The organism is Enterobacter sp. ECC-249, assembly GCF_043965265.1.
Taxonomy (GTDB): domain Bacteria; phylum Pseudomonadota; class Gammaproteobacteria; order Enterobacterales; family Enterobacteriaceae; genus Enterobacter; species Enterobacter quasiroggenkampii.
The window spans coordinates 1027087-1257772 of the sequence record NZ_CP143660.1 but is presented as its reverse complement, the minus strand read 5'-3'; the positions used below and the strand labels follow the sequence as shown (position 1 = coordinate 1257772).

Sequence of the window (230686 nt, the reverse complement as noted above, 5' to 3'; positions counted from 1 at the left end):
CTCTTACCGCAGTCAGGACGGTGCGGTCACCGCGCTGTTACTGCTGCTGCTGTGCTTTGCCTTATTTACCGTTATCGAGAAACTTCCGGGGCGTGATGTTAAAACTGACTGATGTAACCTGGCTTTATCAGCATCTGCCGATGCGCTTCACGCTCTCCGTGCGCCAGGGAGAGATGCTCGCCGTGCTTGGCCCAAGCGGTGCGGGAAAAAGCACGCTGCTTAATCTGGTTGCGGGTTTTCTGCAACCGGCAAGCGGATCGATCGTCATAGATAACCGGGATCATACCCACACGCCGCCCGCAAAACGTCCGGTTTCAATGCTGTTTCAGGAAAACAACCTGTTTACCCACCTGACGGTGCGGCAAAACATCGCGCTGGGAATGCACCCGGGACTCAGGCTGAACGATGACCAGCGCCATAAGCTGGAGGTCATTGCCGCGCAGATGGGGATCACCGGGTTTATCGACAGGCTGCCGGGCGAGCTTTCCGGCGGCCAGCGTCAGCGCGTGGCGCTGGCGCGTTGTCTGGTGCGCGAACAGCCGATACTGCTGCTGGATGAGCCGTTCTCGGCGCTCGATCCCGCGCTGCGTCAGGAGATGCTGGCCCTGGTGCAGGAGGTCTGTCAGCGCCAGCAGCTGACGATGCTGATGGTTTCGCACAGTATTGAGGATGCTGCACGGATTGCGCCGCGATCGGTAGTCGTTGCCGAAGGGCGAATTGCGTGGGATGGGAAGACGGAAGAGCTGCTCAGTGGTCAAGCGGGGGCGTCTTCTTTGTTGGGGATTCGTGCGGTCTGATGCCCTCACCCTGGCCCTCTCCCACAGGGAGAGGGTTTCCCACAAAATAATGCCTGCACGGACGACCCCCTCTCCCTTGAGGGAGAGGGCTGGGGTGAGGGGGAACATACGGCTGTGGAGGTCATTCCGTTCACTTTATGTTCCTTGCTACTCTGTGATTCCTGTACCGGTGAACGTGCCAGTGCGGCTCAATCGCCGCCGCCCTGGCGACCCTGGCTCCCGGCGGTAAATCGCCGCTTCGCGGATTGCTCGCCCCATCCCTGGGGCTCACCCTTTAAGGTCCAGCGCATGCGCTGTCCAAAATTGCTCCCGGCAATTTTGTCCTCAGCTTATTCCTTCAGGCTATCGGGTCGGGCATGAGCCTGCATCCCTGCAGGCCACGCCCTCTCGGCGCATCCCTGCGCCTCGCCCCGGCCTTACGGAAACGCTTCGGCGATTTACAGCCGGACCAGGGCATCGCTGTAAGCCATTCATTTTCCTGATACCACATTTATCGCTTCCGGTTAAAAAATTACTGGGGATTTCTCAGCCCACAGGGAGAGGGAAAACACCTTAACGACTTACCACCTTCAACAGGATCTCACCGTACACCGGCATCAGCGGGTGACGAATCAGCGCGACCAGAGCAACCACCGCCACGCCGAGCGTCAGCGGGGCCAGCCAGAGCAGGCGAGTGCGCGGGAGATAGCGCGTCAGGCGATCGACACTGGCTTTCGCGCTGCGCCATAGCCGCCAGCAGAGCCATGCCGCCAGCCACAGCAGCAGCGCCGTGCCCAGCAGCAGCCACTTAAACTCACCGCTTTGCATACCGTCAGGAATATCAATGGCAGCACCCGCGAGGATCCCCGGCAGGAAGTAGAACGGCGGCCAGAAGACGCAGCCGATAATGTTTGGCACCACGAATTTCGCAACGGGCAGATCCAGCATCCCGGCCACCATCGGCACCAGCGGACGCGTTGGCCCTACGAAGCGGCCGACGAGGATAGTAAACATGCTGTGCTGGTGCAGCGCATGCTCGGTCTTATCCAGCAAAGCTTTGTTCTTTTTCATGAACGACCAGCGGTGCAGCGGCTTCTTAAAGCGCCAGCCCAGCCAGAAGGAGATCCAGTCGCCGAGCAGGCAGCCGATAATTCCCGCCAGCCACGCCTGCCAGAAATTGACCTCACCGCTGCCAATCAGGGCCCCAAGCCCCGCCATCATCACGGTACCGGGCAGGATTAACCCGACGAGCGCCAGCGATTCCAGAAACGCCACCAGCGCCACGGCGATGAGCGAGTACATAACGGACTGGGTAATAAAGTGTTCCAGCAATGCCTGCATAACTATTCCGGTCAGAAAACGAATCAGCGATTCTGCTTAGCGCCCCGCACCGCGTCAAGGCAACAATTGTCTGAATAGTTTACAGGTTGCTTCCCGCATTCACCTGTTTGTTTATCTTTTTTTACCGTTTATTCACATCCCGCGCGGAATTCACTCGGGCTGGCACCGGTACATTTTTTAAATACGCGGGAGAAATAGAGCTGATCCTCAAAGCCCACGTTGCGCCCCACGGTGGCGATCGGCATCCTGGTGGTGCTGAGCAGCAGCTTCGCCTGGCTGATCCGCTGATCCTCGCGCCAGCTTAATACGCTGACGCCCAGCTGCTGGCGGAACAGATGCGACAGCCGCGACGGCGACAGGCAGACGTGCTGGGCAACGCTGGCGATATCAAACTGGCTATCGGCCAGGTGGTCGCTGATGTACTGGCAGGCGTCGCGCACGCGGTTATCCAGCGGCGGGTTAAGCGACTCGTTAATCGCCTCCATCCGTCGCAGCAGCAGCTGTTCAAGCAGGTTAATCGCCAGCAGTTCAGCGTAGCGACCTCCGGCCTGTCCCGCCTCAATAATCTGCGCAAAAAGCTCGCGAAACTGCGCCAGATGAACCTCATCCGGGCGATAAAAACCGGTGTGCGCAAAAATCGCCGGCCAGGAAAGCCACTCCTGCCAGTAGGCGCGTGGACGGAAATAGACCCACTGGTGATACCACTCTTTGGCATCCGGATGACGGCCATAGTGGTGGATCTCCCCAGGCGGGAAGAGCAGGATATCTCCCGGGCGGCAGACGAACTGCTGGTCGCCGTTCTTTATGATCCCTTCCCCTCGCACGGTCAGGTTGAGGATATATCCTTTCATCCCGAGCGGTCGGTCGACGTAAAAGTCGAGATATCCCTCAGCCTCGATAGGGGTCAGTCCCGCCACAAGGTGCGCGTTAAACGAGTATCCCGGCAGCAGGGGATCGTTTTGCGTTTCGGCCATAGATTCAGTTCTCCCAAGGGTCCTGAAGGAAACCAATTGTCCATATCACTATAAGCAGGTTAAAAATGGCCCGCGAAAAGATCCAAAAAGCATCACGCCGCTTTTACGTCCGCCATGTTTCAGCCTTTCCCCCTGATTTCTCCGCCAGAACAGGCAGATAAGCAGTAACAAAAGTGTCTATAAGTGCGGCAGAAATGTCCACATTGAATATTTGCACGGCGTCACACTTTCCGTTGTAACAGCAATTTAGTCCATAAGATTAGCGGATCCTGCCTGACGGCTTTTGTCCCCAGTCTCTAATGTTCTTCCATACCTGTTTTTTCGATGGAGCAACACCATGGCAATTGCGATTGGCCTCGATTTTGGCAGCGATTCGGTTCGCGCGCTGGCAGTGGACTGTACGTCCGGCCAGGAGATAGCAACCAGCGTTGAGTGGTATCCGCGCTGGCAAGAGGGGCGCTACTGTGATGCGCCGAACAACCAGTTTCGTCACCACCCGCGTGACTATATCGAGTCGATGGAAGCGGCGATCAAAACCGTCCTGGCCGAACTGACCGACGCCCAGCGGGCGGATATTGTTGGGATTGGCGTCGACAGCACTGGCTCCACGCCTGCCCCTGTGGATTTCGAAGGCCGCGTGCTGGCGCTGCGCCCGGAGTTCGCCGACAACCCGAACGCCATGTTCGTGCTGTGGAAAGACCACACCGCAGTGGAAGAGGCCGAAGCCATCACCCGCCTGTGCCATCAGCCCGGCAAGACAGACTACTCGCGCTACATCGGCGGGATTTATTCCAGCGAATGGTTCTGGGCCAAGATCCTCCACGTCACCCGTGCCGACGCCTCCGTCGCACAGGCAGCGGCGTCATGGGTTGAGCTGTGCGACTGGGTGCCTGCCCTGCTCTCCGGCACCACCCGCCCGCAGGATATCCGCCGCGGCCGCTGCAGCGCAGGGCATAAATCCCTGTGGCATGAAAGCTGGGGCGGCCTGCCTCCGGCCGCGTTCTTCGATGAGCTTGACCCGATTATCAACAAAAGCCTGACATACCCGCTGTTTACCGACACCTTCACCGCCGATGTTCCCGTCGGTACCCTCTGTGAAGAGTGGGCAACGCGCCTCGGTCTGCCGCAGAACGTGGCCATCTCCGGCGGCGCGTTTGACTGCCATATGGGCGCCGTAGGCGCGGGCGCACAGCCAAACACGCTGGTCAAAGTCATCGGGACCTCCACCTGCGACATCCTGACGGCGGATAAAGCCACCGTCGGCGACCGCGCGGTGAAAGGCATCTGCGGCCAGGTTGACGGCAGCGTGGTACCGGACTTCATCGGTCTGGAGGCAGGTCAGTCCGCGTTTGGCGATATCTACGCCTGGTTTGGTCGCGTGCTCGGCTGGCCGCTGGACCAGCTGGCGGCGGCGCATCCTGAACTGAAAACCCAGATAGCTGACAGCAAAAAGCAGCTTCTGCCGCAGCTCACCGAAGCCTGGGCCAAAAATCCGTCTCTCGATCACCTCCCGGTGGTGCTGGACTGGTTTAACGGTCGCCGCACGCCGTTTGCCAACCAGCGCCTGAAAGGGGTGATCGCGGATCTCAACCTGGCGACCGACGCTCCTGCGCTGTTCGGCGGCCTGATTGCCGCAACGGCCTTCGGTGCCCGCGCCATTATGGAGTGCTTCACCGACCAGGGCATCGACGTGAATAACGTGATGGCGCTGGGCGGCATCGCCCGTAAAAACCCGGTGATCATGCAGGCCTGCTGCGACGTGCTGAACCGTCCGCTGCAGATTGTGGCCTCCGATCAGTGCTGCGCGCTGGGCGCGGCGATTTTCGCCGCCGTCGCCGCGGGCGTTCACGCCGACATTCCGACCGCGCAGCAGCATATGGCGAGCGCCGTCGAAAACACGCTCCAGCCGCGCGTCCAGCAGGCACAACGCTTTGAACAGCTTTATCAGCGCTACCAGCAGTGGGCAAAAAGCGCCGAACTTCACTATCTCCCTGTCGCCGCCCCGGCCAAAAGTACCGCGGACACTACGGCAACCCTGACCCATTAAGGACACGATGATGACCATTTTTAATAACTATGAAGTGTGGTTTGTGATTGGCAGCCAGCATCTGTACGGACCGGAAGCGCTGCAGCAGGTAACGAAACACGCGGAGCACGTCGTTAACGCGCTGAACGCGGAAGCCAAACTGCCGTGCAAGCTGGTGCTGAAACCGCTGGGCACCACGCCGGACGAAATTACCCATATCTGCCGCGACGCGAACTACGACGATAAATGCGCCGGTCTGGTGGTGTGGCTGCACACCTTCTCACCGGCAAAAATGTGGATCAACGGCCTGTCTATCCTCAACAAACCGCTGCTGCAGTTCCATACCCAGTTCAACGCCTCCCTGCCGTGGGACAGCATCGACATGGACTTTATGAACCTGAACCAGACCGCACACGGCGGCCGCGAGTTCGGCTTCATCGGCGCGCGTATGCGTCAGCAGCACGCGGTGGTCACTGGCCACTGGCAGGATGGCAAGGCGCAACAGCGTATCGGCTCCTGGATGCGCCAGGCGGTTTCGAAGCAGGATACCCGCCAACTGAAAGTGGTGCGTTTCGGCGACAACATGCGTGAAGTGGCGGTCACCGACGGCGACAAAGTGGCCGCGCAGATCAAGTTCGGCTTCTCCGTGAATACCTGGGCCGTGGGCGACCTGGTGCAGGTGGTGAATGAAATCAGCGATGGCGACGTAAGCGCGCTGGTGGACGAGTACGAAAGCAGCTACCGCCTGACGCCTGCGGCACAGATCAACGGCGACAAGCGTCAGAACGTGCTGGATGCGGCGCGCATCGAACTGGGCATGAAGCGCTTCCTGCAACAGGGCGGTTTCCACGCCTTTACCACCACTTTTGAAGACCTCCACGGTCTGAAACAGCTGCCGGGCCTGGCGGTACAACGTCTGATGCAGCAGGGCTACGGCTTTGCCGGCGAAGGCGACTGGAAAACTGCCGCTCTGCTTCGCATCATGAAGGTGATGTCGACCGGTCTGCAGGGCGGCACCTCCTTTATGGAGGACTACACCTATCACTTCGAGAACGGCAATGACCTGGTGCTCGGCTCGCACATGCTGGAAGTGTGTCCTTCCATCGCGGTAGAGGAAAAACCGATCCTCGACGTGCAGTACCTCGGCATCGGCGGCAAAGCCGATCCGGCGCGTCTGATCTTCAACACCCGCACTGGCCCGGCCATCAACGCCAGCCTGATCGATCTGGGCGATCGTTTCCGCCTGCTGGTGAACTGCGTCGATGCGGTTGAAACGCCACATTCTCTGCCGAAACTGCCGGTCGCCAACGCCCTGTGGAAAGCACAGCCGGACCTGCCGACCGCGTCAGAAGCCTGGATCCTGGCCGGTGGCGCGCACCATACCGTCTTCAGCCACGCGCTGGATCTGAACGACATGCGTCAGTTCGCCGAGCTGCACGATATCGAACTGACCGTCATTGATAACGATACCCGCCTGCCCGCCTTCAAGGACGCGCTGCGCTGGAACGAAGTCTATTACGGTTCAAAACGCTAAAGCACGGAATGCCCGGTGGCGCCGCGTTTACCGGGCCTACGATCCTGTAGGCCGGGTAAGCGAAGCGCCATCCGGCACTGGAGACAACAATGTTAGATGAGCTCAAACGGCAGGTACTTGAAGCCAACCTGGCGCTGCCGAAACATAATCTGGTCACCCTGACCTGGGGCAACGTGAGCGCCGTTGACCGCGATAAAGGCGTGTTCGTGATCAAGCCTTCCGGCGTCGATTACGCGGTGATGACCGCGGACGATATGGTCGTTGTCAGCATCGAAACGGGTGAAGTGGTGGAAGGGAACAAAAAGCCGTCGTCCGATACGCCGACTCACCGCCTGCTCTACCGATCATTCCCGACCATCGGCGGCATTGTGCATACCCATTCGCGCCATGCGACCATCTGGGCGCAGGCGGGCCAGTCCATCCCGGCGACCGGCACCACCCACGCGGACTACTTTTACGGCACCATTCCCTGCACGCGTTTGATGACCGATGCGGAAATCAACGGCGAGTATGAGTGGGAAACCGGCAACGTGATTGTCGAAACCTTCGAAAAACAGGGGATCGACGCGGCGCAAATGCCCGGCGTGCTGGTGCACTCTCACGGCCCGTTTGCCTGGGGGAAAAACGCGGAGGACGCGGTGCATAACGCCATCGTGCTCGAAGAGATCGCCTATATGGGGATCTTTTGTCGCCAGCTGGCACCGCAGCTGCCGGATATGCAGCAAACCCTGCTGGATAAGCATTACCTGCGCAAGCACGGTGCGAAGGCCTACTATGGGCAGTAAACCCCCTCACCCTGACCCTCTCCCCCGAGGGGAGAGGGGACTGGCCGGTGCGGTAATCAACGTTAGCGCAGGACTGGGTTTTCTCCCTCTCCCCTCCGGGGAGAGGGCGGGGTGAGGGGCCACCGTTAAAATATTACTGTATAAAACCCCAGCAAACCCACCTCAACCAGGCTATAATCAGGCCTGGTTTTGTTTTCTGGGATAACGGCGTGGCGCAGGCGCAAGAAGGTTTTTTACTGACCCGACACTGGCGGGATACCCCTCAGGGCACCGAGGTCGCGTTCTGGCTGGCAACCGACAACGGTCCGCTGCACGTTACGCTGCCGCCGCAGGAATCCGTGGCCTTTATTCCTGAAGCCCACGTCGAAAAAGTGAAGCAGCTGCTGCGCGGCGAAAACGGCTGGCGCATAACCCCGCTTGAACTAAAAGATTTCCACCGTCAACCGGTTTACGGCCTCTACTGTCGCGCCCATCGACAGCTGATGCGCTATGAAAAACTGCTCCGCGAGGCGGGCGTGACGCTCTACGAAGCCGACATCCGCCCACCGGAGCGCTTTCTCATGGAACGGTTTATTACCGCGCCCGTCTGGGTCGACGGCACCGCGCATAGCGGCAGCCTCGTTAACGCTCGGCTAAAGCCGAACCCACATTACCGCCCTCCGCTGAAGTGGGTCTCTCTGGATATCGAAACCACCCGCCACGGCGAACTGTACTGCATTGGCCTGGAAGGCTGCGGCGATCGGGTTGTCTATATGCTCGGGCCGCCGAATGGCGATGCGTCCGCGCTGGATTTCCGGCTTGAGTACGTCAGCAGCCGCCCGCAGCTGCTTGAGAAGCTTAACCAGTGGTTTGCCGACTACGATCCCGACGTCCTGATCGGCTGGAACGTGGTGCAGTTCGACCTGCGCGTGCTGCAAAAACACGCCGAGCGCTACCGCATTCCGCTGATGCTGGGGCGCGGCAACAGCGAGCTGGAATGGCGCGAGCACGGTTTTAAGAACGGCGTTTTCTTCGCACAGGCGAACGGTCGCCTGATTATCGACGGCATCGAGGCGCTCAAGTCCGCCTTCTGGAACTTCTCATCATTCGCCCTCGAAGCGGTGGCGCAGGAGCTGCTTGGCGAAGGCAAATCCATCGACAACCCCTGGGACAGAATGGACGAGATCGACCGGCGCTTTAACGAAGACAAACCGGCGCTCGCCACCTATAACCTGAAAGACTGCGAGCTGGTCACGCAGATATTCCACAAAACCGAGATCATGCCGTTCCTGCTGGAGCGCGCGACGGTGAACGGCCTTGCGGTCGACAGGCATGGTGGATCGGTTGCCGCCTTTAGCCACCTCTATTTTCCGCGGATGCACCGGGCAGGATACGTCGCCCCTAACCTCGGGGACGTACCGCCGCAGGCCAGCCCCGGCGGCTACGTCATGGACTCCCGGCCAGGATTGTATGACTCCGTTCTGGTGCTGGACTACAAAAGCCTCTACCCGTCGATTATCCGCACCTTCCTGATCGATCCCGTCGGGCTGGTTGAGGGCATGGCCCAGCCGGATAATGAACACAGCACCGAAGGCTTCCTCGGCGCACGTTTCTCGCGGGAAAAACACTGCCTGCCTGAAATCGTGGGAAGTATCTGGCACGGCCGCGATGAGGCCAAGCGCCACGGCAACAAGCCGCTATCACAGGCGCTGAAAATTATCATGAACGCCTTCTACGGCGTGCTGGGTACCAGCGCCTGTCGCTTCTTCGACCCGCGGCTGGCGTCGTCGATCACCATGCGCGGGCACGAGATCATGCGCCAGACCAAAGCGCTGATTGAGTCCCGGGGCTATGACGTCATCTACGGCGACACCGATTCCACCTTTGTGTGGCTCAAGGGTACGCATTCAGAAGACGACGCCGCCCGCATCGGCAAAGATCTGGTCGCCTTCGTGAACGACTGGTGGCAGGAATATTTGCGGAAAGAGCGGTTAACCAGCGCGCTGGAGCTGGAATTTGAAACCCATTTCGCCCGCTTTTTAATGCCCACCATTCGCGGTACCGATCAGGGCAGCAAGAAGCGCTACGCCGGGCTGATTCAGGACGGCGACGCGCAGCGGATGGTTTTTAAAGGGCTCGAGACGGTACGTACCGACTGGACGCCGCTGGCGCAGCAGTTCCAGCAAACGCTCTATCTGCGGGTGTTTCGCAATGAGCCGTATCAGGACTACGTGCGCGAGACGATAGCCAGCCTGATGGCGGGCGAACTTGACGCGCAGCTGGTGTATCGCAAACGCCTGCGCCGCCCGCTCGCGGAGTACCAGCGCAACGTTCCTCCGCACGTGCGCGCCGCGCGCCTCGCGGACGAAGAAAACGTCCGCCGTGGCCGCGCGCCGCAGTATCAGAACCGGGGCACCATCAAATACGTCTGGACGATAAACGGTCCGGAACCGGTGGATTATCAGCACTCGCCTCTGGATTACGAACACTATCTGACGCGCCAGCTTCAGCCGGTTGCTGACGGAATTTTGCCCTTCATCGACGACGACTTTGCTACACTGGTTACAGGGCAACTTGGCCTATTTTGACGCGTGACGAAATGGCTGCCATCCAGTACCATAGCGCCCTTTCCATTCCCGGACCCATTTTTCGATGACCGTCTTTTTTGACGGTGGTCGAACTATTGCCTGCAATTAAAGATTAGAGCCGAACAACTATGCCTTTTACACTTGGTCAACGCTGGATCAGCGATACAGAAAGCGAACTTGGATTAGGAACCGTCGTTGCCGTTGATGCACGCATGGTTACCCTCCTCTTCCCTGCCACCGGTGAAAACCGCCTGTACGCTCGCAATGACTCCCCTGTAACCCGCGTGATGTTTAATCCGGGTGACACCGTGACCAGCCATGACGGCTGGCAGCTCAAGATTGAAGACGTAAAAGAAGAGAATGGACTGCTCGCCTATATCGGGACTCGCCTGGACACCGACGAGACCAATGTCATCCTGCGCGAAGTGCTGCTCGACAGCAAGCTGGTGTTCAGCAAGCCGCAGGACCGCCTGTTTGCCGGGCAAATCGACCGTATGGATCGCTTTTCGCTGCGCTATCGCGCGCGTAAGTTCCAGAGTGAACAGTACCGCATGCCGTGGAGCGGCCTGCGCGGCCAGCGCACCAGCCTGATCCCCCACCAGCTGAACATCGCCCATGACGTGGGCCGTCGCCACGCGCCGCGCGTGCTGCTGGCAGATGAAGTAGGCCTGGGTAAAACCATTGAAGCGGGTATGATCCTGCATCAACAGCTGCTTTCCGGCGCAGCCGAGCGCGTGCTGATTGTGGTCCCGGAAACCCTGCAGCACCAGTGGCTGGTTGAGATGCTGCGCCGCTTCAACCTGCGTTTCTCTCTGTTCGACGACGAACGCTACGCCGAAGCGCAGCACGATGCGGACAACCCGTTTGAAACCGAACAGCTAGTGATTTGCTCTCTGGACTTCGTGCGCCGCAGCAAGCAGCGCCTTGAGCATCTGTGCGATGCCGAATGGGACCTGATGGTGGTCGACGAAGCGCACCACCTGGTCTGGAGCGAAGATGCGCCGAGCCGCGAATATATGGCTATCGAGCAGCTTGCCGAGCGCGTGCCTGGCGTCCTGCTGCTGACCGCAACGCCGGAACAGCTGGGTCTCGAAAGCCACTTCGCCCGTCTGCGCCTGCTCGACCCAAACCGTTTCCACGATTTTGAGCAGTTTGTGGAAGAACAGAATAACTACCGTCCGGTGGCGGATGCCGTCGCTCTGCTGCTGGCGGGCAAGCGTCTTTCTAATGACGAACTCAACACCCTGAGCGATCTGATTGGCGAGCAGGATATCGAGCCGCTTTTGCAGGCTGCGAACAGCGAGAACGACAACGCGGAATCCGCGCGTAAAGAGCTGATCGACATGCTGATGGATCGCCACGGCACCAGCCGCGTGCTGTTCCGTAACACCCGTAACGGCGTTAAAGGCTTCCCGAAACGCGAGCTGCACACCATTAAACTGCCGCTGCCGACGCAGTATCAGACGGCGATTAAAGTCTCCGGCATTATGGGTGCGCGCAAAACGCAGGAAGAGCGCGCCCGCGACATGCTTTATCCGGAACAAATCTACCAGGAGTTCGAAGGCGATACCGGCACCTGGTGGAACTTCGATCCGCGCGTGGAGTGGCTGATGGGCTACCTGACCGCGCACCGCTCCCAGAAAGTGCTGGTGATCTGCGCCAAGGCGGCTACCGCGCTGCAGCTGGAGCAGGTCCTGCGCGAGCGTGAAGGTATTCGCGCCGCCGTGTTCCACGAAGGCATGTCCATCGTTGAACGCGACCGCGCCGCGGCGTGGTTCGGGGAAGAGGACAGCGGCGCGCAGGTTCTGCTGTGTTCCGAAATCGGTTCTGAAGGCCGTAATTTCCAGTTTGCCAGCAACCTGGTGATGTTCGATCTGCCGTTCAACCCGGATCTGCTGGAACAGCGTATCGGTCGTCTGGATCGTATCGGTCAGGCGCATGATATTCAGATCCACGTGCCGTATCTGGAAAAAACCGCGCAGTCCGTGCTGGTACGCTGGTTCCACGAAGGTCTGGACGCGTTTGAACATACCTGCCCGACGGGCCGCACGATTTACGATCAGGTGCATGCCGATCTGATCGGCTACCTGGCCGCGCCGGAAAACACGGAAGGGTTTGATGAGCTGATCAAGTCCTGCCGCGAGAAGCACGACGCGCTGAAAGCGCAGCTGGAACAGGGCCGCGACCGCCTGCTGGAGATCCACTCCAACGGCGGTGAAAAAGCGCAGGCGCTGGCGGAGAGCATTGAAGAGCAGGATGACGACACCAGCCTTATTAGCTTCTCGATGAACCTGTTCGACATCGTCGGCATCAACCAGGATGACCGTGGCGAGAACCTGATTGTCCTGACGCCGTCCGATCACATGCTGGTTCCGGATTTCCCGGGCCTGCCGGAAGATGGCTGTACCATCACCTTTGAGCGTGATGTGGCACTGTCCCGCGAAGACGCCCAGTTTATCACCTGGGAACACCCGCTGATCCGCAACGGGCTGGACCTGATCCTCTCCGGCGATACCGGCAGCAGCACCATCTCCCTGTTGAAAAACAAGGCGCTGCCGGTGGGGACTCTGCTGGTGGAGCTGATCTACGTTGTGGAAGCGCAGGCGCCGAAACAGCTGCAGCTCACCCGCTTCCTGCCGCCAACGCCGGTCCGCCTGCTGCTGGACAAAAACGGCACGAACCTGGCGGGACAGGTTGAATTCGAGAGTTTCAACCGACAGCTGAGCGCGGTAAACCGCCATACGGGCAGCAAGCTGGTGAACGCGGTCCAGCAGGACGTGCACGCTATTCTGCAGCTGGGCGAAACCCAGATTGAAAAAGCGGCCAGAACGCTGATTGACGCCGCGCGCAGCGAAGCCGATGAGAAACTCTCCGCGGAGCTGTCCCGTCTGGAAGCGTTAAAAGCAGTCAACCCGAACATCCGTGACGACGAGCTGGCGGCAATTGAAAGCAACCGTCAGCAGGTGCTGGAAAGCCTGAATCAGGCGAGCTGGCGTCTGGATGCCCTGCGTCTTATCGTTGTGACGCATCAGTAAACGGAGCCCAAGATGGTGATGGAGCCTTACAATCCGCCGCAGGATCCCTGGCTGGTCATTCTGTATCAGGATGAACACATTATGGTGGTCAACAAGCCCAGCGGGCTGTTGTCCGTGCCGGGGCGTCTGGACGAGCACAAAGACAGCGTGATGACGCGCATTCAGCGCGATTATCCGCAGGCGGAGTCCGTCCATCGCCTTGATATGGCCACCAGCGGCGTGATTGTGGTGGCGCTGAATAAGGCGGCGGAACGCGAGCTGAAGCGCCAGTTCCGCGAGCGCGAGCCGAAAAAGCAGTATGTCGCCCGCGTCTGGGGCCACCCCGCGCAGGCGGAAGGGCTGGTGGATTTACCGCTGATCTGCGACTGGCCGAACCGGCCTAAGCAGAAAGTGTGCTATGAAACCGGAAAGGCCGCGCAGACCGAGTATGAAGTGCTGGAGTACGCGCCGGATAATACCGCGCGCGTCCTGCTTAAGCCGATTACCGGACGATCGCACCAGCTGCGCGTGCATATGCTTGCCCTGGGTCATCCAATTCTGGGTGACCGCTTCTACGCGCCGCCTGAAGCGCTGGCCTTAGCGCCACGTCTGCAGCTGCACGCGCAGACGCTCACCATCACCCATCCGGCCTTTGGTAACGCGATGACCTTTAAAGCCCCGGTGGACTTCTAAAAAAAAGCCCGACACCGTCGGGCTTTTTCTTATTTGAAACCTTTCTTCTCTTTAATGAGCTCGTACGCTTTCTGGATTTCCTGCGCCTTTTGCTTCGCCATCTCCATCATTTCCGGCGGTAAGCCTTTCGCGACCAGCTTGTCCGGATGGTGCTCGCTCATAAGCTTACGATAGGCGCGTTTGATCGTGGTCTGATCGTCAGAAGGCTTTACGCCAAGAACGTTACAGGCATCTTCCAGCGTCGGGCCACGCTGCGCCTGCTGCCAGGCACCGCCGGACGACTGCTGGTGATAGCCGCCGCCAAACTGCGCCCCGCCCTGCATCATGCGCAGGAACTGGTCGAACTGCATACGGGAAATGCCCAGCTCTTCCGCAATAACGTATAGAACATCACGTTCATTAGGGTGTAGTGAACCGTCCGCGAAGGCCGCCTGGATTTGAATTTCCAGAAACATCCGAATTAAATCAAAACGTCCGAAGCAGATGCTGCGGAACTGACGCATTTTTTCACGAAGCGGATAGTTATCGGATTTCCCGATGCGAAACGCATTTTGCGCTTCCAGACGGGAGTCGCCGTGCAGGTTCATGCGATCCATAAAGACGCTGGCAATCTGAATATCGGCTTCTGTGACGCGCCCTTTGGATTTGGTTAAGTGCCCCATCACCTCAAAAGTGGTGGAGAAAAAGAGTGACTGACGCTCGCGCTGATTGGCAAACCAGGCCATTTTGCGGCTGCGCGCCTTATCAAACATATGGCCGATAATAAGCCCAAGCACAATCCCCCAGAACCCGGCACCCATGATGATGGCGAACGCAACGCCGATTATTTTACCCCAATACTGCATATACTCCCCGGATAGTCATATTCCTGGCCGACGCAACGTCATCATCACTGTGTTCAAGTCACGGTCAATTGAAGGACATCGCCTATAATTTGCTTTATCATACTCGTCATTCGATAGCGAGCCTAACACTCTGGCACGCAAACGGGCAGGATTAACGCTGGTACTGCGCAGATGAGTAAGATAGTCTCTGAGCGTTTGTAAGCCGTAGCCACTGATGACGGAACAATAAAATACAACGTATGAAAAAACGTATCCCCACCCTCCTGGCCACAATGATTGGCTCCGCCCTGTATAGTCAACAGGGGCTGGCGGCCGATCTCGCCTCGCAGTGTATGCTTGGCGTCCCAAGTTATAATCGCCCACTGGTGAGTGGCGATACAAATAGCTTGCCGGTAACCATTACTGCCGACAGTTCGAAAGGGACTTACCCTGACAATGCCACGTTTACGGGCAATGTAGATATTAACCAGGGCAACAGCCGCCTGCAGGCCGATGAAGTGCAGCTGCACCAGAAGCAACCGGAAGGTGCGGCCGAGCCGGTGCGAACGGTGGATGCACTGGGTAATGTGCACTATGACGACAATCAGGTCATCCTGAAAGGTCCGAAAGCCTGGTCAAACCTGAATACTAAAGATACTAACGTCTGGAAAGGTGATTACCAGATGGTGGGTCGCCAGGGGCGCGGTGACGCGGACCTGATGAAACAGCGCGGTGAAAACCGCTATACGATCCTGGAAAACGGTACGTTCACGTCATGTCTGCCGGGTTCAAATACCTGGAGCGTGGTCGGGAGCGAGGTTATCCATGACCGCGAAGAACAGGTCGCAGAGATCTGGAACGCCCGCTTCAAGCTGGGTCCGGTGCCGATATTCTACAGCCCTTATTTGCAGCTTCCCGTGGGTGACAAACGTCGCTCCGGTTTCCTGATCCCGAATGCCAAATACAGCACGTCGAACTACTTTGAGTTCTATCTGCCGTATTACTGGAACATCGCGCCAAACATGGATGCGACGATCACGCCGCACTATATCCACAAGCGCGGCAACATCATGTGGGAGAACGAGTTCCGCTATCTGACCCACGCCGGTGCGGGGCTGATGGAGCTGGATTATCTGCCGTCGGATAAAGTCTTCCAGGACGAGCATCCGACCGAAGGTAATAAGCACCGCTGGATGTATTTCTGGCAGCATTCCGGGGTAATGGACCAGGTGTGGCGTTTCAACGTCAACTATACCAAGGTCAGTGATCCTAACTACTTCAACGATTTCTCGTCAAAATACGGTTCAAGTACCGACGGTTACGCCACACAGATCTTCAGCGTTGGCTATGCGGTGCAGAACTTCGATGCGACGGTAACCAACAAGCAGTTCCAGGTGTTCTCCAGCCAGACGGCGAGTACCTATGGCGCCGAGCCGCAGCTGGACGTTAACTGGTACCAGAATGACGTGGGTCCGTTCGACACCCGTATTTATGGTCAGGCAGTGCATTTTGTAAACACCAATTCCAATATGCCGGAAGCCACCCGAGTTCACCTGGAGCCCGTCATCAACTTGCCATGGTCAAATGACTGGGCAAGCCTGAACACGGAAGCCAAGCTGATGGCGACACACTATCAGCAAAAAAATATTGATGATTACAATACCAGCAACAACGCCCATCTCGAGGAAAGCGTAAACCGCACGCTTCCGCAGTTCAAAATGGACGGTAAGCTGATCTTTGAACGCAATATGGGACTTCTGGCGGATGGCTATACCCAGACGCTGGAGCCACGTATGCAGTACCTGTACGTGCCTTATCGCGACCAGAGCAACATCAATAACTATGACTCCTCTTTACTGCAATCTGACTACAGCGGCCTGTTCCGTGACCGTACCTACGGTGGCCTTGACCGTATCGCCTCAGCGAACCAGTTAACGACCGGGGTCACAACACGCGTTTATGATGATGCTGCCGTTGAACGTTTTAACGTTTCTGTTGGTCAAATCTACTATTTCACCGAGTCTCGCACGGGCGATGACAATATAAAGTGGGAGAAAGATAACAAGACAGGTTCGCTGATTTGGGCCGGTGACACCTACTGGCGTATGACCGATCGTTGGGGTCTGCGCGGTGGTGTGCAATATGACACCCGTCTCGACAATATCGCCAACAGTACGGCGGCCATTGAGTATCGCCGGGATGAAGATCGTATGGTGCAGTTGACCTATCGTTATGCCAGCCCGGAATATATTCAGGCGACGTTACCAAACTATGGTACTGCTGAGCAGTATAAAGACGGTATTTCGCAGGTGGGTGGCGCAGCGAGTTGGCCAATCGCCGACCGCTGGTCAATCGTAGGCGCTTACTACTTTGACACTAACGCCAATAAACCTGCTGACCAGATGGTGGGTCTGCAATATAACTCCTGCTGTTACGCGCTGCGTGTCGGCTACGAACGTAAGCTTAACGGCTGGAACAGTGAAAACAATCAGAGCAAATACGATAACGTGATTGGCTTTAACTTCGAGTTACGCGGCCTGAGTTCCAACTACGGTCTGGGTACGCAGAAAATGCTGCGCTCGAATATTCTGCCGTACAGTAGCGCCTTGTAATGTGCTTGATTTGCAACGTAATCCGCTTTGCGGTTAATTGAAATGGAAAAAGTATGAAGAACTGGAAAACGCTGCTGCTCGGTGTCGCTATGGTTGCGAATACCAGCTTCGCGGCCCCCCAGGTTGTTGATAAAGTCGCTGCTGTGGTTAACAACGGCGTCGTGCTTGAAAGTGACGTTGACGGTCTGATGAAATCGGTGAAGCTCAATTCGGGTGAAGCCGGTCAACAGCTTCCGGATGACGCCACGCTGCGCCACCAGATCCTGGAGCGTCTGATCATGGATCAGATCGTTCTGCAGATGGGGCAGAAAATGGGTGTGAAGGTCACTGACGAGCAGCTCGATCAGGCGATCGCTAACATCGCGAAGCAAAACAATATGTCTTTAGATCAGATGCGCAGCCGTCTGGCCTATGACGGCATCAGCTACGCCACCTACCGTAATCAGATCCGTAAAGAGATGCTGATTTCGGAAGTGCGTAACAACGAAGTGCGTCGCCGCGTCACAATCCTTCCTCAGGAAGTGGACGCGCTGGCAAAACAGGTGGGTAACCAGAACGATGCGAGCACAGAGCTGAACCTGAGCCACATTCTGATCCCGCTGCCAGAGAACCCAACGTCCGATCAGGCTGCGGAAGCAGAAAGCCAGGCGCGTTCTATTGTTGAACAGGCGCGTAACGGCGGCGACTTTGGCAAGCTGGCAATCACCTACTCCGCAGACCAACAGGCGCTGAAAGGCGGCCAGATGGGCTGGGGACGTATTCAGGAGCTGCCATCCATCTTTGCCCAGGCGCTGAGTACGGCGAAGAAAGGGGATATCGTTGGTCCTATCCGTTCAGGCGTGGGCTTCCACATTCTGAAGGTGAACGATCTGCGCGGCCAGAGCCAAAATATCTCCGTTACCGAAGTTCACGCTCGCCATATTCTTCTGAAACCGTCACCGATCATGACTGACGATCAGGCGCGTGCGAAGCTGGAACAGATCGCAGCGGACATTAAGAGCGGTAAAACCTCATTTGCGAAGGCAGCAAAAGAGTTCTCTCAGGATCCAGGCTCTGCTAACCAGGGTGGCGATCTGGGCTGGGCAGCTGCGGATATTTACGATCCTGCCTTCCGCGATGCGTTGATGAAGCTGAACAAAGGCCAGATCAGCACGCCGGTACACTCTTCATTTGGCTGGCATCTGATCGAGCTGATGGACACCCGTAACGTTGATAAAACGGATGCGGCACAGAAAGACAGAGCCTACCGTATGCTGTTTAACCGTAAGTTCTCTGAAGAAGCAGCAACCTGGATGCAGGAACAACGCGCCAGCGCTTATGTGAAAGTTCTGAGCAACTGATGAAACAGCATCGTGTTGTTATCACGCCCGGCGAACCCGCCGGGATTGGGCCTGACCTCGTTGTCCAGCTCGCCCAGCGCAGCTGGCCGGTAGAACTGGTTGTCTGCGCCGATGCAACACTGTTACAAGACCGGGCAACGCTGCTCGGTCTGCCTTTAACGCTCATCCCTTACGTTGAAGGCCAGCAGCCTGCACCGCAGCAAGCCGGTACGCTCACCCTTCTTTCTGTTCCCCTTCGTACGCCGGTCATCCCGGGACAGCTCAGCACGGAAAACGGCCACTATGTTGTTGAAACCCTTGCGCGCGCCTGCGACGGTTGCCTGAAGGGCGAATTTGCCGCCCTGATCACCGGCCCTGTCCACAAAGGCGTCATCAACGAAGCGGGTATACCGTTTACCGGGCATACGGAGTTCTTCGAAGAGCGCTCGCACAGCCCGAAAGTGGTGATGATGCTGGCGACGGAGGAAATGCGCGTTGCGCTGGTGACCACCCATCTGCCGATCAAAGCTATTCCGGATGCGATCACCCCCGATCTCCTGCGCGAGATCATCGGGATTTTGCATCACGATCTGCAGACAAAATTTGGGATCCCGCAGCCGCACGTGCTGGTTTGCGGTCTCAATCCGCACGCCGGTGAAGGCGGACACATGGGCACCGAAGAGATAGACACCATCATTCCGGTGCTCAACGAAATGCGGGCGAAGGGGATGAACCTCAGCGGGCCGCTGCCTGCAGATACCCTTTTCCAGCCCAAATACCTGGATAATGCCGACGCCGTGCTCGCGATGTACCACGATCAGGGCCTGCCCGTGCTAAAATACCAGGGCTTTGGCCGCGGGGTGAATATCACCCTCGGTTTACCCTTTATTCGAACGTCCGTTGACCACGGTACTGCGCTGGATCTGGCAGGCCAGGGAAAAGCGGATGTCGGCAGTTTTATTACGGCGCTTAATCTCGCCATCAAAATGATTGTTAATACTCAATGACTAATCGAGTCCATCAGGGCCATTTAGCCCGTAAACGTTTCGGGCAAAACTTCCTTAACGATCAGTTCGTGATCGAAAGCATTGTCTCGGCTATTAATCCGCAAAAAGGTCAGGCGATGGTCGAAATCGGCCCGGGCCTTGCCGCGCTGACCGAGCCGGTAGGCGAACGCCTAGACGAGCTGACCGTCATCGAACTGGACCGCGATCTGGCCGCACGCCTGCAAACGCACCCGTTCCTCGGGCCGAAGCTGACCATCTATCAGCAGGACGCCATGACCATGAACTTTGGCGAACTTTCGGAAAAAATGGGCCAGCCGCTGCGCGTTTTCGGCAACCTGCCGTACAACATCTCCACGCCGCTCATGTTCCACCTCTTTAGCTATACTGATGCCATTGCCGACATGCACTTCATGTTGCAAAAAGAGGTTGTTAACCGTCTGGTTGCAGGCCCGAACAGTAAAGCGTATGGTCGTTTAAGCGTGATGGCGCAATATTACTGCAACGTGATCCCGGTACTCGAAGTACCGCCGTCAGCGTTCACACCACCACCGAAAGTGGATTCAGCGGTTGTGCGCCTTGTGCCGCACAAAACGAAACCGTATCCGGTTAAAGATCTGCGAGTTCTGAGCCGCATTACCACTGAAGCCTTTAACCAGCGCCGTAAAACGATCCGTAACAGCCTGAGCAATTCGTTTACCGTTGAGGTGTTAGCCGAGCTGGGGATCGACCCGGCAATGCGTGCGGAGAACATTTCCGTAGAGCAGTACTGCAAGCTGGCTAATTACATCAGCGATAATGCGCCGCCGAAGGAGAGTTAAGCCATGATTGATTCGCCCCGCGTATGTGTCCATGTACAAAGCGTCTATGTTGAATCTCAGTCCTCACCGGACGAAGAACGTTTTGTTTTCGCTTACACCGTGACCATTCGCAACCTGGGGCGGACGCCCGTGCAGCTGCGCGGACGCTACTGGCTTATCACTAACGGCAATGGCCGCGAAATCGAAGTTCAGGGTGAAGGTGTGGTCGGTGAACAGCCCCACATCGCCCCTGGCGAAGAGTACCAGTATACCAGCGGCGCGGTGATTGAAACGCCGATGGGTACCATGCAAGGCCATTATGAAATGGTCGACGTCGATGGCAATGGCTTCCGCGTTGCCATTCCCGTGTTCCGTCTCGCCGTAACCACACTTATTCATTAATCTAATGTCTACATATCTGATTGGCGACGTTCACGGTTGCTACGATGAACTGATCGCATTATTAAAACAGGTCGACTTTACGCCAGAACAGGACACGCTCTGGCTGACGGGCGATTTAGTCGCGCGTGGCCCCGGCTCGCTTGAGGTGTTACGTTTCGTCAAATCACTGGGCGACAGCGTGCGCATGGTGCTGGGCAATCACGATCTGCATCTGCTGGCGGTTTTCGCTGGGATCAGCCGTAACAAACCTAAAGATCGCCTGAGCCCACTGCTGGATGCGCCGGACGCGGACGATCTGATTAACTGGCTGCGCCGTCAGCCCCTGCTGCAGGTCGACGAAGAGAAAAAGCTGGTTATGGCGCATGCCGGGATCACCCCGCAATGGGATCTTGAGACGGCGAAAACCTGCGCGCGTGACGTTGAGGCGGTGCTGGCGAGCGACTCGTATCCTTTCTTCCTCGATGCCATGTACGGCGATATGCCGAACCACTGGAGCGAGGATCTCAGCGGTCTGGCCCGTCTGCGCTTTATCACCAACGCCTTCACACGCATGCGTTTCTGCTTCCCGAACGGACAGCTGGATATGTATTCCAAAGAGACGCCGGAAAGCGCGCCCGCTCCGCTGAAACCGTGGTTTGCCATACCGGGACCGGTGACAAGCGAATACAGCGTGGTATTTGGTCACTGGGCTGCACTGGAAGGAAAAGGGACGCCGGAAGGGATTTACGGTCTGGATACCGGATGCTGCTGGGGCGGAGAGTTAACCTGTTTACGCTGGGAAGATAAAGCTTACTTTGTGCAGCCGTCCAACCGACAGCTGGACTTAGGAGAAGGCGAGGCCGTCGCCTCCTGACTAGTGCCCCCCTCCCCAAAAGACCGCACCGAACAGTCCCCTCTCCCCTTTGGGGAGAGGGTTAGGGTGAGGGGTAGGAAAATCACTTAACGACGTTCCAGAATCTCGAAGCAGTAGCTGTGGGAGTTCTGTGCATCCGCGTCGTGGAATTCGCTGAATACCGATTCCCACTCGTCCGGATCGTAGTCCGGGAAATGGGTATCCCCTTCCACTTCTGCATCAATGTGGGTCAGATACAGCTTCTGCGCTTTAGGCAGGAACTGCTCGTAAACGCGCCCGCCGCCAATCACCATGATCTCTTCGGCATTGCCGCATGCAGCAATCGCCTCGTCGACTGATTTTACCCATTCGACGCGATCGTCAGTACCCGGCTGGCTACTGATAACGATATTTTTACGGCCCGGCAATGGACGACCAATCGACTCCCAGGTCAGGCGGCCCATCACTACCGGCTTGTTTAACGTAGTACGTTTAAACCATGCGAGATCGGCAGGCAGGTTCCACGGCATGGCATTTTCCATACCGATAACGCGGTCCACCGCCAGCGCTGCAATCAGACTGATCATTGAAAATTTCCCGGATGCAAAAAATTGCCGCCACTATACGGAAAGCTTAATCTTTCGTCGACTGGCGGCAGAGTAAAGATAAAGAAATTTTTTAATATTGCTGGCAACTCCACTTCACGCGGAAGGTTTACTCTCCGGTTCGTCAGACGGATCGCCGGTATGCTTGCCCTCTTCCGTGCCCTGCCAGCCGTGACGCTGGATCAGCGACAGGTGATTGCGGTCCTCATTAATGATTTCCGTCAGCATGGCGCTGGTGCGTTTAAACACCGCCGCACGCTCCGTGGCCGTACTCCCGGCCATCGCCGCCATCTCTTCGACCATCTCGGTGTTAAAGCGGCGGAACAGGTCCGCACGCTCGCGCGCTTCATACGCGCCGAGCCCCAGATTTTCCAGCGCCATACGGCCAGATTTCAGCGCGCCTTCGAAGGTTTCACGTTCGGGGGCTTCAACGCCTGCCTGCCTGAGTCGGATATAATGATCCACATCGCGCGCGCGGGAAATAATGGTCAGAGCCGGGAAATGTTCTTTCGCCATTTCCACCATCTGCAGGCTGGTCTCCGGATCGTCAATCGCGTTGATCAATACTTCGGCTTTTGCCGCCCCGGCGGATTCCAGCAGATCGACGCGCGTTGCATCTCCGTAAAATACCTTCATATCAAATTTTCGCAGGGTGTCGACATGGTCGGGATCGTGATCGAGGATAACCATCTTCACCCCGCTGGACAGCAGCAGACGGCCTACGATCTGCCCGTAGCGGCCAAATCCGGCAATGATGACGCGCGGCTGCTCTTCGTCAATTTCATCGGCTTCACGCTCCTGCTCGCTACCCGATTTTTCCAGACGCGTCAGTACCACCAGCAGAACGGGCGTCGCGGCCATCGACAGTGCGACCGCCAGCGTCAGCGCCTTCGCCCACTCGGGATCGAGGACGTTTGCCATCTGCGCCGCGCCAAAGACCACGAACGCAAATTCGCTTCCCTGCCCCAGCAGAACCGCAAACCAGCTGCGCTGCTTGTTCGGCACCTTCAGCGGACGCGCAATCAGCCACAGCATCGCCATTTTAATAACCAGGAAGCCGACCAGCAGGATGACGATCCGCAGCGGGTGCGTTACCAGCGTGCCGAAGTCGACGGACATCCCGACGCCGATGAAAAACAGCCCCAGCAGCAGCCCTTTGAACGGCTCGATATCGCTTTCCAGCGCGTGACGGTATTCAGAGCTCGCCAGCAGGACGCCTGCGAGAAACGCCCCCATCGCCATCGACAGCCCGGCCTCTTCCAGCAGCAGACCAAAGCCAAACACCAGGAACAGCGCCACGGCGCTGAACACTTCGCGCAGGCCCGAGCGGGCAACGAACCGCAACAGCGGGCGGGTGACGTAGCGACCAAGCAGCACCACCAGCGCCAGCGCGCCCGCCACCTTCAGCGCCGACAGCGCGAAAGCGCCCAGCGTGGTAGAGGAACCGCTGGCCGCCAGCAGCGGGATCATCGCCACCAGCGGGATAGCGGCAATATCCTGGAACAGCAGCACCGAGAACGCGCTGCGTCCCATCTGGGATACCGTCAGATTTCGTTCGTTCATCGCCTGCATGGCAATGGCCGTTGAGGAGAGCGCCAGCGTCATGCCGATAAGCTCTGCCACTTTCCAGTCCATGCCCAGCAGGATGCAGAACCCACCCAGCAGCAGTCCGCAGGCCACCATCTGCAGCGCCCCGCCGCCAAATACCGAGGCACGAAGCTTCCACAACCGCTGCGGGTCGAGCTCCAGGCCAATCACAAACAGCATCAGCACTACGCCGATTTCAGCAAAATGGAGAATCGCCTCGGCATCCGTGACCAGTCGAAAGCCCCACGGTCCAATGACGCAGCCCGCAATCAGGTAGCCGAGCACGGAGCCCAGCCCCAGGCGTACCGCCACGGGCACAATCAGCGCCGCCGCGCCGAGGTAAATCAGCGCCTGTATCAGCGTATGGCTATCCATGGTGCGCCTCCTGCCACTCAAGTAAGCGTTGTTTATAATGGCGAGCCTGCGCCTGCAGCGTTTCATCATCACAGACAAAGGTGCAGTGCATCGCAAAAGGCGGGAGCCAGTTCAGACCGCAGTAGAGCGCGGTCGCCTGCAGCGGCTGTGCCAGAACCTCAAAACCGGGGAAGGAACCAATATCAAAGTGGCTTTCCCCTCCGCCCGTGGTGACCGCCCACATCAGGCTTTTCCCTTTTAGCGCATTGCCGTTGTGGCCGTATGCCCAGCCATGGGAGAAGACTTTATCAATCCACAATTTCAGGAGCGGGGGCGTGCTGTACCACTGCATGGGATGCTGCCAGATAATCAGATCGGCACGGGAAAGCGCCTCCTGTTCGGCGGCGATATCGATATTAAAGTCGGGATAGAGTTGATAGAGGGAACGTATCTCTACGTTATCAAGCGTCCTTACCTGCTCAAGCATCCGCTTATTCGCATGCGAGTGCTGCGGATAAGGATGGGCATAAATTATCAGAATCATTGATTAGCCTGTTGTTACTGCTTTCTTTTAACAAAAGAGTGTAGTCAGTAATTCAACAGGCTAATAGTGAATATTATTGACGGGCTTACGTCAGAATTCTGAATTAGTTATCCAGCTCGCCCATGGATTTCACCTGGTCACGGTTGATCTGTTCGGTTTGACCGGTTTCGGCGTTTTTGTACGACACCAGGCCGGTATCGTCATCCACCTGCGGTTTGCCGTCGGTGACGATGGTTTTGCCATCGGTGGTTTTTACGGCCTGATTAGACGAACAGCCCGCAACGGTAAACATTGTCGTGGCAGCCAGAACGGAAGCGATCAGTAATTTATTTTGCATGGTGTTTTCCCCTGCTCTCAGTTGAATTTCGTTATCGACCTAACCATTTTAGGCTAACTGACTGAAAGCGGATGAAAAACCAGAAGGTTCTGAAGATGGGGATAATGCCCGGCAACCGAACGGCACCGGGCATTTTTACTTACTTGCTAATCTGCGCGTGCATTTCCTGGACTGAAATCACCTTCTCGGTGGCATCCGCGTTCAGCGCCATGGCCGTCGCGAAGCCGCCGTTCAGAGTGGTGTCGTAGTGCACTTTGTACTGCAGCGCGCTGCGGCGAATCAGCTTGGAGTCTTCAATCGCCTGACGGCCCGCGGTGGTGTTGATGATGTAGGTGTATTCGCCATTCTTGATACGATCCTGAATGTGTGGACGACCTTCATGCACCTTGTTCACCAGACGCGGGTTGATGCCGGCTTCACCCAGCACAATCGCCGTACCGTGGGTCGCATCCAGCTCGAAGCCCTGTTTCAGCAGCTTGGCGGCCAGGTCAACCACGCGCTCTTTGTCGCCTTCACGAACGGAGAGCAGCGCACGGCCTGATTTTTTCATGGTGGAGCTACTGCCCAGCTGCGCCTTCGCGAACGCTTCTGCGAAGGTGCGGCCTACGCCCATCACTTCCCCGGTAGAGCGCATTTCTGGCCCTAACAGCGGGTCAACGCCCGGGAATTTGTTGAACGGCAGCACCACTTCTTTCACCGAGTAGTACGGTGGGATGATCTCTTTGGTCACGCCCTGCTGCGCCAGGGTCTGGCCCGCCATCACGCGCGCCGCCACTTTCGCCAGCGGAACACCGGTGGCTTTGGAGACGAACGGTACGGTACGTGCCGCACGCGGGTTGACTTCAATCAGGTAGACTTCGTTGTCTTTCACTGCGAACTGGACGTTCATCAGACCGCGAACCTGCAGCTCGAAGGCCAGCTTCTGCACCTGCTGGCGCATCACGTCCTGAATTTCCTGGCTCAGCGTGTAGGCTGGCAGAGAACAGGCGGAGTCGCCGGAGTGAACGCCTGCCTGCTCGATGTGCTCCATGATGCCGCCAATCAGCACCATTTCGCCGTCGCAGATGGCGTCAACGTCCACTTCCACCGCATCGTCGAGGAAGCGGTCGAGCAGCACTGGCGCATCGTTGGAGACGCTCACCGCGGTCTGGAAGTAGCGGCGCAGGTCGGCTTCGTCGTAAACGATTTCCATCGCGCGGCCGCCCAGCACGTAGGAAGGACGCACCACCAGCGGATAGCCAATCTCTTTCGCCTTCTCAACGGCCTGTTCAATGGCGGTCACGGTGGCGTTCGCCGGCTGTTTCAGCTTCAGACGGTCAACCGCCTGCTGGAAACGCTCGCGGTCTTCCGCACGGTCAATCGCGTCCGGGCTGGTGCCGATAACCGGCACGCCTGCTGCTTCCAGCGCGCGCGCCAGCTTCAGCGGGGTCTGGCCGCCGTACTGCACGATAACGCCTTTTGGCTTCTCGATGCGCACGATTTCCAGCACGTCTTCCAGGGTAACCGGCTCGAAGTAGAGGCGGTCAGAGGTGTCGTAGTCGGTAGAAACCGTTTCAGGGTTACAGTTAACCATGATGGTTTCGTAACCGTCTTCGCGCAGCGCCAGCGAGGCGTGTACGCAGCAGTAGTCGAACTCAATGCCCTGGCCGATACGGTTTGGACCGCCGCCCAGCACCATAATCTTGTCGCGGTCGACGGACGGGTTCGCTTCGCACTCGTCTTCATAGGTGGAGTACATGTAGGCGGTGTCGGTGGCGAATTCAGCCGCACAGGTGTCCACGCGCTTGTAGACCGGATGCAGGTCGTACTGGTCGCGCAGCTTGCGGATTTCCGCTTCACGTACGCCAGCCAGCTTAGCCAGACGCGCATCGGCGAAGCCTTTACGCTTCAGCACGCGCAGGAAGTCAGCGTCCAGGCCGGTAATGCCCAGCTCAGCAACCTGCTCTTCCAGACGCACCAGCTCTTCAATCTGCACCAGGAACCAGCGGTCGATGTTGGTCAGGTTGAACACGCCGTCGACGGACAGGCCCGCACGGAAGGCATCGGCGATGTACCAGATACGCTCTGCGCCCGCGTCTTTCAGCTCGCGACGGATTTTGGTCAGCGCTTCCGGGTCGTCCAGGCTTACTTTCGGGTCGAAGCCGGTCGCGCCCACTTCGAGGCCGCGCAGCGCTTTCTGCAGGGATTCCTGCTGCGTGCGGCCAATAGCCATCACTTCACCGACAGATTTCATCTGGGTGGTCAGACGGTCGTTCGCGCCCGCGAACTTCTCGAAGTTAAAGCGTGGAATTTTGGTGACAACGTAGTCGATGGACGGCTCGAAGGACGCAGGGGTGCGGCCGCCGGTGATGTCGTTCATCAGCTCGTCGAGGGTGTAGCCCACCGCCAGCTTCGCCGCCACTTTCGCAATCGGGAAGCCGGTCGCCTTAGAGGCCAGCGCGGAGGAACGGGACACGCGCGGGTTCATTTCAATAACAATCAGACGGCCAGTTTTCGGGTTCACCGAGAACTGCACGTTTGAACCGCCGGTTTCCACGCCGATTTCACGCAGTACCGCCATCGAGGCGTTACGCATGATTTGATACTCTTTATCGGTCAGCGTCTGGGCTGGCGCAACGGTGATGGAGTCGCCGGTGTGGATACCCATCGCATCGAAGTTTTCAATGGAGCAGACGATGATGCAGTTGTCGTTTTTATCACGCACCACTTCCATCTCGTACTCTTTCCAGCCAATGAGAGACTCGTCAATCAGCAGCTCTTTGGTTGGGGAGAGATCCAGACCGCGTTCGCAAATCTCTTCGAACTCTTCGCGGTTGTACGCGATACCGCCGCCGGTACCGCCCATGGTAAAGGACGGACGGATGATGCACGGATAGCCCACGTCAGCCGCGACGGCCAGCGCTTCTTCCATATTGTGTGCGATACCCGAGCGCGCGGTGTCGAGGCCGATTTTCTTCATCGCCACGTCAAAGCGGCGACGGTCTTCTGCTTTATCAATCGCGTCGGCGGTCGCACCGATCATAGTTACGCCGAACTCTTCCAGCACGCCCTGACGCTCAAGTTCCAGCGCACAGTTCAGCGCCGTCTGGCCGCCCATGGTTGGCAGCACCGCGTCCGGACGCTCTTTCTCGATGATTTTACGCACCACTTCCCAGTGAATCGGCTCGATGTAGGTTGCATCGGCCATTTCAGGGTCGGTCATGATGGTTGCCGGGTTGGAGTTCACCAGGATAACGCGGTAACCCTCTTCGCGCAGGGCTTTACACGCCTGCGCGCCGGAGTAGTCGAATTCGCAGGCCTGGCCGATCACGATCGGGCCAGCGCCAAGGATCAGGATGCTTTTTATGTCTGTACGTTTTGGCATTGTCTTCTCGGCTCCTGATTATTTAGCGGTCTTACGGTATTGCTCGATAAGTTCGATGAAGTGATCGAACAGCGGCGCGGCGTCGTGTGGGCCCGGGCTTGCTTCCGGGTGGCCCTGGAAGCTGAACGCTGGCTTATCGGTACGGTGGATACCCTGCAGGGTGCCATCGAATAGCGACTTATGGGTCACGCGCAGGTTAGCCGGCATTGAGGCTTCATCGACGGCAAAGCCGTGGTTCTGCGCGGTGATCATCACCGTGTTGTTATCAATGTCTTTGACCGGGTGGTTACCACCGTGGTGGCCGAACTTCATCTTGACGGTGTTCGCACCGCTCGCCAGGGCCAGCAGCTGATGGCCGAGACAGATGCCGAATACCGGGATGTCGGTTTCCAGGAAGGACTTGATGGCAGCGATGGCATAATCGCACGGCGCCGGGTCACCAGGGCCGTTGGACAGGAAAATACCGTCCGGATTCATCTTCAGCACGTCTTCGGCAGACGTCTGTGCCGGAACCACCGTCAGGCGGCAGCCGCGGTCAACCAGCATGCGCAGGATGTTGCGCTTGGCGCCGAAATCGTAGGCCACCACGTGGAACGGCAGCTCGCTCTCTTTTTTCGCTTCCGGCAGGTCGCCTTCCAGCGTCCAGCTACCCTGAGTCCAGCTGTAGGCTTCAGCAGTAGTCACTTCTTTCGCCAGGTCCATGCCGTTCAGACCCGGGAAGGCTTTCGCTTTTTCCAGCGCCAGCGTCGCATCGAGGTTATCACCCGCGATGATGCAGCCGTTCTGTGCACCCTTCTCGCGCAGCAGACGCGTTAACTTACGGGTATCGATATCGGCAATCGCCACGATGTTATGGCGCTTCAGGTAAGAAGAGAGGTCTTCGGTATTGCGGAAGTTGCTGGCAATCAGCGGCAGGTCGCGGATGACCAGGCCTTGCGCATGTACCTGAGAGGATTCTTCGTCAGCAGCATTGGTGCCGACATTGCCGATATGAGGATAAGTAAGAGTAACGATTTGGCGAGAATAGGAAGGATCAGTGAGGATTTCTTGATAACCGGTCATTGAAGTATTGAAAACGACTTCCCCAACCGCCGAACCCGTTGCCCCTATGGCCCGACCGATAAACTGGGTTCCGTCTTCCAGAACCAATAGCGCTGACTTAATCAAAACACCCTCCAGAGAATATTCACTCACTTTATTTGCATATTAATTCATAACCGTGTCATGGATCAATGCAAATGTGTTGCCAGCGGATTTTTGGCAAACGGCGGCATTCTGGAGATTTGGTGGGTAAAAGTCAACTTAAAACGGATATTTTGTTTAGTCTTTTGCGTATCTGGCGAGGCGAGTGAAGCTTAAGCGACAAAAAGATCAGGTAAATCACTTCAGAAAACGCTTGCGCGCCGGGTTTAATAAAAAATAACGCGACAGAGGACAATAAAGTGGACCAAATGGTCAAAATTTACATTTCAGTAACGACAAAACTCAACATTAGATAGGTTTTTAGAGGTTTATATAATCATTAACATTGAAACAGTTAAAATAAAAGGGCAATAAAATATTGCCCTATGCAATCAAACAATTACGACTGCAATAACCACATCACGATGGGTAATAATGCTTACAAATTGTTGAGATCGAGCACATCTCTCATATCAAAAAGGCCATCTTTCTTGCTTTTAAGCCACAAAGCGGAACGTACGGCGCCGTTGGCGAACGTCATTCGGCTTGAGGCTTTATGCGTAATTTCTACACGTTCGCCAATATCGGCGAACATCGCCGTGTGTTCGCCGACGATGTCGCCCGCTCGCACGGTTGCGAAACCGATGGTGCCAGGCACGCGTTCGCCGGTGTAACCTTCGCGCGTATAGACCGCGCAGTCTTTTAAATCTTTATCGAGTGCATGAGCAATCGCTTCGCCCATCGCCAGCGCCGTACCTGATGGTGCATCAACTTTGTAACGGTGGTGAGCTTCTACGATCTCGATATCGGTATAGTTGCCCATCACCTTCGCGGCTTTCTCCAGCAGCTTCAGCATGACGTTAACGCCCACGCTGAAATTTGCGGCGAAGACAATCGCAATCTCTTTTGATGCATCCTGGATAGCCTGCTTACCTGCATCGTCAAAACCGGTGGTGCCGATCACCATCCCTTTGCCGTACTGACGACAAAACGCCAGATGCGAGAGCGTTCCTTCCGGGCGGGTAAAATCGATGAATACATCGAAGTCCTCTTTTACCGCCTCCAGGCTGCTTTGCACGGTAACGCCCGTGTGGCCTGCGCCCGCCAGCTCACCGGCGTCTGTCCCCAGAAGTGAAGAACCTTCACGCTCCAGGGCCGCGCCAAGCGCGACGCCATCCATCTGAAGTGCCGCCTGAATAAGCTGACGGCCCATACGTCCACCCGCGCCCGCAATGGCGACACGGATCTGTGCATCATGCATAGTTATTCTCTTACGTTAAAATGATGTAAACCGTTTTCAGATTAACCAGCCTTGAGAAGCACTGCCAACTGAAAACACCGATAATAAGAATTTAACGTGAAACCGACTTAAATATCAGTAAAAGACATGATTTTGTCGTCACGATAAAGTAACGGGTAAAAAAAAGGCCAGCACAGGAGGTGCTGGCCTTTCATCAGAAAAGGGACTATTCGACTTCGCGGGCGTCGATTCTCAGTTCTTTCGGGACTTCGAAAACGATGTTCTCTTCACGTCCTTCCAGCGGCACCGCTTCGCCACCGCCCAGCTCCTGCAGACGGGAAATGACGTTCTGTACCAGAATATCTGGCGCAGACGCCCCGGCCGTCACGCCGACACAGGCCGCGTCTTTAACCCATGCTTCCTGAATATCCGACGCGTCATCAATCAGGAAAGCCATTTTCCCCATGCGTTGCGCCAGTTCGGCCAGACGGTTGGAGTTAGATGAGTTTTTGGAGCCGACCACCAGCACCACATCCGCCTGTTCAGCCAGTGCGCGCACCGCTTCCTGACGGTTAGTGGTCGCGTAGCAGATATCATCCTTACGCGGACCGACGATTTTCGGGAAGCGCTGACGCAGGGCGTCAATCACGTCTGAAGTATCGTCTACGGAGAGCGTCGTCTGGGTCATAAACGACAGACGAGCTTCATTTTTCACGTTCAGCGTAAAGACATCTTCCGGCGACTCAACCAGGTACATTCCCCCTTCAGGGTTGCTGTACTGGCCCATGGTGCCTTCGACTTCCGGATGGCCGGCATGGCCAATCAGGATCGACTCTTCACCACGGCGGCTGGCGCGCGCCACTTCCATATGCACTTTTGTCACCAGCGGACAAGTGGCATCGAATACGGTCAAATCGCGGCTTTTCGCTTCGTTACGTACCGCCTGCGAGACGCCGTGCGCGGAGAAGATCAGGATCGCACCGTCCGGCACTTCGCTGATCTGCTCGATAAAGATTGCGCCGCGCTCGCGCAGGCTGTCGACCACGTAGCGGTTATGCACCACTTCGTGACGCACATAAATCGGCGCGCCGTAAATCTCCAGCGCGTTTTCAACAATGCTGATAGCGCGGTCTACACCGGCGCAAAAGCCGCGCGGGTTAGCCAACAGGATCTGCATTTCAGGCCTCCAGTGCAGGATCGATTTCCAGCACTTCAACATCAAAATGAACGGTACGCCCGGCAAGCGGATGGTTGAAGTCAACGGTAATCGAGTCGCCGTTGATTTCGCGGATCACGCCAGGCATTTCGCTGCCGTCCATAGCGGTAAAGAGCATAATCGCCCCGATTTCCGGTTCACCCGCGTCCATAAACTCGCGGCGCGAGAAATACTGGATAAGGTCCGGACTTGGCACGCCAAACGCGGCATCCGGCTCCAGCGAAAAGGCTTTTTTCTCACCCTCTTTCAGACCGAGAAGCTGCTGCTCAAGACCTTCAGACAGGGAGGTATCGCCAAGTCGAAACAGGGCTGGTTTGCCGTTGTTGCGGGTGGATTCGGCCGTGGAGCCGTCATCCAGCTTCAGCGTGAAGTGAACGAGAACCGCGCTGTTGCTCTGTACGGATTTAGACATGCAAATTGCTCGCTTGTTTTGGGTCACCTGTTGCCCGGTGGCGCTACGCTTACCGGGCCTACGGGAAGCCACAAATTCTGTAGGCCGGGTAAGCGTAGCGCCACCCGGCATTGATGCTTACGCCTGCTCTTTCGCAGCCGGTTTAGGCAAGAAGCCTTCCAGCACGATTAACGCCGCACCGATACAAATTGCCGTATCGGCCAGGTTAAAGGTCGCGAAGTGCCAGTCGCCGACGTAGAAGTCGATCATATCGACCACAAAGCCGTGCCACAGGCGGTCAAACAGGTTGCCCAGCGCGCCGCCAATAATCAGCGCGTAGGCGATGTTATTCAGCTTTTGCGTGGCTTTCGAGCGGTACATCAGCACCGCCAGGATCACGCAGATACCGAGAGCGATACCCGCAAAGAACCAGCGCTGCCAGCCACCGCTGTCGGCAAGGAAACTAAACGCTGCGCCGTAGTTACGTGCATAGTGCAGGTTGAGCGACGGGAACAGCGGGACCGTCTCCCCCAGAGCGAAATTCTGGAGGATCAGGAACTTGCTGCCCAGATCGATAATCAGCACCACCACAACCAGCCACAGCCAGCGCAGTCCTGTTGAACAGAGAGTTTTACTCATCAGGCAAACTTACGTTTTTCGCCGTCACCGGCGACGTTGCTTACACAGCGTCCGCAGATGTCTGCGTGTTCCGCCACCTGGCCAACATCGGTGGTGTAATGCCAGCAACGCGGGCATTTCTCACCGTCGGCTTTGCTCAGCGCGACTTTCAGTCCTTTGAGCAGTTCGCTCTGCTGAGCATCAGCAGAAGCATCGGCATAATCCGCAACTTTCGCACCGGAGGTCAACAGGACAAATCGTAATTCATCGCCCAGCGCGATCAGCTTCGCCGCCAGCTCCGGTTCCGCGTACAGCGTGACTGCCGCTTCCAGAGAGCCGCCGACTTTCTTGTCTGCACGCGCCTGCTCGATTACCTTGTTCACTTCGCCACGCACTTTCAGCAGTTCGTCCCAGAAGGCATCGTTCATCGCTTCGGTGCTGGAGAGATCGAACAGACCTTCGTACCACTCGCCAGTGAAGACATACTTCTCACGATCGCCCGGCAGGTAGCCCCAGATTTCATCCGCGGTGAAGGACATGATCGGCGCCATCCAGCGTACCAGCGCTTCTGCGATATGGAACAGCGCGGTCTGGCAGCTACGACGCGCCACGCTGTCTGCTTTCGCGGTGTACTGGCGGTCTTTGATGATGTCGAGATAGAACGAGCCCATCTCAATGGAGCAGAAGCGCATCAGGCGCTGCACCACTTCGTGGAAGTCGTAAGACTCATAGGCTTTCAGGATATCGTCCTGCGCCGCTTTCGCGCAGCCTACCGCCCAGCGGTCCAGCACGACCATCTCTTCCGGTTTCACCATGTCTTTTGCCGGATCGAACCCGTTCAGGTTCGCCAGCAGGAAGCGCGCGGTGTTACGGATACGACGATAGCTGTCGGCAGCACGTTTCAGGATCTCGTCAGACACCGCCATTTCGCCGGTGTAATCGGTAGAGGCCACCCACAGACGCAGAATGTCCGCGCCCAGCTTGTTCATCACATCCTGCGGAGAAACGGTGTTACCGATGGACTTGGACATCTTACGGCCCTGACCATCCACGGTGAAGCCGTGAGTCAGAACCTGACGGTAAGGTGCTTTACCCTTCATGGCGGTAGAGATCATCAGAGATGACATGAACCAGCCGCGGTGTTGGTCAGACCCTTCCAGATACATATCGGCAGCGTGACCGGCAAACTCCGGACGCACGTCAACCACGGAGGAGTGGGTAGACCCGGAATCGAACCACACGTCCAGGGTATCCGGCACTTTCTCGTAGTTATCCGCATCAGCGCCCAGGATGTCGCGGGCGTCGAGATCCCACCACGCCTGAATGCCGTCAACTTCGACGCGCTTCGCCACTTCTTCCATAAGTTCCAGCGTGTTCGGGTGCAGCTCCTGCGTCTCTTTATGCACGAACAGAGACATCGGCACGCCCCAGGTACGCTGACGGGAAATACACCAGTCAGGACGGTTAGCCACCATCGATTCGATACGCGCCTGGCCCCAGTCAGGGATCCACTGCACGCCTTTGATCTCTTTCAGAGACTGCTCGCGCAGGCCTTTCTGATCCATGCTGATGAACCATTGCGGGGTCGCACGGAAGATGATCGGGGTCTTGTGACGCCAGCAGCACGGATAGCTGTGCTGCATTTTTTCAACGTGCAGCAGCGCGCCGCTGGTGCGCAGCATGTCGACGATGATGTCGTTCGCTTTGAAGACGTTGATACCGTCCAGCGCCGGGTAGGTGCCAGGCAGGTAAGAGCCGTCAGGGCCGACCGGGTTAGCGATTTCCAGACCGTACTTCAGGCTGATGTTGTAGTCGTCAGGACCGTGGCCACCTGCGGTATGCACCGCACCGGTACCCGCTTCCAGCGTCACGTGGTCGCCGAGAATCGCCGGAACGTCGAAGTCCAGGAACGGGTGTTTGAAGCGCATCAGCTCCAGCGCATCACCTTTCACGGTGCCCAGCACGGTGTAGTCAGTGATATGCGCGCGCTTCAGGACGCTCTCAACCAGATCTTTCGCCAGGATAACCGCCTGACCGTCAATCTGCACCAGCGCGTATTCGAACTCACCGGACAGGGAGATCGCACGGTTGGCAGGCAGAGTCCACGGGGTGGTGGTCCAGATAACCAGCGAGATCGGGCCGTTTACCGAGGTGACGCCAAATTTGGCCTTCACCGCATCCTGATCCACCGCGTGGAACGCCACGTCGATAGATGGGGAAGTTTTGTCGTAATACTCCACTTCCGCTTCTGCCAGCGCAGAACGGCAGTCCACGCACCAGTGCACCGGCTTAGCGCCTTTGTGCAGGTGGCCGTTACCGATGATTTTACCCAGCGCACGGATGATGTTGGCTTCAGTTTTGAAGTCCATGGTCAGGTACGGGTGCGACCAGTCGCCCAGCACGCCCAGACGGATGAAGTCAGCGCGCTGACCGTCAACCTGCGTAGCGGCGTATTCGCGGCACTTCGCACGGAACTCGGCAGCGGTGAACTTCTCACCCGGCTTGCCAAACTCTTGCTCTACTTTCAGCTCGATTGGCAGACCGTGGCAGTCCCAGCCCGGAACGTAAGGCGAGTCATATCCCGTGAGGCCTTTGGACTTCACGATAATGTCTTTCAGAATCTTGTTAACCGAGTGACCAATATGAATGCTGCCATTCGCATATGGAGGGCCATCATGCAGAATGAAGGATTTTTTGCCTTTTTTGGCTGCACGAATGATGCCGTACAGATCATCATCGGTCCAACGCGCCAGCATTCCCGGTTCGCGCTTGGCGAGATCGCCGCGCATCGGGAACCCTGTTTCCGGCAAATTCAGGGTTGATTTATAGTCACTCATCAGATTCTCGGTTCCGTATTTATCACGTAGGCAGTTAAGCCGGGTTCAAAGCCCAAAAAACTCGCGGGCCGTCAATTCATCTCGCGCAATTTGCGCTTTTAGTTCATCCAGCGAACCAAATCGCTGCTCGTTGCGTATTTTTTTACGCAGTATCACATCTATATGGCGACCATACAGGTCCATTACAACGTCCAGCAGGTGCACTTCCAGCTGTTGGCGCACACCGGCGACGGTTGGACGTGTGCCAATGTTGGCGACGCCGTAAAACGGCTTATCGCCCAGTCCTGCCACTTCCACCGCATACACCCCTTTAACCGGGGAAACCAGACGACGCAGCGGTATATTCGCCGTCGGGAAGCCTATCGTGCGGCCCAGCGCATCGCCATGGACCACGCGGCCAGAGATAGTGAACGGATGCCCCAGCAGGGTTTCCGCCGTATCCAGCTCGTCATCGGCCAGTGCCCGGCGAACCGCCGTGCTGCTGACGCGCACGCCGCCTTCGCAGAAGGTCATCGCGCTGGTGACGTCAAACCCGTACTCCAGACCAGCCTTCTGTAATAGCAAGAAATCGCCCTGACGACCAGCGCCAAAGCGGAAATCATCGCCCACGGCAAGAAACTGTACGCCAAGACGCTTAACCAGCAGGTCACTAACGAAATTTTGTGCTGTCAGCGCGGCGAAGCGGCGATCGAAACGTACACACAATACATAGTCCACGCCGGACTCCGCCAGATAGCGCAACTTCTCGCGCAGGCGAGTGAGTCGGGCGGGAGATTTATCGCCCGCGAACAGCTCGAGCGGCTGCGGCTCGAAAATCATCACCACAACGGGCAGGCCACGGGCCTCCCCTTCTTTACGCAATCCCTGCAACAGCGCCTGATGACCACGATGCACGCCGTCGAAATTACCAATAGTCAGCACGCAACCGTGCGGTGCGCTGCTGAGATTATGTATGCCGCGTATCAGCTTCATGTCTGGCTCAAAACAGTGAAAATCGCCAAAGTATACCTTGTACAGCGGTTAAGGTTAACCGGCGATTGTTCGTGCAAAACAGAAAGCCGTAATGATTTCATCAGGCTGACCTTTCGCAGCGAAAAAATCTGCTCGTGAACTGCGATTTTTATGCCGAAAGGCTGTATTCAGGGAAGACAAGCTGGTAGAATCCTGCGCCATCACTACGTAACGTAGCGTCGCTTATTAACGGCGCTTATTTGCACAAATCCATTGACAAAAGAAGGCAAAGAGGGCATATTCCTCGGCCTTTGAATTGTCCACATAGATCATATTTGGGAGTTGGACTTGGCTAATATCAAATCAGCTAAGAAACGTGCCGTTCAGTCTGAAAAGGCTCGTAAGCACAACGCAAGCCGTCGCTCTATGATGCGTACTTTCATCAAGAAAGTATACGCAGCAATCGAAGCAGGCGACAAAGCTGCAGCGCAGAACGCATTTAACGAAATGCAACCAATCGTGGATCGTCAGGCTGCTAAAGGTCTGATCCACAAAAACAAAGCAGCGCGTCATAAAGCAAACCTGACCGCGCAGATCAACAAACTGGCTTAATCGCTGCTTGTTGTTGCTTGTTTAAAGAACCCGCTTAACGCGGGTTTTTTTATGCCTTCAGATTGCCGGTGGCGTAAACAGCGCCGAGTAGTCACGGTTACAGATTCGCTGTACCGCCGGGTGCTGAATCATCCTTTCGGCAAATATGGCGTGATACTCCTCCATCACGTTATCCACTCTGCCTATCTCCGTAATCTTGTCATCCGAATAGAGATCGTGCGCGTACAGCGTCGGCGCAACGAAGATCGCGTTATGCGCTTCGCCAAAGGCTTTCATCAGCGCCGCATCGTCGAACTCACCGAGGATTTCTACCTTTAGCCCCTGCGAGTTAAACCAGTTCAGCAGCTTGCGTCCGAGCATGGAACGTCTTCCCGGCACCAGCAGGCGACGCTCCTCAAGGCACGCAGGGAACGGTTTTTCCGGCGGCGGATTACTACACCAGAAGCTCACGCCGCATTCACCAATCTTCACCGAGAACAGCCCTTCCTGCTGGGTGGAGTCAATCGGGCAGTCCGAGATAATCATGTCCAGCTTGTGCTGGCTGAGCTGTTCCAGCAGCATCTCATGGGTGGATTCAAAGCAGCGCAGATGGATTTGCTCATCTTCCACCACCGCCGCATCCAGCACGCCGCTCACCAGCCGTTTGGACAGCGCATCCGCCACGCCCACATCAAAGAGCAGGTTCGACTCTTTGCGGTAGTTGACGATATCCAGCATCTCCTGGCTCAGGGTAAACATTTTGTCCGCATAGCGGAATACCAGCTCGCCCAGTTCGCTGGGTTCAATCCCACGCCCCTTACGCTTGAACAGCTTGCCCTGCAGACGCTCTTCCAGCGCCTTGATTTGCCCGGTGATGGTTTGCGGCGTGAGGTAGAGCGCCTCTGCCGCCCCTACCACCGAGCCCTGTTTATAGACGTGCCAGAAGTAGTACAGATGGTTGTAATTTAAATGAGACATCGCGTCTTCTCTCCCTGAGTGTGTATCGGGAGAAGGATCGCCTCCTCCCGGTGTTCCGTTATGCCTGGACGGCTTGTCCGGACAATTTCACCTTCAACAAGGTATAACCGATTACCGCGGCCAGTAATGACCCGATGAGGATGCCGAGTTTAGCCCAGACGATAAGCTCAGGCGCATGCGCACCAAACGCCAGCGTCGAGATAAAGATCGACATCGTAAACCCGATGCCACACAGCACGCCGACGGCCATAATCTGCTTAAAGGTGGTGCCGTGCGGCAATGACGCCAGCTTCAGCTTCGTCGCCAGCCAGCAGAAGAGGCTAATACCCAGCGGCTTGCCGATAAACAGCCCGGCAATAATCCCCAGCGGCAGCACGGACGTCAGCCCGTCCAGCGTCACGCCGCTGAGGGAAACGCCTGCGTTGGCAAACGCAAACAGCGGCAGGATCATAAAGGCGACCCACGGGTGCAGCACATGCTCCAGCTGTTTGGCAGGCGACTTGCCGTCCTGCGGCTTAAGCGGCACGAGGAAGCCGACGATCACACCTGCCAGCGTCGCGTGCACGCCCGATTTCAGCACCGCCGTCCACAGCACCATCCCCACCAGGATATAGATACCAATACGGCGAACATTGAAGATGTTCAGCAGCGCCAGCACTGCAATCGCCCCAGCGGCCACGCTCAGGGACAGGATCGACAGATCGCTGGTGTAGAACAGCGCGATAATCACAATGGCGCCCAGGTCATCGATGATCGCCAGCGCCATCAGGAAGATTTTCAGGGCCACCGGCACGCGGCTTCCCAGCAATGCCAGCACCCCGAGGGCAAAGGCGATATCCGTCGCAGCCGGGATCGCCCAGCCGTGACGTGCAATCGGATCCTGCCAGGTGAACGCCAGGAAGAGCAGCGCCGGCACCACCATTCCACCGAGTGCGGCAATCACCGGAAACGCCGCGCGCTGGCGGCTGGCAAGCGAGCCGAGTACCAGCTCACGCTTAACCTCAAGCCCGACGAGCAGGAAGAACACCGCCATCAGCGCATCGTTGATCCACAGCAGCATGTTCTTGTTAATTTCCAGCGCCCCGACCTTCAGCTCAACGGGCGTTTCCAGAAATGCATGGTAGAGTTCCTGCGTGATGCCAAGGTTAGCCAGCACCATCGCGGCCGCAGCGGCAATAATCAGGATCACGCCGCCGGACGCCTCACTGCTAAAAAAACGGTGTAGTAATTTCACTTTAATTCTCTCTGTTACAACAATACCTCGATAAAACCATAATACCAAGCCAGATAGCTCGGCAAAAACAGATTAATATTGAGTATAGATTCAGTTTTACCGAACAATCCCCACAAATAGAAAAAGCCCGGAATCGCTTCCGGGCCTTTGCGGATGAAACCTGCGAACAGATTATCGGGTCAAATCATCGAAGAATTTTTTGACGCCGTCGAAGAAGCTTTTGGAACGCGGGCTGTTTTTCTCACCCGTCGGGCCACCAAAGCTCTCCTGCAACTCTTTCAGCAGCTGTTTCTGCTTGTCGTTCAGGCCAACCGGCGTTTCCACGACCACGCGGCACAGCAGGTCGCCCTGCGCACCACCGCGAACGGATTTAACGCCTTTTCCGCGCATGCGGAACAGCTTGCCGGTCTGGGTTTCCCCAGGCACTTTCAGGTTCACACGACCGTCCAGCGTAGGCACTTCGATTTCGCCACCGAGTGCCGCCATCGCGAAGTTGATAGGCACTTCGCAGTACAGGTTATTACCTTCACGCTCAAAGATAGCGTGCTGCTTGACCTGAACCTGAACGTACAGATCGCCTGCCGGTGCGCCGTGCTCGCCAGCTTCGCCCTCGCCCGCCAGACGGATGCGGTCGCCCGTATCGACGCCAGCCGGGATCTTAACGGACAGGGTCTTGGTTTTCTCAACGCGACCATGCCCGTGGCATTTGGTGCACGGATCTTTAATCAGCGTGCCGCGACCGTGACAGTGCGGACAAGCCTGCTGTACCGCGAAGAAGCCCTGACGCATTTGCACCTGGCCGGAGCCGTGGCAAGTTGGACAGGTCTGAGGCTGCGTACCCGCTTTCGCGCCGCTGCCGTGGCAAACGTCACACTCTTCCAGCGTCGGAATGCGGATCTCTTTGGTTACGCCGCGAACGGCCTCTTCCAGCGTCAGCTCCATGTTGTAACGCAGGTCCGCGCCGCGCGCCGCGCGCTGACGACCACGACCGCCGCCGAAGATGTCGCCAAATACATCGCCAAAGATATCGCTGAAGTCAGCGCCGCCGCCAAAGCCGCCGCCACCGAATCCACCGCCGCCCATGCCGCCCTGTTCAAAGGCTGCGTGACCGTACTGGTCATAGGCCGCACGTTTTTGTGCATCGGTCAGGACTTCGTAGGCTTCTTTGATCTCTTTAAATTTGGCTTCAGCCTCTTTGTCACCCTGGTTACGGTCCGGGTGGAATTTCATGGCCAGGCGCTTGTACGCCTTTTTGATTTCACGCTCTTCCGCAGTTTTCGGAACGCCTAAAATCTCGTAATAGTCTTGCTTTGCCATTGGTTTTTTTAAGCCCCTTAACATGCGAGCACGGGCGTGGAGAATTCTCCTACGCCCGTGCCAATTACCCTGCATCAGGGCGATTATTTTTTATCTTTAACTTCTTCGAACTCAGCGTCGACAACGTCGTCGTCTTTCGCGTTGTTCGCTGAAGCGTCAGCGCCCGCCTGCTGTTGAGCGTGCTGCTGCTGAGCGATTTCCATCAGCTTCTGGGAAGCCTGCGCCAGCTCCTGCATCTTCGCTTCGATGTCCGCTTTGTCTTCACCTTTCAGTGAGGATTCCAGCGCAGTCAGTGCAGCTTCGATAGCAGTCTTGTCTTCTGCTGGCAGTTTATCGCCTGCTTCTTCAACCTGCTTACGGGTGCTGTGCAGCAGATGGTCACCCTGGTTACGGGTCTGAACCAGCTCTTCGAACTTACGGTCGGATTCCGCGTTAGCTTCGGCATCGCGAACCATTTTTTCGATTTCCGCTTCGTTCAGGCCAGAAGATGCCTTGATGGTGATCTTCTGCTCTTTACCGCTGTTTTTGTCTTTCGCAGACACGTGCAGGATACCGTCAGCATCGATGTCGAAGGTGACTTCGATCTGCGGCATGCCGCGCGGTGCCGGGTTAATACCGTCCAGGTTGAACTGACCCAGAGATTTGTTATCCGCCGCACGCTTACGCTCACCCTGAATCACATGGATGGTTACCGCAGACTGGTTGTCTTCAGCGGTAGAGAACACCTGGCTGTGTTTCGTTGGGATAGTGGTGTTTTTGTTGATGAGCGCAGTCATCACACCGCCCATGGTTTCGATACCCAGCGACAGCGGGGTAACGTCCAGCAGCAGTACGTCTTTTACTTCACCGGTCAGTACGCCACCCTGAACCGCAGCACCGATTGCTACCGCTTCGTCCGGGTTAACGTCTTTACGTGGCTCTTTACCGAAGAACTCAGCCACTTTCTTCTGAACCATTGGCATACGCGTCTGACCACCAACCAGGATAACGTCCTGGATGTCAGAGACGGACAGACCAGCGTCCTGCAGGGCAACTTTCAGCGGCTCGATAGAACGGTTCACCAGGTCTTCTACCAGGCTTTCCAGTTTCGCACGGGTCACTTTGATATTCATGTGTTTAGGACCGGTCGCGTCTGCAGTGATGTACGGCAGGTTCACGTCGGTCTGCTGAGCGGAAGACAGTTCGATCTTCGCTTTCTCAGCGGCTTCTTTCAGGCGCTGCATAGCCAGCGGGTCGTTACGCAGGTCAATGCCCTGATCTTTCTTAAACTCGTCAACGAGGTAGTTGATCAGACGGGTATCGAAGTCTTCACCACCCAGGTGGGTATCACCGTTGGTCGCCAGAACTTCGAAGGTTTTTTCGCCGTCAACTTCGTCGATTTCGATAATAGAGATATCGAAGGTACCACCACCCAGGTCGTAAACCGCGATAGTACGGTTGCCAACTTCTTTATCCAGACCGTAAGCCAGTGCAGCAGCGGTTGGTTCGTTGATGATACGTTTTACTTCCAGACCTGCGATACGGCCAGCATCTTTGGTTGCCTGACGCTGAGCATCGTTGAAGTACGCAGGAACGGTGATAACAGCTTCAGTTACCGGCTCACCCAGGTAATCTTCAGCGGTTTTCTTCATTTTTTTCAGCACTTCAGCAGAAATCTGCGGTGGTGCAGTTTTGGTGCCTTTCACATCAAGCCATGCATCGCCGTTATCTGCCGCGATGATTTTGTAAGGCATGATGGAAACGTCACGCTGAACTTCTTCGTCCTGGAAGCGGCGGCCGATCAGGCGTTTAATCGCAAACAGGGTGTTTTGCGGGTTTGTCACTGCCTGACGTTTAGCCGGCTGACCAACCAGAGTTTCACCATCCTGGGTATAAGCAATGATAGAAGGCGTGGTGCGATCGCCCTCGGCGTTCTCCAGCACGCGTGCAGTAGTGCCATCCATAATCGCTACACAAGAGTTGGTAGTACCCAGGTCGATACCAATAATTTTACCCATCTAAACGTCTCCACTAAAAATTCAGTCAACATGTGGTTGTGTACCTGTAATAAGGGCAGAACGTGCTTTTTCAACTGCCCAGATTTGATTTTTTTCAGGTCCACACACTGCGGTTGACTACAAGATGGGGTCGCGACGTCATCCATCAAGGGGCAGGCATAAAAAAAATTTTAATTTCACCCTGATGAGATCATAGACGGCATCGATTGCGCCCATTATGATGCCGCGCCCAGTCAGGGAGAACTGACGCGGGTTTAACCATTTCACCATATCAATGATGATTTTTTTGAGGACTTATGGGCAACACTAAGTTGGCTAATCCGGCTCCGCTGGGCCTGATGGGTTTTGGCATGACCACTATTCTGCTGAACCTGCACAATATCGGGATGTTCCCGATGGATGGCATCATCCTGGCGATGGGCATTTTTTACGGCGGTATCGCGCAAATCTTCGCGGGCCTGCTGGAATATAAGAAAGGCAATACCTTTGGCTTAACCGCCTTCACCTCTTACGGTTCTTTCTGGCTGACCCTGGTTGCCATTCTGCTGCTGCCTAAAATGGGCATGGCAGACGCGGCAAACGCTCACTTCCTGGGCGTTTACCTGGGCCTGTGGGGCGTCTTCACCCTGTTCATGTTCTTCGGTACCCTGAAAGGCAACCGCATGCTGCAGTTCGTCTTCCTGAGCCTGACCGTCCTGTTCGCCCTGCTGGCGATTGGTCACCTGGTGGATAACGAAGGCATCGTTCATGTTGCAGGCTGGATCGGTCTGGTTTGCGGTGCAAGCGCTATCTACCTGGCAATGGGTGAAGTGCTGAACGAGCAGTTTGACCGCACCGTTCTACCGATTGGTGAAAAACACTGATCCCTCTGTCGTGTCCGCCTCGCGGGCACGACATCCCTTCTTCTGCCCCAGCCAAATCCCTAATCCCAGCCCCATCACCGACAGCGCCAGCACGTACCAGGCCGGAGCCATGGGAGATACGCCCATCAGCACGGTGACCGCGATCGGCGTCAGCCCGCCGAAAATGGCATACGACACGTTGTAAGAAAACGAGATCCCGGTAAAGCGAACCTCTGGCGGGAACGCGCGCACCATCACGTACGGTACCGCCCCGACAACGCCCACGCACAGGCCTACCACACCGTACAGCAGGAACAGCTGTTCAGGATGGCTGCCCGCCAGATGGTAAAACGCCCAGCTTGATGCGGCCAGTAACAGGCTGCCGAGAATAAAGGTAACGCTGGCACCGAAACGATCCGCCGCGAGCCCGGCGGCAAGACAGCCAAAGCAGAGCATGATTGTCGCGATGCTGTTCGCCTGTAGCGTCACGGCAGGGGCGAAGCCGTACTGCTTTTGCAGCCACACCGGGGACATCAATATCACCACCACAATCCCCGCCGAGAGCAGCCAGGTGAGCAGCATCGACACCACCACCGCTTTTTTATGGCGTACCACGACCGCCTTCACCGGCAGCTCCTGCGCCAGCGCCTTGCGCTGCTGCATCTCCAGAAAAATCGGCGTCTCCTGCAGCCAGCGGCGCAGGTACATCGCGACCAGACCAAACGCCCCGCCCAGCAGGAACGGAATACGCCAGCCCCAGTCGTGTACGGCCTGCTGCGTCATGCTGGTATTCACAATGGTTGCGACCACCGATCCGAGCAGGATCCCGACCGTCAGCCCCGCCGTTAAGGTTCCGCAGGCGATACCAATCCGGCGCGCCGGAACATGCTCCGCGACAAACACCCACGCGCCCGGCACTTCACCGCCAATCGCCGCGCCCTGAAGAACGCGCATCAGCAACAGCAGCAACGGTGCGAGAATGCCCATTGAGGCATAGGTGGGCAGCAGGCCAATGGCCAGCGTCGGCACGGCCATCAGCAGGATGCTAAGGGTAAACATCTTCTTACGGCCGACCAGATCGCCAAAGTGGGCCATGATAATGCCGCCCAGCGGACGCGCCAGATACCCGGCGGCAAAAATGCCGAAGGTTTGCACCTGACGCAGCCACTCCGGGATATCCGCCGGGAAGAAGAGCTCTCCCACCACGGCGGCGAAGAAGACGAAGATGATAAAATCGTAAAACTCCAGCGCGCCGCCTAAGGCCGCGAGCGTGAGGGTTTTGTAATCCTGTCGATTCAGAGGTCGGGTGTTGTGTGACATAGCGAACCATTATGCGTGTATTGTGGATTTATTTTTACAGCTATCGTAAAGAAAAAATTACTATACCGTAAAACCTTAACCACGCTATCGCCGCTTCAGCTTATGTCACATATTGATTAATTTCAGGAGATTGTTTCGCGACGCGCGTTTTTAGGACGAAAAGCTGCTACCACTTTCTCATCGGTTTCGACATACGGGCCGTCAAGCAGCTGTATACAATACGGTACACTTGCAAAGATGCCGTGAACGATGACGCTGCCGTCTTCCGCTTTAAGCCCTTCCAGGGTCTCTTTAATCGACTTCGGCTGGCCCGGCAGGTTCAGAATCAACGCCTGCTTGCGGATCACCCCCACCTGGCGGGAAAGAATGGCCGTCGGAACAAAGTGTAGACCGATCTGGCGCATCTGTTCGCCGAAGCCCGGCATTTCACGATCGGCAATCGCCAGCGTTGCGTCCGGCGTCACGTCGCGGCGCGCGGGGCCGGTTCCGCCCGTCGTCAGAACAAGGTGGCAGCTCATCTCATCCACCAGCTCGCAGAGCGTCTGCTCAATGATCGGCTGTTCGTCAGGGATCAGGCGGGTCTGAATGTCAAAGGGGGTGGTCAGCGCGCTGCCCAACCACTCTTCCAGAGCGGGGATGCCTTTATCCTGGTAAACACCGCTGGAGGCGCGGTCAGAAATCGACACCAGGCCGATGCGTAAGGTATTCATATTCATTCCATTCAAAGAGTACTGATTAAAGGGAATGATACACGCAGAGAGGAGATTCAGACAGGGGACGAAAGAAGTCGCGTGACCGGGAGCCCGGTCACGCAGAATGATTACAGCAGGTCGCCGATCATTTTTTCCAGTTTGCCCTGGTCAACAGCAAACTTACGGATACCGTCCGCCAGTTTGTCTACCGCCATTGGATCCTGGTTGTGCTGCCACAGGAACTCGGATTCAGTGATGCGCTCTGGGCGTGCTTTCACTTCACCGGTGTAGGACAGTTTACGCTCCAGGGTACCTTCGCTTTCTGCCAGCTCTTTCAGCAGCGCAGGCGCGATTGTCAGGCGGTCACAGCCAGCCAGCTCGATGATTTCACCGACGTTACGGAAGCTTGCGCCCATAACCACAGTCTCGTAGCCGTGCTGTTTGTAGTATTCGTAGATTTCAGTCACAGAAATCACGCCTGGATCTTCAGCCGGTGCGTACTCTTTCTTGTCGGTGTTGGCTTTGTACCAGTCCAGAATACGGCCCACGAACGGAGAAATCAGGTATACGCCCGCTTCTGCACATGCACGCGCCTGCGCGAAGGAGAACAGCAGGGTCAGGTTACAGTTGATACCGTCTTTTTCCAGCTGCTCTGCCGCGCGGATACCCTGCCAGGTAGAAGCCAGTTTGATCAGGATACGGTCGTTGCTGATGCCCGCGTCGTTGTACATTTTGATCAGACGTTTCGCTTTTGCGATAGACGCTTCGGTGTCGTAGGAGAGACGCGCATCCACTTCGGTAGAGATACGGCCAGGAACCAGTTTCAGGATTTCCAGACCGATGTTCACTGCCAGTTTGTCGGTGGCATCCACAACCTGCTGCGCGCGGTCGTTGCTCTGCGCTTTCGCCCAGGTCACTGCGTCGTCAATCAGTTTGCGATACTCAGGGATCTGTGCGGCGTTAAGGATCAGAGAAGGGTTGGTTGTGGCATCCTGCGGCTGGTACAGCTTCATTGCCGCGATATCTCCGGTGTCAGCTACGACAGTGGTGAACTGACGAAGGGAGGTCAATTTATCCGTCATGATAGTGTTTCTCTTTTAACGTGCCCTGGATAATTCACGCTACCGACAGCATGCCTGCAGCGGAAAAATGACAGGTTTACTTGTTAGGGGGATGTAACCGGTCTGCCCTGATGATAACACGACGGAGGGGTAGCGCAACCGCAGACAGTGCGCTTAGGCAGAGTATGATAAACTCGGAATATTAACAGGCTGCTAAGCAACAGCATGCACAATCAGTGGTAGCGCTTACATATTCACTTTGGCATCAACAAGAGGGACGTTAATGCCTGATTTCTTTTTCTTTATTAACGAAGTCCTGTGGGGTTCGATAATGATATACCTGCTTCTGGGAGCAGGTATTTGGTTTACGCTACGCAGTGGGTTCATCCAGTTTCGTTATATACGCAAGTTTGGCAGAAGTCTGAAAAACAGCGTCACGCCTCAGCCGGGCGGATTAACGTCGTTTCAGGCACTCTGTACCAGCCTGGCGGCACGCCTCGGCAGCGGCAATCTGGCAGGCGTTGCGCTGGCCATCAGCGCCGGTGGGCCAGGTGCGGTCTTCTGGATGTGGGTGACGGCGCTACTCGGGATGGCCACCTCCTTTGCTGAAAGTTCGCTCGCCCAGCTTTATAAAGAGAAAGATAAAAACGGCCAGTTTCGCGGTGGACCAGCGTGGTATATGGCGCGTGGCCTTGGGATGCGCTGGATGGGTGTCCTGTTCTCGCTTTTTTTACTGCTCGCGTACGGTCTTATTTTTAATACCGTCCAGGCAAACTCGGTCGCCAACGCCCTGCGCTACGCCTTCTCCTGCCCCGAGTGGCTCGCGGGTCTCGCTTTAGCCGTCGTCGTTCTGCTTACCATCTCGGTCGGTCTCAAGGGCATCGCCCGTCTGATGCAGTGGCTGGTGCCCATTATGGCGCTACTCTGGGTTGCCGCGAGCCTGTTCGTTGCCGCACTGCACCTCGACCAGGTGCCGGGCGTGATTGCCACCATCGTCAAAAGCGCCTTTGGCTGGCGCGAGGTGGCCTCAGGAGCGCTGGGCTACACCTTCAGCCAGGCGCTGATGGCGGGTTTTCAGCGGGGAATGTTCTCCAATGAAGCCGGTATGGGGTCAACCCCCAACGCGGCAGCCGCCGCCTCTTCCTGGCCGCCGCACCCGGCCGCGCAAGGCATTGTGCAGATGATTGGCGTCTTTACCGATACCATTATTATCTGTTCCGCCAGCGCCATGATTTTGCTGCTGGCAGGCCCCGTACCGCACGCGTCGGGCACCGTCGGGATAGAGCTTCTCCAGCAGGCGCTGGTCAAGCTGACCGGCGGCTGGGGAGCCGGATTTGTCTCGCTCATCCTGATCTTGTTTGCCTTCAGCTCGATAGTGGTGAATTACCTTTACGCCGAGAATAACCTTATTTTCCTGAAGCTCGACTCCCGCGCCGCAATCGGAACCCTGCGACTGGGTGTCATCCTGATGGTGATAGCAGGCTCCCTGCTCAGTATGCCGCTGGTCTGGCAGCTGGCCGATATCATTATGGCGCTGATGGCGATCACTAACCTCACGGCGATCCTGCTGCTCTCGCCGGTTGTGACCCTGATTGCCAGAGACTATTTGCGTCAGCGCAAACTCGGCGTTCCGCCGGTATTTGATCCCGCCCGCTATCCCGATATTAAGGCGCAGCTTGCCCCCGGCACGTGGGATGATTTGCCGCGGCAATAACAGCTATCGATCAATTCAGGGCGATTTTTTGCTAAAGTCGCTCTAAATTTCCTGCAAGGACTGGATATGCTGATTCTGATTTCACCTGCAAAAACGCTCGACTACCAGAGCCCACTCGCCACCGAGCGCTATACCCAGCCTGAACTGCTGGACTACTCGCAACAGCTGATCCGCGAAGCGCGTAAGCTCTCTGCGCCGCAAATCGCCTCGCTGATGAGCATTAGCGACAAGCTGGCCGATCTTAACGCGACCCGCTTTCACGAGTGGCACCCGGATTTCACCCCGGCTAACGCTCGCCAGGCGATTCTCGCATTCAAAGGTGATGTCTACACCGGCCTGCAGGCGGAAGATTTTAGCGAAGCCGATTTCGATTTTGCCCAGCAGCATCTGCGCATGCTGTCGGGTCTGTACGGCGTGCTGCGCCCGCTGGATCTGATGCAGCCGTATCGTCTGGAGATGGGTATTCGCCTGGAAAATGCCAAAGGCAAAGACCTGTACCATTTCTGGGGCGATATCATCACAGATAAGCTGAATGCGGCGCTGCACGCCCAGGGCGATAAGGTAGTGATTAACCTGGCGTCCGATGAATACTACAAGTCGGTGAAGCCGAAAAAGCTGGATGCCGACATCATCAAGCCGGTCTTTCTCGACGAGAAGAACGGTAAGTTCAAAGTAATCAGCTTCTATGCCAAGAAAGCGCGCGGCCTGATGAGCCGCTACATTATCCAGAACCGCCTGACGAAGCCGGAGCAACTAACCGCCTTCAACAGCGAAGGCTATTTCTTTGACGAAGCGTCGTCAGGGAAAGGCGAGCTGGTGTTTAAGCGCCACGAGCAGTAAAAACAAACCCCGCCAGCTGGCGGGGTTTTGCATTAATGGTGTTTCCAGTCCGGGCCGCGTTCGTCGCGGCGGTCATCGTGGTGATGGTCGTCATGGCGATCGTCATGTTTACGATGCTCATCATGTGGACGCCAGTGGTTATCACGCCAGTCATAGTGCGCCTTCCACCAGTCATGGTCGCGCCAGCGGCCGCCGTCCCAGTAATGCCCGTTGTTATCCTGGTCGCCGATCTGCAGTTTTACTGCAGGTACGAGGGTAATTTCAGATGCCTGAACCGCCATGGGGGCGACCAGCACCAGTGAAAGCGCGATGAGTGCAGGTTTCAGTGTAGACATCGGTGACTCCTTATTCTTCTTGCCCAACGTGGGCCGATGTAAGGAGATTACGCGAGGGGAACGGGGGATGTTATTCTCTGCAATCCTAAACGCTAAGTGACCGCATTTATTGGGAATTTCTGCTTTTTCCCTGCTATTTCTCTCCTTAATTTCTCCATAAAAAAAGCCGGGTTGCGCTTCGCTTACCCGGCCTACGTTCTGAGCCGTTGTCGTCGTTGTAGGTCGGGTAAGGCGTAGCCGCCACCCGACAAAAAATCACGCGCGGGTCATCATCAGCTTACGCAGCGCGGCAAAGTCCGCCGGCAGCTCATGGGACAGCAGCGGCAGGTCGGCGCGCTCGGCCAGCTCTTTCGGCAGCGGCAGTGTTTCGCCCAGGATCGCTTCAACGCTCTCTTTAAACTTCGCCGGATGTGCGGTTCCCAGGAACAGGCCATATTCGCCCGGGTTAAGCTGGTCGCGCAGCGCGCGGTAGGCAATCGCCGCGTGCGGTTCAGAGGTATACCCCACCGCCTTCAGCTCGCGCATGGTCGCTTTGGTGGTTTCATCCGTCACCGCGGCGTAGCCCAGGTCACCCAGACGCCAGATCTTACGGCGGAACAGCTCTTCCACGCGCGGCCAGTTGTTCGGCTGGGATACATCCATTGCGTTAGAAAGCGTCGCCTGCGTGGCGTTCGGCGCCCACTTCCCGTCTTTCAGGAAGCGCGGCACGGTGTCGTTGGCGTTGGTCGCCGCGATAAAGCGTTTCACCGGCAGACCCAGAGATTTTGCCAACAGGCCCGCCGTCAGGTCACCGAAGTTACCGCTCGGCACGGAGATCACCAGCTGGTTGCGCGCTTCCTGCGGCAGCTGCGCTACCGCTTCGAAGTAGTAGCAGATCTGCGCCAGCAGACGGCTGATGTTGATGGAGTTGGCGGAGTTCAGACCCAGCGCCACCTTCAGCTCTTCGTCGTCGAAGGCCTGCTTCACCAGCGCCTGGCAGGCATCGAAATCGCCGTCAATTGCCACGGTTTCAATGTTGCCGCCGAGGGTGCAGAACAGTTTCTCCTGCAACGGGCTGATTTTGCCTTTCGGATAGAGGATCACCACGCGGACATTTTTCAGGCCGTAGAACGCGTGGGCTACCGCCGCGCCTGTATCGCCGGAGGTTGCGGTCAGGATGGTCACCGGCTTGTCGCCGCTGATGTGGGTCAGCATCTGCGCCATAAAGCGGCCGCCGAAGTCTTTGAACGCCAGGGTCGGGCCGTGGAACAGCTCCAGACAGCCGACGTCAGGCTCAACCTGCTGAACCGGCGCCGGGAAGGCGAATGCCGCGCGTACGCGCTCTTCCAGCAGCTCCTGCGGAATTTCATCGCCGATAAACGCGGACAGAATTTTGGTGCTGCGGGTGACAAAATCCTGCTTCAGCAGGTCATCAATCTCGGTCAGCTGGAATTCCGGCAGGTCATGAGGGAAAAACAGCCCCTGATTTTTGCCCAGTCCCTGAGTCACCGCCTGCGCGAAGCTGACCTGCTCGTTATGATCTTTAAGGTTGTAGAGTTTCATTAATTATCCCAGTACTCGTGCGCCAGCCGTGTCCAGACGGCAAATATGAACAAAGCCTTCCTGATTTTGCAGGTAGAGTTTAGAGAGCCAGTCCGCCACGCGCTGCGCGGTGTCAGGCTTGTCGCACAGGGCGAACAGCGTCGGGCCGGAGCCGGAAATGCCGCACGCCTGCGCGCCGATATCCATCGATGCCTGTCGCGCCTCGTTAAAGCCGGGCAGCAGCTTCGTGCGGTACGGCTCGGCAATGACGTCCTTCATCAGTTTGGCCGCCAGCTGCGGCTGACGGGTGTAGCAGGCGTGGATAAAGCCCGCCAGATGACGCCCGTGGGCAATACAGTCCTGACGACGATACTGCGCGGGCAGGATCGCACGCGCTTCCGCGGTTGAAACCTTGATACCCGGATAGGCCAGCACCCACAGCCACTCATCAAACCCTGGCACCTGCTGGCTGATGATGCCATTTTCTTCGATCATCAGCTGCATGCCGCCGAGGAAGCACGGTGCCACGTTGTCATAGTGAATACTGCCGGAGATGCGCCCTTCCAGCTCGCCCATTAACCCCAGCAGGCGGTTATTGTTCAGTGGCTTGCCGCAGTGCTCGTTCATCGCTACCAGCGCGGCGACCACCGAGCAGGCGCTGGAACCCAGACCCGAGCCGATCGGCATACTTTTTTCCAGCGTCATGGCAACCGGCACGTTTTTGCCGATCTCCTGACAGAAGCGTTCCCAGCACTGATAGACGATGTTCTCGCGCGGCTCGGACGGCAGCTTGCTGGCGAAGCGGCCCACGTTATTCAGGCTGAAGCTGTCTGCCGCTTCCACCGTAACCGTATCGCCCAGCAGCGAACCATCCACCGGCGTCACCGCCGCACCCAGCACGTCAAATCCGACGCTCATATTGGCGCTGGAAGCCGGGGCATAGACTTTGACCATGTTAAACTCCTAACTTCCATGACAGGGTACGCAGCAGATCGGCAAACACACCCGCCGCCGTAACATCGTTCCCTGCGCCATAGCCGCGAAGCACCAGCGGCAGTGGCTGATAATAGTGGCTGTAAAACGCGAGGGCGTTTTCGCCGTTTTTGACTTTGTACAGCGGGTCGTTGCCGTCCACTTCGGCAATCTTCACCCGGCACACGCCATCTTCTTCAATGTTGCCAACATAGCGCAATACCTTACCTTCATCACGGGCTTTCGCAACGCGCGCGGCAAAAGCGTCGTCAAGCTGCGGCAAACGGGCCATAAAGGCAGCGACATCACCGCTGCTGTCAAATTCTGCCGGCAGGACCGGTTCAATCACGATATCGGAAAGCTCAAGCTCACGGCCCGTTTCGCGCGCGAGGATCAGCAGCTTGCGCGCCACGTCCATACCGGAAAGGTCGTCACGTGGATCCGGCTCGGTATAGCCCAGCTCGCGCGCGGCGCGGGTGGCTTCAGAGAGGCTCATCCCCTCATCCAGCTTGCCGAAGATGAACGACAGCGAGCCGGAGAGAATGCCGGAGAAACGCTGCAGTTCGTCACCCGCGTTAAGCAGGTTCTGCAGGTTTTCGATAACCGGCAGACCCGCCCCCACGTTGGTGTCGTACAGGAACTTGCGGCGCGACTTGCTCGCCGCCAGACGCAGCTGGTGATAGTAATCCATCGACGAGGTGTTGGCCTTTTTGTTCGGCGTCACCACGTGGAAGCCTTCGCGCAGGAAATCGGCGTACTGGTCGGCCACCGCCTGATTCGAGGTACAGTCGACGATGACCGGGTTAAGCAGATGATACTCTTTCACCAGACGGATCAGGCGGCCCAGATTGAACGGCTCTTTTGCCTCTTTCAACTCAGCCTCCCAGTTTTCCAGGTTCAGGCCGTGGACGTTGGTCAGCAGCGCTTTGGAATTCGCGATCCCGCAGACGCGCAGGTCGATGTGTTTCTTCTTCAGCCATGCCTGCTGGCGCTTCACCTGCTCCAGAAGCGCACCGCCCACGCCGCCCACGCCGATCAGGAACAGCTCGATGACCTGATCGGTGTTGAACAGCATCTGGTGAACCACGCGAACGCCAGTGGTGGCATCGTCGTTATCCACCACCACGGAGATAGAGCGCTCTGACGAGCCCTGGGCAATCGCCACGATATTGATATTGGCGCGCGCCAGCGCGGCAAAGAATTTGGCGGATATACCGCGCAGGGTGCGCATACCGTCACCCACCACGGAGATGATCGCCAGACGCTCCTGAATCGCGAGCGGCTCCAGCAGCTCTTCTTTCAGCTCCAGATAGAACTCTTCCTCCAGCGCGCGGCGAGCGCGCAGGCAGTCAGCCTGCGGTACGCAGAAGCTGATGCTGTATTCGGAGGAAGACTGGGTAATCAGCACCACCGAGATACCGTTGCGGGACATAGCAGCAAAGACGCGCGCCGCCATGCCAACCATCCCTTTCATCCCCGGACCAGAGACGCTGAACATCGCCATGTTGTTGAGGTTGGAGATGCCTTTCACCGGCAGACCGTCCTCATCGGTACTCGAGCCAATCAGCGTACCCGGCACCTGCGGGTTACCGGTATTTTTAATCAGGCAAGGGATCTGGAACTGGGCAATCGGGGAGATGGTACGCGGGTGAAGTACTTTGGCGCCGAAGTAGGAAAGCTCCATTGCTTCCTGGTACGACATCGACTTCAGCAGCCTGGCGTCCGGTACCTGGCGCGGGTCGCAGGTATAGACGCCATCGACGTCAGTCCAGATCTCACAACAGTCCGCGCGTAAGCAGGCAGCCAGCACGGCGGCGGAGTAGTCGGAACCGTTACGGCCCAGCACCACCAGCTCGCCCTTCTCGTTACCGGCGGTGAAGCCTGCCATCAGGATCATGTGGTCAGACGGAATTTTGCTGGCGGCGATACGGCGGGTTGATTCGGCAATATCAACGGTGGATTCGAGGTAGTGGCCCACCGCCAGCAGTTTTTCAACAGGATCGATCACGGTCACGCTATGGCCGCGCGCTTCCAGCACACCTGCCATGATGGCGATAGAAAGTTTTTCACCGCGACAAATCAGCGCCGCGTTGATGCTGTCAGGGCACTGGCCGAGGAGGCTGATGCCGTGCAGGACGTGTTTAATTTGTGCGAATTCCTGCTCAACAAAGGACTTCAGCTGGGCATGCGGGAAGCCAGGCAGTGCCTCTGCCAGCCCTTGCAGTAAGTCAGCAAAGATGCGCTCTGCGTCGCTGATGTTCGGGAGTGCATCCTGGCCACCGATGGTTTTTTCAATCATCGCCACCAGATGGTTCGTGATTTTTGCCGGGGCAGAGAGCACGGTCGCAACCTGCCCCTGCCTGGCGTTGCTTTCCAGGATATCGGCAACACGCAGAAAACGTTCTGCATTTGCCACTGATGTACCGCCGAACTTCAACACTCGCATGGTTCTACCTCGTTTCCTTTAGCCGAAAAAAAAGCCCGCACTGTCTAGGTGCGGGCTTTTTTTTGTTTTTCCTGTACGCGTCAGCCCGCATCGTTACCTGTGGTAATGATGATGGTTGTAGTAATGGTGGTGATGCTGATGCGTTTCATGGATGTTGTGTACTCTGTCATTATTATCTGTCTGTGCTGTATTCTTTTAGGGTTAAAGGATCGGGCACCTTAAGTCAACGAATTTTTAATTTGATCACAATTCGGAAGACTCTCACGTCCCGCTGCGTGCAGATTTATTTTCATCCGATTCGCCCAGATGCAACCCTTCCGCACAGACTTATTCGCCATAGTAAAAACTTATGGCAGTGTTTTACTCGGCCAATTTTTTTTCAATATCGTGCAGCAAACGATGCAGCATGGCGGTGTCCCGCTGCTCAAGACGCCCTAAACGCTGCTGCAGCCAGTCAGCCATTTTTTGATCGTCCGCCACCCCCAGATGCACGAGCAGGTTTTCTACGCGCGCGCGAAGTGCGGCAAGCTGATTTTCATCGGTTCCTGTATTTTGCGACGGGGGAATTTGTATTAAGGATGCTAATTGATAGCAATAAACCATGACCGCCTGGCCTAAATTGAGGGACGGATAATCCGCGACCATCGGTGCCCCCGTCAGCACGTCCGCCAGTTCCAGCTCTTCATTGGTTAATCCGGAATCCTCGCGACCAAACACCAGCGCCGCTTTCTCCAGCCACTGGCTTTTCTCACTCAGCATCGGCACCAGCTCCGCTGGCGTGGCATAGTAATGGAACTTCGCCCGGCTGCGCGCGGTGGTTGCAACGGTAAACGAAATGTCATGCAGCGCATCAGCAAGCGTAGCGTAAGTGGTTATATTATCGAGGATATCGCCCGATCCGTGCGCCACCCAACGGGCAGCAGGCTCAAGGTGCGCAGTGCTGTCCACGATACGCAAATCGGTAAAACCCATGGTCTTCATGGCGCGCGCCGCTGCGCCTATATTTTCTGCTCTGGCTGGGGCAACCAGTACAATCGACAGATGCATTTATGCTCTCTTTATAATCAGTTAGCCGGTAAAAATGTGATGCACTTCAACATATTACGCAGCGCGAATTTACAAAATTGCAACACAAATCACCGAAATAGCGTTTCATAATAAATTAAAAACGCTAAACTATTCCTTGTCTGAACAATCAGTTAGAATGTTAACAGAACACTATTATCCCTATGTTTTATAATGATAATGGCGATATGAATACCCTATTCTGATTGGATTCGCTTCGTTTATAAATCAATGTCCGCAACTAGTTGGTTTATTGAAAAATTGTGACAAAGGCTAGCATTCCGCTACGATGATTTCATCAAACTGTTAACGTGCTACAATTGAACTTGATATATGTCAACGAAGCGTAGTTTTATTGGGTGTCTGGTGTCACTTAGCCTGTTATGTTGCTGTTAAAATGGTTAGGATGACAGCCGTTTTTGACACTGTCGGGTCCAAAGGGAAAGTACCCAAGACCAAGCTAATGATGTTGTTGACGTTGATGGAAAGTGCATCAAGAACGCAATTACGTACTTTAGTCACGTTAAGCCGATCATGTTAATTTGCGACATGCATCAGGCAGGTCAGGGACTTTTGTACTTCCTGTTTCGATTTAGTTGGCAATTTAGGTAGCAAACATGCAGACCCCGCACATTCTTATCGTTGAAGACGAGTTGGTAACACGCAACACGTTAAAGAGCATTTTCGAAGCAGAAGGCTACGATGTCTTTGAAGCGACCGATGGCGCAGAGATGCATCAGATCCTTTCTGAAAATGATATCAACCTGGTGATCATGGATATTAACCTGCCGGGCAAAAACGGTCTTCTTCTGGCGCGCGAACTGCGCGAGCAGGCGAACGTCGCGTTAATGTTCCTGACGGGCCGCGATAACGAAGTTGATAAAATTCTTGGCCTGGAAATCGGTGCGGATGATTACATCACTAAGCCGTTCAATCCTCGCGAGTTAACCATTCGTGCACGCAACCTGCTGTCCCGTACCATGAATCTGGGCACGGTCAGCGAAGAGCGTCGTAGCGTAGACAGCTACAAATTCAACGGCTGGGAACTTGATATCAATAGCCGTTCGCTGATTAGCCCGAACGGTGAGCAGTATAAACTGCCGCGCAGTGAATTCCGCGCGATGCTGCACTTCTGCGAAAATCCGGGCAAGATCCAGTCCCGTGCAGAGCTGCTGAAAAAAATGACCGGCCGTGAGCTGAAGCCGCACGACCGTACCGTAGACGTCACCATCCGTCGTATTCGTAAGCACTTCGAATCTACGCCAGATACGCCGGAAATCATCGCCACGATCCACGGCGAAGGGTACCGTTTCTGCGGTGACCTGCAGGAGTAATCCCGCAGTTAACGCATTAAAAAACGGCGCATTTGCGCCGTTTTTTTATTCCCGCCACGGCATAATCGGCACCGCGCTGATCGCGTTTTTCGGCGAGCCTTCCACCACTTTGTCAGAGTAGGCAAGGTACGCCAGGGTGTTGCGTTTGGCATCATAGAAACGCACCACCTGCAGTTTTTTAAACACCAGCGAGGTCCGTTTCTGGAATACCACGTCGCCCTGCGCTTTGCCGTTTTTAATTTTATCGCTCAACTCAACCGGCCCCACCTGCTGACAGGAAATGGCCGCGTCGGAGGTATCTTCCGCCAGTCCCAGCCCGCCTTTAATACCGCCCGTTTTCGCACGGCTGACGTAGCAGGTGACGTTTTTCACGTCCGGATCGTCAAACGCCTCCACCACGATTTTGTGGTCCGGGCCGAACATTTTGAATACGGTATCGACGGAGCCAATCTGTTCTGCCTGCGCCGCGCGCCCGACCATCAGCATCAACGCGGTGAAGATCAAAGTCTTGTATTTCATATTGTTACCATTCTTTAAAATTACACTGGGCGATTATTCAACACTTTAGACAAAAATGTAGCAAGATCACAGGATTAGAATATATCTGCCTGTAATGTGCTCTAAAAAGCATGAATGCGCAAAAAAAACACTGAATGCTAAAACATCAAAAAATGCTATTATCCGCTAACCTGTTATCAGGCACATGCTGTTTTAAGGATGAGGATAGTATATGGATCAGGCTGGAATTATTCGCGACCTGCTCACCTGGCTGGAAGGTCATCTCGACCAGCCTTTGTCACTGGATAATGTGGCGGCTAAAGCAGGCTATTCCAAGTGGCATCTGCAAAGGATGTTCAAGGATGTCACCGGTCATGCTATCGGCGCCTATATTCGCGCACGTCGTTTATCAAAATCTGCTGTGGCACTGCGCCTGACCGCGCGGCCGATTCTGGATATTGCCCTGCAATATCGTTTCGATTCACAGCAGACCTTCACCCGCGCATTTAAAAAACAGTTCTCGTTGACGCCAGCGCTTTATCGTCGCTCGCCTGACTGGAGCTCCTTTGGCATGCGTCCGCCGCTGCGTCTGGGCGAATTCGCGATGCCGAAGTACGACATCATTACACTGCCGGAAACCCATCTGATCGGCACGACGCAGAGCTACTCCTGTTCACTGGAGCAGATTTCTGAGTTCCGTCATCAGATGCGCGTCCAGTTCTGGCGCGACTTCCTGAGCCACGCGCCGGCGATACCGCCGATCCTGTATGGTCTCAACGAAACGCACCCAAGCCAGGAAAAAGACGACGAGCAGGAGGTGTTCTACACCACCGCGCTGACGCCAGATATGGCCAATGGCTACATTCAGGGTTCAAAGCCTGTCGTGCTGGAAGGTGGTGAATACGTGATGTTCGCGTATGAAGGGCTGGGAACGGGAGTTCAGGAGTTCATCCTGACCGTTTACGGGACCTGCATGCCGATGCTGAATCTGAATCGCCGTAAAGGTCAGGACATTGAGCGCTACTACCCGGCGCAGGATGCCAAACCGGAAGAAGGCCCAATCAATCTGCGTATGGAATTCTTGATTCCGATACGTCGTTAACGCTGCAGTTCGTCAAGCGCAGGGGCATCGAGGTGCGAAATGTCCCCTGCCATCTCCACGACCCAACCTGACGCCAGCCACGCGCTTTCCTGATAATCAATCCGGGAAATGGAGCAATTGCGCAGACGCAGGCGGCGCTCGGCGTAAGCCGGTAATCCAAGAATGGTGCTCACCAGGCATCCCAACGCAATCCCATGACTCACCAGCAGCGGACGGCTTCCCGCCGGAAGCTTCAGGCATTCCGCCAGAGCGGCATGCATGCGTACGCTGAGCTCCTGCATCGATTCGCCCTCAGGAATACGGCCATCTTCGGTACCGTTCACCAGCGTGCGGCGCCAGCCCTCTTCCGTTTCCGTCAGCGTATCGATATGGCGTTTTTCCAGCACGCCCATATCCAGCTCGCGCAGGCGCGGCTCCAGCATGACGTCACAGCCGCAGGCATCTGCGATGATGCGCGCCGTCTGCTGTGTGCGACCTAAATCGCTGGTAATGACGTGGGTAATGCCCAGCGTTCTGGCGCGTTCCGCCACCTGCCACGCTTGCTGCACGCCCTTCTCGGTGAGAGGACTGTCTGACTGGCCTTGAATACGTCGCTCGGCGTTCCACTGCGTTTCACCGTGGCGAACAAGGTATACCTGTAACATGCTTTTTTTCCGTTATACTGCGATGAGTTTTTTTTGAATCGAGCTTAATTATGCACCATGTTGTCTCTGCTACCACTAATCCTGCCAAAATTCAGGCAATTCTAAGGGCATTTGACGAGATCTTCGGCGCAGGATCCTGCCATATTGAGGCCATCGGCGTCGAGAGTGGCGTACCTGAACAGCCGTTTGGCAGCGAGGAAACGCGCGCTGGCGCACGAAATCGCGTGGCAAACGCTAAGGCCGCGGCACCGGATGCTGACTTTTGGGTAGCGATTGAAGCCGGTATCGACGAAGGCGCAACCTTTAGCTGGGTGGTGATTGAAAGCCGCGAGCAGCGCGGTGAAGCGCGCTCGGCCACCCTGCCGCTGCCGGAGATCATTCTGGAAAAAGTCCGTGCGGGTGAAGCGCTCGGGCCGGTGATGTCACAGTACACCGGCATCGATGAGATTGGCCGTAAAGAAGGGGCGATTGGCGTCTTTACCGCAGGCGCGCTGACGCGTTCAGGCGTTTATCACCAGGCCGTGATCCTGGCGTTAAGCCCGTTCCATAACGCGATTTATCGTTAGGTATTTTTCAACAATACCGCTTCCAGCCACTGGCGCAGCTCGACGGGCGCCGACTTCAGGCTGTTCGATCCGCGGGTAATCGTTGCGATGCCCGCGCCGAGCTCATTCTTCAGCTCGCGCTGGCTCATCTCGCCGCGCAGCAGCTCTTCAATGATGCGCACGCGCGTGCCCAGCGCCTCACGCTCGTCCGGCGTGAGCATCAGCTGCATCAGGGGTAAATGCAAATCCTGCTCGTAAGACTGGCGAAGCAGCTCCACAAAACGAAGCCACTCCTGATGACGTTGTTCGGCCATTGCCGAGGAATACGGGGAATGCTGGGTCATGTTATGCTGCCTCTTGTACTCTTTAGCGAGTACAGCATAACACAACCCACGCCAATCAGTAACGTCTCTGCCACTCGGCATCGCTCATCAGGGTATCTTTCTGCCCCATGAAGTAGCGATAATAGGCATCATAGGCCAGCACGTTCTTCACGTATCCACGCGTTTCCGAGAACGGAATGCTCTCGACAAACGCCACGGCGTCGATGCGTCCGGCGCTGTTGCCGAGCCAGGTACGCACGCGACCCGGTCCCGCGTTATATGCCGCCGACGAGAAGATGCGGTTATTGCCGAACTGCTGATACACGTACTGGAGGTAGCTGGTACCGATGTTGATATTGGTATCCGGATCGAGAAGCTGTGACGGGCTGCTGTATCCAGGGATATTAAACATCTTCACCGTGTGCGTCGCCGTGCCCGGCATAATCTGCATCAGGCCGCTGGCGCCCACCGGGGAACGGACTTTCGGGTTCCATGCGCTCTCCTGACGGGCAATCGCCATCGCGTAGCTCTGCGAAATATCTTTGCCGCTGGTATAGCGATCGAACAGATCTTTGTACGCCAGCGGGAAACGCTCTTCCAGATGATCCCAGAGCTTGCCGGCGATCGTCGCCTGCACGCTGAGATCCCACCAGTGATTATCAAACGCATAGCGGGCAAGCTGGGCTTTTTCGTCGGTGGTGCGGCTGGTCACCAGATTCGCCCATTCGCTGCGCGCGGTGTTATCCATATTCCAGTACATCAGCTCGCGAACGCGCGCCATTTCTGGCCCCTGCGTCAGCGCCGGGTTCGCGTTAGCGGGCGCCTTATCAATGCGGAAGGTGTACTCCTCGCCCAGGCGCTGTGCGGCTGCCATCGGGTAAAACCCGCGCTGCTGCATCAGCGTATGGAGGATCTCTTTGGCCTCATCATCTCGACCGCGCTCCATCAGCAGGTCGGCCTGCCAGTAGCGCCATTCGTCTTTCTCTTTGGCCTCCATCGGCAAGCGCGCGAGCCAGGTATTGAGCCCACGGCGATCGCCCGTGCCCAGCGCCATGCGCACGCGGCGTTCCACCAGCGACGTGGAATTCGAACGCATAATGGCATCGTCACGCCAGCGCGCCTGCTCATCGGTCAAATCGGTGCCCATCAGTCGCCACGCCACAATGTCGCGCAGCTCCTGGGTTTGCTCCTCATTAAGCTGCTGCGCCTGCACCAGCTGCGGGATCATCAGCCGCGCGTTTTCCACATCGTCACGCGCCACGCTGGCAAAGGCCACCGCCGCCATCTGGCGGGTAAAATCGGTCGCGCCCGTGCTGCGGGCAAAGGTCAGCACGCTGTTGGGATCGTTTGCCAGCGAGATAACCGCGGTGGAGATCGTCTGGTAATCGGACGGCATCTGCCCCGCCAGCGTGGTCACCAGCCGCGTGTTGCCGGCCTTCATCGCCAGGCGGATGCGCTCAAGGTAGGACAGCGGGTCCTGCTTGCCGGAAGCACGCCACGCGCCAAACAGGGAATCACAGGCGTTCGGCTGGTTTTTCCCGGTCAGCCAGAGCTCTTTCGCCCCGGCCCAGGCCTCTTCCTGCTGGCCGGTCGCCCATTTAGCGTAGTAATAGTTACACTGGGCTTCAGTGGTATTCGGCTTTTCAGGGCTAAACGCCAGCAGTCCGCGCCAGTCTTCGCGACGCGCCAGCTCATTCACAAAACGAGACTGGAGATTTCGGGCTGGCGGCAGGGTTGGGTTCGCCTGAATGAAGTTATTCACGGTGACCGTGGGCTGATTCATGAGATCGTCCGCGATCTGGCGATACTCGAGATACGGATACAGCGGATAATCCTTTAGCGTCGGCATCAGAGCCTGCACGGTATCCATCTGCTTGTTGTCCCACGCCTGTTTAATCTGAGCGTATCGACTGCGTTGTTCATCCAGTGAATCGGCATGCACCGCCTGGCTTACCGCCATTACGCATACGCTGGCAGCCAGCAGACGCCAGACCACCCGTTTGGCTTTTTCCACAAGCTCTTCCTCATTGTTTTTTCGTCAATTGCAGCGTCTTGCCACGTCAAAGTCTAATTAACTTATGCTAACCAGGCATCCTTCAACGCGCCACGTCATGGACACTTTTTTACCTTTCTTGCGCGTTTTAACACTCCCGACGTTCCTGGCTGGGATTAGGGCGTGAAAAAGGCTACACTTCGAGGCTGAAATTCCTTCTCATTACGATAAAAGAGGCGAAGTCCAACGTGGCTCAATTCGTTTATACCATGCATCGTGTCGGCAAAGTTGTCCCGCCGAAACGTCATATTCTTAAAAATATCTCGCTGAGCTTCTTCCCGGGCGCAAAAATCGGTGTTCTGGGTCTCAACGGTGCCGGTAAGTCCACCCTGCTGCGCATCATGGCCGGCATTGATACAGACATCGAAGGTGAAGCCCGTCCGCAGCCTGGCATCAAAATTGGCTACCTGCCGCAGGAACCTCAGCTGAACCCGGAACACACCGTTCGCGAATCCGTTGAAGAAGCGGTATCCGAAGTGGTTAACGCCCTGAAAGGTCTGGATGAAGTGTATGCCAAATACGCCGAGCCGGATGCGGACTTCGACAAGCTGGCCGCACAGCAGGGCAAGTATGAAGAGATCATCCAGGCGCACGACGGTCACAACCTGAACGTGCAGCTGGAGCGCGCGGCGGATGCCCTGCGTCTGCCGGACTGGGATGCTAAAATCGCGAACCTCTCCGGTGGTGAACGTCGCCGCGTGGCGCTGTGCCGCCTGCTGCTGGAAAAACCAGATATGCTGCTGCTCGACGAACCAACTAACCACCTGGATGCGGAATCCGTGGCGTGGCTGGAGCGCTTCCTGCACGACTTCGAAGGTACCGTTGTGGCGATTACCCACGACCGTTACTTCCTCGACAACGTCGCTGGCTGGATCCTTGAGCTGGACCGCGGCGAAGGTATTCCGTGGGAAGGCAACTACTCCTCCTGGCTGGAGCAGAAAGATCAGCGTCTGGCTCAGGAAGCGTCTCAGGAAGCGGCGCGTCGTAAGTCTATTGAGAAAGAGCTGGAGTGGGTGCGTCAGGGCGCGAAAGGCCGTCAGTCTAAGGGCAAAGCCCGTCTGGCACGCTTCGAAGAGCTGAACAACACCGAATACCAGAAACGTAACGAAACCAACGAACTGTTTATTCCACCTGGAGCACGTCTGGGGGATAAAGTGGTTGAAGTGACCAACCTGCGTAAGTCTTACGGCGACCGTGTGCTGATCGACGACCTGACCTTCTCCGTACCGAAAGGCGCTATCGTCGGCATCATCGGTCCGAACGGCGCGGGTAAATCGACCCTGTTCCGCATGATGTCCGGTCAGGAACAGCCTGACAGCGGCTCTATCACCCTGGGTGAGACCGTGAAGCTGGCCTCCGTTGACCAGTTCCGTGACGCGATGGATAACAGCAAAACCGTGTGGGAAGAAGTCTCCGGCGGCCTGGATATCATGCGTATCGGCAACACCGAGATGCCAAGCCGCGCCTACGTTGGTCGCTTTAACTTTAAAGGCACCGATCAGGGCAAACGTGTAGGCGAGCTGTCCGGCGGTGAACGCGGTCGTCTGCACCTGGCGAAGCTGCTGCAGGTGGGCGGCAACGTTCTGCTGCTCGATGAACCAACAAACGACCTGGATATCGAAACCCTGCGCGCGCTGGAAAACGCCCTGCTGGAGTTCCCGGGCTGCGCGATGGTTATCTCGCACGACCGCTGGTTCCTCGACCGTATCGCGACCCACATCCTGGACTACCAGGACGAAGGTAAAGTGGAGTTCTTCGAAGGTAACTTCACCGAATACGAAGAGTACAAGAAACGCACGCTGGGCGCCGACGCGCTGGAGCCGAAGCGTATTAAGTACAAGCGTATTGCGAAATAAAAGCAAAACGGCAACTTCGGTTGCCGTTTTTTATGTTTGTTCCCTCTCCCCGCGGGAGAGGGTCAGGGTGAGGGCATCAGGCTGCGCACTTTGTAGGCCGGGTAAGGCGAAGCCGCCACCCGGCTTTTTTTTATTTGCCCACGTAATACCGCTTCACCTCATCAAACTGCATTGCATAGTCGATATAGCTCATTAGCGCGGGCGAATTCAGCTTGCGGCTCGGATAGGCCAGCCACAGATCGTTACCTTCAACATTCCACTCCGGCAGTACCTGTACCAGCGCACCCTTTTCGATCTTATCTTCCAGCAGAAACGCGGGTAAGAGCGTGATCCCCGCCCCGGCAATCGCACACTCGCGGGCGTATACCAGATTATCGGTCATGTGGGCGTTATCCGGCAGGTAGCGATAATCCTCGCTCTCGCTTCGCAGAAGCCACTCCGACCACGCCCGGTGCGTAATGCATCGATGCTCCACCAGCTGACGGGGATGAATTAACGGCTCCCGACGCGCCAGATAGTCCGGCGAGGCCAGCATAAAGCGCGGACAATGCCCGATCATCCGGCCAATCAGAGAGGAGTCCTGCGGCTTGCCGGTACGCAGCGCCACGTCAAAACCTGCCTCGACCAGATCCACCACGTCATCAGAGATCGACACGTCCAGCGAAACGTCAGGATAGCGAAGCTGGAACTCGGCATTCATATGCGCCAGCAGCGTCGCCCCAATCCCCGCCGGACAGGTGATCCGCAGCCGCCCGCTCGGGTTTTCGCGCAGGCGCTGAATGGCGTACTCCGCCCGCTCGCTGGCCGCCAGCATTTCGCGGCAGTGCACCAGATAGTGCTCGCCCGCAAACGTCAGGTTTAGCCTGCGGGTGGTGCGGTTAAGCAGGCGGATACCCACCTGCTGCTCCAGCTGGCTAATTCGCTGGCTCACGCTGGATTTCGGCAGTTCGGCTTTCTGGGCTGCCGCGGTAAAGCTGCCCATCTCCGCCACCAGCGCGAAAAGCGCCATATCCTGCAGCTGTTTAAACATGATTGTTCATCCTGTACGAACGCTGAGTTCTCGATTGTCCATCTTATCATGCAGCTGACCACTTAATAGACTAGCCTCAACAAAACGCATGCCATTGAGGAGCACACCATGTCAGTGAAAGCCATCGCCGTTAACCCAGAAAATCCGTCCACCTTCATTGAAATCATCCCGCCGATGCCGCAGCCCGACGAGCACGACCTGCTGGTGGAAGTGAAGGCCGTTTCCGTTAATCCGGTTGATACCAAAGTCCACGCGGGCATTGCTAAGAACGGGCTGAACGAGCCGCGCATTCTCGGGTGGGACGCCAGCGGGATCGTCAAAGCCGTTGGGGCTGGCGTCACCGGGTTCAAGCCGGGTGACGAGGTCTGGTACGCGGGCGACATCACCCGACCGGGCAGCAACACCACGCATCAGCTGATCGATGCACGCATTGTCGGGCGCAAGCCTGCCAGCCTCGGCTGGGCGGCAGCCGCTGCACTGCCCTTAACCGCGCTCACCGCATGGGAAGGTCTGTTTGAACGGCTGAATATTCAGGATGCCGGGGCGGACAAAACGCTACTGATCATCGGCGGCGCGGGCGGGGTGGGATCGCTGGCGATCCCGTTTGCGAAGCACAACAGCAAGGTGAAGATCGTCGCAACCGCTTCACGAGAAGATTCCGCCCGGTGGTGCCGCGAGCGCGGGGCTGACGTGGTCGTCAACTACCGCGACCTGAAAGGCGAGCTGGCGAAACACGGGCTCACCTTTGTGGATTACATTTTCATCCTCAACGACACCGACGGGCACTGGGATGCGGTCAGTGAACTGATTGCGCCGCAGGGGCATATCTGTTCCATCGTTGAGAATGAACGTCCGCTGAACCAGGACAAGCTGAAGTCCAAATCCGCCGCCCTGCACTGGGAGTTTATGTACACCCGCAGCATGTACCAGACGGCGGATATGGCGCGTCAGGGTGAGATCCTCAATGAGGTGGCGAAGCTGGTGGATAACGGCGTGGTGGAAAGTTCGCTCAGCGAAACGCTGCACGGGCTGAGCGTGGAGAGCATTACCGAAGCGCACCGTAAGGTGCTGGACGGGCATATGCGCGGGAAAGTGGTGGTTGAGTTCTGAGTGGTCTGATTCCCCTCACCCTAGCCCTCTCCCCATAGGGGCGAGGGGATCGCTCGGCGCTGTCTTTACCCTCTCCCCTATGGGGAGAGGGCAGGGTGAGGGGTAAGTTTTTTACCCCTGCTCCCCCATCATCTCCTTCACCAGCTCGACGCAGCGCAGGAAACGGGAGTCGTAGTCCGACTCTTCCACATGCACAAACTCAACGTTGTTTTCGTTGAGCATCTCCACCAGCATGGTCTGGAATTCACGCCTGTCGACGGAGCTGCCGAGGCTACGCATGCCGTCGGCCACCCACGGGGTGTTGTTTTCCAGCAGGATCACCAGGTCAAAGCGATATTCGTCAATCAGCGCCTGCACGAACGGATGTTCACGCCCTTCGTACTTTTTGCAGAACGCCTGGGTGGTGACAAAATCGGTATCGATAAACGCCACCTTGTTGGCGTATTTCACCGCGAAATCAATGTACTGGGCATGACCGAGCGCGATTTTGTCGTAGTCGGAATACTGCAGCGCCATCTCGTCGCCGCCCAGATGGGAAAAGACATAGTCGCGCCCGTACTCCCACGCGCTGGTGGTATTGAAGATATTCGCCAGCTTGTTGACCAGCGTAGATTTCCCGCTCGACTCGCCGCCCAATATCGCGACGGTACGAACGAAGAACGGCTTCACCTCGGTTGGGATGTAGTCCCAGTAGCGGAACGGGTTTTCGCGGATCTGCGCCCCGCTAATGTTCATGAAGGTGCGTTTCGGATCGATCAGCACCGTCTCAATGCCCAGATGCTCGCGGAACTGCGGCGCGTCGGACTCTTCAGAGGTGTAGATCCAGTTAGGCGCAATGCCCTTCTCTTCCATAAACGCTTTAATGCCATTGCTCCACACGTCCCAGCCGTGCGGATAGGGCTCCATACCCTCTTCGTTGAAGGCATGAATGCGAATGTTTTTTTGGTACTTAAAGGTCTGAAGCAGCCAGCGCAGACGGTCCGGCACGGTCGGCTGCTGCGACATGGCGCTGTCTTCAAACAGCTGGCGATCGCGGGTTTCGTCGTAGCCCATGATGATGTGCAGCTCGTCAACCTGGCTGCAGGCGCGCTGGATCAGATAGATATGTCCGGTATGCAGCGGGTAAAACTTGCCGAACACCACGCCGATGTTCTTTTGCATACGCGGGAATTCCAGCCCCAGAAAGCGGTGCAGCGCTTCGAGCTTCTGCGCGCTGGGGCTTTTGATTTTGGCGTTCAGCAGCTGGCTCAGGTAGCCTTTGGTCATGCCGCTGGCGTCCGCCACCTGCTGCAGCGTGCAGCCCTTCTGGCGGATTGCGGTCTTGATGTAGTCAAATGATGACATAAATTACGGTGCCTCCTGCAAAATCAAATTTACGTAATTATAAGTCGTCAAAGACATTTAACGCATCTGCGAGTTTCTTCACGCCAAACACCTGCATCCCTTCCGGGATTTTTTTCGGCACGTTGGCGGCGGGAACGATTGCCCGACGGAAACCGTGTTTTGCTGCCTCGGAGATACGCTCCTGGCCGCTGGGAACCGGACGGATTTCCCCGGCAAGGCCCACTTCGCCAAAGACCACCAGATCCTGCGGCAGCGGCCTGTCACGCAGGCTGGAGACCATCGCCAGCAGCAGCGCCAGGTCTGCGCTGGTCTCCGTGACTTTGACGCCGCCGACCACGTTAACGAAGACGTCCTGATCCGCCATCTGCAGCCCGCCGTGACGGTGCAGCACCGCCAGCAGGATTGCCAGACGGTTCTGTTCCAGACCGACCGCCACGCGCCGCGGGTTGCCCATCATCGACACGTCCACCAGCGCCTGAATTTCAACGAGCAGCGGGCGCGTCCCTTCCCACAGCACCATCACCGAGCTGCCGGAGGTGATCTCATCGCCACGGCTCAGGAAGATGGCCGACGGGTTGCTGACTTCACGCAGCCCCTGTTCGGTCATGGCAAACACGCCAAGTTCGTTCACCGCCCCAAAGCGGTTTTTATGGCTGCGCAGGGTACGGAAGCGGGAGTCCGCGTCGCCGTCGAGCATCACCGAGCAGTCGATACAGTGTTCAAGCACCTTCGGTCCGGCCAGCGAGCCGTCTTTGGTTACGTGGCCGACCATCACAATCGCCACGCCGCGCGTTTTGGCAAAGCGCGTCAGGTAGGCCGCGGTTTCACGCACCTGCGCAACGCTGCCCGGCGAGGACTGGATGTCCGCCATATGCATCACCTGAATGGAGTCGATCACCATCAGCTTCGGCTGCTCTTCTTCGGCGATCATGCAGATCTGCTCGATGCTGGTTTCAGAGAGCATGTTCAGGTTGCCGGTCGGCAGGCCCAGGCGGTGCGCGCGCATCGCCACCTGCTGCAGTGATTCTTCGCCCGTGACGTACAGGGTTTTCATCTGTTCGGCGAGCTTGCAGAGCGTTTGCAGCAGCAGGGTCGATTTACCCGCGCCCGGGTTACCGCCGATCAGAATGGCGCTGCCCGGTACCACCCCTCCGCCGAGCACGCGATCAAACTCTTTGAACCCGGTAGAGAAGCGCGGCAGCTCTTCGAGGCTAATGTCCGAGAGCTTTTGGACCTTCGCCACGCCCGCGTTACCGGCATAGCCGCTCAGGCGTTCATTGCGGGCCACGCTCGGCGAAGCCGCCACACCACGCACTTCGGTGATGGTGTTCCAGGCATGGCAGGCGCTGCATTGCCCCTGCCAGCGCGGATAATCCGCACCACATTCATTACAGACAAATGCGCGTTTTGGAGCTTTCGCCACGGTTTACCTCATTATTTCTGTGTGGCCTGCGTGCCGGGTGGCGCTTACGCTTACCCGGCCTACAAAGCAGGCCGTTATTTCTGATTAAGGCTGCCGGAGAGAATGCAGAACACCCCCATCAGGTCAGCGTGACGGATAGTCACTTCCGTCTTTTCATTCACTTTTGGCTTGGCATGGTAGGCAATGCCCAGCCCGGCCGCTTTGATCATCGGCAGGTCGTTAGCGCCGTCCCCGATAGCGACGGTCTGGACAACCGGAATTTCATATTTTTCCGCCAGACGCGTCAGGGTGTTGGCTTTGTACTGGGCATCCACGATATCGCCGATCACCTGGCCGGTCAGCTTGCCGTCCATGATCTCCAGCTCGTTGGCCACCACGGTGGTCAGATGCAGTTTTTCCCGCAGATAATCCGCGAAGAAGGTAAAGCCACCGGAGGCGATCGCCACCTTCCAGCCGAGGGACTGCAGCTTCAGCACCAGCTGCGTCAGCCCTGGCATCAGCGGCAGCACGTCGCGCACCTGGCGCAGGATGTTGGCATCGGCCCCTTTCAGGGTCGCCACGCGCTGTCTCAGGCTGGCGGTGAAATCCAGCTCGCCGCGCATCGCACGCTCGGTGACTTCCGCCACCAGCTCGCCGCTGCCCGCCAGCTTCGCAATCTCGTCAATGCACTCGATCTGAATGGCGGTAGAGTCCATATCCATGACCAGCAGGCCCGGCGTTTTCAGATGCGGAATTTTACCCAGCGGCGCGACGTCCAGCCCGGCGTCGTGCGCCAGACGCGTTGCGCGCTGCGTCAGGGAACCCGCCAGGCGAATAACCTGGTAGTCTTCCACGCACCAGGCGGCGACGATGACCATTGCCGCACCCAGCTTGCTTTGATACTGGGTCAGGCGCTGCTTATCCAGACCGCGTCCGTAGAGGAGCCAGCCGCTACGACCGGCGTGGTAATCCAGAGGCATCACCTCATCGCCACTTAGAGAGAGCGGCAATCCTGGCCATAAAGAGACATCCGTTGGCAGGTCACACCAGGTAATGTTCGGCATTAAAGCTCCTGTAATTTCGTTCGCGCCGGAAGGTTGCAGAGGGAAAATAACGCATGAGGCTACCCTGTAACCATCACTTCTGGCAACATTAAGCCGTAAATTTTCAGCAGGTGGAATATGGCTCGCGCAAAACTGAAATTCCGGCTCCATCGCGCCGTGATTGTCCTTTCCTGTCTCGCACTCTTAGTGGTGCTGATGCAGGGGGCATCGTGGTTTAGCCAGAACCATCAACGGCAACGTAATCCGCAGTTTGAAGAGCTGGCCCGCACGCTGGCACGCCAGGTGACGCTCAACGTCGCGCCGTCCATGCGAACCGAAACGCCGGACGATAAGCGAATAGGACAGGTTTTACGCCTGCTCACGGAGAACAGCCGCATTCTTGATGCGGGCGTCTATGATGAGCAAGGCAACCTGATTGCCCGCGCGGGTGAGCATGTCGACGTTCGCGACAGGCTGGCGCTGGACGGCAAAAAAGCCGGCGGCTACTTCAACCAACAGCTTGTTGAACCTATTCAGGGCAAGAATGGTCCTCTGGGTTATCTGCGCCTGACGCTCGACACCCATACTCTGCCCACTGAAGCCAAACAGGTCGATAATACCACCAACATTCTGCGCCTGATGCTGCTGCTTTCGCTCGCCATTGGCGTTGTTCTGGCGCGCACCCTGCTTCGCGGCAAACGCACGCGCTGGCAGCAATCTCCGTTCCTGCTGACCGCCAGCCGGTCAGTCCCCGAAGACGAAGAGAGCGAGAAGAAAGAATAGTGATAAAGTAGGCGAACGATTCAGAAAAGGAACTTTGCCATGACGACGTTACGCCTGCTTATCTCTGACTCTTACGATCCCTGGTTTAATCTCGCGGTGGAAGAGTGCATCTTCCGCCAGATGCCCGCCACCCAGCGCGTCCTCTTTCTCTGGCGTAACGCCGATACGGTGGTTATCGGCCGCGCGCAAAACCCGTGGAAAGAGTGCAACACCCGGCGTATGGAAGAGGACAACGTCCGCCTGGCGCGCCGGAGCAGCGGCGGCGGCGCGGTGTTTCACGATCTGGGCAATACCTGCTTTACCTTTATGGCGGGCAAACCGGAGTATGACAAAACCATCTCTACTTCCATTGTCCTCAATGCGCTGAATTCACTCGGCGTGACGGCTGAAGCCTCCGGACGTAACGATCTGGTGGTCAAAACGCCCGACGGGGATCGCAAAATGTCCGGCTCCGCCTACCGCGAAACGATGGATCGCGGGTTCCACCACGGCACCCTGCTGCTGAGCGCTGATCTGAGCCGTCTGGCGAACTACCTGAATCCGGACAAGAAAAAGCTGCAGGCTAAGGGGATTACCTCCGTGCGCGGACGCGTGGCAAATCTGGTGGAACTGCTGCCGGGAATTACTCACCAGCAGATTTGCGATGCGATCCGTGACGCGTTCTTTGAACATTACGGCGAGCGCGTGGAAGCAGAAGTGATCTCACCAGATAAAACCCCGGACCTGCCCAACTTCGCCGAAACCTTCGCCCGCCAGAGCAGCTGGGAGTGGAACTTCGGCCAGGCTCCTGCGTTTTCCCATCTGCTGGACGAGCGTTTTACCTGGGGCGGCGTGGAGCTGCATTTTGACGTGGAGAAAGGCCATATCACCCGTACGCAGGTGTTTACCGATAGCCTTAATCCCGCACCGTTAGAGGCGCTGGCGGCACGTTTACAGGGCTGTTTGTACCGGGCGGATATGCTGCAGCAGGAATGCGACGCGTTGATTGGGGATTTCCCGGAGCAGGAAAAAGAGTTAAGGGATTTGTCAGCGTGGATTGCGCAGGCCGTGCGCTAGGTGCGGTCTGGTGCCCTCACCCCAGCCCTCTCCCACAGGGAGAGGGAGGGAAGAGACAGAATTACTCTTTATCGCCCAGCAGAACGGATTCCAGCGCGATTTTGATCATGTCGTTGAAGGTGGTCTGACGCTCGGCAGCGGTGGTCTGCTCGTGAGTACGGATGTGGTCAGACACGGTGCAGATGGTCAGCGCTTTCGCACCAAACTCAGCCGCCACGCCGTAGATACCGGCCGCTTCCATTTCCACGCCCAGAATGCCGTATTTCTCCATCACGTCAAACATCTCGCCGCCGTCCGGTGCATAGAACAGGTCAGCAGAGAAGATGTTACCCACGCGCGCTTCAACGCCCAGCGCTTTTGCCGCGTCAACCGCGTCACGCACCATGCCAAAGTCGGCAATTGCCGCGAAGTCATGGTCTTTGAAACGCATACGGTTAACTTTGGAATCGGTGCAGGCACCCATACCGATAACAATATCGCGCAGCTTAACGTCCATGCGCACCGCGCCGCAGGAGCCAACGCGGATGATTTTCTTCACGCCGAAATCGGTGATCAGCTCTTTAGTGTAGATAGAGCAGGATGGGATACCCATGCCGTGACCCATAACGGAGATCTTGCGGCCTTTATAGGTACCGGTGAAGCCCAGCATGCCGCGAACGTTGTTCACTTCACGCACGTCTTCGAGGAAAGTTTCTGCGATGTGCTTCGCGCGCAGCGGGTCGCCCGGCATCAATACGACGTCAGCGAAATCACCCATTTCTGCATTAATGTGAGGAGTTGCCATCTTCAGTTCCTTTTACATTGTTTATTCTTTTCACCCTCTCCCTGTGGGAGAGGGCTGGGGTGAGGGCATCAGACCGCACCCTACATGATTTAGAACATGGCCTTGCCATATTCCATGTCTGACGTACCAAAATATTTCGCCAGGGTCTGGCCGATGTCCGCGAAGGTTTCACGGTGACCGAGCGAGCCCGGCTTCACTTTCGGGCCGTACACCAGCACCGGAATGTGCTCACGGGTGTGGTCGGTACCGGTCCAGGTCGGGTCACAGCCGTGGTCCGCGGTCAGGATCAGAATGTCATCTTCACCCACCAGCTCCATCAGCTCCGGCAGACGGCGGTCAAACAGCTCAAGACCCGCTGCATAGCCCGCTACGTCGCGACGGTGGCCCCAGGAGGAGTCGAAGTCCACGAAGTTGGTGAAGACGATTGTCTTGTCGCCCGCTTCTTTCATCTCTTTGATGGTGGCATCGAACAGCGCATCCAGACCGGTGGCTTTCACTTTCTTAGTGATGCCGCAGTTGGCGTAGATATCCGCAATTTTACCCACGGACACCACGTGACCGTCTTTCTCTTCAACCAGCTTCTGCAGCACGGTTGGTGCAGGTGGCTCAACGGCCAGATCGTGACGGTTACCGGTACGCTGGAAGTTACCCGCTTTGTCACCGATAAACGGACGCGCGATCACGCGGCCAATGTTGTAGCCGCCTTCGGTCAGCTCTTCACGAGCGATTTCGCACAGCTCGTAGAGTTTATCCAGGCCAAACGTCTCTTCATGGCACGCAATCTGGAACACGGAGTCAGCAGAGGTGTAGAAAATCGGCTTGCCGGTTTTCATGTGCTCTTCGCCGAGCTGATCCAAAATCACGGTACCGGAAGAGTGGCAGTTGCCCAGGTAACCCGGCAGGTTGGCACGCTTCACCAGCTTATCGAGCAGCTCCTGCGGGAAGCTGTTCTCGTGATCGGAGAAATAGCCCCAGTCGAACAGCACCGGCACACCGGCGATTTCCCAGTGGCCAGACGGGGTGTCTTTACCGGAGGAGAGCTCGTGCGCCCAGGCATAGGCGCCCACGACTTCCGCGTTGCCGTCCATACCGGCTGCAATTTTACCGGTAGAGCCTTCATGCGCTTTCACCAGCCCAAGACGGGTCAGGTTAGGTAGAGTCAGAGGGCCTTTACGACCGTTGTCCGCTTCGCCTTTCGCACAGGCTTCCGCGATGTGACCCATGGTATCGGAACCCACGTCACCAAAACGTTCTGCATCTTCGGTTGCGCCGATGCCGAATGAGTCCAGCACCATAATAAATGCACGTTTCATAATTGTTCTCCGTACGTAGTGCTTCAAAAATTATCGATCAGATCAGTATACCGCTATTCGGTGATACGGCGATAGACAGTCGGTGTGGTTTCCGGCGCTTTATCGTCAAGCTTGATTGCCGCTTTCACCGCTTTTGCCGCTTCCTGCCAGCTGGCTTCGTCTTTGGCGTGGATTACCGCCAGCGGACGTTGACCGTCAACGCTGTCGCCCAGACGCGCCATATCGGTAAAGCCGACGCTGTAATCAATGGTGTCTGACGCCTGACGGCGACCGCCGCCCATCGAGACCACCGCCATACCCAGCGCACGGGTGTCCATGGCGGAGACAAACCCTTCGCTATCGGCATACACCGCTTTGCTGAGCGTCGCGGTTGGCAGGTACTTAGCGTAATTTTCAACGAAGTCGGTCGGGCCTTTTTGCGCCGCGACCATGCGGCCAAAGATCTCCGCCGCTTTGCCGTTGTCCAGCACCGCCTGCAGCTTCACGCGGGCGTCTGCGTCGTCTTTGGCGAGCTTGCCGGAGATTAACATCTCAACGCACAGCGCCATGGTGACGTCGAACAGGCGCGGGTTACGGTATTCGCCGGTGAGGAACTGGACGGCTTCACGCACTTCGACTGCGTTACCGGCGCTGGAAGCCAGCACCTGGTTCATGTCGGTGAGCAGTGCGGTAGTGCGCACGCCCGCGCCGTTGGAGACGCCAACGATCGCTTCGGCCAGCGCCTCTGAGAGTTCATAGGTTGGCATAAACGCGCCGCTGCCCACCTTGACGTCCATCACCAGCGCGTCCAGCCCTTCTGCCAGTTTCTTCGCCAGGATAGAGGCGGTGATCAGCGGGATAGAGTCAACGGTCGCGGTGATATCGCGGGTCGCGTAGAAACGCTTGTCTGCCGGAGCAAGAGAGCTGGTCTGGCCGATAATCGCCACACCAACGTCTTTAATAATGTCGCGGAAGCGGTTGTCATCCGGGAAGATATCGAAGCCCGGAATGGCTTCCAGTTTGTCGAGCGTACCGCCGGTGTGGCCCAGGCCGCGCCCGGAGATCATCGGGATGTAACCGCCGCAGGCTGCCACCATTGGGCCGAGCATCAGAGACGTCACGTCGCCCACGCCGCCGGTGGAGTGTTTATCCACAATCGGGCCGTTAAGGTTGAGGCTTTTCCAGTCCAGAACGGTTCCTGAATCTCGCATCGCCATGGTCAGCGACACGCGCTCAGGCATCGACATATCGTGGAAGAAAATGGTCATCGCCAGGGCCGCAATCTGCCCTTCTGAGACGGTGTTATCACGAATGCCGTTGATGAAGAAGCGGATCTCTTCGTCGCTTAATGCATGACCATCACGTTTTTTACGAATAATTTCTTGTGCGAGAAACACGGTAACCTCCATGCGGAATCGGGGGAGTTGTGGCGGGTGGCGCTACGCTTACCCGCCCTACGATCCTGTAGGCCGGATAAGCGAAGCGTCATCCGGCATTGTTGGCAATCAGTAGCTGCTTGCGCTCTTACCGTCGCCGTGACCCAGCGCCTTCAGCAGGCTGGCCAGCAGGCTGGACGCACCGAAGCGGTAGTGACGGGAATCGGCCCAGTCGGCGCCGAACAGCTCGTCGGCAATCGCCAGGAACTGCTGCGCGTCTTCTGCGGTACGCACGCCGCCCGCGGGTTTGAAACCGACGGTTTTGGATACGCCCATGTCGCGGATCACTTCCATCATGATGCGCGCGCTTTCCGGGGTCGCATTCACCGGCACTTTACCGGTAGAGGTTTTAATGAAATCCGCACCGGCTTTGATGGAGATTTCAGACGCCTTACGAATCAGAGCCTCTTCTTTCAGCTCACCGGTTTCGATGATCACTTTCAGCAGCACGTTTGCCGCCGCACACGCGTCTTTACAGGCTTTCACCAGATCAAAACCGACCTGCTCGTTGCCGGCGATCAGCGCGCGGTACGGGAACACCACGTCAACTTCGTCTGCGCCGTAGGCAATCGCCGCGCGGGTTTCTGCCAGCGCAATCTCGATATCATCGTTGCCATGCGGGAAGTTAGTTACGGTTGCAATGCGCACATCCGGCGTGCCCTGCTCTTTCAGCGTCTTACGGGCAATCGGGATAAAGCGCGGGTAGATACAGATGGCGGCGGTGTTACCCACCGGCGTTTTCGCCTGATGGCACAGGGCGATGACTTTTTCATTGGTGTCGTCATCGTTCAGGGTGGTCAGGTCCATCAGTTTCAACGCGCGCAGGCTGCTTGCAGTTAAATCGGTCATAACATTCTCCAACGGCAGTGCCGTATAAATTTTACCTTGCGGGTCTGTGAGTATTCTAACATTCACCCGCATCCACACTTCGACATTCATCACAGTTAATGAAAACTGCGTACAAATTTGCATTTCTGTAATGAGATCTTCTTCAAACTTTAGTGCGCAAATTGCCGACTAAAGCAGCAATACCCCCTGTGGGATCAAAAGCGCCAACAGGCAGGCTTTCTACAATCCGTTCATCATCCGCAGAACATTCAAGGAAGCGAATATGCCCCACTCCAGCCCCGACGCCCTGCAGCAACGTTGCCAGAACATTGTGACAAGCCCGGTGTTAACCCCGGAACAAAAACGTCATTTTCTGGCGCTGGAAGCGGAAAACAACCTGCCGTATCCGGCACTTCCTGAGGCCGCACGAGCCGCTCTGGACGAAGGTTTTATCTGCGACATGTTCGAAGGCCATGCGCCTTACAAACCCCGTTACGTTCTGCCGGACTACGCAAAATTCCTGGCTAACGGTTCAGAATGGCTGGAGCTGGAAGGCGCGAAAGATCTCGACGATGCTCTCTCGCTGTTAACCATCCTCTACCATCATGTTCCGTCCGTCACATCGATGCCGGTCTATCTCGGCCAGCTTGATGAGTTGCTGCAACCATATGTTAGAATTCTAACACAAGAAGAAATCAATAGCCGAATAAAACGTTTCTGGCGCTATCTTGACCGTACGCTGCCGGATGCGTTTATGCACGCAAACATCGGGCCTGCTGACGGCCCCATTACCCGAGCCATTCTGCGTGCCGATGCAGAGCTGAAGCAGGTCGCGCCGAACCTGACCTTTATTTATGATCCAGAGATCACCCCGGATGATTTACTGCTTGAGGTGGCAAAAAACATATGTGAATGCAGCAAACCGCACATTTCTAATGGCCCGGTGAATGATAAAATTTTCACAAAAGGCCGTTATGGCGTGGTGAGCTGTTACAACTCCCTGCCTCTGGCAGGCGGTGGCAGCACCCTGGTGCGCCTTAACCTCAAAGCCATTGCTGACCGTAGTACGTCCATTGAAGACTTCTTCACCCGCACGCTCCCGCACTACTGCCAGCAGCAAATGGCCATCATTGATGCCCGCTGCGATTTCCTGTATCAACAATCCGGCTTCTTTGAGAATAGCTTCCTGGTGAAAGAGGGGCTGATTGATGCCGATCGGTTTGTGCCGATGTTTGGCATGTACGGTCTGGCAGAAGCGGTAAACGCGCTCTGTGAGAAAGCAGGCATCGCGGGACGTTACGGCAAAGATGAGCAGGCCAACGCGCTGGGCTATCGCATCAGCGAACAGCTTGCGGTGTTCGTGGAAAACACGCCGGTGAAACACGGCTGGAAGCAGCGCGCGATGCTTCATGCGCAGTCGGGGATCAGCTCCGATTCGGGCACCACGCCGGGCGCACGCCTGCCCTATGGCGACGAGCCGGATCCCATCAGCCACCTGCTGGCGGTGGCTCCCCATCACAAGCACTACGCTTCCGGGATAAGCGATATCCTGACGCTGGATGAAACGGTAAAACGCAACCCGCAGGCGGTGGTTCAGCTGTGCCTGGGCGCGTTCAGGGCGGGTATGCGCGAGTTTACCGCCAACGTAGCGGGTAACGATCTGGTGCGCGTCACCGGCTATATGGTTCGCTTGTCGGATCTGGATAAATACCGGGACGCAGGGTCGAGAACGAACACCACGTGGCTGGGGGAAGAAGCCGCACGCAATACCCGAATTCTGGAACGTCAGCCGCGCGTGATTAGCCATGAACAGCAGATGCGCTTTAGTTAGTCAGGTCATTCCTTTTTCCTGCGTGGACGGGCCGGGCAGCCGCCTGGCCCTGTTCCTGCAGGGCTGCAACCTACGCTGTAAAACATGCCACAACCCGTGGACGATAGGCCGCTGCAACGACTGCGGGGACTGCGTACTCCACTGCCCGCACGACGCGCTGACCATTCAGGCTGGACGCGTCTGGTGGCAGGAGAGCGACTGCCAGCAGTGCGACACCTGCCTGCACCTGTGCCAGCAGCAGGCAACGCCTATGGCGCACCGCCTGAGCGTGGAGGAGATCCTCGCTCAGGTCCGCAAATCCGCACCGTTTATCGAAGGGATCACCGTAAGCGGCGGTGAAGCCACAACGCAATTACCGTTTTTAGTGACGCTGTTCACCGCAATCAAGGCCGATCCCGCCCTGCATCATCTGACCTGCCTGGTAGACAGCAACGGTTTGTTAAGCGAAACCGGCTGGCAAAAGCTGCTGCCGGTACTGGATGGCGCGATGCTGGATCTCAAGGCGTGGGGGAATGCGCATCACCGCTTTCTGACCGGGCGCGACAATCCGCAGATCAAGCAGAGCATCCGCTGGCTGGCAGATCGTCACCGTTTGACGGAGCTCCGCCTGCTGGTGATTCCGGGGCAGTGTGATTATCTGGAACATCTCAAGCCGCTGACGACGTTTATCCACGGGCTGGGGAATGTGCCGGTGCGCCTCAACGCATTTCATGCGCATGGCGTTTACGGTGAGGCGGCATCATGGCGCAGCGCCACGCCCGAGGACGTTGAGCCGCTGGCACTGGCGCTGGAAAAACAGAAGATAATGGTGATTCGCCCGGCGCTTTACCTATAGCGTAATGCCAAATACCGAACGGGTATTCTCAAGCAGCGCGTCGGCAATCACCTCTTCAGGCTCTTTTCGCAGTTCACACAGGGCGGTGAACACGCGCGCCGCCTGTTCCGGGCGATTCGGCTGGCCCTGAAAACCATTCAGCGGCATATCCGGCGCGTCGGTTTCCAGCAGAAGCGACGACAGCGGCAGCTGTGCCATCACGTCGCGGGTTTTACTGGCGCGCGGATAGGTAATGGTGCCACCCACACCAATTTTGTAGCCCAGTTTGATAAAACGCTGCGCCTGCTGCAGGCTGCCGGAGAAACCGTGCACGACGCCCCTGCGCGGCAAATCGATGCGCTTCAGGTGCATTGCCAGCTTATCGTGCGTGCGTCTGGAGTGTAGGATCACCGGCAGATCGTGACGCTTCGCCAGCCTGAGCTGCGCGTCGAGGATCGTCTGCTGGCGCTCAAAATGCGGGTCCTCGCGATAAAGATCGAGGCCGATCTCCCCGATGGCGACAAGCTTGTCGCCTGCGGTCTGCAGGATCTCATCAAGTCTCTCAATGTGCTCATCACGATGCCGTTCAATCACGATCGGATGCAGGCCGAGCGCCGCATAGAGCGCTGGGTGCCGTGCAGAAAGATCCAGCACGCGGGAAAAGTACGCCGCTTCCACTGACGGCACAATAATGGCCTGAACGCCTGCGTCAGCCGCTTTCGCAATGCTTTGCGCTTCATCCCCCGTAAACGGCGGGAAATCAAAGTGGCAGTGGGTATCGATAAAGCGGTGCGTCACGCCAGATCCTCGTTATCCAGTAAAGCATCGTTCGCCTGCGGAATATCCACCAGCGGCATCGTCAGGGGATCGTTGGCGACAATCGCCGGCGGCGTAATAATGCGTTTATGGCGATGAAGCGGCGGTTGCTCCGCCAGCATTTTCCCTACCGTCGCCAGGAAGTAGCGCCCGCACAGCCGCCCCGTTTTATAATCCATACGCAGCGCAGGGACGCGGCTCCCCAGCGCCATGCTCAGCAGCGGCTTAGGGGGATAGATTTCAAAAATACGCAGCTTACCCGGCGGCTTTTCAATAAAACGCTGCATCGCGCCGTAGGTGGTTTCATGCTGCTTCGCGATGTTCACCAGCGGCTGCAGGCTGCTGTCGCCCAGCCAGCGCTCCATCCGCTTAAACCACTGCGGGGTGTAATACATTTGCGACGGTACGGTACGGATCACCACAATGGTTTTCGCCCCGCGACGGGCGGCTTCCTGCACCGGCACCGCGTCACTGATCCCGCCGTCCAGATAGCTAATGCCGTCCAGCAGGGCACCGGTACGATAAAAACCGGGGATCGCGCTGGAGGCACGGATGATGTCCAGCCAGTTCTCTTTCTGAGGCGAAAAATAGCCCGGCGAATAGTCATCGCCCCGGCTGGCGCACATCCAGAATTCTTTACCGCTATCAAACAGGCGGGCCGCGGTGTCCATGGCCAGCGGCATCTGGCTGGAAGTTGATTCCAGCAGCCAGTCGAGGTCGATCAGGTTACCGCCGCGCACAAAGCGCACCGGATTAAAAAATTCTTTCGCCGTGGTGTAGCGCATGATGACCTTTCGCGCGTAGCCGGGCTGGTTACAGACATAGGCAGAGAGGTTCTGCGCCCCGGCAGACGTGCCGAAGTAAAGGTCAAACGGGTTGAACTGCGCGCGCATAAATTCGTCCAGCACGCCAGCGGTGAAAATGCCGCGCTGCCCGCCACCCTCGCAGACCAGCGCGAGTTGACCTGCGCGAAACGGTTTTAACGTCAGCGGCGCAATATTGCCGAGCGTAACGGGAATTCGTTGCCCCACCTCTGCTTTCCTGTTTTGATTATTTTATAACACCACAGTAACGCACCCGACCTGTTCCGCAAATAAGAAAAAGCCAGTCGCAGTGACTGGCTTTATTTTGTTGAAGGAATATTGCGTTTGCTACGGACGTCGACGCCCCGTAAACAGGCTGACCAGGAACAGAATAATACCCACAACGAAGACAATTTTAGCTGCCCATGCCGCTGTACCTGCCAGTCCACCAAAGCCCAATGCGGCGGCAATTAACGCGATAACCAGAAATATAATGCCCCAACGAAACATAAGCTTCTCCTTTACCATAGTTAATGTCGGCCGCTAAACGTGAGCGCTCAGGTCACCCACCGGCGTTTTTCCAGAGTCGTTCTTATATCGCCCGCAGGTGTTAGCCAGACGGGCGAATGGTCCAGATTTACTTCGTTTTCAGATCGTTTTTAACGCTTTTCACACCATCAATCGCTTTCGCGATGGACTCGGCACGTTCACTTTGCGCCTGCGAATCTACCGTACCGGAAAGCTGAACCACACCATCGGTGGTTTCCACTTCCACCTTACGGGACGGCACGATGTCATCTGCTAAAAGTTTAGCTTTGATTTCGCTGGTGGTGGCTGCATCACCGGCATAACCTTTCACCGACGCGTTTTTGCCGTCACGTACGTGCAGCTTATCGCTGACGGAGGCAACGCCTTCGACGCCTTTCGCCACTTTCACCGCCTGTTCAGCCTGAGCCTGGCTTTCAACAAAGCCGCTCAGCGTGACCACTTTCTTGTCGGTCTTAACGGAAATATCGGTGCTCTTAATGGCTTCATCATCCACCAGTGCGGCTTTCACTTTTGCTGTGATTGAGCTGTCATCCATGAAATTGCCGACTTTATTCATAGAGCTATCGATTTTTTGCCCTGCGCTGTCGGCCGTGGACTGTGCTTTATCCATGGTGCTGCTTTCCGCCAGAGCGGAGCCGCTCACCAGAATGCTACCCAGGGTTACAGCCAGCAGAGTTTTAGAAATCTTCAGTCTTGTCATATTCATCGATCTATTCCTGTGTTGACCCGTTATTCGGGCTACGTACTTCCTTAGTAGTTATATATATTGCGAATAAACACACGGGCAAAATGGATAACCTAAAGTCATGCATTGAACAGTTAATTTATCCACGCCCGGTGTTAAACACTGAGTTAAATATAGATCACTCTCACAGAGCCGCTTTCAGAATTGGGTAAAAAACGCGCGAATAGCGCGAAATTGCGTTGAATTAAGAACATTCCGCAAGGGATTAATAAGACAGGAATTAAAGAAGAGCACGGCGGCAGCCGTGCTCTGAGAGGGGATTAGTGCTCGCGGGTTTTACGGAACTGAACGTCAGGGTAACGTTCCTGAGTCAGGTTCAGGTTCACCATTGTTGGCGCGATATAGGTCAGGTTGTCGCCACCGTCCAGCGCCAGCTGAATTTCGTTCTTACGCTTAAACTCTTCGAATTTCTTCACGTCAGAACATTCGACCCAGCGCGCGGTCGCGACGTTCACCGATTCGTAAATCGCTTCTACGTTGTATTCGCTCTTCAGACGCGCAACGACCACGTCAAACTGCAGCACGCCGACCGCGCCAACAATCAGATCGTTGTTCGCAATCGGGCGGAAGACCTGCACGGCGCCCTCTTCAGAGAGCTGAACCAGGCCTTTCAGCAACTGTTTCTGCTTAAGCGGATCGCGCAGACGAATGCGGCGGAACAGTTCCGGCGCGAAGTTCGGAATACCGGTGAACTTCATCATTTCACCCTGGGTGAAGGTGTCGCCGATCTGGATGGTGCCGTGGTTGTGCAGACCGATGATGTCGCCCGGATAGGCTTCTTCAACGTGCGAACGGTCACCCGCCATAAAGGTCAGCGCGTCGGAGATGACAACGTCTTTCCCGATACGCACCTGGCGCAGCTTCATGCCCTTTTCATACTTACCGGACACCACGCGCATAAAGGCCACGCGGTCACGGTGTTTCGGGTCCATGTTGGCCTGAATCTTAAACACGAAGCCGGTGAACTTCTCTTCTTTTGCTTCCACTTCACGGGTGTCGGTTTTGCGCGGCATCGGCTGCGGCGCCCACTCCACCAGACCGTCGAGCATGTGGTCAACGCCGAAGTTACCCAGTGCGGTACCGAAGAAGACCGGGGTAATTTCGCCGCTCAGGAACAGCTCTTTGTCGAATTCATGAGACGCTCCCTTGACCAGCTCCAGCTCGTCGCGCAGCTGCGCGGCCAGCTCTTCCCCGACCGCCGCGTCCAGATCCGGGTTGTCCAGACCTTTAACAATGCGCACTTCCTGAATGGTGTGGCCTTTACCGGTCTGATACAGGTAAGTTTCGTCTTTATAGAGGTGGTAAACGCCTTTGAACAGCTTACCGCAGCCAATCGGCCAGGTGATTGGCGCACAGGCGATCTTCAGCTCGTTTTCCACTTCATCCATCAGCTCCATAGGATCGCGGATGTCACGGTCGAGTTTGTTCATAAAGGTGAGGATCGGCGTATCGCGCAGACGGGTAACTTCCATCAGCTTACGCGTCCTGTCTTCTACACCTTTCGCGGCGTCGATCACCATCAGACAGCAGTCCACCGCCGTCAGGGTACGGTAGGTATCTTCAGAGAAGTCTTCGTGACCCGGGGTGTCCAGCAGGTTCACCAGGCAGTCGTGATACGGGAACTGCATCACGGAGGTGGTAATCGAAATACCACGCTGCTTTTCCATCTCCATCCAGTCAGATTTTGCATGCTGGCTGGAGCCACGGCCTTTAACGGTACCCGCAGTCTGGATCGCCTGTCCGAACAGCAACACCTTCTCGGTGATGGTCGTTTTACCGGCATCCGGGTGCGAGATAATGGCAAAAGTGCGGCGCTTGGCCACCTCTTGCAGGTAAGGAGACAACGTCATAATTAAATCTTCTTTTATAAGCGCGGCAGCACGCCACGCATCATGGAATACAAAATTGCGGCTATTTTACCCATCAACGGGGGGCAGGCAATCATTGTTTACACAGGAGTTGCTCCAGTTCGTTCAACGACGTCACGGTCCAGGTCGGCTCGATGCCTTCAGGCTTCACGCGGCCATGCGCATTGAGCCACACGGTCGACAGACCGGCCTTCATGCCGCCCAGAATATCTGACTCTGCCGTATCCCCTACCATCAGGACACGATCGCGATCGGGATTTCCGGCCTGCGCCAGCGCGTAGTCGAAAATTCGCGGATCCGGCTTCGGCACGCCAACCTCTTCCGAGATCACCAGCGCGTCAAAATGATCGCGCAGGCCGGTGCGCTCAAGGCGGATCTGCTGCAGGGCGGTAAAACCGTTAGTAATGATCCCCAGTTTCACCTTGCCTTTCAACGCATTCAGCAGGGAAACCGCACCCGGCAGCGGCGCACAGATATCGGCCATGGCGTTAAGGAAAGCCTCGTTCAGCGTGCCCGGGCTGACCTTTAGGCGTTCCGCCCAGACGTCAAAGCGCTGGTGCTGAAGCTGTAACGCGGTGATGGCACCGTTCTGGTAATCCACCCACAGCGGTTTGTTGACCGCCTGATAGTCCTGAAAATCTTCAGCGGTGAAGGTTACGCTATAGTCGAGAAACATCCGCTGCAGGCCGCCGAACGAGTCGAACGTAAACAGCGTTTCGTCGGCATCAAAGAAAATCCAGTCCCATTTCATCGTTACAACCTTATTTTTTATTATCCAATCGGCAGAGCCATTATGATGGCGTCTTCACGTCCCTCTGCGGTGGGGTAGTAGTTACGGCGGATTGTCGCCTCGTTAAAGCCTAAGCTTTCATAGAGCGCGATGGCGGCGACATTCGACGCGCGCACCTCCAGCCACAGGGTGAAAACGTCACGGGTTTCGAGCTCACGGATGAGGTGCTTAAGCAGTTCTCTTCCCAGCCCACGGCGCTGAAACGCGGGATCAACCGCGATATTAAACAGCGTCGCCTCATCAAGAACAACCTGCGTGATCGCGAAAGCGGCCATGGTGCCGTCAACGTCCAGGCGGTAGTTCAGGTACCGTTCGCCCTGATTGCTGGCGAAGGTTTTTTCGCTCCACGGAAACGCGTGGGCGCGTGTTTCAATCGCGAACGCTGTGGACAGATCAGGCGTCGTGAGGGAAGAAATCGTGTTCATATTCGCAGATTTGTTGCCATAGCGCGCTGCGCGCTTTTGGGTTGGCTTTCAGTTCGTCCAGCGCTGGCGAGCAGATCTGGCTCCCCTGGAGGGGGATTTCGTTTGTCTCTCCGATACGCCAGCTGTTACAGCGGCTATCAGGAGGCAGCATCGCGACACGCTCTGGCGTCAGCTGTAAAACCTGGTCGGCCGTCATCTTCAGGCTGCGAAGGACATCATCGATCAGGGGTTCATTCAGGGCAGGCAGTTCTTCCGCCACCATCACCAGCCGTACGTGCGCAGGGATGGAAATGGCAATTTCGCCCTGCAACGCCGTCGGGCGACGCAAAGCCCACTGGGTGATGCCCAGTTGCTGCAACTGCCAGTCTCGTCGGGATGTCATAGGGAAAACTCCTGTCTCTCAGGCGCGCAAATATAGCAAATGTGTCGAAAGTGCGCCATCTACCTACTATAATCCCCGCCTGAGTTTATTGAGGAACAATTCATGTCTGCATTTACCCCGGCAAGTGAAGTCTTGCTGCGTCACAGTGATGATTTCGAAGAAAGCCGTATTCTGTTTGCCGGAGATATGCAGGACGACCTGCCTGCGCGTTTCGACTGTGCTGAAAGCCGTGCCCACACCCAATATTACCACCACTGGCAGGTGCTGAGCCGCCAGATGGGCGAGCGCGCGCGCTTTAGCCTGGTGGCGGAGCAGAGCGATATCGCCGACTGCGATACGCTGATTTACTACTGGCCGAAGAATAAACCGGAAGCCCAGTTCCAGCTGATGAACCTGCTCTCCCTGCTGCCGGTCGGCTGCGATATTTTCGTGGTGGGAGAGAACCGCAGCGGCGTGCGCAGCGCTGAACAGATGCTTGAAGGCTACGCGCCGCTGAATAAAGTCGACAGCGCTCGCCGCTGTGGTCTGTACCATGGCCGTCTGGAAAAACAGACAACGTTTGATGCGCAGGCGTACTGGGACGAGTACCAACTTGACGGCCTGACCATCAAAACGCTGCCGGGCGTGTTCAGCCGTGACGCGCTGGATACGGGCAGCAAGCTGCTGCTTTCCACCCTGACGCCGCACACCAAAGGCAAAGTGCTGGACGTGGGCTGCGGCGCGGGCGTACTTTCTACCGTGCTCGCCAGCCATTCACCAAAGGTGCGCTTAACCCTGTGTGACGTGAGCGCCGCGGCGGTTGAAGCCAGCCGCGCAACGCTTGCCGCAAACGGCATTGAAGGCGAGGTGATTGCCAGCAACGTCTTCTCCGACATCACCGGTCGCTTCGACATGATCATCTCTAACCCGCCGTTCCACGACGGCATGGAGACCAGCCTGGAAGCTGCGCAAACGCTGATCCGTGGCGCAGTCCGTCACCTCAACAGCGGCGGTGAGCTGCGTATTGTCGCGAACGCCTTCCTGGCGTACCCGAAAGTGCTGGATGAAACCTTCGGTTTCCACGAAGTGATCGCCCAGACCGGCCGCTTTAAGGTCTACCGTACCGTGATGACGCGTCAGGCCAAAAAGTAATCTCCACTCATGCTGGCCGGATAAGTGCAAGCACCATCCGGCTCCGCATGGCGCCTTCATCGGCCATTTTTGCAGCAATCAAGGTGTCGCGCGCACTTTTCTGTTGACGTAAAGCTGAAAACATCTAGAATGCGCCTCCGTGGTTACGATACTTTTACAGTATCGATGGTATGCGAAGGTGGCGGAATTGGTAGACGCGCTAGCTTCAGGTGTTAGTGTCCTTACGGATGTGGGGGTTCGAGTCCCCCCCCTCGCACCATAAATCACGATGATATTGCTCGCACTGGGCGAAGGTGGCGGAATTGGTAGACGCGCTAGCTTCAGGTGTTAGTGTCCTTACGGATGTGGGGGTTCGAGTCCCCCCCCTCGCACCAACGAGGCGATATCAAAAAATAGTAAGATGACTGTGCGAAGGTGGCGGAATTGGTAGACGCGCTAGCTTCAGGTGTTAGTGTCCTTAGGATGTGGGGGTTCGAGTCCCCCCCCTCGCACCAATTATCTTACATCCCTCCTGAAGTGCCTCTTTTTTTCCCTGTTATTTCAAACTCATCAGTATCACCAGAATTCCGCTGACCAGTGCTACGCATGATGGCAGTAAAACAAAGTGGCGCAGCTGCTTATGCCAGATCATGCCTGACGTGACTAACAGGCCTGACACAATGATGGCTTTCCAGGTATCAAGGGAGAGATCGGCAAACATCAACCCGCCGAGAATGGCTCCCGGTAGCAATACCCCCCAACCACTGCCAAGCGCCCTGTTCAACATGCTATGCCCTCTCACAACAATAATGATAATCAATATCATATGAAATACATTATCATTTGTCAGCTGAATGAATCAAAATCCATCGACCTTTACCTTTCCCGTAATGACAGGAATTGCCTAAGGTGATAAATTGCACACCTGTTAACAACCTCTAAAGATTTTCTGATAATTACTCTTTGAGTTTTTTGCATGTTTTATTGCGAAACGGCACCTACTTATTTGTTTTAATTAAATTTTAATAAAAACGCACGACTATGACATCACAATCCTGGCGGTCTTTGGTTCACAGAAAATATCAATTGTCGTTACGTTTATTTTTATTTCTTAACGCAATCTCAGCGGTGTTCTCGGTAACAAATCCGCTCAATTCTGTACGCCTGTTATCTGCGCCACTTATTGCTATTTTCTCTATCAGCACCGGCCTGTTCGTCTGGCACTGGAGAAAGCGCGCGCGGAAGATAAATATTCCCGTTGTTTCAGGGATCTTCGGTATTTTGTGGGCCTGGCAAATTGTGTCTAAATTCGCCTTAATTACCCACGACCACGCGACGTATTTGTTGATCGCCCTATTAACGGTACTTTTTATCGGAACGCTGGCATTCGCCAGTAATATCAAAGCATTTACGCTGCACTCATTACCCACCTTTATTGTCTGCATGTGGCTAAGCGATCACGATATATGGCTGAGAATGACCTATTCTTTCGCACTTCCTGTGGTGGCAATTGCTATTCATAACATTTTGCAAACACGTAACGATCGTTTCGCTCAGGAGTTGCTCTCTCGCCTGCTGGAAGAGCGAGAAACCCTTACCGATCTCAGCATGATGGACCCGCTTACCGGGCTTTATAATCGTCGCGGTCTGCAAAGCCGTCTGGAGAATCTGCCGACGGTAGAAAATGGCGAGCACTTTGTCCTGCTGATGGATATCGACCACTTCAAAGCCTATAACGATCATTATGGCCATATGATGGGCGACCAGGCGCTGAAGCGCGTCTCTGCGGCAATCCGCGACGCCGTGCGTTCTCGCGATATTGTGGCGCGTTTTGGCGGGGAAGAGTTTATGGTGCTGCTGACCAACATTTCACTTGAGCATGCCCGCCAGACGGCCGAGCGGATCCGTCAGAAAGTCTACGATTTGAAAATCCCGCATCTGTTTAACGAAAGCGTCGCGACAAACGTCACCATCAGCATTGGTATTGCCATTTTCGGGGATGATGACGTGGAAGGCGCGCTGGAAAAAGCGGACAAAGCCCTCTACGAAGCAAAGCATATGGGGCGTAATAACATTCTGTTGAGTGAAGAGCTGCAGACGGCGTAAACATCACTGCGATGTCACCCGGACAAAAGTCTTGCCATTGGTATGAGCAATAGTTAGGATTGGCAATCATTATCATTTAGATTTCTATCTATACTATGGCCACGCAAACCGCACACATCGTCGAACCCATCCTCTGGCGAGCGCCCCTCACCAGCGGGAATGCTTCGCTTGCGGATGCCATACGGGATAAGATTGCGGAAACGCGCGCCCACCTGCTGGACTTTATCCGGCTTGATGAAGCGCACCCGAACCACGCCATGACGCTCTCAGAGTGGCGCCAACCGGCAAAACTGCAGTCTCTGCTGGCCACCTATTCCGACCATATCTATCGCAATCAGCCCACCCTTACGCGGGAAAATAAACCCCTGCTCTCTCTCTGGGCGCAGTGGTATATCGGGCTGATGGTGCCTCCCCTCATGCTGGCGCTGTTAACACAGAAGAGCATGCTGGAGCTCTCGCCGGATAACTTCCACGTCGAGTTTCACGAAACCGGGCGTGCGGCCTGCTTCTGGATTGATCTGCACGAAGACCAGAACGCGGAACGCCTGACGGCTCAGGAACGCATGGAGAAGCTTATCACTCAGGCCCTGGTACCGGTGGTGGAAGCGCTTGAAGCGACGGGAGAGATTAACGGGAAACTTATCTGGAGCAATACGGGATATTTAATCCACTGGTATTTAACAGAAATGAAGCCGCTGCTCGGTGATGAGAACGTTGAGGCCCTGCGTCAGTCCTGTTTCTTTGCCAAGCAGCTTTCCGATGGCCGTGACAACCCGCTATTCCGCACCGTTGTACTCCGTGATGGGCTTCTGGTTCGCCGCACCTGCTGCCAGCGCTATCGCCTGCCGGACGTTAAGCAGTGTGGGGATTGCACGCTGAAGTAGAGCAGTGAATTGCCCGGTGGCGCTTCGCTTACCGGGCCTACAAAACCGGACCCGGCGTAAACCCTCTCACACAAGGAGAGGGAACAAACACTAAAAACGGCAACCTGCGTTGCCGTTTTGTTTTTACCTATGCCACCTGCTGATTGTCCTCTTCCGCGCTACGCTGCGCTTCTTCCGCTTCCTGCTCCAGCAGCTGCTTCTCATACACTTTGAAGAACGGGAAGTAGATGATTGCCGATACGCAGGCCAGAACCACAACCAGAATAGCTGCGCGGAAATCCCAGCCCAGAGCCCATGCTGCGCCTATTGGCGCCGGTGCCGTCCAGGGAACTACTGAGATGACGCGCCCAATCAAATCAAACGTCATCGCCGCCCACGCCAGCACGGCGTTAACCATCGGTGCCAGCAGGAACGGAATAAAGAACACCGGGTTCATCACAATCGGCGTACCGAAAATGACAGGTTCATTGATGTTAAAGAAGCTGGGTACCACGCTTAAACGTCCGATAGAGCGTAAATGCGCTGAACGGCTACGCAGATAGCAAATCACCAGCCCCATCGTCGCTCCCGACCCGCCAATCACGATAAAGAACGTCCAGAACGCCTCCATAAAAATATGCGGTAGAGGCTGGCTGGCGGCCAGAGCGGTCTGGTTCGCGCCCAGGTTAGTGAGCCAGAACATCTGCAGCATCCCGGAGACAATGGCGGCGCCGTGGATCCCGGCGAACCACAGCAAATGGCCAATCAACACGGCCAGCAGGATCGCAGGCAGGGAATCCGCGGCGGAAACCAGAGGTTTAAAGACCGACATAATAGCCTGCGGGATCAGCATGCCGAACTGAGACTGAATAACCAGGCTCATAGGATAGAGCGTCAATACCACTACCAGCACAGGAATGAGCAGATCAAAAGAGTTTTTGATCATCGGAGGTACCTGGTCTGGCAGGCGAATACCGATGTTGTGCGCCTTGAGGAAACGCATCATCTCAACGCAGTAGATCGCGACCAGAATCGCGGTAAAAATGCCCGTCCCACCCAGGCTATCGACTGGCAGCGTGCCTTTAGTTTTCGGTGCCGCGACCAGCAGAAACGCCATCAGCGACAGCATGGCGCACATAAACGGGTCCAGCTGATGAGATTTGACGTAGTGTTTGCCAAGGTTATAGGCGATGGCCGCACAGATATAAATGGACATAATGCCCATCGTCATATCAAACGGCGTCAGGATCTGGCCTTCAAACTGCTTCGCCATATCCAGCCAGGCGCGGGCGAAACCCCACGTGGTATCAGGCGAAAAAGGTGGGTAAGCGAACACTAGCAAGAATGAACCCACAATCATAAATGGCATCGCGGAGATGAATCCATCTCGAATAGCCATAACATGACGCTGGGAAGAGATCCGCCCGGCAATCGGGCTAACGTAATTTTCAACGAAACGGAATATCAGGTTAAACGCAGCATGGTTGGCAGACATGGCAGATCTCCTGTCAGACGTTTGTTACGGGCACTTTCGCGCCGCACGTTGTTCCATAAATCAGCTTCACAACCTTGCTGGCTTGTGTACCAGTGGTACTGCTCAGACGAAATGGTTTCATAGTTTGCTCTTATTATTGGATACAGGGGACGTTACGTACTCAGTATTAATCGACGCATCACGCTCTGCAACCGGTTACTGTAACCGGTTTCTGTGAATGTGAAGAGGATCCAGAAATCAGCCGTCTGGAATATTTGTTACTGAAGAGATATTTACAGAGCATAAATTCTTATGACAGATTACGCAGGATATTTGTCAGGAGGAAACAATGAGTTTGCAGTCTGTACAGCAGTTTTTTGCCGACAACGCGCCGGATATAGATGTAATAGAACTTAGCCAGAGTACCGCTACCGTTGCGTTGGCTGCTGCCGCCCATCGTGTTGAACCGGGACAAATCGCCAAGACCTTGTCATTAAAGGTGAAAAATGAGGTGATACTGGTAGTGGCGAAAGGCGATGCGCGCCTGGATAACAAAAAGCTGAAAGACACGTTTGGTGCGAAAGCGCGCATGCTCAGCAGTGATGAAGTAGTGACCATCACCGGTCATCCCGTTGGCGGCGTGTGCCCGTTCGGCCTGGAAAATCCGCTCGCGGTTTACTGCGATATCTCATTAAAGCAGTACGCCGAAGTCCTGCCCGCCGCAGGCGCAATTCATAGTGCCGTGCGTATTTCACCTGACAGAATGGCAGAGCTGACTTCTGCAAAATGGGTTGATGTTTGCATCTGATTGATGCGCCAGAGCCTGTCTGGCGCGCAACAGGCAGGTTATAAAAAGGTCGGCTTGTTAAGTACCGAACTTTGCGGTTCTCTTAGCGGAAGGTGGGTAATAATATCCGCCGCATCGAGCAGCCCTACGTCAGAGTTCACCCCCAGTTTCACCATCGCATTAAACTTATGCGCCCGTATGGTCTTAATATTGCGTTCAAGCTGTGCCGCGATTTGAGGTATGGAATAGCCGCAAGACATATACCGCAATATGGCCCTTTCCGTTGGGCTTAACATTCTGCTTTGACTCCGGTACCAGTGATTCATCATATTGTCATTTATGCGCAGGGTTTCACTCAACAACATCATGAATTCCTTCTGCAGGTGCTCAAGCGTCAGCGATTTACTCACCACACCGTGAAGGCGTGACGGGGAAAGATGACTAATTAATCTTGCTTCCATCTCGTCAGCGACCAGGATAATGCGCTGGATATGGCTATGCGTAAACGCAAAATCCCGCAGGTGCGCCAGGCAGCTACGACGCTCTTCTCGCGCATCGGAATATGAATAGATCAGCGAGAAAAAATTGACGTGCTGAAGTGCTTTCTTAAAGCTGTCAAATTCACTAAACAGATGCAGCTGATAATGATTCAGGCCGGGCATCGCAAAAAGATGCTGTAGCCCAACAGCACTCATCGTGCAATTTTCGACGATGGCGATATGTCTTGTTGAATCGGTTTTTTCCATTCCTCGAACTCTCCATAGGCTGACATCAAACTCAGCTCTCGCATTCCCTGTGTGCTGTTTATCCAGGCGTACATATCGGCATTACTGCGTAATGACAGGCGTCGCATCGCACTGTTTTTCTGCGCACTGATAGTTTTATTACTTTTCTTGAGCAACGCGGCGATTTGGTTAATCCCCCATCCTTTACCTAACAGTCGCAATACTTTGCGTTCGGAGTACGTTAGCGTAATAACGTGTTCGTCTTCATCCTCCGCACTTTTATTTTCAGGGGCTAACAACGTCTGGCTCACCCGCTCTGCGCGTTCCCTACCTGCCCGAATAGCGTTAACTAAGCCTTCAATGGGTTCCATATCAGAAAGCAACGTACTTTCCGGGCGCACAAGTAACTCAACGGCAATAGGGTTAAGCGGACGCGAAACTAAAAAGATCCAGTGAATGTTCCGGTATTGATTCAATAAACTGAAATACTCTTCGAGCGCGCCCCGAGGATTCCAGTATTCGCCTGAGATATCGGCAATGATGACGTCAGCGCTGCGTAACTGGAGCAGAGTTAACTCCTGCAATGAGCCGCAAAAGGTCAATTCAAATTCGGGGAAATGGCGAGTCATTACGCCTCCTAACCCGTTTTGCATCACCGGTATCCGGCTAATGATAACGCTATGCTTACCGTGCAAAGACAACATAGACCCTCCGTGTCCATTCTTCATTTGATGAGTAACATTAAAACGCATCAACGTATGAGTATTTTCGTCCCTGAATGTAAAGCAGGTTAATACAAGCAGAAGATGAGATGTATTCGTAGTTTAAGAAATGCCTAAACAGCAGTAATATCTCACAAAGCGAAATTAAATTTAATTGCAGTTTCATTAAAATAACTACAATATAAAATTAGAATAACTAAATATATATAACTTATCTTTTAATAAAATTAATTCACCAAAATGATGAATAACTCCCTTCCGCGATTAGGGGGACAGCAACTGTTTGCATAAACCTTGATCTGGCCCACAGCAAGAGGCTCTGCATTTTGTGCTAAAAGTAGTCGCTATGGGCCAACCGGCAACTTTCCATTTTCTTCAGGACAATACATGCAGGCAGATCGGTCAACGCAGCGTGCTATCACGCGGCTATGTATTCAGTGCGGTCTTTTTCTGCTCCAGCACGGCGCGGAAAGCGCGCTGGTTGAAGAGCTTTCCACCAGGCTGGGGCTGGCGCTGGGTATGGATAGCGTTGAAAGCGCTATTTCATCCAACGCCATCGTGCTGACCACAATCAAAGACGGTCAGTGCCTGACTTCCACCCGCAAGAATCACGACCGCGGCATTAACATGCACGTCGTGACCGAAGTGCAGCACATCGTCATCCTTGCTGAACATAAGCTTCTCGATCTCCATGAAATTGAAAAACGGTTCAACCAAATTAAGCCATTACGTTATCCGCGCTGGCTTGTGGTGTTGATGGTAGGGCTGTCGTGCGCCTGCTTCTGTAAGCTCAATAAAGGCGGCTGGGACGGCGCTATCGTCACCTTTTTTGCCAGCAGTATCGCCATGTATGTTCGCCAGATGCTGACGCACCGGCAGCTGCATCCGCAAATTAACTTCTGCATTACCGCGTTTGTCGCCACCACGGTTTCCGGCCTGCTGCTGCGCCTGCCGCAGTTTGCCGCTACCCCGACGATTGCCATGGCCGCGAGCGTGCTTCTGCTGGTCCCGGGCTTTCCGTTGATTAACGCCGTCGCCGACATGTTTAAAGGGCACATCAATACCGGTCTGGCACGCTGGGCAATTGCCAGCCTGCTGACGCTGGCGACCTGCATCGGCGTAGTGATGGCCATGACACTCTGGGGGTTACGCGGATGGGCGTGATAGATTTTCTGCTGGCGCTGGCACAGGACATGCTCCTGGCCGCTATTCCTGCCGTTGGCTTTGCGATGGTATTTAACGTTCCGCAACGTGCTCTGCGGTGGTGTGCGCTGCTGGGCGCGATTGGTCATGGCTCTCGCATGGTGATGATGACCGCGGGTTTTAACATCGAATGGTCAACATTTATGGCCTCCATGCTGGTTGGCAGTATCGGCATCCAGTGGTCGCGCTGGTACCTGGCGCATCCCAAAGTGTTCACCGTCGCCGCCGTGATCCCGATGTTCCCGGGCATATCGGCGTATACGGCGATGATTTCCGCGGTGAAAATCAGTCATTTTGGCTACACAGAGCCTCAGATGATCCTACTCCTGAGCAACTTTCTCAAGGCGTCGTCCATCGTCGGCGCGCTCTCCGTCGGGCTGTCGATCCCCGGGCTGTGGCTGTACCGCAAACGCCCACGCGTTTGATATTTGTGTTATTTCGCTGCCGTGGAGATAATCCTTCTGGTCCGTTTGGTGAAAAATAAGGAAAGGATGTGGCTAACCCTGGCAGCGAACACCCCGAGCACAGTGAAGAATCCAGCCTGAAAGAGAAAATCTTTCAGAGCGCCATCGCGCTGTTTGCCGAGTATGGATTGAACGGTGCCCGCATGGAGCAGATTGCGGAGAAAGCGGGTACCACCAAACGCATGGTGGTTTACCATTTTAAGAATAAAGAGAATCTCTATCTTCTGGTTCTGGAACATGTTTACACCCAGATTCGCGCCAGTGAAAAAGCACTAAGCCTGGCGGGAATGCCCCCCGTCGAAGCGATGGTCAACCTGGTTGAAGCCACCTTTGACTATCATGCCGACCACCCTGACTACATCCGAATTATCTGCATGGAAAACATGCAGCGCGGCCGCTTTATGCAGCAGTCGAGCTATCTTCGCCAGGTCAACCGCAGCGCGCTCGATCTGCTGGAGGAGATCCTGCGCCGGGGGAAAGAAAAACAGCTCTTCAGTGAGACGGTAGACGCCCGCGATCTTCATCGACTGATAAGCAGCTTCAGCTTTCACTACGTTGCCAACAGCTACACCTTTACGCTGCTGTTTGAAGAAGGCGCAAACGAACAGGCTCAGCGCCAGCACTACCGCAAAATGGCCGTTCAGGTGGCTCTCCGCTACACCTGCCCATAAAATTGCTTGCAATTAAATCGCACACTATCTATATTCATCTCATGAACGCGAAAACGAACGACGTAACCGCTGCGCTCAAGCTGGATAACCAGCTCTGTTTTGCTCTTTATTCGGCAAATCTGGCGCTTAATAAGCTGTACCGGCAACTGCTGGCACCGCTGAACCTGACTTACCCGCAATATCTGGTGATGCTGGTGCTGTGGGAGCAGGATGACGTCACGGTGTCGGATATCGGCGAACGCCTGTTTTTGGACTCTGCGACGCTGACGCCGCTGTTAAAACGGCTGGAAAGTGGCGGACTCATCAACCGTCACCGTTCACGCAAGGACGAACGTCAGGTCGCCGTCACCCTGAGTGAAGCAGGACGTGAACTTCAGCAGCAGGCATTGGGTATTCCCCATGCGGTGGGTTGCGCAGCACAGTGTGATACCGATACTTTGCTGGCACTCAAACAACAGCTCGAACTTTTGCGACAACAGCTACACCGCGCGTAAAGCTGCACTCTAACGCGTGATTATTACCCATATATATCGCACGCTATTTAATAGCGCACATTAAAGCAAGATGAGGAACCTGCCATGTCTTTAGAAAAAGTTGTTTATACCGCCAAAGCAAAAGCAACCGGTGGCCGTGACGGCCGCGCGACATCTTCCGATGGCGTACTGGACGTAAAACTGGGCGTGCCAAAAGAGATGGGCGGCATGGGCGGAGACGTGACGAACCCTGAGCAGCTGTTTGCCGCGGGCTACTCTGCCTGCTTCCTGGGCGCGATGAAGTTCGTGGCCGCACGCGACAAATTTACCCTGCCAAAAGATGCCTTTATTGAAGGCGAAGTGGGTATTGGCCCACTGCCAACCGGTTTTGGTATCGAAGCAAAACTGAACATCCACGTTGAGGGTATGGATCCTGCGGAAGCCAAAAAGCTGGTCGATGCGGCGCACATTGTTTGCCCGTACTCTAACGCAACCCGCGGCAACATCGACGTGACCCTGAATATCATCGCGTGATAACTGCCTGATGGCGCTGCGCTTAATCGGCCTATGACTGTAGTCCCGGTAAGCGCAGCGCCACCGGGGAAATCCCCTCCTTCCCTTTCCCTCTCTGTGCTACCATAAGCCCATATCACGCCCGTAGTAATCAGTAGAGTAAGCGTTATGTCCTCCAGAATTCTGACTACCAGCATTGCTGGCATCGATGCCTTTATGCGCGACCCACGCGGTGTGTTGACCCACGCCGAAGGCGGCACGGTTGCGGTTTTTGCCGACAACGCTCCGGCGTTTTACGCAATCACGCCGGAACGCCTGGCGCAGCTTCTGGAGATTGAAGCGCAACTGTCACGCCCGGCGAGCGATGTCACGCTGGACAGCCAGTTCTTTGATGAACCGGTTAACGTCCCCGTGACCGTCCCGATGGGCAAATTTGCCCTCTATGCGGGCTGGCAACCGGATGCGGATTTCCAGCGGCAGGCCGCGCTGTGGGGCATAGCGTTAACCCAACCGGCCACGGCGGAAGAGCTCGCCGCGTTTACCGCCTGGTGGCAGGCGGAAGGGAAAGTGTTCACCCACATTCAGTGGCAGCAAAAGCTCGCGCGTCATCTCCAGATTACCCGCGCTGGCAACAATGGGCAGCCAAAACGCGATATCAACGCGTTTTCAGAACCGGATAAACAAATCCCCAGCGGATTTCGAGGTGCGAAATGAAGAACGTCGGCGACCTGATGAAACGTCTGCAAAAAATGATGCCTGCCAACGTGAAGCCCGCGTTCACCACGGGTGAAGAGCTGCTGGCGTGGCAAAAAGAGCAAGGTGAGATTCGCGCCGCCGCGCTCGCCAGGGAAAACCGGGCGATGAAAATGCAGCGCACCTTTAACCGTTCCGGTATTCGTCCCCTGCACCAGAACTGCTCGTTCGATAACTATAAAATCGAGACCAACGGGCAGATGAACGCCCTTGCCGCCGCCCGTCAGTATGTGGATGAATTCGACGGCAATATCGCCAGCTTCATTTTTAGCGGCAAGCCGGGCACCGGCAAAAACCACCTTGCTGCCGCCATCTGCAACGAGCTGCTTCTGCGGGGTAAATCGGTTCTTATCATCACCGTGGCCGATATCATGTCCGCGATGAAAGACACCTTCAGCAACCGCGAAACCAGCGAAGAACAGCTGCTGAACGATCTGAGCAATGTCGATTTACTGGTTATCGACGAGATTGGCGTTCAGACGGAATCCCGCTATGAAAAGGTGATCATCAACCAGATTGTCGATCGCCGCTCCTCGTCCAAACGCCCTACCGGCATGCTGACGAACCACAACATCGACGAGATGACCCGCCTGCTGGGGGAACGCGTCATGGACCGCATGAAGCTGGGTAACAGTCTTTATGTCATCTTCGACTGGGAAAGTTACCGCAGCCGCGTTACCGGCAAAGAGTATTAAGACAGTTCCAGGAATCGCCGCCAGGGCATAGGTATATACTGGAACCCCTTCGGCCCAAAACGGACCTTTTTGAGAGAGCCATGATGAAAAAACAGATTCTAATCAGCACCTTTTTAGGCGCGCTGCTGATGACCGGCGCAGCGCAAGCCGCGTCCTGGCAGGAGTCCCTGTCAAGCGCAGCGAATGAGCTGACCAAAGAGAGCAGCAGCTCTCAGGGTGGACTCTCCGCCTCTTCCCTCACCAGCCTGCTGGGCAACAGCGGCCAGAGCCTTAGCGCGGGCACGATGAACAACGCGGCGGGGATTCTGGAATATTGCGCGAAGCAAAAGCTGGCCTCGGTGACCGACGCGCAAAACGTGAAAAACCAGGTGCTGGGTAAACTGGGTCTGGATACTCAGGAGCAGAAAGCGGACACCAACTATATGGACGGCATTCAGGGCCTGCTTAATGCGCAAAACGGCCAGCAGCTTAACCTGAGCACCCTTGGCAACTCTTCTCTGGCAAAACAGGTGAAAACCAAAGCCTGCGATCTGGTGCTGAAACAAGGCGTTAATTTCATCTCCTGATCCACCCCATTTTCTGCCACAACACGCCGCGTTTAATGCGATAGTCTTGCAGCGCGGCGCTAAACGAGCCTTTTTCCCACCTGCCACCGTCTCAGCGTCCGTTTGTCAGGATGTGTCCGTCTTCATAAAAACGATTTTCTAAACCAAATCCTAACAACAGCACACTTTCGTGACACTAAAATTGCAGCTTAACGACATCGCAATTACATTGTATGACCCAAAAAATAAACAGTTAGCCAGCGAAGCATCTGGCGTCACGAGGATATGCTGTTGTCTGAAATCATGTCTCTTATCCTTTTTCTGGCTTCTGTCGGCGTTTACGCCCTAAAAGCCGGCCGTCACACCTGGTGGTTTATCGCCACGCTGGTGGTGCTCGGCATTTTTATTATTTTAAACATTACCTTATACGCCAGCGATTACTTTACCGGTGACGGTATTAACGATGCGGTACTCTACACGCTGACGAACAGCCTGACGGGCGCGGGTGTGGGCAAGTACATTCTGCCGGGGCTCGGCCTTATCGTCGCGCTGGTGACGATTTTTGGCGCACTGGCCTGGGTGCTGCGTCGACGTCGCCATCATCCGCATCATCATGGCTACAGCCTGCTGGCGTTATTCCTGGCGCTGGCCTCCGTCGATGCCAGCCCGGCGTTCCATCAGATCACCGAGCTGGTGAAGTCCCAGTCGCGCGACGGCGATCCTGATTTCGCGGCTTACTACAAAGAACCGTCGAAAACGATCGCCAACCCGAAGCTCAATCTGGTCTACATATATGGTGAAAGCCTGGAACGGACGTACTTTGATAACGATGCGTTCCCGAACCTGACGCCGGACCTGGGTGCGCTGAAAAATGAAGGTCTCGATTTCAGCCACACCATGCAGCTGCCCGGTACGGATTACACGATTGCCGGGATGGTTGCCTCCCAGTGTGGTATCCCGCTGTTCGCGCCTTTTGAAGGTAACGCCTCAGCCTCGATGTCCACCTTCTTCCCGCAGAATATTTGCCTCGGCGATATCCTGAAAAACTCCGGCTACGAAAACTATTTTGTGCAGGGGGCAAACCTGCGCTTCGCCGGAAAAGATGTGTTCCTGAAATCCCACGGTTTTGATCACCTGTATGGCTCAGAAGAGTTAAAAACGACGGTTGCCGATCCGAGCTACCGCAATGACTGGGGCTTCTATGACGATACGGTACTCGACGAAACCTGGAAGAAATTCGAGGAACTTTCCCGCGCGGGCAAGCGTTTCTCCCTCTTTGCGCTGACGGTGGACACCCATCATCCGGACGGATTTGTCTCGCGCACCTGCAAGCGCAAAAGCTATGACGTTGATGGCAAAAACAACAAATCGTTCAGCGCCGTCACCTGCAGCCAGGAGCACATTGCCGCGCTGGTCGAGAAAATCAAAGCCTCGCCATATTTTAAAAACACCGTCATCGTCGTTTCGTCTGACCATCTGGCGATGAAAAACAGCGCCTGGGAGCAGCTCAACAAGCAGGATCGCAGCAATCTGTTCTTCGTCCTGCGCGGCGACCAGCCGCAGCAGGAGGAGATCGCCACCAAACGCAACTCCATGGATAACGGCGCCACCGTGCTGGACATTCTGGGCGGCGACAACTTTATTGGCCTTGGCCGCAGCACGCTGTCGGGGCAGTCCCTGTCGGAAGTGTTCCTCAACATGAAGGATAAAATCCTCGCCTGGAAGCCAGACATTATCCGCCTGTGGAACTTCCCGAAAGAGATGAAGGACTTCACAATCGATCGGGATAAAAACACCATTGCCTTCTCGGGCAGCAACTTCCGCCTGCCGCTGCTGGTACGCGTATCGGAGGGTCGCGTTGAGCCGCTGCCAGAAAGCGAATATTCCGCGCCGCTGCGCTATCAGCTGGCCGATTTCGCACCACGCGATAACTTCGTCTGGATTGATCGGTGCTACAAAATGGGCCAGCTCTGGTCGCAGCCGCTGGCGCTCTCTACCGACTGGTGCGTTTCTCAGGGCCAGCTCGGCGGGGAGCAAACCGTCCAGCACGTGGATAAGGCAAATTGGAAAGGCAAAACCGCGTTTAACGATACGGTGATTGATACCGCGCGCTATCAGCGTAACGTCGACATGCTGAAGATCGTCGACAACGATATTCGCTACAAAGCGGACAGCTTTATCTTTAACGTGGCCGGCGCGCCGGAAGAAGTGAAGCAGTTTAGCGGCATCTCGCGGCCGGAGTCCTGGGGGCGCTGGTCCAACGCGCAGTTGGGCAATGAGGTGAAAATTGAGTACACCCATCCCCTGCCGGAACAGTTCGACCTGGTAATCACCGCCAGGGCCTATGGGCCGAATGCTAACAAGCCCGTCCCCGTGCGCGTGGGGGATCGGGAGCAGACGTTAACGCTTGGAAAGGACGTGAGCACGCACACGCTGCATTTTGAGAATCCTTCGCGCAGCAATACCCTGGTGATCGTGCCGCCGGACCCGCAGTCCACGAACGAGGGGAACATCCTTGGGCACTCACCGCGTGAGCTCGGGATCGGCATGGTTGAAATCAAAATCGTCAGCAAAGCGGGCTAATACGCGTCGCGCCCGGCGTTCTGCCGGGCGCTTATGAAAATAAATAATCCTATATATCGCTTATAAATTAGATAAAAACACTTTATATAAGCCATTTTTATCTATAAATATCCCGCCAAAAACCAAATCCATAAAATGTGCAGCTCCTGAAGTCACCACGGAGCGTTACGCACTTTTATCATGCTAACCGGCTATAAGTTCGAATCCATCCGGGCACTGCGCAGTGAAAATGTGATTGCCTGGGAGGTATTGTCCACAGCAAAGCCCAACGTCAATCTTGAAGATTACTTTGGCTCAATGCCCGCGACGCAGCGTAAAGCGCACTTCTTTGCGCAGCTTCGTCACGCCATGTTTTGCAAGGATGGCGACAAGTATTATCTCAATGCGACATCGGATTTACTGCTGGAAACGGACTTCCTCGACAGGCTAAAAGAAGAAACCCCGTGCCCGGAGAGGCTGGCTATCGAGATCACCGATCTCCATACGATGGTCCAACTCGACGATACGCAAAGCCGGGTGCTGCAAAAATGCATCGCGACGCTCCATCAGTGGGGGATAGAAGTGTGGGCAGACGATGTCTGCGAAGACCTTCTTCCCGACCTTCTGACCAGCCAGATCCGCTTCTGCGGCATCAAAATTGACAAACATACCTTCTGGAACGGACGGACCGAGCAGGCGAAGTTTCTGCATCTCACCCGTCAGTGCAAGCGCGTCGCCAGCAAGGTGCTGATCGAAGGCATCGAAACCGCGGGTGATTTCGCGCTGGCCCGCGCCAGCGCGGCCGATTACGGCCAGGGCTATCTGTGGGGGAGAAAATGACCCCCTTCATTCCGAATGCTGGCTATCAGGTTATCGTTCTGAGCGGGAATACTTTTTTATGGCTTGGCCTCACGTCGATAATCTCGATGTCTGTTACCCCTCGCCCGGAGATGTATTGGATCAATGACGTTAATCCGGAAGGGCTTTTGCGCCTGCAGGAACGGCTGCTCAATACGCACGTCGGAGAGAACTGGCTGGTATTTACGGATGCCGGGCGAGTCTGCGACGTTCACGCCTGTCTGCGCAACGAGCAGGTTCGAGTCGTCGCGGACAACCTCTCTTTTGCACAGCTAAGCCACTGTTTTAGCGACACGACATTCGCCTTCGAAAACGCCGCCACGCTCTCGTATCAGGAGAAGCGGGTTTGCATGTTGCTCCATAAAGGGTTCAGTCCGGTTCGCATCGCAAAAATTATGAATAAGTCCCCTAAAACGATCTACACCCACAAGCGTAACGCGATGAACAAATTTTGCTGCCACAGCCTGGCGGAATTTTATCGAAAACTCTGCCTGCTCGACGCTCAGTCATTCTCTTTGTAATTGCACTGTTACTCACGTCAGGAAATAAGATCATGAAAATTATCACCACTGCCGTATGCTGTTCCGCCCTCCTGCTTCCTGCTGCCGCGATTGCCGCAGACAGTACAGCAAGCGCGACGATGCACGTATCACTTGAGGTCGTGAAGTCATGCACCCTCAAAGCCAACGACCTCAACTTCTCGCGTCACGGCTCCGATGAGTCGAGCGAAATCCAGGCCAAAACGCAGGTCGACATCGTCTGTACCAACGGCACGCCTTTCACCCTCACCGCCACCAGCAACGACGGCGAAAACGGTACCTTCTGGCTGAAGCCGGAAAACGGCGAAACGGGCGCGCAGAAGATTGCGTGGAAACTCTTTGCCGACGAAGGCAAGCAGACGCAAATCACCGGCACGAATGGCCTGGACGATACCGGCAACGGTGCGGAACAGGAGGAAACGCTGTATGGCGTCATTGACGCCGGGGCCCTGACAACCGCCCAGGCCGGTGCCTACAGCGACGATATCACGTTAAAACTGGAGTACTGATCGTGCGTCGCTACCTTCCCTGCTTCATTCTGTGGCTCATGATGCTGGCGCTGCTGTCGCGCTACGCGCTGGCCGCCACGCTTCAGGTGGCCCCGGTAACGCTCGACCTGCAGAGCGATCAGCGGGCAGCGGCGGTCTATCTCACTAACAGTGGGAAAGCGGCCATCCATGCGCAGATTCGGGTTTACGAATGGACGCAAAAAAACGATAAAGATGTTCTGGTGGCCACCGGGGAGGTGGTCAGCAGCCCGGCGATGACATCACTGGCGCCGGGCCAGCAGCAGCTGGTGCGCATTATCGTCATGCAGCCCGGCATCCGTGCACAGGAACAAAGTTACCGGCTGGTTATTGACGAACTGCCGGACGCCGCGTCCCGTGCCGCCAACCCCTCCGCGGTGCACTTCCTGCTGCGCTACTCGATTCCGGTGTTTATTGCCGGGAACCAGAACGCGCCCGTCAGCCACGATGCCCTGAGCTGTGAGCAGGCAGACATACCGGCCACCCTCCGCTGCTTTAACGCTGGAAACCGCCACATCCGCCTGAGCCACCTTGAGGCCCTGACGGCCGATGGGCAGGTTGTAGGGTCGATTAAAGGCCTGGCGGGCTATGTGCTCCCGGGACACACCGCCCTTTTATCGCTCAAGCAGCCCTCACGACACGCGCTCAGCACGCTGCGCGTCTATCTCAATGATGACCACCATGCCAGCCAGATACCCTTGCGCCCGCTCGCTTCTCGCGCTCCTGTTTTGGCTACCGCTCATGCTGTCAGCCCGGACTGAACCCGCCGACACCGTACAATGGCTGGCCATTACCGTGAACCACGCCCCGCGAGGCGAGCTCTGGGCCTGCCGGGTGGTGGATAATGCGCTATGGATAAGCCGCAGCGACATGAAAAAGCTGGGGCTTCACGCCCCGGACGATCGAACCGAGTGGGTTGAGCTGAACTCCCTGCCAGGCCTGAAGGTCAATCTCGACGTGCTTTCCCAGCAGGTGTCGATTACCGCAGAGGCAGAGGCGCTCGAGGGCCAGCAGCATCTGACCGTCTCAAGGCCCACGCCGATGTACCGCTATCCTGATGCGCAGCCCGTCAGCGCGTATACGCTCGGATACGCGCTCTACGCCAGCGACGCGCAGGGGAAGCGCCAGCTTAACGCCCAGACCATGCTGACCGCCTCCGGAGGGCTGCCCGGAACGTTCAGCAGCAGTTTTTCAAGCCATGCCGGGGAGGAAAACAGCGCCGGTCGACCGACCCACACCCGTCTCGAAACCCGCTGGCAGTGGGACAATACCGACTCGCTGACCACGCTGGCGCTGGGCGACAGCGTCACCACCGGCACCCGCTGGAGCCGACAGGTGCGCTTTGGCGGGCTCCACTGGGCACGTAACTTTGAGCTCAATCCCCAGCTCAATACCGAACCGCGTAGCCGCTACAGCGACACGGCCGTGCTGCCTTCCACGGTCGATTTGTATATCGACGGCCTTAAGCAGAGCAGCCAGCGCGTCACGCCGGGGGACTTTCTGCTGGATACCCTGCCCTCCTTCACCGGAAGCGGGCAGGCGCAGGTCGTCATTACCGATATCAACGGCCAGCGTCGCACCGTACAGCTCGATCTCTACGGCGCGCCGGGCATGCTGGCGGAAGGGCTCAGCAGCGGCTCGCTGGACATTGGCTGGATGCGGGAAAACTACGCCCTGCACTCCGACGACTATGCCGCCTCGCCGCTGCTGGACGCGGGCTGGCGCTATGGGGTGAATAATCACCTGACGCTGGCGCTGCATACGGAACAGCAGCGCAGGCTGCGCAACGTGGGCACGGGCGCTGACTGGCTGGTCTCTCCTGCCGTAGGGGTGGTCAGTCAGCACGTTGCCGTGAGCGACAGCCCTTACGGTCGGGGCGTTCAGTGGGGGCTCGGCTGGCAGTGGAACGGCAGAGGAACGGGCATTTCAGCCAGCACCGTCCGTGCCGAGGCGGATTTCGCCGACAACGCCCGCATGAGCGGTGCCGCGCCCGTCAGACGCAGCGACAGCGTGTGGGTAAGCCAGTCCGTCCCCCACTTCGGCACCGTGGGCGCGGGCTGGGTACAGCAGAACATTCAGGGCAGTACAGAGCGCTATCTCAACGCCTCATGGTCGGTGTCGCTGCCGGCACACATCTCCTCCACGCTAAGCTATACCCGCTCGTTTACGGATGCGTCGAGTCACGTTCAGCTGCTGCTTTCCGTCCCATTGGGTCGCGAGGACACGCTCTCCGTTCAGGCCAGCCGGGATACGCCGCGCATGGATTACCGTCACCAGCCGGACGACGAGACCGGCGGCTGGTCATGGGAGCTGGGCCAGGGCTTTGGCGAACGACGTGAAAGATATGCGGACGTAGGCTATCTGGGCCGAGCGGGCGAATGGCACGTTGGGCTGCAGCAAGGTGCCAGCCAGGGCAACCAGTACGCCTCCGCCGAAGGCAGCCTGACGCTGCTGGACGGCAGCCTGCACGCGCTGCGCTACATCCAGCAGGGCATGGCGCTGGTGTCCACGCACGGCGTTGGGCACGTACCGGTGATGCTGGAAAACCGCCCGGCCGGTGAAACGGATGAGGACGGTTATCTCCTGCTGACCGACCTGCCGCGTTACCACAACAGCAAAGTCAGCATTAACCCGCTCGACCTGCCTGCCGATGTGATCGCCCCCGTCACCGACATGCATGCCAGGCCGGGCAACAGCAGCGCGGTGAAGGTCGATTTCAACGTCCATCACGCCGTCACGGTTCAGGCCCGGCTGGTCGACAGCCGCCGCAGGCCGCTCCCGCTGGGCAGCGTCGTGTCAACGCCGCAGGGCGCCACCATCGTTGGACGCGACGGCTTTATCTGGCTTGAAGATCCGCCTCTGCCGGGTGAACTGGTGGTGAAAACTGGTGAGGGAGAGTGCCGGGTCACGCTTCCGGCGCCCCGTACCGCGTCATCTATACAGAATATCGGAGAACAATTGTGTCATTAAGAGCGCCGTTATTATTGCTGCTCGTCCTGTCCGTGAAGGCGATGGCGGCAGCCTGCTGGATAACCTCCATGCCCGCCATTAACTTTGGCAACGTCGTGGCGGGCAATACCACCTCCGTCAACACCGAGGTCAAATTTAGCTGCCAGGCCGACAACGAGGGCAGGACGGAATATCTCAACGTCTGTCTGAGCAGCGTAGACGCCCCGCCCTTTGAGATGATCTCGCCGGGGGATCAGGAGGGGAAACAGTACACCCTCCTCTTCCGCCTGCTTAACGGCGCAGCGCGATCTCAGGAGCTGGGGCCTGCCAGCAGCGGGAACTTGATTCAGCAAACCCTGGCCGCGGAAAGCAATGCCAACGTCAGCGGTACCTTTCCGCTTATCGCCACCATTCCGGCAGGGCAAAGCCAGCTTCCGGCCTACCACTATTACAACTACAACATGAATCTGCGCATCGCCTGGCACAGCGCCCTGCGTCAGGATGCCCTGCAAAACTGCTCGGACGGTTCGGCAGAGGGGGAGCAGGTGCAGGGCGGCACCAGCGCGCAGGCCGAAATCAGCCAGGGATGCTACATCGAGCGCGTGACGCCCCTTAACTTCGGCACCCTGACCAGCACCGCTACCCTGCGCCCGACGCGATCTACCGCCACCCTTACCACACGCTGTCCGGCCGGAACCGCGTTCACCCTTGCCATGGGCAAAGGCAACCATGCCAGCGGTAACCAGCGGCAGCTCTGCAACAGCGAGGGCCAGTGCCTGCGCTACGGGCTCTGGCAGGATGAGGCGGCCACGCAACGCTGGGGAGATCAAAGCAGCGGCGATGCGCTGCAGGTCACGAATCCCGAAGGCGGCACCCAGAACTACACCGTATACGGCGAGGTTCCGGCGCAGCCGCTAACCGGTACCGGGGAATTTATTGATGACGTGATTATCACGCTGACTTATTAAACCACCCAAAATCCTGTCTGGATCAATGTTATCGGTAACAGTGGCGTTAAAATAGCCAGCAGTGCTGCCCGGAAGGTGTAAACCTTCTCTTTTTATTCGTTATCTCTGTTTTTATTACAAGAACTTATGAAATACCTGCTTGCTGACGCCATCGTCTATAACGACGAGGACGGATCTGTTTCTCTTATCAATGCGCCGGATGAGGATGCGCAGCTCCTCACCTGTACGGCCAATACCATCATGAGGCTGCTGGTTCAGCATCATGGGAACGTGGTTGAACGGGAAACCTTTCTCCAGGAAGTTTGGGATCGCCGAGGGCTCCAGGGGTCTAACAACTCCTTAAACCAGTACATCAGCATTCTGCGCAAGATGCTGGCGACCCTGCTTCCCGACGAGCTCTTTATCGTTACCGTACCGAAAACGGGCTTTATGCTCAGCGCGGACGTCACGGTCACTCCGCTGGAGGAGGCCCCGCCGACCGCCGAAACGGCAAAACCTGCATGGCGCGTTCGTCCGGAATGGCTGTTCTGCGGCGCGCTCACGCTGTTCGTCGTTGCGCTATGCCTCTGGATCGCGCTGATCAAGCCAGAAAATTCACAGAGGGAGATCCATCTGCTGACGCATATCGGCACCTGTCCGGTCTACACCTTTACGCCGCTGGCGGACGTGTTTCACGGGAAGGCGATTACGCTGGCGCAAACGCTTCAGAAGGACGGCCATCTTCCGTGCCTGAAAAACTCGATTTTCTACATGCACATTCAGAGAACGCTGTTCTACGGCCACGAAGGGCGGCTGGTGCTCTCCCAATGCTCCCTCACGCAGGGTAAAGCCAGCGCCTGTCGTACGCTTTACTATTACGAGTGGTGATATGAGACACAAAAAAATTTGGCTAATTCTGATCCTCAACCTGCTGCTGCTCGGCACCGTGCTGGCATGGTACTTTCACACGCCCCCGCTGTCGGTGGCCTGCGACGGAAACCTGACCTTCTCCGACCGGCGCGACAGCCACGATTTCACCTTTGACGGTGAGATCATTATGCGTTTTCATCCCGACAAAACGGGGTACATCACGGTTAACGGCAATGTAGTGAATGCCCCGCGAAGCTGGGAGGTTTCCCGCCAGGAGATGTTTAAATGGCGTCACGTGGAAGGCGAACTGTATGAGATCGTTATTCAAAAAGTGGAGCGTTTTAGCCATGACGCCATGCCGCCCGGGGTCTTTGAAAAATACGTTGCCGGCCTGACGCTGGGCAATAAAAGGCTTCTGACGATCGAACGCACGCCGGAAGACGCGCTGGTGATCAGCAATTTCTATTCGCCGGTGCTGATCTGCTCGGAATAATGTCGACGGGTCAGGCTATACTTGCCGCCATGAATATTCGCATTCGCCCCACCACCCTCAAAGACGTTGCCGCCCTGTCCGCCATTGAACGCGCGGCGGCCGGGCGCTTCCGTGACGTCCCGGAACTCGCCTGGCTTGCCGATGGCGAGGTCATTTCCGCTGAGCAACACCTCGGCTATGTCGAACGCGGGCTAAGCTGGCTGGCGCTGGCGAACGACCAGCCCGTCGGGTTTATCCTTGCTGAAACCCATCCGTCATCGCTGTTTATTGTCGAACTCTCGGTTGATCTGAACTGGCAGGGAAAAGGGATCGGCAGGCAGCTCATCGCCCGCGTGGCAGACCATGCGCGTAACAGGGGGCTGACAGCGCTGACGTTGACGACGTTCAGGGACGTCCCGTGGAATGCGCCGTTCTATGCGCGGCTGGGGTTTGAAAAAATGACGACGCTGACGCCTGAACTGCGTCAGAAAAGGGAAGAAGAGACAGCGCACGGTTTCGCGTATGAAACGCGCTGCGCCATGCGCCTGCCTCTGTAATATCGCCCGGTGGCGCTGCGCTTACCGGGCCTACAAAACCCTGAACCGTAGGCCGGGTAAGGCGCAGCCGCCACCCGGCACAACCACGAACCGTAGGCCGGGTAAGGCGCAGCCGTCACCCGGCAAAACCACGAACCGTAGGCCGGGTAAGGCGTAGCCGTCACCCGGCAAAACCACGAACCGTAGGCCGGGTAAGGCGTAGCCGTCACCCGGCAAAACCACGAACCGTAGGTCGGGTAAGGCGTAGCCGTCACCCGGCAAAACCACGAACCGTAGGCCGGGTAAGGCGTAGCCGTCACCCGGCAAAACCACGAACCGTAGGTCGGGTAAGGCGTAGCCGTCACCCGGCAAAACCACGAACCGTAGGCCGGGTAAGGCGTAGCCGTCACCCGGCACAACACACGGCGTTAAAAGGTTTCCCAGTTATCACCTGCATCAGCGGTAACCGTTTTACGCGCCAACGCCGGTGCTGCAACGGTTTTCGCAGAAGCGAATTCGCGGGCTTTCATCTGCTCCTGCTGAATGCGGAACACCGCCACGGCCTGAGTCAGACGGCTTGCCTGCTCTTCCAGTGCGGCTGCCGCTGCGGCAGATTCCTCTACCAGCGAGGCGTTCTGCTGGGTCACGCGATCCATCTCTGCCACCGCCAGACCAACCTGGTCGATACCGCGGCTCTGCTCGTCAGACGCAGAGGCGATTTCACCCATGATGTCCGTGACGCGGGTAACCGCATTCACGATCTCACCCATGGTTTCACCGGCGCTTTCGACCAGCGTTGAACCCACTTCCACGCGACCCACGGAGTCTTCAATCAGGCTCTTGATCTCGCGTGCCGCCTGGGCGCTGCGCTGGGCCAGGTTACGCACTTCACCTGCTACCACCGCAAAACCGCGGCCCTGCTCGCCCGCACGCGCCGCTTCTACCGCCGCGTTCAGTGCCAGGATGTTGGTCTGGAAAGCAATGCCGTCGATCACGCTGATAATGTCGGCAATTTTCTGCGAACTGCCCGCGATATCGCGCATGGTCTGCACCACGTTATCCACCACTTTGCCGCCTTTCTGCGCGGTTTCGGAGGCGCTCAGGGCAAGATGGCTCGCCTGACGGGCGTTTTCGGCGTTCTGCTTAACGGTCGCCGTCAGCTGCTCCATGCTGGCAGCTGTCTCTTCCAGGGAAGCGGCCTGCTGTTCAGTACGGGAGGAGAGGTCGTTATTGCCCATCGCAATTTCGCTCGCGCCGCTGTAGATAGCGTTCGCGCCGTTACGCACGTCGCCAACGGTACGCACCAGCTCGCCCTGCATATGGCGCAGCGAGTCGGCCAGTTCACCCATCTCGTTGGTGCCCTGAACCTCAATGCGCTTCACCAGGTCGCCGCTGGCGATATGGCGAATGTTGTCGATCAGACGATTCAGCGGAGAAATCAGCGTCTGCTTGATGTTCAGCCAGACGGCCACGATCACCACCAGCACGGCAATCAGGACGCTGATCAGCACCCAGATAGCCTGGCTGAAGGAGCTGTTGCTGTCTTCAACCGCCGTTTGATAAAGCTTGTCGTTCTGCTGCAGGTAGCTCACGTACTGCTTCTCAAAACCGTCCTGATAGCTCTGGGTCGGCTGGTCGAAGAAGGCGTTGATTTTGCCCGCGCCCAGCAGCTGAATCAGCTCCGCCAGCGCACCGTGGTAAATATCATAGTTACGCTTGATCTCCATGGCATCCGCATCGCTTTGACGCGGATCGCGCGGCAGGGCTTCGTAGGCAGCCCAGTTTTTTTCCGCCTGTTTCAGAGACGCAGAGGCAATTTGCATCAAATCGTTCACGGTCGCGCCGCTGCCGATATTGCTCTGATCCATCATGTAGCGGATACCCGCGCGGTTCAGGGTATTACGGGTTTGCAGCAACGCTACCCAGCTGGCGTTCAGCGTGGATTGTTGCTGGCGAATGGTTTGCAGGACGGTGAAATTCTCTTTGTCATTCTTAAGGGCATTAAAGAAAAGACCACCGGATGTGAGTTGTAAAAGGCCAAATATCGCTAAAACCAGCATTAAGCTGGTGACAATCTTGATACGGTTTAACATGTTTTCTCTTTCCTCAGACAGATACAGAATTTTCGGCCTGGAAAGGGAAAACTTTACGAAATTCATCCTGGAATTTGTGGTTTTTACTCTTCTTCCCGCGCTGCGTTATGCCGGTTTCCGAGTTCAATAAACTCTTCCAGCAGCGCCGTTAGCTGTTTCATCTTCTCCGGCGTGTACTCCGCCTCAATTTGCTGATACGCCTCTTCGACCTGCGCCTGGGCGTGTTCATACAGCGCATTCCCCTCTTTGGTCAGCGACACGTACAGCTTGCGCTGGTCGTTCACCGGCTTTAAGCGCAGCACCAGGCCGTCACGCTCCATGCGCGTCAAAATGCCCGTCAGGCTCGGGCGCAGGATGCAGGTGCGAAACGCCAGATCGTGAAAATCCATCGACGGATGTTCAGCCAGCACGCGCACGATGCGCCACTGCTGCTCGGTCAGGTTATGGCGCTTCACGATCGGGCGGAAGTACGACATTGCCGCTTCCCGCGCCTGCAGCAGCGCGATGGTTAATGAATCATGCATAGCTTCTCCCCGCTAGTCATTAACAAGTAAACAATCACCAAAAGATGCTTTTATAAACAACATGTTTTCCGTCAAAAAGTCTAACAGAAACCATTCATTTTTATTAACCAACTGATTTAAATATAAATAAAAACCAATATGTAAATTTATTGTTATTCATATCACAAATTTTTCACTTCTGATTGCGAAATAAACAGCAAAAGCATAAAACCAGATCATTAACATATTAACGAAATCATAACCCGTACTAACGGGATGAGGAGTATATGAATGAAAGGTACCGTTTTTGCCGTCGCTCTCAACCATCGAAGCCAGCGCGAAGCCTGGCGCGAGGCGTTTGAAAAAGCCCCCTACAACACGCCACCGAAAACGGCGGTGTGGTTTATCAAACCGCATAATACGGTGATCCGTGCAGGCGACCCCATTCCGTTCCCGCAGGGGGAAACGGTGCTGAGCGGCGCCACGGTGGCGCTGGTGGTGGGCAAAACCGCGAGCAAAGTGCGCGTCGAGGACGCCGCCGCGTACATTGCGGGATACGCGCTCGCCAACGAGGTGAGCCTGCCGGAAGAGAGCTTCTACCGCCCGGCCATCAAGGCCAAATGCCGGGACGGATTTTGCCCGCTGGGCGAACTTGCCGCCGTTGATAACGTGGATAACCTGACGATCATCACCGAGATTAACGGCCGCGAAGCGGACCACTGGAACACCGCCGATCTGCAGCGCAGCGCCGCCGAACTGCTGAGCGCCCTGAGCGAGTTCGCCACCCTTAATCCCGGCGACGCGATATTGCTCGGTACCCCGCACAGCCGCGTTGAGATCCGTCCGGGCGATCGGGTGCGTATCCTGGCGGAAGGCTTCCCGCCGCTGGAAAACCCGGTGGTGGATGAGCGCGACGTCGCTAGCACGCACCGCACGCCGCCGCACGCCACGCTGTTTGCCCTCGGTCTGAACTATGCCGATCACGCCAGCGAGCTGGACTTCAAGCCGCCCACCGAGCCGCTGGTCTTTATCAAAGCGCCGAACACCTTCAACGGCGACAACCAGACATCGGTGCGCCCGAACAACGTCGAGTACATGCACTATGAAGCGGAGCTGGTGGTGGTCATCGGCAAAACAGCCCGTAAGGTGAGCGAAGCCGAGGCGATGGACTATGTTGCGGGCTATACGGTCTGCAACGACTACGCCATCCGCGACTACCTGGAAAACTACTACCGCCCGAACCTGCGGGTGAAAAGCCGCGACGGGCTGACCCCCATTTCCCCAAACGTCGTGCCAAAAGAGGCCATTCCCGACCCGCACAACCTCGCCCTGCGCACCTTCGTCAACGGCGAGCTGCGCCAGGAAGGCACCACGGCGGATCTGATCTTCAGCATCCCGTTCCTGATTGCGTACCTGAGTGATTTTATGACCCTGCAGCCGGGCGACATGATTGCCACCGGCACGCCGAAGGGGCTGTCCGACGTGGTGCCGGGCGATGAAGTGGTGGTGGAAGTCGAAGGCGTTGGACGCCTGGTGAACCGAATTGTGAGTGAGGAGACGGCAAAATGAAAAAGATTAACCACTGGATCAACGGTAAAAACGTCGCGGGAAGCGAGTACTTCCACACCACCAACCCGGCCTCCGGCGAGGTATTAGCGGAAGTCGCCTCCGGCGGCGAAGCTGAAATTCACCAGGCCGTCGCCGCCGCCAAAGAGGCGTTCCCGAAGTGGGCCAACCTGCCGATGAAGGAGCGCGCGCGCCTGATGCGTCGTCTGGGCGATCTGATCGACCAGAACGTGCCGGAGATCGCCGCCATGGAAACCGCCGATACCGGGCTGCCAATCCACCAGACCAAAAACGTGCTGATCCCGCGCGCCTCGCACAACTTCGAATTTTTCGCCGAAGTGTGCCAACAGATGAACGGCAAAACCTACCCGGTCGACGACAAGATGCTCAACTACACCCTGGTGCAGCCGGTGGGCGTCTGCGCGCTGGTGTCGCCGTGGAACGTGCCGTTTATGACCGCCACCTGGAAGGTCGCGCCCTGTCTGGCGTTAGGTAATACCGCAGTACTGAAGATGTCCGAGCTCTCCCCGCTGACCGCTGACCGTCTGGGCGAACTGGCGCTGGAGGCGGGCATTCCGGCGGGCGTACTCAATGTGGTGCAGGGCTACGGCGCGACGGCAGGCGACGCGCTGGTGCGCCATCACGACGTGCGCGCCGTCTCCTTCACCGGCGGCACCGCCACCGGGCGCAACATCATGAAAAACGCCGGGCTGAAGAAGTACTCCATGGAGCTGGGCGGCAAATCCCCGGTACTGATTTTTGAGGATGCCGACATCGAGCGCGCGCTGGACGCCGCCCTGTTCACCATCTTCTCCATCAACGGCGAGCGCTGCACCGCGGGCTCGCGCATCTTTATCCAGCAGAGCATCTACCCGGAATTCGTCAAGCGTTTTGCCGAACGCGCCAACCGCCTGCGCGTGGGCGACCCGACCGATCCGAACACCCAGATTGGCGCACTCATCAGCAAGCAGCACTGGGAAAAAGTCTCCGGCTACATCCGCCTCGGCATTGAAGAGGGGGCAACCCTGCTGGCAGGCGGCCCGGACAAACCGACCGACCTGCCTGCCCACCTGAAAGGCGGCAACTTCCTGCGCCCGACCGTGCTGGCGGATGTTGATAACCGCATGCGCGTGGCGCAGGAGGAGATCTTCGGGCCAGTGGCCTGCCTGCTGCCGTTCAAGGACGAAGCGGAAGGGCTGCGCCTGGCCAACGACGTGGAGTACGGCCTGGCGTCGTACATCTGGACCCAGGACGTCAGCAAAGTGCTCCGTCTGGCGCGCAATATCGAAGCGGGCATGGTGTTCGTGAACACCCAGAACGTGCGCGATCTGCGCCAGCCGTTTGGCGGCGTGAAGGCCTCCGGCACCGGCCGCGAGGGCGGCGAGTACAGCTTCGAGGTGTTCGCGGAGATGAAGAACGTCTGCATCTCCATGGGCGACCATCCGATTCCAAAGTGGGGGATCTAAAAATGGGTAAATTAGCGTTAGCGGCAAAAATCACCCACGTGCCGTCGATGTACCTCTCCGAGCTGCCGGGCAAAAACCACGGCTGCCGCCAGGGCGCCATCGACGGACACAAAGAGATCAGCAAGCGCTGCCGCGAGCTGGGCGTCGATACCATTATCGTCTTCGATACCCACTGGCTGGTGAACAGCGCGTACCACATCAACTGTGCGGACCATTTTGCGGGCGTCTACACCAGCAACGAGCTGCCGCACTTTATCCGCGACATGACCTACGACTACGACGGCAACCCGGAACTCGGCCAGCTGATTGCCGACGAGGCGGTGAAGCTTGGTGTGCGCGCCAAAGCGCACAACATTCCGAGCCTGAAGCTCGAGTACGGCACGCTGGTGCCGATGCGCTACATGAACGCGGATAAGCACTTCAAAGTGGTCTCCATCTCGGCGTTCTGCACGGTTCACGACTTCGCCGACAGCCGCAGGCTGGGCGAGGCCATCGTCAGCGCCATTGAGAAATACGACGGCACCGTGGCGGTGCTCGCTAGCGGCTCGCTGTCGCACCGCTTTATCGACGATCAGCGCGCCGAGGAAGGGATGAACAGCTACACCCGCGAGTTCGACCGCCAGATGGACGAGCGCGTGGTGAAGCTGTGGCGCGAGGGCCAGTTCAAAGAATTCTGCAGCATGCTGCCGGAGTACGCCAACTACTGCTACGGCGAGGGCAACATGCACGACACGGTGATGCTGCTGGGCATGCTCGGCTGGGACAAATACGACGGCAAGGTGGAGTTTCTCACCGAGCTGTTCGCCAGCTCCGGCACCGGCCAGGTCAACGCCGTTTTCCCGCTGCCCGCCTAAGGAGCCACCATGCCGCACTTTATTGCTGAATGTACCGACAACATCCGCCAGCAGGCCGACCTGCCGGGGCTATTCGCCAAAGTGAACGAGGCGCTCGCCGCCACGGGCATCTTCCCGCTCGGCGGTATCCGCAGCCGCGCCCACTGGCTGGACACCTGGCAGATGGCCGACGGCAAGCACGATTACGCCTTTGTCCATATGACGCTGAAGATTGGCGCGGGGCGCAGCCTCGAGAGCCGGGAAGCCGTGGGGGAGATGCTGTTTGGGCTAATCAAAACGCACTTCGCGGAGCTGATGGCGAGCCGCTACCTGGCGCTGTCGTTTGAGCTCGACGAGCTGCACCCGACGCTCAATTACAAACAGAACAACGTGCACGCATTGTTTAAGTAGCCGTCTGCTTGCCCGGTGGCGCTGCGCTTACCGGGCCTACAACGGCCCCGAACGTAGGCCGGGTAAGCGCAGCGCCACCCGGCGACAACAGCACGACCAGTCCCCTCGCCCCTATGGGGAGAGGGTTAGGGTGAGGGGAAATCGCTGCGGCCTGATGCCCTCACCCCGACCCTCTCCCACAGGGAGAGGGAGAAAAAAACCGAACCGTAGGCCGGGTAAGCGCAGCGCCACCCGGCGACAACAGCACGGCCAGTCCCCTCGCCCCTATGGGGAGAGGGTTAGGGTGAGGGGAAATCGCTGCGGCCTGATGCCCTCACCCCGACCCTCTCCCACAGGGAGAGGGAGAAAAAACCGAACCGTAGGCCGGGTAAGCGCAGCGCCACCCGGCGACAACAGCACGACCAGTCCCCTCACCCCTATGGGGAGAGGGTTAGGGTGAGGGGAAATCGCTGCGGCCTGATGCCCTCACCCCGGCCCTCTCCCACGGGGAGAGGGAGAAAAAACCGAACCGTAGGCCGGGTAAGCGCAGCGCCACCCGGCGACAACAGCACGGCCAGTCCCCTCGCCCCTATGGGGAGAGGGAGAAAACAATACAACAGGATATCGCCATGCTCGATAAACACACCCATACCCTGATCGCCCATCGTCTGCATCAGGCGGAACAGTCCCGGGAGCAGATCCGCGCGATCTCGCTGGACTATCCGGAGATCACCATTGAAGACGCCTACGCCGTCCAGCGCGAATGGGTCAGCCTGAAAATTGCCGAAGGCCGCGTGCTGAAAGGCCACAAGATCGGCCTCACCTCCAAAGCGATGCAGGCCAGCTCGCAAATCAGCGAGCCGGACTACGGTGCGCTGCTGGACGACATGTTCTTCCATGACGGCAGCGACATTCCCGTCGATCGCTTCATCGTTCCGCGCATTGAAGTGGAGCTGGCCTTCGTGCTTGCAAAACCGCTGCGCGGCCCAAACTGCACGATCTTCGACGTCTATAACGCCACGGATTACGTCATCCCCGCGCTGGAGCTGATCGACGCCCGCTGCCACAACGTTGACCCGGAGACCCAGCGTCCGCGCAAGGTCTTCGACACCATCTCCGATAACGCCGCCAACGCGGGCGTGATCCTCGGCGGCCGTCCTATCAAACCCGACGAGCTGGATCTGCGCTGGATCTCCGCCCTGCTCTACCGCAACGGCGTGATCGAAGAGACCGGCGTGGCCGCAGGCGTGCTTAACCACCCGGCCAACGGCGTGGCGTGGCTGGCGAACAAGCTTGCGCCATACGACGTGCAGCTTGAGCCTGGCCAGATCGTTCTCGGCGGCTCGTTTACCCGCCCGGTGCCCGCCAGCAGAGGCGACACCTTCCACGTCGACTACGGCAACATGGGCTCCATCAGCTGCCGCTTTGTTTAGGAGAGCACGATGCAAAACGCATTTAAAGCGGCGCTGGAAGCAGGCCGTCCGCAAATTGGGCTATGGCTGGGGCTGACCAGCAGCTACAGCGCCGAGCTGCTGGCCGGAGCAGGCTTTGACTGGCTGCTGATCGACGGCGAGCACGCGCCGAACAGCGTGCAGACCGTCTTAACCCAGCTGCAGGCCATCGCCCCTTATCCGAGCCAGCCGGTGGTGCGCCCGTCGTGGAACGACCCGGTGCAGATCAAACAACTGCTGGACGTGGGCGCGCAAACCCTGCTGGTGCCGATGGTGCAAAACGCCGACGAAGCGCGGCTGGCGGTACGCGCCACCCGCTACCCGCCTGCGGGCATTCGCGGCGTCGGCAGCGCCCTGGCGCGCGCGTCGCGCTGGAACCGCGTTCCCGACTACCTGCAGCAGGCCAACGACGCCATGTGCGTGCTGGTGCAGATTGAAACTCGCGAGGCATTGAAAAACCTGCCGCAGATTCTGGACGTAGAAGGCGTCGACGGCGTGTTTATCGGCCCGGCGGATCTGAGCGCCGACATGGGCTTTGCCGGCAATCCGCAGCACCCTGAGGTGCAGGCCGCCATTGAGCAGGCGATCGCGCAGATACGCGCTGCCGGTAAAGCCCCCGGCATCCTGATGGCGAATGAAACGCTGGCAAAACGCTACCTTGAACTCGGCGCGCTGTTTGTTGCCGTCGGGGTCGACACTACCCTGCTTGCCCGCGGCGCGGAAGCGCTGGCGGCACGCTTTATCGAAACACCGGTTACGTCAGTTCATAACAATAAATCCGTCTACTAAACGTAAGATCTGGAGCGCACCATGACGACCTCTACCCTGCAAACCCATGATAATAAAGCTGTTGAACATCGCGTCATTCATAAGCTGTTCCGACGCCTGATCGTTTTTCTCTTTATCCTGTTTGTCTTCTCGTTCCTCGATCGCATCAACATCGGCTTCGCCGGGCTGACGATGGGTAAAGATCTGGGCCTCACGTCAACCATGTTTGGCCTGGCCGCGACGCTGTTTTACGTCACCTACGTGCTGTGCGGGATCCCGAGCAACATCATGCTGGCGAAGATCGGCGCGCGCCGCTGGATCGCCGGGATCATGGTGGTGTGGGGTATTGCCTCTACCTGCACCATGTTCGCCACCAGCCCCGAAACCCTTTACGTCCTTCGCATGCTGGTGGGCATTGCCGAAGCCGGTTTCCTGCCGGGTATTCTGGTCTATCTCACCTGGTGGTTCCCGGCCTATCACCGCGCCCGCGCCAACGCGCTGTTTATGATCGCCATGCCGGTGACCATGATGCTCGGCTCGATCCTCTCCGGGTACATTCTGGCGATGGACGGACTGTGGAACCTCAAAGGATGGCAGTGGCTGTTCCTGCTGGAAGGGCTGCCGTCGGTGGTGCTTGGCGTGGTGACCTGGTTTTACCTCAACGACACGCCGGATCAGGCCACCTGGCTGGACGATGACGAGAAGCAGGCGCTGAAAACCATGATCGCCCGCGAGCAGGAAGTTGCCATTGCCCAATCCGTCACGCCGCGTTCGACGCTGCGCGAGGTACTTACCCCGGCGGTGCTGCTCTACACGCTGGCCTACTTCTGCCTGACCAACACGCTGAGCGCGATCAACATCTGGACGCCGCAGATCCTGCAAAGCTTCAACACGGGAAGCAGCAATATCGTCATCGGCCTGCTGGCGGCGATCCCGCAGTTCTGCACCATCCTCGGGATGATCTGGTGGAGCCGCCGTTCCGACAGGCTGAAAGAGCGAAAAAAGCACACCATCCTGCCGTACCTGTTCGCCGCGGCGGGATGGATGCTGGCCTCCGCGACCGATCACAGCCTGATCCAGCTGCTTGGCATCATCATGGCCTCAACCGGATCGTTCACCGCCATGGCGATATTCTGGACCACACCGGATCGGGTTATTAGTCTGCAGTCCCGCGCGGTGGCGCTGGCGGTGATCAACGCTATCGGCAACGTCGGATCCGCCGTCAGCCCGCTGCTGATTGGGATCCTGCGCGACGCGACCGGCAGCTTCAGCTCGGGGCTGTGGTTTGTGGCCGGGCTGCTGGTGATCGGCGCGCTGGTGCTGACGCGCATTCCGATGACGCAGCGCGAAAGCCTTGAACGCGAGCCGGGCATCGCGGCGCAGAAGATCCACTAGGGAGCGGGTATGTGCCAGAGCCCAATTACCAACATTGATATCAGCAAGGAGTACGACGAAAGTCTGGGCACCGACGACGTGCACTACCAGTCGTTCGCCCGCATGGCGGCCTTTTTTGGCCGCGACATGCAGGCGCATCGTCACGACCAGTATTTTCAGATGCACTTTCTCGATACCGGGCAAATTGAGCTCCAGCTCGACGATCACCGCTATTCGGTGCAGGCGCCGCTGTTTGTCCTCACCCCGCCGTCGGTGCCGCACGCGTTTATCACCGAATCTGACAGCGACGGTCACGTGCTGACGGTGCGCGAAGACCTGATCTGGCCGCTGCTGGAGGTGCTCTACCCCGGCACGCGGGAGGCGTTTGGCCTGCCTGGGATCTGCCTCTCGCTTGCCGACAGGCCGGACGAGCTGGCGGCGCTGAAGCACTACTGGCAGCTGATTGCCCGGGAATCCACGGAGCAGTTGCCCGGGCGCGAGCATACCCTGGTCCTGCTGGCGCAGGCGGTGTTTACCCTGCTGCTGCGCAACGCGAAGCTCGACGACCACGCCTCAGGCGGCATGCGCGGCGAGCTGAAGCTGTTCCAGCGCTTTACCCAGCTGATCGACACCCACTACCACCAGCACTGGACGGTGCCGGAATACGCCAGCGAGCTGCACCTGACCGAATCCCGCCTGACCGATATCTGCCGCCGCTTCGCCAACCGCCCGCCAAAACGCCTGATCTTCGACCGCCAGCTGCGGGAGGCCAGACGCTTGCTGCTCTTCTCCGACAGCACCGTCAGCGAGATTGCCTGGCAGCTGGGGTTCAAAGATCCGGCCTATTTTGCCCGCTTTTTTAACCGCTTAGTGGGATGCTCGCCGAGTGCGTATCGGGCGCAGAAAGTACCGGTTTCCCCTCACCCCGGCCCTCTCCCCAAAGGGGAGAGGGTGTAATTGTTCCCTCTCCCCTTTGGGGAGAGGGTTAGGGTGAGGGGACAACGATCACAAATCCCCTCACCACCCGAAAAGTACCCGTCGTTGTCCCAATCGTCCCTTCACGTCCCGCCCCTCTCAGGCTTCAATTAAACAACAAAAACAAAACATAAATTTAACAACCCTATTCCGATACGAGGTCCCCTATGAAGCCTGAAGAGTTCCGCGCTGACGCCAAACGCCCGTTAACCGGTGAAGAGTATTTAAAAAGCCTGCAGGACGGTCGTGAGATTTATATCTACGGCGAGCGCGTCAAAGACGTCACCACCCATCCGGCGTTTCGCAATGCGGCGGCCTCCATCGCGCAGATGTACGACGCGCTGCACAAGCCGGATATGCAAGACACGCTGTGCTGGGGCACCGACACCGGCAGCGGCGGCTATACCCACAAGTTCTTCCGCGTGGCGAAAAGCGCCGACGACCTGCGCCAGCAGCGCGATGCCATCGCCGAGTGGTCTCGCCTGAGCTACGGCTGGATGGGCCGCACGCCGGACTACAAAGCCGCGTTCGGCTGTGCGCTGGGCGCCAACCCGGCCTTCTACGGCCAGTTCGAGCAGAACGCCCGCAACTGGTACACCCGCATTCAGGAAACCGGCCTGTACTTCAACCACGCTATCGTTAACCCGCCGATCGACCGCCACAAGCCGGCGGACGAGGTAAAAGACGTCTACATCAAGCTGGAGAAAGAGACCGACGCCGGGATTATCGTCAGCGGCGCGAAAGTGGTGGCAACCAACTCCGCCCTGACCCACTACAACATGATCGGCTTCGGCTCCGCGCAGGTGATGGGCGAAAACCCGGACTTCGCGCTGATGTTCGTCGCGCCGATGGATGCCGAGGGCGTGAAGCTGATCTCCCGCGCCTCCTACGAGATGGTGGCAGGCGCAACCGGATCCCCGTACGACTATCCGCTCTCCAGCCGCTTCGACGAGAACGATGCCATCCTGGTGATGGATCACGTGCTGATCCCGTGGGAAAACGTGCTGATCTACCGCGATTTCGACCGCTGCCGCCGCTGGACGATGGAGGGCGGTTTCGCCCGCATGTACCCGCTGCAGGCCTGCGTGCGTCTGGCGGTGAAGCTCGACTTCATCACCGCCCTGCTGAAGAAATCCCTGGAGTGCACCGGCACTCTGGAGTTCCGCGGCGTGCAGGCGGATCTCGGCGAAGTGGTGGCCTGGCGCAACATGTTCTGGGCGCTGAGCGACTCCATGTGTTCCGAAGCCACGCCGTGGGTCAACGGCGCGTATCTTCCTGACCACGCGGCGCTGCAGACCTACCGCGTGATGGCCCCGATGGCCTACGCCAAGATCAAGAACATCATCGAGCGTAACGTCACCTCCGGGCTGATCTACCTGCCGTCCAGCGCCCGGGATCTGAACAACCCGCAGATCGACCAGTATCTGGCGAAATACGTGCGCGGCTCCAACGGCATGGATCACGTCGAACGCATCAAGATTTTGAAACTGATGTGGGATGCCATCGGCAGCGAGTTTGGCGGTCGTCACGAGCTGTACGAAATTAACTACTCCGGCAGCCAGGATGAGATCCGCCTGCAGTGTCTGCGCCAGGCGCAGAGCTCCGGCAACATGGACAAGATGATGGCGATGGTCGACCGCTGCATGTCCGAATACGACCAACACGGCTGGACGGTGCCGCACCTGCACAATAACAGCGATATCAACATGCTGGATAAGCTGCTGAAATAGCGCAGCGGGAGGTTTTCATGCAATCAGAACAACGCCTGCGTTTTCGCGATGCGATGGCCAGCCTGTCGGCCGCGGTTAATGTTGTCACCACCGAGGGCGAGGCGGGCCGCTGCGGCATTACCGCCACCGCGGTCTGTTCGGTCACGGACACGCCGCCGTCAGTGATGGTGTGCATCAACGCCAATAGCGCCATGAACCCGGTATTTCAGGGCAACGGCAGGCTGTGCGTTAACGTGCTGAACCACGAGCAGGAGATCATGGCTCGCCATTTCGCCGGGATGACCGGTATGACGATGGAGGAGCGCTTTGCCCTCTCCTGCTGGCAGAAAGGGCCGCTGGCGCAGCCGGTGCTGAAGGGTGCGCTGGCCAGCCTTGAAGGTGAAATAAGCCAGGTGCAAACCATCGGCACACATCTGGTTTATCTTGTTGAAATTAAAAATATCATCCTGAGTGACGCGGGACACGGTCTGATCTACTTCCGGCGCCGTTTCCACCCGGTCATGCTGGAGGCGGAAGCCGCCTTGTAATCCCCCTCGCGCTGGCCTTTTTTTCCGGCCAGCGCCGCTTTCTACAAAAACTCCTAAGGTTTCCGCTAAATCACGCCGTTATATACCCATAAGAGAAATTTTCTGTGACTGAATACTGACGCCGCTTGTCAGTGCACCCGCATCATTCAGCGCATGCCTATATATACAGGATGACCTTATGGCTAAAACGACGCGGAGCCGCTCGGCTGAACGTCTGGTCGATATTCTTCTTGAGCTACATTTAAACGGTGTGGTAAACCGCAGTGCGCTAATGGAGAAATTTAAAATTACCGAGCGCACCGTCTACCGGGATTTAAATGCACTCTCTCCCATTGTTGAACATACCGGTAACGGGCTATATCGGCTGATTCATTCTGCACAATCGCCAGGCGGACAAGGATTGCACCATACTCTGGCTAACTTTCTGAATGCCGACAGCTTTTTCCCTGAAAGAAATACGGAATTCTGGCAGAATCTTGAAACGCGCGTTGACGAAAACCATATTCTTATTCTTGCGAATGAAGCCGAACACACGGTAGAACGCGATATTCGCCGTCATTTAACGAAAATTGAGCGATCGATTAAAAACCATAATGTTTGTCAGATTGTTTATAAGGGGAAAACCCGTCTGATTAATCCCTATAAACTCATTAACAAAAAAAATATATGGTATTTACAAGCCACCGAAAATAGCCGCCTGAAATCCTTCTCATTGAGCCAGATTAGCTGGTTTGATATTCAGAAAACGACCTTCACCCCGGAAGAAAATGTCCTTGCGCTGCTGGAAAAAAGCCTCGACCCCTGGGTGTCAGAAGATACTTTCGCGGTAAAAATATTCATCAAAGATAATATTTCACACTACTTCCTGCGTCGCGATCTTCTGCCGGAACAGGAGCTGCTGGAGGAGCAACAGGACGGCGTCACGCTGCGCTGCCAGGCGGCCCACGAGAACCAGATCCTGCCGCTGCTGTTCTACTGGCTGCCCCATATTCAGATACTGGAGCCGAGCTGGCTGAAGGAGAAGCTCATCAGGACGCTGGAAAGCTATCTGGCCGTGGAGCGCAACCCGAATAATCAAGTGATCTCAATCACATAATTTCGCCTGATGGCGGCGAGCCGAAACCGCTCGTCGCCGCCTTTGACCGCTCACCCGGCACTTTCAACCACTCATTCATTTACCGTCCTTTACGCGCGCGAGGATCTGGCACGATCGCTCCAGCATTAATCAATACCTCCTCACAACGAACCCTGACCCTTTTTTCTTTACATAAAAAACCAGGTCTTACTATGGATACTAAAAAACTACTGAAGCACGTGCCCTGGGCCTTACTCGGGATCCTCGGCGCTTTTTGTCTGGCGGTTGTCGCATTACGCCGGGGCGAACACGTAAGCGCCCTGTGGATCGTGGTCGCGTCCGTTTCCGTCTATCTTGTTGCTTATCGCTACTACAGCTTGTACATCGCGCAGAAGGTCATGAAGCTCGACCCGACACGCGCCACTCCGGCGGTCATTAACAATGACGGCCTGAACTACGTGCCAACCAACCGCTACGTGCTGTTTGGTCACCACTTTGCCGCTATTGCCGGTGCTGGCCCGCTGGTCGGCCCGGTACTGGCCGCGCAGATGGGCTACCTGCCGGGTACGCTCTGGCTGCTAGCGGGCGTGGTGCTGGCGGGTGCGGTGCAGGACTTTATGGTGCTGTTTATCTCTTCTCGCCGTAACGGCGCCTCTCTGGGTGAGATGGTCAAAGAAGAGATGGGCCGCGTGCCGGGGACTATCGCCCTGTTCGGCTGCTTCCTGATTATGATCATCATCCTCGCGGTGCTGGCCCTGATCGTGGTGAAAGCGCTGGCCGAAAGCCCGTGGGGTGTCTTCACCGTCTGCTCTACCGTGCCGATTGCGCTGTTCATGGGGATCTACATGCGATTCCTGCGTCCGGGACGCGTGGGTGAAGTGTCGGTGATTGGTATCGTGCTGCTGGTGGCCTCTATCTACTTTGGCGGCGTGATTGCGCACGACCCGTACTGGGGCCCGGCGCTGACCTTCAAGGACACCACTATCACCTTTGCGCTGATTGGTTACGCATTCGTATCCGCGCTGCTGCCGGTGTGGCTGATTCTGGCCCCGCGTGACTACCTGGCGACCTTCCTGAAAATCGGCGTGATCGTCGGGCTGGCAATCGGGATTGTGATCATCAACCCTGAACTGAAAATGCCTGCTGTGACCCAGTACATCGACGGTACCGGTCCGCTGTGGAAAGGCGCCCTGTTCCCGTTCCTGTTCATCACCATCGCCTGCGGTGCGGTCTCAGGCTTCCACGCCCTGATCTCCTCCGGTACCACGCCTAAGCTGCTGGCGAACGAGAAAGACGCACGTCTGATCGGCTACGGCGCGATGCTGATGGAGTCCTTCGTGGCGATCATGGCGCTGGTTGCCGCGTCCATCATCGAACCGGGTCTGTACTTTGCGATGAACACCCCACCGGCGGGTCTCGGCATTACCATGCCTAACCTGCACGAGATGGGCGGCGACAACGCGGCGCTGATTATGGCACAGCTGAAAGACGCCAGCGCACACGCGGCGGCGACCGTCAGCTCCTGGGGCTTCGTGATTTCGCCTGAGCAGATCATGCAGACCGCGAAAGACATCGGCGAACCGTCCGTGCTGAACCGCGCCGGTGGCGCACCGACGCTGGCTGTCGGTATCGCACACGTGTTCCACAAAGTGCTGCCGTGGGCGGACATGGGCTTCTGGTACCACTTCGGTATTCTGTTCGAAGCGCTGTTCATCCTCACCGCGCTGGATGCCGGTACCCGTGCGGGTCGCTTCATGCTGCAGGACCTGCTCGGTAACTTCGTGCCGTTCCTGAAGAAAACCGACTCTCTGGTGGCGGGTATTCTGGGTACGGCCGGCTGCGTCGGCCTGTGGGGCTACCTGCTGTATCAGGGCGTTGTTGACCCGCTCGGCGGCGTGAAGAGCCTGTGGCCGCTGTTCGGTATCTCTAACCAGATGCTGGCTGCCGTGGCGCTGGTGCTCGGCACCGTAGTACTGGTGAAGATGAAGCGCACCAAATACATCTGGGTAACGGTTGTCCCTGCGCTGTGGCTGCTGCTCTGCACCACCTGGGCGCTTGGCCTGAAGCTGTTCAGCGCCAACCCGCAGCTGGAAGGCTTCTTCTTCATGGCTAACCAGTACAAAGAGAAAATTGCCGCAGGCGGCGCAGACCTGACTGCCCAGCAGATTGCCAACATGAACCATATCGTGGTGAACAACTACACCAACGCGGGTCTGAGCATTCTGTTCCTGGTGGTGGTGTATAGCATTATCTTCTACGGCATCAAAACCTGGTTGAAAGTGCGTAACGCTGAAGGCCGTACGGACAAAGAAACCCCGTACGTGCCGGTGCCGGAAGGCGGCGTGAAGACCTCTTCACATCACTAAAACAATGGCGGGTGGCGCTGCGCTGACCCGCCCTGCAACGGTACTGTAGGCCCGGAACGCTGCGCGCCACCGGGCTTTTTCTTATCAGGACACGTTATGTTTGGTAACTTAGGCGAAGCAAAAAAATACCTCGGTCAGGCGGCGAAAATGCTGATTGGCATTCCGGACTATGACAACTACGTTGAGCATATGAAGACCAACCATCCGGATAAACCGTACATGACCTACACCGAATTCTTCCGCGAGCGTCAGGAAGCGCGCTACGGCGGAAGTGGAGAAGGCGGCGTCCGCTGCTGCTAAAGGAGAGACCATGACCCCGATTGCCGTTACCCTGCTGACCGGTTTCCTCGGCGCCGGTAAAACCACCCTGCTGCGCCATATTCTGAACGAGCAGCACGGCTTCAAAATCGCCGTCATCGAAAACGAATTTGGCGAAGTCTCGGTAGACGACCAGCTGATTGGCGATCGCGCCACGCAGATCAAAACCCTGACCAACGGCTGCATCTGCTGCACCCGCTCTAACGAGCTGGAAGACGCCCTGCTGGACCTGCTCGACAGCCGCGATCGCGGTGAAATCGACTTTGACCGTCTGGTAATCGAGTGCACCGGCATGGCCGACCCCGGCCCAATTATTCAGACCTTTTTCTCTCACGAGATCCTCTGCCAGCGCTACCTGCTGGACGGCGTGATTGCCCTGGTTGATGCGGTCCACGCAGACGAACAGATGAACCAGTTCACCATCGCCCAGTCTCAGGTGGGCTACGCCGACCGCATCCTGCTGACCAAAACCGACGTGGCGGGCGACAGCGTTAAGCTTCGCGAGCGCCTGACGCGCATCAACTCCCGTGCGCCAATTTACACGGTAACGCACGGCGATATCGACCTGTCTCAGCTGTTCAACACCAACGGCTTTATGCTGGAGGAGAACGTCACCGCGAAACCGCGCTTCCACTTTATGGGAGACAAGCAAAACGACGTGGCGTCGATTGTGGTGGAGCTGGATTATCCGATGGATATCAGCGAAGTCTCCCGCGTAATGGAGAACCTGCTGCTGTCGTTTGCCGACAAGCTGCTGCGCTACAAGGGGATGCTGTGGATTGACGGCGAACCCAACCGCCTGCTGTTCCAGGGCGTGCAGCGCCTGTACAGCGCCGACTGGGACCGACCATGGGGCGATGAAGCGCCGCACAGCGTGATGGTGTTTATTGGTATACAGCTGCCGGAAGAGGAGATTCGGGCGGCGTTTGCGGGGCTGAAAAAGTAACCGCCATGCATCCTCTCTCCCCTGTAATTTATTAACCTGAAGCGATAAATTTTGTATCAGGAAAATGAATAAATTACAGCGATGTTCTGGTCCGGCTGTAAATCGCCGAAGCGTTTCCGTAGGGCCGGGGCGAGGCGCAGGGATGCGCCGAGAGGGCGTGGCCTGCAGGGATGCAGGCTCATGCCCGACCCGATAGCCCGAAGGAATAAGCTGAGGACAAAATTGCCGGGAGCAATTTTGGACAGCGCATGCGCTGGCCCTGAAAGGGTGAGCCCCAGGGATGGGGCGAGCAATCCGCGAAGCGGCGATTTACCGCCGGGAGCCCGGGTCGCCAGGGTGGTGGCGATTGAGCAACCCTGGCACGTTCACAGGTCATGCCGTTACAGAGTAGCCAGGAACATAAAGTGAACGGAATGACCACAACAGCCGTATGTTCCCCCTCACCCCAGCCCTCTCCCTCAAGGGAGAGGGGGCCGTCTGTGCAGGCATTATTTTGTGGGGATACTTATTTCACCGCCTCCGGCAGCGTCACAATCCACAGCTCGCTGTCCGACTCCGGCTTCTTCAGCGGCTTCACGCTGAGCGTGGTTTCCACCGGTTTATCATCCAGCGTCAGCTTGCCTTCCGCGTTCACCCGATAATCCTTGAGCTTCTTGCCCTCGACCGGGTTTTGCATTGCCACCTTCACGCCAAAGTCGTTATCGTTCGCCACCGCAAGCGTTTTGCTGTCGATCAGCGCCAGCCCTTCAGCCTTCTCCTGCTGCCAGCCCAGCGCGCGGAGATCGACCACCTGCGTTTTTGCTGCAAGCGTAATGCCGCGCTTCGCCAGGGTTTTCTCATCATCAAACTCCGGGTACTCGCCCGGCTTGTCAAAGGCGGAAAGATCGCTCGCCTTGCTGAGGTCCACCTTGTAAATCAGGTTACGCATGCCGTCGTTTTTATCGCTTCCCTGCTCAATCAGCAGGATGTGCTGGTTATCAAGCGCCACGATGTCGCCGATTTTGGCGTCGCTGTTTTTTTCATAGGCCGCGCTGTCGATAGGGTAACCGTACATCGCGGTTTTGCCGGTCGCCGGGTCGAAGCTCACCAGACGGGTAAACAGCGCCTGCTTTTTGCTCTTACCGTCGATGTCCAGCGTGCTTTGCACGGCGGCGATAATCCGTCCGTCCGGCATCCGGGTCAGGCCTTCAAAACCCCGGTTGGGCTGGCGCCATTTGATGATGTTTGGCAAACCGCCCGCGATGGATTTTTCGCCTTCCGCGGCCTGCGGTCCGTGGATCGCAAGGATCTTGCCTTTACTGTCGACGTTAATCAGGAACGGGCCGTACTCGTCGCACAGCCAGTAGCCGCCTTTGCCGTCCGGCGTGATGCCTTCCGTATCCAGTCCGCGGTTGTCACCCTTGAGCGTCTTTAAGGTATCGCTGAAGGCCACTTCATTGGTGGAACCAATCACGCCGCTTTGCAGCGGCAGACCGTTAATCTCACCTTTATCGTCATGCAGCGGACGGGCATCCGTTGCCTCCGCTTTGCCGTTCTGGACGCGGATGGTCATCAGCAGCGGCGCGAAATCTGGCGTGACAAATATTTTGGCTTCGTTTTTACCCATTTTTGGCGCATCGGCGTTGGGACCGCGATCGGTAACGGTCGCAAACGTCAGGGCATCGCCCTGCTTGCCCGTAAACAGCAGGCCAGAACCAATCCCCACCGGGAGCCCGTTCGGGAACGCATCGGCAAACGCGCCGCTGTATTTCACATGGGAGCCGTCAGGGAAGCTGACGACATAGCGCTCAGCGGTAGGCTGTGCCGCCAGGCCAGAGAAAGAGAGCGCACAACCGATAAGCACAGGAATAATTTTTCTTTTCATATTGTTAGCATCCAGTAAGTGAAGCCAACAACGTAAAGAATAAACGTGTCAGAAAAATGACATGGCGGAAAGCGACTCGGCGTTGCAGAACGTATAACCGCCTCCAGAAATGTAAACCTGTGTCTTTATCTGTGACAACTGAAACACTTTTGGAAATTATTAGAAACTCAATTAATTCATCAGGAACTAAATTCCCCGGCTCGTTCAGCGTACGTTTAATTAAAATCCTGAACCATCCCTAAACACGAATGCATTACGTATTGACTCCTTGCTGAGTCAACATTAAACCAACATTTAAAATTCAAAAACCCAACAAAATCAGCATAAAAACGCGACAAGAATCACATTTGCAGAGATAAACAGCTATTGTTAAGGTGCCCTCAGATTAATTTGATGACGAGGAAAAACTCATGAAAAAGCTCAACGTTCTCCTTCTTTCCGCTCTGACCGCCGTATCAGGCTCCGCACTGGCCATGGGTGGCAGCATTGAGCAGGGTAAGAACTTCACTAACCTGAACGTGGAAATGGGTAAATCAACCTCCGGTCTGTACACCGAAGGTAGCTGGCTGAAAAATACCGACGACGGCACCACGACCGGTGGCGTGGGTGCAGGCTACAACTTCGAAGTCGGCCCGGTGATGCTGAACGCAGGCGCTAAGGCCCTCTACGTTGGCCCGAAGAAAGGCGATAACGGCGTGGCGTTCCCAATCGGTGGCGGTGTGAACGTTGCCCTGACCGACAGCATCAGGGTATTCGGTGAAGGCTATGTTGCCCCAGACGGCCTGAACAACAGCGTGAAAAACTACGTTGAAGCGAACGGCGGCGTAAGCTGGACTCCAGTGAAGCCGGTGACGCTGAAGGTGGGTTATCGTCACGTAAGCGTTGATGGCAAAGACGGTCGTCCGAACCACACGCTGATTGACGGCGCATATGTAGGCGGTGGAGTGTCCTTCTAAGCCTGTTTGTGCGTTTCGCCCGGCGGCGCTACGCTTGCACGGGCCTACAATGAATTATGCAATATATTGATATTCATACACATTGTAGGCCGGGTAAGCGCAGCGCCACCCGGCAAGAAAGGCGATGACGTTATTCGTAGCAAACCTGCCATCTGGCAGGTTTTTTTTCCTCTTACTGACGCACCACCACCAGCTTCTGGTTCACAAACTCTTTGATCCCCAGATCCGACAGCTCGCGTCCGTAACCGGAGCGCTTCACGCCGCCGAACGGCAGCTCTGGCGCGGTATCGGTAAGCCAGTTGATATACACCATCCCGGTCTCGATCCGGGACGCCATTTTCTTCGCGCGCTCGATATCCTGGCTGAATACCGCTCCACCCAGGCCGTAGTGGGAGTCGTTCGCCAGTGCGACCGCCTCGTCGTCGTTTTTCACCACGTATATCTGCGCTACCGGGCCGAAGAACTCTTCGAAGTACGCCGGGTTGTCGCGCGAGATGTTCGTCAGGATCGTCGGTTCAAAGAAGTTCCCGTCGCGCTGCACCGGCTTGCCGCCATAGTGCAGCGTGGCACCGTTTTTCACCGCCTCGTTAACCTGTTTGGTCAACGTTTCAAGCGCATCTTTCGACGACAGCGGCCCCAGCGTGGTGCTTTCGTCCAGCGGATCGCCAATCTTCACCTGCTTAAACGCCTCGGTGAATTTGCTCAGGAAGGTATCAGCGATCTTTTCATGCAGGATAAAGCGCTTCGCCGCGGTGCAGACCTGCCCGGCGTTGTTAAGGCGCGCATTTACGCCAATTTTCACGGCCTTCTCAAGGTCTGCATCATCCAGCACCACGAAGACGTCGTTACCGCCCAGCTCCAGGGTAGATTTCTTGATGTGCTTCGCCGCCTGCGCGGCCACCACGCTGCCCGCCTTCTCGGAGCCGGTTAATGCGGCGCCCTGCACGCGATCGTCAGCGATAATCTTCGCCACCTGATCGGACGAAATAAACAGGTTGGTCCACGCCCCCTCCGGCGCGCCCGCCTCGCGGACCAGGTGGGCAAATGTCTCGGCGCAGTGCGGCACGATGCTGGCATGCTTGGCGATCACCGGGTTGCCCGCCGCCAGGTTTGGTGCCAGAACGCGCATCAGCTGGTAATACGGGAAGTTCCACGGCTCAACGGCCATCAGCACGCCGATGGGATGATGCTCCACCCACGCTTCCCCGAGTTCGGATTGATACTTCACCGGGGCCAGGAACTGCTTTGCGTTGTCGGCGTAATAGCGGGCGATCTGCGCGCACAGCTTCACCTCGCCGCGGCTCTGTTCGATGAGCTTACCCATCTCCTGGCTGGCGATTTTCGCCAGATCCTCCACGCGCTCGTCGATCAGATCGGCAAGCTTATGCAGCACCGGCAGACGCTGACTGATGTCGCCTTTCGCCCAGTCCGAATGGTAAAGCGCATCGGCCGCCTTCAGCGCCGCTTCGATATCCGCGTCGGTATGTGAGGGGTATTCTTTGATGAGCTGGTTAGTGGCAGGATTTACTGTCTGATAAGCCATGTCGAATCTCCTTGTTTTACCGCTTAGGGTATTAAGGGTAGTCAACGTGACTGGCTATGGACGTAAAGTTGGGTATATCCGGAAGGTTCTTAATGAAGCGCTGCCAGTCGGTTCGCTGACGTGGTATAAAAAACGTCCAGAAGGAGTTCATATGACCGCTACCCGACACGTCCGCCAGACTTTTCACCGCGCCTCAGGCCTTGAGCTGCGCAGCACGTGGCAGAGCACGCAGGCGTACAAACGCCACAGTCACCCTCAGCTTTCCATCGGCGCGATTGTGGAGGGCCAGACCTGCTGCGTTTGTCATGACAGAGAGTACATCCTTAACCCCGGTGACCTCATCGTGATCCCGGCCTGTGCGCCGCACAGCTGCAATCCCGTCGCCGGGAATCCGCGCAGCTATCATATGCTCTATATCGACACCGAGCTTCCGCTGGCGCTGCAGGTGATTCGCGACCCAACGCTCTTTAAGCGCTACCTTGAGATTGTTGAGACGATGTCGCCTGCCTCCGTGGACACGCTGCTTTCTGCCCTTCCCCGCTGCGCGGATAACGCAGACGCGCTTCGCTCAACCAGTCAGCACGTGCGGCAGGCGTTTCTTGCCGACCTGGCCGCACCGCCTTCGCTTGACGAGCTTGCCCAACGATTCTCGCTGCGCAAGGAGACGCTGATCCGCACCTTTCGGCAGGACACCGGCCTTACGCCGGGCAGCTTCCTCAACATCTCCCGCGTGGAATACGCCAAAGCGCGGCTACGTGCAGGGGATGACATCGCCGACGTCGGCTACCAGAGCGGTTTTGCCGATCAGAGCCATTTTCATAAGACCTTCGTCAGCTATACCGCCGCCACGCCGCGCCAGTACGCCACGGGCCGATCAATATCTGACAATAAATAGCGTTTGCTTCACCGTAGTCTGACCTCGGATTGTTAACCGAGGTTGCTATGGAACTGTTCTTCCCTTCCGCTTTTCTCGCCCTGGCGCTGGCGCACTTTGTTGCCCTGCTAAGCCCTGGCCCGGACTTCTTCCTGCTGGTGGGCTACGCCGCGCGCTACCGGCTGCGCGGCAGCGCCGGATTGTGCTTCGGCATCGCCGCGGGCAACGGGCTGTATATCTTACTGGTGATTATCGGCTGGAGTGCGCTGCGCCAGTTTGCGTGGCTGTTTACGCTCATCGAGTTATCCGGCGCACTGTACCTGCTGTGGATCGGCTCGCATCTGGTGCGCAGCCGACCGCAGGCGCTGGCGCTGAATGAAACCCATCAGCGCTGCCCCTCGCTGCGCAAGCAGATCCTGCTGGGGCTTGGTTCGGCGCTGTTAAATCCGAAGAACGCGCTGTTCTATCTGGCGCTGATGACGGCGCTACTGGGGCCGGACGTCACGCTGCTTCAGCAGGCGACGTGCGGCGTCTGGATGGTGATGGTGGTACTGGCGTGGGATCTGGCGCTGGTGTCGCTGATGGGGCTATCGGCGGTGCAACAGAAGCTCAGCCGTGCGCTGTGGCTGATAGAGCGCACGGCGGGGGTGGTGCTGATGGGGTTTGGCGGGTGGGTGCTGTGGCGGTTTTTGCACATTCCCCCCGCTTCACTCTATCCTTAACCCATGGAAAAAATAGCTGAACTCAAACGCGCCAAGCTGCTGGCGCTGTCGCTGCTGCTGATTGCCGCCGCGGCCTTTATCACCACCCTGTTCCTGCCGCAGACCTTCTGGGTGCGCGGCGTCAAGGCCATTGCCGAGGCGGCAATGGTCGGCGCGCTGGCGGACTGGTTTGCGGTGGTCGCGCTGTTCCGCCGGGTGCCGATTCCCTTTATCTCCCGCCATACGGCGATCATCCCGCGCAATAAAGACCGGATCGGCGACAATCTTGGTCAGTTCGTGCAGGAGAAGTTTCTGGATACCCAGTCGCTGGTGGCGTTGATCCGCCGCTATGAGCCCGCACAGATGATTGGTGCCTGGTTCAACAAGGCTGACAACGCCCAGCGCGTCGGGCTGCATCTGATGCAGGTGATGAGCGGTTTTCTCGAGCTGACCGACGACGGGCGCATTCAGCGCCTGCTCAAACGCGCGGTGCATAAGGCCATCGACAAGGTCGATTTCACCGAAACCAGCGCCGTGATGCTGGAGAGCATGACCAAAAACAATCGCCACCAGGTGCTGCTGGACGCCATCATCAATCGCATGATTACTTTAATTCAGCGGGAAAGCACGCGGGACTTTATTGCCGACCAGATTGTCCACTGGCTGAAGACCGAGCATCCGCGCAAGGCGATGGTGCTGCCCACCGAGTGGCTGGGGGATCAGAGTGCAGAGATGGTATCGAACGCGGTGAACACGCTGCTGGACGACATCAGCCACGACCGCACGCACCAGATCCGCCAGGCGTTCGACCGCGCCACGCTGAAGCTTATCGACAACCTGAAAAACGATCCGGACATGGCCGCGAAAGCCGACAACATCAAGCACTATCTGAAAAACGATGAGGCGTTTAACCGCTATCTGGGCGAGATGTGGGCCGACCTGCGCCAGTGGCTGAAGGCGGATATGCAAAGCGAGGACTCGCGCGTGAAGCAGCGCATCGCCAACGCCGGGCTGTGGTTTGGCGAAACGCTGACGAACGACGCAAACCTGCAGGCCTCGCTGAACGAGCATCTGGAGCAGGCCGCACACCGCCTCGCGCCGGATTTTGCCGCGTTCCTGACACGCCACATCAGCGACACGGTGAAAAGCTGGGATGCCAAAGACATGTCCCGCCAGATTGAGTTGAACATTGGCAAGGATCTGCAGTTTATCCGCGTCAACGGCACCCTGGTCGGCGGGACGATTGGACTGATCCTGTTTTTACTCTCGCAGCTGCCTGGCGTGCTGGGACATTAATCCGCTTTGGGCGGCGCGATGACGTAGCGCGTCGCCTCGAAGCGGTTCAGGATCAGGTGCATCAGAAAGACCATCGTCAGCGTCACCACCAGCGAAAAGGTGACTGAGGTGATGCGGTACAGATCGCTGAACACCAGGTCAGTGTCCGGGTGCATGTTCTGCCCGAACATAATGCCGATGGTGGTGATGCTGGAAAAGCCCACGCCCGCCCCCACCTTCTCCATCACGTGGAGTCGCGCGCCAAACGCCAGTCCAAGGCCGATCAGCGGCATCATCAGCAGCATATGGCTGCTGTGATCGTAGAGGATCAGCTGCACTACCAGAATATAGAGACAGCCCAGCACCACGCCGACCACGCGCCAGATGGAGCTCATCACCGCGCCGCGATAGTGCATCGGGAACAGGATCAAAATCCCCGCCATCAGCGCCGAAAGCGAATCGCTTAAGTCGCTAATCTGGAAAACCACGAAAATCAGCGTCGCGACGGTGCCGGAGAGCAGCGACTCATGGCGCACGCGGGCGTCGTCTTTCTCAATCAGCGGCGGCGGCTTGCGGGGCTCCACGTCCGGCAGGAGATAGTTCATCAGCGCGCTCAGGCACACCGCCATCACACTCGCTTCAATGTTGGAGAACAAAAGCGTGTGCCAGCTGGTGGTGGGGTAGCTCATAAAGTTGAGCATCACGCTCTGGCACACCACGCCCATCGAACCGAACAGAAACAGCGGGCCTTTACTCATAAAGCGAAAGCGCATCACGTAAAGGGCAAAGACCACCAGCGTCATGATGATCGGCCATTGCGACAGATAGCCGATGATAATTACCATTTCAACGCAGTTGAGCGATGCGCTGAAGATAAACTGCTTCGCCACGTGGCGGTTAAACACGGGCACCAGCGACAGCAGCATGATCGGATAGACCACGAAAAAGACGCCGTAGCTGGTGTTGTAGAAGCTGGAGATGCTGAGCGCAATCATGCCAGCAAAGACGATGCGCAGGGTCTGGCGAAAGTCGTTTGCCGTATAGACGATGTTGCCGTGCGGGGTGAATACCCGCGCCAGGGTGGTAATAGACATCGAACTAATAAACATAGTGCAGCAGGCTCACCAGGTGGATCTGCATCCCGGAGAAGAAGCGCGCAAACGGCCCTTCGCTGTTGTAAAGCTGCACGGTCGCGCGGGCGCCGGTAGGCAGATGCTTCGGCAGCGGCTCGTCCAGCGTCACGTGAATGCGCATGCGCTGGGCGTCACGCACCCAGCGGTTAGAGGTTTCCGGCTCGGAGAGCTGGCCGTTAACGGCCTCCTGGCCTGCAAGGATGCCCGCGTCGCTGCTGGTGACGTGGGCGCGGAAAACGTGTCCCGGGAAGGCGTCAAACACCACGGCTGCATCGGTGCCCTGATGGGTATGGCGCAGGCTTTTTTCGCGAAAATCAGCCACGATATCAGTCTGGTTGTTCACCAGCGCCAGCGCGGCGGAACCGGATGAAGCGTAGAATCCGGGGCTCAACTGCAGGTTACTGATCGTGCCGTCCGCCTGGGCGTAGACCTTCGTCCAGCCGAGGTTCAGCTCCGCTTCATCCAGCGCGTTACGGTATTTTTGCAGCGTCACGTTGCGGTGCTCGTCCCGCTCGCCGCGCTGAATGCGCAGGTTATGGATGTTGGCCTGGATGGAGCTGACGGACTGTTCGCTGCTCTGCCAGGTCGTGCGGACTTTATCCAGATCCGCCTGCGAGACGTTCTGCAGGGTGCTCAGCTTCTGGTAGCGATCAAAAGTCACTTTGTCGTTACGCGCGGTCAGCACGGCGGTTTTCAGGCTGGCCTGCGCGGCGGCGATCTGCGCATCCAGCTGTTCGTTAGAAAGGCGTGCCTGCTCGAGCGCGATTTGCGCCGCTTCCACCTTATTGCGAAACGGCGTGTCATCGAGCTCAAACAGCAGATCGCCTCTCTTCACCTGGCTGTTGTTATGAACATGTACCGCCGCCACGTAGCCGGAGACGCGCGGAGACACCGGCGTCACCACGCGCATCACGGTGGAGTCCGGCGTCAGCGGGATCCAGATATCCGCGACGATAAAGTAGACAAACATCAGCAGGAAAGAGGCAATACTCACCCTTACCCAGCGGGCAAACTTTTGTTCAGGGGTCATTATTTTTCGGTCTTGTTATCTTCTTCGCGGATTGTCCGCAAATTGCAGGCGATTTGATTCAACGTGGCGCTGAAAATGTCGAGATGTTCCGGCGCGATGTTTTGCGATACGCGCGCCTGATACGTCTCAATGACCTGAGTGAGCCTTTGTAACAGGGCTTTTCCCTCAGACGTCAGCGTCAGAAGCCGGATGCGCTTGTCATAAGGCGATACGGCGCGCAGCAGGTATCCCTGTTTTTCCAGCTGTGTCAGGGTGCGCATCAGCGGCGGCAGTTCAATGCCCTGCACCTCCGCCAGCTCACTCATTGAGACGTTATCCCCGAGCTGATGAAGCTGCATCATCACCGTCCAGCTCGACTGGGTTAACCCGGTATCGAGAATGGCATCGTCGATGACGGCACGCCACTGGCGCACGATCATCGCCATCCGCATACCCATCGGCCTGCGGCAGAACAGTTCTTCTTCACTCATGGGGAAACCTCTCGTCACACGCGGCCAAGATAATAGTTATCAGGGTAACTATCAAGAAACGAGAGGTAAAAGCGCAGGAATTGCGAAAAGGGTGTTCTCCCTCTCCCTGTGGGAGAGGGTCGGGGTGAGGGCACCAGCCCGCAGTGGCGTTTAGCGGCTAAAATGCTTCCTGACGGCACTTTTCCCCGACGCCGTCACCACCACCTCCCGATACCCCGCCACCCGCTGGATCCAGCCTTTATTTTCCAGATGGTCCAGCAGCAACGCGCCGGCTTCTCCGCCCAGGTGAAACCGCCGCTCGCTCCAGTCCAGGCAGGCGCAGCAGGCCTTCCGGCGCGGATGCGCGCTTAACGAAATGCCGAGCGTCAGGAACTGCTCCCGGCCATAGAGTGTCAACGCTGAACCGTCAGCCTCCAGCCAGCCTTCCGCCTGCATGAAATCATAGATCTGCACCGCCACCGCGCCTGCGAGATGGTCGTAGCAGGTCCGGGCTTCACGCATGGCTTTCGGCGCGGTGGTTTCCGGCGGGGTAATGCGGCTCCAGGAGAGCCCCATCATCTGCTCCACCAGCGCCGCCACGTCGTGCCCGGCAAGACGATAATAGCGATGCCGCCCTTGCGACAGGCAGGTTATCAGTTGCCCTTCAAGCAGCCGGGCGAGATGCCCGCTGGCGGTCGACGGTGCGACATCAGCCGCCGCGCTCAGTTCGGTGGCCGTCCACGCCCGTCCGTCCATTAGCGCACAGAGCATCTTCACGCGCGACGGATCGGCCATTGCTGCCGCCACCGCGGCAATCGCCTTTTCCAGCATCGCGCTGTTGTCAGGGGGTAAACTCGTCTTAAGCATGGGCCGCCCAGGGTTCGGTGATCTCTGCGGCCAGCTTATCATCATCCGTCAGCAGAATAAGGTGATTCGCATGGTCGCTGTACTGAGTCAGGATAGACACACCGCGTGCCGCCAGCGCCGCTGCGATCTCGCCCAGCTCGCCAGGGCGTTCCTGCTTAAGCTTTCTGATCACCGGCTTTCGCACCGCCTGCACGGTAAACCCGGCGTCGAGCAGCACGCGTCGCGCTTTTTCGCCGTCTTCCACCAGGAAATGGGCATCTGTACCAAATACGCCACCGCCCTCCAGCCCCACACCATTGCGGCCCAGCAGCTGTCCAAAGCGCGCCAGCTCGCCGGGCCTGTCTCTAAAAATCACATGAACGTCATACATCGGCATGCCCTCCGGTTTCAGAAGTATATTCCCGCACGACCTGCGCCACCCGAATGCGGTAGTACGCAAAAATCGACTCCCGCCCTTCGGCCTGCGCCGCCTGATGGAAGACGTTCTGCTTCCAGCTACGGACGGCCTCTTCATCCCGCCACCAGGAAAGCGACAGAATTTTGCCGTCGGTGGTCAGGCTCTGGAACCGTTCGATATCAATAAAGCCGTCGATGTCCGCCAGCAGCGGCTTAAGCTCTGCGGCAAGCTGAAGGTAGCGCGCCTGATGAGCGGGCTCGGCTTTGGCTTCGAAAAGGACTGCGATCATGGTTTTCTCTCCGTTGTGATGTTGGGGAGAGAATGCAGGAGGGAAAAGCACAATGCTTCGGCAAGGAGCGAAGTGTTGCGCCGGATGGCGCTGCGCTTAACCGGCCTACGAGCTCACGTAGGCCCGGTAAGCGTAGCGCCACCGGGCGGGTTTTAGCCCACAATCGACCTCGGCTCCATAAACGCCCGAATTCCCCACTCGCCCATCTCGCGCCCCAAACCGGAGTGCCTGAAGCCGCCGAACGGCGCTTTCGGTTCATGGGCGAGGGTGTTCACCAGCACGCGACCGGAAACAATTTGCTGCGCCACGCGTCGCGCGCGGTCCACATCGCTGCCCAGCACCATCGCGCTCAGTCCGTAGTCGGTGTCGTTGGCAATGGCAATCGCCTCCGCCTCGTCACGATAGGGGATCGCGCACAGCACCGGGCCGAAAATCTCGTCGCGGGCAATGGTCATCCGGTTGTTCACGTCGGCAAACAGCGTCGGACGCACAAACCAGCCGTCCTGCGTGCCGTCCGGTCGTCCTTCACCGCCCGCCAGCAGGCGTGCCCCCTCTTCGAGGCCTTTACGGATATAGCCCTGCACCCGCAGCCACTGCTTCTCGCTGACCATCGGGCCGACGTCCGTCGCGCTATCGCGCGGGTCGCCGGATTTCACCGCCGCTACGGCCTGCGCCAGCGCGGTTTCGATCTCCGCCTTGCGCGAGTAAGGCACCAGAATGCGCGTCCCGGCCACGCACGCCTGTCCGCTGTTCATAAACCCGGCCTGGATCACCAGCGGGATCGCCTGCGCGAGATCCACATCATCCAGCAGGATCGTCGGCGATTTACCGCCCAACTCCAGCGTCACGCGCTTAAAGCTTTCCGCCGCGTTGCGCAGGATCGCCTTGCCGGTATTCGTGGAACCGGTGAACGAGATTTTTGCCACGTCCGGATGACGGCTAATCGTTTCGCCCACCGTCTCGCCGCGTCCGGTGACGATATTAAATACCCCTGGCGGTAATTCAGCATCGCGCAACGCTTCGGTGACAATCTGCGTTTGCAGGGCGCTCATTTCGCTCGGCTTGATCACCGCCGTGCAGCCCGCGGCGAGCGCGGCCGCCAGTTTGCCGCAGATAAACCCGGCATCGCTGTTCCACGGCGTAATCAGCCCGGCCACGCCAAGCGGCGTCATCTGCACCGTTGCGGCACCTGCGGGGGTGACAAACTCAAACGCCTCCAGCGCCTCGATGGCCTGAGCAATCACCTCTGCCGGATAGCTTGCCATCCATGCCGAGCGCGAGGCGGGCGCGCCGTACTCCTCGACAATGGCGTCCAGCAGCGCATCGTGACGGGCGGCCACGGCGGCGTGCATGCGCTTCAGCGCGGCGATGCGTTCCTGCTTTGTGGTCTGCGACCACGCCGGAAACGCCGCTTTCGCCGCCGCGATAGCGCGTTCAGCGTCAACCTCATCCGCCAGACGAACCTGGCCGATGACCTGCGCCGTCGCCGGATTGTACAAATCAAAACGTTCGGTCCCGTGCGGGGTAACAAACTCGCCGTTAATAAAGATCTGTTCGATAGTGTGCATATCACCCTCCTCAGGCTGTGTGAGACCAGTCTGTCACGGCTTCTCCGTTGCGATAATCCACGCTATGCTGCAAGGGTTGTTTCGATTTTCAGGATAATCTATGCATCGTTCAGGTCTGACAGAGCTGGAAGTGGTGATGGCGGTGGTGCGACGCGGCAGCTTTCGCGGCGCAGCGCAGGAGCTGGGGATGTCCGCCACGGCGGTCAGCAACGCCATCGCCGGGCTGGAGAGCCGCCTTGAAACGCGACTTTTCAACCGCACCACCCGCAGCGTGGCGCTTACCGACGCCGGACAGCGCTACGTGGCGCGTATCGGCCCCGCCCTGCAGGAGATCCGTCTCGCCGGGGAAGAGATCCACAGTGATACCGGGGAACCTGCCGGCACGCTACGGCTGAATGTGCCGAATCATATCGGCACGCTGTTTCTGGACCAGCTGCTGATCGACTTCATGATCCGCTACCCGAAAATGCGCGTGGAAACGGTGAGTGAAGCAAGGATGATCGACATCGTTGCCGAAGGCTATGACGCGGGGATCCGCCTCGAAGAGTCCGTTCCGCAGGACATGATCGCCGTGCCGCTGACCGGTGAGATCCGCCAGCTCGTCACCGCCACCCCGGACTATTTCGCCCGTCACGGCATTCCGCAGACGCCGGACGATCTGCTTTCGCATCAGGGGATCGGCATGCGCATGGCCCACGGTGGGATCTACCGCTGGGAACTGGCGCGTCGGGGTGAAACGTACGCGCTTGCCGTGCCGCCGCGCTTTGCAACGTCCGATCTCTTTGCCTCGATCCGCGCCGTAAAAGCGGGATTAGGGGTGGGATTTTTACCGGAACTCTATATTCGGGAAGAACTTAAGAATGGAGAACTGGTGAGCGTTTTAAACGACTGGACGCAGCCGTTTGCCGGGCTGCGCCTGTACTATCCCGGCCATCGCCACGTCCCGCCGGGACTGCGGGCGCTGGTGGCGATGATCCGCGAGCGCGGAATTATTCCAGGTTAGCCTTATTCAGCCCGTAAGCCGCGTCCAGCGCGCCGGGCGCCATGCGGGAGGTGATCCCCAGACGGTTCCAGGCGTTGATCGCCACGATGGCGAAGTTCAGCTCTGAAATCTCCACGTCCGAGAAGTGCTCCGCCACGCTGCGGTACAGCGCATCGCTGACGCCGTGAACGCCAATCTGGGTCAGCGCTTCGGTGAACGCCAGCGCGGCTTTCTCGCGGGCGCTGAACAGCGGGGACTCGCGCCAGGCCGCCAGATGGTACAGGCGCAGCTCGCGCTCGCCGGCGATTTTGGCCTCTTTCGAGTGCATATCCAGGCAGAAGGTGCAGCCGTTCAGCTGCGACACGCGAATGTCGATCAGGTGCTTCAGCGCCGGGTCGATGGAGGTTTTTGCCACCTCCATGCTCAGGGCAGACAGCGCGTTTGCCAGGGCAGGTGTAACTTTATGGTGGTTAACGCGAGTGCTCATTGTCTTTCCTCTTTTTGTGCGGCATGTGCCATGCGATGAGGCAAATCTACGCCGTTTATGACATAGTAAAAAGATACAAAAAGCGTGAAATGAGGTAGGACATGAAGCCGGGCTATCACGAGATTTATTCCCGCTATCGCGACAACATTACGCGCGGCGTGCTGAAGCCGGGCGACAGGGTGCCTGCCATCCGCGTGCTGGCGGAAGAGCTGAAGGTGGCGCGTAAAACCGTCGAAACGGCATACGCCATTCTGACGGGTGAAGGGTATCTGGTGAGCCAGGGCGCGCGCGGCACGCGGGTCAACCCGGACTTACTGTTGCCCGATAAGAATGCCCCCGCGGAGCAGCCCACCGGCGCGCTTCCGGCATCTCTCATCAGCCAGCGCGAGCGGGCGGGGTTTCTGCGCCCCGGTATCCCCGCTCTCGATAGCTTCCCGTATAAAAAGTGGCTGCTGCTGGCGGGACAGGCGACGCGGGCCATGCGTCAGGAGGAGATGCTCAACCCGCCCGTTCTGGGCTGGTATCCGCTGCGCCAGGCCATCGCCAGCTACCTCAACATCTCGCGCGGGCTGTCCTGCAGCGCCGGGCAGGTGCTGATCACCAGCGGCTACAGCGGCAGCCTGCGGCTGATCCTCGACACCCTCGCCAGCCGCAGCGACAAGGTGGTGTTTGAAGATCCGGGCTATTTTATGGGCCAGCAGCTGCTCAAGCGGATCGTGCCGCGCCTGCACACGGTGCCGGTCGATCGCTGCGGCATCGATACGGACTACCTGCTTCGTTACCATCGCGACGCCCGTTTTGCCATCGTCACCCCATCGCACCAGAGCCCGCTGGCGGTCACCCTCTCCCTTCCGCGCAAGCAGCAGCTGCTCGACTGGGCCAGCCAGAACGAGGCGTGGATCATCGAAGACGATTACGACGGAGAGTTTCACTACACCCGCAAGGTGCTGCCGTCGCTGAAAAGCCTCGACCATCACGACCGGGTGATTTTTATGGGCACCTTCAGCAAAACCATCATGCCGTCGCTGCGCATGGGCTACGTGGTGATGCCCGCCAGCACCGTCGGAGCCTTTACCGACTGCGCGGACATTACCACCAGCGGCCAGCCGGTGCTGACGCAAAAGATCCTCACCGCGTTTCTCAACGAAGGGCATTTTTTCCGTCACCTGAAAAAGATGCGTGCGCTGTATCAGACCCGCCGCGACTGGATGATTGCCGCCCTGCGCGAAGTGTATGGCAATCTGTTTTTCACCGAGCAAAACGACGGTGGGATGCATATCGTGGCGTTCCTGACAAAAGGAAGCCGTGACCGGGAAGTGGCGCGCTGCTGGCAGGAACAGCAGCTGCAGGTCAATGCGCTCTCAGAGTGGTATCGCGGGTCGGGCAAACGCTACGGGCTGGTGATGGGCTATAACAACGTGCGGTCGTATGAAGAGGCGGTGGAGTTGCTGGAAAGGCCGAAGCGGCAGACGCTGGAGATATTACTCTGAATCCAGATATCTGCCCAATTAGCACCGATTTAAAATATCGATATAATCTGATGGGTTTTTACATTTCTAAGGAAAAGAAAATGAAATCAATTTTGGGATTTGATTATTTATTAACACCACGCGTGCTGGTCTTATTTTACTGGATCGCCATGCTGCTTATTTTTGCAGGCGGTGTGTATACCATGTTCAGCGACCATCTCATCACCGGCTTTATCGGTACGGTATGCAGCCTGGTCGGATGCCGCGTGATGTTCGAACTGATTATGGTTGCGTTCAAGAACAACGAATATTTGCGCCGTATCGCTGAAAACACGTCGGTAAAATCTGCCGAATAACCCGCTTGTTATATGCCGGGTGGCGGCTACGCCTTACCCGGCCCACGCTCTCCTTTAGGCCCGGTAAGCGTAGCGCCACCGGGCGATGATACGCCTCACACATCATAACGCGATAACCCAACGTCCTTGAGCTGCGCGTCGCTCATCTGGCTCAGGATGCGGCGTGTGCGGTTGATGCGATACCAGTTACGCAGCGTTTTCGCGATCCAGACAAACACAATAAACGGACGTTTTGAACGATTCTCGTAGAATTCCATGATGCTCTCCTCACTGTGTCAGTGGGGTTATCATCCCGGAAATCCACCCGTGCAATACAGATGCAAAAACAACTTTTGTTTAACATACAGATCCGCTAAAACAGTAACTGCATGGCAATTTTCGCAGCAATCTGTACTGGTTTTATAATCTGTATGGTGAAAACAAAGGATACAGCATGACACGCTACCAACATCTGGCCAATCTTCTGGCTGAACGCATTGAGCAAGGGCTGTATCGCAGCGGCGAACGTCTGCCGTCGGTGCGCACGCTGAGTCAGGAGCACGGCGTGAGCATCAGCACCATACAGCAGGCCTACCAGATCCTCGAAAACCTCCAGCTGATCACGCCTCAGCCGCGCTCCGGCTATTTTGTCTCACCGCGCAAAGCCCAGCCGCCCGTCCCGGCGATGACGCGCCCGGTGCAGCGCCCCGTGGACGTCACCCAGTGGGATGAGGTGATGATGCTGCTGGACGCCCGCGCCGACAAAGAGATGATCTCCTTTGGCGGCGGTTCGCCGGACATTAACCAGCCGAGCCTGAAGCCCCTGTGGCGCGAGATGAGCCGCATCGCGCAGCATAACCCCGGCGAGATGCTGAGCTATGACGTGCTTGACGGGCGCCTGGAGCTGCGCGAGCAGATCGCGCGCCTGATGCTCGACGGCGGCTCTACCGTCTCGGCAAGCGACATTGTGATCACCAACGGCTGCCACGGCGCGCTCTCTATCGCCCTGCTGTCGGTGTGTAAACCGGGGGATATCGTGGCGGTAGAGTCGCCGTCGTTTCACGGCACCATGCAGATGCTGCGCGGGTTTGACATCAAGGCGATTGAAATTCCCACCGACTCTGAAACCGGGATCAGCATCGAAGCGCTAGAGCTGGCAATGGAGCAGTGGCCAATCAAGGCGGTGATCCTGGTGCCCAACTGCAATAACCCGCTCGGGTTTATCATGCCGGAGGCGCGGAAAAAGCAGGTGCTGGCCCTCGCCCAGCGGCACGATATCGTGATTGTTGAGGATGATATTTACGGCGAGCTGGCGGCGGAGTACCCGCGCCCGCGCACCATTCATTCAATGGATATCGACGGCCGCGTGATCCTCTGCAGCTCGTTTACCAAAACCGTGGCGCCGGGCCTGCGCGTCGGCTGGATTGTGCCGGGACGCTACTACGACCGGGTGATGCACATGAAATACGCCGCGGGCGGGTTTAACGTGCCGGGCACGCAGATGGCGGTGGCGGCGTTTATTCGCGACGGCCATTACCATCGCCACGTGCGCCGTATGCGCCAGATTTATCAGCAAAATATGGAAACCTACACCTGCTGGGTGCGGCAGTATTTTCCGGCAGAGATTTGCGTCACGCGCCCGCAGGGCAGCTTCCTGCTATGGATTGAGCTGCCGGAGAAGGTGGACATGGTGTGCGTCAGCAAGCAGCTGTGCCGGCTGAAGATCCAGGCCGCGGCCGGGTCGCTGTTTTCCGCATCAGGGAAGTACCGTAACTGCCTGCGGATCAACGTGGCGCTGCCGCCGACGGAGAAACATCGCGAGGCGTTGAAGAAGCTGGGTGAAGCGATTGTGATTGCGATGGAGGAGTAGTGTTTTGCCGGGTGGCGGCTTCGCCTTACCCGGCCTACGTTCTTGCCGTTGTAGGCCCGGTAAGCGCAGCGCCACCGGGCAACAGGCAGCACTACTCGTCGAAGTACCAGTATCCCTGGTTAATCAGCCCGGTGAGCTCTTCAACAAACGCCGGGTTTTTCAGCGCATCGCCCAGCTCGGCCTGACCGAGTTCGGTGTAGCGGCACAGCGCATCCGCCGCCTTCGCGTCTACCGTCTCCAGCTGTTCGCTGTTGATGAAGAAGCTGCCGTTAACGTTCAGCACGCGCAGGCCGCTCAGGCGAGACAGCGTTTCGCCGCCCTGCAGCGCGTCCAGCACCTCTTCCGGCGCGTACGGCGGCTCGGCGGCGGCGATATCCAGCTCGTGGCGCGGCGTGGAGACAAAGCTGCCGAACCATTTTGTGAAATCATCAGGTTTGCCGATCATGTCGATCATCATCTGACGAATGCGATCGAGCTCGTACTGCTCGACGCGGCCCGGGTGTTCGCGGCATGTCAGATCCGGATCGCTGTAGTGCTCGCCGCCCAGATCGTTTTCCAGCGCATAATCGGCGAAGCTGCTGATCAGATCGCGACCGTTCGGCCCGCGGAAGCCGACGGAGTAGTTGAGCGCCGTTTCATGGGTAAAACCGTCGTGCGGGAATCCAGGCGGAATGTAGAGAATATCGCCCGGAGCCAGATCTTCGTCGATGATCGGTTCGAACGGATCCACATGCAGCAGCGCCGGATGCGGGCAGAACTGACGCATCGGCAGCTTGTCACCCACGCGCCAGCGGCGGCTGCCCATCCCCTGAATGATAAACACGTCGTACTGATCGATATGCGGGCCCACGCCGCCGCCCGGCACGGAGAAGGAGATCATCAGATCGTCCAGACGCCAGTCCGGCAGAACGCGGAACGGACGCACCAGCTCCGCCGCGGGCATATGCCAGTGGTTCACCGCCTGCGCCAGCAGCGACCAGCCGGTTTCGCCCAGATCGTCAAAGTGCTCGAACGGACCATTGCTGGCCTGCCATTTGCCGTTGAAATGGCTTACCAGGCGGCTATCGACTTCCGGCTCCATCGCCAGCCCCGCCAGCTCGTCCGGGGTGATCGGGTCGACAAAATTCGGGAAGGCATTTTTCAGCACAACGGGTTGCTTTTGCCAGTATTTCTCAAGAAATTCCGGCCAGTTCAGGTTCAGTTGATACGCCATGGGTAGCACCAGTGAGAAGGGAAACAGGCGCGATTATAGGCAAGAAGGCAGAGGGGGAACTTGTCATGGGTCAAACGAGGGCGCGTAGGTCGGGTAAGGCGAAGCCGCCACCCGACACAAACACGCCGCGAAAACTTAATCCAGCTTCAGCTCGTCATAGTGGGTAATCAGTTTACCCACGATACCGTAGTCCAGCGCTTCCGCCGGTGACATCCAGAAGTTGCGGTCGGTGTCTTTTTTCACTTTCTCCAGCGGCTGACCGGTGGCGTCGGCGATCAGCTTGTTCACGCGATCCAGCATGCGGATGATCTCGCGCGCTTCGATCTCAATATCCGTCGCCTGACCGCGCACACCGCCCAGCGGCTGGTGGATCATAAAGCGGGTGTTTGGCAGCGAGTAGCGGTGCTCTTTTTTCGCGGCCAGGAAGATGGTGATCCCGGCGCTCGCCACCCAGCCGGTGCCGATCACGTGCACTTCAGGGCGAATGAATTTGATGAAGTCGTGGATGGTGTCGCCCGCTTCCACGTGGCCGCCCTGGCTGTTGATGTACAGCTTGATCGGATCGTTGCTGACGCTTTGCAGCAGGATCATCTGGGTGATCACTTTCTGCGCCAGCTCCTGGTTGATCTCACCGGAGATCACAATCGAACGAGACTCCAGCAGTTTTTGCTGCAGAGCGCCCGCGCCGTTTGACCCTTCCGCCTTTTCCTTGTCGCTTTCTTTCAGTGTGTAGTGCATTGTTATTTCCTCAGCTTGTCGCGCTCAAAACCAGAGTGTAGCCTGTTTTACCGATCAAAGTCCTCACCGGCAAATCACGAGGGAGCTCATGCACATTGCCCATGTTGCACGAGTTTCGTTCTTTCACCGCCCCCGCCCGGATCGCTATACTTCATATGATTATCATATTGTTAAATGATAATTATAATTAATGTGTTAAGATGAAAGTCAGCATAAACAGTCCCTTACGTCACTCCTGGGGCTGTTTGCATCCTCGACATGTCAATCAGCACCGGGGCGGTGAATGGAACACATTGTGTATGTGGTAGATGACGATGACGCAGTCAGACAGTCCGTGATCGGGCTGCTGGAATCGGCAGACTTAAACGCCATCGGCTTTTCATCGGCAGAAGCGTTTCTTCAGCACCGCTTTGAAGAGCTCCCCTCGTGCGTCGTCCTCGATATGCAGATGCCCACCATCTCGGGTTTTGAGGTGGCAGATGCCCTCAAGGACTGCGGGCGCGAAATCCCGATTATCTTTCTCACCGGCCACGGCACCATCCCGATGTCGGTGCGCGCCATAAAAGGCGGCGCTTACGAATTTCTCACCAAGCCTGTCGAATCCACCGCGCTTATCGACGCCATTGAGTCCGCGCTGCAGCTGGCGGAAAACAACGCCGAGCGTAATAAAGAGCACTACGCCCTGAAGCAGCGTCATCTCTCCCTTACCCCGCGCGAACACGAGGTGCTCACGCTGGCGATAAGCGGCATGCTGAACAAGCAAATTGCCGCCGAGCTGGGCGTCAGCGAGATCACGGTGAAAGTACATCGCCGCCGCGTAATGGAGAAAATGCAGGTGCGCTCCGTGGCAGAGCTGGTCAGGGCCGTTGAACGCCTGACCAAAAGCCAGCCTGCGGAGTAACGTTTACCCTTCCTGCGCCGCCAGCGGCAGCGCAAAGGCAAACACCGTGCCGTAAGGCTCCCGGCGGCGCGCGCTCAGCTTTCCGCAGTGGCGCTCAATGATGCTGGCGCTGATGGTCAGTCCCATCCCCATCCCCTGTGGCTTGGTGGAGTAGAACGAGTCAAAAATCTGCTCCAGCCGCTCGGGCTCAATGCCGCTTCCGGTATCGGCGATCTCAACGATCGCTTTCCCGTCCGCGTTGCTGGTGCTCAGGGTGATGGTGCAGGCGCGATCCTTCACCTCGGCCATTGCCTCGACGGCGTTCATTACCAGGTTAAGCAGCACCTGCTGGATCTGCACGCTATCGCCGGTGATAAAGCTGTCCTGCGCCTTCAACAGGTAATCAACGCTAATGTGTCGCTGCTCCAGCTCGCTGCGGGAAAGCGCGATGATATGGTGGATCAGATAGTGCAGATCAATGCGCGAGAAGGTGGGATCCTGCTTGCGCGTCAGGGACTGGATGCTGCGAATGATCTCCCCCGCCCGCGCGCCTTCCGCAGCGATCTCTTCCAACCCTTCCCGCACTTTATCCAGCCGCGCCGGCTCCCGGCTGAGCCAGCGCAGGCTCGCTCCGGCGTTCGAGACGATAGACATCAGCGGCTGGTTGATCTCATGGGCGATGGAGGAGGTCAGCTGCCCGACGGTGGTGGCGCGGGACACCCTCGCCAGATCCGCCTGCGCGACCCGCGTGGCATCTTCCGCGGCGCGCTGGCTGGTGATGTCGGTAATGATGCCGTAATACTCGTTCACCTCGCTGCCCACGCCCACCGGATCGCCAATCCCGAGGATATAGCGCGTTGAACCGTCGGTACGCTTAACCCGAAACTCCGCGCGCATGGAGAGCCCTTCGCGCACGCTTTGCGTGACGATGGTGCTGATGCGGGCGTAGTCGTCTTCGTGAACGAAGGTTAAAAACTCCGCCATTGAGATCGTCTTTTGCTGTTCGGACAGGCCGAGGATGCGGGCGTACTCCTCCGAGACGAACATCAGATCCTGCTCCAGCTCCCAGCGCCAGCTGCCGGTGTGGCTGATCTGCTCGCCCAGCATCAGCGAGGTCTGGCTGGCGCGCAGCTCTTTTTCCACCCGACGGCGCTGGATGTTCTCCTCCAGCAGCTCGGCGTACAGTCGCGCCGTTTCCAGAGAGACCGCCGCCTGCGCACCCAGCAGGCTCACCACGCGAGAATGCTCGGCGGTGAAAACCTCCGGCATCAGGCGGTTTTCGAGGTAAAGCACGCCCACCAGCCGCGCCTGTTTGAACATCGGGACGCACATGACGGCCGCCCCCGAGGTCACCAGATAGGGATCCTGGCTGAAGGGGTGAAACTCCTCCGGCTTACCGGTGCGGATCTCCTGCCCGGTGCGGATCACCGCCGCCAGCACCGACAGGGGCATGTCGGTCGCCGTCGGCACGTCTTTCAGGATCCGCACCCGCACGCCTTCGGTACTGGTCCAGGCGCTGGCCTCGATCTCCGGGATCAGGTTATCGCTGACGCGAAGCAGCAGGCCGCGCTGCGCCCCGGCGCGTTCGAGGAGGATCGTCATCAGGTTTTCGATTAAGCGCTCGAGATTGATCTCTTCCGACAGCGCGCGGGAGGCTTTGATGACGCTCTGCAGATCGCGGATGGTCTCGTTCTGGGCGAAAGCCACCGTGTCATAGGCGCTGGCCTGCCCGGAGGCCAGCAGATGCGGGAAATCCTGCTCCAGCTGGCACACCTTGGCCTGCGCACCCGCCCGGCCCCAGGCGGCAATTGCGCCGCGGAAGTGTGCGTCCGAGGCGGTTGGATAGCCGCAGGCCAGCGCAAAGCGGCCCGCCAGCTCGTGGGCCAGGGCGTTAATCGGATTAAACCCGCCCTCGCGGGAGAGCCGGACCGCCTTCTCATACTGCTCAAGCGCGATGCTGTTCATCCCGTCCAGACGCACGATTTCGGCGTAGATCAGCGCCTCTTTATCCGCGAACGTGCCGGGATTAATGCGCGCCCAGAGGGCGATTTTGTCGTAGTGGGCGTGAATGCTGCGGCGGTGGTTCGCCGAGAAGGTCTCCGGGGTCAGCTGCCGCGAAAGCGCCAGCGCGCTGTAAAGATGGTAATCCAGCAGATGGATGTGCCCCGGCGCAGACCACGCGTACCACCCCGCCATCTCCAGATCCGCCTGCGCGTCGGCATACTCGCCGCAGGTAAAGTGGGCCATGCCGCGGTAGAGCCAGTACCAGAACAGCATGGTGGAGGTCTGCTCCGGTGCCTGCTCCGGTGACGCGGGCAGTAGCGCCTCCGGCAGCACCTGCGACGCGGTCCAGGTACCGATCGTCGGCGTGCGCAGGAACTCAATGTAGCCGCGCTGGACCATCAAAATGGTCTCCACGTCCTGGAAGTGGGTTTTACGCACGAACGCCAGGCCGCGATCGATGCTGGTCAGCACCCCGTCCAGGTGATCGCCCCGGGAGAGAAAATTAATGACCTGGTGGCAGGCCGCAAAGCAGGCCATCGTCATATCGCCGTGGGTCACCGCCGAGGTAAAGCAGGCCTTTGCGCACTCGATGGTAAACGATAAAGGCTGGGTCCAGACGCTGAGCTGGTCGAGCGGCAGCAGGGTTTTGGCTTCGAACGCGTCGTAGCCGTGGCGATTGACCAGCTCGCGGGCCAGGGTGCCGTACCGGAACCCGAGGCGATACTCGGCGTAGCGGTGGCCCATCAGCACGCCAAACCAGGCCATCGCCGTAGTGGAGGCGCCGGTAATGCCGTGGTCGAGGGTCAGGTGCATCATGCGGCAAAGCAGCAAAAAGTGCAGGCGCGGACAGATGAAGCTGGCGCAAATACTGGCGCTGTAAAGCAGGTTCATCACCGCTTCGGTTTCCGGGTTATCCATCCGCGAGAGCGGGGCAAACAGGGTTTGCGGCGCGTCGCCCGCGCGGTTACAGAAGTGTTCCCAGGCCTCGTCACAGTCGGCATCTTCCGGATAGCGGCCGATCTGAATACCAAATACCCCCAGCCAGCAGAGCGCCGCCTCCAGCGCCAGACGGCTGTCCGACTGGCGAATGTACACCTCCACCAGCAGGTTGGCCGCCAGCGCCTTTTCGGTCAGCCCGCCGGGGCACCCGAGGATCGCGTCACACAGCTCGCGGGTGCGCTCCAGATGCCCCAGCGCAAACTCGCAGCCCGCCTCTTCGATATCGAGCATAAAGTCTGACACCGTCCCGGCGTTACCCAGCGCTCGGGCTGTCTGGATATAGCTCAGCGCCGAAATATAATCCCCCGAGCGTTTCGCGCGTCGCGCGGCCAGCAGGCTTAGCTCGCGGAACATCTGGCGCTGCGGGGCGGGCTGGATGCTGTCCAGCGCGGCAGTAACGTGATGTACGGCGCGGAACAGCAGCTCGTTCCCCGCCGCCTGGCGCGCGGCGTCGGCCAGCAGGCTGGCAGTGGTCAGGTGAAGATGGCTTTTCTCATGCTGATCCAGCAGCGCAAAGGCGGCCTCCTGCACCCTGTCGTGGGTGAAGGAGTACGCTTTTTCCGTCAGCACGATCAGCTGCGCCATGACCGCCGGATGCAGCGCGTAGCGCATTTCCGCCATCGATATACCAACCACGCGGCAGATCATCTCCATTTCGCCCGTGCCGCCGAGGCAGGCAAGGCTGCCCAGCAGGCGACGCGTCTCGTCGGGCAACTCTTCCAGCTTCTCCAGCACCAGGGTGACGACGTTTTCGGTGTAATGCCGGGCGCGGATCGCCTGCAGATCGTAGTGCCACTTGTCCTGATATTTGTTGTGCACCACCAGCCCGTCATCGACGATGCGGCGGAAAAACTCGTGTACAAAGAGCGGGTTTCCCCGGGTCTTTTCATGGATCAGCGTGGCGAGGTCGGTCGTCGCCGTGCTGCGGGTGCGAAATACCGTCCCCAGCCAGCGGGACACGGCTTTGACAGACAGCGCCTGCGGGACAATTTCGCTCGCGTGCTGCGCCGCCTCCGGCAGGCTCGCCAGCTGCTGTTGCAGTGTGGGTTCGGACAACGAACCGATGTCGCGGTGAGCGACCACCACCAGCAGCGGGATCGCGCCGCAGTTCACCAGCAGATAGTTGAGCGTATGCAGGCTGGCGGCGTCGCTCCACTGGAGATCGTCGAGCACCAGCACCAGCGGGCAGCCCTGCGAGGCAAAAGTTTTCACCAGCGCCAGCACCATATGGCTGAAGCGCGCCCGGGCATCAATGGAAAACGTATCTGCCGGGAAGCGCGGCTTGCGCTCAAGCAGCAGGCCCAGCTCGGGCACGAGGCTGACGGCCAGCGCCTCGTGTCCTTCCAGGGCGCGAGAAAGACGGATTTTCCATTTCGCCACCTCGTCTGCCGGCAGGCCCAGCAGGTGCAGCGTCAGGGGGCGGAATGCGGAGCTTAATACGCCGTAGGGCAATGACGGTGAAAACTGATCCACTTTGCCCACCGCCAGCAGCACCGTACGCTGCTGGAGCGTTTTTAACGCCGTCGCAATGATGGAGGATTTGCCGATCCCCGACGGCCCGCCGATGGTCACCAGCTCCGGCACGCGGTTCTGCCCCACCCGCTCAAACGCGGCAATGACGTCATTCGCCTGCGGATGCGTCGCGAACAGCGAGTCCGCCAGAAGAATCGCCGGTGTGCGGTCCTGCTGGCCGGGGGTAAAGGCGACGATCTCGCCCTCACCGGTCAACGTCGCCTGGCAGCGTCGGAGGTCGGCAATCAGCCCGTCAACCGTCTGGTAGCGATTATCGGGATGCTTTTCCAGCAGCTTCAGGATGATGGTCGACAGCATTCCCGGCACGTCCGGGCGTATCGCATCCGGGGCCAGCGGCGCCGAGGCAATATGGTAGTGCGCCCAGTTGGTCCGATCGTCCTCCCCCAGTTCAAACGGCAGGCGTCCGGTCAGCAGTTCATACAGCACCACGCCGAGGCTGTAGAGATCGCTGCGGCCATCGACGGGGCGCTGGGTGCGGGTGGTGTGCTCCGGAGACATATACGCTGGCGTGCCGCCTGAAACGGCAAGCCGGGTCTGCGCGAAGGCGCCGGAGAGGCTGCATGAAAGGCCAAAGCTGCCCAGACGGCAGGTGGCATCGTGATGAACAAAAATATTGCCGGGCTTGATATCGCCGTGGATCAGGTTTTGCAGATGCATCTGGCGCAGCGGAACGCAGATCTGGATCGCCAGCTCGATAAAGCGCGCGATCCCCGAGATCGCCCTGCCCGCGCGCCGCGCCAGCAGCTCAAACGAAAACGGGGCGTACACCAGCGCGAAGCGCCCCCGGTACTGGGTGGACGCGACGGCACGAATGGCCCAGCTGTCCTGCAGCGCGTCCCGCAGCGCAAACTCGTTTTTCAGCAGCCGGGTGGCCCGCTCTTCCTCTTCGTCGCTGACCGCGGTGGCGATAATGAACGAGCCGCCGGAATGAGGATGTCGCGCATGCATCCAGGCGATTCCGCCCTCCTGCGCCAGCACGGTAAAAATCACATCCTCTTTAAGGACAAAAACCCGCCCCTGGTGAAGATTCCCCTGGGCGGGCCAGAATGCAGGCTGCTCGTGTTCGTTCATCCGCGATCCTTATTGTCGGCGGGCCAGCTCCCGCTGAATATGATCCAGCAGAATATCGATGTTAATCGGCTTACGCAAAAAAGCAGCGGCGCCCAGACCGATAGCGTACCGCTGCATATTTTCATCAGCATGACCGGAGATAAAAAGCACAGGCGGAGGCGGTACGGCCAGCAGCCGCAGCTTGTCAAACAGTTCAAGGCCGCTCATGCCCCGCAGCTTGATATCGGTGATCACCAGCGCCGCGCCGGACAGGGCAAGCGGATGGCTCAGAAATACCTCTGCCGAATCAAACGTGTCGGTTGAATAGCCTTCCGACTCCAGGAGATTACTCAACCCGCTGCGGACGGAACGTTCGTCATCAATGATGGCAATGCGCCACGGCAGCGTCATGCTGTTATTCCTCTAACCAGTCATTTAACGTCGCGAGGGTCCTTCGCGGGCGCAGGGGGCGCCGTGCCGCTGATTTTCGGTACGCATTCGTGACGAAACCAGGCGAGGGTGAGCGGTTCGCGACTCAGTAAACGTCGTCCCACCGGGATAAGCTGTTCGCCAACCAGCATGCCGAACAGGCCAAGCAGGGCGACAACCGGCGGTGCCGGGGAATGGACGTCGAGCAGAGCGTAAATTACCCCAGCAACCACGCCGCACACCAGCGAAATTATCCATGCTTTCATGATGACGCTCCCGTCTGCGATGCGGCCTGCGGAACGGTCACCTGAGGAGGTGGGACGCCGTCGCGGGATAAGAGATGGCGCGTCGCCTGTTCACCCGCCAGCATCCCCAGCAGACCAATCAGCGCCAGCGCGGGCGGCGCGGGGGAGCGCACCTTCAGCACGGCATACATCAGGCCAATCAACACGCCTGCCGCAAGGGATATCAGCCCAGTACTCATCGTGAACTCCAGAGAAAGAGGCAGCGGCGAGCCGGATGAGGGACCAGCCCGCCGACGGGACTTAGCGAGCCGGGACCGGCGCTAAGGTGCGGTGCTCGCTCTTCTGGCGAGACGGTGCTTTGTGCACCATGGTGTAGGCGTAATCCACGCCCATGCCGTACGCGCCGGAGTGCTCGCGCACGATGTCCATCACCGCGGTATAGGTCTCTTTACGCGCCCAGTCGCGCTGCCACTCCAGCATCACCTGCTGCCAGGTCACCGGGATCACGCCCGCCTGGATCATGCGCTGCATCGCGTAGTCGTGGGCTTCTTTGGAGGTGCCGCCGGACGCGTCCGCCACCATATAAATTTCGTAGTCGCCTTCCAGCATGGCGCACAGGGCAAAGCTGTTGTTGCACACTTCGGTCCACAGACCGGCAACCACGACCTTCTTCTTGCCGTTGGCCTTCAGCGCGTCGCGCACCTTCTGGTCGTCCCAGGAGTTCATGGAGGTACGCTCCAGAATGTCCTGGCCCGGGAACACGTCCAGCAGCTCCGGATAGGTATTACCGGAGAAGCTTTCGGTCTCAACGGTGGTGATGATGGTCGGGATGTTGAACACCTTAGCCGCTTTCGCCAGCGCCACGGTGTTGTTTTTCAGCACCTGGCGGTCAATCGACTGCACGCCAAACGCCATCTGTGGCTGGTGATCGATAAAGATGATCTGACAGTTCGCAGGGGTTAACACTTCGAGCTTTGAAGAGGTCATAGCATTTTCCAGTGGTTAAGGGTAGAAATCACCGCGAGCGCCGCGGCGATAAAGTCACCCTCATCCTGCGGTTTTCCCTCTCCGCGCGTAATTATCTCTTCGTATAGTTAACCTTAGGTATAGTTATACTTTGGTATACCTATCCTATTGTATAACTGGATCTTTGCCGAAACCGGTTCCCATAATCCTGACCATTCCCCTCTCAGTCAGGAGCAGTTTATGGTTACCCCAGGTAAAGCCGATCTCATTCTGGTTAATGGCCAGTTTCACACCGTCGATCGCGAAAACCCCGTCGCGGAAGCCGTTGCCGTGCGCGACGGAAAATTTCTGGAAGTGGGTACCGTCGCCGAGGTGATGCAGCACCACGGCGACGCCACCAAAGTAGTGGATTTGAAAGGCCACACCGCCATCCCCGGCCTGAACGACTCGCACCTGCACCTGATTCGCGGCGGGCTGAACTACAACCTCGAGCTGCGCTGGGAAGGCGTACCTTCCCTGGCCGACGCCCTGCGGATGCTGAAAGAGCAGGCCCTGCGCACCCCGTCGCCCCAGTGGGTGCGCGTAGTCGGCGGCTGGACCGAGTTCCAGTTTGCCGAGCGCCGCATGCCGACCCTGGACGAAATTAACGACGCCGCGCCGGACACCCCGGTCTTCATCCTGCACCTGTACGACCGCGCCCTGCTCAACCGCGCCGCGCTAAAGGTGGTCGGCTACACCAAAGACACGCCAAACCCGCCGGGCGGGGAGATCCAGCGCGACGCCAACGGCAACCCGACAGGAATGCTGATTGCTCGTCCGAACGCCATGATTCTCTACGCCACGCTGGCCAAAGGGCCGAAGCTGCCGCTGGAGCAGCAGGTCAACTCCACCCGCCAGTTCATGCGCGAGCTCAACCGCCTGGGGCTGACCAGCGCCATCGACGCGGGCGGCGGCTTCCAGAACTACCCGGAAGATTACGAGGTGATTGCTGAGCTGCACGCGAAAAAGCAGATGACCATCCGCATCGCCTACAACCTCTTTACCCAGCGCCCGGGCCACGAGCTGGAAGACTTTGAAAAATGGACCGACATGCTCACGCCGGGCCAGGGCAGCGACTTCTTCCGCCACAACGGCGCGGGCGAAATGCTGGTCTTCTCCGCCGCCGATTTTGAAGACTTCCTCGAACCGCGCCCGGACCTCGCGCCGGGCATGGAGGACGAGCTGGAGCGCGTGGTGCGCCATCTGGTGGAGCACCGCTGGCCGTTCCGCCTGCACGCCACCTATAACGAATCCATCAGCCGCATGCTGGACGTGTTCGAGAAGGTGAACCGCGACATTCCGTTCAACGGTCTGCACTGGTTCTTCGATCACGCGGAAACCGTCACCCAGGCCAACATCGACCGCATCAAAGCGCTCGGCGGCGGCATTGCCGTCCAGCACCGCATGGCCTTCCAGGGGGAGTACTTTGCCGAGCGTTACGGCATCGAAGCCACCCGCCACACGCCGCCGGTGGCGAAAATGCTCGAGACCGGCGTGCCGGTGGGCTTAGGGACGGACGCCACCCGCGTGGCAAGCTACAACCCTTGGACCGCGCTCTACTGGCTGGTCTCCGGCCGCACCGTCGGCGGGATGCAGATGTACGATCACAGCGCCCGTCTGGATCGTGATACCGCCCTGATGCTCTGGACCCAGGGCAGCGCGTGGTTCTCCAGCGAGCAGAACCAAAAGGGGCAGATCAAGGTCGGCCAGCTCGCCGACCTGGCGGTGCTGAGCAAAGACTACTTCCGCGTGCCGGAAGAGGAGATCAAGGGCATCGAGTCCGTTCTCACGGTGGTCAACGGCGATATCGTCTACGCCGCGGGCAGCTTTGGCCCGCTCGCGCCGCCGGCCATCCCGGTTCTGCCCGAGTGGTCCCCGGTGGTGAAGGTGCCGGGCCACTACCGTAGCGCGCCGCCGCAGGCCACACGCGTGGGTATGAGTGTGGCTCACCACTGCAGCGGCCCGTGCGGGGTTCACAGCCACCAGCACGATTTCGCCCGCACGTCAGCGATGCCGGTGTCCGAGGATAACGCTTTCTGGGGGGCGCTGGGCTGCAGCTGCTTTGCATTCTGATGAAAAACACCACTATGCCGCCCCGGATCGACCTGGGGCTGTTCTTCCTGCGCCTGACCGGCAGCCTGCTGCTGCTGTACGTGCACGGCCTGCCGAAGGTGCTGCACTTCAGCGAAGAGCTGACGCGCATTGAAGATCCGTTCGGCTTCGGGCCTTACGCTAGCCTGATCCCGGCGATTGTCGCCGAGGTGATCTGCCCGCTGTTGATCATTGCGGGCGTTTACACCCGCCTGGCGTGCCTGCCGATTATCGCCGTGCTGCTGGTGGCGATGCTGGCGGTTCATCCGAACTGGTCGATTGCAGAAGGGCAGTTTGGCTGGCTGCTGCTGATTATCTTCACCACTCTCGCCCTCACCGGGCCGGGCCAGTGGCGGCTGCAGCGTAAGGCAACGGAGAGGTTCGCATGACCCAGGTTAACGACGTTCGCGACGCACACGTCGAGACGACGCCCGCACCGACGGTTTCACCCTGGCAGCCGCTGAGCCAGCCGGTGTTCCGCATGCTGTGGATCGCCACGGTGGTCTCTAACGTCGGCTCATGGATGAGCGACGTCGGCATCAACTGGAGCATGCTGACCCTGAGCGCCGACCCGCTGGATATCGCGCTGGTGCAGGCGGCCAGCAGTCTGCCGATGTTCCTCTTCGCCCTGCCGTCCGGGGTGATGGCGGACATCGTCGACCGACGTAAATACCTGCTCTTCTCCCAGCTGTGGGTGTTCATCGCCGCCGCCGGGCTGACGGTGCTCTCCTTCACCGGACACGTTACCCCCACCGTGCTGCTGGTGGCGACGTTTCTGCTGAGCGTGGGGGCGGCGATGAGCTCGCCGCCGTTCCAGGCCGTGGTGCCCGATCTGGTGAGCAAGCCGGAGCTTGGTGCCGCCGTGGCGCTGAACTCGCTCGGGGTGAACATCAGCCGGGCGATTGGCCCCGCGCTGGGCGGTTTCCTGCTGTCGCTCGCCGGGCCGTGGATGGTGTTTGCCCTGAACGCGCTGTCCGTGGTTGGCGTGGCGTGGGTGCTGTGGCGCTGGCGTCCGGCCCCGTCCATTCAGCGTCTGCCGCCGGAGCACTTCTTCTCTGCGGTGCGCACCGGCATCCGCTACGTCCACGCCGCCCCGGTGCTGCGCAACGTGCTGGTGCGTACCGTGGCGTTCTTTGTTTTCGGCAGCGCGGGCTGGGCGCTGCTGCCGCTGGTGGCGCGCCGCGAGCTGGGCTTAGGCCCGGCGGGCTACGGCGTGATGCTGGCGTGCATTGGCCTGGGGGCGATTGCCGGGGCCATTCTGCTGCCGCGCCTGCGCCAGCGGCTGAACGCCGACCGGCTGATGGTGGCCGCGAGCCTGGTTTTTGCCCTCACCATGCTGGCGCTGGCGTTTGTGCGCCACGTCTGGCTGCTCAACCTGTTTGAGTTCTTCACCGGCTTCGCGTGGATTGCGGTGCTCTCGACGCTGAACCTCGGCGCCCAGCGCAGCGCCGCCCGCTGGGTGAAGGCCCGGGCGCTGGCGGTCTACCTGACGGTATTCTTCGGCTCGATGACCACGGGCAGCGCCATCTGGGGGCAGATTGCCTCCCGGTTCGGCACCCCGACCGCGCTGGTTGTCGCCACGCTGGGGATGGTGCTGGCAAGCGCCACCGTGTTCCGCTGGAAGCTGGAGAAAGACCCGGAATTAAACCTCGACCTGAGCGGCCAGCCGCTGGACGGCGTGGAGATCGACCTGCCGAACGAGCGCGGCCCGGTGCTGGTCTCGCACGAGTACATCATCGACCCGCACAACGCAAAAGCCTTCCTGGAGGCGGTACACGAGCTGCGTCGGGTGCGACGCCGCGCCGGGGCGATGAGCTGGGCGGTGTACGAGGATATTGAGCGCCCCGGTCTGTTTATCGAGACCTTCCTGATGGGCTCGTGGATTGAGCATCTGCGCCAGCAGGAGCGCCACACTATGAATGACCTCCTGCTGCAGAGCCGCGTTCTGGCTTTTCATCAGGGCACAACATCACCGGCAATTCGTTATCTGGTCGCGCCGGTATAACCCTAACCATCACCTGCACAGGAACACACTATGGCAACGTTTAAGGCAAAAGACGGCACGCAGATTTACTACAAAGAAGGCGGCGCGGGCAAACCGGTTCTCTTCAGCCACGGCTGGCCGCTGGACGGCGACATGTGGGACAGCCAGCTGAACTACCTGGCCGAGCGCGGCTTCCGCGCCATCGCCTTTGACCGCCGCGGGTTTGGCCGCTCGGATCAGCCGTGGAACGGTTACGACTACGACACCTTTGCGTCCGACATTAACGACCTGATCACCACCCTGGACCTCCAGGACGTGACGCTGGTGGGCTTCTCCATGGGCGGCGGCGACGTGACCCGCTACATCAACAACTACGGCAGCGCGCGCGTGGCCGGTCTGGCGCTGCTGGGCGCGGTCACGCCGATCTTCGGTAAATCAGCCTCCTTCCCGCAGGGTGTGGATCAGAGCGTGTTCGACGGCATTCGCGACGGACTGCGTAAAGATCGCGCCCAGTTCATCAGCGACTTCGCCACCCCGTTCTACGGCACCAACGCCGGGCAGACCGTTTCCGCCGGTGCCCTGACCCAGACGCTGAACATCGCCCTGCTGGCGTCCCTGAAGGGCACTATCGACTGCGTGACCGCGTTCGGCGAAACCGACTTCCGCCCGGATATGGCGAAAATCGACGTGCCGACGCTGGTAATTCACGGCAGCAACGACCAGATCGTGCCGTTTGAAAGCACCGGCAAGCTGGCGGCAGAGATGATCAAAAACGCCACGCTGAAGGTGTACGACAACGCACCGCACGGCTTCGCGCTGACCCACCAGGACCAGCTCAACGAAGATCTGCTGGCGTTTGTGAAGTCGCTGTAAGTCATTAAGCGAAGCCTGATGGCGCTTCGCTTATCAGGCCTACAAGGGCTGGTCCTGTAGGCCGGGTAAGGCGCAGCCGCCACCCGGCGCTTTCGCAGACGCGTTGCGCTCCGCCAGCAGCCGACAAATCTCCGCGTGCTTCTCCTCGGTAAAGGTAAAGCGCGACATAAAGCCCATGCGGATCAGCGACCCTATCGCAGGCAGCAGGCAGATCCCGAAGAACAGCCCCGACAGCACGCCTTCGCTCTGAATTTGCGCCTGCGGCACGTAGCCGATCATCGTCAGAAACACGCCGATTAACCCGCCGCCTACCGCCACCGACATCTTGCCGGTGAAGGTCTGCCCGGAGAAAGTGATCGCCGCGCAGCGCTTGTGGGTGTGGTACTCCGCGTACTCGATGGTGTCGGCAATCATCGACGAGGTGAGGATGTTGGTCATCATCACGAACAGCGTGCTCAGGCCGAGCAGAATAAACAGCATCGTCACCTGCTGATAGCCGACAAACCACATCACCACGCGCACCGCCACGTCCAGCCCGCAGAGGATCATAAACAGCTTCCGCTTCTGCATCCGGCGCGTCAGCATCGGGGCGACCAGGCACAGCACCGCCGCGACTATCCCCATCACGCCAATCGCCATCTGCAGGCTGCCGTCGCCCAGGTTGTTGATAAAGAAGTAGATATAGAGCCCGCCCGCCACGTTGTGAAACACGCAGAAAAAGAACGACAGCAGGACGATAAACAGCGGCTTGTTCTGGCGCAGGTTGTGGAAGGTGTCGCGGATGGTCACCTTTTCCGGGCTCGGCGGCACGCGCTCATTGATCTGCATGAAGCCGTTAAGCATCAGCGGCAGGCCCACCAGCATCATCACCAGCGCCGCCATAAAGTAGCCTTTATCATTACTGTACTGGGCGAAGTAGGCCGCCAGCTTCGGGAAGAAGATGTTGGCGCAGGCAATCCCGGCGTTCACCCCGAGCATCGCCGCCGTCACCGCGCGGGTGCGCTGCCCGGAGTCGTTGGTCATCACCGACGACATCGACCAGAATGGGATATCGGAGATGGCGTACAGCGTCCCCCACAGGATATACGTCACCCCGGCATAGAGGATTTTGGTGGTCATGTCCGCTTCGATTTTATAGAACGACAGCAGCGTGACGCCGGTGATCAGCAGCGGGGCGATCAGCAAAAAGTGGCGAAACTTGCCGAACCGGCTGTTAATGGTATCCATGATGCTGGCAAACAGCGGATCGTGAACCGCGTCCCACGCGCGGGCAATCAGGAAGATGGTGCTCGCCGCCAGCGCCGAAATCCCCAGCACGTCGGTGTAAAAATAGTTAATAAACGAACCCACTAAACCAAAGCTAAAACACTGACCTAAACCATAACCAAAATAAGACCACAGCTCGCGAGACGGGATTTTCATTGTCATTGTCATTGCCATTGTTATATGCCTGCCTGGTTGCCCGGCGGTGGACCGCCGGGTCGATATTATTAGTCCTGCGCCTGCGGGGCGATCTTGCGCAGTTGCTGCATCAGGGCGATTTCACGGCGCGAGAACGGAATGCCGTTCTCCTCAAACACGTCGTGGAACCAGAGGCGGCAGTAGTCCGTGGACTCTTTCATCACCACCGGCCACGGCAGCCACGTCTGGGTTTTGCCGCGCACCAGCCCCCACTGGTACGGTGCGACCTTCGCCGCGTACATCAGCGGGAGCTGCTCTTCGATGGTGCTGCCCACGTGGCGCGCCAGCCATTCGGTGCAGAACAGCGGCCGACCGAGCTTTTGCAGCTGCTGGATAATCGCCGTCATGCGCCCGGTGTGGGTGTAGGCGTGGAAGCTCACCACGTCCGAGAGCGCCAGCGCGGTCTGGTCCAGCGGATGCTGGAAGAACGTCTCGCCCTCCTCTTCCGGCGGCAGACGCCAGGCGCAGACGGTGAGCGGCTGGGTCGGATCTTCTTCACGCACCCACTGGAACGCCAGCTTCATCAGCGCGTGGGCGCAGGTCTCCAGCTTCGCGTCGTACTGCACCTCCTGCGTGCCGGTCGCGAAAATGCCGCGGTTGCCCGGCTCGTTGTAGAGATCCCACAGCAGCACGCGCTTATCCTCGCGGAATTGGCGGACAACGTCGCGGATATAGCGCTCAATGTCTGCCCAGCAGTCCGGATCGCACACCTTGTCGCGCCCCGGGCTCGCCGCCGCCTGGCTGTTGTGCTTGCCCGGCACGGGCGGCTTTTGCGGGCCGAGGTACGGCTCGTCGCCGGAGAAGCCGCAGTCGTCCATCAGGGTCAGCATGGTGCTGAACCCGTGGCCGTCGGCAATCGTTAAAAAGCGGTCGATGCGCGCCATCAGCCCGTCGCGGTCGTGCTCCCAGACGATAAACGGCAGGTTGATGCGCAGGGTGTTGTAGCCCGCCTCCGCCGCCCAGCCCAGCTCGCGGTCAATCGTCACGGCGTCGAAGGTCTCTGCCTGCCAGATATCGGTCCAGTTCACCGCCGTCGACGGCAGATAGTTAAACCCGCACAGCCAGCCCTTTTGCTCATACCACGCCTGTGCCTGCTCCCTGCTCCACTGCTCTTTCATTACGCGTCCTCTTACTGATAATATTTAGCTAATAAATATTAGTTGCGGGATAAATGCGCAATTTCTCGCACGAAGAAAAGCGATGCCCCTCACAAAGTTCACGCTTCGATGAATGAGAAACGTGATCGACGGCGCTAAAGCGTGCGGTTAGGGTATGATGCGAAATCGCGAAAGGGAGAGGACGGATGAAGCGAAAAACGAAAGTGACGATGAACGATATTGCGCGGGCGGCGGGCGTGTCGCAGGCGACGGTATCGCTGGTGCTCAACCAGTCCCGCAACATCAAGCTCAGCGACGACACCCGCCAGCGGGTGATTGGCGTCGCCACCGAGCTCGGCTACGACCGCCTCCCCGCCGTTCACGCCCCGCGCAACCAGGAAGAAATCGCCCTGCTGGTCAGCTCGCTGCAGAGCTTTGACCCGTTTATCGACGCCATCAGCCAGGCGCGGGAAGCGGCGTGGCGCAACGAGACCCTGCTCACCGTCTACGACTACGGCGACGACATCGAGCTGGCGCTGAACATCATCCGCCAGCTGGAGAAGCGCAACTGCATCGGGATTATTCTCGCGTCTCCGGTCACCACGCTGGTGGACATGACGGCCTTCCAGGACTGCACCCGCATCCCGCTGGTGCTGCTCAACCAGCGCGACCCCGGCTCGCCGCTGCTGCCGTCGTTTATCCCGGACGACTACGCCAACGCCTTCCAGGTGACTAAACACCTCATCGCCTGCGGGGCCACGCGCATCGCCCACATCACCGGCGAAAGCTGGATGGAGGCCTCACGCCAGCGTCTGGCGGGCTACCAGGCCGCGCTGCAGCAGGCCGGACTGGCGTGCGACGACGGCCTGGTGCGCCAGACCAACTGGCAGTTCAGCGAGTCCTTTACCGCCACCACCTCCCTGCTGGAACTGGCCGAGCGCCCGGACGCCATCTTCTGCGCCAGCGACTGGCTGGCGATTGGCTGCTATCAGGCGCTGGCGGTGAACGGCGTGCGCATCCCGCAGGACATGCTGCTGGCGGGCTACGACGACCAGAAGATCTCCGAGCAGCTCACCCCACCGCTGACCAGTATCCAGCTGCCTTACAGCGAGCTGGGACGGCTGGCGGTGGAGTACCTGTGCAATCAGGAAGATGCCGCCACGCACGTGACGCTGGCGGGCAGGCTGAAGGTGCGCGCCTCAAGCCTCGTCTGAGGCAAACACCATCCCCGCATAGGGCTTCTCGCGACACGCCGCCAGCCGCGCGGCGAGGCTGCCCACGTGCAGCTCCAGCTTGTGCCCGTCCGGGTCGAGAAAATAGAACGACGCCCCCTCGCTTTTGTTCTGCTTCCAGACGGTGACGCCCGCCTGCTCCAGCCTTTGCGAGAACGGTTCAAAATCCGCTTCCGCGACGGTAAACGCGTAGTGGGTATAGTCGCTCTCCTGCGGCGGCACGTACCGGCGCGCCTCGTCGTACGACAGGCAGACCCACAGATCGCCGCAGGTGAGATAGGCCCCGGTATTCCAGCGGGCGTGCAGGGTCAGCCCCAGCAGTTCGTGCCAGAAGGTGACGCTTTTTTGCAGGTCGCTGACCGCGAGAGTCAGGTGGTTGAGTGATTGCAGCATGACGTGCCCTTTTGTTTTTCGCGCCGGACGTGATACGGTAAAGAGATGAACATAAACCACGCCGTGCTCACCGTAAACCGCTGGTGGCTGCCTTCTTAAAGGCGGCACGGAGTAGTTTTCCCCCATTTTTAGATAGCCGCCGAAAGGCGGCTTTCACATTTCTAAGACTCCTTTCGGCAACTGCCCATTAAGGAGTCTTTATGAACACGCAAACCATCCTCACCGGCGACCGCCCAACCGGCCCGCTGCACCTCGGCCACTTCGTCGGCTCGCTGCGCCAGCGCGTGGCGCTCCAGCAGACGCACAGCCAGTTTGTGCTGATCGCCGACCTGCAGGGGCTGACCGACAACGGCAGTAACCCGCAGAAGATCCGCGATAACATCCCCGAAGTGCTGGCCGACTACCTCGCCGCCGGCATCGACCCGAACCTGACCACGATCTGCCTGCAGTCCGCCCTGCCCGCCCTCGCCGAGCTGACGATGCTGTATATGAACATCGTCACCGTCGCCCGCGTGGAGCGTAACCCGACGGTGAAAAACGAGATTGCGCAGAAAGGCTTTGCCCGCTCGCTGCCGGTCGGGTTTATGGCCTACCCCATCAGCCAGGCGGCGGACATCACCGCGTTCAAGGCCGAGTGCGTGCCCGTCGGCGACGACCAGCTGCCGATGATTGAGCAGACTAACGAGATTGTGCACAAGATGAACAGCCTGCTGCCCGTTCCGGTGCTGCGCCACTGTAAGGCGATGCTGAGCGACACTAGCCGCCTGCCCGGCATTGACGGCAGCGCCAAGATGTCGAAATCGCTGGGCAACACGCTGCACCTTTCGGCCAGCGAAGAGACGATTCACCGTGCGGTCAGCGCCATGTACACCGACCCGAACCACCTGAAGGTGAGCGACCCGGGGCAGATTGAGGGGAACGTGGTGTTTACGTACCTCGACGCGTTTCATCCGGACAAGGAGAAAGTGGCGGCGATGAAGTCGCACTATCAGGCAGGCGGGCTGGGCGACCGGGCGTGTAAGAACGAGCTGGAGGCGTGTTTGCAGGAACTGATTGCACCGATGCGGGAGCGGAGGGCGATGTATATGCGTGACAGGGGCGAGCTGATGGCGATGCTGAAGCGCGGGACCGAACGGGCGCAGGGGGTGACGCAAGGGACGTTGAGGGAGGTGAAGGTTGGGCTGGGGGTGCCGGTGTTTTAAAACACAGCTTAAATAATAATCCCGGCGCAGGGCCGGGATATTTATCAGGCGTTACGCTTAATGACCGGAATATCGCCGGTGTCATTTAACGCACCCGGAAACGTTTTTAACCACTGCGCGACTTTCTGTTTATTTATATTCACCACACTCATACCTTCCAGGCATCCCCATAATTCTCTTGTATGCTGCGGCGTAATCACAATGCAGTCTTTCATGGCGCGGATTTTTACGGGCATGCCGTCGATAAAGCCCGCACGGGTTAACCACTCACCACCCAGAATAAGATATTTCATGTCTATGCGAGCATACAGTTCGCAGCAAACTGCACTGTCCTGCGGCGTTTCCGCGCGAGGATGGACGGGGGCCGCGTTGGGCGGGTTGCCGTGAAGACGGCGGGCGCTGTTTTTGCGTACCAGCTCGCGGTTTTCAATCATGCCGGTGAAAGCGTCTGATTCTGTTTTGCAAACAGTAAACTCTTGCTTAAAATTCGTCGCAGCCATTTTCAACTCCTTTTCAGTTGTTGGTGGTTAGCGGTATGGGGGTGTTGCAGCACCTTCATATCGCGAATTCTTCTTTAATATTCTTTGATACTTCCTTTTGCCGGTTGGCGTAATTTCTGGTGCTCATTATACAGGGCTGAATATAAATACAGCGGTTTGGTGTTGGGTAAATTTGGAATTTGCGAGGGGGATTCAGGAAATAGCGTAGTGTGCGGTAAGGTCATGTTTTTGTTGATTGTGGGTTGCCTGTCCTGAGTTTTGCGAGCATCATCGCAATTATTTACCTTCTTCCGTAACGCGATGGCTTCCAGCAAAACTCTTGAACAGGCAATTGCCGACATCACTATCTGGCGCAAAGGCGAACAGCGTGCGCCGCATAAGCCTTTATTGCTTCTGTACGTGCTGGCGAAGTATCAGCAGGGGCATGCGCGACTGTTTGATTACGGAACTGAGGTCCACGAGCAGCTGCTTAGCCTGTTAGAACGCTTTGGCCCACAGCGGAAGGCGCATTACCCAAATATGCCCTTCTGGCGGCTCAAGAGGGACGGATTTTGGGATCTGAAGAACACTGAGTTCTGTTCGACCACTGGCAGTAAGCAACCGCCTGTTAAAGAACTTGTGGAACATAACGTCGCAGGCGGGTTTGATGAAGAGCACTTTGCGCTTCTGATTAAGAACCAAAAACTGATCGGCTCGCTGGCGCAGCAGATCCTTGAAGCGCACTTTCCTGAAAGCATTCAGGAAGAGATCGCGGATGAGATGGGTTTTGATATCCAGCAGATTCGTAAGGTTCGCGATCCGCTGTTCCGGCAGCAGGTGCTACGTGCTTATAACTATGAGTGCGCAATCTGCGGATTCAACATGCGGCATGATAACGCCTCTGTTGGACTTGAAGCCGCGCATATCAAGTGGAAGCAGTTTGGCGGACCGTGTGAGATCCCGAACGGACTGGCACTGTGTGCGATTCATCATAAGGCGTTTGATAAGGGCTCTATTGGGCTTGATGAGAGTATGCGGGTGCTGGTGTCCGAGGCGGTGAATGGGGGAGGGATTGTTGGGCGGCTGTTCTGGGATTTTGCAGGGAAGCAAATTGCGCTGCCAATGGTGAAAAGGAATTATCCAAGGGAGGGGTTTGTGGAGTGGCATCGTAGGGAGGTGTTTAAAATAGGTTAAAACCAATCTAAAGTAGTTATTTTTTAAGCAATGACGTCCATTTTTATGGGCTTTAATATTAAAATTATCATCTACTACAAAATCTAGTACATATAGTTTATAATACCCCATTGCTTTAATTGGAACAGCAGAATGAAAGAAAACGAAAAAATAAAAGAGTTCGCTATTAAAAAAATACTTTTAACGCATTTATTGAAATGCGAAGATGATTCTAACAGTTATGCTATAACAGAATTTAGCATCGCTAATTTCACGAGAAGAGTAGATGTTTTCTTTGTGAAAGATGATACTCTTCATGCTTTTGAAATTAAAAGTGAATTCGATTCACTTAATAGATTAGAGGGCCAAATCTCTGAATACTTGAATCATTTTGACAAAGTTACTATAGTAGCTGCGTCAAAATTCATTCCTAATATACTACTTAAAACACCAAGCAATGTTGGCATATGGGAAATCAAAGATACAACATTTAAAATCATTAGGCAAGGACGCATATCGCGAGTAAAAGACAAATTAACATTTGTTCGAATGATGACTCTGGTAGAACTGATTAATTTATCAAAAAAACAACATTTAAATATAACGAGCAGAAAAAGAATAGACATCGAAGTTTTAGTGTCAAAACTACCTATTTATCTTCTAAGAGGGGCAGCCATAGAAAATATTAAGAATAGGTATAGAAAAAGAGGAGGTAATTTTTATAATTACTCAGAATTACAGACAAAGGCGATAATTAAAACTGAGAGTAAAAAGAAAAATATACCAGCAATCTCTTATGAAAAAAAATTAGACAGTTTTCTTCAAGCAATAAAAGCAATCAAAGATGGTATTTAATAACGATATTATAATTATAATATCGTTATTAATGTATTAATCAACCCATTCCTCCTCAGTATCTAAATCATCTAAAGAGTCATGATAATGTAGTTGCTGATACAAATGCAGGTTTATACGTACTGCCGTTGCCCTGTTAGCTGAAGTAATCCCAAAAGGATCTCCAAGGCATGTCTTTTCAATCATTTGAGTGCCCCAAAGATGTAAATTATGATCCCAATATTCAGAATCTAACATTTCACATGCAGCAAGTTTGTATAATTCCTCCTTCTCGATCGTCCCAGATGAAAATTCTTTTCTTATAAAACGCCACTCATTTTTGAGAGGATAATCTATTCTTGGTGGGGGAGTACCGGCACCACCATCATTGTTTAATGCTCTTGTACTTGCTCGATCAGAATAAATAGTCTTAATTTTTTTACAATCTTTAAAAATTTTATTAAAAATTTGTCTTTCATAGATTGGTATCTCCCCACGATAGGAGCCAGCAAAAGAGTATGGAAATGAAGTTCCAGAAACACTAAACACAGCTGAAGGGAGTAAGGTATTAATGTTTTTTATGAGATTAGAATATTTTTGATACTCTAAAAGATCAAACCGATTCACATCGCCATAATCAAATATTACAAGCAAACCATGATCGTAATTTTTTTTTGATAAAATCTTAATTGCAGCAGTGAAATCTGACAGTGATATTGCATGAGACCCAAAAAACTCAAAACGAGCAACAATAGGTTTATTTAATAATATGAGCTTTTCTAATTGAGCACTCAATTCATTAACTTTACCAAATTGAAGCGCAGGTATAAAATTATTATGCTGAGCAATGAAATCCGACCAATTACTATACCCGTCATCTGGTGAAGATAAATTCAAAATTTCCTTAGTAAACTCATCTGAACAAGTAACTTTACCTTCTGCCAAGTTAACCAGAAAGTCTTTATCTAAATCAGCAATAAAATAATTATCACCAATGGCTTTTTTTATCCGTTCTAATGACTTTATAAAAGTTTTCGAGTTTGCCCACTTCTTAAGAGAGATTAAAGGCAATAAAAGAGACTTATCCTTTGAAGGTAATTCTTCCAAGGCTGCCATCTCTGCCGGCTTGAGTGCAAGAATTGGTATGTAAGAAAATTTTGTCAGCAGCATAGACATCCCTTTTCAATTAACTCCCAAACGATATTTCAAGGCTATTACGGAAACAGCAAGACTTTCAGCCATTAACTCATAAAGTATAGCATCTTTTTTCCCTTTATAATGAATTTGATATATCTTATCGATGTGAGATGATGGCATAATTATATCTGCAGCCAGCCTGTTAGCCTCTGCTTCAATATCACCGGATTGTGAAGAACGATATAAAACATCGTCGCTTATACCTTCTCGCAATAAATGGCGGTGCAAAAGAAAATGTGCAATTTCGTGTGCTAAAGTGTAACGTTGCCTGGCTTTAACATCATGCCTGTTTATCCTGATCGTTACAACACCCTCTACTTCCTTAATTTCACCCGAGATATTTGCAGGTAAAGTTGCTAATTTAACCTGCAAACCGAGCTCACTCGCAAGCAAGCCTAATTTAATTGGGCATTCTTCCTGATATTTTTGAATAAGTTGCTTATTTTTTTGAGATAATAGTTGCCATTCATGTGAGTGGTTCATTTCTCTAGTTCCTCATCATCTAATTCTGGATATTTGTTAAAACCATCCTTTGAATCATCTGGGCGGCCTCTCAGTCGTAGATATACCATATCAACTGCACTTTCAAGGTGCTGTGTTAATGCCCCTTCGTCTATTAATCTAACAAGTTCTTTCTTGGCAACATAATCAATTTGTTTTGTTGTTTCTTCTTTTGCAACTAATGATGAAATATTCTTAACTTTTAATTCAATACTCTTTTTGAAGTTTCGATATCCAACGATAGACATTAATGCCAATAACACACTTATAAGTGTGATTATTATCGTCACACATCCTAGAAGGATACTAGCCCACAAAGCATAATTAAAGCTGGTATTTTCTTTCAAATCATCAAGTGCTTGAAGAAATTCATTTTGAGTATCTTTGACATTACCGTACTGCTCTATAAGAAAATCATCATTTTTCTTACTATAATTTTCAAATGAATAATTCGGTTTAATTAATTCAAAAGCAGGATCAGACTGCGGCTGCGTTAAACTTAAAGATTCAAATTTAATGCTTCCATGCGCATTCAATGATACGAATAAAAAAAATAATATGATTTTCTTATGCATATACTGTCCATTTAATACAATTTTATTCAAGATAACACCATAAACCGGAGAAATCTAATGGACAAGTGCTAATTTTAGCATTCTAAGCAAAAAAACCACCTTCAGGCAGCTCATTTTTGCATCATTTGGTGCGAAGGCCGGACTCGAATCTCGATGTAACTCACTGAAATTAAATAATTATTAATTTAATTATAACTAATATGCTACCCTTTTAAGCCCAAACCCTTTTACAACCACTTCAAGCTTAGCCATTTGATATTGCAAGCAAATTAAAGATTACGCCCTATTCGGTAAGGATCCGAAATCCGGATCCTTACCGAAACTCAATCCCCAAAAAGAATTTTTTTGCATTTAATAGTTCGCCTCGATTATTTCTCATTTTATATCATGTAGTTAAATGATGAGGAGTTAGTGAAGTGTAAACAGTCGACTCTTCACCTTTGTAATTTTTGCGCGCTCAGGTTGGGCCGGTTCAGGCGACGAGGGGAGGGAAGGGGAATTTTAGCTTTTACTGTTCATCTTTGATTTTTATATAAAATTTTCATAAGGTTAATAAGGTGATAGACAATGAAGGGGTGAACAGTCGATTGTTCACCCAGTATGATCATCAGGTATAAAAAATACCGGCTATTCAGGCCTGACGCGGCTTCGCGGGCTGGTAATCGTAAAAAAACACACCCGCGCAAAACCAGAATTACGTGAATAAACGCTCAGAACTGGCCGCGCAGTAGCCCGTCAAAAAATCCCCGTAAATTAAGCCATGCATGCGCATGGTTTTGCATGCGTTTTACCCGCCTCGCTGCCCTCGATGACGCCAGCTCTGGCACCATCTGAAGCTGCTCTTGCACCTGCATAAAAAGCGGCCCCTTAAGTGAGCAGGCGTGGCGGGAAGAGCATTACGCACCAGAAGTAAAATTATTTTTTTAGCAGTGTAGTCTCAAAATGGGATTTCAAATCTTGAAACGATACAATAATTATATTGATAAACTCTTTATTGTCATCATTCAGAATTGAATCAACAAAATCATTTAATGCTGAATATTGACTCAACACCTTGGAATCTATAAATTCCTTGTAAGTAATGCACTCACTTTTAATATTTAAACTATCACCAATGTACTGCTGTTCAAGAGATCGAATACACGGCAAACCGAATTCATTTCCTCGTAAAGTGATTGAAATGTTTTTAATTAGCTCGGTAATAAGCATCTCATCATTTGTTGGTGAGAACACAGAAGAGTCTCTATTTTTCCTAAAAAGTTGAGCCCAGAAAAGATACTGACACAAATAGAACCTTGTGCTATCAACAATATACTGGTTCGATGAAAGATTTTTGTGTTCTTTGATATAATACAATCGGCCTAAAAAGCCATTTGCAGCGCTCAGTAAAGTTAGTCCCCAACGGCCAACCTCAAGGTCCCTTGCCTTCCGAATATCGTAATTACGATCTTCTTCCTTTGCCTTTATATCACTTTCATATTTAAGTTTATTTTTAAAGGATTCTAATTCTCTTTTATCAATATGTTTTAAAAATGTTTTACAAACAAAACCAATAACGGCTAAAGAAATACTAGATGACAGAAGCCCTTCCCAAAACGCACTCATTTTCCACTCCGAGCTAAAAGTTCGTCATAATCAAATCCAGGAGGATTGTGTTTAATAAAATCCGAATCTATTCTAAATGACCGATATTGAGCCTCACGTAACGCATAAATATTCAGGGTAGCTGTTAAAATACAATGATTCTCTCCACCTTTAACATATATTTTATTAGAAATTGTACTGCTAGTAGGTTGAAGAACACATGAACCACCATAATGAGATGTATTTGATTGCGCAACATAGCAGTGTAAATCTCTGGCGGCTGATTCAGTGATGTGTTGATAATAATTTATATCCTTGTTCCATACACTAGCAAATAATATATCAAGCTTAGAGCGGAAAAGTGCCCGATGTTCAATATTTGCCAACTCAAAGCAGTTGTATGTTGAAAACGATATGTTTTTCCATTTTATTAAATGATATTTTTGATGTTCCGGAATAGGTGACGAAATATCCAGCCTTAATGAGGTCAACATTTTAATTTCACTTGGTGCATAGTGATTTTTAACTCTGAATGTCAACATACTGGACTTATGCTTAAAATGGGAAGAATAAGGTAACATTTCAACCAAAATATTATTCGCACGATCATTCACCACCCAGTGCTCAAGACCAAATATTAGAGCAACTTGCTTTCTTCTTGAATGTGCAGCCATAAATGGCAACCAAGAAACAGGTATCGATAACTCAGGAAGCAGTAATATCTGAACCTTCTCATCGGTCGCGGAATTAAGAATACGATAAAGATTTTTCTGTCGCTCATAGCTTAAATTTGGCAACTGATCTTTTCTACATGCACTCTCAATATCTTTGTATTCGACCTTCATATTTGCAAGAGCAATTTTTATTGTATCATTATGTTTAGTATCGTCTACATCGATCGTTATTTCCAGCGCTTTATTGTCTTTTATACGTTCTACAGAACAACTTTTTCTATGATATTTATTTTCCTCTGTAAAGTCATTTAAAGTATTTTTGTGCAAAGCATCAATTAATTCAAACAGTTGTTCTTCATCGGCATGGATATATCTTGGAGTTTTATTGATCTTTCTTTTTAACAGTGAAACACCATGCAATTTACTATATAAATTTTCTTCTGTAAGATCACCATTATAACTTGTGTAATTAGCTAAAGGCCAAGAAACTAGATTATGACGAATCATGTTGCTCATCCTAAATCTTTTTATCATCAAGGGCATTTCATCATGCTGATTTATTAAATCCCACAATCCTTCCAAACTTCTATTTCGTGGTTTTTCACCCCCTAACAAAGTATCTAAATCTAGCAATGCGAGATTTAAACACATTGAGATATCTATATATCGCTGGATTCCTAGCTTTAACTTATCGGCCACTAGTTCACTAATTTCGTTATTTCTATCGATTACATTATCATCATTTTTACTATACCATTTAACCTTGTGTATTAATTCAATAACTTGCTTATAAAACATTATTGAAAAGCCATATCTCCTTGTAATTAAGGTGTATGAAAGAACCTTTTCCCACAATCGGCAAAACCTTAGCCCGTTTTCACCTTTAAAGAATAATGTTATTTGCTTCAAGGTGTTTTCATTAGAAGGCAAATTACATAATCTGTGAGCTAAAATATGAGAGGATATATACTTAGAAAGCTCTGTTTCATTTTCCGCCAAACCCACTATACTCCTAAATTTATTGGCAGAGCCATCAAATAAAATATCATATGCAAACTTATCTAGGTCACTTGAAATATGCTCTTCTGGCAAAAAACGAAAAGCACTACTTCTGTTTTCAATTTCTTGTTTGAAAACCTGCAAACCAGCAAGACTATGATCTTTATTAAAATAATGAAAGATAAGCTTATCTTTTTGAATGGGTAACTCATGATACGCTGACGTCAATTTGAACCCCTTTTGATCGTCAGTAGGTATTATAAAGTCGTTTAACTTTCTGTTAATGAAATTAACTACTTCATCACCTCTATCTTCAATTCCAATTTTAGGCGAAGAAAAGACAAATAAAATATCATCTACATAACGACCATAATAAGATGGATTAATCTTGGATTTAATATCCCGGTCAAAATCACCGAGATACCAGTTTGCCAATATAGCTGATGACGTAAAACCAATTGGAATCCCCTTTAAAATAGATTCCGGGTGAGTTTCCTCAATAAAAGGAGATATCTTATTCCTATAAGTTTCATGCATCAGCTTTAACTTTTCATTCAGAAATAATGATAGTTCTTTAATTTCTTCAAGTTGATATTCTCTAATAAAATCGTCAATGACATCAAAATCAATGTCAATATTGTAATAATAACCTTTCAGATCAAGTGATAATATAGCAACATCATTACGTTCTTTTTCTATAACCTCAATTGCTTTATTTATCCCACCATCTCGCCATCGATTATAGTTATCAATATATCTTTCGAAAATATTTTTAGCATTTATTTTTCTGCTATCATCATTTTTCTTAGAGTATTTCTTGATTGACTTAGAAATTCTATTTCCGAAAACTGAGTCTGAAAAATTATCATCAAGTAAGGACCCAACAAAAATAGACCAAAGGGTTTCAATAATATATATTTCTGTAGGGGCAGTTATTAAATAATTCACTGCACAAACTTTATAATTATCCGCTGTTTTATTATTACTTAAGAAGAGGGCTCCACTTTTTTGTTCAAAGTCTAAATGACTATCAATTTTCTTTGGCAAAAGCTCAACTTCGATTTTATTCAGCCATTTTGTGAAATCTTCATTATCATTTTCGAAGAACTCAACTATTCGATCAATTTTTGATTGAAAATTAAAACTTTCAAAACGAGCCACTTCAGCTTTTAGAAAGAAATTAAGATTTTCATAGTAAGCATATGACTTAAGGCAATTATAAGCGCTTATAACGACATTGTTAGTAATCATTAATTATTATTCCTTTACTTAAGGGCGATTTAGTTTAAATCAAGCAAGCATCATCAATATTATTGATATATATTTAAGTGTTTAACTTTTTGCAAACTCATATGGAGAAATTAATGTATGGGTATTTCCGGAAAGAAATTCGGCCCCCCATTGAACCATTAGACGACGCTCATCAAAATGTTCAGAAATATGCATGTAGGCCGCACGCACATTGCTACGTTCGGAATGGCTCAACCGCCATTCTATAGCATCTTTGCTCCATAACCTTGACTCTTCCAAAGCAACACGCGCCATTGTTTTGAATCCGTTTCCACAAACTTCAGTTTTCGTGTCATAACCCATCGCCTGCCAAATAAGCGGAACGTTATGCTCCGCTTTCATCTTCATACCACGGTACGAGTAACGCACATATTTAATTTCATCTCGTTTTGCAGGTACACGCCAAAGAGATTCATCGAAGTCAAACTCATCCCAACGCGTAAAGCGTAACTCACTAGAAGGTAAAAAAGTTAGTAAAGAAAGCTCGACCGCGATCCGTGTCATTACACGGCCACGATATGCAGCAAGACGAGGAAGAAACTCAGGGAAGCGGCTAGAGGATAACGCGGGATAATGTCGCGGTTTGGTTGTCGATAGCGCACCGGCCATATCACTGGCTGGATTTGAGTTGATGTAATCATTCTGTACTGCATAATGCATAATAGTCGTGACACGCTGTTGAAGACGCTGCGCGACGTTATTCTTAGCACTGGCAATAACTTTTTTAATCGGGGCTAATAGGTGGCTGGTTTTGAACTGGCGAATGTCAGACGAACCGATTTGAGGGAAGATATAAAGCTCAAGGTAGCGTAGAACGCGCGATCTATGGTCTTCACTCCAGCGCTTGTTACTGGCAGGCCATTCACGAGCGACAGTTTCGAAAGTATATGCCCCCGAATTCTCGGCCTGAGCTTCTTTCTGCTCGGCTTTTGGATCAATGCTCTGCACTAACAGCTTTTTAGCTTCGTCGAGTTTTGCTATTGTCTGAGCAAGAGTCTCAGTAGGCCAAACACCTAAAGCGAGGCGCTCCTCTTTCCTGTCAGAGGAGCGTCGGTATTTCATGCGCCAGTTTTTAGAGCCCGTGGCCAAAACCTCAAGATACAAACCGCCGCCATCGGCGATTTTGTAGCGTTTGTCTTTTGGCTTAGCTGTCTCGACCTGTCTGGTGTTGACCTTCATTTGGGGGCACATTTCTAATCGAAGTTAAGATGCCCCCAATTATGCCCCCAATGACTTCCGGATTTCAACGGACAACCTCGGACGACTCAGGCCGTAAAAATCGCTGCGAAAATTGATTTTAAGTGAATAGTTGGACTTTTTCGGATGATCTTGGAAGTACTAATGGTGCCGAAGGCCGGACTCGAACCGGCACGTATTTCTACGGTTGATTTTGAATCAACTGCGTCTACCGATTTCGCCACTTCGGCACTGAAGGGGATGCGGAAACGTTGTGGATTATACCTGTCGCGCGCCGCCATGCAAGCGACGACGCGCGAAACCCGCGCTAAGTGCCCAAAAAACCAGCGTCCTTCGTCACTCCAGCTCAGACACCGCCAGCCGTATCACCCTCGCCGCCTTCTGCTCCGGCAGCGCCAGCACCTTGGCCCACATCTCCTGCACCATATCGCAGGAGAGCTTCTCTTTGCCCGCCGCCTTCTCCGGCATCTGCAGCAGCTGGATGTCCTCGCCGTACTTATCGGCAAGTGCCTTCATTATCGGTCGCACATCCTCGACAGCCGCCTCGCGTTCGGCCGGGGTCACGGTGTGGCGGTTTTTGCCGTAAGCCGCGCGCATCATGTCGGCATCGGCCTGCATGCGCCGCGTCATCAGGTCTTTATCCAGCATGCGCATCGGGTTCACGCCGCCCTTCACCATCGGGTAGAGGAAGCGGAAGCAGGCGTCGTCGCTCACCTTCTGGATGGCGGCGGTCTGCTCCATGTTGATAGTCATGTAGTTCACCACGTTGGCGTCCGGGGCGTTTTGCAGGCGCGACATCTGCAAATGCAGGATCTGCGGCTGGATGGTGTCGATAATCTGCTGCTCCGGCTCGCCCGCCTTTTGCAGGGCGGACATCTGGTCGAGGATGCGCTGATGCAGCGCGGGCTCCTGCTCCTTAATCACCTGCCAGGCGGGCATCGCGTTGAGGGTGTTATCCATCTCTCGTTCCGGGGCGCGCTGCCTGTCGAAAAACACCCAGAACGCCACGGCGGCAGCCGCAATGACGACAATCACAATACGGGTCCACGTTTTATTCATCTCGCATCCTTATCCTTTCGCTATGCCGGTTTACACCGGCACGCCGCTGTGGAAGCGAAACTCGTTGTCCGGTGTCGAGATAAGTGTGGCTTCAATTTCGCCAAAAAGCTGTATGCGCGGTGAGATATCGTCGTCACTCACCTGCTGGGCCAGCGTCAGGTAGTCCTGATAGTGGCGCGCTTCCGAGCGCAGCAGCGAGAGATAAAACCTCTGCAGGTCGTCGTCGAGGGACGGGGCCAGCGCGGCGAAGCGTTCGCAGGAGCGGGCTTCGATGTAGGCGCCGCAGATGAGCTTGTCGATCAGCGTCAGCGGCTCGTGGGTGCGCACTTCCTTCAGCATCCCTTTGGCGTAGCGGCTGGCGGTGATTTTGACGTACGGAATGTCGCGAGCCAGCATCGCCTCGCGCACCTGCCAGAAGTGGTGCAGCTCCTCTTTAATCAGCAGCACCATGCTGTCGATGAGCGCCTGGCCCCACGGGTCGTCGGTTTTGGGCATCACGCTTTTGCCAATCTGCCTGTGCAGGGCGATGAAGTCCGGCTCTGGGCCGTCGCGGAAGGTGAACTGTTCGTAGGGTTTGAGCCAGTCGAGCAGCGCGTCGGCACCGCTTTCGTCGGCGACGTATTTACGCACCAGCAGCAGCGCGGTCTGGGCGGCCTTGAGCTCGCACACCATGTGGTCGGTGAGCAGCAGCGGCAGGTTCGCCGGGTCGCGGGCTTTATCAATCCATGCTTGCGGGGTCGGGCACTGGAGGAAGTTGAGTACGGGGGCGAGTATCTGCGGGTAATCCATGGTTCTGCCTTGAAAAAGCGGTGGCGCGTGCCACCGCCTGAATCACTTAGTGACGCACGCCGTCGTCGTCTTCGTCGACGTAATCTTCGTCGTCGCCCTCTTCGCCGTCTTCACCGTTCGGATCTTCGAAGTAGGTTCCCCAGCCGTCGTATTCCACTTCAAACTTCTCGGCCAGGTTCATCAGCTGTTCGACCTGCGCGTCGATCAGCTCCGCCTTCAGCGCGCCTTCGCTCAGGATGTCGCAGCAGATGACGGTGTCGCCCTCTTCCACTTCCAGCTCTTCCGGCTCGGTCACTTCGTAGCCCAGCTTGAAGGCTTCCACGGCCATTTTTTCCAGCGCGTCGAAATCATCCGCAGAGAAATGGTGCTCGATGGTGTACAGCGCGTCCGGATCGCTACCGTCTTCCAGCAGCTCTTCAATAATCAGACGCGTCTCTTCGCGTTGCTCTTCCAGGTGTTCCGGGTTTGCCATGGCTCAATCCTCTTTAAAGTGCGGCAGATACTTCTATTTTCACACACGGGCGGGTTTGCCTCCACCTTTGTTGGAAAGATTTGTGAAACGGGGTTGCAAATGAATAATTACACATATAAAGTGAATTTTAATTCAATAAGTGGCGTTCGCCATGTGAGGATAAAATGTCTGATCTGTACAAGAAACACTTTCTGAAATTGCTCGACTTTACCCCTGCACAGTTCACTTCTCTGCTGACCCTTGCCGCACAGCTCAAAGCCGATAAAAAAAATGGCAAGGAAGTACAGAAGCTTACCGGTAAAAACATCGCGCTCATCTTCGAAAAAGACTCGACCCGTACACGTTGCTCTTTCGAAGTTGCCGCATTTGACCAGGGCGCGCGCGTCACCTATTTAGGGCCGAGCGGCAGCCAGATTGGGCATAAAGAGTCAATTAAGGACACCGCGCGAGTGCTCGGGCGGATGTACGACGGCATTCAGTATCGCGGCCACGGCCAGGAAGTGGTCGAAACGCTGGCGCAGTACGCGGGCGTGCCGGTGTGGAACGGGCTGACCAACGAGTTCCACCCGACCCAGCTGCTGGCGGACCTGCTGACCATGCAGGAGCACCTGCCGGGCAAGGCGTTTAACGAGATGACGCTGGTCTACGCGGGCGACGCGCGCAACAACATGGGCAACTCAATGCTGGAAGCAGCGGCACTGACCGGGCTGGATCTGCGCCTGGTGGCTCCGAAGGCCTGCTGGCCGGAAGAGAGCCTGGTGGCGGAGTGCAGCGCGCTGGCGGAGAAGCACGGCGGGAAAATCACCCTGACGGAAGACGTGGCGGCGGGCGTGAAGGGCGCGGACTTTATCTATACCGACGTGTGGGTGTCGATGGGCGAAGCCAAAGAGAAGTGGGCGGAGCGTATCGCGCTGCTGCGCGGGTATCAGGTAAACGCGCAGATGATGGCGCTGACCGGGAATCCGGACGTGAAGTTTCTGCACTGTCTGCCGGCGTTCCATGACGACCAGACCACGCTCGGCAAGCAGATGGCGAAGGAGTTCGATCTGCACGGCGGGATGGAGGTGACGGACGAGGTGTTTGAGTCGGCGGCGAGCATCGTGTTCGACCAGGCGGAAAACCGGATGCATACGATTAAAGCGGTGATGGTGGCGACGCTTGGGGAGTGATTTAATCCTCTGCGGCCTGACGCCCTCACCCCGGCCCTCTCCCACTGGGAGAGGGAGAACACCCGGCCCACAGGCCCGTGCAAGCGAAGCGCCGCCGGGCGAATCAGGCGACGATGCGGCCTGACGCCCTCACCCCGGCCCTCTCCCACGGGGAGAGGGAGAACACCCGGCCCACAGGCCCGTGCAAGCGTAGCGCCGCCGGGCGAATCAGGCGACGATGCGGCCTGACGCCCTCATCCCGGCCCTCTCCCACGGGGAGAGGGAGAACACCCAGCCCGTAGGCCCGTGCAAGCGTAGCGCCGCCGGGCGAATCAGGCGACGATGCGGCCTGATGCCCTCACATCGGTCCTCTCCCACGGGGAGAGGGAGAAAACCCGGCCCGTAGGCCCGTGCAAGCGAAGCGCCGCCGGGTGAATCAGGCGACGATGCGGCCTGGTGCCCTCACCCCGGCCCTCTCCCACGGGGAGAGGGAGAACACCCGGCCCGTAGGCCCGTGCAAGCGTAGCGCCACCGGGCGAATCAGGCGGTGATGCGGTCTGGTGCCCTCACCCCGGCCCTCTCCCACGGGGAGAGGGAGAACACCCGGCCCACAGGCCCGTGCAAGCGTAGCGCCACCGGGCGAATCAGGCGACGATGCGGCCTGATACCCTCACCCCGGCCCTCTCCCACGGGGAGAGGGAGAACACCCGGCCCGTAGGCCCGTGCAAGCGTAGCGCCGCCGGGCGAATCAGGCGACGATGCGGCCTGATGCCCTCACCTCGGTCCTCTCCCACGGGGAGAGGGAGAAAACCCGGCCCGTAGGCCCGTGCAAGCGTAGCGCCGCCGGGCGAATCAGGCGACGATGCGGCCTGATGCCCTCACCCCGGTCCTCTCCCACGGGGAGAGGGAGAAAACCCGGCCCGTAGGCCCGTGCAAGCGTAGCGCCGCCGGGCGAATCAGGCGGTGATGCGGCCTGACGCCCTCATCCTGGCCCTTTCAAACACCCGTTTCAGGCAACAAGCATCTTAACCACTACTTTACGCACCTGCGCCGGTGCCCCCACCGCGCACAGCGGCTTATGCACCTCACCCGGCCAGAACACCACAAAATCCCCTTCGCTCAGCACCACGGTTTTCTCCTGTTCGCCTTCCGGCAGGAACGCGATGTCTTTGTCCGCCAGCCAGTCGGTGTCCGGCATGCCGGGCGGCAGGGTGCTGAAGGTCATCCCTTCCTGACCCTTCATCACGATCTGGATATCCAGATAGCGCGCGTGGTACTCGGCGCGGCGCTCGGCGAACGGCAGGGTCATGTCTTCAGAGACAAGATAAAACAGGCGGCTGCCGTTGATGTCGTGCTTGCCGAGCGGTGTGGCGTCGGTGACGTGGGCTTTTACGTGCTCAATCGCCTGGCGCAGATCGTCAGGCAGCCAGGACTGCAGATGGTGGATGTTGCCAATAATCATTAGAAAACCCTCAATATAAAACAATGTTTCATTTTTATCTTTTATACGAGAATCCAGGCTGCCATACCAGCCCTTTTTGGACGAGGCTTGCGCGAGCGCATGTTTATCGGGAAAGGTGTTAATTTGCTGTTAAGCCCTCGCAGGCATTTATGCAATCATTATGCATATCTTCAGTTCTTCGTTATCACGGCCTTGCGCTAACTTACTGATCGTCATGCCTTAACAACAAAACTCGCTACAGCTTCACATTTTATCACTTTGATAATTTGCTATTAAATTCAATAAATATTTATTGATTTTCCTTAAGCCAAAAATAGTTAATTAGCAATATTGCATAGCCATTCCCTGTCGCCTTCAAACACAATTAAAATCAATGGCTTAACAAAATATTTCAAAGCATGAAATTCTACAAAACACTAACAACTGCAAATAATGACAACGGATATTGCTTAGCTATTCACCTCGCCAGAATAACCAATTAATCATTATCTGATGCGAATCATGCAAATGAAAACAACCCCCTTAATATCCGTTTTCGCGTGAGCAATATCACAATACGGATTATTTAACTGCCTAGTATGAATCACGAAATCAATTGAGCTTAGCCGCCATGCAATTAAACACATCACATGGCGCATGCCCTTTTTATTCTGAAAAACAGTTAAAGGAATAATTATGGAAAAGCATTACGTCGGTTCTGAAATTGGTCAATTGCGTAGCGTTATGCTGCACCGCCCAAATTTAAGTCTGAAACGCTTAACGCCATCGAATTGTCAGGAGCTGCTTTTCGATGACGTGCTCTCGGTTGAGAGGGCGGGTGAGGAGCATGACATCTTCGCAAATACGCTGCGCGAGCAGGGTGTGGAAGTCCTGCTATTGACCGACCTTCTTACACAAACCCTTGATATTGCAGAAGCGAAAGCCTGGCTGCTGGATACGCAAATCTCCGACTATCGCCTCGGCCCAACCTTTGCCGGCGACGTGCGCGGCTGGCTGGCGGATATGCCGCACCGTGAACTGGCGCGCAGGCTGAGCGGCGGATTAACCTACGGTGAAATACCGGCGGCCATTAAAAATATGGTGGTGGATACCCACACGGCGAATGATTTTATTATGAAACCGCTGCCGAACCATTTATTTACCCGCGATACCTCGTGCTGGATTTATAACGGCGTCTCTATTAACCCAATGGCCAAACCGGCCCGTCAGCGTGAAACCAATAACCTGCGGGCAATATATCGCTGGCACCCGGCGTTTGCCGACGGCGATTTTATTAAGTATTTCGGCGACGAGAATATTAATTACGACCACGCCACCTTAGAAGGCGGTGACGTATTAGTGATTGGCCGCGGCGCGGTATTGATCGGCATGTCCGAGCGCACGACGCCGCAGGGCGTGGAGTTCCTCGCCAACAGCCTGTTCAAACACCGCCAGGCCGAGCGAGTGATCGCCGTTGAGCTGCCAAAACACCGCTCCTGCATGCACCTCGACACCGTCATGACCCACATCGACGTGGATACCTTCTCCGTCTACCCGGAAGTGGTGCGCAAAGACGCCCAGTGCTGGACGCTCACCCCGGACGGTCGCGGCGGCCTGCAGCGCACCCAGGAAACCGACCTGCTGCACGCCATCGAGAAGGCGCTCGGCATTAACCAGGTGCGTCTGATCACCACCGGTGGCGACGCCTTTGAGGCCGAACGCGAGCAGTGGAACGACGCCAATAACGTCCTCACCATCCGCCCCGGCGTGGTGATCGGCTACGAGCGCAACGTCTGGACCAACGAGAAGTACGACAAAGCGGGCATCACCGTGCTGCCCATCCCTGGCGACGAGCTCGGACGCGGCCGCGGCGGCGCGCGCTGCATGAGCTGCCCACTGGAACGCGACGGAATTTAAAGGAGCCATCATGGAACGAAAACCCACTCTGGTTGTGGCCCTGGGCGGCAACGCGCTGCTCAAGCGCGGCGAGCCGCTTGAAGCGGAGATCCAGCGCCAGAACATCGAGCAGGCCGCCCGCACCATCGCCGGGCTGACGGCGCAGTGGCGCGTGGTGCTGGTACACGGCAACGGGCCGCAGGTCGGGCTGCTGGCGCTGCAGAACAGCGCCTACGACAAAGTCACGCCCTACCCGCTGGACGTTCTCGGCGCGGAAAGCCAGGGAATGATCGGCTACATGCTCCAGCAGGCGCTGAAAAACAGCCTGCCGCAGCGGGAGGTGAGCGTTCTGCTCACGCAGGTGGAAGTGGACGCCGCCGACCCGGCCTTCAGCAACCCGACCAAGTACATCGGCCCGGTCTACAGCGAAGCCCAGGCAAAAACGCTGGCGGCGGAGAAAGGCTGGGTGTTTAAGGCCGACGGCAGCTACGTCCGCCGCGTGGTGCCGTCACCGCAGCCGAAGCGCATCGTCGAGAGCGACGCCATCACGGCGCTGATCCAGCGCGACCACCTGGTGATCTGCAACGGCGGCGGCGGCGTACCGGTGGTGGAACACGCTAACGGCTATCGCGGCATTGAGGCGGTAATCGACAAAGACCTCTCCGCCGCCCTGCTGGCGCGCCAGATCGAAGCCGATGCCCTGCTGATCCTCACCGATGCCGACGCGGTGTACCTCGACTGGGGCAAACCGACCCAGCGTCCGCTGGCGCAGGTGACGCCGGAACTGCTCAGGGGCATGCAGTTCGACGCCGGATCGATGGGGCCGAAAGTGGCCGCCTGCCGCGAGTTCGTTGAAGCCTGTAACGGCATTGCCGGGATCGGCGCGCTGGCCGACGGCGCGGAGATCCTCGCGGGCGAGAAAGGCACGTTGATTCGTAACTGAACACTCATTTTAAAAAGGATTTAGCCATGACCATCAACCTGAAAAACCGCAACTTCCTGAAACTGCTGGACTACACCCCGGCGGAGATCCAGTACCTGATCGACCTCGCCATTGAGCTCAAGGCCGCCAAAAAAGCCGGGCGCGAGAAGCAAACCCTGGTCGGGAAAAACATCGCCCTGATCTTTGAAAAAACCTCCACCCGCACCCGCTGCGCCTTCGAAGTGGGCGCGTTCGATCAGGGCGCGCAGGTGTCCTATCTCGGCCCAAGCGGATCGCAGATTGGCCATAAAGAGTCGATGAAAGACACCGCCCGCGTGCTGGGCCGCATGTACGACGGCATCGAATACCGCGGCTACGGCCAGGCCATCGTTGAAGAGCTGGGCGAGTACGCGGGCGTGCCGGTGTGGAACGGCCTGACCGACGAGTTCCACCCAACCCAAATCCTCGCCGACCTGATGACCATGCTGGAGCACTCCCCGGGCAAAACCCTGCCGGAGCTGAGCTTTGCCTACCTCGGGGACGCGCGCAACAACATGGGCAACTCGCTGATGGTTGGCGCGGCCAAGATGGGGATGGATATCCGCCTCGTCGCGCCGAAATCCTTCTGGCCGGAAGCGGGGCTGGTTGAGCAGTGCCGCGCCATCGCAAAAGAGACGGGCGCGCGCATTACCCTCACCGACGACGTGGAAGAAGGCGTGCAGGGGACCGACTTCCTCTACACCGACGTGTGGGTCTCCATGGGCGAGCCGAAGGAAGCCTGGGCCGAGCGCGTCAGCCTGATGAAGCCGTATCAGATTAACGCCCAGGTGATGAAGGCCACCGGCAACCCGAACGTCAAGTTCATGCACTGCCTGCCGGCGTTCCACAACGAGCACACCAAAGTGGGTCGCGAGATCGAGATGGCGTACGGGCTGAAGGGGCTGGAGGTGACGGAAGAGGTCTTCGAATCACCAAACTCCATCGTCTTCGACGAAGCAGAGAACCGCATGCACACCATTAAAGCGGTCATGGTGGCGACACTCGGCGACTAATCACCGCCCGGCGCGCCGCGGGTGCGCCGGGTTTAAGGAGAACATCATGGGCAAGTTTAAGTTTCCCTCCGCTTACACCATTCTCTTTTTTCTGATTGCCGTTGTGGCGGCGCTGAGCTGGGTCGTTCCCGCCGGTCAGTATCAGATGGCGATGAACGACACCCTCGGTAAAGAAGTCCCGATTGCCGGAACCTACTCGCACGTGGCCGCACATCCGCAGGGGCTGGTTTCCGTCCTGATGGCGCCCATCGCCGGGCTGTACGATCCGGTTTCCGGCCAGGCCGGAGCGATCGACGTGGCGCTGTTTATTCTGATCATCGGGGGATTTCTCGGGATCGTCACCAAAACCGGGGCGATTGACGCCGGGATCGAGCGCGTCACCACCCGACTGCGCGGACGCGAGGAGTGGATGATCCCGATCCTGATGGCGCTGTTTGCCGCGGGCGGCACCATTTACGGCATGGCCGAAGAGTCGCTGCCGTTCTACACCCTGCTGGTGCCGGTGATGCTGGCCGCCAGGTTCGATCCGGTTGTCGCCGCCTCCACCGTGCTGCTCGGGGCGGGGATCGGCACGCTGGGTTCCACCATTAACCCGTTTGCCACGGTCATCGCCGCCAACGCCGCCGGGATCCCCTTTACCAACGGCATCGCACTGCGCGTGGCGCTGCTGGTCATCGGCTGGATCATCTGCGTGGCGTGGGTGATGCGCTACGCCCGCAAGGTGCGCAAGGATCCCTCGCAGTCTATCGTTGCAGACAAGCAGGAAGAGAACCTCGCCCATTTCCTCGGCAACAAAGGCGAACAGTCGCTGGAATTCACCCCGGTGCGCAAAATCATCCTGGTGATTTTTGCCCTCGCCTTCGCGGTGATGATTTACGGCGTGGCGGTGCTGGGCTGGTGGATGGCGGAGATCTCCGCAGTATTTCTCGCCAGCGCGATTATCGTTGGCCTGATTGCCCGCATGAGCGAAGAGGAGCTGACGTCGACGTTTATCAACGGCGCGCGAGATTTGCTGGGCGTCGCGCTGATTATCGGCATCGCGCGCGGTATCGTAGTCATCATGGATAAGGGCATGATTACCCACACCATTTTGCACAGCGCGGAAGGGCTGGTCAGCGGGTTGTCCACGGTGGCGTTTATCAACGTGATGTACTGGCTGGAGGTCGTGCTGTCGTTTCTTGTGCCTTCTTCATCCGGCCTGGCCGTTCTGACGATGCCGATCATGGCACCGCTTGCTGATTTCGCTAACGTCAACCGCGACCTGGTGGTCACGGCTTACCAGTCGGCCTCCGGCATCGTAAACCTCGTCACGCCCACCTCTGCCGTCGTGATGGGCGGGCTGGCTATCGCCCGGGTGCCCTACGTGCGCTATCTGAAATGGGTGGCGCCGCTGCTGGCGATCCTGACGGTGGTGATTATGGTGGCGTTAAGTCTGGGGGCGTTGTTGTAATTTGCCGGATGGCGCTGCGCTTATCCGGCCTACGGATCGGTGCGGTGTCACCGGTTATTTCGGGAACTGATATGGGAAACATGATGGATTACGAAGAGTACTCTCCCAAAGAACAACTGCAGCTCACGGTGTGCCAGCGTTTGATCGCCGAAAAGAGTTATCTTTCGCAGGAAGAGATTCGCCGCGACCTGCAGGAGAGAGGGTTTGACAGCATCAGCCAGTCGACCGTTTCGCGATTGCTGAAGTTGCTCGGAGTCATAAAAATTCGAAATGCCAAAGGGCTAAAGATTTATTCGTTGAATCCCCAGCTGCGCCCTGCCCCCGATGCTGCACGTACCGTTTCGGAAATGGTGGTGAGCGTCGAGCATAATAGCGAGTTTATCCTTGTCCATACCGTCGCCGGATATGGCCGCGCGGTGGCGCGTATTCTGGATTATCACCAGCTTCCGGAAATATTAGGCGTGGTGGCCGGCAGCAGTATCGTCTGGGTCGCTCCGCGGGTGGTGAAGCGCACCGCGCTGGTGCATAAGCAAATTAATTATTTACTCAGAACGAATTAATATTCATAAAGAACCGTTTGCATTGAGTAAAGCGTGCATTAAATCGCTTGATCCGAAAAGCGAGCTGCGTATAATGCCCGACAATTTGCCGGGAGGAAGCATGGTCAAGCGTGTACGACATAACGTCTTACCGCGTCTGAAATCAGACGCTGGCCTGCCGTTTTTCTTCCCGTTGCTAAACCTATTCCCAGAGCCCCTCATTTGAGGGGCTTTTTTTTGCCCGGCGTCAGGAGATAAACATGAATCCGCTTTATCAAAAACACATCATTTCCATAAACGACCTCAGCCGCGAAGAGCTGGAACTGGTTCTGGAAACCGCGGCAAAACTGAAGGCCAATCCGCAACCGGAGCTGCTGAAGCACAAGGTGATTGCGAGCTGCTTCTTTGAAGCCTCGACCCGCACCCGCCTCTCCTTTGAGACCTCCATGCACCGCCTGGGCGCGAGCGTGGTGGGCTTCTCGGACAGCAGCAACACGTCGCTGGGTAAAAAAGGCGAGACCCTCGCGGACACCATTTCAGTCATCAGCACCTACGTCGACGCGATTGTGATGCGTCATCCGCAGGAGGGCGCGGCGCGCCTGGCGACCGAGTTTTCCGGCGGCATTCCGGTACTCAACGCCGGTGACGGTGCCAACCAGCACCCAACGCAGACGCTGCTGGATCTGTTCACCATTCAGGAGACCCAGGGCAAGCTTGAGAACCTGAACATTGCCATGGTTGGCGACCTGAAATACGGCCGCACCGTTCACTCCCTGACCCAGGCGCTGGCGAAATTTAACGGCAACCGCTTCTACTTCATCGCCCCGGACGCGCTGGCGATGCCGCAGTACATTCTCGACATGCTGGACGAGAAAGGCATTGCGTGGAGCCTGCATGCCAGCATCGAAGAGGTGATGAGCCACGTGGATATTCTGTACATGACCCGCGTGCAAAAAGAGCGCCTGGACCCGTCCGAATACGCCAACGTGAAGGCGCAGTTCGTGCTGCGCGCCAGCGACCTGGAAGGCGCACGCGACAACATGAAGGTCCTGCATCCGCTGCCGCGCATCGATGAGATCACCACAGACGTGGACAAAACGCCGCACGCCTGGTACTTCCAGCAGGCAGGAAACGGCATCTTCGCCCGCCAGGCGTTACTGGCACTGGTTCTGAATCGCGAATTAGCTCTGTAAGGGGAGACGACCATGACACACGATAACAAACTCCAGGTTGAAGCCATCAAGCGTGGCACCGTGATTGACCACATCCCTGCGCAGGTGGGCTTTAAGCTGCTGACGCTGTTCAAACTGACCGAAACCGACCAGCGCATCACCATCGGCCTGAACCTGCCGTCGGGCGAGATGGGCCGCAAAGATCTGATTAAAATCGAGAACACCTTCCTGACCGACGAGCAGGTTAACCAGCTGTCGCTGTACGCGCCGGACGCCACCGTCAACCGCATCGACGAGTATGAAGTGGTCGGTAAATCCCGCCCGAGCCTGCCGGATCGCATCGAAAACGTGCTGGTCTGCCCGAACAGCAACTGCATCAGTCATGCTGAGCCGGTTTCCTCCAGCTTTGCAGTGAAAAAACGCGCCAATGACATCGCGCTCAAATGCAAATACTGTGAAAAAGAGTTTTCTCATTATGTGGTGCTGGCCAACTAATTGAGGTTGGTAATGAAATCCCGGCTGTTATAATGGCCGGGAACATTCTTAACGCTGTAATTCTGGAGAAAACATGAGCAAAGTACTCGCGACGGAAAATGCACCAGCCGCTATCGGCCCTTACGTTCAGGGCGTTGATCTGGGCAGCATGATCATCACTTCAGGTCAGATCCCCGTAAACCCAAAAACCGGCGCGGTGCCGGAAGATGTCGCGGCGCAGGCGCGTCAGTCGCTGGAAAACGTGCAGGCGATCGTTGAATCTGCGGGTCTGAAAGTGGGCGATATCGTGAAAACCACCGTTTTCGTGAAAGATCTGAACGACTTCGCGACCGTTAACGCCACCTACGAAGCCTTCTTCACCGAGCACAACGCCACCTTCCCGGCGCGCTCCTGCGTGGAAGTGGCGCGTCTGCCAAAAGACGTGAAAATTGAAATCGAAGCGATTGCCGTTCGTCGCTAATTCGCTTTGTCGACAATAAGGCAGCCTGGGGCTGCCTTTTTTATGGCCCGCTACTGATTCCGCGTGGCGCGAAGCAGCGTCTCCAGCGGATAGACCGCCGCAATCACCACTTCGTCCTGCACCTTCGCCGCGTTATCCAGCTCGCTCTGAATCGAGGCGATCTCTTTGTCATCCAGCGTGCCCTGACGCGCCACCAGATCCGTCAGCCGAAGGCCAATGGAGGCGAGCTTATCCACCTCCTGGATCACCGGCTTCATCGCCTTGAACTGATAGCTGTTTTCGCTTAAGGCCAGCGCGTCGCTGGTATTGCTCTGCCAGCGGTTAAAGACGTGGCGCAGGGCGTCGGCGCTTTCCGTGTCTTCCGCATCGCTCACCAGACGGTCCGCCCATTTGTGCATCTGGCGCACGGTGGCGCTTTCGGCGTTTAGCGCATCGGCGAAGCGGTTGAGCGGCTCGAACTGATGATAGTTTCCGGCCTGGAACTTCAGGTGCTGGCGGGTGTAATACTGAGCCGGTTCAATCGCCTGAGCGAGGATCTGCAGCGGCAGGGTGTCGGCATTACCGGCAAGGCGCGTGAACTGAACCTGCTGCTGGGTATGCTGCTGCAGCCCGACCGACACCGTCGACCAGCTGTCCATCGCCTGCAGTCGGGTGTACATGTTGTCGACGTCGTTGACGTCCTGCGCGGACCACAGCCGCTCCGCCACCGCAAAGGTGCGCGGCCACAGGCGGATATCCAGCACCGGCGCCACCACGTTTTCCGCCCACAGCGCCGCTTCGCCGCCGAGCAGGTTGGCCTGGTTCGCCACGTCCGGCACGACGGGCGGAACACCTTTCGGCACGTCGTCCAGACGCGCGCCGCTAATCGGGTAGCGCGTATTTCCGACAAGGAAATAACCGGAGAGTTTATCGTTATCAACGGTGACGACCGGGCGCGTTTCGCCCATCCACGTATCGACAGTAAACGTGACCTGGCTGTCATCTCGCCATTCGATGTTCTGCACCGCCCGGCGGGATTTCCCGGCAAAATCAATAAACCCGCGCCAGCCGGCATCCCCTTTCACCAGCGTGAAGCTCCCCTCCACCGGCTTGCCCTTCAGGCGCGGCATGGAGAAGGCCCAGCTCTGGGCGCTGTCGGTATCCGCTATCACATCAACGCCGTTTAACCCCTGCGGGACGATCTCGTTGCGGTAGTGATAGGCGGTGGACTGGGGCTGGTCAAGATAGAACCCGGTGGAGAGAATGCCCTTGTAGCCGTTCTGTGCCACCTGCCCCAGCGCGTCCTGCCCCTGCCAGGACTGGATCAAAATGCTTTTCGGTAAGTCAGGATGGTAGATCTCGTCCCAGCCGACCATCTGGCGGTGATGCTTCTCGAGGATCGTTTCCAGCCTGCGGTTGAAGTACGCCTGCAGCGCGTGGCTGTCCGCCAGCCTGTTGTCGCGCATAAACTGCTGGATGGCCGGGTTCGCTTTCCACTGGCTGTCGTCCACCTCATCTCCGCCGATGTGCAGATACGGATCGGGGAAGATCGCCGCCAGTTCGCTGACCATCGCGTCGGCAAACGCGTAGGTTGCGTCTTTAGAGGGATCGAGAACCGGCTTCAGCACGCCCCAGTGGCGCTCCATGGCGTATGGCCCCGGCGCGCTCATCAGCTCCGGGTAAGCCACGGCAATCGCCGAGGCGTGGCCAGGCATGTCGATCTCCGGCACCACGCGAATGCCGCGCTCGGCGGCGTAGCGCACCACCTCACGCATCTGTTCAGGCGTGTAGAACAGCCCGTCGCTGGCAAGCTGCGTCAGCTTAGGATAGCGCTTCGAGCTGAAGCGCCAGCCCTGGTCGTCGGTCAGGTGCCAGTGCAGAACGTTGAGCTTCGCCGCGGCCATGCCGTCGATCTGACGTTTGATATCCGGCAGCGGGATAAAGTGACGTGCCGAATCGAGCAGCAGCCCGCGCCACGGGAAGCGCGGCGAATCTTCAATGGTAACCCACGGCAGAGAGGTGTTTTCCGCGCCGTTCTGCATCAGCTGGAGCAGGGTTTCCATGGCGCGCAGCGCGCCGAAGCGGGTATTGGCGGAGATATCGACGCCGTTGGCATCCACCGTGAGCTTATAGCTTTCATCGCTGTCCGGCAGCGGCTGCGGCTTCACCTTTTTAGCGATGGCGATGCGGATAGTCGGTTTGTCTGGCTTTTCAGCCTGAGGCTGCAGCGTCCAGCCGGTTTGCAGGGCGATGCGCTGGCGCAGGCGGTTGACGGCGTCACCGAGATCGTCCCCGCTGACGCTAATGGATACGTTGTTGCTGAGCACCAGTGCGCCCTGGGTCGTCGGGCGTTCGACCTTTGCAGGCCAGGGCATCAAAGGGAGATCCCCTGCCGGGGCGGCAAAGGCAGAGGCGCCGAGCATCAGCCCGGCGGTTAAGAGACTGTACCGTAACATGAATGTTCCTTATCTGACGGGCCAAATAAAGGCAAAACATTCTGTTAACATGCGCTCAATTTGTCGTCAAGCGAATGCGCCGACGGAGATCACAGGTTGTTGAATTTGGGAGGAAAGCCAGTCCCCTCACCCCGGCCCTCTCCCCAAAAGGGAGAGGGTGAAAGGCGGCACCGAGCGGTCCCCTCTCCCTTTCAGGGAGAGGGTGAGGGTATGTTTTTACTGCCAGCCATACCGACGCGCATAGAACCCTTTCACCATCTGGGTCAGCACCATATAGCCTGCGAGGATCGCCACCAGCCACGGGAAGTAGCTCAGCGGCAGCGCCTGCAGCTGCAGGTAGCTCGCCAGCGGTGAGAACGGCAGCGCAATGCCGAGCGCCATCACAATCCCCGTCATCACAATCAGCGGCCATGCGGCGCGGCTCTGGATGAACGGAATGCGGCGCGTGCGGATCATATGCACAATCAGCGTCTGCGACAGCAGCCCGACCACGAACCAGCCGGACTGGAACAGCGTCTGGTGTTCCGGGGTGTTGGCATGGAACACAAACCACATCAGGCAGAAGGTCAGAATGTCGAAGATGGAGCTGATCGGGCCAAAGAACAGCATGAAACGCCCGAGATCTGCCGGGTTCCAGTGCTGCGGCTTCTGGATCTGCTCGTCGTCCACGTTATCAAACGGGATAGCCACCTGAGACACGTCGTACATCAGGTTCTGGATCAGCAGGTGCAGCGGCAGCATCGGCAGGAACGGCAGAAACGCGCTCGCCACCAGCACGCTGAAGACGTTACCGAAGTTGGAGCTGGCGGTCATCTTGATGTACTTGAGCATATTGGCAAAGGTACGGCGTCCTTCGATTACGCCCTCTTCCAGCACCATCAGGCTCTTTTCCAGCAGAATAATATCCGCCGCTTCGCGGGCGATATCCACCGCACCGTCAACGGAGATACCGATATCCGCCGCACGCAGGGCGGGCGCATCGTTGATGCCGTCGCCCATAAAGCCCACCACGTGCCCTTCGCGCTTAAGCAGGGTGACGATGCGCTCTTTGTGCATCGGCGTCAGCCGGGCAAACAGCGTGGTACGCTGGGCAAGCTTCGCCAGTTCGTCATCAGAGAGATGTTCAATATCGCTCCCCACCACCACGTCGCCCGCGTCCAGCCCCACCTCGTGGCACACTTTGGCCGCCACCAGCTCGCTGTCGCCGGTGAGGATTTTCACGGTAATACCGCTCGCCTTCAGCGCTTTTAGCGCCGGTGCGGTGGTCTCTTTCGGCGGATCGAGGAAGGCGATGTAGCCCTCGAGGATCAGATCGGACTCGTCGATACGCTGGTAATCCCCCTCCCGCGCGGGCAGGAACTTGCTCGCTACCGCCACCACGCGCAGCCCCTGACGGTTCAGGTTGTCGGTGACGCGCTTGATGCGGCGCAGCATGGTGTCGTCCAGCGGCACGATGTCGCCGTTATAGCGCACCTGCGTGGACACGTTGAGGATCTCCTGCAGCGCCCCTTTGCAGATCAGCTGATGCACGTCCGTCTGCTCGCTCACCACCACCGACATGCGGCGGCGCTCGAAGTCGAACGGGATCTCATCCACCTTCTGCCAGCGGCCGGAGAGCGTGCGGGCGGACTCTTCATCCACCCCTTCCAGCACGGCGACGTCGAGCAGGTTTTTCAGCCCGGTCTGATAATGGCTGTTCAGCCACGCGCTGTGCAGCACGCGCTCGCTGGTTTTGCCGGAGATATCGGTGTGGTTCTCCAGCACGATTTTGTCCTGCGTCAGGGTGCCGGTTTTATCGGTGCAGAGAATGTCCATCGCACCAAAGTTTTGAATGGCGTCGAGGTGTTTGACGATCACCTTCTGTTTAGAGAGCTTCACCGCACCGCGCGCCAGCGTAGAGGTGACAATCATCGGCAGCATTTCCGGCGTTAAGCCGACGGCCACGGAGAGCGCAAACAGCGCCGCTTCCCACCAGTCGCCCTTGGTGTAGCCGTTGATCAGCAGCACGATCGGCGTCATCACCATCATAAAGCGGATCAGCAGCATGCTGACGCGGCCAATTCCCTTCTGGAAGGCATTCGGCTCGCTCTCCTGCTCGCTGACGCGCCCGGCAAGCTGACCAAACCAGGTGTTGCCCCCGGTAGCGGTGACAATCGCCTGCGCGGTGCCGCTGACGACCGTGGTGCCCATAAAGCACAGGGTGTCGCACTCGAGCGGGTTCATCTGCTGCGGGTCGCGGCTGCGCGCCACCTTTTCAACGGGCAGGGATTCCCCGGTCAGGGAAGCCTGCGCGACGAAGAGATCGCGTGCCTGGATGATGCGTAAATCCGCCGGGATCATGTCCCCTGCGGCCAGCTTCACCAGATCCCCCGGCACCAGCTGGTCGATAGGCAATTCCACCCAGGCGTTTTCGCCGAGATCGTTGATCACGCGCGAAACGGTCGCGGTGTTACTGACCATCGCCTTCAGGGCGTCCGCCGCTTTGGTGGAGCGCGCCTCCTGAATAAAGTTCAGCAGCGTGGAGATGCCCACCATCAGGGCAATCACCCCTGCGGCAAACAGATCTTCCGTCGCGTAGGAGATGAGGCCGAGCACGGTCAGCAGCAGGTTGAACGGGTTGCGGTAGCAGAGCCACAGGTGCACCCACCACGGAGACGGCTTTTGCGCCGGGATCTGGTTATCGCCATGCACGGCGCGGATTTTTTCCACTTCGGACGCGTTCAGGCCTTCCGGGTGCCCGCCAAAGGCGCGCCAGACTTCATTTTCATCCATCGCCGCCACGTTCAGGCAGCGTTCGGTCAGGGAAGCGGGGATCGCGGCCCCCGCCATGTTTTTGGCGTTTGGCAGCGGGTCGCGCTGAACAAGACGGTGTGGCAGGTGGCGGCTCAGCAGGGCCTGCAGCTGCCGGGTGATATTTTTAAACATAGTCATTCCTCCGCATCCACGATCGCGGACGCAGCTTTTCCTTCAGGCGTGGCAAAGCCGTACCTGAGAGGCACTCAATTTTTCAAGCAGGAACGTTTGGGACGTTGCTGCCTCACATCACCGGTGAGTCAGCAACAGGCTGGCTTACCGGAAAGAACGCATTCTCCCGTTCAGGAGAGGTGTGGGATCGGGATCCATGAAGCCTCCGGTAAGTAAAAAGTAGGGTGTCGCCGCGCAGTATAAGGATTTAAGCGTACCCTTTGTGACGATTCGGACGGTATTATACCCCCCTGCAAATAAACCGAACGTAAACCAGACTTTGCCCATAGCGAAATCGCGCTATAGCATTAGGCTCAATTGACCATTTTGTTGTTGTTACAGGGAATACAGCATGCAGAACCGCCTTACGATTAAAGACATCGCGCGTTTAAGCGGCGTGGGGAAATCAACCGTCTCACGCGTGCTGAACAACGAAAGCGGCGTCAGCGAACGCACCCGCGAGCGCGTTGAGGCGGTCATGAATCAGCACGGCTTTTCCCCTTCCCGCTCCGCGCGCGCCATGCGCGGGCAGAGTGACAAAGTGGTCGCAATCATTGTCTCGCGTCTGGATTCTCTGTCTGAAAACCTCGCCGTGCAGACCATGCTGCCCGCCTTCTACGAGCAGGGATATGACCCGATCATGATGGAGAGCCAGTTCTCGCCACAGCTGGTGGAAGAACATCTGGGTATGCTCCAGCGGCGCAACATTGACGGCGTGGTGCTGTTCGGCTTTACCGGCATCAAAGACGAGATGCTAAAACCCTGGCAGCCGTCGCTGGTGCTGCTGGCGCGCGATGCCCACGGTTTCGCCTCCGTCTGCTATGACGACGAGGGCGCGATTATCACCCTGATGCAGCGCCTGTTTGAGCAAGGCCATCGCCACATCAGCTTCCTCGGCGTACCGCACGCGGACGTCACCACCGGCAAGCGCCGCCATGAGGCCTATCTGGCCTTTTGCAAAAAGCACAACCTCTCCGCCGTGGCCTCTCTGCCGGGGCTGGGCATGAAGCAGGGCTACGAGCAGGTCGCCAGCGTCCTGACGCCGCAGACCACCGCGCTGGTGTGCGCCACGGATACCCTGGCGCTGGGCGCGAGTAAATATCTGCAGGAGCAGCGTATCGATAACCTGCAGGTGGCGAGCGTCGGCAGCACGCCGCTGATGAAGTTCCTGCACCCGGAGATCATCACCGTCGATCCGGGCTACGCCGAGTCCGGTAGACAGGCCGCCGCGCAGCTGATCGAGCAGATCAACGGGCGCGCAGAGCCGCGTCAGATCGTTATTCCGGCCCACCTTTCTTAACCCCCGCTCAACGGTTTATTGTGATCTTCGCCCGATTTCGGGAACGTTCCCATTTTCGCCGTCACGCTGAAGGAGTAGGCTTGCGCTCAGGTCATTACACCCCTCACCATCTGTCATGAGGTTTCATGATGAGTAAAGTCAAACAAGCAGATATCGATCGGCTGATCGTCCTGGTCGGCGGACGCGAAAACATCGCTACCGTCAGCCATTGTATTACCCGCCTGCGCTTCGTGCTGAACGATCCGGCCAAAGCCAACCCGAAGGCCATTGAAGAACTTTCCATGGTTAAAGGCTGCTTCACCAATGCCGGGCAGTTCCAGGTCGTGATTGGTACCGAAGTGGGCGATTACTATCAGGCTCTGCTGGCAACGACCGGGCACTCCTCCGCCGATAAAGAGCAGGCGAAGAAGGCCGCGCGCCAGAATATGAAGTGGCACGAGCAGCTGATTTCCCACTTCGCAGAAATTTTCTTCCCACTGCTGCCGGCGCTGATCAGCGGAGGCTTGATTTTAGGCTTCCGTAACGTCATCGGTGATGTGCCGATGAGCGACGGCAAAACGCTGGCGCAGATGTACCCGGCGCTGCAAAGCATCTACGACTTCCTGTGGCTGATTGGCGAGGCGATCTTCTTCTATCTGCCGGTCGGGATCTGCTGGTCCGCGGTGCGCAAAATGGGCGGTACGCCGATCCTCGGTATCGTACTCGGCGTCACGCTGGTCTCTCCGCAGTTAATGAACGCTTACTTACTTGGTCAGCAGGTGCCTGAGGTATGGAACTTCGGCCTGTTTACCATCGCCAAAGTGGGCTACCAGGCGCAGGTCATTCCAGCCCTGCTGGCGGGTCTGGCGCTGGGCTTTATTGAAACGCGCCTGAAGCGCATCGTGCCGGATTACCTCTATCTGGTGGTGGTACCGGTGTGCTCGCTGATTCTGGCGGTCTTCCTGGCGCATGCCTTTATCGGTCCGTTTGGCCGCATGATTGGCGACGGCGTGGCCTTCGCGGTGCGCCACCTGATGACCGGCAGCTTCGCCCCGATTGGCGCCGCGCTGTTTGGCTTCCTGTACGCCCCGCTGGTGATCACCGGCGTGCACCAGACCACGCTGGCCATTGATATGCAGATGATCCAGAGCCTCGGCGGCACGCCGGTCTGGCCGATTATCGCCCTGTCTAACATTGCACAGGCGTCTGCGGTCACCGGCATCATCATCGTCAGCCGCAAGCACAACGAACGCGAGATCTCCGTTCCGGCGGCCATCTCCGCCTACCTCGGCGTCACCGAACCGGCGATGTACGGTATCAACCTGAAATACCGCTTCCCGATGCTCTGCGCGATGATCGGTTCCGGTCTGGCAGGCCTGGTGTGCGGACTGAACGGCGTAATGGCAAACGGGATTGGCGTCGGCGGCCTGCCGGGCATCCTCTCCATCCAGCCCGCTTACTGGCAGGTGTTTGCCCTGGCGATGGCCATCGCGATTATCGTCCCAATGGCGCTCACCACCGTGGTTTACCAGCGTAAGTTCCGTCAGGGCTCGCTGCAGATTGTTTAACTTCTTCTTTCGGGGCGCAGTTGCGCCCCTTCGCATTTGCAGGAACACACTATGAATACCCTTCCTCACTGGTGGCAAAACGGCGTTATCTACCAGATTTACCCCAAGAGTTTCCAGGACACCACCGGTAGCGGCACCGGCGATTTACGCGGCGTGACGCAGCGTCTGGACTACCTGAGAACCCTCGGCATCGACGCCATCTGGCTGACGCCGTTCTATATCTCCCCGCAGGTGGATAACGGCTACGACGTGGCGAATTACACCGCCATCGACCCGGCGTACGGCACGCTGGATGATTTCGACGAGCTGGTCGCCGAGGCGCACCAGCGCGGCATTCGCATCGTGCTGGATATGGTGTTCAACCACACCTCAACCCAGCATCCCTGGTTCCGGGAATCGCTGAACAAAGAGAGCCCGTACCGCCAGTTCTACATCTGGCGCGACGGCACGCCGGAGCAGTTGCCCAACAACTGGCGCTCCAAGTTTGGCGGCAACGCCTGGCGCTGGCACGCGGAGAGCGAGCAGTATTACCTGCACCTGTTCGCCCCGGAGCAGGCGGATCTCAACTGGGAAAACCCGGCGGTGCGCGCCGAGCTGAAAAAGGTGTGTGAGTTCTGGGCCGATCGCGGCGTCGACGGCTTGCGCCTTGACGTCATTAACCTGATTTCAAAAGATCAGGAGTTCCCGGACGACAACATTGGCGACGGCCGCCGCTTCTACACGGACGGGCCGCGCGTACACGAATATCTGCAGGAGATGAGCCGCGACGTCTTCACCCCGCGCAATCTAATGACGGTGGGCGAGATGTCCTCGACCTCGCTGGAGAACTGCCAGCAGTACGCGTCGCTTGACGGAAGCGAGCTGTCGATGACCTTTAACTTCCACCACCTGAAGGTGGACTACCCCGGCGGCGAAAAGTGGACGAAGGCGAAGCCGGACTTCGTGGCGCTGAAAACCCTCTTCCGCCACTGGCAGCAGGGGATGCACAACAAAGCCTGGAACGCGCTGTTCTGGTGTAACCACGACCAGCCGCGCATCGTGTCGCGCTTCGGTGACGAAGGAGAATACCGGGTTCACGCCGCGAAGATGCTCGGCATGGTGCTGCACGGCATGCAGGGCACGCCGTATATTTATCAGGGTGAAGAGCTGGGGATGACCAACCCGCACTTCAGCCGCATCACCGACTATCGCGACGTGGAAAGCCTGAACATGTTCGCCGAACTGCGCGCCAACGGCCGCGATCCGGATGAATTACTGGCGATTCTGGCGAGTAAATCTCGCGATAATGGCCGCACGCCAATGCAGTGGGACGCGTCGCATAATGCGGGCTTTAGCGAGGGCGAGCCGTGGATTGGCGTCTGCGATAACTACGAAACCGTGAACGCCCGCTCGGCGCTCGACGATGCGGATTCCGTTTTTTACACCTATCAGTCGCTGATTAGCCTGCGTAAAACCCTGCCGGTGCTGACGTGGGGGGATTATGAGGATCTCCTGCCGGAACACCCTTCTCTTTGGTGCTACCGCCGTCACTGGCAGGGGCAGACGCTGATTGTTGCGGCAAACCTGAGCAATTCGCCTCAGGAATGGCAGACAGACCTTCTCAGCGGTAAATTGCAGGTGTTGATGAGTAACTACCCGACACCACAAACGACGTCGCTGCGTCCGTTTGAAGCCGTCTGGTGGTTGCAACAGTAATCGTCCTGCCGGGTGCAGCTCTGCACCCGGCATACTTTACTGTTTTGGTTGAATAATTAATCAGATTTTTCTCTCCCGCCTTTACAATCGCTGAAGTGCCCGTCGTTTGTACTCTCGTTTTTTTACTTTGTTCTGCATCAAATAAATCGCAAACATGTTTGATGCAAATCACTATATGTAGCACTTAAAATGCACGCCAACCCAACATCTTGTATTTATCGTCTACTATTCCAACAACAAGACGGCGCTTACGCTGGCCGGAATTGTGGATAACACGAGCTGGGAACGCGGGAAGTCTTTGGCCTGGCGGGGAATACGCCCGGAGAAGACTTCTCCACCTCTGTGGATAACCTGTTTTCAAAAATGGAGTGATCATGACACCGCATGTGATGAAACGTGATGGCTGTAAAGTGCCGTTTAAATCAGAGCGCATCCAGGAAGCCATTCTGCGTGCAGCTAAAGCAGCGGGAGTCGATGACGCAGATTACTGCGCCACCGTCGCAGAAGTCGTTAGCAGCCAGATGAACGAACGCAGCCAGGTCGATATCAATGAGATCCAGACCGCGGTTGAGAACCAGCTGATGGCGGGGCCTTACAAGCAGCTGGCGCGCGCCTACATTGAGTACCGTCACGATCGTGACGTGCAGCGTGAGAAGCGCGGTCGTCTGAACCAGGAGATCCGTGGTCTGGTAGAGCAGACCAACTCCGCCCTGCTCAATGAAAACGCCAACAAAGACAGTAAAGTGATCCCTACCCAGCGCGATCTGCTGGCCGGTATCGTCGCCAAACACTATGCCCGCCAGCACCTGCTGCCGCGCGACGTGGTATCGGCGCACGAGCGCGGCGAAATTCACTACCACGATCTCGACTATTCGCCGTTCTTCCCGATGTTCAACTGCATGCTGATCGACCTGAAAGGCATGCTGACCCACGGTTTTAAAATGGGCAACGCCGAGATTGAACCGCCTAAGTCGATCTCCACGGCCACTGCGGTCACGGCGCAGATTATCGCCCAGGTCGCCAGCCACATTTATGGCGGCACCACCATTAACCGTATTGATGAAGTGCTGGCTCCGTTCGTCACGGCAAGCTTCAACAAGCACCGTAAAACGGCCGAAGAGTGGCAGATCCCGGACGCTGACGGTTACGCCCATTCCCGCACCGAGAAAGAGTGCTACGACGCCTTCCAGTCGCTGGAATATGAGGTGAACACGCTGCACACCGCCAACGGCCAGACGCCGTTTGTGACCTTCGGTTTTGGCCTGGGCACCAGCTGGGAATCGCGCCTGATTCAGCAGTCCATCCTGCGCAACCGCATTTCCGGCCTCGGTAAAAACCGCAAAACGGCGGTGTTCCCAAAACTGGTGTTCGCGATTCGCGACGGCCTGAACCACAAGTTTGGCGATCCGAACTACGACATCAAACAGCTGGCGCTGGAGTGCGCGAGCAAGCGCATGTACCCGGACATCCTGAACTACGACCAGGTTGTGAAAGTGACCGGCTCGTTTAAAACGCCTATGGGCTGCCGCAGCTTCCTCGGCGTCTACGAAGATGAAAACGGCGAGCAGATCCACGACGGGCGCAACAACCTGGGCGTCATCAGCCTCAACCTGCCGCGCATCGCGCTGGAGGCGAAAGGCAATGAAGCTGAATTCTGGAAGCTGCTGGATGAACGTCTGCAGCTGGCGCGCAAAGCGCTGATGACCCGCATTGCGCGTCTTGAAGGGGTCAAAGCCCGCGTGGCGCCGATCCTCTATATGGAAGGGGCCTGCGGCGTGCGCCTGAAGGCGGACGATGACGTGTCTGAGATCTTCAAAAACGGTCGCGCGTCGATTTCGCTGGGCTATATCGGCATTCACGAAACCATCAACGCGCTGTTTGGCGACACGCACATGTACGACAGCGAAGCCCTGCGTGAGAAAGGCATCGCCATCGTTCAGCGCCTGCGCGACGCGGTAGACCAGTGGAAAGAGGAAACCGGCTACGGCTTTAGCCTGTACAGCACGCCGAGCGAGAACCTGTGCGATCGCTTCTGCCGTCTGGACACCGCCGAGTTCGGGATTGTGGAAGGCGTGACCGATAAAGGGTACTACACCAACAGCTTCCACCTCGACGTGGAGAAAAAGGTGAACCCGTACGACAAGATCGACTTCGAAGCGGCGTATCCGCCGATCGCCAGCGGCGGATTCATCTGCTACGGCGAGTACCCGAACATTCAGCACAACCTTAAGGCGCTGGAGGACGTATGGGATTACAGCTACCAGCACGTGCCGTATTACGGGACCAACACGCCTATCGACGAGTGCTACGAGTGCGGCTTTACCGGTGAGTTTGAGTGCACCAGCAAAGGCTTTACATGCCCGAAATGCGGCAACCACGATGCGGCCCGCGTCTCCGTGACTCGTCGTGTTTGCGGCTATCTCGGCAGCCCGGACGCGCGTCCGTTTAACGCCGGCAAGCAGGAAGAGGTGAAGCGCCGCGTGAAGCATCTGGGGAATGGGCAGATCGGGTAATCCACTGCCGCGTTAATGCCCGGTGGCGCTGCGCTTACCGGGCCTACGGACCGCTCTCTTTGTAGGCCGGGTAAGCGCAGCGCCACCCGGCGTGGTTATTCGCGATGAACTATCACCAGTACTACCCCGTCGACATCGTCAACGGTCCCGGCACCCGCTGCACCCTGTTCGTCTCCGGGTGCGTGCACGAATGCCCCGGCTGCTACAATAAAAGCACCTGGCGCCTCAATTCCGGCATGCCGTTTACCGCGGAGATGGAAGACCGGATCGTCAACGACCTCAACGACACGCGCATCAAGCGCCAGGGGATTTCGCTCTCCGGCGGCGATCCGCTGCATCCGCAAAACGTGCCGGATATCCTGAAGCTGGTGAAGCGCATTCGGGCAGAGTGTCCGGGAAAAGATATCTGGGTCTGGACGGGCTACAGGCTGGATGAGCTGAATACGCAGCAGATGGAAGTGGTGGATCTGATTAACGTCCTGGTCGACGGCAAGTTCGTGCAGGATTTAAAAGACCCGGCGCTCATCTGGCGCGGCAGCAGCAACCAGGTTGTGCATCATTTGCGGTGAGCGTTAGAGACGTTTGTTTGCATCATGATAAACGGCTGATTTCTCTCTCTTACCGATAGCGATAACAAATACCGTTAGAACGCTGTCCTGAACTTGATAAACCAGGCGATAGCCGGACGTCTTGAGGTTGATTTTGTAGCAATCCGGCAGTCCATGCAGGCGGGCGGATTCGACCCTGGGATGAAGCAGTATGTCGGCAAGTTTTTTCTTAAACTGGGCTTTCACCGTATCGCCCAGCTTATGCCACTCCTTGAACGCCCTCGGGTCAAATGCCAGTTCATAAGTCATCCAGACTAACCTTAATTCCCTTTTGCGGATTAGCCAGTCGCTCCCGGGCTGTCTGTATCAGTTCATCTTCGCTGTCGCTAATGGTGACCGTTTTCACCGGCATGCGCCCCGTTTCAGCAACGTACTGAAACAGCAATCGCACCGCTTCCGTTGGGGTAATATTGAGTTTTTCCAGCACGGCATAAGCCTCGTTTTTGAGTTTGTCATCCAGACGGACGTTTAGCGTGGCCATTATGCCTCCAGTAAAATCGAATATGTAATGCAGTTTAGCATTACATTCGCATTACATCGAATTCTGGATAACGCCTCTCAAAACCGACTCAAACTCTCCATCGCCACCGCCTTAAACCCGGCAAAATCCCTGCTGCTACAGAGCCGCGACATCGCTCGTTCACGCAGGAAAGTGACGAAGATGTCGTAAATCGCCATCGCCTCTTCGTATTCGCTTTTGCTGATGGCGAGCAGGAAGATGACGTGAGCGGTTTCGTCTCCCCACTGGACGCCGTGCGGGGCGAGCACGGTATAGACCACCGTTTTCTGCGCTAAAAGGCCGAGGGAGTGCGGCAGCGCGATGCCGTCACCGAGCATGGTGCTGACGATAGCTTCACGTTCGACGACCGAATCTAGGAACTCCGCGCCGACAAAACCTTCCTCTTCAAGCTGTACGCACAGCTCGCGGAACAGCGTCTGCTGATCGATCGGCTTGTCGATAATGCGGAAATGGGCCGCGTCGAAGTATTTATCCAGCATCCACGGGCGGGTGCGGTCCACCAGCACCAGTTTGCCAATCTGTTCTAACTGATAGTCGGTCGGGAACGGGGCGATCGTCACCACCGGTTTTGACTTTTCGCTGACGCGGGCGGTGGCGATCACAAAGTCTTCGCCAATCGTTTCCGCCAGCTCGTACTCGCGCAGGGTGAGCGTGCGCGTCACCTCAATCTGCGGGTATTTACGCTGCAGCACCGCCTCAATCATGCGAACCATGGCATTACCGGCATCGCATACCAGCAGCACGCGCGGCTGACGCTGGTAGCCGATGTTGTAGTGGCGCTCCAGCCCGACGCCGATATGCAGCACCAGGAAACCAATCTCGTTTTCGCTGATCACATACGGCGTGTATTTGCCCCAGCTCGACACCGCGGCCAGCGTCATGTCCCACGCCATCGGGTAGTGCTGCTTGATGTTATCCAGCAGCGGATTGGGGATCATGATTTGATACCGCACGCGGGTGATCATGGTTTTAATATGCGTAAGCAGATCCGCGTGCAGCTGCTCGTCGCTGAGCAGGTTGTAGTTATAGTGGGTGTTGATGTAGCGCAGGATGTAGTTGACCAGCGCTTCGTCGTCGTCGGCGTTAATCGCGCTCGGGGCGATCTCCTGGATCTGCCGTGCCGCAATGTGCACGCACAGCCAGCTCTCCTCCGACGGCGAAAGCGTTTTGCCCGCCAGCTGCTGGATGGTCACCGCGATATCCTTCGCCGCCTCGCGCACGTTCTCTTCCACGTCTTCGGCATGGAATTCCGGCAGCGGATAACCTTCGCTGATGCGACGTACCGACACCGCGCAGTACAGGCGCAGGAAAAGCTCGCCTTCATCGGTCAGGCGAATGTGGTGACGCGTCAGGGCGTCGTGCAGCACGGGTACCATCTGCTCCGCCACGCCCGCATTTAGCGCCACGTCTGTCACCAGCGGGTTCAGGCTGTCCTGCTGCGCCAGCTCCCAGAGCAGATCGGTCAGGCACGCGCGGGTCGACATCTCGCTGCCAAACAGCTTCATCCCGTGGCGCGGACGGGTTTCCAGCGTCAGGTTGTAACGATGGAACCACTCGCGCACCTCCGCCATGTCGCTTTGCAGCGTGGCGCGGCTGACGAACCACTCGTCCGCCAGATCCTCGAGCTTGAGAGAAAATGCCGAGGTCAGAAAACGCACCACCAGATAATGCACGCGCTCCGGCCCGGTCCGGGGAATACGCAGCGCGCGCGGGTGGGATGCCTGAAGCTGCTGGTAGCGCTGGGCATCATCAATTTTGAGCTGGTAGCCGTTGCCCCGGCTCAATATAAACTGCGCGCCGTGGCTTGCCAGCAGCGCGTTCAGGGCGGTGATATCCGCACGGACGGTTCGCGTGGAGACCGACAGCCGCTGCGCCAGCTCGTCCTGCGGCAGCGTCTCGTTTTGCAACAGATCGAAAAGTTGCGCTAAACGTTGGTTCGGAAATCGCACGTCGTTGTCCTCTAACAGCTTAAGGTGAAATGACCATCTGGGATGGGCTGCCGACCGGGGTATAATCTGGCTCGAAGCTCAATTTCCCGTCCTGCGCCACGCGGAAGCGGGTAATGTTGTCGCTGCGCTGGTTCATGACATACAGCCAGCGTCCCTGCTTATCGAGCGTCAGGGTGCGGGGATAATCACCACGCGTCCACACGTCATCCTGATGCGTCAGCGTGCCCTCCGCTGTTACGGTAAAGTGCCCGATGCTGTTATGCAAACGGTTAGCCACATACAGCTTTTTACCATCGGCGCTTAATGCGAGCCCGGCAGCAAAGCTGGTGCCTTTGTAACCTTCCGGCAGGGCAGAAAGGGTTTTACCCTCTTTCAGGGTGCCGTTGGCGCTCACGGTATAATGGGTGAGCGTAGACGCCTCTTCGTTAATCAGCCACAGGGCATCGCCTTTTGGCGTAAAGACAAAGTGGCGCGGCCCGGCGCCTTTCGAGGAGGCGCTGATAAACGGCGGATCGTTCGGCGTCAGCTTCCCTGTTCGATCGTTAAAACGGTACTGATAGATGCGATCCAGCCCAAGATCGGTGGAAAACACGTATTTTCCGCTCGGATCGGCGGCGATCATGTGCGCATGCGGGCCGTTATGATCGCTGATCGCGAAACTGCCCTCCGCAGCGGCTGCCGGCTTCGCCGCGCCCGGTTCGCCTTGATCCTGATGTTTGTCCGTGGCTTCACCCAGGCTGCCGTCTGCGTTGACGGGTAAAACGGCAATTGAGCCGCTGACGTAGTTCGCCACCAGCAAATGCTTGCCGTTCGGCGTCAGTGAGAGATACACCGGTCCGGCACCGCCGGAGGCCACCTGATTGAGCTCGCTCAGCTCACCGTTATCACCGACGCGAAGCGCCTGCACCACGCCCTGCTCCACTTCGCTTGCCAGATACAGCGTTTTGCCGTCCTGTGAAAGGGTCAACTGCGCCGCGTTCGGCAGTTTGCTCACCAGCGTTTTATCGTTAAGCGTGCCGGTTTGCGGGTCAACGGTAAAGCGGTACAGCCCTTCACCGTTCGGATTGTAGGTGCCCACCCAGGCGTATTGCGTCTGGGCGATGGCGGCGGTGGCGAGCATTGAGAGTGAAGCAACAAGCAGGGTACGAGTGTGCATGGTGGCTCCTTCAGGTGTGTGCGGTTTGTTTCCCCTCACCCCGGTCCTCTCCCCAAAGGGGCGAGGGTGTAATCGTTCCCTCTCCCCTATGGGGAGAGGGTTAGGATGAGGGGTATTGTTTTTGCTACTTCACCAGCTTCTTCGTCATCGCCAGCAGGGTACGCACATCTTCCGGACGCGTATCACCGCTGGCTTTGTCGATAATCGAGCTGTAGATATGCGGGATGATTTTGCTCACGCCCGCGTCGAGGGCGATCTGCAGGATCTCCTCATAGTTTTCCAGATCGATACCTCCGGTCGGCTCCAGCCAGAAGTCGTGACGGGCGCAGGCTTCCGCCACCGCTTTGTACTCGTCACGGCACTTCAGGCCGCCCATCGGGAAGTATTTGATAGAGCTGCCGCCGAAATCTTTCAGCAGAGCAATCGCGGTTTCAACCGGTACGATGCCGTCAGGCGCGTTGCTGCTCAGCGGGCCGGTGGAGATTTTGACCATCCCGACGGTGCCGGTCGGGGAGACCAGACCGTTGACCACAGAGTCGTTCTGCCCCAGCAGCGCGCGGCTGGTGGCGACGCCGGTAAAGACCTGGTTAACGTGCTGCGGCTGCACCTGACGGGAGATCTCGCTCACCATCGCCGACTGGTTCGGATCCCCCGCGCCGAGGCCTACGGAGAGCGCGTTATCAATCAGCGCCGCGTACTCGCGCATATCGGCAACGGCGCTCGCCACGTCAGGGTAATTTTTGGAGAGCACGCCCACCAGCACGTGACCTTCCGCCGCCTCGTAGATGGCGCTGGCGTTGGCCTTCGACCCTGCCAGCACGTTCAGACAGACGCGGTCACGGTAAAAGTTGGGGGTCAGTTTCATGCATTTTTCTCCTGTCCTAATACTTCGCTAATGCGGCGGTACACGATGTTTAGCTGGTCAGCATTCACGCTGCGCACGTCCGCCTCGATAATCCCTTCGTTGGCCTTGTAGCCACGGAAGTAAATGGCGTATTCGCCCTGCTTCAGCTTCGCCACCAGGTCACCCGTGCCGACGCCGGTGGTGGCTTCGTCAAATTTAATCTCGGTGCGGGCGATGTCGCGTCCGGCGCTGTCCCAGACCACGCGCGCGGTCACACCGTTCAGGGTGTTGAGCGCCTCGATAAACGGCGTCATTTTCGCCACCATCTCGGCGCCACTCTCTTTGGTGGCCGTCAGATAGTGTTCGATGGCGCAGGTCAGGCCAAGAATGCCCTCTTTACCCACCTTCATGGCACGGCCAATGCCCGCCGTCTGGCGTTTGACCCACTCAACGTACTGGGTTTTGCCGATCACCAGCCCGCTGGTTGGGCCTTCGATCGCCTTCGCGCCGCTGTAGATCACCAGGTCCGCGCCGGAGCGGTAGTAAACATGCAGATCTTCTTCCGCCGCGGCATCAACGATGAGCGGCAAGTCGTGTTTACGCGCAACAACCGCCGCCTGCTCGACGCTGAGCATGCTTTTCTGCACGCAGTGGTGCGATTTGATATAGAGGATCGCCGCCGTGCGCGGGGTGATCGCCGCCGCCAGCTGATCGGCGGAACATTCGTTGGCGTAGCCCGCCTCCACCAGCCTGCCGCCGCCCAGCGCCACCATCGTGCCCACCGGTGCGCCAAAGTTCACGTTGTGGCCTTTCGGCAGGACGATTTCGTTGTTCTCAATCGGGGTCACGTGCAGGTTTTCCAGCAGCCAGTCGCTGTCTTTAACCAGCACCGCCGCCACGGACTGGGCGATGCCCGCCGACGCGCAGGAGACAACCGTCGCCCCTTCCACGTCCAGCAGCTTCGCGATGTATTCCCCGGTTTTATTGACCAGATCCTTCATCTCGAAATAGTGATTCATGCCGTCCATCGCCGCCTGCACCACCTCCGGGCGCGGGGTGGAGACGCCCAGCGCCGTCATGCGGCCAGAGGTGTTGATAACCTGCTTTAAGTTGTACTTCTCATAAATCGAAGGCATGTTCCGTGCTCCCTTGTTCGGTCATGTAGCCCTTGCCCGCGCGGATCGCGGCAAGCGGCACCAGAATGTGTTCAGCCTGCAGGCTGTCGTTTTCGGCATCCGTCAGCACCGTCGGCTGACGTTTAATCGTGAATAGCGTCAGATCGGCGTCGAGACCCGGCTGGATGCGGCCTTTGCGCGCCAGGCGCAGGCCGTCGGCGGCGTTCGCGGTCACGCAGTCAATCACCTGCGGCAGCGACATGCCGATGGCGAGGAATTTCGACATCACGCTCGCCAGCGAGCCCACCGGGCCGTTGATGCGATTGCGGCAGTAGATGTCAGAGCTGATGGTGTGCGGCAGGATGCCCATCGCGATGGCGCGTTTTGCCACCTCAAAGCTAAAGCTCGCCGTGCCGTGCCCCACGTCCAGGCGCACGCCGCGCTTCAGGGCGGAGGAAATGGAGGCGCGCAGCTCGCCCGAGGGCGTCAGAATCCGGTTGGGCTTGCCGTTGTAGCAGTGGGTGATAATGTCGCCGGAGCTCAGCAGCTCGGCAATTTCGTCGAGGTTCGGCGGGTTGTTGCCAATGTGCACCATCAGCGGCAGGTCGCCGTTCTCTTTCTGAATGGCCTTGGCGCGCTCCAGCGGCGTGATGCCGTTTTCACCGACCACGCTGCTGCTCATGCGCGCCTTCAGGCCGACGATAAAATCAGGGTGGCGCTTCACCGCCTGCTTCACCGCGTCGGCGTCAATATTCGCCATATTGGCTAGTTCGTTTTGGGCGATCAGCCCCACGCGGGAGATGTTCAGCAGGGCAAAGACCTCAGTGGAGGCCCTGCGGGTGATTTCGTAGAAATCGTCCACGTCGTCGGCGCCGGTGCTGCCCGCGTCCACCACGGAGGTGACGCCGGTGGCAATGCCCACGCTGTCCGGCTCGTCGTGGTAAATCGGGGAATTCGGGTAGCAGTGAACGTGGGAGTCAATCCAGCCTGCGCTGACGAACACGTCGCCGTTCAGCTCAACCGTTTTATGCGCGGGGGCGTCAATGTCGCCCAGCGCCGCGATCTTCCCGTCCTGAATGGCGATATCGGTCAGGGTATCGTCGGCAAGGCGCGCACGGCGCAGGAGTAAATCAAACATGAGGATCTCCTGATAAGGCGGGCGCCTGAGCGCCCGCGGGTATTAAAGGGCGACCGGGAACAGCCAGCCCAACAGCATTGCGCCGAGAATGGCGCCACCGGTGATCGGCTTCTGCCAGATGTAGAACACCAGCGCACCCAGCAGGGAACCGACGCCGATTGGGATGGATGCGGTCATGGCGCTGAGGATAATCAACGGCCCGAGGAAGCGGCCTGAGGCATTGCCCGCCCCCATCATCACGTCTGCACCGTAGGTGGAGTTGCTCTGGTTGATGGTGAACTTACGCGCCAGGATGATGACGTAGCCAATTGCCAGGCCAATCACCAGGCCGGTAATCAGCGCGGCAATGAAGTTGGTCACCGGGAACATGATGCCCGCGCCCAGCAGCAGCGCCGGAACGCCGAGGCCCACGCCGGTCTGGATCGCACCGCCGATATCGAGAATACCGACCAGCGACCCTTCGATAATACGGGCGAACAGGAAGCTCGCGCCGAACGCCGCGACCGCGCCGTAAACGCCGGTATCGATCCCCGCCTTCAGCATCGCCACGAAGGCTACTTCGTTAAACGCGCCGATGCCGTAGAGGTAGTACATGTGCGTCCCGGCGAAGACGCCGGAGGAGAGCAGGCCAACGAAGATCGGGAACGACCAGTCGGCATACCAAAAACCTTTATTCTGTTCCATTTAGAGGCTCCTGTTATTTACCGCTGAGCGAGTTGTGGATCATGTCGAGCCAGTTCGGCACGGTCAGATGGAAGGATTCGATCATCTTCATGTCGAAGCCGCGGAAGAAGCCGCTCAGCACGAAGAGCAGGACGATAGCCGCCATCATCACTTTGGTGACGTGGTTCCAGCCGCTCTCTTCCACGCCTTTACCGATCAGGATCCCCAGCACCAGGCCCGGTACGGCGTTGCCCATGATCAGCTGCGCCGCGCCGCCAAAAATGGTGGCCCAGAAGCCTGATTTTTTACCCGCGTCGATGGCCGCCAGCCAGAAGATTACCGGCATCACGGTGTTCACCAGCAGGTTCGCCGCAGGCACCAGCACCTTCACGGCGGTGACCTGAAGCGCAGCCGGAACGGAGGAGGCGGTCAGGTTAAGGAAGGTGACGACAATCATGCCGATCAGGCCGCAGGCAATCGCCATTTTGCGCGGGTCATGCAGCGTTTCGCCGACGTTACGGTTTTTGATCATCAGTGCAGCGGCACCCCAGTTCGGGATGATGCGGTGGTCAACGTCCTGTGTGAAGGCACCTGCGGCCACGGAAGAGGCCCAGGCGTTAAAGAAGAAACCTAACCCAAAGGAGAAGTGGGACGCCGGATCCCCTTCACAGGAGTTCAGTTCCCCCAACGTACGAAACGCGCCCATACCCTGAGTGGTAGGCGCATGAAACATGCGTGCAGCCCCGGCTCCGACACCGACGCCAACCAGGCCGCCAATGATGAGCGATTTTATTAATATAATTAAGAACATCAGTCTGCCCTTTTATGAATAATCAGCGTTGCGTGACGAAATCCACCTGGTCAAGATTGATAGCGGTCACGTTGACGGTTACATCCAGCTCCACGCTGTAGGTGCGTCTTTCCCGGCGCAGAAAGAAGAACAGAAATGCTTCTTTACGCACCGCTTCTTGCGCCTGAACGACCTGCACATCCTGTGGCTCAATACGCAGTAAGATATGCGGTGAGGCTTTCATCACCGCGGCCTGAACGTGGTTGAGCGCGTCGGCAAAGGCGCGCGCTTTGGCGTCGCCCTTCCCCTTCACTCTCACCGTGGTTGTGAACTGTTCTTTCATGCTTATGCGCCGTATTTCTTCTGCCACGCCTGTACCAGACGCTCGCCCAGCTCTTCTTTATCCATAAAGCCAAAGCCCAGCACGTTGCAGCCTTCGTTGATGGCGGTCACGCCCTCTTCCACGGAACGCATGCCGTATTTGGCCTTGTAGCCATATTTGGTCTGGGCGGTGATGGCACCCGCGCCGCCGCTGCCGCAGAAGGAGATGCCGAAGGTGGCGTTTTCCGCTTTCATTACGTCGCCGAGCTTCATGTCTGCCGCCATACCCGGTACGACAACCGCGCGTCCACCTGCTTTTTCCACACCGGCAGCCACTTTCTGACCTTTACCCAGGCGATCGCCAATCACGACTGTAATCTGTTCCATGTGTTGCTCCTTAAAGGTTGTCTTTTGCGACTTCAAAGTGAACGGAGAGCAGCCAGGCTTCTTCATCAGGAAGGTTGCCAAACTGCGCGACCACTTCACGGGCGAGCCGCATTGAATCCGGTGAAATTTCGTCAAACAGCTCTGCTTCAACCTCCGGCAGCGGCTCGCCGGTCACGGACCGGTGCGCCATGGCGCGCACGTGGGAGGTGAGCATCTGCTCCTGTACCGCATTGGGGATGATGTTGTTCCGGGACAGCAGGGCATAAACCTGCTGCAGCATGGTGTTCGCGAGCTGTTCTGTTTGCTCCGCCTGTTCCCCAACGTCGTTCATTACCGCTCCGTTAATCACTGGTCTTACCCCGTTAATGGCTCTGGAATAAAACTAACGTTGGGGGGAAATTGTTTGTAGCGAGTTGTTTTCCACTTCGAAGTGGAAAGGCGAGCCGCAGCAGTGATCTGTGCCACATAAATGCGCCGAATCTGGATAAATCGATGTATTCGCGTGATGAATATCACGCTATTAAGCGGCAACGAACGGGTAAGCAGAGTGGAAAAGATTCCGAGCAGGCTCGTAGAAATGTGACGTGGATAAGGTTTTCTTATGGGGATTGGGTAGAGTGGCGGCGGGTGCTTGAGACTGACCGTCTCAGGCCTGGGACGGAGAGTGGAAAGCCCCTACCTGAATTTAAATCAGGACGGGGCTGTAAACGACACGTCTAGCCACGTGATGTTTGCTACCTCGCCCGCTTTAAAGCAAGGAGGCATCCATGAAACGCCAATCCCCAATTATCCGGGTTTTGATGATTGTTGCTTTGACAATTATCATCTTAACGCTGGTGACGAGGAAAACACTGTGCGAGATCCGTTTTCGAAACGGCTCGCTTGAAGTGACAGCGCGGATGGATTGTCGCTCCGGCAAGTAGGGAGCAAGGATGCGGAGGCGCGTCATGCGCCTCCGCATACGGGGAAGGACGTACAGCTCAGGCACCCAATTAACGATACTTTTTGTGATACGTGTTACGCGTCGTCACAAACTGCTCGGCCGCCGCCTGGGCTTCCTTCACTTTGCCTTCGTTTGCCAGCTTCAGCGCGCCGTCGATCTGGCCGACCAGCACGTCAAAACCGTGACGATAGTCTTTCATCTCTGCGCTGTCTGCCGCTTTGCTTTCCAGCTTCGGCGGCGTCGCTTTTTGTGCGTCCAGCGCCGCTTCACGCATTTTGGTCAGCGCGTCTTTCATTTCAGCCGCATTGTCCGTCTTCTGCACCACCTTCATGTTTTGACCGAGGATGCCCATGTCGTCTTCAAGATCGGCAGCAAACGCAGAAGATCCAAGAACCAGCGTTGAAGCTGCGACGATCGCTAACAGGTGTTTACGCATTGCTCACTTCCTTTTTTATTATTAAAACGCCTTTACGGGTATTACTGGCCGGCGATTTTCATTTCCGGCAGAAGTACAGAACCACACTGTATATTGCTACGTGTTTCAATATCGTTACCGACCGTAACAATATTGCGCCACATGTCCTTCAGGTTGCCGGCAATCGTAATCTCGCTTACCGGATACTGGATTTCGCCGTTTTCCACCCAGAAGCCCGCGGCGCCGCGAGAGTAGTCTCCGGTGATGCCGCTTACGCCCTGCCCCATCAGCTCCGTTACGACCAGGCCGGTGCCCATCTCTTTCAGCATCTGCTCAAAGTTCAGGCCCTGCCCGGCAATGCGCCAGTTGTGGATACCGCCCGCGTGCCCGGTGCTTTTCAGCCCCAGCTTGCGCGCGGAGTAGTTGGTCAGCAGCCACTGGGTCAGAATACCGTCTTTGATGATATCGCGACGTTCGGTGCGCACGCCTTCGCTGTCGAACGGCGTGGAGGCCAGCCCTTTCAGCAGGTGCGGATGTTCTTCAATGGTGAGCCATTCCGGCAGGATCTGCTTGCCCAGCGAGTCGAGCAGGAAGGTCGACTTACGGTAAACGGAGCCGCCCGCGATAGCGCCCACCAGATGGCCAAACAGGCCGGTCGCCACTTCGTTGGCAAAAATGACCGGGGCCTTCATGGTGGAGAGTTTACGCGGCGACAGGCGAGACAGCGTGCGTTCGGCACACTCTTTACCCACCCACTCAGGAGACTGCAAATCCCCCAGCGCGCGGCCAATGGTGTAGGCGTAGTCGCGCTCCATGTCACCGTTCTCTTCGGCGATCACGCAGCTGGAGAGCGAATGACGGGTAGAGCAGTAGCCCTGCAGCATGCCGTGGCTGTTGCCGAAAACTTTGATGCCATAATGGCTGTTGAAGCTGCCGCCTTCGGTATTGGTGATGCGCTTATCGGCCTGCAGGGAAGCCTGCTCGGCGCGCGCGGCCAGCTCGATCGCTTCGTCCGGGCTCACTTCCGCCGGGTGGAAAAGATCGAGATCCGGCGCATCAAACGCCAGCAGGTCTTTATCCGCCACGCCTGCGTAAGGATCCGGAGAGGTATAACGGGCGATATCCAGCGCCGCCTGCACCGTACGGGCAATGGCATCCGGGCTGAGATCGGTGGATGACGCGCTGCCTTTGCGATTCTGGTGATACACCGTGATCCCAAGCGCGCCATCGCTGTTGAATTCGACATTCTCCACTTCGCCATAGCGGGTACTCACGCTGATGCCGGTGGTTTTGCTGACCGCCACTTCGGCGCCATCTGATTTTTCTGAAGCAAGCATCAGCGCGGTGGAGACGGCTTCTTCAAGAATCTTACGCTGCGCTTCAACTTGTGAGGTTACTTTCATCGCAAATGCCATACTGTAAGAGAGAGTTAACTGAAGTCTAACAGAGAACCGTTTTTCAGTGCGCGTCTTAACTGGTAACATTAGCCTCTTTTTTTAAGGAGCCTGACATGACTAAGCAGCCCGAAGACTGGCTCGACGACGTTCCCGGTGATGACATCGAAGACGAAGATGATGAGATCATCTGGGTCAGTAAAAGTGAAATTAAACGTGACGCCGAAGAGTTAAAACAGCTTGGCGCGGAAATGGTAGAACTGGGTAAAAACGCGCTGGACAAGATCCCGCTCGACCAGGATCTGCGTGATGCCATTGAACTGGCACAGAAAATCAAAAAAGAAGGCCGTCGTCGCCAGCTTCAGCTTATCGGGAAAATGCTGCGTCAGCGCGATGTCGATCCGATCCGCCAGGCGCTGGACAAGCTGAAAAACCGCCACAACCAGCAGGTTGCGTTTTTCCATAAGCTTGAGCATATCCGCGATCGCCTGATTGAACAGGGTGATGATGCCGTACCGGAAGTGCTGAACCTGTGGCCGGATGCCGACCGCCAGCAGCTGCGTTCCTTGATCCGCAACGCGAAGAAAGAGAAAGAAGGGAATAAGCCGCCGAAGTCTGCGCGCCTGATTTTCCAGTATCTGCGCGAGCTGTCTGAGAACGACGAGTAATCCGCTTCCCTCACCCCGGAGGGGCGAGGGAGAAAAGAACGTAGGCCCGGTAAGCGCTAGCGCCACCGGGCTTTTTTTTTACGCGTCGGCAGCCGCTTCCGCTTTTTTCGCCAGCCCGTCCAGCAGCTTCTGATGGATCCCACCGAACCCGCCGTTGCTCATCACCAGAATGTGGTCGCCAGGCTGAGCCGCTTTCACCACCATATCCGCGAGCGCATCCACATCTGCACTCCAGTGTGCCGGCTGAATGCAGGCATCGGCCACTTCCGCCACCTGCCACGGAATATGCTGCGGCTGCAGCAGGAAGACTTCATCAGCACGTCCTAACGACGGCGCCAGATCGTCTTTGCAGATGCCCATCTTCATGGTATTCGAACGCGGTTCCAGCACCGCCAGAATGCGCGCGGTACCGCCGACCTTGCCACGCAGGGCGGCAAGCGTGGCCAGAATGGCCGTTGGGTGGTGCGCGAAATCGTCATACACGGTAACGCCGTGGGCTTCACCGCGCAGTTCCAGACGGCGACGGGCATTGATAAACGAGCCCAGCGCATTGGCCGCATCCGCAGGCAGAACGCCCACGTGACGCGCCGCAGCAATAGCCATCAGCCCGTTGTGCATGTTGTGCTCGCCCACCAGGCCCCACTTCACCTCACCCACTTTTTCACCGTCGAGCAGCACTTCCCACTCGGAGGCATCGGCGTTGAGTTTCTTCGCCTGCCAGTGGCCCTGCTCGCCTACCAGCTCCTGCTCGCTCCAGCATCCCATCGCCATCGTCTGCTTCAGGTTGATGTCGTTTTCCGGCAGGATGATGCGGCCCTGGCCCGGAACAATGCGCACCAGGTGGTGGAACTGTTTCTGGATCGCTTTCAGGTCGTCAAAGATATCCGCGTGGTCGAACTCAAGGTTGTTGAGAATCAGCGTGCGCGGGCAGTAATGCACGAACTTAGAACGCTTGTCGAAGAACGCACAGTCGTATTCGTCGGCTTCGATCACAAAGAACGGGCTGTCACCCAGACGCGCAGAGACGTCGAAGTTGCCCGGAACGCCGCCAATCACGAAGCCCGGCTTGTAGCCGCAGGCTTCGAGGATCCAGGTCGCCATTCCGGCGGTGGTGGTTTTGCCATGGGTACCGGCAACGGCAACCACCCAGCGGTCGCGCAGGACGAAGTCATGCAGCCACTGCGGGCCGGACATGAACGGAATATTGCGTTCCAGTACCGCCTCGACGCACGGATTGCCGCGGGTCATGGCGTTACCAATGATCACCAGGTCCGGCTCGGGATCCAGCTGGCTGGCATCGTAGCCCTGAATTAAAGCGATGCCCTGTTTCTCCAGAAGTGTGCTCATTGGCGGATACACATTGGCGTCCGAACCTGTCACCTCATGGCCCAGCGAGCGCGCCAGCATTGCCAGTCCGCCCATGAAAGTGCCACAAATCCCCAATATATGAATGCGCATACGTCACTATCCTTCTTCAATGTGGCGCACATTTTACTCACATGTCAGCGGGTGTGAAACGCATTTCAGGAAAATCCGTATCCTGCTGGCGCGATTCACCTCTGCGCTACTATTTGAATATTTGTTAAGATTGTTGGGCTTTAGTCGTTTTAGTGAACATACAATCGCTCTACTCACAAAGATGCAGGGAAAGTGTTATGAAAACGTTAGGTGAATTTATTGTCGAAAAGCAGCACGAGTTCTCTCATGCTACCGGTGAACTCACTGCTTTGCTGTCGGCAATAAAGCTGGGCGCTAAGATCATCCACCGCGATATCAACAAGGCCGGTCTGGTCGATATCCTGGGTGCCAGCGGTGCCGAGAACGTTCAGGGCGAGGTTCAACAGAAGCTCGATCTGTTCGCAAATGAGAAACTGAAAGCTGCACTGCGCGCGCGCGACATCGTTGCGGGTATCGCCTCTGAAGAAGAAGATGAAATTGTTGTTTTCGAAGGGTGTGAACACGCTAAATACGTTGTTCTGATGGATCCGCTCGACGGCTCCTCCAACATCGACGTTAACGTTTCTGTTGGTACCATTTTCTCCATCTACCGCCGCGTCACGCCTGTTGGCACGCCGGTAACCGAAGAAGATTTCCTGCAGCCGGGCATTAACCAGGTTGCTGCCGGTTACGTCGTTTATGGTTCCTCCACCATGCTGGTGTATACCACCGGATGCGGGGTTCACGCCTTTACGTACGATCCTTCACTGGGCGTTTTCTGTCTGAGCCAGGAGCGCATGCGCTTCCCGGAGAAGGGCAACACTTATTCCATCAACGAAGGCAACTACATCCGATTCCCGAACGGCGTGAAGAAGTACATTAAATTCTGCCAGGAAGAAGATAAAGCGACCCAGCGCCCGTACACGTCCCGCTATATTGGCTCTCTGGTAGCGGATTTCCACCGCAACCTGCTGAAAGGCGGTATCTACCTCTACCCAAGCACCGCCAGCCACCCGGACGGGAAACTGCGTCTGCTGTACGAATGCAACCCGATGGCGTTCCTGGCCGAACAGGCGGGCGGCAAGGCGAGCGACGGTAAAGAGCGTATTCTGGAGATCGTGCCGGAAAGCCTTCACCAGCGCCGTTCATTCTTCGTCGGCAACAACCACATGGTTGAAGACGTTGAACGTTTTATCCGTGAGTATCCGGACGCGTAATACCTCTCTACAGGGGGGCCGTTCTGGCTCCCCTGGTCATTTATATATTTTACCGTATAAGTGTTTATAAAAAACATGCTTTAATATTCACCACTGCTCCTGCATTATTTCCATAACAGTTTGACAGATATTTCGTGGAGCAGAATCGCAATGAAAAATTATTCCCGTGCTAATACCGGCATTGATTTAAATCTTATCCCTGTATTTATTGAAATCGTCCGCTGCGGCAGCATGGCAAAAGCCTCTTTGCGTCTTGATATGTCACGTCCGGCGGTGAGTCTGGCCTTAAAGCGTTTTAACCAACTGTTTGATGAGCCGTTATTTTTCCGTAAAGGTTTATATCTTGAACCGACGGAAAAAGCGTTAGCCTTAACCAGCTCACTGGAAATATTAATGGGCGAAATTCACGATAATATTGCGGCAGTTAATTCCGGGAGAAATAATACCCCGGCACAGAACGTACCGGGGCTGGTTAATATTATGCAGCGGTCTGAGTCGTCACTTTGAATGATGACATAGCTTCCATCAGCTGACGCGACTGCTCCTCAAGGGAGCGGGTCGCGGCGGAGGATTGCTGCACCAGTGCCGCATTCTGCTGGGCGGTTTCGTCCATCTGATTCACCGCAATATTCACCTGCTCAATGCCGCGGCTCTGCTCCTGAGACGCGGTGGCAATCTCTCGCATCAGTTTGGTCATGCGCAGCACTTCTGTTGCGATCTCATCCATCGTTTCGCCAGCCTGCTGGGCCAGCTCGCTGCCCTCGTTAACGTGGGTTTGCGAATCACTGATAAGCGAGCGGATCTCTTTCGCCGCGTCGGCGCTGCGGCTGGCAAGGTTTCGCACCTCGCCCGCAACGACGGCAAACCCGCGCCCCTGCTCGCCCGCGCGCGCCGCTTCCACGGAGGCGTTTAGCGCCAGAATATTGGTCTGGAAGGCAATGCCGTCGATCACGCTCAGGATGTCGGCGATACGCGCCGAGCTGCCGGAGATATCGCGCATTTTTTCAATCACGTAGCAGACCATTTCGCTGCCGTGATCGGCCGTGTCGGACACCGACTTCGCCAGCTGGTGCGCCTGCTCGGCATTATCGGCATTGAGCTTCACCGTCGCGGTGATCTGTTCCATGCTGGCCGCCGTCTGCTCAAGCGACGTGGCGGTGGATTCCGTACGCTCGGCAAGATCGCGGTTTCCCAGCGTCAGCTCGCGGCTACCGGTGTCAATTTGCGCGCTGGCATCGCGTACCCGCACAACCGAGTTCATCAGCGACTGTCGCATCTCCTCTATCACCGCGTTAAGGCGGTTAAACTCCTGGCTCGCGGGAGCATTAGGCGTGTGGGTTAAATCCCCGGCCGCCACGTTCTCCAGTTGAGCAATGGAGGCCGAGAGCGGCTTGAGCAGCATATGGCGCAGCACCAGCCAGGCGAGTACGATAATGCCCGCCGTCAGCAGCGCGGCGACGATAATCAGGATCAGGACGCGGGTTTTGCTCGCCTGCACGGCGCTCACTTCCGCCTGACCACGCGCTTCGCTCCACTTCTGAAACGCCTGCATATCGTTATCAAACTGCTTCGCCACCGGGATCAGCGTCTTCTCCAGCAGATCGTAATACCCGTCGGCGCTCTGGTCATTGAGGGTTTTCAGCATCGGGTTGATCCCCTGCTGGTTATATGTCGCCAGGCTGGCTGACACTTTGTCGAGCAGCTGTTGCCCCTGCTCGTCAGCCACGCCGCCGTCGATCACGCCTTTCAGCGTTTTCTGAGCCAGGGCAACTTCCTGATTGATGTTTTTTACCGCCCTGGCCGCATCGTCCAGCATGCCGATTTCCATCATGCGGACGGCCTGGCCTGCCTCATTGCGCGCGCGCAGGATCAGCGTATAGCCTGAATTAAGCTGCACCATCTGCTCACCCTGAAGGTGATTAATCCGCTGCAGCGAAGAAGAACTCTGTGTGAGGGCATAAATGCCAATGCCGCTGACAATCAGCAGCAGAAGGGTCATAACGGCCAGTAAAGAGAGCAAGCCGGTACGAATCGATAGCGTTTTAAGCATGATATTATTTCCGGTAGCGAGATATTTCTGGGCATAAAAAAAGAGTATCGGCCGCTACCGGAAAATGTTTAGACTTTAAGCAAATTCAGCGTGTTATCGCTCTGTTACCGATGTGTTTACGCGGGTAACAGGCGAGCTTTGACGGTTCTCCCACAGCACCGTCAGACCACGCTGCAGGGCAATAAAAATAAACAGCAGAATGCCGATGGCGATCTTTGTCCACCAGGAGCTGAGCGTGCCGTCAAAGTTGATATAGGTTTGTATCAGCCCCTGGATCGCTACGCCGAACAGCGTCCCCAGCACCGTACCCACCCCGCCGCTGAGCAGCGTACCGCCGATAACCACAGAAGCAATCGCATCCAGCTCAACGCCCACGCCTGCAAGGGCATAGCCCGCCTGGGTGTATACCGAGAAGACGATACCCGCCAGCGTCGCCAGGCCTGTCGAGAGCATATAGATGCGGATGGTGGTGCTGCGGGTGGAGATCCCCATCAGGTTTGCCGACGTGGCGTTACCGCCGATGGCGTAAACCTGATTGCCAAACCGGGTACGATGGGCGAGAAAAATGCCAATCACTACCACCCCCAGCATCAGCAGCCCCATCGCGCTCAGACGACCGCCGCCGGGAATTTTCCACGCCAGGCTGGAGAGCGTGTCGTACACCGGATGGTTAATCGGGATCGACTCTTCCGAAACCAGATAGCTCACCCCACGGAGGAAGAACATTCCCGCGAGGGTAATAATAAACGCCGGAATTTTTAACGCGTCGATCAGCAGTCCCATAAAGGCGCCAAACGCGCAGCCCATCGCCAGCACCAGCGGAAACGCCACCAGCGGTGAGATGCCCCAGAAGCCGATCGCCTTCGCGAGGAACACGCCCGTAAACGCGATCACCGAGCCGACGGAGAGGTCGATCCCGCCGGAGAGGATCACAAAGGTCATCCCGACGGCGATGATGCCTAAAAAGGCGTTATCGGTCAGAATATTGCAAATCACGCGCGTCGAGGCAAACCCCGGAAACTGCGTCAGACAGTAGAGATACCCCAGCACAAACACGCCCAGCGTGATCATCAACGGCAAATTACGTTTTATCATGGCCACGGATCCCCTTAATGATGCTGACAAAGCGCGGCGACTGGACGATCAGCACGCAGAGCACGACCACCGCTTTCACCACCTGGTTGAGTTCCGGCTGGAATCCCGAAAGCAGGATCCCGGTGTTCATGCCCTGAATGATCAGTGCGCCGATCACCGAGAGCAGCAGGTTAAAGCGCCCGCCCATTAGCGATCCACCGCCGATGACCACCGCCAGGATGGCGTCCAGCTCCAGCCAGAGCCCGGCGTTATTGGCGTCGGCTCCGCGAATATCCGCCGCAACGATGACCCCGGCAATGGCGGCGCAAACGCCGCTCAGCACGTAGGTCAGCATCACCATCAGCCGCGTGTTGACCCCGGCGTTGCGCGCGGCGCGGATGTTGATCCCCACCGCTTCAATAAACATGCCGAGCGCCGTTTTGCGGGTGAAGAGCCAGAAGACAACGAGCGTGACCAGGGCAATAATCACCGGCGTCGGGAAGAACAGAAGGTTGCCGCTACCGAGCCACGCCAGGCTCGGTGAGTTGAAGGTAACAATCTGGCCGGAGGTAATCAGCTGCGCCACGCCGCGCCCGGCCACCATTAAGATAAGGGTGGCGACAAAGGGCTGAATTTTCAGCACCGCCACCAGAATACCGTTCCATAATCCGGCCAGCACGCCGGTGCCTAAGGCTGCCAGCAGGATCACCGGCAGGCTATGTCCGGCCACGGTCATGGAGGCGGCCGTAGCCCCGGCGATAGCCATCACCGCGCCGACGGAGAGGTCAATCCCACCGGTTGCGATGACCAGCGTCATCCCGATGGCCAGCAGCGCCACGGGCGCGGCACGGTTTAAAATGTCTATCGGGCTGCCAAACAGGCGGCCATCCTGCACGATGATCTGGAAGAAATGCGGCGCGACCAGGCTATCCACCAGCAGAACCACCAGCAGCGCCGCGATTTGCGGCGTGCCGGTTGGCCAGCTGAAGCGGCGCTTTGACTCACCGGTTTGCGAAAGCGAACGGGGCATCACGATTCACTCCTTATGCCGCGATGGCATTCATGATCGCCGGAACGGACAGCTTATCCAGCGGGATCTCTGCCACCTGCTTGCGATCGCGCATGATGATGACGCGATCGGCATAGCCCACCAGCTCTTCCAGCTCGGACGAAATCACCAGCAGCGCCAGGCCGTCCGCACACAGGGTTTCGATAAGCCGGATAATTTCGGCGTGCGCCCCCACGTCAATGCCGCGGGTCGGTTCGTCGAGGATCAGGAACTGGGGTTTGGTCAGCAGCCAGCGCGACAGCAGCACTTTTTGCTGGTTACCTCCGGAGAGAAATTCAATGGGCTGTTCCGCGCTCGGGGTGCGGATGCCGAGCTGGCGGATAAAGCGCTCGGCGATGGCGTTTTGCTCTTTACGGGGGATCGGCCGCAGCCAGCCGCGCTGGGCCTGTAGCGCCAGAATGATATTTTCGCGCACCGAGGCGGCGGCAATAATACCGTCCGTTTTCCGGTCTTCCGGGCAGAAGCCGACGCCAAGACAGGAGGCCTGATGCGGCGATCGCAGGGTTTGCGGTTTGCCCTTGATCAGCGCGCTGCCGCTGTCGGCCGGCTTGATCCCGAATATCACCTCGGCGGTCTCGGTTCGACCCGATCCCAGCAGGCCTGCCAGCCCGACAATTTCGCCCGGGCGCACCTCAAGGTTAAACGGCGAGATCACCCCTTTCTTGCCGTAATCGCTGAACGCGGCGACCGGCTTCTCGCTCAGCAGCGTGCGGCCCGCGCGCTGGAGGGCGTTAGTTTCCAGCTCGCGGCCCAGCATCATTTTGACCAGCTCGATCTGCGGCAGCTCGCGGGTTTCACGGCAGCCGACAAAGCTGCCGTTGCGCAGCACCGTAATGCGATCGCTTACCTCATATACCTGATCGAGGAAGTGGGTAACAAAGATCAGGCTGACGCCCTGATCGCGCAGCTGGCGCATCAGGGTAAAGAGCATTTCCACCTCCTGGGTATCGAGGCTGGCGGTGGGTTCGTCGAGGATGAGTACCTTCGCGGAGAGATCGATCGCGCGACAAATGGCGACGATCTGCTGCATCGCCACGGAAAAGCGGTTCAGCGGCTCGCGGACGTCGAGGGAGAAGCCGTAGGATTCCATCAGCTTTGTCGCCCGCGCCTCCATCTCTTTGCGGCGCAGCAGGCCAAAACGGCGTGGCTCACGGCCAATAAACAGGTTATCCGCCACCGACATATTCGGCAGCAGGTTCACTTCCTGATAGACCGTCCCGATCCCCAGCTGCTGGGCATGGGCGGTGTTTTTTGGCGAAATTGCGTTGCCTTCCAGCCAGATAGTGCCGCGATCGGCGTGATACACGCCGGTCAGGGTCTTAATCAGCGTCGATTTTCCCGCGCCGTTCTCCCCCAGCAGCGCCATGATCTCCCCGCGCCGCAGGCTGAAATCAACGTTATCCAGCGCCTTTACGCCGGGAAAGAATTTACTCAAGCCCTCTGTGCGGAGGATTTCCTGGTGTTGTTCAGTGGTCATGGTTTCCCCCTCACCCTGGCCCTCTCCCCGGAGGGGAGAGGGGATTGATCGTGCCAATTGTAAATATCCAACTCCGCCCTGCCTTTCTCCCTCTCCCCTCCGGGGAGAGGGCTGGGGTGAGGGGCGTGCTTAATAGCCCATATTTTTCTTCTTCTCTAACTCTTCTTTCGCCGTGTCAGGCAGGTAGAGCGTGGATTTGGTGACCGTCACTTTCTCCGGCATCGTGCCGTCTTTCTTGAATTTCTCCAGCGCGTCGAATGCCGGACCCGCCATGTTTGGCGTCAGCTCCACGCTGGCGTTGGCTTCTCCGTCGATCATCGCTTTGTAGATGTCAGGCACGCCGTCGATAGAGCCGGTGAGGATATCTTTGCCCGGCTTCAGGCCCGCTTCTTTAATGGCCTGAATCGCACCGATCACCATGTCATCGTTGTGGGCGTAAACCATGCAGATGTTCTTGCCGTTGTTTTCAGCCTTAATGAAGCTCTCCATGACCTCTTTACCTTTGCTGCGGGTAAAGTCGCCGGACTGAGAGCGGATAATCTTGATGTTTGGCGCTTTAGCGATGGCTTCAGCAAAGCCTTTTTTACGGTCGATGGCCACGCTCGCCCCAACGGTACCCTGCAGCTCAACAACGTTACACGGCTTGCCGTCGACCTGTTTCACCAGCCAGTCGCCAATCAATTGCCCTTCCAGCACGTTGTTGGCCGTCACGGTGGTCATATAGAGAGATTTGTCTTTGACGTCGATGGAACGATCGAGCAGGAAGACCGGAATCTCAGCGTCTTTCGCTTCCTTCAGGACGGGTTCCCAGCCGGTCGCCACGACGGGGGCAATAAAGATGGCATCCACGCCCTGGGCGATAAAGGAGCGCACGGCTTTGATCTGATTCTCTTGTTTTTGCTGACCATCGGCGATTTTCAGGGTAATGCCGCGTTTCTGAGCTTCGCTTTTCGCTACGTTGGTTTCTGCCGCTCGCCAGCCAGATTCAGAGCCGACCTGCGAAAAACCTACGGTTAAGGGAGCGGCCATCGCCATAGACGACATGGCTGCCGAAACTGCTGTGACCAGGAGTAAGCGCTTCCACATATGAACGTCCTCGTAGGGTGAGTTATTGTTGGTTAAAAGATGTTCTGCGGAATGACTATAGCCCATGAAATATGTAACGAATTGCGTTACATCACACTTCAGAAAAGTGAATAAAACGTTAATCACAAGTTTGTAATCGCTTTCATTTCTCCATGAAAAATGCGGCTGAGTTTATGGATTTTTCTGTCATGGAAACGGTCTGAAAAGTGGGAAGAACGTGGAGAGAAGGCGAAAACAGGCGGAGACATTCAGCGCGAGTTGGCTATAATACCTGCCACTTGTTTACCATCCATTTTAAAGGACACCGACATGAGCTTACTCAACGTCCCAGCGGGTAAAGAACTGCCAGAAGACATCTACGTAGTTATCGAAATCCCGGCTAACGCAGATCCGATCAAATACGAAGTGGACAAAGAGAGCGGCGCCCTGTTCGTAGACCGTTTCATGTCTACCGCGATGTTCTACCCGTGCAACTACGGTTACATCAACCACACCCTGTCTCTGGACGGTGACCCGGTTGACGTGCTGGTCCCAACGCCATACCCGCTGGAGCCAGGCTCCGTCATTCGCTGCCGTCCAGTTGGCGTGCTGAAAATGACCGACGAATCCGGTGAAGATGCGAAGCTGGTTGCGGTACCGCACACCAAGCTGAGCAAAGAGTACGATCACATCAAAGATGTGAACGACCTGCCAGAGCTGCTGAAAGCGCAGATTACTCACTTCTTCGAGCACTACAAAGACCTCGAAAAAGGCAAGTGGGTTAAAGTTGACGGCTGGGACAACGCAGAAGCGGCGAAAGCAGAAATCATCGCCTCTTTCGAACGCGCTGCTAAGAAGTAATTCTTACTGCTGATTAAAAAAAGCCCCGCATGTCGGGGCTTTTTTGTGGCTGGAACATGTAGGCCGGGTAAGCGCAGCACCACCCGGCAAGAGGCGTAAAAAAACAACGCCACCTCACGGTGGCGTTGTTTTTTTTCAGTACTGGTCTCTGTCTAACCAGTTACCGCTTACAATCCGCGTTAACCCTTCGACCGGACGCTGGTAGACATACATCCACGCGCTTCCGTACGGCGTCTGGATCAACTGGCGTGCGTATTCACCGCCCCTGGTGCGCAAGGCATCAAGTTCGGCAAGTGTCGCGTTATCAATACGATAGACTTCACCCTGTACTGTTCCTTCGCCGGGAACCGCGCCTGGATAGTGGCCCAGGCTGTACAACTGGTAGTTCTCGATATTGTAATTCCCCAGCAGCAGGGCGTTGGTCATCCAGTGACTGTTGCCTTGCTTGGTTCGTAAACTGCCGTAGACAAATATTCGCATTGCTAAAACTCAAACTGATAGAGCAGATCAAGTGCCTGGTCTATGCCGGACACTGCTTCCAGATATAGCTTAGGCATCAGGCGATAGCGTAACGTGAGTGTTGCCAGTGAGTCAAAGATCCCCACACCATATTTTACCTGCAGACCCGGCAGTACATAACCGCTGACCACCACCTGCGAGGAGTCACCCACGCCCTCGGTGTCCAGCGCCAGATTGCTTACGCCGAACGTCTCGCCGATTTTACCCACAACCTGCCCACTTTGTGCAACCCCCAGACCCACTAACATGGAGGTCATCGCCGCGCTGTCACTCTGACCGCTGCTCAGACCTTGTCCACGCAGCAGATAAGAGAGGGCTTCCTGCTGCGACATCGCCGGGTCAGAGAAGATCTCCGCCTTAGGTTCGTCAGCAGAACCAGTGACGCGAACGCCAGCTATGACGTTGTCTTCCGTCGCTTCCGGGTTACGAATCGCTTCGATGTTCAACAGGGGTTGATCGGGTGGACCGGAGAACAGCAGCTCGCCTTTACGGACAATCAGATCCTGACCATAGGCGTGGAAACGTCCTTCAGGAATATTAATTTGCCCGTTCAGGCCAAGACCTTGTTTATCCTGCGCCACCTTCAGGTCGCCCGTAAGCCTCGCCTTCAGCCCAAACGCATCCAACCGCACGTTATTCCCCACGTGCACGGTAAGGTTACTATTAATCGGTATGCCAGCGCTCTTCTGTTCAACAGGTTTCAGATTTTCATTGAGCATAACTTCATCACTTGAGACGCCGACCGCACTTTCCGGCACATCGTGAACCACGATGCGCGCCCACGGCACGTCGACGCGACCATCAAGCGTAAAGAGGCTTGGCGTGGCCTCAAAGACCACATCAGGCGAGACGTCCAGACGCACCATCGGCGGTACGGTGATGCGCACCTTACTGCCCTTCGCGGCAATACGGGCGCGCCAGTTGTCGAGCTGGCTCCAGTCCGCGTCGCCGCTCAGGTTGATTTGCCCTTGCTGCGTCAGCACCGAGCCACTTAGCGTTGAGCTCATGCCGTTGAAGTTCATGGCGATCTGGCTGGGCTGCATGTCAAACGGCATGAAGTTGCCGTCAATATCCACGCCGCTGAGGCGCAGCTGGCCGAACAGCTGAGGGCTTTGCGCGTTGCCGGCCAGGCGCAGGTTGGCATTCACCATGCCCTCGGCTTTTTCCCCGCGTGCGAAAATCGGGTTCACCATCGCCAGGTTGAAGTTACGGATGTTGACGTTGCCGCCCAGATTACGCCGTCCCTGCGGATCGGTAATCTGTACCTGCCCGTCCAGCTGACCGTTATTGGTGAGGCGAATCAGCCACCCCAACTCCGCACGGTTGTTATGCAGATCCGCGCTCAGGTTCAGAGTGTCGAAGGCCACCGGCAGCGGCGCGTCATTCACCTCCTGCGTCACCTTCACGTTACGCCCGGACAGCGTGACGCTGCCCTGCGGCAGCCCCTCTTTGGTGGTGTCCCAGGCGACATCAGCTTTCCCGCTGAAGACGCCGCTGGCCTGGGTGGTATCCGGCATAAACGGCTTCAGCATCGCCAGATCGAAGCGGTTGAGGTTGATCTGCGCGCGCCCTTCCGCGCCCGCATCGATGGTTTGCGGCACGCACAGTTCCGCATTCGGGTTGGTCCAGCAGTGCGGCCCAATGCTGATCTTCTGCTCGGCGTTGCGGTAATCCAGTGCGATGGAGCGCGACAGCGCCAGCGGCCCGACAGGCGTATTGAAGCGGGTGTTATCCAGCGTCCCTTTCCAGCGCTCCTCTTTGCGGTCGAAGCTGCCGGTCAGGTGCAGCTGGCCGGAGACCGGCTCGCCCTGCACCCGTAGCTGCAGGTCGTGCTGCTTCTCGTTCCCTTTCGCGTCCAGGGTGACCAGGCTGATGTTCACGTCCGGCTGAGAAATGCGCTCCACGCGCAGGTTCAGGTTACCGCCGATCTGGTCGGTGGATTTCACATCCCCTTCCACGCGAACGCGGGCAACGCTCAGTTCCTGCCAGCGCAGGTTATTGGCGGTGATATCCGCCAGCAGCTGCGGCGCGTCTACCGTGCCGCGCACCTTCACGAGTCCTTTCGCCGTACCGCCAAGCCCCGGCAGGGCGTTGTCGAGATTCGGCGCGTCGATGGTGGCATCCAGATTGAGATCTTTCACCCCCAGCTCGCCTTTGATATCCGCCGTGTTGCGGCCCAGCGCCACGTGCAGGCCGGGGATAACCCACTGCAGATAGCTGTTGCCTTTCACTGAGCCTTCAACATTAACCTTGTTCTGCTTCACGTTCCCGGTGAGCTTAATTTCCGGCACGTCCATCTGCCACGTACCGCCGTACAGGCTACCGCGCGTTTTGATCAGGCCATCCAGCTTCGACGGCCAGTCCGGCACTTCTTTGGCGGTGTTAATGCCCTTCAGCTTCAGCTCGCCGCGCCAGCTGATCGCCTGCTGCCAGTCGAGCAGCGCGGTCAGCTCGGTTTTGCCCTCCAGCGCCGCGACGGTCAGCTTGTCGAGATTGACCTGCTGTTCGTTGCCCTTCGCATCCAGGGTGATGTTCGCGGGCGGTACGCCCTGCCCCTTCACCGCGGTGCGGAACGAGAGCGTATAGTCGGTCATCTTGCCGCTCAGCTTTAGCTTCAGGTCATCGGCCTGGAACTGCTTTTCGCCGGTGAACGGCCAGGAAAGCTGCTTGCTGACAACCTCAAGATTGATCGGCAGCCCGGCTTCCGCCAGCTGGGTTTGCGCACGCAGGGCCATATCCACCGGGCCGGAGAGATTCACGCCGACATCCAGCTTATCGCGCAGCGCCCCGCCTACTTTGACCTTCACCTTTTCGCCTTTCAGCGGATCGATGTTAAGCGCGCTGTTGAGGGTGATATCCACCGGCCAGTTATCGCGCAGCAGCGCATTACCCGACGCATTCACCGAGCCCTGATTGGTGTCGATATCCAGCGCGTCGAGCTTCATGTTGCCGTCAATGCTGCTGACTTTCAGCAGCATAGTGTAGACCGTCAGATCGGTATCGCCGGTCAGGCGCAGCTGCTCGCCTTTGAACTCCTCAATGTTAAGGTTCAGCGGCAGATGAACGTCGGTCATTTCCGGCAGCACAGGCTTCGAGAAGAGATCTTTCAGCGTTTCGCCCAGCGGCTTTTCTTCCGGCTGCGGGTTCTGAATCTTCGGCTCGACGATCTCTTCCTGCGCTACGTCGGCCACTTTCGGCAGCGCGATCAGCAAGCCCTGCAGGGACGTTGGCGTCAGGGTGAGGTTTTTCTCCTGCCAGCGCAGGCCGGAGGTGAAATCCATCACGGACACGGTGGTGTCGTCGATTTTGATATTGACGTTATCGAGCGCCACCCGATAGAGCGCGATCGGGTACGGCGTGGAGAGATTCAGCGGGCCGCTGTCCTCTTCCTCGACCGGCGCAGACTTCGGCATTTTTTTCGAATCTATCGCCACGTTAACGTCTTTAAGCGACAGATCGTTGACGCAGAGCTTGCTGTCACGCAGACAGCCCAGCTTCACCGCGAGATGAAACTCCCCGGCGTTCACCGCCACGCCCGGCTGCTCGTAGCGGATGTTCTTCAGACGCAGATCGCGCCAGCCGCCCGTTACCTGACCAATCTCCAGCCCCGGCACCCAGCGGTTCGCGGCGTTAAACAGCAGATGCAGCCCGGTCGTCGTTCCCACCAGAAACGCCACCGTACCGAGCAGCAGCACGATAAAAATCAGCACCCCGAGGCTTATTTTCTTCCATAAACTCATAATTCAGGCCCCAGACCGATGTAAAACTGTAATCCGTGTTCATCTTTGTCGCCGACAGGCACGGCGAAGTCGAGCTTGATGGGCCCGACGGGTGACTGCCAGCGTACGCCCACGCCCGCGCCCGTTTTGAAGTCGCTGCGGCGGATATCGTTCACCGCTTCACCGCCGTCAACAAACATGGCGCCCCACCACTTTCCGCTGACGTTGTACTGGTACTCCAGCGATCCCGTTGCCAGTTTGGACGCACCGGTTAGCTGGCCCTTTTCGTTCTCAGGTGAGATCGATTTGTACTTATACCCACGAATGCTGCGGTCGCCCCCGGCAAAGAAGCGCAGATCCGGCGGAACGCGCTCGAAGTCTCCCGTTTCAATCCAGCCGAGATTGCCGCGCATCACAAAGCGGTGTTTGTCATACAGCGTGCGGATCCAGACGTTTTGCGCCTGAATGACGGAGAAATCTACGTCGGAGCCCCAGGCGGAGTTGGAATAATCGATGGAGTAGCGCTGCGAGTCGCCCCATGTCGGCATCAGGCCCCCACGCGAGCGGGTGCGGCTGATCATCACTCCCGGATAAAGCAGCATGGTGGTATTGGTGACGTTGGCCTGGGTAAAGTGGTCCAGGCTCCAGCGCAGGTTAATGGCGCGCTGCCAGCCGCTGGAGAGATCCCAGAAGCGGGAGACGGCAAGCGTCGTAGAGTCCTGCTTGGTGTCGTTCAAATCGGTGCGCTTAAAACCGCCCTGCAGAAGGTAATATTGCTCAAGCGGATTTTTCAGCAGCGGCATTTTGTAGCTGAAATCCAGCTGCTGTTCGGGCGCAGAGAGGCTCAGGCTGGTGGTCAGGCTGTGGCCGTACGAGTTCATCCACGGTTTTTTCCACGAGGTTTTCACGCGTGGTCCGACATCCGTCGAGTAGCCAACACCGGTCTCAATGGTGTTCTCGGTGCGCGGCGAGACAACGCCATGCAGCGGCAACACCTTGGTTTTGCGAGACTTATCAAATTCCGGCGCGACAACCACGGAGTTAAACCAGCCGGTAGCGGAAAGACGACGGTTCAGTTCCGCCAGGTCCCTCGACTGGTAGTAATCCCCTTTTTTGAACGGCACGAGGTTTTGCAGGTACTCTTCGCGAATTTGCGAACCTTCAAATGTCACATCGCCAAAGCGGTAGCGTTCCCCGCTGTCGTAGTCGATATCCCAGAAGGCCTGACGTCGATCCAGCGCAATGCCCAGCTGGCTTTTATTGAACTGGCTGTCGAAGTAGCCCTTACGCAGGGAAACGCTGGTCAGCTCTTTTTTGAAATGGTCGTAGTCGCCGTGATTAAGCACGGTGCCGACTTTCGGCCGCGTGCTGAGCAGATCCAGGTAATCCCGGTCGGTACGCGCCCCGCCGCGCAGGATGACGTTCGTACCGCCAATCAGTACCGGTTCGCCCGGCGAAACGCGGGCAATAAGAACCTGGCGCCCCTTCTTTGGCGGCGGACGGAGATCGAAATCAATGGTGGGTTCGTAATACCCAAGCGCTTTTAGACCTTCACGGATGGCGTCATCGACGCGCGCGCGAAAACGCCGGTCCGGCGTCACCTCATCACTCTGGATGGTCGATAGCTGCGCACGCACGTTTTTTTCCAGCGCCCCGGATAACCCCTCAACCTGCAAACGGACATTCGCCGCGCTGGCAATCCCGCTTGTCAGCAACACACTGACCAAACATAACTGGCGGATTTTTGTCACGTTTTCTCCTGAATATCCCTGTTTCCACCCTGGAAGCAAATGAAGTGCCGCTCCGCGGCAAAATACGGCCTGTTGGCCAAAAACCCGAATCGCGGGTTGAAAATGGGTGTAACACCCAAATATTTCTTATGATTAAATCTAGTCTCATTCAGCGCATTTATTGTGTTCAATTAAACGCTTCGTGACAACCTTAACTGAAACATCGCACCCCGGGAGGCCCCATCGTGAGTTTATTCGACAAAAAGCATCTGGTTTCACAAGCTGATGCATTACCGGGACGC

General features: G+C 56.9%; 214 protein-coding genes, 4 tRNA genes, 2 pseudogenes and 1 other annotated feature (2 of these 221 running past the window's edge). Of the genes and pseudogenes, 105 read left to right on the top strand and 115 right to left on the bottom strand.

Annotated elements, in window-relative coordinates:
- Both thiP and thiQ read left to right on the top strand, forming a co-directional pair.
- Window positions 1–112, top strand: partial view of a thiamine/thiamine pyrophosphate ABC transporter permease ThiP gene (gene thiP / locus V1587_RS06060; RefSeq protein WP_395314533.1) — the 3' end only. It extends 1499 nt beyond the left edge of the window; only the last 112 of its 1611 coding nucleotides appear in the window; the start codon falls outside the window, past its left edge; it ends in the stop codon at window positions 110–112.
- On the top strand, window positions 96–797 hold the full coding sequence (gene thiQ / locus V1587_RS06055; RefSeq protein ID WP_371899290.1) for a thiamine ABC transporter ATP-binding protein ThiQ: 702 nt from the start codon (window positions 96–98) through the stop codon (window positions 795–797). Before thiP ends, thiQ begins: the two co-directional genes overlap by 17 nt.
- Window positions 798–1349: 552 nt before the next feature.
- Here the strand turns inward: thiQ and V1587_RS06050 are convergent.
- Both V1587_RS06050 and araC read right to left on the bottom strand, forming a co-directional pair.
- On the bottom strand, window positions 1350–2117 hold the full coding sequence (locus V1587_RS06050) for a DedA family protein (RefSeq protein ID WP_045327682.1): 768 nt from the start codon (window positions 2115–2117) through the stop codon (window positions 1350–1352).
- Window positions 2118–2245: 128 nt separating this feature from the next.
- Window positions 2246–3091, bottom strand: coding sequence for an arabinose operon transcriptional regulator AraC (araC, locus tag V1587_RS06045; RefSeq protein ID WP_023310373.1), 846 nt, complete (start codon window positions 3089–3091; stop codon window positions 2246–2248).
- Between the two features lie 337 nt (window positions 3092–3428).
- Here araC and araB point away from each other — a divergent pair, with 337 nt between their 5' ends.
- From araB to rluA, 6 genes are all read left to right on the top strand, one after another.
- Window positions 3429–5138, top strand: coding sequence for a ribulokinase (araB, locus tag V1587_RS06040; protein WP_371899515.1), 1710 nt, complete (start codon window positions 3429–3431; stop codon window positions 5136–5138).
- Window positions 5139–5148: 10 nt separating this feature from the next.
- Window positions 5149–6651: an L-arabinose isomerase gene (gene araA / locus V1587_RS06035; protein ID WP_395314587.1), complete on the top strand. Its 1503-nt coding sequence runs from the start codon at window positions 5149–5151 to the stop codon at window positions 6649–6651.
- Window positions 6652–6740: 89 nt separating this feature from the next.
- Window positions 6741–7436 (top strand): L-ribulose-5-phosphate 4-epimerase, encoded by a 696-nt coding sequence (araD, locus tag V1587_RS06030; RefSeq protein WP_371899514.1) that lies wholly within the window; start codon window positions 6741–6743, stop codon window positions 7434–7436.
- Between the two features lie 209 nt (window positions 7437–7645).
- Complete coding sequence (polB, locus tag V1587_RS06025) at window positions 7646–10003, top strand: DNA polymerase II (RefSeq protein WP_371899513.1); 2358 nt, start codon at window positions 7646–7648, stop codon at window positions 10001–10003.
- Window positions 10004–10131: 128 nt separating this feature from the next.
- Window positions 10132–13038 (top strand): RNA polymerase-associated protein RapA, encoded by a 2907-nt coding sequence (gene rapA / locus V1587_RS06020; protein WP_371899512.1) that lies wholly within the window; start codon window positions 10132–10134, stop codon window positions 13036–13038.
- 12 nt (window positions 13039–13050) lie between these two features.
- Entirely contained in the window at window positions 13051–13710 is a 660-nt protein-coding gene (rluA, locus tag V1587_RS06015; protein WP_008502014.1) for a bifunctional tRNA pseudouridine(32) synthase/23S rRNA pseudouridine(746) synthase RluA, read from the top strand.
- A 29-nt stretch (window positions 13711–13739) separates the two neighbouring features.
- Here rluA and djlA read toward each other — a convergent pair whose 3' ends face one another.
- The gene (djlA, locus tag V1587_RS06010; protein ID WP_008502016.1) at window positions 13740–14555 is read right to left on the bottom strand and encodes a co-chaperone DjlA; all 816 of its coding nucleotides are present in this window, start codon (window positions 14553–14555) and stop codon (window positions 13740–13742) included.
- A 239-nt stretch (window positions 14556–14794) separates the two neighbouring features.
- On the opposite strand from djlA, the gene lptD reads away from it, so the two are divergent.
- Genes lptD through apaH form a run of 6 tightly spaced genes read left to right on the top strand, consistent with a single transcriptional unit; the run spans window position 14795 to window position 21524 of the window.
- Entirely contained in the window at window positions 14795–17146 is a 2352-nt protein-coding gene (gene lptD, locus V1587_RS06005) for an LPS assembly protein LptD (protein WP_371899510.1), read from the top strand.
- A 53-nt stretch (window positions 17147–17199) separates the two neighbouring features.
- The gene (gene surA, locus V1587_RS06000; RefSeq protein ID WP_063143323.1) at window positions 17200–18486 is read left to right on the top strand and encodes a peptidylprolyl isomerase SurA; all 1287 of its coding nucleotides are present in this window, start codon (window positions 17200–17202) and stop codon (window positions 18484–18486) included.
- Window positions 18483–19472, top strand: coding sequence for a 4-hydroxythreonine-4-phosphate dehydrogenase PdxA (gene pdxA, locus V1587_RS05995; RefSeq protein ID WP_371899517.1), 990 nt, complete (start codon window positions 18483–18485; stop codon window positions 19470–19472). The genes surA and pdxA overlap by 4 nt, the downstream gene beginning before the upstream one ends.
- Window positions 19469–20290 carry a 16S rRNA (adenine(1518)-N(6)/adenine(1519)-N(6))-dimethyltransferase RsmA gene (rsmA, locus tag V1587_RS05990; RefSeq protein WP_023310362.1) on the top strand — a complete coding sequence of 274 codons (822 nt, stop codon included), beginning with the start codon at window positions 19469–19471 and terminating at the stop codon, window positions 20288–20290. The genes pdxA and rsmA overlap by 4 nt, the downstream gene beginning before the upstream one ends.
- A 3-nt stretch (window positions 20291–20293) precedes the next feature.
- A complete protein-coding gene (apaG, locus tag V1587_RS05985; protein ID WP_032644031.1) occupies window positions 20294–20671 on the top strand; it encodes a Co2+/Mg2+ efflux protein ApaG in 378 nt (125 codons plus the stop codon).
- Window positions 20672–20675: 4 nt separating this feature from the next.
- Window positions 20676–21524 carry a bis(5'-nucleosyl)-tetraphosphatase (symmetrical) ApaH gene (apaH, locus tag V1587_RS05980; RefSeq protein ID WP_371899509.1) on the top strand — a complete coding sequence of 283 codons (849 nt, stop codon included), beginning with the start codon at window positions 20676–20678 and terminating at the stop codon, window positions 21522–21524.
- A gap of 86 nt (window positions 21525–21610) precedes the next feature.
- Here apaH and folA read toward each other — a convergent pair whose 3' ends face one another.
- The 13 genes and pseudogenes from folA to V1587_RS05915 form a co-directional block, all read right to left on the bottom strand.
- The gene (gene folA / locus V1587_RS05975) at window positions 21611–22090 is read right to left on the bottom strand and encodes a type 3 dihydrofolate reductase (protein ID WP_008502023.1); all 480 of its coding nucleotides are present in this window, start codon (window positions 22088–22090) and stop codon (window positions 21611–21613) included.
- A 114-nt stretch (window positions 22091–22204) separates the two neighbouring features.
- Window positions 22205–24070 carry a glutathione-regulated potassium-efflux system protein KefC gene (gene kefC, locus V1587_RS05970; protein ID WP_371899508.1) on the bottom strand — a complete coding sequence of 622 codons (1866 nt, stop codon included), beginning with the start codon at window positions 24068–24070 and terminating at the stop codon, window positions 22205–22207.
- Window positions 24063–24593, bottom strand: a complete 531-nt coding sequence (gene kefF / locus V1587_RS05965; RefSeq protein WP_032649856.1) for a glutathione-regulated potassium-efflux system oxidoreductase KefF — start codon at window positions 24591–24593, stop codon at window positions 24063–24065. Before kefF ends, kefC begins: the two co-directional genes overlap by 8 nt.
- Before the next feature lie 103 nt (window positions 24594–24696).
- On the bottom strand, window positions 24697–24930 hold the full coding sequence (locus tag V1587_RS05960) for a YgdI/YgdR family lipoprotein (protein ID WP_023310357.1): 234 nt from the start codon (window positions 24928–24930) through the stop codon (window positions 24697–24699).
- Between the two features lie 139 nt (window positions 24931–25069).
- Window positions 25070–28294: a carbamoyl-phosphate synthase large subunit gene (gene carB / locus V1587_RS05955; protein WP_371899506.1), complete on the bottom strand. Its 3225-nt coding sequence runs from the start codon at window positions 28292–28294 to the stop codon at window positions 25070–25072.
- An 18-nt stretch (window positions 28295–28312) separates the two neighbouring features.
- Window positions 28313–29461 (bottom strand): glutamine-hydrolyzing carbamoyl-phosphate synthase small subunit, encoded by a 1149-nt coding sequence (gene carA, locus V1587_RS05950; RefSeq protein ID WP_010427050.1) that lies wholly within the window; start codon window positions 29459–29461, stop codon window positions 28313–28315.
- Between the two features lie 454 nt (window positions 29462–29915).
- The gene (gene dapB / locus V1587_RS05945) at window positions 29916–30737 is read right to left on the bottom strand and encodes a 4-hydroxy-tetrahydrodipicolinate reductase (RefSeq protein WP_371899505.1); all 822 of its coding nucleotides are present in this window, start codon (window positions 30735–30737) and stop codon (window positions 29916–29918) included.
- Window positions 30738–30942: 205 nt separating this feature from the next.
- Window positions 30943–31893 carry a 4-hydroxy-3-methylbut-2-enyl diphosphate reductase gene (gene ispH / locus V1587_RS05940; protein WP_371899504.1) on the bottom strand — a complete coding sequence of 317 codons (951 nt, stop codon included), beginning with the start codon at window positions 31891–31893 and terminating at the stop codon, window positions 30943–30945.
- 1 nt (window position 31894) lies between these two features.
- Window positions 31895–32344 carry an FKBP-type peptidyl-prolyl cis-trans isomerase gene (gene fkpB, locus V1587_RS05935; RefSeq protein WP_003856450.1) on the bottom strand — a complete coding sequence of 150 codons (450 nt, stop codon included), beginning with the start codon at window positions 32342–32344 and terminating at the stop codon, window positions 31895–31897.
- A gap of 117 nt (window positions 32345–32461) precedes the next feature.
- The gene (gene lspA, locus V1587_RS05930; protein ID WP_033144602.1) at window positions 32462–32962 is read right to left on the bottom strand and encodes a signal peptidase II; all 501 of its coding nucleotides are present in this window, start codon (window positions 32960–32962) and stop codon (window positions 32462–32464) included.
- Entirely contained in the window at window positions 32962–35778 is a 2817-nt protein-coding gene (gene ileS / locus V1587_RS05925; RefSeq protein WP_371899503.1) for an isoleucine--tRNA ligase, read from the bottom strand. The genes lspA and ileS overlap by 1 nt, the downstream gene beginning before the upstream one ends.
- A gap of 45 nt (window positions 35779–35823) precedes the next feature.
- Window positions 35824–36750 carry a bifunctional riboflavin kinase/FAD synthetase gene (gene ribF, locus V1587_RS05920; protein WP_371899502.1) on the bottom strand — a complete coding sequence of 309 codons (927 nt, stop codon included), beginning with the start codon at window positions 36748–36750 and terminating at the stop codon, window positions 35824–35826.
- Between the two features lie 7 nt (window positions 36751–36757).
- A pseudogene (locus V1587_RS05915) lies at window positions 36758–36976 on the bottom strand (DUF2575 domain-containing protein).
- A 101-nt stretch (window positions 36977–37077) separates the two neighbouring features.
- Between V1587_RS05915 and rpsT the strand changes: the two are divergent.
- Window positions 37078–37341: a 30S ribosomal protein S20 gene (gene rpsT / locus V1587_RS05910; RefSeq protein ID WP_003856458.1), complete on the top strand. Its 264-nt coding sequence runs from the start codon at window positions 37078–37080 to the stop codon at window positions 37339–37341.
- Between the two features lie 57 nt (window positions 37342–37398).
- On the opposite strand, the gene nhaR is transcribed toward rpsT, so the two are convergent.
- The 4 genes from nhaR to dnaK all read right to left on the bottom strand — a co-directional run bounded on the left by nhaR (window position 37399) and on the right by dnaK (window position 42846).
- Entirely contained in the window at window positions 37399–38298 is a 900-nt protein-coding gene (gene nhaR, locus V1587_RS05905; RefSeq protein WP_371899501.1) for a transcriptional activator NhaR, read from the bottom strand.
- A 58-nt stretch (window positions 38299–38356) separates the two neighbouring features.
- Window positions 38357–39532: a Na+/H+ antiporter NhaA gene (gene nhaA / locus V1587_RS05900; RefSeq protein ID WP_371899500.1), complete on the bottom strand. Its 1176-nt coding sequence runs from the start codon at window positions 39530–39532 to the stop codon at window positions 38357–38359.
- 171 nt (window positions 39533–39703) lie between these two features.
- Window positions 39704–40849 carry a molecular chaperone DnaJ gene (gene dnaJ / locus V1587_RS05895; RefSeq protein WP_023310347.1) on the bottom strand — a complete coding sequence of 382 codons (1146 nt, stop codon included), beginning with the start codon at window positions 40847–40849 and terminating at the stop codon, window positions 39704–39706.
- Window positions 40850–40932: 83 nt separating this feature from the next.
- Window positions 40933–42846, bottom strand: coding sequence for a molecular chaperone DnaK (gene dnaK / locus V1587_RS05890; protein ID WP_126545143.1), 1914 nt, complete (start codon window positions 42844–42846; stop codon window positions 40933–40935).
- A gap of 296 nt (window positions 42847–43142) precedes the next feature.
- Between dnaK and satP the strand changes: the two genes are divergently transcribed.
- Complete coding sequence (gene satP / locus V1587_RS05885) at window positions 43143–43709, top strand: acetate uptake transporter (RefSeq protein ID WP_008502042.1); 567 nt, start codon at window positions 43143–43145, stop codon at window positions 43707–43709.
- Here the strand turns inward: satP and V1587_RS05880 are convergent.
- The 3 genes from V1587_RS05880 to tal form a co-directional block, all read right to left on the bottom strand.
- Window positions 43686–45008, bottom strand: a complete 1323-nt coding sequence (locus V1587_RS05880; protein ID WP_371899499.1) for an MFS transporter — start codon at window positions 45006–45008, stop codon at window positions 43686–43688. The two genes, satP and V1587_RS05880, sit on opposite strands and share 24 nt — an antisense overlap.
- Before the next feature lie 122 nt (window positions 45009–45130).
- Window positions 45131–45718, bottom strand: coding sequence for a molybdopterin adenylyltransferase (gene mog / locus V1587_RS05875; protein WP_371899498.1), 588 nt, complete (start codon window positions 45716–45718; stop codon window positions 45131–45133).
- A gap of 110 nt (window positions 45719–45828) precedes the next feature.
- On the bottom strand, window positions 45829–46782 hold the full coding sequence (gene tal / locus V1587_RS05870) for a transaldolase (protein WP_024907418.1): 954 nt from the start codon (window positions 46780–46782) through the stop codon (window positions 45829–45831).
- A 262-nt stretch (window positions 46783–47044) separates the two neighbouring features.
- Here tal and V1587_RS05865 point away from each other — a divergent pair, with 262 nt between their 5' ends.
- A complete protein-coding gene (locus V1587_RS05865; protein ID WP_371899497.1) occupies window positions 47045–48475 on the top strand; it encodes an alanine/glycine:cation symporter family protein in 1431 nt (476 codons plus the stop codon).
- Between the two features lie 66 nt (window positions 48476–48541).
- The gene (gene yaaA / locus V1587_RS05860) at window positions 48542–49315 is read left to right on the top strand and encodes a peroxide stress protein YaaA (protein ID WP_371899496.1); all 774 of its coding nucleotides are present in this window, start codon (window positions 48542–48544) and stop codon (window positions 49313–49315) included.
- A 32-nt stretch (window positions 49316–49347) separates the two neighbouring features.
- On the opposite strand, the gene V1587_RS05855 is transcribed toward yaaA, so the two are convergent.
- The 7 genes from V1587_RS05855 to yjjY form a co-directional block, all read right to left on the bottom strand.
- Window positions 49348–49650: a DUF2502 domain-containing protein gene (locus tag V1587_RS05855; protein ID WP_395314532.1), complete on the bottom strand. Its 303-nt coding sequence runs from the start codon at window positions 49648–49650 to the stop codon at window positions 49348–49350.
- Window positions 49651–49905: 255 nt separating this feature from the next.
- Complete coding sequence (gene thrC, locus V1587_RS05850) at window positions 49906–51192, bottom strand: threonine synthase (RefSeq protein WP_371899494.1); 1287 nt, start codon at window positions 51190–51192, stop codon at window positions 49906–49908.
- Window positions 51193–51195: 3 nt separating this feature from the next.
- Window positions 51196–52125 (bottom strand): homoserine kinase, encoded by a 930-nt coding sequence (gene thrB / locus V1587_RS05845; protein WP_371899493.1) that lies wholly within the window; start codon window positions 52123–52125, stop codon window positions 51196–51198.
- Window position 52126: 1 nt separating this feature from the next.
- The gene (thrA, locus tag V1587_RS05840; RefSeq protein WP_371899492.1) at window positions 52127–54589 is read right to left on the bottom strand and encodes a bifunctional aspartate kinase/homoserine dehydrogenase I; all 2463 of its coding nucleotides are present in this window, start codon (window positions 54587–54589) and stop codon (window positions 52127–52129) included.
- Window positions 54590–54613: 24 nt separating this feature from the next.
- Window positions 54614–54731 (bottom strand) — a sequence feature (Thr leader region).
- Window positions 54670–54738, bottom strand: coding sequence for a thr operon leader peptide (thrL, locus tag V1587_RS05835; RefSeq protein ID WP_015572623.1), 69 nt, complete (start codon window positions 54736–54738; stop codon window positions 54670–54672). (Overlaps the previous feature by 62 nt.)
- Before the next feature lie 211 nt (window positions 54739–54949).
- A complete protein-coding gene (locus V1587_RS05830) occupies window positions 54950–55636 on the bottom strand; it encodes a tRNA/rRNA methyltransferase (protein WP_045907754.1) in 687 nt (228 codons plus the stop codon).
- Window positions 55637–56035: 399 nt separating this feature from the next.
- Window positions 56036–56176: a protein YjjY gene (gene yjjY, locus V1587_RS05825; RefSeq protein WP_085928893.1), complete on the bottom strand. Its 141-nt coding sequence runs from the start codon at window positions 56174–56176 to the stop codon at window positions 56036–56038.
- 95 nt (window positions 56177–56271) lie between these two features.
- Between yjjY and arcA (V1587_RS05820) the strand changes: the two genes are divergently transcribed.
- Window positions 56272–56988 carry a two-component system response regulator ArcA gene (gene arcA / locus V1587_RS05820; protein WP_003856501.1) on the top strand — a complete coding sequence of 239 codons (717 nt, stop codon included), beginning with the start codon at window positions 56272–56274 and terminating at the stop codon, window positions 56986–56988.
- Between the two features lie 45 nt (window positions 56989–57033).
- Here arcA (V1587_RS05820) and creA read toward each other — a convergent pair whose 3' ends face one another.
- Entirely contained in the window at window positions 57034–57507 is a 474-nt protein-coding gene (creA, locus tag V1587_RS05815; protein WP_045284830.1) for a protein CreA, read from the bottom strand.
- A gap of 211 nt (window positions 57508–57718) precedes the next feature.
- Between creA and robA the strand changes: the two genes are divergently transcribed.
- A complete protein-coding gene (robA, locus tag V1587_RS05810; RefSeq protein ID WP_371899490.1) occupies window positions 57719–58588 on the top strand; it encodes an MDR efflux pump AcrAB transcriptional activator RobA in 870 nt (289 codons plus the stop codon).
- On the opposite strand, the gene gpmB is transcribed toward robA, so the two are convergent.
- Window positions 58585–59232 (bottom strand): 2,3-diphosphoglycerate-dependent phosphoglycerate mutase GpmB, encoded by a 648-nt coding sequence (gene gpmB, locus V1587_RS05805; protein WP_008502057.1) that lies wholly within the window; start codon window positions 59230–59232, stop codon window positions 58585–58587. The genes robA and gpmB overlap by 4 nt on opposite strands.
- A gap of 50 nt (window positions 59233–59282) precedes the next feature.
- On the opposite strand from gpmB, the gene yjjX reads away from it, so the two are divergent.
- The gene (yjjX, locus tag V1587_RS05800) at window positions 59283–59798 is read left to right on the top strand and encodes an inosine/xanthosine triphosphatase (protein ID WP_032649880.1); all 516 of its coding nucleotides are present in this window, start codon (window positions 59283–59285) and stop codon (window positions 59796–59798) included.
- Here the strand turns inward: yjjX and trpR are convergent.
- A complete protein-coding gene (trpR, locus tag V1587_RS05795; protein WP_047747961.1) occupies window positions 59795–60121 on the bottom strand; it encodes a trp operon repressor in 327 nt (108 codons plus the stop codon). The genes yjjX and trpR overlap by 4 nt on opposite strands.
- A 55-nt stretch (window positions 60122–60176) precedes the next feature.
- Window positions 60177–62114, bottom strand: a complete 1938-nt coding sequence (sltY, locus tag V1587_RS05790; protein WP_371899489.1) for a murein transglycosylase — start codon at window positions 62112–62114, stop codon at window positions 60177–60179.
- A 227-nt stretch (window positions 62115–62341) separates the two neighbouring features.
- On the opposite strand from sltY, the gene ettA reads away from it, so the two are divergent.
- The gene (ettA, locus tag V1587_RS05785; RefSeq protein WP_003856515.1) at window positions 62342–64009 is read left to right on the top strand and encodes an energy-dependent translational throttle protein EttA; all 1668 of its coding nucleotides are present in this window, start codon (window positions 62342–62344) and stop codon (window positions 64007–64009) included.
- A gap of 130 nt (window positions 64010–64139) precedes the next feature.
- Here the strand turns inward: ettA and V1587_RS05780 are convergent, their stop codons facing one another.
- Window positions 64140–65039 (bottom strand): LysR family transcriptional regulator, encoded by a 900-nt coding sequence (locus V1587_RS05780; protein WP_371899488.1) that lies wholly within the window; start codon window positions 65037–65039, stop codon window positions 64140–64142.
- Between the two features lie 108 nt (window positions 65040–65147).
- On the opposite strand from V1587_RS05780, the gene V1587_RS05775 reads away from it, so the two are divergent.
- Window positions 65148–66149 carry a zinc-binding alcohol dehydrogenase family protein gene (locus V1587_RS05775; protein WP_371899487.1) on the top strand — a complete coding sequence of 334 codons (1002 nt, stop codon included), beginning with the start codon at window positions 65148–65150 and terminating at the stop codon, window positions 66147–66149.
- Window positions 66150–66260: 111 nt separating this feature from the next.
- Here V1587_RS05775 and nadR read toward each other — a convergent pair whose 3' ends face one another.
- The 3 genes from nadR to serB form a co-directional block, all read right to left on the bottom strand.
- Window positions 66261–67493 (bottom strand): multifunctional transcriptional regulator/nicotinamide-nucleotide adenylyltransferase/ribosylnicotinamide kinase NadR, encoded by a 1233-nt coding sequence (gene nadR, locus V1587_RS05770; protein WP_015572616.1) that lies wholly within the window; start codon window positions 67491–67493, stop codon window positions 66261–66263.
- 37 nt (window positions 67494–67530) lie between these two features.
- The gene (gene radA, locus V1587_RS05765; protein ID WP_014068810.1) at window positions 67531–68916 is read right to left on the bottom strand and encodes a DNA repair protein RadA; all 1386 of its coding nucleotides are present in this window, start codon (window positions 68914–68916) and stop codon (window positions 67531–67533) included.
- 74 nt (window positions 68917–68990) lie between these two features.
- Window positions 68991–69959 (bottom strand): phosphoserine phosphatase, encoded by a 969-nt coding sequence (serB, locus tag V1587_RS05760; RefSeq protein WP_025757501.1) that lies wholly within the window; start codon window positions 69957–69959, stop codon window positions 68991–68993.
- A 117-nt stretch (window positions 69960–70076) separates the two neighbouring features.
- Between serB and V1587_RS05755 the strand changes: the two genes are divergently transcribed.
- Window positions 70077–70721, top strand: a complete 645-nt coding sequence (locus tag V1587_RS05755; RefSeq protein WP_045907748.1) for a YtjB family periplasmic protein — start codon at window positions 70077–70079, stop codon at window positions 70719–70721.
- 39 nt (window positions 70722–70760) lie between these two features.
- Complete coding sequence (lplA, locus tag V1587_RS05750) at window positions 70761–71777, top strand: lipoate--protein ligase LplA (RefSeq protein ID WP_371899486.1); 1017 nt, start codon at window positions 70761–70763, stop codon at window positions 71775–71777.
- A gap of 61 nt (window positions 71778–71838) precedes the next feature.
- Here lplA and deoD read toward each other — a convergent pair whose 3' ends face one another.
- The 4 genes from deoD to deoC all read right to left on the bottom strand — a co-directional run bounded on the left by deoD (window position 71839) and on the right by deoC (window position 76138).
- Window positions 71839–72561, bottom strand: a complete 723-nt coding sequence (gene deoD / locus V1587_RS05745) for a purine-nucleoside phosphorylase (RefSeq protein ID WP_010427122.1) — start codon at window positions 72559–72561, stop codon at window positions 71839–71841.
- Between the two features lie 89 nt (window positions 72562–72650).
- Window positions 72651–73874, bottom strand: coding sequence for a phosphopentomutase (deoB, locus tag V1587_RS05740; RefSeq protein WP_033144579.1), 1224 nt, complete (start codon window positions 73872–73874; stop codon window positions 72651–72653).
- 53 nt (window positions 73875–73927) lie between these two features.
- Complete coding sequence (deoA, locus tag V1587_RS05735; RefSeq protein ID WP_371899485.1) at window positions 73928–75250, bottom strand: thymidine phosphorylase; 1323 nt, start codon at window positions 75248–75250, stop codon at window positions 73928–73930.
- A 108-nt stretch (window positions 75251–75358) separates the two neighbouring features.
- On the bottom strand, window positions 75359–76138 hold the full coding sequence (gene deoC / locus V1587_RS05730) for a deoxyribose-phosphate aldolase (RefSeq protein WP_023310320.1): 780 nt from the start codon (window positions 76136–76138) through the stop codon (window positions 75359–75361).
- Between the two features lie 262 nt (window positions 76139–76400).
- Here deoC and V1587_RS05725 point away from each other — a divergent pair, with 262 nt between their 5' ends.
- Together V1587_RS05725 and V1587_RS05720 are read left to right on the top strand one after the other, a co-directional pair.
- The gene (locus V1587_RS05725; protein WP_371899484.1) at window positions 76401–77948 is read left to right on the top strand and encodes a YjjI family glycine radical enzyme; all 1548 of its coding nucleotides are present in this window, start codon (window positions 76401–76403) and stop codon (window positions 77946–77948) included.
- Window positions 77923–78783, top strand: coding sequence for a YjjW family glycine radical enzyme activase (locus V1587_RS05720; protein WP_371899483.1), 861 nt, complete (start codon window positions 77923–77925; stop codon window positions 78781–78783). The genes V1587_RS05725 and V1587_RS05720 overlap by 26 nt, the downstream gene beginning before the upstream one ends.
- Here the strand turns inward: V1587_RS05720 and V1587_RS05715 are convergent.
- From V1587_RS05715 to V1587_RS05680, 8 genes are all read right to left on the bottom strand, one after another.
- Entirely contained in the window at window positions 78778–79560 is a 783-nt protein-coding gene (locus tag V1587_RS05715; protein ID WP_371899482.1) for a TatD family hydrolase, read from the bottom strand. The two genes, V1587_RS05720 and V1587_RS05715, sit on opposite strands and share 6 nt — an antisense overlap.
- Window positions 79557–80609 (bottom strand): patatin family protein, encoded by a 1053-nt coding sequence (locus tag V1587_RS05710; protein ID WP_371899481.1) that lies wholly within the window; start codon window positions 80607–80609, stop codon window positions 79557–79559. Before V1587_RS05710 ends, V1587_RS05715 begins: the two co-directional genes overlap by 4 nt.
- Before the next feature lie 120 nt (window positions 80610–80729).
- On the bottom strand, window positions 80730–80891 hold the full coding sequence (locus V1587_RS05705) for a DUF1328 domain-containing protein (protein WP_003856556.1): 162 nt from the start codon (window positions 80889–80891) through the stop codon (window positions 80730–80732).
- Window positions 80892–81018: 127 nt separating this feature from the next.
- Window positions 81019–81636, bottom strand: coding sequence for a molecular chaperone OsmY (gene osmY / locus V1587_RS05700; RefSeq protein WP_395314531.1), 618 nt, complete (start codon window positions 81634–81636; stop codon window positions 81019–81021).
- Window positions 81637–81935: 299 nt separating this feature from the next.
- Window positions 81936–83525: a peptide chain release factor 3 gene (gene prfC, locus V1587_RS05695; protein WP_028015433.1), complete on the bottom strand. Its 1590-nt coding sequence runs from the start codon at window positions 83523–83525 to the stop codon at window positions 81936–81938.
- Between the two features lie 91 nt (window positions 83526–83616).
- The gene (gene yjjG, locus V1587_RS05690; RefSeq protein WP_008502077.1) at window positions 83617–84294 is read right to left on the bottom strand and encodes a pyrimidine 5'-nucleotidase; all 678 of its coding nucleotides are present in this window, start codon (window positions 84292–84294) and stop codon (window positions 83617–83619) included.
- Window positions 84295–84314: 20 nt separating this feature from the next.
- A complete protein-coding gene (gene rimI, locus V1587_RS05685; RefSeq protein ID WP_371899480.1) occupies window positions 84315–84758 on the bottom strand; it encodes a ribosomal protein S18-alanine N-acetyltransferase in 444 nt (147 codons plus the stop codon).
- A complete protein-coding gene (locus tag V1587_RS05680; RefSeq protein ID WP_033144572.1) occupies window positions 84727–85140 on the bottom strand; it encodes a DNA polymerase III subunit psi in 414 nt (137 codons plus the stop codon). The genes rimI and V1587_RS05680 overlap by 32 nt, the downstream gene beginning before the upstream one ends.
- Before the next feature lie 102 nt (window positions 85141–85242).
- On the opposite strand from V1587_RS05680, the gene rsmC reads away from it, so the two are divergent.
- The 4 genes from rsmC (at window position 85243) to V1587_RS05660 (ending at window position 86765) form a co-directional block, all read left to right on the top strand.
- A complete protein-coding gene (rsmC, locus tag V1587_RS05675) occupies window positions 85243–86271 on the top strand; it encodes a 16S rRNA (guanine(1207)-N(2))-methyltransferase RsmC (protein WP_371899479.1) in 1029 nt (342 codons plus the stop codon).
- A gap of 172 nt (window positions 86272–86443) precedes the next feature.
- Window positions 86444–86530: transfer RNA gene (locus tag V1587_RS05670), tRNA-Leu, on the top strand.
- 28 nt (window positions 86531–86558) lie between these two features.
- A tRNA-Leu gene (locus tag V1587_RS05665) sits at window positions 86559–86645 on the top strand.
- Between the two features lie 34 nt (window positions 86646–86679).
- Window positions 86680–86765 (top strand) — tRNA-Leu (locus V1587_RS05660).
- Between the two features lie 41 nt (window positions 86766–86806).
- On the opposite strand, the gene V1587_RS05655 is transcribed toward V1587_RS05660, so the two are convergent.
- Entirely contained in the window at window positions 86807–87076 is a 270-nt protein-coding gene (locus V1587_RS05655; RefSeq protein ID WP_371899478.1) for a DUF1435 domain-containing protein, read from the bottom strand.
- A gap of 215 nt (window positions 87077–87291) precedes the next feature.
- Between V1587_RS05655 and V1587_RS05650 the strand changes: the two genes are divergently transcribed.
- Window positions 87292–88356, top strand: a complete 1065-nt coding sequence (locus V1587_RS05650) for a GGDEF domain-containing protein (RefSeq protein WP_371899477.1) — start codon at window positions 87292–87294, stop codon at window positions 88354–88356.
- 95 nt (window positions 88357–88451) lie between these two features.
- Complete coding sequence (gene fhuF, locus V1587_RS05645; RefSeq protein ID WP_371899476.1) at window positions 88452–89240, top strand: siderophore-iron reductase FhuF; 789 nt, start codon at window positions 88452–88454, stop codon at window positions 89238–89240.
- Between the two features lie 127 nt (window positions 89241–89367).
- Here the strand turns inward: fhuF and V1587_RS05640 are convergent, their stop codons facing one another.
- On the bottom strand, window positions 89368–90714 hold the full coding sequence (locus V1587_RS05640) for a PTS sugar transporter subunit IIC (protein ID WP_395314530.1): 1347 nt from the start codon (window positions 90712–90714) through the stop codon (window positions 89368–89370).
- Window positions 90715–91042: 328 nt separating this feature from the next.
- Between V1587_RS05640 and V1587_RS05635 the strand changes: the two genes are divergently transcribed.
- Entirely contained in the window at window positions 91043–91501 is a 459-nt protein-coding gene (locus tag V1587_RS05635; RefSeq protein ID WP_008502085.1) for a YbaK/EbsC family protein, read from the top strand.
- Window positions 91502–91539: 38 nt separating this feature from the next.
- On the opposite strand, the gene bglJ is transcribed toward V1587_RS05635, so the two are convergent.
- Both bglJ and V1587_RS05625 read right to left on the bottom strand, forming a co-directional pair.
- Window positions 91540–92175 carry a DNA-binding transcriptional activator BglJ gene (bglJ, locus tag V1587_RS05630; RefSeq protein ID WP_371899516.1) on the bottom strand — a complete coding sequence of 212 codons (636 nt, stop codon included), beginning with the start codon at window positions 92173–92175 and terminating at the stop codon, window positions 91540–91542.
- Window positions 92172–92909 (bottom strand): LuxR C-terminal-related transcriptional regulator, encoded by a 738-nt coding sequence (locus V1587_RS05625; protein ID WP_371899474.1) that lies wholly within the window; start codon window positions 92907–92909, stop codon window positions 92172–92174. The genes bglJ and V1587_RS05625 overlap by 4 nt, the downstream gene beginning before the upstream one ends.
- A gap of 405 nt (window positions 92910–93314) precedes the next feature.
- Here V1587_RS05625 and V1587_RS05620 point away from each other — a divergent pair, with 405 nt between their 5' ends.
- From V1587_RS05620 to V1587_RS05535, 18 genes are all read left to right on the top strand, one after another.
- On the top strand, window positions 93315–94091 hold the full coding sequence (locus V1587_RS05620; RefSeq protein ID WP_371899473.1) for a threonine/serine exporter ThrE family protein: 777 nt from the start codon (window positions 93315–93317) through the stop codon (window positions 94089–94091).
- Window positions 94082–94555, top strand: coding sequence for a threonine/serine exporter (locus V1587_RS05615; RefSeq protein ID WP_371899472.1), 474 nt, complete (start codon window positions 94082–94084; stop codon window positions 94553–94555). The genes V1587_RS05620 and V1587_RS05615 overlap by 10 nt, the downstream gene beginning before the upstream one ends.
- Before the next feature lie 68 nt (window positions 94556–94623).
- A complete protein-coding gene (locus V1587_RS05610; protein ID WP_395314529.1) occupies window positions 94624–95265 on the top strand; it encodes a TetR family transcriptional regulator in 642 nt (213 codons plus the stop codon).
- Window positions 95266–95306: 41 nt separating this feature from the next.
- Window positions 95307–95759 carry a MarR family winged helix-turn-helix transcriptional regulator gene (locus V1587_RS05605; RefSeq protein ID WP_371899470.1) on the top strand — a complete coding sequence of 151 codons (453 nt, stop codon included), beginning with the start codon at window positions 95307–95309 and terminating at the stop codon, window positions 95757–95759.
- An 84-nt stretch (window positions 95760–95843) separates the two neighbouring features.
- Window positions 95844–96272: an organic hydroperoxide resistance protein gene (locus V1587_RS05600; protein WP_008502092.1), complete on the top strand. Its 429-nt coding sequence runs from the start codon at window positions 95844–95846 to the stop codon at window positions 96270–96272.
- A gap of 147 nt (window positions 96273–96419) precedes the next feature.
- Window positions 96420–96965, top strand: coding sequence for a primosomal protein DnaT (gene dnaT / locus V1587_RS05595; protein ID WP_371899469.1), 546 nt, complete (start codon window positions 96420–96422; stop codon window positions 96963–96965).
- Window positions 96962–97699, top strand: a complete 738-nt coding sequence (gene dnaC / locus V1587_RS05590; RefSeq protein WP_013095461.1) for a DNA replication protein DnaC — start codon at window positions 96962–96964, stop codon at window positions 97697–97699. The genes dnaT and dnaC overlap by 4 nt, the downstream gene beginning before the upstream one ends.
- Before the next feature lie 83 nt (window positions 97700–97782).
- The gene (locus V1587_RS05585; protein WP_371899468.1) at window positions 97783–98265 is read left to right on the top strand and encodes a DUF2501 domain-containing protein; all 483 of its coding nucleotides are present in this window, start codon (window positions 97783–97785) and stop codon (window positions 98263–98265) included.
- 270 nt (window positions 98266–98535) lie between these two features.
- On the top strand, window positions 98536–100827 hold the full coding sequence (gene opgB, locus V1587_RS05580) for a phosphatidylglycerol--membrane-oligosaccharide glycerophosphotransferase (RefSeq protein ID WP_371899467.1): 2292 nt from the start codon (window positions 98536–98538) through the stop codon (window positions 100825–100827).
- Between the two features lie 180 nt (window positions 100828–101007).
- On the top strand, window positions 101008–101646 hold the full coding sequence (locus tag V1587_RS05575) for an EAL domain-containing protein (protein ID WP_371899466.1): 639 nt from the start codon (window positions 101008–101010) through the stop codon (window positions 101644–101646).
- A complete protein-coding gene (locus V1587_RS05570; protein ID WP_371899465.1) occupies window positions 101643–102185 on the top strand; it encodes a helix-turn-helix transcriptional regulator in 543 nt (180 codons plus the stop codon). Before V1587_RS05575 ends, V1587_RS05570 begins: the two co-directional genes overlap by 4 nt.
- Window positions 102186–102217: 32 nt before the next feature.
- Entirely contained in the window at window positions 102218–102712 is a 495-nt protein-coding gene (locus tag V1587_RS05565; RefSeq protein ID WP_371899464.1) for a spore coat U domain-containing protein, read from the top strand.
- 2 nt (window positions 102713–102714) lie between these two features.
- Complete coding sequence (locus V1587_RS05560; RefSeq protein WP_371899463.1) at window positions 102715–103491, top strand: molecular chaperone; 777 nt, start codon at window positions 102715–102717, stop codon at window positions 103489–103491.
- Window positions 103412–105700: a fimbria/pilus outer membrane usher protein gene (locus V1587_RS05555; RefSeq protein WP_371899462.1), complete on the top strand. Its 2289-nt coding sequence runs from the start codon at window positions 103412–103414 to the stop codon at window positions 105698–105700. The genes V1587_RS05560 and V1587_RS05555 overlap by 80 nt, the downstream gene beginning before the upstream one ends.
- On the top strand, window positions 105691–106647 hold the full coding sequence (locus V1587_RS05550; RefSeq protein WP_252077600.1) for a spore coat U domain-containing protein: 957 nt from the start codon (window positions 105691–105693) through the stop codon (window positions 106645–106647). Before V1587_RS05555 ends, V1587_RS05550 begins: the two co-directional genes overlap by 10 nt.
- 126 nt (window positions 106648–106773) lie before the next feature.
- Window positions 106774–107514, top strand: a complete 741-nt coding sequence (locus V1587_RS05545; RefSeq protein ID WP_371899461.1) for a transcriptional regulator — start codon at window positions 106774–106776, stop codon at window positions 107512–107514.
- Window position 107515: 1 nt separating this feature from the next.
- Window positions 107516–107989: a hypothetical protein gene (locus V1587_RS05540; RefSeq protein WP_371899460.1), complete on the top strand. Its 474-nt coding sequence runs from the start codon at window positions 107516–107518 to the stop codon at window positions 107987–107989.
- A gap of 29 nt (window positions 107990–108018) precedes the next feature.
- The gene (locus tag V1587_RS05535) at window positions 108019–108525 is read left to right on the top strand and encodes a GNAT family N-acetyltransferase (RefSeq protein WP_371899459.1); all 507 of its coding nucleotides are present in this window, start codon (window positions 108019–108021) and stop codon (window positions 108523–108525) included.
- 407 nt (window positions 108526–108932) lie between these two features.
- On the opposite strand, the gene tsr is transcribed toward V1587_RS05535, so the two are convergent.
- Together tsr and hpaR are read right to left on the bottom strand one after the other, a co-directional pair.
- Window positions 108933–110597 carry a methyl-accepting chemotaxis protein gene (tsr, locus tag V1587_RS05530; RefSeq protein WP_395314528.1) on the bottom strand — a complete coding sequence of 555 codons (1665 nt, stop codon included), beginning with the start codon at window positions 110595–110597 and terminating at the stop codon, window positions 108933–108935.
- Between the two features lie 83 nt (window positions 110598–110680).
- Window positions 110681–111121 (bottom strand): homoprotocatechuate degradation operon regulator HpaR, encoded by a 441-nt coding sequence (gene hpaR, locus V1587_RS05525; protein ID WP_023334396.1) that lies wholly within the window; start codon window positions 111119–111121, stop codon window positions 110681–110683.
- A gap of 270 nt (window positions 111122–111391) precedes the next feature.
- On the opposite strand from hpaR, the gene hpaG reads away from it, so the two are divergent.
- From hpaG to yjiA, 14 genes are all read left to right on the top strand, one after another.
- Entirely contained in the window at window positions 111392–112669 is a 1278-nt protein-coding gene (gene hpaG, locus V1587_RS05520; protein ID WP_395314527.1) for a 4-hydroxyphenylacetate degradation bifunctional isomerase/decarboxylase, read from the top strand.
- Entirely contained in the window at window positions 112666–114132 is a 1467-nt protein-coding gene (gene hpaE / locus V1587_RS05515; protein WP_202770920.1) for a 5-carboxymethyl-2-hydroxymuconate semialdehyde dehydrogenase, read from the top strand. Before hpaG ends, hpaE begins: the two co-directional genes overlap by 4 nt.
- 2 nt (window positions 114133–114134) lie before the next feature.
- On the top strand, window positions 114135–114986 hold the full coding sequence (gene hpaD / locus V1587_RS05510; RefSeq protein WP_395314526.1) for a 3,4-dihydroxyphenylacetate 2,3-dioxygenase: 852 nt from the start codon (window positions 114135–114137) through the stop codon (window positions 114984–114986).
- A gap of 9 nt (window positions 114987–114995) precedes the next feature.
- Window positions 114996–115376: a 5-carboxymethyl-2-hydroxymuconate Delta-isomerase gene (locus tag V1587_RS05505; protein WP_395314525.1), complete on the top strand. Its 381-nt coding sequence runs from the start codon at window positions 114996–114998 to the stop codon at window positions 115374–115376.
- A 608-nt stretch (window positions 115377–115984) separates the two neighbouring features.
- A complete protein-coding gene (hpaH, locus tag V1587_RS05500) occupies window positions 115985–116788 on the top strand; it encodes a 2-oxo-hept-4-ene-1,7-dioate hydratase (protein ID WP_370884201.1) in 804 nt (267 codons plus the stop codon).
- Between the two features lie 9 nt (window positions 116789–116797).
- Complete coding sequence (gene hpaI, locus V1587_RS05495; RefSeq protein ID WP_371899896.1) at window positions 116798–117595, top strand: 4-hydroxy-2-oxoheptanedioate aldolase; 798 nt, start codon at window positions 116798–116800, stop codon at window positions 117593–117595.
- 21 nt (window positions 117596–117616) lie between these two features.
- Complete coding sequence (gene hpaX / locus V1587_RS05490; RefSeq protein ID WP_371899897.1) at window positions 117617–118969, top strand: 4-hydroxyphenylacetate permease; 1353 nt, start codon at window positions 117617–117619, stop codon at window positions 118967–118969.
- A 9-nt stretch (window positions 118970–118978) separates the two neighbouring features.
- Window positions 118979–119905: a 4-hydroxyphenylacetate catabolism regulatory protein HpaA gene (gene hpaA / locus V1587_RS05485; RefSeq protein WP_371899899.1), complete on the top strand. Its 927-nt coding sequence runs from the start codon at window positions 118979–118981 to the stop codon at window positions 119903–119905.
- A 185-nt stretch (window positions 119906–120090) separates the two neighbouring features.
- Window positions 120091–121653 (top strand): 4-hydroxyphenylacetate 3-monooxygenase, oxygenase component, encoded by a 1563-nt coding sequence (hpaB, locus tag V1587_RS05480; protein WP_008501307.1) that lies wholly within the window; start codon window positions 120091–120093, stop codon window positions 121651–121653.
- A 17-nt stretch (window positions 121654–121670) separates the two neighbouring features.
- On the top strand, window positions 121671–122180 hold the full coding sequence (locus V1587_RS05475) for a 4-hydroxyphenylacetate 3-monooxygenase reductase subunit (RefSeq protein WP_371899900.1): 510 nt from the start codon (window positions 121671–121673) through the stop codon (window positions 122178–122180).
- Window positions 122181–122358: 178 nt separating this feature from the next.
- Window positions 122359–123276, top strand: coding sequence for a helix-turn-helix transcriptional regulator (locus tag V1587_RS05470; RefSeq protein ID WP_371899901.1), 918 nt, complete (start codon window positions 122359–122361; stop codon window positions 123274–123276).
- 191 nt (window positions 123277–123467) lie between these two features.
- Window positions 123468–125621, top strand: a complete 2154-nt coding sequence (locus V1587_RS05465; RefSeq protein ID WP_262808556.1) for a carbon starvation CstA family protein — start codon at window positions 123468–123470, stop codon at window positions 125619–125621.
- 96 nt (window positions 125622–125717) lie between these two features.
- Window positions 125718–125921 carry a YbdD/YjiX family protein gene (locus V1587_RS05460; RefSeq protein WP_003856610.1) on the top strand — a complete coding sequence of 68 codons (204 nt, stop codon included), beginning with the start codon at window positions 125718–125720 and terminating at the stop codon, window positions 125919–125921.
- 10 nt (window positions 125922–125931) lie between these two features.
- Window positions 125932–126885: a GTPase gene (yjiA, locus tag V1587_RS05455; protein WP_371899902.1), complete on the top strand. Its 954-nt coding sequence runs from the start codon at window positions 125932–125934 to the stop codon at window positions 126883–126885.
- 505 nt (window positions 126886–127390) lie between these two features.
- On the opposite strand, the gene V1587_RS05450 is transcribed toward yjiA, so the two are convergent.
- Entirely contained in the window at window positions 127391–128749 is a 1359-nt protein-coding gene (locus tag V1587_RS05450) for an esterase-like activity of phytase family protein (RefSeq protein WP_371899397.1), read from the bottom strand.
- Window positions 128750–129159: 410 nt separating this feature from the next.
- Between V1587_RS05450 and V1587_RS05445 the strand changes: the two genes are divergently transcribed.
- Window positions 129160–129705, top strand: coding sequence for a YfaZ family outer membrane protein (locus V1587_RS05445; protein ID WP_371899398.1), 546 nt, complete (start codon window positions 129160–129162; stop codon window positions 129703–129705).
- Window positions 129706–129877: 172 nt separating this feature from the next.
- Here the strand turns inward: V1587_RS05445 and V1587_RS05440 are convergent, their stop codons facing one another.
- Window positions 129878–131248, bottom strand: a complete 1371-nt coding sequence (locus tag V1587_RS05440) for an NAD-dependent succinate-semialdehyde dehydrogenase (RefSeq protein ID WP_371899399.1) — start codon at window positions 131246–131248, stop codon at window positions 129878–129880.
- Window positions 131249–131399: 151 nt separating this feature from the next.
- Here V1587_RS05440 and V1587_RS05435 point away from each other — a divergent pair, with 151 nt between their 5' ends.
- From V1587_RS05435 to V1587_RS05425, 3 genes are read left to right on the top strand one after another with little or no spacing between them, the layout of a single operon-like run.
- A complete protein-coding gene (locus V1587_RS05435) occupies window positions 131400–132143 on the top strand; it encodes an AraC family transcriptional regulator (protein WP_371899400.1) in 744 nt (247 codons plus the stop codon).
- A 47-nt stretch (window positions 132144–132190) separates the two neighbouring features.
- Entirely contained in the window at window positions 132191–132844 is a 654-nt protein-coding gene (locus V1587_RS05430; RefSeq protein ID WP_371899401.1) for a LysE family translocator, read from the top strand.
- 3 nt (window positions 132845–132847) lie between these two features.
- A complete protein-coding gene (locus V1587_RS05425) occupies window positions 132848–134119 on the top strand; it encodes a DUF445 domain-containing protein (protein ID WP_371899402.1) in 1272 nt (423 codons plus the stop codon).
- Here V1587_RS05425 and V1587_RS05420 read toward each other — a convergent pair.
- The 7 genes from V1587_RS05420 to V1587_RS05390 form a co-directional block, all read right to left on the bottom strand.
- Complete coding sequence (locus tag V1587_RS05420; RefSeq protein ID WP_371899403.1) at window positions 134116–135192, bottom strand: DUF2955 domain-containing protein; 1077 nt, start codon at window positions 135190–135192, stop codon at window positions 134116–134118. The genes V1587_RS05425 and V1587_RS05420 overlap by 4 nt on opposite strands.
- Before the next feature lie 4 nt (window positions 135193–135196).
- The gene (locus V1587_RS05415; RefSeq protein WP_371899455.1) at window positions 135197–136264 is read right to left on the bottom strand and encodes an HlyD family secretion protein; all 1068 of its coding nucleotides are present in this window, start codon (window positions 136262–136264) and stop codon (window positions 135197–135199) included.
- Window positions 136261–136731: a MarR family winged helix-turn-helix transcriptional regulator gene (locus tag V1587_RS05410; protein ID WP_371899404.1), complete on the bottom strand. Its 471-nt coding sequence runs from the start codon at window positions 136729–136731 to the stop codon at window positions 136261–136263. The genes V1587_RS05415 and V1587_RS05410 overlap by 4 nt, the downstream gene beginning before the upstream one ends.
- 150 nt (window positions 136732–136881) lie before the next feature.
- A complete protein-coding gene (locus V1587_RS05405) occupies window positions 136882–137577 on the bottom strand; it encodes an ArsR/SmtB family transcription factor (RefSeq protein ID WP_371899405.1) in 696 nt (231 codons plus the stop codon).
- Entirely contained in the window at window positions 137570–137947 is a 378-nt protein-coding gene (locus tag V1587_RS05400; protein WP_371899406.1) for an amino acid-binding protein, read from the bottom strand. The genes V1587_RS05405 and V1587_RS05400 overlap by 8 nt, the downstream gene beginning before the upstream one ends.
- The gene (locus V1587_RS05395) at window positions 137940–138263 is read right to left on the bottom strand and encodes an antibiotic biosynthesis monooxygenase (RefSeq protein ID WP_371899407.1); all 324 of its coding nucleotides are present in this window, start codon (window positions 138261–138263) and stop codon (window positions 137940–137942) included. The genes V1587_RS05400 and V1587_RS05395 overlap by 8 nt, the downstream gene beginning before the upstream one ends.
- Window positions 138264–138415: 152 nt before the next feature.
- Window positions 138416–139831: an aldehyde dehydrogenase family protein gene (locus tag V1587_RS05390; protein WP_371899408.1), complete on the bottom strand. Its 1416-nt coding sequence runs from the start codon at window positions 139829–139831 to the stop codon at window positions 138416–138418.
- 100 nt (window positions 139832–139931) lie between these two features.
- Between V1587_RS05390 and V1587_RS05385 the strand changes: the two genes are divergently transcribed.
- On the top strand, window positions 139932–140834 hold the full coding sequence (locus V1587_RS05385; protein WP_371899409.1) for a LysR family transcriptional regulator: 903 nt from the start codon (window positions 139932–139934) through the stop codon (window positions 140832–140834).
- Here V1587_RS05385 and V1587_RS05380 read toward each other — a convergent pair.
- Window positions 140821–141300, bottom strand: coding sequence for a carboxymuconolactone decarboxylase family protein (locus V1587_RS05380; RefSeq protein WP_023310248.1), 480 nt, complete (start codon window positions 141298–141300; stop codon window positions 140821–140823). The genes V1587_RS05385 and V1587_RS05380 overlap by 14 nt on opposite strands.
- A gap of 101 nt (window positions 141301–141401) precedes the next feature.
- Between V1587_RS05380 and V1587_RS05375 the strand changes: the two genes are divergently transcribed.
- Entirely contained in the window at window positions 141402–142790 is a 1389-nt protein-coding gene (locus V1587_RS05375) for a PLP-dependent aminotransferase family protein (protein WP_371899410.1), read from the top strand.
- Between the two features lie 80 nt (window positions 142791–142870).
- Complete coding sequence (locus V1587_RS05370) at window positions 142871–143125, top strand: DUF4282 domain-containing protein (protein ID WP_039265304.1); 255 nt, start codon at window positions 142871–142873, stop codon at window positions 143123–143125.
- 95 nt (window positions 143126–143220) lie between these two features.
- Here V1587_RS05370 and V1587_RS05365 read toward each other — a convergent pair whose 3' ends face one another.
- Window positions 143221–143382, bottom strand: a complete 162-nt coding sequence (locus V1587_RS05365) for a DUF1127 domain-containing protein (RefSeq protein WP_371899411.1) — start codon at window positions 143380–143382, stop codon at window positions 143221–143223.
- 176 nt (window positions 143383–143558) lie between these two features.
- On the opposite strand from V1587_RS05365, the gene V1587_RS05360 reads away from it, so the two are divergent.
- On the top strand, window positions 143559–144974 hold the full coding sequence (locus tag V1587_RS05360; protein WP_111967172.1) for a PLP-dependent aminotransferase family protein: 1416 nt from the start codon (window positions 143559–143561) through the stop codon (window positions 144972–144974).
- Between the two features lie 91 nt (window positions 144975–145065).
- Here the strand turns inward: V1587_RS05360 and V1587_RS05355 are convergent, their stop codons facing one another.
- Together V1587_RS05355 and V1587_RS05350 are read right to left on the bottom strand one after the other, a co-directional pair.
- Complete coding sequence (locus V1587_RS05355) at window positions 145066–146187, bottom strand: cupin domain-containing protein (protein WP_008501341.1); 1122 nt, start codon at window positions 146185–146187, stop codon at window positions 145066–145068.
- Between the two features lie 135 nt (window positions 146188–146322).
- Complete coding sequence (locus tag V1587_RS05350) at window positions 146323–146925, bottom strand: ATP-dependent Clp protease proteolytic subunit (RefSeq protein ID WP_024909504.1); 603 nt, start codon at window positions 146923–146925, stop codon at window positions 146323–146325.
- Between the two features lie 283 nt (window positions 146926–147208).
- Here V1587_RS05350 and V1587_RS05345 point away from each other — a divergent pair, with 283 nt between their 5' ends.
- Window positions 147209–147826, top strand: coding sequence for a response regulator transcription factor (locus V1587_RS05345; protein WP_371899412.1), 618 nt, complete (start codon window positions 147209–147211; stop codon window positions 147824–147826).
- A 3-nt stretch (window positions 147827–147829) separates the two neighbouring features.
- Here V1587_RS05345 and V1587_RS05340 read toward each other — a convergent pair whose 3' ends face one another.
- The 5 genes from V1587_RS05340 to V1587_RS05320 form a co-directional block, all read right to left on the bottom strand.
- On the bottom strand, window positions 147830–153412 hold the full coding sequence (locus V1587_RS05340) for an ATP-binding protein (protein WP_371899413.1): 5583 nt from the start codon (window positions 153410–153412) through the stop codon (window positions 147830–147832).
- 9 nt (window positions 153413–153421) lie between these two features.
- Complete coding sequence (locus V1587_RS05335; protein WP_371899414.1) at window positions 153422–153802, bottom strand: response regulator transcription factor; 381 nt, start codon at window positions 153800–153802, stop codon at window positions 153422–153424.
- Between the two features lie 20 nt (window positions 153803–153822).
- On the bottom strand, window positions 153823–154086 hold the full coding sequence (locus V1587_RS05330) for a XapX domain-containing protein (RefSeq protein ID WP_024909507.1): 264 nt from the start codon (window positions 154084–154086) through the stop codon (window positions 153823–153825).
- Entirely contained in the window at window positions 154083–154304 is a 222-nt protein-coding gene (locus V1587_RS05325) for a DUF1427 family protein (RefSeq protein WP_063617489.1), read from the bottom strand. Before V1587_RS05325 ends, V1587_RS05330 begins: the two co-directional genes overlap by 4 nt.
- A 61-nt stretch (window positions 154305–154365) precedes the next feature.
- Window positions 154366–155052 carry a hydrolase gene (locus tag V1587_RS05320; RefSeq protein WP_008501349.1) on the bottom strand — a complete coding sequence of 229 codons (687 nt, stop codon included), beginning with the start codon at window positions 155050–155052 and terminating at the stop codon, window positions 154366–154368.
- 219 nt (window positions 155053–155271) lie between these two features.
- Here V1587_RS05320 and V1587_RS05315 point away from each other — a divergent pair, with 219 nt between their 5' ends.
- From V1587_RS05315 to V1587_RS05300, 4 genes are read left to right on the top strand one after another with little or no spacing between them, the layout of a single operon-like run.
- Window positions 155272–157143, top strand: coding sequence for an amidohydrolase (locus V1587_RS05315; protein WP_371899415.1), 1872 nt, complete (start codon window positions 155272–155274; stop codon window positions 157141–157143).
- Complete coding sequence (locus V1587_RS05310) at window positions 157143–157550, top strand: DoxX family protein (RefSeq protein WP_032649971.1); 408 nt, start codon at window positions 157143–157145, stop codon at window positions 157548–157550. The genes V1587_RS05315 and V1587_RS05310 overlap by 1 nt, the downstream gene beginning before the upstream one ends.
- Window positions 157547–159166: an MFS transporter gene (locus V1587_RS05305; RefSeq protein ID WP_061716031.1), complete on the top strand. Its 1620-nt coding sequence runs from the start codon at window positions 157547–157549 to the stop codon at window positions 159164–159166. Before V1587_RS05310 ends, V1587_RS05305 begins: the two co-directional genes overlap by 4 nt.
- Window positions 159167–159196: 30 nt before the next feature.
- Entirely contained in the window at window positions 159197–160018 is an 822-nt protein-coding gene (locus V1587_RS05300) for an alpha/beta fold hydrolase (protein WP_371899416.1), read from the top strand.
- A 39-nt stretch (window positions 160019–160057) separates the two neighbouring features.
- Here the strand turns inward: V1587_RS05300 and V1587_RS05295 are convergent, their stop codons facing one another.
- Together V1587_RS05295 and V1587_RS05290 are read right to left on the bottom strand one after the other, a co-directional pair.
- Window positions 160058–161452 (bottom strand): MFS transporter, encoded by a 1395-nt coding sequence (locus V1587_RS05295; RefSeq protein WP_371899456.1) that lies wholly within the window; start codon window positions 161450–161452, stop codon window positions 160058–160060.
- 56 nt (window positions 161453–161508) lie between these two features.
- Entirely contained in the window at window positions 161509–162597 is a 1089-nt protein-coding gene (locus V1587_RS05290; RefSeq protein WP_395314524.1) for a cellulase family glycosylhydrolase, read from the bottom strand.
- A gap of 185 nt (window positions 162598–162782) precedes the next feature.
- On the opposite strand from V1587_RS05290, the gene V1587_RS05285 reads away from it, so the two are divergent.
- On the top strand, window positions 162783–163790 hold the full coding sequence (locus tag V1587_RS05285; protein ID WP_032664098.1) for a LacI family DNA-binding transcriptional regulator: 1008 nt from the start codon (window positions 162783–162785) through the stop codon (window positions 163788–163790).
- Here the strand turns inward: V1587_RS05285 and fosA are convergent.
- On the bottom strand, window positions 163776–164201 hold the full coding sequence (fosA, locus tag V1587_RS05280) for a FosA/FosA2 family fosfomycin resistance glutathione transferase (RefSeq protein WP_371899419.1): 426 nt from the start codon (window positions 164199–164201) through the stop codon (window positions 163776–163778). The genes V1587_RS05285 and fosA overlap by 15 nt on opposite strands.
- Window positions 164202–164401: 200 nt before the next feature.
- Between fosA and trpS the strand changes: the two genes are divergently transcribed.
- The gene (trpS, locus tag V1587_RS05275; protein ID WP_371899420.1) at window positions 164402–165403 is read left to right on the top strand and encodes a tryptophan--tRNA ligase; all 1002 of its coding nucleotides are present in this window, start codon (window positions 164402–164404) and stop codon (window positions 165401–165403) included.
- Between the two features lie 44 nt (window positions 165404–165447).
- On the opposite strand, the gene V1587_RS05270 is transcribed toward trpS, so the two are convergent.
- On the bottom strand, window positions 165448–165903 hold the full coding sequence (locus tag V1587_RS05270) for a SymE family type I addiction module toxin (protein ID WP_395314523.1): 456 nt from the start codon (window positions 165901–165903) through the stop codon (window positions 165448–165450).
- Between the two features lie 300 nt (window positions 165904–166203).
- Here V1587_RS05270 and V1587_RS05265 point away from each other — a divergent pair, with 300 nt between their 5' ends.
- Together V1587_RS05265 and V1587_RS05260 are read left to right on the top strand one after the other, a co-directional pair.
- Window positions 166204–167076, top strand: coding sequence for a phosphorothioated DNA-binding restriction endonuclease (locus V1587_RS05265; protein ID WP_371899422.1), 873 nt, complete (start codon window positions 166204–166206; stop codon window positions 167074–167076).
- A gap of 132 nt (window positions 167077–167208) precedes the next feature.
- Window positions 167209–167910, top strand: a complete 702-nt coding sequence (locus tag V1587_RS05260; protein WP_371899423.1) for a sce7726 family protein — start codon at window positions 167209–167211, stop codon at window positions 167908–167910.
- Window positions 167911–167946: 36 nt separating this feature from the next.
- On the opposite strand, the gene V1587_RS05255 is transcribed toward V1587_RS05260, so the two are convergent.
- The 10 genes from V1587_RS05255 to rraB form a co-directional block, all read right to left on the bottom strand.
- Window positions 167947–169059 (bottom strand): protein beta, encoded by a 1113-nt coding sequence (locus tag V1587_RS05255; RefSeq protein WP_367075487.1) that lies wholly within the window; start codon window positions 169057–169059, stop codon window positions 167947–167949.
- Between the two features lie 12 nt (window positions 169060–169071).
- Window positions 169072–169569, bottom strand: a complete 498-nt coding sequence (locus V1587_RS05250) for an ImmA/IrrE family metallo-endopeptidase (protein ID WP_367075485.1) — start codon at window positions 169567–169569, stop codon at window positions 169072–169074.
- Window positions 169566–170162 (bottom strand): hypothetical protein, encoded by a 597-nt coding sequence (locus V1587_RS05245; protein ID WP_367075483.1) that lies wholly within the window; start codon window positions 170160–170162, stop codon window positions 169566–169568. The genes V1587_RS05250 and V1587_RS05245 overlap by 4 nt, the downstream gene beginning before the upstream one ends.
- A gap of 915 nt (window positions 170163–171077) precedes the next feature.
- Window positions 171078–171767 (bottom strand): hypothetical protein, encoded by a 690-nt coding sequence (locus V1587_RS05240; RefSeq protein WP_367075481.1) that lies wholly within the window; start codon window positions 171765–171767, stop codon window positions 171078–171080.
- Complete coding sequence (locus V1587_RS05235; protein WP_367075480.1) at window positions 171764–174670, bottom strand: reverse transcriptase domain-containing protein; 2907 nt, start codon at window positions 174668–174670, stop codon at window positions 171764–171766. The genes V1587_RS05240 and V1587_RS05235 overlap by 4 nt, the downstream gene beginning before the upstream one ends.
- Before the next feature lie 81 nt (window positions 174671–174751).
- Window positions 174752–175888 (bottom strand): tyrosine-type recombinase/integrase, encoded by a 1137-nt coding sequence (locus V1587_RS05230; protein WP_395314522.1) that lies wholly within the window; start codon window positions 175886–175888, stop codon window positions 174752–174754.
- 163 nt (window positions 175889–176051) lie between these two features.
- Window positions 176052–176136: transfer RNA gene (locus V1587_RS05225), tRNA-Leu, on the bottom strand.
- 106 nt (window positions 176137–176242) lie between these two features.
- Entirely contained in the window at window positions 176243–176965 is a 723-nt protein-coding gene (locus tag V1587_RS05220; protein ID WP_371899446.1) for a topoisomerase II, read from the bottom strand.
- A 30-nt stretch (window positions 176966–176995) separates the two neighbouring features.
- Window positions 176996–177754, bottom strand: coding sequence for a tRNA isopentenyl-2-thiomethyl-A-37 hydroxylase MiaE (gene miaE / locus V1587_RS05215; RefSeq protein WP_371899447.1), 759 nt, complete (start codon window positions 177752–177754; stop codon window positions 176996–176998).
- Between the two features lie 46 nt (window positions 177755–177800).
- A complete protein-coding gene (gene rraB / locus V1587_RS05210) occupies window positions 177801–178226 on the bottom strand; it encodes a ribonuclease E inhibitor RraB (RefSeq protein WP_014882320.1) in 426 nt (141 codons plus the stop codon).
- Between the two features lie 99 nt (window positions 178227–178325).
- Between rraB and V1587_RS05205 the strand changes: the two genes are divergently transcribed.
- Window positions 178326–178421 carry a hypothetical protein gene (locus tag V1587_RS05205; protein WP_213014347.1) on the top strand — a complete coding sequence of 32 codons (96 nt, stop codon included), beginning with the start codon at window positions 178326–178328 and terminating at the stop codon, window positions 178419–178421.
- Window positions 178391–179395: an ornithine carbamoyltransferase gene (argF, locus tag V1587_RS05200; RefSeq protein WP_010427327.1), complete on the top strand. Its 1005-nt coding sequence runs from the start codon at window positions 178391–178393 to the stop codon at window positions 179393–179395. The genes V1587_RS05205 and argF (V1587_RS05200) overlap by 31 nt, the downstream gene beginning before the upstream one ends.
- A 988-nt stretch (window positions 179396–180383) precedes the next feature.
- Here the strand turns inward: argF (V1587_RS05200) and V1587_RS05195 are convergent.
- Window positions 180384–180836: a YhcH/YjgK/YiaL family protein gene (locus V1587_RS05195; RefSeq protein WP_371899448.1), complete on the bottom strand. Its 453-nt coding sequence runs from the start codon at window positions 180834–180836 to the stop codon at window positions 180384–180386.
- 675 nt (window positions 180837–181511) lie between these two features.
- On the opposite strand from V1587_RS05195, the gene arcA (V1587_RS05190) reads away from it, so the two are divergent.
- The 5 genes from arcA (V1587_RS05190) to V1587_RS05170 all read left to right on the top strand — a co-directional run bounded on the left by arcA (V1587_RS05190) (window position 181512) and on the right by V1587_RS05170 (window position 186695).
- On the top strand, window positions 181512–182732 hold the full coding sequence (gene arcA, locus V1587_RS05190; protein ID WP_023334320.1) for an arginine deiminase: 1221 nt from the start codon (window positions 181512–181514) through the stop codon (window positions 182730–182732).
- A gap of 10 nt (window positions 182733–182742) precedes the next feature.
- Entirely contained in the window at window positions 182743–183654 is a 912-nt protein-coding gene (arcC, locus tag V1587_RS05185; protein WP_032661347.1) for a carbamate kinase, read from the top strand.
- A 26-nt stretch (window positions 183655–183680) separates the two neighbouring features.
- The gene (gene argF, locus V1587_RS05180; RefSeq protein WP_371899449.1) at window positions 183681–184685 is read left to right on the top strand and encodes an ornithine carbamoyltransferase; all 1005 of its coding nucleotides are present in this window, start codon (window positions 183681–183683) and stop codon (window positions 184683–184685) included.
- Between the two features lie 46 nt (window positions 184686–184731).
- Window positions 184732–186135 (top strand): YfcC family protein, encoded by a 1404-nt coding sequence (locus tag V1587_RS05175; protein WP_371899450.1) that lies wholly within the window; start codon window positions 184732–184734, stop codon window positions 186133–186135.
- 80 nt (window positions 186136–186215) lie between these two features.
- Window positions 186216–186695: an arginine repressor gene (locus V1587_RS05170; protein ID WP_039024059.1), complete on the top strand. Its 480-nt coding sequence runs from the start codon at window positions 186216–186218 to the stop codon at window positions 186693–186695.
- A gap of 3 nt (window positions 186696–186698) precedes the next feature.
- On the opposite strand, the pseudogene V1587_RS05165 reads toward V1587_RS05170, so the two are convergent.
- Window positions 186699–186816, bottom strand: a pseudogene (locus V1587_RS05165) (hypothetical protein).
- Between V1587_RS05165 and V1587_RS05160 the strand changes: the two are divergent.
- The 4 genes from V1587_RS05160 to ridA all read left to right on the top strand — a co-directional run bounded on the left by V1587_RS05160 (window position 186796) and on the right by ridA (window position 188801).
- A complete protein-coding gene (locus V1587_RS05160) occupies window positions 186796–186900 on the top strand; it encodes a pyrBI operon leader peptide (RefSeq protein ID WP_022646880.1) in 105 nt (34 codons plus the stop codon). The pseudogene V1587_RS05165 and the gene V1587_RS05160 overlap by 21 nt on opposite strands.
- Window positions 186901–186934: 34 nt before the next feature.
- Window positions 186935–187867 (top strand): aspartate carbamoyltransferase, encoded by a 933-nt coding sequence (pyrB, locus tag V1587_RS05155; RefSeq protein WP_032651472.1) that lies wholly within the window; start codon window positions 186935–186937, stop codon window positions 187865–187867.
- Window positions 187868–187879: 12 nt separating this feature from the next.
- The gene (gene pyrI, locus V1587_RS05150) at window positions 187880–188341 is read left to right on the top strand and encodes an aspartate carbamoyltransferase regulatory subunit (protein WP_059354971.1); all 462 of its coding nucleotides are present in this window, start codon (window positions 187880–187882) and stop codon (window positions 188339–188341) included.
- A 73-nt stretch (window positions 188342–188414) separates the two neighbouring features.
- Complete coding sequence (ridA, locus tag V1587_RS05145; RefSeq protein WP_008501391.1) at window positions 188415–188801, top strand: 2-iminobutanoate/2-iminopropanoate deaminase; 387 nt, start codon at window positions 188415–188417, stop codon at window positions 188799–188801.
- Window positions 188802–188851: 50 nt separating this feature from the next.
- Here ridA and V1587_RS05140 read toward each other — a convergent pair whose 3' ends face one another.
- Window positions 188852–191236 carry a beta-N-acetylhexosaminidase gene (locus V1587_RS05140; protein ID WP_371899451.1) on the bottom strand — a complete coding sequence of 795 codons (2385 nt, stop codon included), beginning with the start codon at window positions 191234–191236 and terminating at the stop codon, window positions 188852–188854.
- A 216-nt stretch (window positions 191237–191452) separates the two neighbouring features.
- Window positions 191453–194161, bottom strand: a complete 2709-nt coding sequence (mgtA, locus tag V1587_RS05135; RefSeq protein ID WP_371899452.1) for a magnesium-translocating P-type ATPase — start codon at window positions 194159–194161, stop codon at window positions 191453–191455.
- A gap of 391 nt (window positions 194162–194552) precedes the next feature.
- Here mgtA and treR point away from each other — a divergent pair, with 391 nt between their 5' ends.
- The 5 genes from treR (at window position 194553) to nrdG (ending at window position 201824) form a co-directional block, all read left to right on the top strand.
- The gene (gene treR / locus V1587_RS05130) at window positions 194553–195500 is read left to right on the top strand and encodes a trehalose operon repressor TreR (RefSeq protein ID WP_371899453.1); all 948 of its coding nucleotides are present in this window, start codon (window positions 194553–194555) and stop codon (window positions 195498–195500) included.
- Window positions 195501–195628: 128 nt separating this feature from the next.
- Complete coding sequence (gene treB / locus V1587_RS05125; RefSeq protein WP_047646668.1) at window positions 195629–197047, top strand: PTS trehalose transporter subunit IIBC; 1419 nt, start codon at window positions 195629–195631, stop codon at window positions 197045–197047.
- A 51-nt stretch (window positions 197048–197098) separates the two neighbouring features.
- Window positions 197099–198742, top strand: coding sequence for an alpha,alpha-phosphotrehalase (gene treC, locus V1587_RS05120; protein WP_371899454.1), 1644 nt, complete (start codon window positions 197099–197101; stop codon window positions 198740–198742).
- A 374-nt stretch (window positions 198743–199116) separates the two neighbouring features.
- Complete coding sequence (gene nrdD, locus V1587_RS05115; RefSeq protein ID WP_008501397.1) at window positions 199117–201255, top strand: anaerobic ribonucleoside-triphosphate reductase; 2139 nt, start codon at window positions 199117–199119, stop codon at window positions 201253–201255.
- A gap of 104 nt (window positions 201256–201359) precedes the next feature.
- The gene (gene nrdG / locus V1587_RS05110) at window positions 201360–201824 is read left to right on the top strand and encodes an anaerobic ribonucleoside-triphosphate reductase-activating protein (protein WP_371899629.1); all 465 of its coding nucleotides are present in this window, start codon (window positions 201360–201362) and stop codon (window positions 201822–201824) included.
- A gap of 3 nt (window positions 201825–201827) precedes the next feature.
- On the opposite strand, the gene V1587_RS05105 is transcribed toward nrdG, so the two are convergent.
- The 12 genes from V1587_RS05105 to V1587_RS05050 all read right to left on the bottom strand — a co-directional run bounded on the left by V1587_RS05105 (window position 201828) and on the right by V1587_RS05050 (window position 211095).
- Window positions 201828–202112 (bottom strand): type II toxin-antitoxin system RelE/ParE family toxin, encoded by a 285-nt coding sequence (locus V1587_RS05105; RefSeq protein ID WP_371899577.1) that lies wholly within the window; start codon window positions 202110–202112, stop codon window positions 201828–201830.
- On the bottom strand, window positions 202102–202344 hold the full coding sequence (locus V1587_RS05100; RefSeq protein WP_371899578.1) for a type II toxin-antitoxin system RelB/DinJ family antitoxin: 243 nt from the start codon (window positions 202342–202344) through the stop codon (window positions 202102–202104). Before V1587_RS05100 ends, V1587_RS05105 begins: the two co-directional genes overlap by 11 nt.
- A 77-nt stretch (window positions 202345–202421) precedes the next feature.
- Complete coding sequence (locus V1587_RS05095) at window positions 202422–204332, bottom strand: transcription antiterminator (RefSeq protein ID WP_371899579.1); 1911 nt, start codon at window positions 204330–204332, stop codon at window positions 202422–202424.
- A gap of 19 nt (window positions 204333–204351) precedes the next feature.
- Window positions 204352–205488 (bottom strand): lactonase family protein, encoded by a 1137-nt coding sequence (locus tag V1587_RS05090; RefSeq protein ID WP_371899580.1) that lies wholly within the window; start codon window positions 205486–205488, stop codon window positions 204352–204354.
- 124 nt (window positions 205489–205612) lie between these two features.
- The gene (locus tag V1587_RS05085) at window positions 205613–206353 is read right to left on the bottom strand and encodes a KDGP aldolase family protein (RefSeq protein WP_121424888.1); all 741 of its coding nucleotides are present in this window, start codon (window positions 206351–206353) and stop codon (window positions 205613–205615) included.
- Window positions 206350–207468 (bottom strand): DgaE family pyridoxal phosphate-dependent ammonia lyase, encoded by a 1119-nt coding sequence (locus V1587_RS05080; RefSeq protein ID WP_371899581.1) that lies wholly within the window; start codon window positions 207466–207468, stop codon window positions 206350–206352. The genes V1587_RS05085 and V1587_RS05080 overlap by 4 nt, the downstream gene beginning before the upstream one ends.
- Window positions 207452–208585, bottom strand: a complete 1134-nt coding sequence (locus tag V1587_RS05075) for an amidohydrolase/deacetylase family metallohydrolase (protein WP_371899582.1) — start codon at window positions 208583–208585, stop codon at window positions 207452–207454. Before V1587_RS05075 ends, V1587_RS05080 begins: the two co-directional genes overlap by 17 nt.
- A 42-nt stretch (window positions 208586–208627) precedes the next feature.
- Window positions 208628–209269, bottom strand: a complete 642-nt coding sequence (locus tag V1587_RS05070) for a DUF4310 family protein (RefSeq protein WP_023310183.1) — start codon at window positions 209267–209269, stop codon at window positions 208628–208630.
- A gap of 13 nt (window positions 209270–209282) precedes the next feature.
- Complete coding sequence (locus V1587_RS05065) at window positions 209283–210059, bottom strand: DUF4311 domain-containing protein (protein WP_024907277.1); 777 nt, start codon at window positions 210057–210059, stop codon at window positions 209283–209285.
- 22 nt (window positions 210060–210081) lie between these two features.
- Entirely contained in the window at window positions 210082–210381 is a 300-nt protein-coding gene (locus V1587_RS05060; RefSeq protein WP_006810338.1) for a DUF4312 family protein, read from the bottom strand.
- Window positions 210382–210383: 2 nt separating this feature from the next.
- Window positions 210384–210746 (bottom strand): SFCGS family glycine-rich protein, encoded by a 363-nt coding sequence (locus tag V1587_RS05055; RefSeq protein ID WP_023293430.1) that lies wholly within the window; start codon window positions 210744–210746, stop codon window positions 210384–210386.
- A gap of 10 nt (window positions 210747–210756) precedes the next feature.
- Window positions 210757–211095 carry a glycine dehydrogenase gene (locus tag V1587_RS05050; protein WP_115876605.1) on the bottom strand — a complete coding sequence of 113 codons (339 nt, stop codon included), beginning with the start codon at window positions 211093–211095 and terminating at the stop codon, window positions 210757–210759.
- A 418-nt stretch (window positions 211096–211513) separates the two neighbouring features.
- Here V1587_RS05050 and V1587_RS05045 point away from each other — a divergent pair, with 418 nt between their 5' ends.
- On the top strand, window positions 211514–211669 hold the full coding sequence (locus V1587_RS05045; protein ID WP_104949538.1) for a Hok/Gef family protein: 156 nt from the start codon (window positions 211514–211516) through the stop codon (window positions 211667–211669).
- Between the two features lie 69 nt (window positions 211670–211738).
- Here V1587_RS05045 and cybC read toward each other — a convergent pair whose 3' ends face one another.
- Complete coding sequence (gene cybC, locus V1587_RS05040) at window positions 211739–212125, bottom strand: cytochrome b562 (protein WP_371899583.1); 387 nt, start codon at window positions 212123–212125, stop codon at window positions 211739–211741.
- A 41-nt stretch (window positions 212126–212166) separates the two neighbouring features.
- Complete coding sequence (gene pmbA / locus V1587_RS05035; RefSeq protein ID WP_045402321.1) at window positions 212167–213519, bottom strand: metalloprotease PmbA; 1353 nt, start codon at window positions 213517–213519, stop codon at window positions 212167–212169.
- A 95-nt stretch (window positions 213520–213614) separates the two neighbouring features.
- Between pmbA and yjgA the strand changes: the two genes are divergently transcribed.
- The gene (yjgA, locus tag V1587_RS05030; RefSeq protein ID WP_371899584.1) at window positions 213615–214166 is read left to right on the top strand and encodes a ribosome biogenesis factor YjgA; all 552 of its coding nucleotides are present in this window, start codon (window positions 213615–213617) and stop codon (window positions 214164–214166) included.
- 78 nt (window positions 214167–214244) lie between these two features.
- Here yjgA and mpl read toward each other — a convergent pair whose 3' ends face one another.
- Window positions 214245–215624, bottom strand: a complete 1380-nt coding sequence (gene mpl, locus V1587_RS05025; RefSeq protein WP_371899585.1) for a UDP-N-acetylmuramate:L-alanyl-gamma-D-glutamyl-meso-diaminopimelate ligase — start codon at window positions 215622–215624, stop codon at window positions 214245–214247.
- Between the two features lie 197 nt (window positions 215625–215821).
- On the opposite strand from mpl, the gene fbp reads away from it, so the two are divergent.
- Both fbp and V1587_RS05015 read left to right on the top strand, forming a co-directional pair.
- Entirely contained in the window at window positions 215822–216820 is a 999-nt protein-coding gene (gene fbp, locus V1587_RS05020; protein WP_008501416.1) for a class 1 fructose-bisphosphatase, read from the top strand.
- A 150-nt stretch (window positions 216821–216970) separates the two neighbouring features.
- Window positions 216971–217327, top strand: coding sequence for a LysR family transcriptional regulator (locus V1587_RS05015; RefSeq protein ID WP_371899586.1), 357 nt, complete (start codon window positions 216971–216973; stop codon window positions 217325–217327).
- On the opposite strand, the gene V1587_RS05010 is transcribed toward V1587_RS05015, so the two are convergent.
- The 5 genes from V1587_RS05010 to ytfQ all read right to left on the bottom strand — a co-directional run bounded on the left by V1587_RS05010 (window position 217299) and on the right by ytfQ (window position 223576).
- The gene (locus V1587_RS05010) at window positions 217299–218870 is read right to left on the bottom strand and encodes a methyl-accepting chemotaxis protein (protein WP_371899587.1); all 1572 of its coding nucleotides are present in this window, start codon (window positions 218868–218870) and stop codon (window positions 217299–217301) included. The two genes, V1587_RS05015 and V1587_RS05010, sit on opposite strands and share 29 nt — an antisense overlap.
- 93 nt (window positions 218871–218963) lie before the next feature.
- Complete coding sequence (gene yjfF, locus V1587_RS05005) at window positions 218964–219965, bottom strand: galactofuranose ABC transporter, permease protein YjfF (protein ID WP_023293434.1); 1002 nt, start codon at window positions 219963–219965, stop codon at window positions 218964–218966.
- Complete coding sequence (gene ytfT, locus V1587_RS05000; protein ID WP_024907286.1) at window positions 219952–220977, bottom strand: galactofuranose ABC transporter, ATP-binding protein YtfT; 1026 nt, start codon at window positions 220975–220977, stop codon at window positions 219952–219954. Before ytfT ends, yjfF begins: the two co-directional genes overlap by 14 nt.
- A gap of 10 nt (window positions 220978–220987) precedes the next feature.
- Window positions 220988–222490, bottom strand: a complete 1503-nt coding sequence (gene ytfR, locus V1587_RS04995; RefSeq protein WP_371899588.1) for a galactofuranose ABC transporter, ATP-binding protein YtfR — start codon at window positions 222488–222490, stop codon at window positions 220988–220990.
- A 129-nt stretch (window positions 222491–222619) separates the two neighbouring features.
- A complete protein-coding gene (gene ytfQ, locus V1587_RS04990) occupies window positions 222620–223576 on the bottom strand; it encodes a galactofuranose ABC transporter substrate-binding protein YtfQ (RefSeq protein ID WP_014882271.1) in 957 nt (318 codons plus the stop codon).
- 309 nt (window positions 223577–223885) lie between these two features.
- Here ytfQ and ppa point away from each other — a divergent pair, with 309 nt between their 5' ends.
- A complete protein-coding gene (ppa, locus tag V1587_RS04985; protein ID WP_010427397.1) occupies window positions 223886–224416 on the top strand; it encodes an inorganic diphosphatase in 531 nt (176 codons plus the stop codon).
- Between the two features lie 135 nt (window positions 224417–224551).
- On the opposite strand, the gene V1587_RS04980 is transcribed toward ppa, so the two are convergent.
- From V1587_RS04980 to tamA, 3 genes are read right to left on the bottom strand one after another with little or no spacing between them, the layout of a single operon-like run.
- Complete coding sequence (locus V1587_RS04980) at window positions 224552–224896, bottom strand: gamma-glutamylcyclotransferase (protein WP_014830431.1); 345 nt, start codon at window positions 224894–224896, stop codon at window positions 224552–224554.
- A gap of 2 nt (window positions 224897–224898) precedes the next feature.
- Window positions 224899–228675, bottom strand: a complete 3777-nt coding sequence (tamB, locus tag V1587_RS04975; protein ID WP_371899589.1) for an autotransporter assembly complex protein TamB — start codon at window positions 228673–228675, stop codon at window positions 224899–224901.
- A complete protein-coding gene (gene tamA / locus V1587_RS04970; RefSeq protein ID WP_371899590.1) occupies window positions 228672–230405 on the bottom strand; it encodes an autotransporter assembly complex protein TamA in 1734 nt (577 codons plus the stop codon). The genes tamB and tamA overlap by 4 nt, the downstream gene beginning before the upstream one ends.
- 224 nt (window positions 230406–230629) lie before the next feature.
- Here tamA and msrA point away from each other — a divergent pair, with 224 nt between their 5' ends.
- Window positions 230630–230686, top strand: partial view of a peptide-methionine (S)-S-oxide reductase MsrA gene (gene msrA / locus V1587_RS04965; protein ID WP_371899591.1) — the start only. Its footprint extends 585 nt past the window's final position; the window shows 57 of its 642 coding nt (coding positions 1–57); it begins with the start codon at window positions 230630–230632; the stop codon falls past the right edge of the window.

What these genes read in the sequence shown, in the direction of transcription:
- thiQ (WP_371899290.1), top strand. Translation starts at nt 96, where the DNA reads ATGTTAAAACTGACTGATGTAACCTGGCTTTATCAGCATCTGCCGATG.
- V1587_RS06050 (WP_045327682.1), bottom strand. Translation starts at nt 2,117, where the DNA reads ATGCAGGCATTGCTGGAACACTTTATTACCCAGTCCGTTATGTACTCG.
- araC (WP_023310373.1), bottom strand. Translation starts at nt 3,091, where the DNA reads ATGGCCGAAACGCAAAACGATCCCCTGCTGCCGGGATACTCGTTTAAC.
- araB (WP_371899515.1), top strand. Translation starts at nt 3,429, where the DNA reads ATGGCAATTGCGATTGGCCTCGATTTTGGCAGCGATTCGGTTCGCGCG.
- araA (WP_395314587.1), top strand. Translation starts at nt 5,149, where the DNA reads ATGACCATTTTTAATAACTATGAAGTGTGGTTTGTGATTGGCAGCCAG.
- araD (WP_371899514.1), top strand. Translation starts at nt 6,741, where the DNA reads ATGTTAGATGAGCTCAAACGGCAGGTACTTGAAGCCAACCTGGCGCTG.
- rapA (WP_371899512.1), top strand. Translation starts at nt 10,132, where the DNA reads ATGCCTTTTACACTTGGTCAACGCTGGATCAGCGATACAGAAAGCGAA.
- rluA (WP_008502014.1), top strand. Translation starts at nt 13,051, where the DNA reads ATGGTGATGGAGCCTTACAATCCGCCGCAGGATCCCTGGCTGGTCATT.
- djlA (WP_008502016.1), bottom strand. Translation starts at nt 14,555, where the DNA reads ATGCAGTATTGGGGTAAAATAATCGGCGTTGCGTTCGCCATCATCATG.
- lptD (WP_371899510.1), top strand. Translation starts at nt 14,795, where the DNA reads ATGAAAAAACGTATCCCCACCCTCCTGGCCACAATGATTGGCTCCGCC.
- surA (WP_063143323.1), top strand. Translation starts at nt 17,200, where the DNA reads ATGAAGAACTGGAAAACGCTGCTGCTCGGTGTCGCTATGGTTGCGAAT.
- rsmA (WP_023310362.1), top strand. Translation starts at nt 19,469, where the DNA reads ATGACTAATCGAGTCCATCAGGGCCATTTAGCCCGTAAACGTTTCGGG.
- apaG (WP_032644031.1), top strand. Translation starts at nt 20,294, where the DNA reads ATGATTGATTCGCCCCGCGTATGTGTCCATGTACAAAGCGTCTATGTT.
- apaH (WP_371899509.1), top strand. Translation starts at nt 20,676, where the DNA reads ATGTCTACATATCTGATTGGCGACGTTCACGGTTGCTACGATGAACTG.
- folA (WP_008502023.1), bottom strand. Translation starts at nt 22,090, where the DNA reads ATGATCAGTCTGATTGCAGCGCTGGCGGTGGACCGCGTTATCGGTATG.
- kefC (WP_371899508.1), bottom strand. Translation starts at nt 24,070, where the DNA reads ATGGATAGCCATACGCTGATACAGGCGCTGATTTACCTCGGCGCGGCG.
- kefF (WP_032649856.1), bottom strand. Translation starts at nt 24,593, where the DNA reads ATGATTCTGATAATTTATGCCCATCCTTATCCGCAGCACTCGCATGCG.
- V1587_RS05960 (WP_023310357.1), bottom strand. Translation starts at nt 24,930, where the DNA reads ATGCAAAATAAATTACTGATCGCTTCCGTTCTGGCTGCCACGACAATG.
- carB (WP_371899506.1), bottom strand. Translation starts at nt 28,294, where the DNA reads ATGCCAAAACGTACAGACATAAAAAGCATCCTGATCCTTGGCGCTGGC.
- dapB (WP_371899505.1), bottom strand. Translation starts at nt 30,737, where the DNA reads ATGCATGATGCACAGATCCGTGTCGCCATTGCGGGCGCGGGTGGACGT.
- ispH (WP_371899504.1), bottom strand. Translation starts at nt 31,893, where the DNA reads ATGCAGATCCTGTTGGCTAACCCGCGCGGCTTTTGCGCCGGTGTAGAC.
- fkpB (WP_003856450.1), bottom strand. Translation starts at nt 32,344, where the DNA reads ATGTCTAAATCCGTACAGAGCAACAGCGCGGTTCTCGTTCACTTCACG.
- lspA (WP_033144602.1), bottom strand. Translation starts at nt 32,962, where the DNA reads ATGAGTAAAACTCTCTGTTCAACAGGACTGCGCTGGCTGTGGCTGGTT.
- ileS (WP_371899503.1), bottom strand. Translation starts at nt 35,778, where the DNA reads ATGAGTGACTATAAATCAACCCTGAATTTGCCGGAAACAGGGTTCCCG.
- ribF (WP_371899502.1), bottom strand. Translation starts at nt 36,750, where the DNA reads ATGAAGCTGATACGCGGCATACATAATCTCAGCAGCGCACCGCACGGT.
- nhaR (WP_371899501.1), bottom strand. Translation starts at nt 38,298, where the DNA reads ATGTCTCATTTAAATTACAACCATCTGTACTACTTCTGGCACGTCTAT.
- dnaJ (WP_023310347.1), bottom strand. Translation starts at nt 40,849, where the DNA reads ATGGCAAAGCAAGACTATTACGAGATTTTAGGCGTTCCGAAAACTGCG.
- dnaK (WP_126545143.1), bottom strand. Translation starts at nt 42,846, where the DNA reads ATGGGTAAAATTATTGGTATCGACCTGGGTACTACCAACTCTTGTGTA.
- satP (WP_008502042.1), top strand. Translation starts at nt 43,143, where the DNA reads ATGGGCAACACTAAGTTGGCTAATCCGGCTCCGCTGGGCCTGATGGGT.
- V1587_RS05880 (WP_371899499.1), bottom strand. Translation starts at nt 45,008, where the DNA reads ATGTCACACAACACCCGACCTCTGAATCGACAGGATTACAAAACCCTC.
- mog (WP_371899498.1), bottom strand. Translation starts at nt 45,718, where the DNA reads ATGAATACCTTACGCATCGGCCTGGTGTCGATTTCTGACCGCGCCTCC.
- tal (WP_024907418.1), bottom strand. Translation starts at nt 46,782, where the DNA reads ATGACGGATAAATTGACCTCCCTTCGTCAGTTCACCACTGTCGTAGCT.
- V1587_RS05865 (WP_371899497.1), top strand. Translation starts at nt 47,045, where the DNA reads ATGCCTGATTTCTTTTTCTTTATTAACGAAGTCCTGTGGGGTTCGATA.
- yaaA (WP_371899496.1), top strand. Translation starts at nt 48,542, where the DNA reads ATGCTGATTCTGATTTCACCTGCAAAAACGCTCGACTACCAGAGCCCA.
- V1587_RS05855 (WP_395314532.1), bottom strand. Translation starts at nt 49,650, where the DNA reads ATGTCTACACTGAAACCTGCACTCATCGCGCTTTCACTGGTGCTGGTC.
- thrC (WP_371899494.1), bottom strand. Translation starts at nt 51,192, where the DNA reads ATGAAACTCTACAACCTTAAAGATCATAACGAGCAGGTCAGCTTCGCG.
- thrB (WP_371899493.1), bottom strand. Translation starts at nt 52,125, where the DNA reads ATGGTCAAAGTCTATGCCCCGGCTTCCAGCGCCAATATGAGCGTCGGA.
- thrA (WP_371899492.1), bottom strand. Translation starts at nt 54,589, where the DNA reads ATGCGAGTGTTGAAGTTCGGCGGTACATCAGTGGCAAATGCAGAACGT.
- V1587_RS05830 (WP_045907754.1), bottom strand. Translation starts at nt 55,636, where the DNA reads ATGCATCTGTCGATTGTACTGGTTGCCCCAGCCAGAGCAGAAAATATA.
- arcA (WP_003856501.1), top strand. Translation starts at nt 56,272, where the DNA reads ATGCAGACCCCGCACATTCTTATCGTTGAAGACGAGTTGGTAACACGC.
- creA (WP_045284830.1), bottom strand. Translation starts at nt 57,507, where the DNA reads ATGAAATACAAGACTTTGATCTTCACCGCGTTGATGCTGATGGTCGGG.
- robA (WP_371899490.1), top strand. Translation starts at nt 57,719, where the DNA reads ATGGATCAGGCTGGAATTATTCGCGACCTGCTCACCTGGCTGGAAGGT.
- gpmB (WP_008502057.1), bottom strand. Translation starts at nt 59,232, where the DNA reads ATGTTACAGGTATACCTTGTTCGCCACGGTGAAACGCAGTGGAACGCC.
- yjjX (WP_032649880.1), top strand. Translation starts at nt 59,283, where the DNA reads ATGCACCATGTTGTCTCTGCTACCACTAATCCTGCCAAAATTCAGGCA.
- trpR (WP_047747961.1), bottom strand. Translation starts at nt 60,121, where the DNA reads ATGACCCAGCATTCCCCGTATTCCTCGGCAATGGCCGAACAACGTCAT.
- V1587_RS05780 (WP_371899488.1), bottom strand. Translation starts at nt 65,039, where the DNA reads ATGTTTAAACAGCTGCAGGATATGGCGCTTTTCGCGCTGGTGGCGGAG.
- V1587_RS05775 (WP_371899487.1), top strand. Translation starts at nt 65,148, where the DNA reads ATGTCAGTGAAAGCCATCGCCGTTAACCCAGAAAATCCGTCCACCTTC.
- nadR (WP_015572616.1), bottom strand. Translation starts at nt 67,493, where the DNA reads ATGTCATCATTTGACTACATCAAGACCGCAATCCGCCAGAAGGGCTGC.
- serB (WP_025757501.1), bottom strand. Translation starts at nt 69,959, where the DNA reads ATGCCGAACATTACCTGGTGTGACCTGCCAACGGATGTCTCTTTATGG.
- V1587_RS05755 (WP_045907748.1), top strand. Translation starts at nt 70,077, where the DNA reads ATGGCTCGCGCAAAACTGAAATTCCGGCTCCATCGCGCCGTGATTGTC.
- lplA (WP_371899486.1), top strand. Translation starts at nt 70,761, where the DNA reads ATGACGACGTTACGCCTGCTTATCTCTGACTCTTACGATCCCTGGTTT.
- deoD (WP_010427122.1), bottom strand. Translation starts at nt 72,561, where the DNA reads ATGGCAACTCCTCACATTAATGCAGAAATGGGTGATTTCGCTGACGTC.
- deoB (WP_033144579.1), bottom strand. Translation starts at nt 73,874, where the DNA reads ATGAAACGTGCATTTATTATGGTGCTGGACTCATTCGGCATCGGCGCA.
- deoC (WP_023310320.1), bottom strand. Translation starts at nt 76,138, where the DNA reads ATGACCGATTTAACTGCAAGCAGCCTGCGCGCGTTGAAACTGATGGAC.
- V1587_RS05725 (WP_371899484.1), top strand. Translation starts at nt 76,401, where the DNA reads ATGCCCCACTCCAGCCCCGACGCCCTGCAGCAACGTTGCCAGAACATT.
- V1587_RS05720 (WP_371899483.1), top strand. Translation starts at nt 77,923, where the DNA reads ATGAACAGCAGATGCGCTTTAGTTAGTCAGGTCATTCCTTTTTCCTGC.
- V1587_RS05705 (WP_003856556.1), bottom strand. Translation starts at nt 80,891, where the DNA reads ATGTTTCGTTGGGGCATTATATTTCTGGTTATCGCGTTAATTGCCGCC.
- osmY (WP_395314531.1), bottom strand. Translation starts at nt 81,636, where the DNA reads ATGAATATGACAAGACTGAAGATTTCTAAAACTCTGCTGGCTGTAACC.
- prfC (WP_028015433.1), bottom strand. Translation starts at nt 83,525, where the DNA reads ATGACGTTGTCTCCTTACCTGCAAGAGGTGGCCAAGCGCCGCACTTTT.
- yjjG (WP_008502077.1), bottom strand. Translation starts at nt 84,294, where the DNA reads ATGAAATGGGACTGGATTTTCTTTGATGCCGACGAAACGCTGTTTACG.
- rimI (WP_371899480.1), bottom strand. Translation starts at nt 84,758, where the DNA reads ATGAACACGATTTCTTCCCTCACGACGCCTGATCTGTCCACAGCGTTC.
- V1587_RS05680 (WP_033144572.1), bottom strand. Translation starts at nt 85,140, where the DNA reads ATGACATCCCGACGAGACTGGCAGTTGCAGCAACTGGGCATCACCCAG.
- rsmC (WP_371899479.1), top strand. Translation starts at nt 85,243, where the DNA reads ATGTCTGCATTTACCCCGGCAAGTGAAGTCTTGCTGCGTCACAGTGAT.
- V1587_RS05655 (WP_371899478.1), bottom strand. Translation starts at nt 87,076, where the DNA reads ATGATATTGATTATCATTATTGTTGTGAGAGGGCATAGCATGTTGAAC.
- V1587_RS05650 (WP_371899477.1), top strand. Translation starts at nt 87,292, where the DNA reads ATGACATCACAATCCTGGCGGTCTTTGGTTCACAGAAAATATCAATTG.
- fhuF (WP_371899476.1), top strand. Translation starts at nt 88,452, where the DNA reads ATGGCCACGCAAACCGCACACATCGTCGAACCCATCCTCTGGCGAGCG.
- V1587_RS05640 (WP_395314530.1), bottom strand. Translation starts at nt 90,714, where the DNA reads ATGTCTGCCAACCATGCTGCGTTTAACCTGATATTCCGTTTCGTTGAA.
- V1587_RS05635 (WP_008502085.1), top strand. Translation starts at nt 91,043, where the DNA reads ATGAGTTTGCAGTCTGTACAGCAGTTTTTTGCCGACAACGCGCCGGAT.
- bglJ (WP_371899516.1), bottom strand. Translation starts at nt 92,175, where the DNA reads ATGAGTGCTGTTGGGCTACAGCATCTTTTTGCGATGCCCGGCCTGAAT.
- V1587_RS05625 (WP_371899474.1), bottom strand. Translation starts at nt 92,909, where the DNA reads ATGTTGTCTTTGCACGGTAAGCATAGCGTTATCATTAGCCGGATACCG.
- V1587_RS05620 (WP_371899473.1), top strand. Translation starts at nt 93,315, where the DNA reads ATGCAGGCAGATCGGTCAACGCAGCGTGCTATCACGCGGCTATGTATT.
- V1587_RS05615 (WP_371899472.1), top strand. Translation starts at nt 94,082, where the DNA reads ATGGGCGTGATAGATTTTCTGCTGGCGCTGGCACAGGACATGCTCCTG.
- V1587_RS05605 (WP_371899470.1), top strand. Translation starts at nt 95,307, where the DNA reads ATGAACGCGAAAACGAACGACGTAACCGCTGCGCTCAAGCTGGATAAC.
- V1587_RS05600 (WP_008502092.1), top strand. Translation starts at nt 95,844, where the DNA reads ATGTCTTTAGAAAAAGTTGTTTATACCGCCAAAGCAAAAGCAACCGGT.
- dnaT (WP_371899469.1), top strand. Translation starts at nt 96,420, where the DNA reads ATGTCCTCCAGAATTCTGACTACCAGCATTGCTGGCATCGATGCCTTT.
- dnaC (WP_013095461.1), top strand. Translation starts at nt 96,962, where the DNA reads ATGAAGAACGTCGGCGACCTGATGAAACGTCTGCAAAAAATGATGCCT.
- V1587_RS05585 (WP_371899468.1), top strand. Translation starts at nt 97,783, where the DNA reads ATGAAAAAACAGATTCTAATCAGCACCTTTTTAGGCGCGCTGCTGATG.
- V1587_RS05575 (WP_371899466.1), top strand. Translation starts at nt 101,008, where the DNA reads ATGCTAACCGGCTATAAGTTCGAATCCATCCGGGCACTGCGCAGTGAA.
- V1587_RS05570 (WP_371899465.1), top strand. Translation starts at nt 101,643, where the DNA reads ATGACCCCCTTCATTCCGAATGCTGGCTATCAGGTTATCGTTCTGAGC.
- V1587_RS05565 (WP_371899464.1), top strand. Translation starts at nt 102,218, where the DNA reads ATGAAAATTATCACCACTGCCGTATGCTGTTCCGCCCTCCTGCTTCCT.
- V1587_RS05555 (WP_371899462.1), top strand. Translation starts at nt 103,412, where the DNA reads ATGCCAGCCAGATACCCTTGCGCCCGCTCGCTTCTCGCGCTCCTGTTT.
- V1587_RS05545 (WP_371899461.1), top strand. Translation starts at nt 106,774, where the DNA reads ATGAAATACCTGCTTGCTGACGCCATCGTCTATAACGACGAGGACGGA.
- V1587_RS05540 (WP_371899460.1), top strand. Translation starts at nt 107,516, where the DNA reads ATGAGACACAAAAAAATTTGGCTAATTCTGATCCTCAACCTGCTGCTG.
- V1587_RS05535 (WP_371899459.1), top strand. Translation starts at nt 108,019, where the DNA reads ATGAATATTCGCATTCGCCCCACCACCCTCAAAGACGTTGCCGCCCTG.
- tsr (WP_395314528.1), bottom strand. Translation starts at nt 110,597, where the DNA reads ATGTTAAACCGTATCAAGATTGTCACCAGCTTAATGCTGGTTTTAGCG.
- hpaR (WP_023334396.1), bottom strand. Translation starts at nt 111,121, where the DNA reads ATGCATGATTCATTAACCATCGCGCTGCTGCAGGCGCGGGAAGCGGCA.
- hpaG (WP_395314527.1), top strand. Translation starts at nt 111,392, where the DNA reads ATGAAAGGTACCGTTTTTGCCGTCGCTCTCAACCATCGAAGCCAGCGC.
- hpaE (WP_202770920.1), top strand. Translation starts at nt 112,666, where the DNA reads ATGAAAAAGATTAACCACTGGATCAACGGTAAAAACGTCGCGGGAAGC.
- hpaD (WP_395314526.1), top strand. Translation starts at nt 114,135, where the DNA reads ATGGGTAAATTAGCGTTAGCGGCAAAAATCACCCACGTGCCGTCGATG.
- V1587_RS05505 (WP_395314525.1), top strand. Translation starts at nt 114,996, where the DNA reads ATGCCGCACTTTATTGCTGAATGTACCGACAACATCCGCCAGCAGGCC.
- hpaH (WP_370884201.1), top strand. Translation starts at nt 115,985, where the DNA reads ATGCTCGATAAACACACCCATACCCTGATCGCCCATCGTCTGCATCAG.
- hpaI (WP_371899896.1), top strand. Translation starts at nt 116,798, where the DNA reads ATGCAAAACGCATTTAAAGCGGCGCTGGAAGCAGGCCGTCCGCAAATT.
- hpaX (WP_371899897.1), top strand. Translation starts at nt 117,617, where the DNA reads ATGACGACCTCTACCCTGCAAACCCATGATAATAAAGCTGTTGAACAT.
- hpaA (WP_371899899.1), top strand. Translation starts at nt 118,979, where the DNA reads ATGTGCCAGAGCCCAATTACCAACATTGATATCAGCAAGGAGTACGAC.
- hpaB (WP_008501307.1), top strand. Translation starts at nt 120,091, where the DNA reads ATGAAGCCTGAAGAGTTCCGCGCTGACGCCAAACGCCCGTTAACCGGT.
- V1587_RS05475 (WP_371899900.1), top strand. Translation starts at nt 121,671, where the DNA reads ATGCAATCAGAACAACGCCTGCGTTTTCGCGATGCGATGGCCAGCCTG.
- V1587_RS05470 (WP_371899901.1), top strand. Translation starts at nt 122,359, where the DNA reads ATGGCTAAAACGACGCGGAGCCGCTCGGCTGAACGTCTGGTCGATATT.
- V1587_RS05465 (WP_262808556.1), top strand. Translation starts at nt 123,468, where the DNA reads ATGGATACTAAAAAACTACTGAAGCACGTGCCCTGGGCCTTACTCGGG.
- V1587_RS05460 (WP_003856610.1), top strand. Translation starts at nt 125,718, where the DNA reads ATGTTTGGTAACTTAGGCGAAGCAAAAAAATACCTCGGTCAGGCGGCG.
- yjiA (WP_371899902.1), top strand. Translation starts at nt 125,932, where the DNA reads ATGACCCCGATTGCCGTTACCCTGCTGACCGGTTTCCTCGGCGCCGGT.
- V1587_RS05450 (WP_371899397.1), bottom strand. Translation starts at nt 128,749, where the DNA reads ATGAAAAGAAAAATTATTCCTGTGCTTATCGGTTGTGCGCTCTCTTTC.
- V1587_RS05445 (WP_371899398.1), top strand. Translation starts at nt 129,160, where the DNA reads ATGAAAAAGCTCAACGTTCTCCTTCTTTCCGCTCTGACCGCCGTATCA.
- V1587_RS05440 (WP_371899399.1), bottom strand. Translation starts at nt 131,248, where the DNA reads ATGGCTTATCAGACAGTAAATCCTGCCACTAACCAGCTCATCAAAGAA.
- V1587_RS05435 (WP_371899400.1), top strand. Translation starts at nt 131,400, where the DNA reads ATGACCGCTACCCGACACGTCCGCCAGACTTTTCACCGCGCCTCAGGC.
- V1587_RS05430 (WP_371899401.1), top strand. Translation starts at nt 132,191, where the DNA reads ATGGAACTGTTCTTCCCTTCCGCTTTTCTCGCCCTGGCGCTGGCGCAC.
- V1587_RS05425 (WP_371899402.1), top strand. Translation starts at nt 132,848, where the DNA reads ATGGAAAAAATAGCTGAACTCAAACGCGCCAAGCTGCTGGCGCTGTCG.
- V1587_RS05420 (WP_371899403.1), bottom strand. Translation starts at nt 135,192, where the DNA reads ATGTCTATTACCACCCTGGCGCGGGTATTCACCCCGCACGGCAACATC.
- V1587_RS05410 (WP_371899404.1), bottom strand. Translation starts at nt 136,731, where the DNA reads ATGAGTGAAGAAGAACTGTTCTGCCGCAGGCCGATGGGTATGCGGATG.
- V1587_RS05405 (WP_371899405.1), bottom strand. Translation starts at nt 137,577, where the DNA reads ATGCTTAAGACGAGTTTACCCCCTGACAACAGCGCGATGCTGGAAAAG.
- V1587_RS05400 (WP_371899406.1), bottom strand. Translation starts at nt 137,947, where the DNA reads ATGTATGACGTTCATGTGATTTTTAGAGACAGGCCCGGCGAGCTGGCG.
- V1587_RS05395 (WP_371899407.1), bottom strand. Translation starts at nt 138,263, where the DNA reads ATGATCGCAGTCCTTTTCGAAGCCAAAGCCGAGCCCGCTCATCAGGCG.
- V1587_RS05390 (WP_371899408.1), bottom strand. Translation starts at nt 139,831, where the DNA reads ATGCACACTATCGAACAGATCTTTATTAACGGCGAGTTTGTTACCCCG.
- V1587_RS05385 (WP_371899409.1), top strand. Translation starts at nt 139,932, where the DNA reads ATGCATCGTTCAGGTCTGACAGAGCTGGAAGTGGTGATGGCGGTGGTG.
- V1587_RS05380 (WP_023310248.1), bottom strand. Translation starts at nt 141,300, where the DNA reads ATGAGCACTCGCGTTAACCACCATAAAGTTACACCTGCCCTGGCAAAC.
- V1587_RS05375 (WP_371899410.1), top strand. Translation starts at nt 141,402, where the DNA reads ATGAAGCCGGGCTATCACGAGATTTATTCCCGCTATCGCGACAACATT.
- V1587_RS05370 (WP_039265304.1), top strand. Translation starts at nt 142,871, where the DNA reads ATGAAATCAATTTTGGGATTTGATTATTTATTAACACCACGCGTGCTG.
- V1587_RS05365 (WP_371899411.1), bottom strand. Translation starts at nt 143,382, where the DNA reads ATGGAATTCTACGAGAATCGTTCAAAACGTCCGTTTATTGTGTTTGTC.
- V1587_RS05360 (WP_111967172.1), top strand. Translation starts at nt 143,559, where the DNA reads ATGACACGCTACCAACATCTGGCCAATCTTCTGGCTGAACGCATTGAG.
- V1587_RS05355 (WP_008501341.1), bottom strand. Translation starts at nt 146,187, where the DNA reads ATGGCGTATCAACTGAACCTGAACTGGCCGGAATTTCTTGAGAAATAC.
- V1587_RS05350 (WP_024909504.1), bottom strand. Translation starts at nt 146,925, where the DNA reads ATGCACTACACACTGAAAGAAAGCGACAAGGAAAAGGCGGAAGGGTCA.
- V1587_RS05345 (WP_371899412.1), top strand. Translation starts at nt 147,209, where the DNA reads ATGGAACACATTGTGTATGTGGTAGATGACGATGACGCAGTCAGACAG.
- V1587_RS05340 (WP_371899413.1), bottom strand. Translation starts at nt 153,412, where the DNA reads ATGAACGAACACGAGCAGCCTGCATTCTGGCCCGCCCAGGGGAATCTT.
- V1587_RS05335 (WP_371899414.1), bottom strand. Translation starts at nt 153,802, where the DNA reads ATGACGCTGCCGTGGCGCATTGCCATCATTGATGACGAACGTTCCGTC.
- V1587_RS05330 (WP_024909507.1), bottom strand. Translation starts at nt 154,086, where the DNA reads ATGAAAGCATGGATAATTTCGCTGGTGTGCGGCGTGGTTGCTGGGGTA.
- V1587_RS05325 (WP_063617489.1), bottom strand. Translation starts at nt 154,304, where the DNA reads ATGAGTACTGGGCTGATATCCCTTGCGGCAGGCGTGTTGATTGGCCTG.
- V1587_RS05320 (WP_008501349.1), bottom strand. Translation starts at nt 155,052, where the DNA reads ATGACCTCTTCAAAGCTCGAAGTGTTAACCCCTGCGAACTGTCAGATC.
- V1587_RS05315 (WP_371899415.1), top strand. Translation starts at nt 155,272, where the DNA reads ATGGTTACCCCAGGTAAAGCCGATCTCATTCTGGTTAATGGCCAGTTT.
- V1587_RS05310 (WP_032649971.1), top strand. Translation starts at nt 157,143, where the DNA reads ATGAAAAACACCACTATGCCGCCCCGGATCGACCTGGGGCTGTTCTTC.
- V1587_RS05305 (WP_061716031.1), top strand. Translation starts at nt 157,547, where the DNA reads ATGACCCAGGTTAACGACGTTCGCGACGCACACGTCGAGACGACGCCC.
- V1587_RS05300 (WP_371899416.1), top strand. Translation starts at nt 159,197, where the DNA reads ATGGCAACGTTTAAGGCAAAAGACGGCACGCAGATTTACTACAAAGAA.
- V1587_RS05295 (WP_371899456.1), bottom strand. Translation starts at nt 161,452, where the DNA reads ATGACAATGACAATGAAAATCCCGTCTCGCGAGCTGTGGTCTTATTTT.
- V1587_RS05290 (WP_395314524.1), bottom strand. Translation starts at nt 162,597, where the DNA reads ATGAAAGAGCAGTGGAGCAGGGAGCAGGCACAGGCGTGGTATGAGCAA.
- V1587_RS05285 (WP_032664098.1), top strand. Translation starts at nt 162,783, where the DNA reads ATGAAGCGAAAAACGAAAGTGACGATGAACGATATTGCGCGGGCGGCG.
- fosA (WP_371899419.1), bottom strand. Translation starts at nt 164,201, where the DNA reads ATGCTGCAATCACTCAACCACCTGACTCTCGCGGTCAGCGACCTGCAA.
- trpS (WP_371899420.1), top strand. Translation starts at nt 164,402, where the DNA reads ATGAACACGCAAACCATCCTCACCGGCGACCGCCCAACCGGCCCGCTG.
- V1587_RS05270 (WP_395314523.1), bottom strand. Translation starts at nt 165,903, where the DNA reads ATGGCTGCGACGAATTTTAAGCAAGAGTTTACTGTTTGCAAAACAGAA.
- V1587_RS05265 (WP_371899422.1), top strand. Translation starts at nt 166,204, where the DNA reads ATGGCTTCCAGCAAAACTCTTGAACAGGCAATTGCCGACATCACTATC.
- V1587_RS05260 (WP_371899423.1), top strand. Translation starts at nt 167,209, where the DNA reads ATGAAAGAAAACGAAAAAATAAAAGAGTTCGCTATTAAAAAAATACTT.
- V1587_RS05255 (WP_367075487.1), bottom strand. Translation starts at nt 169,059, where the DNA reads ATGCTGCTGACAAAATTTTCTTACATACCAATTCTTGCACTCAAGCCG.
- V1587_RS05250 (WP_367075485.1), bottom strand. Translation starts at nt 169,569, where the DNA reads ATGAACCACTCACATGAATGGCAACTATTATCTCAAAAAAATAAGCAA.
- V1587_RS05245 (WP_367075483.1), bottom strand. Translation starts at nt 170,162, where the DNA reads ATGCATAAGAAAATCATATTATTTTTTTTATTCGTATCATTGAATGCG.
- V1587_RS05240 (WP_367075481.1), bottom strand. Translation starts at nt 171,767, where the DNA reads ATGAGTGCGTTTTGGGAAGGGCTTCTGTCATCTAGTATTTCTTTAGCC.
- V1587_RS05235 (WP_367075480.1), bottom strand. Translation starts at nt 174,670, where the DNA reads ATGATTACTAACAATGTCGTTATAAGCGCTTATAATTGCCTTAAGTCA.
- V1587_RS05230 (WP_395314522.1), bottom strand. Translation starts at nt 175,888, where the DNA reads ATGAAGGTCAACACCAGACAGGTCGAGACAGCTAAGCCAAAAGACAAA.
- V1587_RS05220 (WP_371899446.1), bottom strand. Translation starts at nt 176,965, where the DNA reads ATGAATAAAACGTGGACCCGTATTGTGATTGTCGTCATTGCGGCTGCC.
- miaE (WP_371899447.1), bottom strand. Translation starts at nt 177,754, where the DNA reads ATGGATTACCCGCAGATACTCGCCCCCGTACTCAACTTCCTCCAGTGC.
- rraB (WP_014882320.1), bottom strand. Translation starts at nt 178,226, where the DNA reads ATGGCAAACCCGGAACACCTGGAAGAGCAACGCGAAGAGACGCGTCTG.
- V1587_RS05205 (WP_213014347.1), top strand. Translation starts at nt 178,326, where the DNA reads ATGAATAATTACACATATAAAGTGAATTTTAATTCAATAAGTGGCGTT.
- argF (WP_010427327.1), top strand. Translation starts at nt 178,391, where the DNA reads ATGTCTGATCTGTACAAGAAACACTTTCTGAAATTGCTCGACTTTACC.
- V1587_RS05195 (WP_371899448.1), bottom strand. Translation starts at nt 180,836, where the DNA reads ATGATTATTGGCAACATCCACCATCTGCAGTCCTGGCTGCCTGACGAT.
- arcA (WP_023334320.1), top strand. Translation starts at nt 181,512, where the DNA reads ATGGAAAAGCATTACGTCGGTTCTGAAATTGGTCAATTGCGTAGCGTT.
- arcC (WP_032661347.1), top strand. Translation starts at nt 182,743, where the DNA reads ATGGAACGAAAACCCACTCTGGTTGTGGCCCTGGGCGGCAACGCGCTG.
- argF (WP_371899449.1), top strand. Translation starts at nt 183,681, where the DNA reads ATGACCATCAACCTGAAAAACCGCAACTTCCTGAAACTGCTGGACTAC.
- V1587_RS05175 (WP_371899450.1), top strand. Translation starts at nt 184,732, where the DNA reads ATGGGCAAGTTTAAGTTTCCCTCCGCTTACACCATTCTCTTTTTTCTG.
- V1587_RS05170 (WP_039024059.1), top strand. Translation starts at nt 186,216, where the DNA reads ATGATGGATTACGAAGAGTACTCTCCCAAAGAACAACTGCAGCTCACG.
- V1587_RS05160 (WP_022646880.1), top strand. Translation starts at nt 186,796, where the DNA reads ATGGTCAAGCGTGTACGACATAACGTCTTACCGCGTCTGAAATCAGAC.
- pyrB (WP_032651472.1), top strand. Translation starts at nt 186,935, where the DNA reads ATGAATCCGCTTTATCAAAAACACATCATTTCCATAAACGACCTCAGC.
- pyrI (WP_059354971.1), top strand. Translation starts at nt 187,880, where the DNA reads ATGACACACGATAACAAACTCCAGGTTGAAGCCATCAAGCGTGGCACC.
- ridA (WP_008501391.1), top strand. Translation starts at nt 188,415, where the DNA reads ATGAGCAAAGTACTCGCGACGGAAAATGCACCAGCCGCTATCGGCCCT.
- V1587_RS05140 (WP_371899451.1), bottom strand. Translation starts at nt 191,236, where the DNA reads ATGTTACGGTACAGTCTCTTAACCGCCGGGCTGATGCTCGGCGCCTCT.
- mgtA (WP_371899452.1), bottom strand. Translation starts at nt 194,161, where the DNA reads ATGTTTAAAAATATCACCCGGCAGCTGCAGGCCCTGCTGAGCCGCCAC.
- treR (WP_371899453.1), top strand. Translation starts at nt 194,553, where the DNA reads ATGCAGAACCGCCTTACGATTAAAGACATCGCGCGTTTAAGCGGCGTG.
- treB (WP_047646668.1), top strand. Translation starts at nt 195,629, where the DNA reads ATGAGTAAAGTCAAACAAGCAGATATCGATCGGCTGATCGTCCTGGTC.
- treC (WP_371899454.1), top strand. Translation starts at nt 197,099, where the DNA reads ATGAATACCCTTCCTCACTGGTGGCAAAACGGCGTTATCTACCAGATT.
- nrdD (WP_008501397.1), top strand. Translation starts at nt 199,117, where the DNA reads ATGACACCGCATGTGATGAAACGTGATGGCTGTAAAGTGCCGTTTAAA.
- nrdG (WP_371899629.1), top strand. Translation starts at nt 201,360, where the DNA reads ATGAACTATCACCAGTACTACCCCGTCGACATCGTCAACGGTCCCGGC.
- V1587_RS05105 (WP_371899577.1), bottom strand. Translation starts at nt 202,112, where the DNA reads ATGACTTATGAACTGGCATTTGACCCGAGGGCGTTCAAGGAGTGGCAT.
- V1587_RS05100 (WP_371899578.1), bottom strand. Translation starts at nt 202,344, where the DNA reads ATGGCCACGCTAAACGTCCGTCTGGATGACAAACTCAAAAACGAGGCT.
- V1587_RS05090 (WP_371899580.1), bottom strand. Translation starts at nt 205,488, where the DNA reads ATGCACACTCGTACCCTGCTTGTTGCTTCACTCTCAATGCTCGCCACC.
- V1587_RS05085 (WP_121424888.1), bottom strand. Translation starts at nt 206,353, where the DNA reads ATGAAACTGACCCCCAACTTTTACCGTGACCGCGTCTGTCTGAACGTG.
- V1587_RS05080 (WP_371899581.1), bottom strand. Translation starts at nt 207,468, where the DNA reads ATGCCTTCGATTTATGAGAAGTACAACTTAAAGCAGGTTATCAACACC.
- V1587_RS05075 (WP_371899582.1), bottom strand. Translation starts at nt 208,585, where the DNA reads ATGTTTGATTTACTCCTGCGCCGTGCGCGCCTTGCCGACGATACCCTG.
- V1587_RS05070 (WP_023310183.1), bottom strand. Translation starts at nt 209,269, where the DNA reads ATGGAACAGAATAAAGGTTTTTGGTATGCCGACTGGTCGTTCCCGATC.
- V1587_RS05065 (WP_024907277.1), bottom strand. Translation starts at nt 210,059, where the DNA reads ATGTTCTTAATTATATTAATAAAATCGCTCATCATTGGCGGCCTGGTT.
- V1587_RS05060 (WP_006810338.1), bottom strand. Translation starts at nt 210,381, where the DNA reads ATGAAAGAACAGTTCACAACCACGGTGAGAGTGAAGGGGAAGGGCGAC.
- V1587_RS05055 (WP_023293430.1), bottom strand. Translation starts at nt 210,746, where the DNA reads ATGGAACAGATTACAGTCGTGATTGGCGATCGCCTGGGTAAAGGTCAG.
- V1587_RS05045 (WP_104949538.1), top strand. Translation starts at nt 211,514, where the DNA reads ATGAAACGCCAATCCCCAATTATCCGGGTTTTGATGATTGTTGCTTTG.
- cybC (WP_371899583.1), bottom strand. Translation starts at nt 212,125, where the DNA reads ATGCGTAAACACCTGTTAGCGATCGTCGCAGCTTCAACGCTGGTTCTT.
- pmbA (WP_045402321.1), bottom strand. Translation starts at nt 213,519, where the DNA reads ATGGCATTTGCGATGAAAGTAACCTCACAAGTTGAAGCGCAGCGTAAG.
- yjgA (WP_371899584.1), top strand. Translation starts at nt 213,615, where the DNA reads ATGACTAAGCAGCCCGAAGACTGGCTCGACGACGTTCCCGGTGATGAC.
- mpl (WP_371899585.1), bottom strand. Translation starts at nt 215,624, where the DNA reads ATGCGCATTCATATATTGGGGATTTGTGGCACTTTCATGGGCGGACTG.
- fbp (WP_008501416.1), top strand. Translation starts at nt 215,822, where the DNA reads ATGAAAACGTTAGGTGAATTTATTGTCGAAAAGCAGCACGAGTTCTCT.
- V1587_RS05015 (WP_371899586.1), top strand. Translation starts at nt 216,971, where the DNA reads ATGAAAAATTATTCCCGTGCTAATACCGGCATTGATTTAAATCTTATC.
- V1587_RS05010 (WP_371899587.1), bottom strand. Translation starts at nt 218,870, where the DNA reads ATGCTTAAAACGCTATCGATTCGTACCGGCTTGCTCTCTTTACTGGCC.
- yjfF (WP_023293434.1), bottom strand. Translation starts at nt 219,965, where the DNA reads ATGATAAAACGTAATTTGCCGTTGATGATCACGCTGGGCGTGTTTGTG.
- ytfR (WP_371899588.1), bottom strand. Translation starts at nt 222,490, where the DNA reads ATGACCACTGAACAACACCAGGAAATCCTCCGCACAGAGGGCTTGAGT.
- ytfQ (WP_014882271.1), bottom strand. Translation starts at nt 223,576, where the DNA reads ATGTGGAAGCGCTTACTCCTGGTCACAGCAGTTTCGGCAGCCATGTCG.
- ppa (WP_010427397.1), top strand. Translation starts at nt 223,886, where the DNA reads ATGAGCTTACTCAACGTCCCAGCGGGTAAAGAACTGCCAGAAGACATC.
- V1587_RS04980 (WP_014830431.1), bottom strand. Translation starts at nt 224,896, where the DNA reads ATGCGAATATTTGTCTACGGCAGTTTACGAACCAAGCAAGGCAACAGT.
- tamB (WP_371899589.1), bottom strand. Translation starts at nt 228,675, where the DNA reads ATGAGTTTATGGAAGAAAATAAGCCTCGGGGTGCTGATTTTTATCGTG.